Origin of the sequence: Carnobacterium mobile DSM 4848 (genome assembly GCF_000744825.1) — a bacterium.
Taxonomy (GTDB): domain Bacteria; phylum Bacillota; class Bacilli; order Lactobacillales; family Carnobacteriaceae; genus Carnobacterium_A; species Carnobacterium_A mobile.
In genome coordinates, this window is sequence record NZ_JQMR01000001.1 from 230,686 (window position 1) to 461,371 (window position 230,686).

Genomic DNA, 230,686 nt, shown 5'->3' on the forward strand with positions numbered 1-230,686 from the left:
TTGCATTATTAAGTGATAAACGTTATCATTAGGAGAATCAAATAAATCTTTTTGCAGATAGAAAAAATTTTCCCTTCATTTAAATGGAAAGAAAGCTTTAAGAAGAGGATGTTTTACTGAATGGAATAAATAAGGGGGAATATTCATGGCCAATAATCAATTATTGCTGCAATCGATGGAAAAACTAAAAACTTCTAATATTCGAATAACTCCTCAACGTTATGCTGTTTTAGAATATCTGATAGAAGCTCATAGCCATCCAACGGCTGATGAAATTTATCGTTCGCTTGTAGAACGGTTTCCAAATATTAGTGTTGCAACTGTTTATAATAATTTGCGTTTATTTAAAAAAATTGGTTTTGTAGAAGAAATGACTTATGGGGATGGATCTAGTCGTTTCGACTTTGCTTCAACTCAGCATTATCATGCTATTTGTGAAAGTTGCGGTAAAATTGAAGACATCTATTATCCAGGGTTAGAAGATGTTGAAGCAGTGGCGCACAATTTAACAGGATATCAAGTGACTCGTCATCGGATGGAAGTCTATGGGATATGCCCTGAATGCCAAGCAAAAATGAACATAGCAGAAAGTTAACTTGCAATTCCGATAATAGTTGTTTTCACTCAGCTGTTATTGGAATTTTTTTCATAAAACAGTTAAACAGATTGAAGGGACTTTAAAGACCAGTGGAGACTTGTTTTTTACTTTTAGAAAAGCGATAATAGCAGCAATAGACTAAAAATAACGGTAGTGTAAAATGAACTGTTGCAAAAAGGGGAATCTGCATGACCACATTAAACGATGTTGCCAAAAAAGCTAATGTATCAAAAATGACAGTTTCGCGCGTGATCAATCATCCAGAACAAGTGACCGATGAACTGAAATCACTTGTATTTGAAGCGATGGAAGAACTGAACTACCGGCCTAATGTAGCCGCTAAAGCTTTAGCAAACAATCGCACACAAATCATTAAACTATTTATATTGGAAGAGATGGACACAACTGAACCGTATTATATGAATTTATTAACTGGTATTGCACAGGAATTAGATGCTCGCCATTATTCGCTGCAATTAGTAACGAAAAATAATTTCGATATTGGGGCATGCGATGGTTACATTATGTGCGGTGTTCGTGAAAAAGATTATGAATGGATAGGACGTGCCAACAAACCGGTAGTTTTATTCGGTGAAAATCGGCATGGGTATGATTTCGTCGATTCCGATAACCAAGCTGGTGTGGCCATGGCAACACAATATGCTATTGATTTAGGGTACCAACAAGTTATGTTTATTGGAATCGATATTGACGAGCTGTTTGAAAAATCAAGAGAAACAGGTTACCTACAAACGATGCAAAAGAACCAATTACCGCCAAAAATCATACGTTTTGGGAATCACTCAAGTGGAGCAGCACAATACATCAAAGAACATTGGACTCATTTTTCACCAAACACTATTTTTGTGTGCAGCTCTGATCGTTTAGCGATCGGCATAGAGCGAGGTATCCTTGAAATGGGTGGAAAGATTCCTAGTGACTTTGGCATTATTGGACACGATGGAGTCTTCTTGGATCAAATAGCTTTTCCGCAGTTAACTACTGTTAAACAAGCTGTAATTGAAATGGGTGGGGCTTGTGCAAAAATGTTAATGACTAAAATTGAACAAAACGGCGCAGCTCAAGAAAAAGTGTTATTCACACCAGAATTGATTACAAGAGGAACGACGAGAAAAGAACGATAAAAATAAACTAGTAAAGTGAGGCGAGTGAAATGAAAAAAGCAATGATCGTGGTAAATCCTTCATCTGGCAGTGAACAGGCTGAAAAATACGTTGACCAATTGAAAGCACAACTACAAAGTCACTTTGAGCAAATTGTCGTGAATAAAACAACTAAAGCAGGAGATGCAATACACTTTGCAAATAAAGCAGCGTTCTATCAATTTGATGCTCTTTTCTTAATGGGCGGTGATGGCACGATAAATGAAGGAATAAATGGTATCGCTATTCATGAACACCAACCAACTGTAGGAATCATTCCATTAGGAACGGTAAATAATTTTGCGCGTGCGTTAGAAATCTCTGTCGTACCCGAAGAAGCCATTGGTAATTTGGAACTAACCAGTCAAAAGAAAGTTGACTTAGGGAAAATAAACGATACTTATTTTGTTAGTACTGTCTCGGTTGGGCCTATTCCGGAAAGCGTGCAAAACGTAGATACTGACTCTAAGACTAAATTTGGGCCGTTAGCTTATGTTTTTGAAGGACTAAAAGCTTTGACTGATGAACATACTGCCCTTTTTGACTTAACGTTAGATGGAGAAAAAATTGAAGAGCACTACAGTATGCTGCTTATTGCTTTAAGCAACTCTGTTACAGGAATTGGAACAGTTTTTTCTTCAGCTGAAACAGATGATGGTTATTTGCAATTGTTATGTTTAAAAGAAACAACGGCAGTTGAAAAACTTCAACTTATCCCGGAATTATTCCGTAAAGATGAAGATTATTCTGATAAATTAGTTCTGAAGAAATTTAAAAAAGCTGCTATCAGCACAAAAGGAACAGAGAACTTTGTTTGTACTGTTGACGGCGATGCAGGACCGGCCTTCCCTATTGAAGTAGAAATTTTTCATAAACAGCTGACTGTTTTTGTACCGTCTAACTGAATGGACAGGTAAGCTAAAAAAATCCAAAAGCAGTTGTTGCTTATTGGATTTTTTCTTTTTTAAAAGAAAGGCAGATAGATTTTAGAGGGATAAATTTAGCAATTTAGCGGTGATTTGATTAGAATAAAGATAATAGAAAAGCAGCCTTGTTTAGAGTATGGATCAGGAGGTGGGAAAAATGACTGAACACGACTTAAAATGGTGGGAAAAAGCGATTATCTATCAAGTGTATCCAAGAAGCTTTCAAGACACAGATGGGAACGGCATAGGGGATTTACCTGGAGTGATTCAGCGGTTGGATTATATTCAAAAGCTCGGAGTCAATGCTATTTGGTTGAATCCTATTTTCAAATCCCCACAAGTCGATAATGGATATGACGTATCCGATTATTATGCAATTGATCCGATTTTTGGCACAATGGAAGATGCAGAGCTTGTCATTAAAGAAGCACATAAACGTGATTTAAAAGTTATTTTCGATCTCGTTTTAAATCACACTTCTATTGAGCATCCATGGTTTCAAGAAGCGTTAAAAGGTCCTGAAAATCCTCATCGGAACTTTTATATTTGGCATGATGCTCAGCCGAATGGTGACTTGCCAAATAATTGGGCTTCAATTTTTGGCGGTTCTGTCTGGGAAAAAGAACCAGTGGGCGATCAATATTATTTTCATTTGTTTAAAAAGGAAATGCCGGATCTAAATTGGGATAATCCTCATGTCGGCAAAGCGATGGTGGATATTGGGAAATTTTGGCTGGACAAAGGAGTAGACGGTTTTCGGTTAGATGCGTTTATCCATTTAGATAAGTTGGATGACTTTCCGAGTGAACCTCCTTTGCATGATGGCGACTTGGTTTCGGCACAACTCATTAACGAAAATTTGCCAAATATTAAAAACTATATCCAAGATTTGACCAGTGCATTGCGTAAAGTAAAACCCGATGTTTTTATACTGGGAGAAGCTGCTTCGGCAGATGCCGATTTAGCAGTCACCTATTCTGATCCTACCAATGATATGTGCGATACCATCATTTCTTTTATGCTGTTTCCTGAGGACCATTCTGTAAAAGATCCCAGATTGCCGTTCAATATGCAGCATGCTATTCTGGATAAAAAACAGTTTAAACAAACCATGTCAGAATGGCAAAAAAAATTAGCTCCTTTTGGCGGTCCTGCTCTTTACTGGAACAACCATGATATGCCTAGAGCCGTTTCCCGTTTTGGGGACGATACGAACTACCGCGAAAACAGCAGTAAAATGTTGGCAACGCTGATGTATTTACAAAAAGGAATTCCTTTTATTTTATATGGTGAAGAAATAGGGATGCGCAACTTAATTCATACAAATCCGCAAGAATTCGAAACTCCCGGTGCAACAGCTTTTTATGCTAAATCGAAAGCTTTGGGTTATACTGAAGAACATATTTTAATGGAATTAAATAGTACAGCACGTGATGTGAGTCGAGGAGCGATGCAATGGGATGACTCTCAATATGCGGGGTTTTCAACTATGCCGCCTTGGAGCGGTGTCAATCGAGAAGAGGACTACAATGTTGCTGAAGAGGAAAAAGAAGCAAAGAGTATTTTAGCTTATTATCGTCAGATTTTAACCTATAAAAAAATGCCGATTTTTACAGAAGGAACGTTTCATATGATGGAAACGAAAGAGAGCCTATACAGTTATGAAAGAGTGTTGGGCACACAGCGGGCAATTGTGGTTTGTAATTTTTCAGATACGGAAGAACGGATGCAAGAAGATGGAATTATTGAAAAAGAATGGCAAGTTTTGATTCAAAATGAAGGAAACGACGTAGAAGGTAATTGTGTCACATTAGGACCATATGGAGCTGTAGTTTTATTAAAAGGTATTGCTGACAATAGTAAAGACAAAAAATAAATGAACAGGCTTAAGTGCTTGTTCTTTTTTGTTACCGTTAACATCTTATTTGGTATTGTAAGTGCTTTCCTGTTTCAGTATCCTTACATTAAGCACACTAAGATAGATAGGAGGCAGAACATGTCAGAAAAATGGTGGCAAGAAGCCATTGTATATCAAGTCTATCCGCGTAGTTTTCAAGATAGCAATGGTGATGGGGTAGGGGATCTTCGGGGTGTAATCCAGCGTTTAGATTACATTCAGTCATTAGGTGTTTCGGTGATATGGTTAAATCCTATTTTTGTCTCACCGCAGATTGATAACGGCTACGACGTTTCTAATTATTACGCAATCGATCCGCTTTTCGGAACAATAGAGGATGCAGAAGAACTGATAGAAAAAGCTCACCAATATGGATTAAAAGTGATATTTGATTTTGTATTAAACCACACATCAGATCAACATCCTTGGTTCCAAGAAGCGCTTAAAGGGCCAGACAATCCGTATCGTGATTATTACCTTTGGGCTGACGGTAAAACTGCTGGACAATTACCCAATAATTGGGCTTCTTTTTTTGGCGGAACGGTATGGGAAAAAGAGCCGGCTGGCAATCAGTATTATTTCCATTTGTTCGCTAAAGAAATGCCTGATTTGAACTGGAACAACCCGGAAGTGCAGCTATCTATGTTGGATATCGCAACTTTTTGGATGGATAAAGGTGTAGATGGCTTTCGTTTAGATGCTTTTATTCATATGGATAAAGAAGCAGGTTACCCAGATGTACCAAATATAGTAGATGGACAAATTGTTTTAGCAGAGGAATATTATGCGAACTTGCCTAAAGTAAATCATTATATGAAGAACTTTGCACAAGCATTGCGCAAACAATACCCGGATGTTTTTTTAGTCGGGGAAGCGGCATCAGCCAATATTGACTTGGCCGTTAATTATTCAGATCCGCTGAATGAAGCATGTGATGCAGTAATAACTTTTCGTTATTTCTCAGAAGATGACACAAAGAAAGACGTACGCTTGCCTTTGACGATGCAGTCAGGAAAGTTGGACCTCAAAGCTTTTAAAGCAACGATGAGCGAATGGCAAGATCGATTAGGAGACTTTGGCGGACCAACACTGTATTGGAACAATCATGATATGGCACGCGCGGTCTCGCGTTTTGGTGATGTGATTCATTATCGCGAAAACAGCAGTAAGATGTTGGCTACATTGATGTACCTGCAAAAAGGAATTCCATTCATTTTAAATGGCGAAGAAATCGGCATGAAAAATTTAGAGATTCCGACAATTGATAAATTTGAAGCACCAGAAGCAAAAGGCTTTTATGAAAAAGCATTAGCTCTAGGATATAGTAAGGAACATATTTTACGGGAATTAAATGCAACTAGTAAAGATGCTAGCCGCGGCGTAATGCAATGGGATGATTCTGTATTTGCTGGATTTTCAACTAGCCCTCCATGGAGCGATGTTAACCAAGAAGCCGATTATCATGTTGCAGCTCAAGAAGCAGATGAAAAGAGTATTTTAAATTATTACCGCAAGTTGCTAAATTACAAACAAACACCTTTATTTACTAAAGGCAGCTTTAAATTAATCGAAACGAATGATCAGCTCTATTGCTACGAACGCACACTAGGAAAACAAACAGCATTGGTCTGCTGTAATTTCACAGACCAGCCTGTGTTCTTTGAAGACGAACGTTTTACAGAAGAGAACTTTACCGTTTTGCTAACGAATGACTTCAATTCATTGGAAGGGAAATTAGGCAAATTAGGCCCCTATGGTGCAGCTGTTTTAGTGTTCGGAATCGATGAAGAAAATGAACCGCATGAAGAAAATCGAATCAGTGTATTTTAAATATAAAAAAATTAACCGATTAAGAATGGAGAATGTCAGTAATGGAAACAGCAGCAATTTTTCACCGTCCAGATAGCGAATATGCTTATTTATATAAGGCAAACGAAATGCATATTCGGTTGCGTACTAAAAAAGGCGATGCCGCCCAAGTCAATATTATTAGCGGAGACCCTTATTTGCATGGTACTAAAAAATGGTATTTAGACCACGTTCCAATGAAATTGATCGCCAGTACAGATATTCATGATTACTGGATGATCGCTATAGGAGCTGAATTTAAAAGATTGTCATATGGGTTTCATGTCATCGGCACAGATAGTCTTGAAGTGTTTTATGGCGACAGAGGAGTTTTTCCTTTTGAAGAAAAATATTTGGAAGAAGCCAATACTTTTTTCCGTATGCCCTATTTTCAAGAGATTGATCGGTTTAAATCACCGGACTGGGTGAAAGAAACCGTTTGGTATCAGATTTTCCCAGAGCGTTTTGCTAATGGAGATACAAGCAACGACCCCGAAGGCACACTGCCATGGGGAAGTAAAGAGCATCCAACACGAGATGATTTCTACGGAGGAGACTTGCAAGGCGTAATCGACCATTTAGATTATTTGGTGGATTTGGGGATCAATGGTATTTATTTCTGTCCGATTTTTAGAGCAACCTCTAATCATAAGTATGATACGACGGATTATTTTGAGATTGACCCTGATTTTGGTGATAAAGAAACATTTAAAAAGCTGGTTGATGAAGCACATAAACGCGGCATTCGAATTATGCTAGATGCTGTTTTCAATCATATGGGAATGTTGTCTTATCAATGGGAAGATGTGATTGAGAACGAAGCTGATTCTAAATATGCAGACTGGTTCCATATTCATCAGTTTCCTGTAAAACTAGATGATTCTTTAACTACAGATGAGTTGGAAAATGTCGGCGAAGTTCCTTATGATACTTTTGCTTTTACAGGACATATGCCAAAATTAAATACAGCTAACCGTGAAGTGCAAGATTACTTATTGGAGATTGCAGCTTATTGGATACGAGAATTCGACATTGACGCGTGGCGGTTAGATGTAGCTAATGAAGTAGATCATCATTTCTGGAAACGATTCTATCAAGTGACAACGGATTTAAAAGAAGATTTTTATATCTTAGGAGAGATTTGGCATTCTTCTCAAAGCTGGCTTCAAGGAGATGAGTTCCATGCAGTAATGAATTATGCTTTTACGGAAACCATCGAAGATTACTTTATGAAAAAGAAAATTTCAGCCAGCAAAATGGTGGCCGGATTAAACGAACAGCTTATGTTGTACCGCCAGCAAACCAATGAAGTGATGTTTAATGTACTGGATTCCCATGATACAGCACGAATTTTATCTATTAGTAAAGGAAATAAAGACATTGTTAAATCCAGCCTAGCCTTTACCTTTATGCAAAACGGCTCTCCTTGTATTTATTATGGGACAGAGATTGGTATGGATGGGTTTGATGATCCCGATTGCCGCAAATGTATGGTTTGGGATGAAGCGCAACAAGACCTTAATATGCTAGCTTTCACAAAAGAGTTGATTGCTTTTAGAAAAGAACATCAGCAAAATTTAAGTTATGGTGAATTAAATTGGTTTGATGTACGTGATAATGAAGAAGTAGTCGGTTTGAAACGCACTTTGGGAGAAGAAACGCTGATTGCTTATTTTAACCAAGGAGAACAAGATCTTGAACTGGTTTTAGACAATATACCTGAGATTGTTATAGGACACTTGACCTTTAGTGATAATCGCTTGTTGTCGATCAAGCAGAACGGATTTGTTGTTTTCAAAATTAACTAGTCAACTTTTTTTGCATTAAGCCGGCTGCTTTCTAAAGAGAGCAGCCGGCTTATTTTGAGACAAAGGTACAGTTCTATTACATAGAGTTGATGAATTAGTAAAAATCGCGAGTGCAAACGGTTGCTGAAAACGGTTCTTTATTCCATAATAAAGGTATAGATGGGTATTATACTTTTAAAAGGGAGGATTTTCATTATGTCGAATAAGCGTTGGAAAAAAATAGCGTTGGGTTTGGTATCTTTGAGCGCGGTATTATTGGCTGCTTGCGGAGGCGGAGGAAAGTCGGAGGATTCTTCAGCATCTGGAGGAGGATCTAAAGAATCAACCACTTTGAAAGTAGATGTGGATCCAAGGTACACAGAATATGTTAATGAAATGATTCCGGCATTTGAAAAAGAGCACAATGTAACCGTTAAAATAACAGAAAAAGATATGTTTGATTCGATTGAAGCTCTGCCGCTTGATGGACCTGCTGGAATTGGAACGGATGTACTCGTTGCTCCGTATGACCGCATCGGTATTTTAGGTCAGCAAGGACACTTGGCAGAAGTTAAGCTGCCAGATGATGGACGCTATGATGAGATGGATGAAAAACAAGTATTGTCCGAAGACAAAATATACGGGGCCCCTTTTGTAATAGAAACATTGGTCATGTTTTACAATAAAGACCTAGTCGATACAGCACCAGCGACTTTCAAAGACTTAGAAGAACTGTCAACAGATGAACGCTTTGCTTTTGAAAGTGAAAAAGACAAAAACGTAGCATTTTTAGCTAACTGGGTATCTCCTTACCATTACTTAGGTTTAATAACAGGGTATGGCGGTTATATTTTTGGAGATAACGGAACAGATACAACTGACATTGGCTTAAATACGCCAGAAGCAGTTGAAGCGATCAATTATGCGTCCAACTGGTACAAAAATACTTGGCCTAAAGGTGCATTAGATGTGACGAGTGCTGAGAACTTTATGAATGATCAATTCACCAGCGGAAAGACAGCTGCAGTCATCAATGGTCCTTGGGGAGCTGCAAGTTATAAAGAGGCGAATGTAAATTATGGAGTCAGTACCATCCCTACTTTGCCGAATGGTGAAAACTATCAACCGTTTGCCGGAGGATCAGGATGGGCGATCAGCAACTATTCAAAAAATAAAGACCTGGCTCAAGAATGGCTAGACTATGTTAACAATACTGAAAATTCTCAAAAACTATATGAATTATCTGCTGAGATACCTGCAAATCAAGAAACACGAACTTCTATCAGTAAAGGCGAGGACGAATTGACAAATGCCGTGATCGAACAATACAATTCAGCAATGCCGATGCCGAATATACCAGAAATGGAAGAAGTTTGGACGGGAACCGAATCGATGATTTTTGATGCAGCCTCAGGGAATAAAACACCTAAAGAAGCAGCGGATGATACAGTTAAATTAATTCAAGACAACATTGAGCAAAAATACAGCACTCAATAAAAGCGATTTTGGCAGAGACGCAATATGTCTCTGCCAATCCTTTTGGTCATTAAAAGTTATTGCAAGTCAACTCTATGAGAGTAAGAATGGATAAACCATCTTGTTACCGCTAACAAGCAAAAAACGATTGCAAGAAAGCGTTTTATCAATGATAATAAGAATGTAAGAAAGAGAGCAAACAAACCAAATAAGAGGGGGATATCAAAATGAAAAAAAGTAATTGGAAAAAGTATGCAGTCGGCTTAGTATCTGCAAGTGCTTTGTTGTTGGCTGCTTGCGGCGGAGGAAGCGGTACCGATTCAACGTCTTCATCTAACAAAGAAAAAAATAGTGGAGACGAGCTACATATATCCGTTGATACGGGGTACATTAAATATATTGATGAAATCAAAGAAGCATTTGAAAAAGAACACGATGTGAAAATCAAAGTAACTGAAAGAGATATGTTTGAACAGTTAGAAGCATTGCCTCTAGATGGACCAGCTGGAAACGCTCCTGATATTATGATGTCAGCTTATGACCGCGTAGGCCCATTAGGACAACAGGGACACTTAGCTGAGATCACACTAGGAAATGAAGAGCAGTATGATGATACAGATAAAGCACTAGTAACCATTGATGATAAAATTTATGCAGAACCTGCAGTTATCGAAACACTTGTTTTATACTACAACAAAGATTTAGTTGATAAAGCACCTGAGACTTTTAAAGATTTAGAAGCATTATCAAAAGATAAAAAATACGACTTCGCAGGCGAAGCAGGTAAAAATACTGGTTTCTTAGCAAAGTGGACTGACTTTTACTTCTCTTATGGATTAGTTGCCGGCTACGGCGGTTATGTATTTGGCGATAATGGAACAGACCCGACAGATATTGGATTGAATAATAAAGGAGCAGTCGAAGCTATCACGTATGCAACTGACTGGTTCCAAAACGTTTGGCCTCAAGGTATGCAAGATATCACGAGTTCAGATGCCTTTATTACAGACCAATTCTTAGCTGGAAAAGTTGGAGCGTTTATTGGCGGACCTTGGCAAGCAGCGGCTTTGCAAGAAGCTGGAGTGAACTATGGCGTATCGACTATCCCAACTTTGAACAACGGTGAAGAGTATCAAGCATTCGGCGGCGGAAAAGGATGGGTCGTCAGCAACTATTCTAAAAATAAAGATGTGGCACAAGAATGGGTTGATTATGTCACAAATACAGAAAACCAAAACAAATTCTATGATATGACAAATGAGATTCCTGCAAATCAAGAGTCGCGTAAATACGCAACAGGACAAGACGATGAATTGACGACTGCAGTAATTGACCAATTCAAAGAAGCTCAGCCAATGCCAAATATTCCTGAAATGGCAGAAGTTTGGGCAGGGGCAGAAAACTTGATGTTTGATGCTGCTTCGGGCAACAAAACACCTAAACAATCTGCAGACGACGCTGCAAAACTAATTTCTGAATCGATTGAACAAAAATACACTAACTAGTTTTGTGCAAATAGGAACGACAGCTATCGGCAGAGAATGTTTTTATTCTCTGCCGATAATTGTTAAATAAAGAGAAGGGGGAGAAAGAAATGGCTAAGACAACACAGCCTAAATCAAAAAAGAATGAAAAGAAAGCGATGATCTATTCCATTATCCCGGGAATGGGACAATTTTATAATAATCAAAAATTCAAAGGGTTTGTTTTTTTAGGAATCTTCTTATTATTTGTTTTTGAAATGCTCAGTTTTGGAATCAATGCATTTGAAGGTTTAATCACTTTAGGCAGTGTACCCGTAGAAGACCATTCCTTATTTATCATGATTAGCGGAACACTGCAATTGATCATTACGGTTATCTTCTTGGCTTTTTATGCACTGAATATTTATGATGCTAAAAAGGTTGCTGATAGATGGAACAACGATTTAAAAGTCAATACGACAGCTAAAACTGTTTTATATAATGTTTACGATAACGGTTTTCCTTATCTTTTGATCGTTCCTGCCTATTTAATGATGGCTTTTACTATTATATTTCCAGTTTTAGTTACTTTGTTTATGGCGTTTACAAACTATGATTTCTATCATATTCCTCCAGCAAACTTGATTGACTGGATTGGTTTTAAAAACTTTACAAATATCTTATTTTTAAGTTCTTATCGCGATGCATTTTCTTCAGTATTTAGCTGGACTGTAATATGGACATTGTGTGCCACCACGTTGCAAATATCTTTAGGAATCTTAACAGCAGTAGTGACAAACCAATCTTTTATCAAAGGAAAACGGTTCTTTGGAGTTATCTTCTTATTGCCGTGGGCTGTACCTGCTTTTATTACAATTCTGTCTTTCTCCAACATATTTAATGATAGTATTGGTGCAATCAACACCCAAGTTATTCCACTGATCAATCACTTACCATTTGTTGAAATCGGACAAATTGCTTGGAAAACAAAAGCTGTATGGTCAAAAGTAGCTATTATACTGATTCAAGGCTGGCTTGGATTCCCTTATGTATATGTTATGACAACGAGTATTCTGCAATCTATTCCTGAAGATTTATATGAAGCGGCAAAAATTGATGGTGCAAGTGCGATTCAGCGGTTCAAAGAAATTACGTTGCCGATGATTTTCATGGTAGCCGCGCCGACTTTTATTACTCAGTATACGGGTAATTTCAATAACTTTTCAATGATTTACTTATTCAATAATGGCGGTCCAGGAAGTGTTGGCGGCGGAGCAGGAGCAACGGATATCTTGATTTCCTGGATATATAAGTTGACGACCGGAACCTCTCCTCAATACTCAATGGCAGCTGCCATTACTTTAATTATTTCTCTTTTAGTTATTACCGTTTCCTTATTGGTATTCCGTAAAACAAATGCTTTCAATATGGAGGATGCTTAAGATGAAAAATAAACTGAAATCGCAAAAAACTTCCAGATTTTTAAATCATTTTTTTACTTATGCCTTTATGATTTTTCTTTCGATCATCATTATTTATCCATTGCTGATTACTGCAAGTTCGGCTTTTAAATCAGGCAATGTCACAGCTTTTTCATTAGACTTTAATGCAAATTGGACATTGAATAATTTTAAACGGCTTTTTGGAGAAACACTTTACGGAACGTGGTATAAAAACACGTTGCTGGTGGCTGTATCAACGATGATCGTTCAAGTTGCATTGATTACTTTAGCTGGGTATGCCTACAGCCGCTATAACTTTATGGGAAGAAAAAAAAGCTTGATGTTTTTCTTGGTCATTCAAATGGTACCGACAATGGCTGCTTTAACAGCTTTTTATGTTATGGCTTTGCTGTTAGGAGCATTAGATCAGTTTTGGTTCTTATCTATGTTGTATATCGGCGGCGGTATTCCAATGAATACGTGGCTGATGAAAGGCTATTTTGATACGGTTCCAAAAGAATTAGACGAATCTGCAAAATTAGACGGAGCGGGACATTTTAGAATATTTTGGCAAATCGTTTTGCCATTGGTTCGCCCAATGATTGCAGTACAAGCTTTGTGGGCCTTCATGGGACCATTCGGCGATTATATGCTGGCTCGTTTTTTACTAAGAAGTCCAGAAAAAATAACAGTAGCGGTCGGCTTGCAAACGTTTATCAGCAACCCGCAAAATCAAAAAGTCTCCTTATTCGCTGCTGGAGCGATTTTAATTGCTGTACCGATTTCTATCTTGTTCTTCATGCTGCAAAAGAACTTTGTATCAGGACTAACATCTGGAGGAACCAAAGGATAACAGAATCGGTAAAACCTCTAAGTAAATAACAAAAGAAGCTGTCGCATTAAGACAGCTTTTGAATTAGAAAGTGTTGAAATATTGAATGAAAAGAAGTGAATGCCATGAAAACCGATAAATTTCCATTGTCTTATTTTAACCAGATTTGGACACCGAAACGATCTTTTAAAGGGCGGCACCAATTGAATTGGCTGCAGCTCGTCATCATACTAGTTTTTTTGACGAGTGTGCTGATGATTCCAGTTGCGTTGAATTTTGTGAAAATGGATAGTTACCCAATTGATGAAAGTTACCCTGATACTTTTGAATTAATTGACGATACAGTTGCAGCCGCACTGCAAAAGACTACAATCATCAACGGCACATTGCAAATGCAGCCTGAATCAGAATACAAATCAAAAAACGGAATCGTTAGTATAGGAAGTTCTGAAGTGCAAGCCAAACAAAAACTGAAAGAAACAAATGCACTCGTTTTTACAAAGAATCGTTTTTACTTAAAAAATAAAGAGGTTCCTGTTTCTAACGTTCAATACACAAAAGATTTTGATTTGAGCAGCGCAAATTCCGTTAAAGAAATAAAAGATGAGCTTTCTCGACAATGGTTTATTCAAAACCGTGGGTATGTAATGGGTTCTTTGATGTTCTTGGTATTCAGTATTTTATTTGTCAGTACGATTTTTATTGTCTTCGGTTCAGCTTTTTTCTTGTACTTAACTAGAAAAAACTCTTTTTCATCGATTAAAACGTATAAGGAATCTATGAACTTGGTATTAAATGCCTTAGGGCTGCCAACGCTGGTCGTACTCATTTCAGCTTTTGTGCAATTTGACATAGTAGTGATGTTGACGATTCAATCTCTTGGACTAGTTCTGATGATTTTAATGGTTTTTTATCAAACAAAATTTAATGACAAAGCAAGTTTAGAAAATAATAAGAGTGTCTTTGGAGGTAAAGTCAATGGTTAAAAGGTTATTTGAAGTAGATCCTTGGAAAATCGTATCTTCTTCTCTTGAAAAGAAGGATAAGCGTTTGCAAGAAAGTTTAACTTCTATTGGAAATGGTTATATGGGAATGCGCGGCAATTTTGAAGAAGGGTATTCAGGCGACAGTCACTTAGGGACCTACTTAGCTGGTGTGTGGTTTCCGGATAAGACACGGGTCGGCTGGTGGAAAAACGGCTACCCCGAGTACTTTGGGAAAGTAATCAATGCAACGAATTTTATTCCAGTTGAGGTATATGTCAATGGTCAAAAAATTGATTTAGCCAATGATTTTATAAAAGATTATAAAATTGAATTAAATATGAAAACAGGAATTTTGCATCGTTCTTATAGTCTAATCAAAGACGGAAATGAAATTTGTTTACATTTTAAACGGTTTGTCAGTTTAACGATCAAAGAATTAGCTCTTATTGAAGTAAGTGCTGAAATGCTGCAAGGCGAAGCAGCCATTTCATTTGTTCCCTTAATGGATGGGAATGTGTCAAACGAAGACAGCAACTACGAGGAAAATTTTTGGATAGAGATGGATCGTGGAATTGGTGAAAAAAGCTACTTAACAACAAAAACGATTCCTAATAACTTTGGCATTGAGCAGTTCACCGTTACAACGATGATGCAAACACTCGCTGAAGAAGCAGAAAGCCGGCAAACTGCTGAAAAAGCGATGCAAGTACGAGAAGAAATAAACTATCAATTATCAACAGGAGAAAAAGCCTGTGTTACAAAATTAGTGAGTGTCGTTACAAGTCGTGATATTGTGCCAGAAAAGCAGAAAACCGCTGCTGCACTTATTTTAGACCAAGCAGCAGCAAAAGGGCCGGCTGAACTAGAAGCCGAGCATATTGCAGCATGGGCTGAGCGATGGCATAAAGCCGACGTAGTGATCGAAGGCGATGACGAAAGTCAACAAGGTATTCGATTTAATATTTTCCAACTGTTCTCCACTTATTATGGAGAAGACTCGCGTTTGAATGTGGGACCGAAAGGATTTACAGGCGAAAAATACGGCGGAGCAACTTATTGGGACACAGAAGCCTATATTGTACCCATGTATCTTTCTGTAGCTGATGAAGCTGTAACTGAGCAATTATTGAAATACCGTTTTGATCAATTGCCAGGCGCTTTCCACAATGCTGAACAGCAAGGGTTAAAAGGTGCTTTATATCCGATGGTTACCTTTAATGGGATAGAGTGCCATAACGAATGGGAAATTACTTTTGAAGAAATTCATCGTAACAGCACGATTGCTTATGCTATTTATAATTATACAAACTACACTGGCAAAGAAGAGTATTTGCTGACAAAAGGCATTGATGTGTTAACCGCAATCGCTCGTTTTTGGGCAGACCGCGTTCATTATTCTGCTCGATCAGATCACTATATGATTCATGGAGTTACAGGACCTAATGAGTATGAAAACAATGTAAACAACAACTGGTATACCAATCGAATGGCAGTATGGGAGTTGGAATATACTTTAGAGAGTTTAGAAAAAATTTCAATAACGAAACAAGCAGAGCTAAACGTGACAGACGAAGAAACAGCTTATTGGAAAGATATTATTGCTAAGATGTACTATCCATATAATGAAGAATTAGGCGTTTTTGTTCAACATGATACATTTCTTGATAAAGACTTGCGACCTGTTGCTTCATTAGATACAGCAGAACAACCTATCAATCAACATTGGTCTTGGGATAAAATTTTACGTTCTTGTTTTATTAAGCAAGCTGATGTACTTCAAGGAATCTATTACTTGAATCATGAATTCACTATGGAAGAAAAACAACGGAACTTTGATTTTTATGAGCCGATGACTGTTCATGAAAGCTCCCTCTCTCCTTCTATCCATGCTGTTCTGGCAGCTGAACTAGGAAATACAGAAAAAGCTGTTGAATTTTATGCGCGAACAGCCCGTTTAGACTTGGATAACTATAATAACGACACTGAAGACGGGTTACACATTACTTCAATGAGCGGCGGATGGCTGGCTATAGTGCAAGGTTTTGCTGGGATGCGCACAGCTGATGCGCAGTTGTCTTTTAAACCTTTTTGTCCTGCTGGATGGGATAGCTACAATTTTATGATTAAATACCGCGGCAGATTGTTGCATATCACAGTTACAAAAGAAACAGTAAAAGTTGTTCTAGTAGAAGGAAATGCTTTAACTTTCAAACTATATGATGACGTATATGAATTGACAAGCGAAGTTTCTGCTGCTGTTCAGCAAACAGTTAAAAAGGATGAATTTTAAACCAAACAAGGAAGTGACAGATATGATCAAAGGGTTTGTATTTGACTTAGATGGCGTATTGACAGACACCGCAGAGTACCATTATTTAGCATGGCAAGAATTGGGTGAAAAAATTGGGATTTCTTTTGACCGGGAGTTTAATGAACAATTGAAAGGCATCAGTCGCATGGATTCACTGGAACGAATCTTAGCTTATGGCCATAAAAGCAATCTCTATTCTGAAGAAAAGAAAATGATTTTAGCAGATGAAAAAAATGAAGACTATAAAAAGCTGATTACTCAAATCACTCCAGCTGATCTGCTTCCTGGTATACCAGAGTTGTTGAATGAAATAAAAACATCTGAAATCAAATTAGCTTTGGCTTCTGCTAGTAAAAATGGACCCGTTATCTTGGAGCGTTTAGGGATTGCCGATTTATTTGATACAGTAGTTGATCCCGCAACATTAAAGAAAGGTAAGCCGGATCCGGAAATTTTTATTAAAGGAGCAGAGCAATTGGGACTGCGGCCAGAAGAATGTGTTGGTGTTGAAGACGCAGAAGCTGGAATCGAAGCGATCAATGTGGCTGGCATGTTTTCAGTTGGGGTAGGCAATGAGCCATCCATGAAAGCAGCGGATTTATTTGTTGCTTCTACAGCTGATTTAAGACTTTCAACTATATTAGCAGCAGTTCAAAATAAATAAAAAGAGAAGGAGTCTTTGTAAAATGAAAAAAAAGTGGTGGCATAGTTCAGTTGTTTATCAAGTGTATCCTAGAAGTTTCCAAGATAGTAATGGAGATGGAATTGGAGACTTACGAGGAATTATCCAGCGTTTGGATTACTTAGCTGAATTAGGCATTGATGTTATTTGGTTGAGTCCAGTCTATCAATCGCCAAATGACGATAACGGTTACGATATCAGCGATTATCAAGCTATCTCTCCAGAATTCGGAACGATGGAGGACATGGAAAGATTGATTGAAGAAGCCAGAAAGAGAAACATTCGAATGGTAATGGATTTAGTTGTTAACCATACATCCGATGAACATCCTTGGTTTATTGAAGCTCAAAAAGGACGCGATAATGCATTTCGTGATTTCTATATTTGGCGGGACCCAGCTGAAGATGGAGGACTGCCCAATGAACTGTTATCAGTTTTCAGCGGTCCAGCTTGGGAATTTGATGAAAATTCCGGACAATATTACTTGCATCTCTATAGTAAGAAACAGCCAGATTTGAATTGGGAAAACCCCGAAGTCCGTGAACAAATTTGGAACATGATGAATTTTTGGCTAGAAAAAGGTATTGGCGGATTCCGAATGGATGTTATTGACACTATCGGAAAAGTACCAGATGAACTAATTACTACGAATGGACCGAAATTACATGATTATTTGCAAGAAATGAATCAACGAACCTTTGGCAATTACGATGTACTGACAGTTGGTGAGACATGGGGAGCAACTCCTGAGATTGCAAAACTGTATTCCGATCCTGACCGTGAAGAGCTATCAATGGTATTTCAATTTGAACACATTGGTTTAGACCAGCAGCCGGATAAACCAAAATGGGATACAAAGCCGCTTGATTTTATTGAATTAAAAGCTGTTTTCACTAAATGGCAAACTGAATTGGATGGAAAAGGCTGGAATAGTTTATTTTGGAATAATCATGATATACCGCGCATTGTTTCCAATTGGGGAGATGATTCTGAAGAATACCGAGTTGTTTCAGCAAAAATGTTTGCGACATTTTTACATCTATTGAAAGGAACACCGTATATTTACCAAGGAGAAGAAATTGGTATGATCAACACTCCTGTTTCTTCTATAGAAGAGATTGATGATATCGAAAGTAAAAATATGTACCATGAACGCATAGCACAAGGTTGTGATCCTCAAGCTATTTTAGCGTCTATTAATAAAAAGGGACGCGATAATTCAAGACGTCCAATGCAATGGGATGCTACAGTACATGCCGGCTTTACGTCCGGAACACCTTGGTTAGCTTTAAACCCTCTTTATAGAGAAATAAATGTAGCTGCTGATTACTTAAAGGAAGATAGTATTTTTAAGCATTATCAAAAATTAATACAACTACGGAAAGAGCACGAATTGGTAGTTTGGGGAGAGTATCGGGAACTATTGCCAGAAGACCCTCAGTTATATGTATACGAACGCAGTTACAATGGCGAAACCTGGTTAGTTGTGATTAATTTTTATGGAACAACGGCAGTTTATAAAGATCCTTCTCGTCAGGCAGATTCAATTATTTTAAGCAATTACATGAACAGTGGAATGGAGTTATCAAACTTAATGCTTCGACCTTATGAGGCTGTTGTTTACCAATTGAGTTAGGTGAAGAGTTTTAAAGGACTAGGAAGTTCTTTAAAACTTTTTTTATAGAGTAGGGTATTATAAGTTTTTTTATATTCAATGTCTAGTGGATCAAGGCGGGCTTGTCTCTCTTTTCTTATTTATTAGAGTAAAACGAACGATTTAGAATGCTTGGCAAGAAAAGTTCCTTTATTCAAATCCATCTGCATATATATACGAGAAATAAAAAGAATGTTTCTGTGAACGTTCGTCTTTAAAACGTAGATGAATTTTTTTGAAATTGTTATTGACCTCTTAATAAAAACTTGTTATAGTAATGGATGTTGCAACCCTCGATATGCAAAGGGTTACAAAAGTTTATTTTCAAAAGAAACAAAAGCTTTGACAATTGATAATAAACTGTGGTAGAATCTTAAATGTTGAATACAGGTTTAGTTGTGAAAAATGAAATTGGATATTTATCCAGTATAATTTAATTTTATTCAAAAAAACCTTTGACAAACAAAAAAAAGTTTGCTAAGATATAGAAGTTGTTAAAAACACAAAACAGCAAATACATTAGACCTTTGAAAACTGAACAAAGCAAGAACGAAATAACGGTGTAAGGTGGTTTAACAGTGTTAAACCAAAAGTAACAAAGTGAAAGAAATTTCGCTAGCAAGTCAAAAGAGCTTCAAACAGCATAATCGGTTGGAACCTTTCGAGGCAACAACTACTTTTATGAGAGTTTGATCCTGGCTCAGGACGAACGCTGGCGGCATGCCTAATACATGCAAGTCGAACGCTTTGATTCTACCGGGTGCTTGCACCCACCAGAATCAAAGAGTGGCGGACGGGTGAGTAACACGTGGGTAACCTGCCCATAAGTGGGGGATAACATTCGGAAACGGATGCTAATACCGCATAACTCCAACCACCTCCTGGTGGATGGATAAAAGACGGTTTCGGCTGTCGCTTATGGATGGACCCGCGGCGTATTAGCTAGTTGGTGAGGTAATGGCTCACCAAGGCAATGATACGTAGCCGACCTGAGAGGGTGATCGGCCACACTGGGACTGAGACACGGCCCAGACTCCTACGGGAGGCAGCAGTAGGGAATCTTCCGCAATGGACGAAAGTCTGACGGAGCAATGCCGCGTGAGTGAAGAAGGTTTTCGGATCGTAAAACTCTGTTGTTAGAGAAGAACAAGGATGAGCGTAACTACTCATCCCCTGACGGTATCTAACCAGAAAGCCATGGCTAACTACGTGCCAGCAGCCGCGGTAATACGTAGATGGCAAGCGTTGTCCGGATTTATTGGGCGTAAAGCGAGCGCAGGCGGTTCTTTAAGTCTGATGTGAAAGCCCCCAGCTCAACTGGGGAAGGTCATTGGAAACTGGGGAACTTGAGTGCAGAAGAGGAGAGTGGAATTCCACGTGTAGCGGTGAAATGCGTAGATATGTGGAGGAACACCAGTGGCGAAGGCGACTCTCTGGTCTGTAACTGACGCTGAGGCTCGAAAGCGTGGGGAGCAAACAGGATTAGATACCCTGGTAGTCCACGCCGTAAACGATGAGTGCTAAGTGTTGGAGGGTTTCCGCCCTTCAGTGCTGCAGTTAACGCATTAAGCACTCCGCCTGGGGAGTACGGCCGCAAGGCTGAAACTCAAAGGAATTGACGGGGACCCGCACAAGCGGTGGAGCATGTGGTTTAATTCGAAGCAACGCGAAGAACCTTACCAGGTCTTGACATCCTTTGACCACTCTAGAGATAGAGCTTTCCCTTCGGGGACAAAGTGACAGGTGGTGCATGGTTGTCGTCAGCTCGTGTCGTGAGATGTTGGGTTAAGTCCCGCAACGAGCGCAACCCTTATTACTAGTTGCCAGCATTCAGTTGGGCACTCTAGTGAGACTGCCGGTGATAAACCGGAGGAAGGTGGGGATGACGTCAAATCATCATGCCCCTTATGACCTGGGCTACACACGTGCTACAATGGATGGTACAACGAGTCGCAAGACCGCGAGGTCAAGCTAATCTCTTAAAGCCATTCTCAGTTCGGATTGCAGGCTGCAACTCGCCTGCATGAAGCCGGAATCGCTAGTAATCGCGGATCAGAACGCCGCGGTGAATACGTTCCCGGGTCTTGTACACACCGCCCGTCACACCACGAGAGTTTGTAACACCCGAAGTCGGTGAGGTAACCCTTTTGGGAGCCAGCCGCCTAAGGTGGGATAGATAATTGGGGTGAAGTCGTAACAAGGTAGCCGTATCGGAAGGTGCGGCTGGATCACCTCCTTTCTAAGGAATTTAACGGAACCTACACAGTCGTTCTTCTTTTGTTCAGTTTTGAGAGGTTTAATCTTCTCAAAATCGTTGTTCTTTGAAAACTGGATATTGTTTAATTGTAAAAATTGTAAGAAACCGAGAAACACACCGCGTTTGTAAGAGTTTGAAACGAATCCTTATCTTTTATAAGATGAGAAGATTCCTATTAACAACAACCATAGGTTAAGTTAATAAGGGCGCACGGTGGATGCCTTGGCACTAGGAGCCGAAGAAGGACGGGACTAACGCCGATATGCTTTGGGGAGCTGTAAGTAAGCTGTGATCCAGAGATTTCCGAATGGGGAAACCCAACACCCTTTATCGGGTGTTACTGTTGACTGAATACATAGGTCAACAGAGGTAGACGCAGAGAACTGAAACATCTAAGTACCTGCAGGAAGAGAAAGAAAATTCGATTCCCTGAGTAGCGGCGAGCGAAACGGGAAAAGCCCAAACCAGAAAGCTTGCTTTCTGGGGTTGTAGGACTGAACACATAGAGTCATAAATGAATGAAGTAAGAGAAGCGACCTGGAAAGGTCTGCCAAAGAGGGTAAAAGCCCCGTATCTGAAACTTCGTTCACTCTGATCAGTATCCTGAGTACGGCGGAACACGAGAAATTCCGTCGGAATCCGGGAGGACCATCTCCCAAGGCTAAATACTCCCTAGTGACCGATAGTGAACCAGTACCGTGAGGGAAAGGTGAAAAGAACCCCGGAAGGGGAGTGAAACAGCACCTGAAACCGTGTGCTTACAAGTAGTTAGAGCCCGTTAATGGGTGATAGCGTGCCTTTTGTAGAATGAACCGGCGAGTTACGATCCCATGCGAGGTTAAGTTGATGAGACGGAGCCGCAGCGAAAGCGAGTCTGAATAGGGCGAATGAGTATGTGGTCGTAGACCCGAAACCAAGTGATCTACCCATGTCCAGGTTGAAGGTGCGGTAATACGCACTGGAGGACCGAACCCACGTATGTTGAAAAATGCGGGGATGAGGTGTGGGTAGCGGAGAAATTCCAATCGAACTTGGAGATAGCTGGTTCTCTCCGAAATAGCTTTAGGGCTAGCCTCGGAATTAGAATCATGGAGGTAGAGCAACTGTTTGGACTAGGGGCCCTTCTCGGGTTACCGAATTCAGATAAACTCCGAATGCCATTGATTTATATCCGGGAGTCAGACTACGAGTGATAAGATCCGTAGTCGAGAGGGAAACAGCCCAGACCACCAGCTAAGGTCCCAAAGTTTCTGTTAAGTGGAAAAGGATGTGGGGTTGCTTAGACAACTAGGATGTTGGCTCAGAAGCAGCCATCATTTAAAGAGTGCGTAATAGCTCACTAGTCGAGTGACCCTGCGCCGAAAATTTACCGGGGCTAAACAGAACACCGAAGCTGTGGATAGAACCTTTTGGTTCTATGGTAGGAGAGCGTTCTAAGGGCGTCGAAGCTGGACCGTGAGGACTGGTGGAGCGCTTAGAAGTGAGAATGCCGGTATGAGTAGCGAAAGACGGGTGAGAATCCCGTCCACCGAATGACTAAGGTTTCCTGGGGAAGGCTCGTCCTCCCAGGGTTAGTCGGGACCTAAGTCGAGGCCGATAGGCGTAGACGATGGACAACAGGTTGAGATTCCTGTACCAGTTCGTTTTGTTTGAACGATGGAGGGACACAGTAGGCTAAGGAATACGTGCTGTTGGATATGCACGTCCAAGCAATAAGTCTGGGAATGAGTCAAATGCTTATTCCCTTAAGGACAAGTTGTGATGGGGAGGGAAATCAAGTACCGAAGTTTCTGATGTCACACTGTCAAGAAAAGCTTCTAGTGAGAAACGATCTGCCCGTACCGCAAACCGACACAGGTAGTCGAGGAGAGAATCCTAAGGTGTGCGAGAGAACTCTCGTTAAGGAACTCGGCAAAATGACCCCGTAACTTCGGGAGAAGGGGTGCTGACCATTTGGTCAGCCGCAGTGAATAGGCCCAAGCAACTGTTTATCAAAAACACAGGTCTCTGCTAAATCGAAAGATGACGTATAGGGGCTGACGCCTGCCCGGTGCTGGAAGGTTAAGAGGATGGGTTAGCCGTAAGGCGAAGCTCAGAATTGAAGCCCCAGTAAACGGCGGCCGTAACTATAACGGTCCTAAGGTAGCGAAATTCCTTGTCGGGTAAGTTCCGACCCGCACGAAAGGCGTAATGATTTGGGCACTGTCTCAACGAGAGACTCGGTGAAATTATAGTACCTGTGAAGATGCAGGTTACCCGCGACAGGACGGAAAGACCCCATGGAGCTTTACTGCAGTTTGATATTGAGTGTTTGTACAGCTTGTACAGGATAGGTAGGAGCCAATGAAGCCAGGACGCTAGTCTTGGTGGAGGCAATGGTGGGATACTACCCTTGCTGTATGACCACTCTAACCCTCAGCCATGATCTGGCTGGGAGACAGTGTCTGACGGGCAGTTTGACTGGGGCGGTCGCCTCCTAAAGTGTAACGGAGGCGCCCAAAGGTTCCCTCAGAATGGTTGGAAATCATTCGTAGAGTGTAAAGGCAGAAGGGAGCTTGACTGCGAGACCTACAAGTCGAGCAGGGACGAAAGTCGGGCTTAGTGATCCGGTGGTTCCGCATGGAAGGGCCATCGCTCAACGGATAAAAGCTACCCTGGGGATAACAGGCTTATCTCCCCCAAGAGTCCACATCGACGGGGAGGTTTGGCACCTCGATGTCGGCTCATCGCATCCTGGGGCTGTAGTCGGTCCCAAGGGTTGGGCTGTTCGCCCATTAAAGCGGTACGCGAGCTGGGTTCAGAACGTCGTGAGACAGTTCGGTCCCTATCCGTCGCGGGCGCAGGAAATTTGAGAGGAGCTGTCCTTAGTACGAGAGGACCGGGATGGACACACCGCTGGTGTACCAGTTGTTCTGCCAAGGGCATTGCTGGGTAGCTATGTGTGGACGGGATAAACGCTGAAAGCATCTAAGCGTGAAGCCCCCCTCAAGATGAGATTTCCCATCACGTAAGTGAGTAAGACCCCTGAGAGATGATCAGGTAGATAGGTTGGAAGTGGAAGTACAGCGATGTATGGAGCGGACCAATACTAATCGGTCGAGGACTTAACCAATTTTTTAAACGGTGAACGAACGGTTTAAAACCAACTTTACAGTAAACAATACCCAGTTTTGAGAGAACAACGTTCTCTTATATGCAAGATGTGCGGTGGCAATGGCAAGAAGGTCACACCTGTTCCCATGCCGAACACAGCAGTTAAGCTTCTTAGCGCCGATGGTAGTGAAGGGTTTCCCTTTGTGAGAGTAGGACGTTGCCGTGCATCTTTTTTATTCCGCAATAGCTCAGCTGGTAGAGCGCATGACTGTTAATCATGATGTCGCAGGTTCGAGCCCTGCTTGCGGAGTTACATAGTTGTCTATGGAAAAAAGTAACCAAATGAGAGTGTTAACAGAACCAACTTGGAGAGTTGTCCGAGCGGCCGAAGGAGCATGATTGGAAATCATGTAGGCGGTGCACACTGTCTCAAGGGTTCGAATCCCTTACTCTCCGTTACACTAATTTCGGCCCGTTGGTCAAGTGGTTAAGACACCGCCCTTTCACGGCGGTATCACGGGTTCGAATCCCGTACGGGTCATGTACTTCAGGAGGTTTAGCTCAGCTGGGAGAGCATCTGCCTTACAAGCAGAGGGTCAGCGGTTCGATCCCGTTAACCTCCATTTTACGCAATACTATTGGTCTCGTGGTGTAGGGGTTAACATGTCTGCCTGTCACGCAGAAGATCGCGGGTTCGATTCCCGTCGAGACCGCCATTTTTATTGACGTATGTAATGAACCGAAAGGTTCCAATATGGCCTGGTAGCTCAGTTGGTAGAGCACTTGATTGAAGCTCAAGGTGTCGGCAGTTCGATTCTGTCCCAGGCCACCTTTTTTAAAGCGGAGGGGTAGCGAAGTGGCTAAACGCGGCGGACTGTAAATCCGCTCCTTCGGGTTCGGCAGTTCGAATCTGCCCCCCTCCACCATTTATTTAAAAAGAATAACCTTATTTTAAATAGGGGTATAGTTTAAAGGTAGAACTATGGTCTCCAAAACCATCAGTGTGGGTTCAATTCCTACTACCCCTGCCATTTTTAAAATAATGACGAGATAATTCATACCATGGCGATTGTGGTGAAGTGGTTAACACACCGGATTGTGGTTCCGGCATGCGTGGGTTCGAACCCCATCAGTCGCCTTTTTATTTTTGGGCTATAGCCAAGCGGTAAGGCAAGGGACTTTGACTCCCTTATGCGTTGGTTCGAATCCAGCTAGCCCAGTTTTTTACAATAAATACAACACTCCATTTTAAAAATGGCGGTATAGCCAAGTGGTAAGGCAGAGGTCTGCAAAACCTTCATCACCGGTTCAAATCCGGTTACCGCCTTATCTGATAAATGGGACGTTCATCTTATCTTGCCGGCGTGGCGGAATTGGTAGACGCGCTGGACTCAAAATCCTGTGCCCGCAAGGGCGTGCCGGTTCGATTCCGGCCGCCGGTATTCTAAAAAAAGTAGTATCAATTGTTTAACGACTGTTGATACTACTTTTTTATGGTCTAATTTTGGTTCTTTATCGAATTGTGTTGGTCATGCTTAATAATGAAATTTCCTCCGGAATTTACGCGTCTGCTTGCAAGAGCCATGGGGACGACTGGAGCCTTACATGTCTCCAGCCTTTCAAGCCTCAAACGAAGCCTAACCGCTTCGTAATTCGCATTGAATCCTTTACATGGCTGCAAGGAGCCGCTATTCCTCCGAAATTTTAAGTTGTGAAATAGACTCATTCTTCTTACTAACACTAAAAATAATAGAACTCTAATTTTGGTTTTCCTATAGCCTACCAAAACTTGGCAATAGTAGATTGGTTTTTCGGTTCTTAAAATGGTTATACAACATTGGACAAGGCCGGAGAAAGAAGTACATTTAAAATTAACTTGAATGGGCAATTGTAGTAGGTAGAAATAAGTATTCTTTTCCATACTAAGTTGACATGCTTTGTATGTTACCTTTTTTCATCTGTGTAAATAAATGATATAATAAGAAATCATAAATCATATCTATAAGGAGTTAGTAATTAAATGACATTTGCACTTGAAATAAATAACTTAAGAAAAGTATATGCTTCAGACGTCGAAGCGTTGCGTGGAATTAATTTAACGGTAGAAGAAGGTGACTTTTATGCACTGTTAGGTCCTAATGGTGCGGGTAAATCGACGACAATTGGAATTATTACCTCGCTTGTGAACAAAACATCAGGAAAAGTAACCGTTTTTGGTTATGATATTGATACAGACTTAGTGCGTGCAAAGCAGCAGATTGGTTTAGTTCCTCAAGAATTTAATTTCAATCCTTTTGAAACTGTCCAACAAATTTTGGTTAATCAAGCCGGGTATTACGGTGTTTCTCATAAAGAAGCTTTAAAACGCAGTGAAAAATATTTAAAACAATCTGACTTATGGGAAAAACGCAATGTACGCGCACGCATGCTTTCAGGTGGAATGAAACGGAGATTAATGATTGCACGTGCATTAATGCATGAACCCCGATTGCTTATTTTAGATGAGCCAACAGCAGGAGTAGATATTGAGTTAAGACGTGAAATGTGGGCTTTTCTAAGAGAGTTGAATGCAAGTGGCACAACTATTATTCTGACAACTCATTACTTAGAAGAAGCGGAGATGCTTTGCCGGAATATTGGAATTATTCAATCAGGTGAGTTGATTGTGAACACTAGTATGAAAGATCTTCTTTCAAAATTACAATTTGAAACTTTTATCTTTGATTTAGCTCCTTATGATAAAAAACTTGAAATTACAGGGTATAAGAGTTCTTTTGAAGACAAATTAACTCTTGCTGTTGAAGTTGAACGCAATCAAGGAGTCAATGCCATATTTGAGCAGCTTACCAACCAAGGAATAAAAGTTCTTTCCATGCGGAATAAATCTAATAGATTAGAAGAACTATTTTTAAAAATCACAGAAGAAAATCATTAAGTGGAGGTAAAAAATGTTTAATCTGTATTTTACTGCTCTAAAAAGTTTATCGATAAAAGAAACCAATCGCTATTTGCGTATTTGGGTGCAAACCTTAGTGCCGCCAGTAATCACTACATCACTATACTTTATTATCTTTGGGAAAATGATTGGGGGAAGAATCGGAGAGATGGGCGGGTTCTCCTATATGGAATTTATTGTGCCTGGACTTATTATGATGTCAGCAATCACAAGCTCTTATTCCAATGTATCTTCTTCATTTTTTTCTCAGAAGTTTCAGAAGAATATTGAAGAATTATTAGTTGCACCAGTTCCGGCACATATAATCATTTGGGGGTTTGTTATTGGCGGACTTGGAAGAAGTGTTCTAGTGGGCACACTTGTGACGATCATTTCTCTTTTCTTTGTGCCTCTTCATGTTTATTCATGGTTTATTATTGTCATTACCCTTTTGATGACGGCTATTTTATTTTCACTAGCAGGTTTAATAAATGGCATTTTTGCCCAATCTTATGATGATGTCTCTATAGTACCGACTTTTGTTTTACAGCCTTTGACTTATCTCGGCGGTGTATTTTATTCCATTTCAATGTTGCCGCCCGTCTGGCAAGCTATTTCAAAAGTTAACCCAATCGTTTATATGATTTCCGGTTTTCGCTATGGTTTTCTAGGAACAACAGATGTATCGATTATTGCATCTGAGACAATTCTTATTCTTTTTATCGTAGTGCTTTACGCTATTTGTTGGTACTTAATTGATAAAGGATATGGTTTGAGAAGTTAATAGTACAAAACGGACTGGATAAAAACTTAGATTTAAAGGGAGTTTTTTGGTATTTAGTTTAATATAGTAAAAAAAGACAGAAACTTATTATTTGAGCAAATAATAAGTTTCTGTCTTTTTTAGCTTTTGGAACCTTGGACATTTTCATTGGTCTAAAAAACTACTACATTCTTTATTTCTTCAATCATTCATACATATCTGCTAATAATAACCGCATTTCCATTATTAAAAAAACTATTAATTTTTCCAAATTATGTATTTCTGTAAAAAAGCTAAAGAAACGAAGAAGAGTTAAAAATTCACGAAAAGAATCAATTGTTTTACAATAAGAGAGAGGCATTAAAAGCAGAGATAGATAAAGGAGGAATAGTAGCATGAAGTTATTTAATAGTGAAGAATTAAGGTCTACAATAAGCGGAGAAGTGTATACCAAAGAGGATAAGGAATATACAAAGTTAAAAAGAGTTAAGAACCTTATTTTCGATCCTCAACCAGTTGCTATTGTAAACTGTCAGAGTGAAGCAGATGTAGTTCAAACGATTCGGTATTGTCGAGCAAATGAATGGCCGTTTACGATTAAAAGCACTGGTCACAGTGCCTCTGGCTTTAGTTCAGGAGATGAAAAAGTAGTCATTGATATTGCCGCTTTAAATCAAGTTGTAGTAGAAGAAACGTCCAAAAGAGTTCGTGTAGGTGGCGGAGCTAATTGGTTTAACGTTGCTCAAGCTTTGACACCCTATGATTTAGCTATTACTTCTGGAGATATGGGAGGAGTAGGAGTTGGCGGCAATGCTCAAGGAAGCGGCATGGGCTTTTTTGTTCGTAAGTTTGGTATAACTGCAGATCGTATTTGCGGAGCGCGTTTAATTAATGCAGATGGAGAAGTAGTCATTGTGTCAAAAGACAAACACCCTGATTTATTATGGGCTATACGTGGTGGGGCAGGAAATTTTGGAGTGGTCACAGAGTTTATTTTTGAAGCTCATGAAGGAGGAACCGTATTAGCAGGCAATCTATATTATGCATTTGATCAAAAAACTATTCAAGAATTAGCTGATTATCTGTATCATGCTCCAGAGGAATTGAATGGAACGCTTTCTTTTACCACATTTCCTTTTACTGATAAAATGCCTGAAAAAAATAAAAATCAATTAGTGATTGAGTTAATGATTTGTTTCAAAGGAAGGCAAATAAACTGTACCGAAATATTAAAGGATTTACAGAACTTTAAAGGTTATCTTTTTGATGAAGTTAAGCCTACTTCTTATGCTGATTTATTTCCGCCTATTGATCCGAGTGGAAGTACACTAATATTCAATTTGTATACGTCAAATATATCCAATTCATTGCTCAATGAATTGACAAAAGAATTAAGAGAAAGTGGAGATCCGCGATTAATCGCTCAAGTAAAAGTTTTAGGAGGCAACTTTGGGAAAGTTGAAAATGGCGCAATGGCTTATTCTCATCGAGACAGTCGTTATCTGGTCATTTTACGAAAAGGATTTGCTGCAGCAGAAGAAGCGCTAGCAGCTAATGAAAAGTGGAAGAAAAAGTGGGGCTTGTTGAAAGGATTTTCTGAAGGAATAGATATTAATTTCTTAGGTATCACTCAAGTGGATGAATTAAATCAAATGTATAAACCAGCCAACTTAAAGAAACTAAAACAACTTAAACAAAAATATGATCCTACTAATTGTTTTAGTGGAACACTGAATATTCAATAGTGAAACAAAATTTTTGAGATAAGAATAAGATAAAGAAATTCAAGTGCTGGTCAATGGATCAAAAGAATATAGATCAGCTAACCAATACTAGAAGATATAAAAGACTTGTTTTGCATTCCTTTACCAAAGGTTAAAAACATACTTCAATGGCGACAGTAGTGGAATAAAAATAGAGTTGATCTTCTATGCATCAGCTCTATTTTTAATAGTGAAGTGAAGCAACATAAAAAATAAAAATAAATAGAAAAAACTAATTGACAAGAAGCAGGTAGCAGTGTAAAGTATTATAAGTCGTCAGCTAACAAAGGAAGCAGTAAAATAATGAATAAAAATTCAAAATGATTTTTTTGTAGAATATTTATTGACTTATATAAGCAACCTATGCTATGCTGTTAAAGCAATGAAGCGATTATAGTTTTCTTTTAAGGGATTGAATAAAAATCCAAAAAAAAGAAAAATATTCAAATTAATTGTTGACAAGCAAAAAAAAGTTTGCTAAGATATAGAAGTTGTTAAAAACACAAAACAGCAAACACATTAGACCTTTGAAAACTGAACAAAGCAAGAACGAAATAACTGTGTAAGGTGGTTTAACAACGGTTAAACCAAAAGTAACAAAGTGAAAGAAATTTCGCTAGCAAGTCAAAAGAGCTTCAAACAGCATAATCGGTTGGAACCTTTCGAGGCAACAACTACTTTTATGAGAGTTTGATCCTGGCTCAGGACGAACGCTGGCGGCATGCCTAATACATGCAAGTCGAACGCTTTGATTCTACCGGGTGCTTGCACCCACCAGAATCAAAGAGTGGCGGACGGGTGAGTAACACGTGGGTAACCTGCCTATAAGTGGGGGATAACATTCGGAAACGGATGCTAATACCGCATAACTCCAACCACCTCCTGGTGGATGGATAAAAGACGGTTTCGGCTGTCACTTATGGATGGACCCGCGGCGTATTAGCTAGTTGGTGAGGTAATGGCTCACCAAGGCAATGATACGTAGCCGACCTGAGAGGGTGATCGGCCACACTGGGACTGAGACACGGCCCAGACTCCTACGGGAGGCAGCAGTAGGGAATCTTCCGCAATGGACGAAAGTCTGACGGAGCAATGCCGCGTGAGTGAAGAAGGTTTTCGGATCGTAAAACTCTGTTGTTAGAGAAGAACAAGGATGAGCGTAACTACTCATCCCCTGACGGTATCTAACCAGAAAGCCATGGCTAACTACGTGCCAGCAGCCGCGGTAATACGTAGATGGCAAGCGTTGTCCGGATTTATTGGGCGTAAAGCGAGCGCAGGCGGTTCTTTAAGTCTGATGTGAAAGCCCCCAGCTCAACTGGGGAAGGTCATTGGAAACTGGGGAACTTGAGTGCAGAAGAGGAGAGTGGAATTCCACGTGTAGCGGTGAAATGCGTAGATATGTGGAGGAACACCAGTGGCGAAGGCGACTCTCTGGTCTGTAACTGACGCTGAGGCTCGAAAGCGTGGGGAGCAAACAGGATTAGATACCCTGGTAGTCCACGCCGTAAACGATGAGTGCTAAGTGTTGGAGGGTTTCCGCCCTTCAGTGCTGCAGTTAACGCATTAAGCACTCCGCCTGGGGAGTACGGCCGCAAGGCTGAAACTCAAAGGAATTGACGGGGACCCGCACAAGCGGTGGAGCATGTGGTTTAATTCGAAGCAACGCGAAGAACCTTACCAGGTCTTGACATCCTTTGACCACTCTAGAGATAGAGCTTTCCCTTCGGGGACAAAGTGACAGGTGGTGCATGGTTGTCGTCAGCTCGTGTCGTGAGATGTTGGGTTAAGTCCCGCAACGAGCGCAACCCTTATTACTAGTTGCCAGCATTCAGTTGGGCACTCTAGTGAGACTGCCGGTGATAAACCGGAGGAAGGTGGGGATGACGTCAAATCATCATGCCCCTTATGACCTGGGCTACACACGTGCTACAATGGATGGTACAACGAGTCGCAAGACCGCGAGGTCAAGCTAATCTCTTAAAGCCATTCTCAGTTCGGATTGCAGGCTGCAACTCGCCTGCATGAAGCCGGAATCGCTAGTAATCGCGGATCAGAACGCCGCGGTGAATACGTTCCCGGGTCTTGTACACACCGCCCGTCACACCACGAGAGTTTGTAACACCCGAAGTCGGTGAGGTAACCCTTTTGGGAGCCAGCCGCCTAAGGTGGGATAGATAATTGGGGTGAAGTCGTAACAAGGTAGCCGTATCGGAAGGTGCGGCTGGATCACCTCCTTTCTAAGGAATTTAACGGAACCTACACAGTCGTTCTTCTTTTGTTCAGTTTTGAGAGGTTTAATCTTCTCAAAATCGTTGTTCTTTGAAAACTGGATATTGTTTAATTGTAAAAATTGTAAGAAACCGAGAAACACACCGCGTTTGTAAGAGTTTGAAACGAATCCTTATCTTTTATAAGATGAGAAGATTCCTATTAACAACAACCATAGGTTAAGTTAATAAGGGCGCACGGTGGATGCCTTGGCACTAGGAGCCGAAGAAGGACGGGACTAACGCCGATATGCTTTGGGGAGCTGTAAGTAAGCTGTGATCCAGAGATTTCCGAATGGGGAAACCCAACACCCTTTATCGGGTGTTACTGTTGACTGAATACATAGGTCAACAGAGGTAGACGCAGAGAACTGAAACATCTAAGTACCTGCAGGAAGAGAAAGAAAATTCGATTCCCTGAGTAGCGGCGAGCGAAACGGGAAAAGCCCAAACCAGAAAGCTTGCTTTCTGGGGTTGTAGGACTGAACACATAGAGTCATAAATGAATGAAGTAAGAGAAGCGACCTGGAAAGGTCTGCCAAAGAGGGTAAAAGCCCCGTATCTGAAACTTCGTTCACTCTGATCAGTATCCTGAGTACGGCGGAACACGAGAAATTCCGTCGGAATCCGGGAGGACCATCTCCCAAGGCTAAATACTCCCTAGTGACCGATAGTGAACCAGTACCGTGAGGGAAAGGTGAAAAGAACCCCGGAAGGGGAGTGAAACAGCACCTGAAACCGTGTGCTTACAAGTAGTTAGAGCCCGTTAATGGGTGATAGCGTGCCTTTTGTAGAATGAACCGGCGAGTTACGATCCCATGCGAGGTTAAGTTGATGAGACGGAGCCGCAGCGAAAGCGAGTCTGAATAGGGCGAATGAGTATGTGGTCGTAGACCCGAAACCAAGTGATCTACCCATGTCCAGGTTGAAGGTGCGGTAATACGCACTGGAGGACCGAACCCACGTATGTTGAAAAATGCGGGGATGAGGTGTGGGTAGCGGAGAAATTCCAATCGAACTTGGAGATAGCTGGTTCTCTCCGAAATAGCTTTAGGGCTAGCCTCGGAATTAGAATCATGGAGGTAGAGCAACTGTTTGGACTAGGGGCCCTTCTCGGGTTACCGAATTCAGATAAACTCCGAATGCCATTGATTTATATCCGGGAGTCAGACTACGAGTGATAAGATCCGTAGTCGAGAGGGAAACAGCCCAGACCACCAGCTAAGGTCCCAAAGTTTCTGTTAAGTGGAAAAGGATGTGGGGTTGCTTAGACAACTAGGATGTTGGCTCAGAAGCAGCCATCATTTAAAGAGTGCGTAATAGCTCACTAGTCGAGTGACCCTGCGCCGAAAATTTACCGGGGCTAAACAGAACACCGAAGCTGTGGATAGAACCTTTTGGTTCTATGGTAGGAGAGCGTTCTAAGGGCGTCGAAGCTGGACCGTGAGGACTGGTGGAGCGCTTAGAAGTGAGAATGCCGGTATGAGTAGCGAAAGACGGGTGAGAATCCCGTCCACCGAATGACTAAGGTTTCCTGGGGAAGGCTCGTCCTCCCAGGGTTAGTCGGGACCTAAGTCGAGGCCGATAGGCGTAGACGATGGACAACAGGTTGAGATTCCTGTACCAGTTCGTTTTGTTTGAACGATGGAGGGACACAGTAGGCTAAGGAATACGTGCTGTTGGATATGCACGTCCAAGCAATAAGTCTGGGAATGAGTCAAATGCTTATTCCCTTAAGGACAAGTTGTGATGGGGAGGGAAATCAAGTACCGAAGTTTCTGATGTCACACTGTCAAGAAAAGCTTCTAGTGAGAAACGATCTGCCCGTACCGCAAACCGACACAGGTAGTCGAGGAGAGAATCCTAAGGTGTGCGAGAGAACTCTCGTTAAGGAACTCGGCAAAATGACCCCGTAACTTCGGGAGAAGGGGTGCTGACCATTTGGTCAGCCGCAGTGAATAGGCCCAAGCAACTGTTTATCAAAAACACAGGTCTCTGCTAAATCGAAAGATGACGTATAGGGGCTGACGCCTGCCCGGTGCTGGAAGGTTAAGAGGATGGGTTAGCCGTAAGGCGAAGCTCAGAATTGAAGCCCCAGTAAACGGCGGCCGTAACTATAACGGTCCTAAGGTAGCGAAATTCCTTGTCGGGTAAGTTCCGACCCGCACGAAAGGCGTAATGATTTGGGCACTGTCTCAACGAGAGACTCGGTGAAATTATAGTACCTGTGAAGATGCAGGTTACCCGCGACAGGACGGAAAGACCCCATGGAGCTTTACTGCAGTTTGATATTGAGTGTTTGTACAGCTTGTACAGGATAGGTAGGAGCCAATGAAGCCAGGACGCTAGTCTTGGTGGAGGCAATGGTGGGATACTACCCTTGCTGTATGACCACTCTAACCCTCAGCCATGATCTGGCTGGGAGACAGTGTCTGACGGGCAGTTTGACTGGGGCGGTCGCCTCCTAAAGTGTAACGGAGGCGCCCAAAGGTTCCCTCAGAATGGTTGGAAATCATTCGTAGAGTGTAAAGGCAGAAGGGAGCTTGACTGCGAGACCTACAAGTCGAGCAGGGACGAAAGTCGGGCTTAGTGATCCGGTGGTTCCGCATGGAAGGGCCATCGCTCAACGGATAAAAGCTACCCTGGGGATAACAGGCTTATCTCCCCCAAGAGTCCACATCGACGGGGAGGTTTGGCACCTCGATGTCGGCTCATCGCATCCTGGGGCTGTAGTCGGTCCCAAGGGTTGGGCTGTTCGCCCATTAAAGCGGTACGCGAGCTGGGTTCAGAACGTCGTGAGACAGTTCGGTCCCTATCCGTCGCGGGCGCAGGAAATTTGAGAGGAGCTGTCCTTAGTACGAGAGGACCGGGATGGACACACCGCTGGTGTACCAGTTGTTCTGCCAAGGGCATTGCTGGGTAGCTATGTGTGGACGGGATAAACGCTGAAAGCATCTAAGCGTGAAGCCCCCCTCAAGATGAGATTTCCCATCACGTAAGTGAGTAAGACCCCTGAGAGATGATCAGGTAGATAGGTTGGAAGTGGAAGTACAGCGATGTATGGAGCGGACCAATACTAATCGGTCGAGGACTTAACCAATTTTTTAAACGGTGAACGAACGGTTTAAAACCAACTTTACAGTAAACAATACCCAGTTTTGAGAGAACAACGTTCTCTTATATGCAAGATGTGCGGTGGCAATGGCAAGAAGGTCACACCTGTTCCCATGCCGAACACAGCAGTTAAGCTTCTTAGCGCCGATGGTAGTGAAGGGTTTCCCTTTGTGAGAGTAGGACGTTGCCGTGCATCTTTTTTATTCCGCAATAGCTCAGCTGGTAGAGCGCATGACTGTTAATCATGATGTCGCAGGTTCGAGCCCTGCTTGCGGAGTTACATAGTTGTCTATGGAAAAAAGTAACCAAATGAGAGTGTTAACAGAACCAACTTGGAGAGTTGTCCGAGCGGCCGAAGGAGCATGATTGGAAATCATGTAGGCGGTGCACACTGTCTCAAGGGTTCGAATCCCTTACTCTCCGTTACACTAATTTCGGCCCGTTGGTCAAGTGGTTAAGACACCGCCCTTTCACGGCGGTATCACGGGTTCGAATCCCGTACGGGTCATGTACTTCAGGAGGTTTAGCTCAGCTGGGAGAGCATCTGCCTTACAAGCAGAGGGTCAGCGGTTCGATCCCGTTAACCTCCATTTTACGCAATACTATTGGTCTCGTGGTGTAGGGGTTAACATGTCTGCCTGTCACGCAGAAGATCGCGGGTTCGATTCCCGTCGAGACCGCCATTTTTATTGACGTATGTAATGAACCGAAAGGTTCCAATATGGCCTGGTAGCTCAGTTGGTAGAGCACTTGATTGAAGCTCAAGGTGTCGGCAGTTCGATTCTGTCCCAGGCCACCTTTTTTAAAGCGGAGGGGTAGCGAAGTGGCTAAACGCGGCGGACTGTAAATCCGCTCCTTCGGGTTCGGCAGTTCGAATCTGCCCCCCTCCACCATTTATTTAAAAAGAATAACCTTATTTTAAATAGGGGTATAGTTTAAAGGTAGAACTATGGTCTCCAAAACCATCAGTGTGGGTTCAATTCCTACTACCCCTGCCATTTTTAAAATAATGACGAGATAATTCATACCATGGCGATTGTGGTGAAGTGGTTAACACACCGGATTGTGGTTCCGGCATGCGTGGGTTCGAACCCCATCAGTCGCCTTTTTATTTTTGGGCTATAGCCAAGCGGTAAGGCAAGGGACTTTGACTCCCTTATGCGTTGGTTCGAATCCAGCTAGCCCAGTTTTTTACAATAAATACAACACTCCATTTTAAAAATGGCGGTATAGCCAAGTGGTAAGGCAGAGGTCTGCAAAACCTTCATCACCGGTTCAAATCCGGTTACCGCCTTATCTGATAAATGGGACGTTCATCTTATCTTGCCGGCGTGGCGGAATTGGTAGACGCGCTGGACTCAAAATCCTGTGCCCGCAAGGGCGTGCCGGTTCGATTCCGGCCGCCGGTATTCTAAAAAGCACCAGCAGTCTTTGTACTGTTGGTGCTTTTTTCTTTGGTTCTATCATTTTTGATGTTGCTAAGCAAAATGGATCTATTCTACAATCTTGATGTTTTTGGAGGAATAGTGGTTGCTTGCAGCCATGTAAAGGATTCAAGCCTCAAACGAAGCGGTTATGCTTCGTTTGAGGCTTGAAAGGCTGGAGACAGATAAGGCTCCAGACGATCCCATGGCTTCTTGCAAGCAGACACATAAATTTCGGAGGAAATTTCACTATTTAAGAATTACCAACACGAAAAAGAGCCTTTCTTTTCGATAACAGGTAGTGGTGATTTCAAAATGTGCTGAAAGGCACTTTTTTTAATAGTAGTTAATTGAAGAGGTTATGTAGTTAAATGAACTGGAAAAATAATGGAACCTAAAAGCTATATGCTTAATACCTTTTATTAAGTGCCTTAAGATTTCTATTGTAAAAATGAAAACGGATACTATAATAGAAAGTAAGCAGTTAGGAGCTGGTAGTGAATGCAAAATGAAAGTAATGTAACCATTATTAGTAATAAGTACAAGGATAGTATTGAAAAAATCTATCAAGACCTTTACTCGTGCATAATTGATATTGCGGATATTTACGGGACAAATGCAATATGTTCTGCAGAAGCAATGCAGACTATCTTTCAAAGAATAGATGCTCAATCAACATCCAAGCTTTTCTTTCTGGGTAATGGAAATTTTCATTACTTGTCTTATGGGCTATTGAAAAAGATAAAAACTTCTTTTACTTTGATTGTCTATGATCACCATAATGACGCTGGAAAGCTTGCTTACAAAGACTTGATTTCTTGCGGGTCTTGGATAAATGATGCAGTTCTTTATTTACCTAATTTAAAAAAAGTTTACATTATTGGGGTAGGAGAAGAACAAGAAAAAGAGATGTTGCCTGAAGTTGGTCAGAAAATTGAGATTATTAGAGAAGAAGCAATGACTGATGAGAAAATGGCGGAAATTTCTGAAACTATTCCAACTACCGATATCTACATTAGTGTAGACCGAGATATATTATCAGAAAAAGAAGTTCAGACTAATTGGAACCAAGGTAATATTAAAATAGAAAAGTTGATTCAGTCAATAGATTTAGTTCTCCACGCTCATCAGTTGATAGGCGCAGATGTGTGCGGAGATTTAGAATGGGATTATACTTCAGAATTTCGTTACCCTATAACTGAATACCGGAAAAAATCCGCTGCAATAAATAAGTGGTTATTTGATTTTCTAGCTAAAAAAATGAAACAAGTAAGTGTGGCTTTTACCTTAAAGAAGCCTTGATTCATAAAACAAAATAATAAAAAGAAAACAGCTAGATGTATTTATTTGAGAGGCTTTTTTCTCTTAATGAGGACTGGAAAAATTTAGCCGGAGAGCAAGTATTAATCAAGCTTGTTACAGGTCTTTTTTCAAAAGGACACAAGGTACTTCATTCTCATAAAATTCTTCAGATGCTGTTGTGTAGCCTATTTCTCTATAAAAAGAAGCAGCAGACTGTTCGGAATGGATAACAGCTTGTGTGCATCCTTTCTTACGACCAATTTTTTCTAATGTTTGAATGACAGTTCTTCCCAAGTTCTGACCGCGATATTCTTTCAATGTGGCAATTCGTCCAATTCGAATCGTTGCATCATCAAGTAATTCATATCTTCCAGTAGATACAGGCTGTTTATTCTCATAAATTACCACATAAACTAAAGAGGATCGATCCTGTTCATCAAACTCTTCTTCCAATTTCATATTTCGTTCTAGGACAAAGACAGACATGCGCACATAAAAAGCGGCTGCTTTATTCCAAATTTCGTTACCTATATGAATCTTCATCAGTAATCCAGTCCTCCTAAAATTACAAATTGATAAGTTCTATTTTGACAAAGCATTGAATGAAAGTCAACAAGAGAAGTATGCTTAGACATGTTCATAAATTTTTATACTTAAGTAAGTAACAAGCTGTTTTTTATTGCATTTTGACAACATTATTTGTATGATAAAGAGAGATATGAAAGCGCTTTATATACTAGGGGTTTTTAAGTTTAAATGAGAGGAGGAAAGCTTTAAGTAGTGGAAGGTGGAAGGTGTGGTGCACATTACTGCTGTACTTTTGAACAGGTAGCTACTAATGAGATAAGGAGAGAATCATATGTCGACAAAAGAAACTTTTCAAAAATCAGAAATAAGAAAAGACAACCCGATTTTTTCGCCATTGCGAGCAGTGATTGAGACTTCTATGTACGGAAATAATGTGAATAAAGTAACGAGCGTAGCTGAGGCTTATGAATTAGCTCTAAAAGCTCCAGTTACTATCGTGACAGATTTACCTGTGAAATACCCAGAAAAATTAGACTTACCCAAGGATACAAAGGTTTTAGTCGAAAATGGTGGCTCAGTAGTTGGAAGAACGGCGGCGGCTCGAAGAATCGTAGGAAACAACCAAGAGGAAGATGCTAAGTTAGCGGCAATCGTTCGAGATGCTATTTACCAAGGGTCTTTAAAAAAACGTTATAAAACAGCTGCTTATGTAGGTTTGGATTCAGAATTCATGGTCAAGGCCCATCTTTCAGTACCGGAAGGACAAGAAAATAATCTGTATTCCTGGCTGTTGAATTTCCAAGTAACCAATGATTTCTACGATAAGATGTATGCAGCATCTCGTAAAATCAATGCTGGAGATATTTTTATTTATTCAGATCCGACTTGGCATCATCCTGATTATCCTATGGGATTAGCTTATTTTGATACAGACCATAATGCAGCTATTATTTTAGGAATGAATTATTTTGGCGAATTGAAAAAAGCTACTTTGACGCTAGCTTGGGCTACAGCTCATCGAATGGGGTATGCTTCTTGTCATGGAGGCCAAAAGAAATTCACATTAGCGGATGGATCAAATTACGTTTCGGCTTTCTTTGGATTGTCTGGTTCAGGCAAATCAACACTGACACATGCGAAACACAATCAAAAATACCAAATTGAAGTGTTGCATGACGATGCCTTTATTATTTCTTTATCTGATGGATCTTCAATTGCTTTAGAACCGGCTTACTTTGACAAAACACAAGATTACCCTTCGAACCATGAAGAAGTCGATTACTTTGTTACTGTTCAAAATGTAGCTGTCACTTTAGATGAAGCTGGAAATAAAGTTCTGTTAACTGAAGACTTGCGTAATGGTAATGGACGTACAGTTAAATCGCGCTATTCTACTCCTAATCGTGTCGACCGGTTTGATGAACCGATTGATGCTATTTACTGGATTATGAAAGATGAAAGTCTTCCGCCTGTCATTAAAGTAGAAGATCCCGTATTAGCAGCGAGCTTTGGAGCAACATTGGCTACTAAACGTTCCTCAGCAGAGCGGCTAAAAGAAGGAGTAGACATGAATAAGCTAGTAATTGTTCCTTATGCAAATCCTTTCCGGGTTTATCCGCTGGCAGAAGACTATCAACAATTTAAACAGCTGTTTAAAGAGCAAAAAATAGAGTGCTATATTCTGAACACCGGATTTTTCTTAGATAAAAAAATTACTCCCGAAGTGACACTGAACAGCATTGAATCAATTGTTGATGGGACTGCAGAATTTGAATCATTTTGCGGAATTGAGCAGATGAGCTATCTAAAAGTGGCCGGGTATGAGCCGGACTTTACGGACGAAGCCTATAAACAACTTGTTTTTGACCGGATTCAAATGCGTATAGAACATATACAAGAAAAAAATGAAGCAGGCGGAATGGATGTTTTACCGAATGAAGCGTTAGAAGCAATGAAAAAAGTTGTGGATCGTTAGTCCAAGTACTTTTTACTCTGAATAGGAGTGATGTAAAAATGTCAGAAAAATATCTGGAAATTACAGAAACCGTTTTACGGGACGCTCATCAAAGTTTAATGGCCACTCGTATGACAACGGAAGAAATGCTGCCCATTATCGAAAAAATGGATCGAACCGGTTATTATTCCTTAGAGTGTTGGGGCGGGGCTACCTTTGATGCAGCTATTCGTTTCTTAAATGAAGACCCTTGGGAACGTTTGCGCGAGATAAAAAAAAGAGCACCTCAGACAAAACTTCAAATGTTACTAAGAGGACAAAACTTATTAGGCTATCGTCATTATGCAGATGACATTGTCGATAAATTTATTGAAAAAGCTCACGAAAATGGTATTAATGTTTTCCGTATTTTTGATGCTTTGAATGATACGCGTAACTTAGAAGCTTCTTTGAAAGCTGTGAAGAAATATGGGGGACATGCGGAGCTGACGATTTGCTACACGATCAGTGATGTTCATACGATTGATTACTATGCTAAGTTAGCGGAGCAATTGCAGCAAATGGGAGCTGACTCCATTTGTATTAAAGATATGGCAGGGATCTTAACACCGTATACAGCTGACAAATTAGTTAAAAGGTTAAAGGAAGGGCTGACTATTCCACTAAGCCTCCATACTCATGCGACCAGCGGAATTTCTCAAATGACTTATTTAAAAGCAGTGGAAGCTGGAGTAGATAGAATTGATACAGCTATTTCGCCGTTTTCAGAAGGGACGAGTCAACCTCCGACTGAATCGATGGTGCTTTCTTTAAATGAAGGAGAAGCAAAAACAAGAGTAGACGTTGCATTATTGGAAGAGATTGCTGATTATTTTAAGCCGATACGAGATCATTATTTAGCTTCAGGTGTATTAAACCCTAAAATGATGGGGGTTGATCCCAAGGCGCTTTTGTATCAAGTACCAGGAGGAATGTTATCTAATTTATACGGTCAATTAGAGCAAGCGAAAGCCACAGATAAATACGACCAAGTTTTAAAAGAAGTACCAAAGGTCCGAGCAGATCTAGGCTATCCGCCTTTAGTTACACCAATGAGTCAAATGGTAGGCACACAAGCCGTTTTTAACGTGTTGTCAGGTGAAAGATACCAAATGGTGCCAAATGAAATTAAAGAATATCTGCGAGGCTCCTATGGGCAAAGTCCGGTACCTGTCAAAGAAGCTTTTCGAAAGCAGATCATTAAAGACGAAGAAGTGATCGTGGATCGGCCGGCTAATCATATTTTACCGGAGTTTGATCGCTTAAAAGCTGAATTGGGTGAGTTGGCAAAAAAAGATGAAGATGTTTTAACGTATGCTATGTTTCCTCAAGTCGGCAAAGCTTTTCTTGAAAAGAAATACTCCCAAATAAATGCCAACTCAACTGTAAATAAAAGCGAGCAGCAAGAAAACAAGTTGATCAAAATAAGAGCAGTGATGTAAAGGAGACGACATAAGATGGACTTTACTTTGATAGATGGAGTTATAGTTATGGTAACCAGTCTAGTCATTGTTTTTTTAGCGTTGGTTATTTTACAATTTGTCATTGAAGTAATGCACCGCTTCATTCAGCGTAAAGAAAAAGCAGCCCCTTCAGCAACTGATCATACAGAAGAACCAATTGTCGTAAAAGACGAAGAAACAGAATTAGCGGCTGCCTTAATGGCACTTATTTTAGCAAACGAAGATCAACAAAATAAAAGCTATCAAATAACGGAGATTAAAAGAATTCATTAGGGGTGTTGGGAATGAAACAATACGAAATTCAAGTAAATGGAAAAGTCTATCACGTTTCTGTTAAAGAACTTCCAGAACAAACGGATCTAACTCCAACCACATCTCAAGAAATTTCTGAAAAACCTGCACCTTCTTTTTCACGTTCCGATACGGAAGCTGAATCATCTGCCAGTATGAAAGTAACTGCTCCCATGCCGGGAACAATTTTATCGTTAGCTATAAAAAAAGGACAAGCTGTAGAAGCAGGTGAAGTTTTGTGTATCTTGGAAGCTATGAAAATGGAAAATGAAATAGTAGCACCTCAAAGTGGAATCGTGTCAAGTATCTCTGTCCATGAAAATCAAATTGTGGAAGCAGGAGACACTTTGGTTGTGTTCTAAAACATTGGAGGAATTCGTATGTTGGATGCTCTGAACGAAATGATTCGAACTTCAGGATTTGCAAACTTGACGTACAAAGAGTTGATTATGTTGGTCTTAGCTTGTTTTTTCCTTTATTTAGCGATAAAAAAAGGGTATGAACCTTATTTGCTGATCCCGATTGCTTTTGGTATGTTCTTAGTCAACCTGCCTTTAGCAGGATTGATGTCCCCTCCGTTAAACGGAGAAAATGGCGGTTTATTGTATTACATTTACCAAGGAATCGATTTGGGGATCTTTCCACCTTTGATTTTTCTTTGTCTAGGTGCTGCTACTGATTTTGGACCGTTGATTGCTAATCCTAAAACGTTATTATTAGGCGGAGCAGCACAAATTGGCATCTTTATTGCTTTTTTCGGTGCATTGATTTTTGGTATGACACCTCAAGAAGCAGCATCGATTGGAATAATTGGAGGAGCAGATGGACCTACCGCTATTTTTTTAACGACTCAACTGGCTCCGCATTTATTATCTACGGTTGCCATTGTCGCGTATTCTTATATGGCCTTGATTCCGATTATTCAACCGCCAATTATTCGGTTGTTAACGACTAAGAAAGAACGCGAAATAAAAATGGAACAGTTACGGGAAGTTTCTAAAACAGAAAAAATTATTTTTCCCATCATAACGACATTAATTGTCGGCTTAGTAGTCCCTTCAGCTACGCCTTTAATAGGCATGCTGATGCTTGGAAATTTAGTGAAAGAAAGCGGACAAGTCCCCAAAATCACTGAAACACTGCAAAATGCCTTTATGTATATTGTAACGATTTTATTAGGCTTATCTGTGGGGGCAAAAGCAAGTGGAGGGGCTTTCTTAACGATTGAGACATTGCAAATTATTGTTTTAGGTTTGATTGCCTTCTCAGCTGGGACCGCAGGCGGGATTTTAATGGGGAAAGTTATGAACAAATGGTCAGGCGGAAAAATCAATCCAATGATTGGTGCTGCAGGAGTATCTGCTGTCCCAATGGCTGCACGTGTCGTTCAAAAAGAAGGAGTTAAAGCTAACCCAGCTAATTTCTTATTGATGCATGCTATGGGACCCAATGTCGCAGGAGTGATTGGTTCTGCAATAGCGGCTGGAGTATTATTATCTTTTTTGAATTAGCAATGTATCATTTAATGAGATGGTGAGTGAAAATTATTTTTGATATCTACTTGAAACTCCGCTATACTTTTCTAAAGAGTTTAAATAAAAGTAAAGGTGTGGAAGAGATGGAGCTAACAAGAGAGACAGCAACTGAACGCATTGCTTTATTAGAAAAAGAATACCAGCAGTACCTTGAAAAACCTATGAATTTAACGATTACAAGAGGAGTACCTAGTAAAGAGCAATTGGCTTTATCTGAATCAATGCTCGGTTTATTAAACCAACCAGAAGATTTTATCAGTAATGGAACCATTGATATTCGTAATTATGGAGAATTAACTGGGATTTATGAAGCAAAAAAATTGTTTTCTGAACTATTGGGAGCAGAAATAGAAGAAACGCTGATCGGCGGAAATTCTAGTTTAAGCTTGATGTATTTGGTGCTGGCAACTAAATTTTTTATGGGGGAGCACCCTTGGAAAGCAGAAAAAAAAGTAAAATTTCTTTGTCCTAGTCCTGGATATGATCGTCATTTTTCAATGACTGAACATTTAGGTATTGAAATGATTCCGATAGAAATGGATGAAAACGGACCTGATATGGATGAAGTAGAACGTTTATCAGCAAATGATTCAGCTGTGAAAGGAATCTGGTGTGTTCCAACCTATAGCAATCCGACAGGTATAACGTATTCTGATGAAGTGGTTGATCGACTAGCGAAAATGACCACCAAAGCACCGGATTTTGCCATCCTATGGGACAATGCTTATCTGGTGCATCATTTAACAGACGTGCATAAAACAGCAAAGAATATACTGACTGTTTGTAAAAGAGCTGGAAATGCAAACCGAGTTTGGATGTTTTGTTCGACTTCTAAAATAACGTTCCCAGGAGCGGGTGTTTCAGCATTAGCTGCTTCAAAAGAAAATATTGCTTTGATTGCTAATGAGCTATCCTATCAAACAATTGGATACGATAAATTAAATCAAATGCGGCATGTAAAATTTTTACAAGATCCTGACCAAGTAGCCGTTCATATGGCCAAACATGCTGCAATATTAAAACCAAAATTTGATTTGATCAAGGAAAAACTGCATGAACGATTTGATGGCAAAGCATTAGTTGAATGGACAGAACCTGCTGGCGGTTATTTTGTGCACCTGACGACACTAGAAGGATGTGCCACAAAGATAGTGGAAGCTTTGGATAAAATCGGGGTAAAAGTAACGACAGCCGGAGCAACTTATCCCTATGGAAAAAACCCGAAAGACAACAGTATCCGCTTAGCTCCGACATCTGTCGCATTACCTGACTTGAGTCAGGCGATGGATGCAATTGGTCTGTGTATTGAATTAATCAGCTTAAAAAAAAACATTTATAAACTTAATTGAATAGAAAAATTAGGAAGAGATGCCACTTTTTTATTAGTAAAGGTTGCATCTCTTTTTAATTGTACGTATAATCGAAAATAGATTAAAAAATGATAAGAGTAGAAGGAGACGTTTATGGAAATTATTAAACTAATTGGAATTTTGATCATTATAGTAGGTTTTCTTTTAAAATTTGATACCATTGCGGTTGTTTTAATTGCCGCTTTGGTTACTGCTTTGGTCTCAGGAATTTCATTTACAGATTTTTTAGCTTTATTAGGAGATGCTTTTGTCTCTAACCGACTGGTAACCTTATTTTTACTGACTTTACCGATGATTGGATTAATAGAAAGATTTGGATTGCGGCAACAATCCGTTAAACTGATTGAGAAAATGAAAGGATTGACTCCTGGTCGCTTTCTGTCTATCTATATGGTCATTCGTGAATTAGCTGGAGTCTTTTCTATTCGAATCCAAGGACATACACAATTTATTCGGCCACTGGTTGAACCGATGACTCAAGCAGCAGCTGAGGCAAAATATGGTGAACTCGACGAGGAAGACATTGAACGGCTGAAAGCACGTTCTGCTGCAACAGAAAATTACGGTAACTTTTTTGCTCAAAACACTTTTATTGCAGCAGCTGGTGTTTTATTGATTGCAGGTACACTAAAATCTTTGGGATATGATGTGTCAGAAGTTGCGATTGTTCAAGCTTCTATTCCAATTGCTTTAATTGCGCTGATTATGGTTGCAGGATCAAATATTTTATTCGATCGTAAATTGCAACGGAAGTATGGAAAGAAAACCAATCTGCCGGCACAAAAGGAGGAAAAGTAATCAATGGAAACTCTTATAACAAATTTATTAGAATTTTTCTTTATTGTGGTTGGTTTATTGTTGATGTACACCGCTAGTAAAGTTTTTAGCGATAGCAACCACCCAACACGTTTAGGTACAGCATTATTTTGGCTATTATTAGGTATCGTATTTGCGTTTGGCAACTTTATACCGGCAATGATTAATGGAGCATTGATTCTAGTGATGGGCGTATTAACCTTATTCAAACAAGTTCGTTTAGGAGAAGTCAAAACAGTGAACGAAGATGAAGCTTTAAAAGCTAGTGAACGCTTGGAAAATACAATTTTTATTCCGGTTATTGCTTTAGCAGTTGTGGCAGTTTTGGTTGCACAATTCACACCGCTTGGAGGACAAGTCGGAATTGGGATTGGGTCTGTTGCTTCTTTAGTCATTGCGGTTTTTCTAACCAGATCAAACCCAAAAATGGTTTTAGATGAAGGCGATCGGATGATCCAACAAGTCGGTACGACAGGCATCTTGCCACAATTATTAGCAGCGCTGGGCGTTATTTTTACGGCAGCTGGTGTGGGAGATGTTATAGCAAGTGGAATCTCTACTTTTATACCGGAAGGCAATCGTTTATTAGGCGTTATCGCCTATGTGTTAGGCATGGTTATTTTTACAATGATCATGGGAAATGGCTTTGCGGCGTTTACAGTGATCACAGCGGGTATTGGGCTGCCTTTTGTTATGGCTCAAGGAGGAGACCCCGTTATCGCAGGAGCTTTGGCTTTAACTGCTGGTTTTTGTGGAACGTTGATTACACCGATGGCTGCTAACTTTAATGCGTTACCAGCTGCTTTATTAGAAATGAAGAATCCGAATGGTGTGATCAAAGAACAAGCACCCTTTGCTATCGTAATGATTGTGGTTCATATTGTATTAATGTACTTCTGGGCATTTTAAAAGAAGCCCACTTAAATAAAAACAAACATTAAATAAGAATGGTTAGTTTTGCTATATTAAAAAAAATATGGTAAATTTCATAAAGAATGGAACAATTGAAAGGAGTTTGACAATAAATGAAAGTATTAGTAACAGGTTTTGACCCATTTGGCGGAGAAAAAATCAATCCAGCTCTCGAAGCGGTTAAAGGTTTAGAGGATACCATCAAAGGTGCAGAAATTAAAAAATTAGAAATTCCAACAGTATTTGGTAAAGCAGCTGAAGTTGTGAAATCAGCCATTGAAGAGTTTCACCCAGATGTAGTTTTAAATGTGGGACAAGCAGGAGGACGTTTTGCACTTACTCCTGAACGTGTAGCAATCAACGTGGATGATGCTCGTATCCCCGATAATGAAGGCAATCAGCCAATTGATGCAGCAATTCAAGAGCAAGGAGATGCAGCTTATTTTACTCAATTGCCTGTTAAAGCAATGGTAACAGCAATTAAATCAGCTGGGTTACCTGGAGCTGTTTCCAATACAGCTGGAACATTTGTCTGCAATCACATTATGTACCAAGTACAGTATTTAATTGCTACGAAATATCCGGAAATCAAAGGCGGATTTATTCATGTGCCGTTCATTCCTGAACAAGTAGTCGACAAAGCGGGTCAACCGTTTATGAATTTGTCTGATATGACAAAAGGATTAACCGCAGCGATAGAAGCAATCGTCGCTTTTGATGGCAAAGAAGATTTAAAAGAAGTAGGAGGAGCGATTCATTAAGATGCAAGAAGAAGTTTTCCGACCAGTTTTTGTTTATGGCAGTTTAAAAACTGGTGAATTCAATTATAAACGTTATCTAGATGGCAAAGTACTCACCGTTGAACCAAAGCGTGCCCGTATCAAAGGCAAACTGTATGATATGCCATATAAAGGATATCCTGCTCTTCAGGTTGAAGCTCTTAGTTCAGATTGGGTATATGGCGAAGTAGTTGAACTGCTGGATTACGAAACAACTTTATCTCAATTAGACGGATTAGAAGGTTATTATGGAGCAGATCATCCGGCTAATGAATATGAACGCAGTATTAAGACCGTCGAGGTATGGCAGGAGCGGACTCAAGAATTTATTGCTCAGAAAGCTTTTGTTTATCTTTATCGTGTAGAAAATGATGCCCGTTTCACCGAACAAGCTCAAGCAGTAAAAGATGGGATTTGGCGGCCAAGCGTAACGAGCAATACTGTTGAATAAATTAATATACTTTCGATAAAAAAATGTTCTTTAGCGTTAGAAGTAGAAATTTTTTTAAAGTTTATAATAGTTTGTTTCACAATAACGAAAAAGCAAGAAATTTTACTACAATCAGTTGATATAGTTAAAATAAAAAAGTACTTTCTTATTGCGTATTAACAACGCTAAATAAGGAAGTACTTTTTTTTTGCAGTAAACTTATTTCTCTTTAGTTCCATCTTTTTTATAAATAATCACTTTTGTGCCTTTATTGTCAGCAATTTCTTTGGCACGTGAAACAGCTTCTGTTTTTTTATCATAAGTATCACTGGGACGTTTAGCGTCTTTGGTTTTAACTACCCAATGATCGTCTTCGTAAAAGACTTCCACAGGCTTATCCAATAACTTTGGATTGGCACTAGAAGTATCATGAGAATCGTTCTTTTTAGGATTTGATTCTTTTTTTAACTCCTTTTTTTCTTTATCGCTAGCATTTTCCATCCATTCTTTTGCTTGAGAGATGGCAATAGGGATGGCGCGATCATCTTTGTAACCATTTGCCAGTAAGGCATTGGCAATATCGATGGTTTTCTTACGGAGTAAAGGATCAAAATTTTTCAATGAAGCAGGATAATCATTCATATCCCATGGCATATTCATCATCCTTTCAAATGCTTTCATATTTTGTACTTAATTTAGTTATAACACTCTAAACAGAGAGTGGCAAACAATAAAGCTTTTAAGCATCTAATGGTTTGTCAAGGAAGCGGGCCCTGTTTTTCAATGAATTAAGACGTGATTCCACTTCTCAATAATGGTATAGTATGTTTAATTATAAATAGAGCATATTTGCAGCTGAAGTAAAGAAAAAGGGCTAATAAAACTTAGTATTAATAGTCTTATATTTATGAGTAGTGTTACGAAATTGATAACAAACTATTCTGAATTTAAACCTAAAAAATTACCGTTAATGATTAATATGTAAACTGGGAAATTCGACTAAACTCGTTTGAGAAAAGTCGAGTAATTAATTTTTTCTCTTGCTATTATGTAGATGTGAGTTAGGAGGAGACGTATGATACAAAATCTTAATCAGCTTATGGATTATATTGAAGAACACTTAACCGAAGAGATGTCCATAGGAAAAGTTGCTAAAACAGTAGGAATATCTGAGTATCACCTCAAAAGAACTTTTTCATTTATTGCAGGAATTTCGTTATCACAATACATTAAAAAGCGTAAACTGGCTTCTGCAAATGTTGAATTAATCGATGGAGAAAAAGTGACTGAGATTGCATTTAAATATGGCTATCAATCAATCGATGGATTTTCAAGAGCTTTTCGTGATTGGAGTGGTTATTTACCTTCTGAAGTATCAGAAAATAAAGTTCAAAAGTCGTTTCCTAAACTCACATTTTATATTGATGTAAAAGGAGGAAGTTCAATGGAATTTAGAATTGAAAAAAAAGACAAGTTTAATCTAGTAGGTATAACCAAAGTTGTGCCAATTCAATTTGAAGGTGAGAACAACGCAATACAAGAACTCGCACAATCGATTACAGAAAGTCAAAGAAACGAAATGCGTGAATTGGGAGATGTATATCCTTACCAATTTTTGAATGCTTCATATAATTTTGATGAAGAAAGATTAGAAGAAAAAGGAAATTTGACACATATGATTGGGTATGCAACAACAAAAAGAAACCATTACTCAGACTTGGAGCAAACTTCTGTTGAAAGTAACACATGGGCAATTTTTCCAAACCAAGGATCATTTCCAACGACACTGCAAGAAACCTGGGGGAAAATTTACTCTGAATGGTTACCAGATTCAAACTATGAATTAGTTAAAGCTCCTGAAATTTCATTTACCAAATTTGATAATAATCAAAATAATCTGTATAGTGAAATTTGGATCGCAGTAAAAGAAAAATAATTATATATTGATTAAGTCAATGCAATCACAATTAAAAGAAATAGAGAGAGTAGAGCAATGTTATATTGATCTGCTCTCTTATTATGTAATTAAATTAAGCATAACTAGCATTGTATAACTACTCAATTAAAAAGTACTGAATTTGAGATGAAAGATATGATATAAAAGAATACTACAAATTGGTCTTATCCATCAGTTGCAGATTATTTGAGTTTGCTAAGGGGCTCACTTATTTCGTATAATAAAATAGAAGACAAAGGAAGGAGGAGTGAAACCATGAAAAAGATACTCGTTTTTGGCGGAACACGATTTTTTGGCAAAAAAGCTGTTGAATTGCTGCTTGAAAAAAATTATGAAGTAACCATTGCTACGCGTGGGATCCATTCAGATAGCTTTGGAGATCAGGTTAATCGAATCATTATTAATCGGTCAGATGGAAAACATGAAGGGTGGTCGACGCTTCAACAAGAGAAGTGGGATATGGTAGTAGATAATATCTGTTTTACAAAAGAAGATGCCAATTTGATTCTTGAAAAATTGAGTGGGAAAATCCAACGTTATTTTTTAACTTCTACTTTAGCTGTTTATGAAGGAGAAAAATCAGGCTATAGCGAAATTGATTTTGATCCCTGGAATTACCAGATAGATCCAGAGAAAGAAGTGACCTATGGAGAAGGCAAACGACAAGCTGAAGCAGTTTTGTTTCAACAAGCCAGCTTTCCAGTAGTTGCATTAAGAATTCCAATCGTGTTAGATACAGATGATTATACAGAGCGATTGCACTTTTATATCCGCAAAGTGCTGCAAGAAAAACCGATTTACTTTTATCAAAAAGATGCTAAAACAAGCTTTATTAAAGGAAGCGAAGCAGCTAAAGCAATCGTATGGTTGATCGAAAATCAAAAAAGCGGAATCTACAATGCGAGCGCTGACCAGGTTATCTCTATTGCTGTTTTTGTTGATTGGTTAGAAGAAAGCCTAGCAAAAAAAGCAGATGTATTCTATACAAATGACCAAGAGAAACAATCACCATTTAGTGTAGCTCATGATCATTACCTAAAAGTCGCTAAAATTGAGGCAGAAGGTTTCCAAACAGGCAACTTAATAGATTGGTTAAAACCACTGATGATCCAATTGAAAAAAACGATTGAATCTGAAGAATAGAAAGAGGCTATATTGTGAAAAAAATTGATTCAGCAGCACAATTCTTAACTGAACAAATGGATTTGTTTCAGTGTCCAGTTTGCCGCCAAGCTTTCCAACAAGTAGAAAACAAAAGCTTACGGTGTGAATCGGGTCATTTATTTGATCTGTCAAAAAAAGGTACTCTTTATTTTTTATTGAAAGGATCAAAAAACGAATACGATAAAGAAATGCTGACTGCACGGTTCCAGATAGCTCAAGCAGGCTTGTTCAACCCTTTACTGGACTCTGTGTACCAGCACATACAAAATAAAGAAACCGGACATCTTTTGGATGTAGGCTGCGGAGAAGGCTCGCAACTAGATTACTTAACGGGACTAGGGTTAAAAGGGCAAAGAATCGGTTTTGATATTTCTAAAGATGCGATCCAGTTAGCTGCCAGCCATTTTACCAGTGCTTTTTGGTGTGTAGCTGATTTAGCCCAGTCGCCTTTTGCAACGAACCAATACGATACCATTTTGAATATTTTTTCGCCTTCCAATTACCAAGAATTTGAGCGTCTATTGAAACCGGGCGGCCAAGTGATAAAAGTGGTACCGGAAAAAGATTATCTAATGGAGTTACGTGCTCTTTTTTATCGTGATCAAAAAGAGCGGCAAGATTATTCTAATGAGTTAGTGATCAAAAAGTTTAAAGAACATTTTTCATCAATAGCAACGCAACGTGTTCGGTATCAATTTCCTTTAGGAGATGAGGCTTTTAAAGATTTAATGAAAATGACACCACTAAGCTGGGGAGCCAGCGAGACTGCTAAGCAATATGCGCTGGAACACCCGCTGACAAGTGTGACAGTAGACGTTTGTTTATTGATTGGAACTACTTAGTAAAGGAATTGTGTCTGATTTGTGAAGTTTTGTTTTTTGGGCGAACGCTTCCAATTGTATCAATTGGGCTTTCTTGGTTGCAAGATATGTCTATCAGTGTTATATTACGTATAAGCTATTTTTGTTCATTCGTTTTTATCAGGAATCCATCAGATTTTGATAAAAGTTAGTGAAACTTAAAAAAGCTTCATTAACGTATCGTTTCGCAGTGCTGGACACCGAAGCGATGCGTTTTTTTTGTTGTTTTTTTGATAGTTAGTATAGGCTATGCTATTGTCTACCAAATTGAGGAAAATGGATGAACTTTTTAAAAAAATTATGCTAAAATAAGTAGAGAAGTTCTGATGTGAAGGGGTGGATCTAGTTGACGATGATGCAAGCAGAGCTCAAAGAAAAAATTATTGAGGAGAGCAAACGAATCGGCATCAATAAAATTGGCTTCACAACAGCTGAACCATTTATTGAATTGGAGAACAAGTTAACAGCGCAACAAGCCAAAGGCCATCATTCTGGTTTTGAGCACAAAAATATCCAAGAACGTGTTTATCCTGAATTGATTTTTAAAAATCCACGATCAATCATCTCCATAGCTTTAGCTTATCCAACTAAAATAGAAAATCCGCCGCCTCGTGTAAAAGGAGAAAGAAGGGGAGAGTTTGCCCGTGCATCATGGGGGACAGATTACCATGACATTTTACGTGAAAAAATGAATCAATTGATTGACTACATTCGTCAAGAAGCAGGAGATACTGTTACGTATAAACCCATGGTCGATACTGGAGAATTGGTTGATGTAGCAGTTGCTCAGCGAGCAGGATTAGGCTTTATAGGCCGCAATGGTTTGCTGATTACAGAAGAATACGGTTCGTATGTTTACTTAGGTGAAATCATTACAAATTTAGATTTTCCTAGTGATAAAGCTGTCCCTTTTGGTTGCGGTGATTGTACTCGCTGCGTAGATGCTTGTCCAACAAGTGCCTTGCTTGGAGATGGACGTATGAATGCTAAACAATGTCTTTCTTATCAGACCCAAACAAAAGGAATGATGCCTGAAGAATTTAGGCGGAAAATGGGGCATGTTATTTATGGCTGTGATATTTGTCAAATCGTCTGTCCTTATAACAAAGGGAAGAATGCCAATTTTCATCCAGAAATGGAGCCAGAACCAGAAAAAGTGATGCCGAAATTAAAACCGATGCTCACGATCAGCAATCGAGATTTTAAAGAACAATTTGGCCACATGGCAGGTTCTTGGCGTGGAAAAAAGCCGCTGCAGCGCAATGCAATCATAGCTTTAGGGAATTACCGTGATAAGTCGGCTTTGCCAGAGTTGTTGCGGTGTATTGAAGAAGACCCTCGTCCAGTTATTCGTGGAACAGCCGCTTGGTCAATTGCTAAAATTGTTTCTTATAAAGATGAATTAGTTTTGGAATTTTTAGAAGAAGCAGTTGAAAAAGAGACGAACCCAGAAGCTCGATTTGAAATAGAACAAGCAATTTCCGCTATTAAAGATAAAAAAGACAAAAGAAAGTAACCATTCAGGAGGAAAGAAAAGATGCCAAACCATATCGTTTTATTTGAACCTCAAATCCCTGCCAATACTGGAAACATTGCCAGAACATGTGCGGGAACCAATACACAATTGCATTTGATTGAACCATTAGGTTTTTCAACGGATGATAAACAGTTAAAAAGAGCTGGGTTAGATTATTGGAGTGAAGTAAACATTACCTATCACGCCAGTTTGCCGGATTTTCTAGAAAGCGCAAAAGAAGGGCAGCTTCATTTGATTACCAAGTTCGGACACCAAACCTATAGTGATGTTGACTATACCGATGTTGAAAAAGATCATTATTTTATTTTCGGCAAAGAAACTACTGGTTTACCGGAAGAGTTTATGCGGGAGCATGAAGAAGACTGCTTACGAATTCCAATGGATGATACCCATATTCGTTCATTAAACCTTTCAAATACTGCGGCAATTTTAATTTATGAAGCTTTGCGCCAACAAGATTTTGTGAATATGGAATTGACCCATCACTATGAAAATGATAAATTAGCTTAATTAAATTCTCCTCTCTAAAAGAGTACATCTGTCTTTTAGAGAGTTTTTATTCTTAAAAAAGGATGTGCTTTACAAATTATACGGTGCTGGGTATAATATGATGAAAGAAGGTGGGGAAGAAATATGAAAAAAATCTTTATTAAAGCAATCAGAGCTTATCAGAAAGGCATATCGCCTTTATTTCCGCCAACCTGTCGTTATTACCCTACCTGTTCAAGTTATGCAATCGAAGCGATTGACCGTCATGGTGCTTTAAAAGGAACGTTAATGGGAATAGCAAGGATCTTAAGGTGCCACCCATTAGTAAAAGGCGGTTTTGACCCAGTGCCAAAAAAATTTACTTTAAAACGGAATCAACAAAAATAATAGAAACAGACAGTAAATCATATTGGAGGTAGTTTGATTGGAACAAGATAGTAAAATAAAAGAACCTAATTTAAAAGTGATCAATCGAATCAAACGTTCAGAAGGACAAATGCGCGGTGTAATTAAGATGATCGAAGAAGGGCAGGATTGTAAAAGTGTCGTTACTCAATTGTCTGCTATCCGCACAAGCATTGATCGGGCTATGGGAATCATTGTAGCTGAAAATTTAGTGGAGTGCGTTGCTGAAAGTATGGACGAAGGTCTGAGCAACCAAGAAAGCATTCAAGAAGCAATTGATTTATTAGTTAAAAGCAGATAAAAACACTTTAATAACAGACTGATGTGCTGTTACTAAAGTGTTTTTTCGTTAGCTTATAATTAGGTTAAGAAGAAAAGTTGGATAATAAATAACACGGCAAAAAGATAAACAAAAGGGTGAACCGTTTTTGCTTGTCCTTTGACGGCTTTTGTAATTGGGTAAGTAATGAAGCCTAAAGCCAGACCAGTTGCGATACTGCCGGTAAGCGGCATCGTTAAGATGACAATAAAGGCTGGAAATGCTTCAGATAGGTCAGACCAATCGATTTCAGCTGTGCTGGCCATCATAAGAGTTCCTACAATAACTAAAGCTGGAGAAGTAATGGCGGATACACTAGAAATCACGCTGAACAGGGGATAGAAGAAGCTGGATAAAGCAAAAAGAACAGCGATCGTTAAAGCAGTCAAACCTGTACGCCCGCCAGCAGCTACCCCCGTACCAGATTCAGCAAAAGCAGTAGTGGGACTCGTGCCGAAAATCGATCCTACCGTAGTTCCAAGAGCATCGGATAACAAAGCTTGCTTGGCATTTTTTAAAGTACCGTTTTTCATCAAGCCGGCTTTTTTCGTGACACCGATCATAGTTCCGGTAGTATCAAAAACAGTGATCAACAAGAATGAAATCACGGCACCATATAGGCCATGAGAGACAATATCGGTAAAAGGTGTGATGGGATTAGTGATCATTAATTCTGAGCCGAAATTCGGCAAGGCTATAAACCCATCAAATTGAATCAATTTCATAACATAGCTGATTAATGTGAGAACGACCATCCCGATAAAAAGAGCTCCTTTAACATTTAACACCATAAGTACGACACTTAATACAATCCCAAATAATGTTAACAGAACAGCTGGGTCATGAAGGTTACCCAATGCAACTAAACTTTCTTCATTTCCGACAATAACACCGGCTAAACGTAAGCCGACAAAGGCAATAAATAAACCGATACCAGCAGTAATAGCTGATTTTAGAGTTTCAGGAATAGCACCAATCAGCCGTTCCCGGAAAGTTGTAAAAGAAAGTAGTAAAAAGATGACTCCTGCTACAAAAACAGAAGAAAAAGCTGTTTTGTAGTCGACCCCGCCAGCCACTACGGTAACAAAATAAGCATTTAAACCCAAACCAGGTGCAACACCAATTGGGTAATTAGCTGCTAAAGCCATCCAAGTAGTACCAACGACGGCTGAAACAATGGTTGCCATAAAAATTTGATTGAATGGAATCCCAGCAGCGGATAAAATGACCGGATTAACGACAATAATATAAGCCATTGTTAAAAATGTTGTTAACCCAGCTAAAACTTCTGTTTGTACAGTTGTTTTATTTTGTTCTAATTGAAAGAATTTATTCAACGTACTTTCCTCCTAAATGAATATAGAATTATGCCATTTATCATCATAGTTCTTTTGAAAACAGATTGCAATCAATAATTGTATCATTTCCGGTATATTTCCATAATAAATAAAAAAATAGTCGTTTTATTGTCGTTAAACACGAACCTTAAGAAATAAAGCGATTTAAATTATCGTTTCTTGAATACAAGTTATTTTTATCATCCAGCTTAAAAAATAGAAGAGAGGAGAGGAAAAAAAGCGGCAGAAACGTTTACTAAAATCGAGCTGGATTCTATTTTTTCTTTTTTGAAAGTCGACTAAAAATAGAGAACCTCCCAAAGAATAAAGAAATCACTAGTCTTTGGGAGGTTTATGCCATTCAATCAAAGAATAGCAGCTTTTTTTAGTTATTTTGTTCTTTTTCTAATGCTACATTTGGTCGGGAGCTTTGACTCCTAATAATCGCAAGTCCTCTTTTAGAACTGCGGCAACAGATTGGACTAAGGCTAAACGTGCAGGTTTTTCTGCATCCTCAACTAAGACTTTGCTGTTTGCATAGTAGCGGTTAAAAGCTTGCGCTAAGTGAAGGGCATGTTTAGCAATAACGGAAGGTTCCAGTTTATTATAAGCTCTTTGAACGATATCAGGGTATTCTTGTAATAATTTAATGATTTCCCAGCTGTAAGGATCGTCTAATGCATATTCTCCAGCAACATCTATGTCTACAACTCCAGCTTTGCGTAAGATACTCATTGCACGTGCTCTTGTGTATTGGACATAAGGACCTGTTTCGCCTTCAAAACGCACAACTTCCTCAATAACAAAGTCAAAGTTGTTCAAGCGATCATTTTTTAAGTCATGGAAAATTACCGCACCAATTCCAACTTGATCAGCGACTGCATCTTTATTTGGCAAATCAGGATTTTTTTCCTCAATTTGTTGATGAGCTAAGCCGATTGCTTCATTTAAAACTTCTTCAAGCAGTACGATTTTTCCTTGGCGGGTAGAAAGTTTTTTGCCGCCTTGTGTGATCAAGCCAAATGGGACATGGTGCATATCATTCGACCATTCATAACCCATTTCAGTTAAAACAGCTTTTAATTGTTTAAAGTGGTTGCTTTGTTCATTTCCAACTACATATAAGCTTTGGGCAAAATCATAAGTGCGTTTGCGGTAGATAGCTGCAGCTAAATCACGAGTAATGTATAAAGTAGCACCGTCTGATTTTTTAATCAAAGCTGGGTTTAAATTGTACTTTTCTAAGTCGACGATACTGGCATTTTGATTGATTTTCAATAAATCTTTTTCTTCCAGAAGGTTCACGACTTCATCCATTTTATCGTTATAGAAAGCTTCTCCGTTAAACGAATCAAAGTGGATGTCCAACATATCATAAATATGATTGAACTCTTTCAAAGATTCTTCTCGGAACCATTGCCAAAGAGAAACAGCTTCAGGTTCATCATCTTCTAATTTTTTAAACCATTCACGTGCATTGTCATTAAGTTCTGGTTTTTCTTCAGCCACAGAATGGAATTTTACATAAAGGCGTAAGAGTTCAGCAATCGGTTCAGCAGCAATGGCATCTGCATCTCCCCATAGTTTATAAGCGACAATCAACTTACCGAATTGTGTGCCCCAGTCCCCAAGATGATTGATTTTAATAGGTTGATAGCCAACTTTGTGATAAATATTAGCCAAGGCATTTCCGATAACTGTTGAGCGCAGATGTCCCATTGAAATGGGTTTAGCAATATTAGGAGAAGACATATCGATTGGAACATTTTTCCCTTCTCCAATAGTTAGGTCTCCGTAATGAGCCCCTTCTTGCAATACATCTGATAGAACAGCTTTACTAACTGCTTTTTTAGCTAAGAAGAAGTTTAAATAAGGCCCAACTACTTCAATTTTTTCAATAATAGGAGAAGAAACCACTTCACCTAATTCAGCAGCAATAAGCTGAGGAGCTTTACGAAACGTTTTTGCTAATGTAAAAGTAGGAAAAGCCACATCTCCGTGTTCAGCTGTTTTAGGCTTTTCAAGCAAGTTGAAAATTGTTTCCATTGGTAAGGTGTCACCGATTTGCTGGTGCAAAGCTTCAGCAATCACTAATTTGTAATTCATTTTTTTTCCTCCTATATAAATTGATTGATCTATTTCTTAATCGTAGACACAAAAAAAGCCTCTGATTTGATTCAATAATTAAATCAAAAAAGAGACGAGATTAAGCCCGCGGTACCACTCTTGTTGCTTTGCCTAAAAGACAAAACCACTTGTTTTTAGATAACGGCAAACAAAACCGAATAATTTTACTAATTTCAAATTATTTTCTCAAAAGTGCGCTTCCTGTTTTTTTTGCTATTGGCTCACACCATCCCAACTCGCTTAAAACAATTCCAAACAGTACTCTCTTCATCAACGAAAGAATATTTATATTTATTTATTGATTATAACAAATCATACTGAATAATTCCAATCTTTTCAAAAAGAATTTTTATTCATCTTTTTGGAAAGAAATCATGAAATATAAGCGGATTCATCTTTTTTTTGGTATAATAATAAAGAATCGTTTAATTATAAGGAGGTCTGACAGTGAAAAAATCAAATCGTCAATTAGCTATCAAGCAAATAATTAATAATTATGACATTGGTACGCAAGAAGAGTTGTTGCATTACCTCAAAGAAGAAGGGGTAGAGGCAACTCAAGCAACAATCTCTCGTGATATTAAAGAAATGCATTTGGTGAAAACAACTACTTCAAATGGAAATGTTAAGTATGCCCTTTTTCAAAACAATAAAATGTCGAATGAAGAAAAATTGCAATCAACATTAAGCGAAGTCGTTATTAAACTAACACGCGTTCAATTTATGACTATATTGATGACTATCCCTGGGAATGCTCATGTTATTGGTGCTTTAATGGATGCCATTGATTTTCCAGAGAAAGTGGGAACGATTGCTGGAAACGATACCTGTTTAATTATTTCGAAAGATGAAGAAGACGCTACTAAAATGTATGACTATTTACACAGATGGGTAAATCTCTAATACTAAAGAAGGCAGGGGAGGTAGAAGAATGTCAGCGGTATCAGATTCAGGTTTAGCCAGTTTACAAAATGGCTCGGATATTCGTGGAATTGCCCTACAAACAAGTGATAACCAAGTAACCTTAACAGATGAACGGATTGAACGTATCGCATATGGACTGGCAGTTTGGTTAAAAGAAGTTAAACAGCTGCCGGTTGATCAAGCACACGCTATAAAAGTAGCAATCGGTTATGATAGTCGGTTATCTGCGCAACGTATTCAGACTATTCTGATCGAGAACTTAACAAAAATCGGTATCGATATTATCGATGCTGGATTAGCAACAACACCGGCTATGTTTATGTCGACGCAATATGAGGAGTATCAGTGTGATGCAGCGATCATGATAACAGCTAGTCACTTGCCGTATGAATACAATGGGTTAAAATTTTTTACTAAAGACGGCGGTGCAGAACATGAGGACATTGCATACATTTTAAAAAATGCAGCACCGCACGACATTACTTTGGAAAAAAGCACAGGAATAGTGATAAAAAAATCTTTGCTCTCAGATTATGCTGTTGATTTAGTTGCTAAAATTCAAAAATGGATCAATGATCCAACTAATTATAAGCAACCACTGACTGGACGTCATATTGTTGTAGATGCTGGCAATGGAGCGGGTGGTTTCTTTGCAACTGAAGTTTTAGAAAAACTAGGTGCGAATATAAAAGGTAGCCAATTTTTGGAGCCGGATGGTAATTTTCCTAATCATATTCCTAATCCGGACAACAAAGAAGCAATGCAAAGTATTCAAACAGCTGTTTTGAAAAATAAAGCAGACTTAGGTATTATTTTTGACACAGATGTTGACCGCTCAGCATTAGTTGACCATGAAGGAGTAACGCTAAATCGAAACAATTTGATTGCTGTTATCGCAGCTATTTTGATCAAAGAAAACCCTGGAACGACTATTGTAACTAATTCCACCACTTCGGAACATTTGAAAACGTTTATTGAAGACTTAGGCGGAAAGCAAAACCGCTACTTAACCGGTTATCGAAACGTAATCAATCAAGCGATAGAGCTCAACAAAGAGGGGATCCCAACTAGTTTAGCAATTGAAACAAGTGGACATGCGGCACTAAAAGAAAACTTTTTCTTGGATGACGGCGCTTATTTAGCTGCAAGAATATTAATAGCTGATGCTGTACTGCAAAAAGAGAATAAAACCATTATCAGTTTAATAGAAGCATTAAAACAACCGGTAGAAACAGATGAGGTTCGTTTCCGCATTTTATCAGAAGCTGTTCAAGAAACAGGAATGACAGTACTTAAGAGATTCAAAGAATTTATTCAAAAAACTCCTGACTTAACAGTTGAACCCAATAATTTAGAAGGAGTCAGGGTCAACACAAGTGGAAAGTATGGTACAGGCTGGCTGCTTTTGCGGTTGAGTTTACATGAACCTTTGCTAGTATTAAATTTAGAAAGCGACCAGCAGGGAGCTATCAAAAGCCTAAGACAAGATCTGCGAGAGTTCTTTACAAATCAAACCGATCTAGATGCGTCTCGCTTGTAATTTGAAGCAAAGTTGTCCTATGATAATAGAGTAAATAATAAAGAGGAGTTGTTCATTTATGGGTGAGGCATTACTTGAAAGTTATGAATTATACAATGGAGTAAAAATTCCTAAATTAGGTTTAGGCGTTTTTTTAATGAAAGATGAAAAAGAATTAGTCGAAGCAGTTAAAACGGCCGTTGAGGTAGGATACCGACATTTTGATACGGCTAAAATATACGGAAACGAACAATATGTAGCACGCGGGCTGAAAGAAGCAGGGATACCACGTAAGGATGTTTTTATAACTTCTAAAGTATGGAACTACGATCAAGGGTATGAACAAACAAAAATTGCTTTTCAAGAATCATTAGATAAATTAGAAACAGATTACTTAGATTTGTATTTGATCCATTGGGCTGCTCCAAAATTTGTTGAAACTTGGAAAGCTATGATTGAGTTATACGAAGCTGGAAAAATTCGGGCAATTGGTGTATCGAACTTCCAAATTCACCATTTAGAAGAATTAAAAAATCAAGGATTAATGCAACCGATGATCAATCAAATCGAAACGCATCCTGAGTTTCCTCAAAATGAGCTCCATGAGTATATGAAAGCCAACGGGATTCTCCATGAAGCATGGGGACCATTGGGTCAAGGGAAATCTGATCTCTTAAATAACCCGATATTAAAAGATATTGGGCAAAAATATTTTAAAACTCCCGCACAAGTGATTTTACGCTGGCACTTAGAACGAGGAGAAGTGATCATTCCTAAATCTGTCCATGCTGACCGGATTAAAGAAAATAGTGAATTATTTGATTTTTCATTAACAGAAGAAGATATGAAAGAAATTGCTAAATTAAATACCGAAACCCGTTATGGCGGCGATCCTGATGATCAGGAAAGAATGAAGGAAACGTCTATTAGACCAAAAAATGCATAAAAATAAAGGAGAGTTGGTAAAAAATCCAACTCTCCTTTATTTTTTATAAAATTAGCTTTAAATACTTCTTGTTGCACTTCGTTGTTTCTACTGTTTGTCAGGACACCAGTGCCATTTAAAGCCATCTTTTGTTAGAACCTGATCACTTTCGACCGGACCCATAGAACCGCTTGGGTAGTTAGGAAATTCTACTATCTCATTATCCCAAGCTTTACGAATAATATCAACGAATTTCCATGAGCTCGCAACTTCATCCCAGTGAGTGAAGTTGGTAGAATCTCCATTCAGACAATCCAAAATCAGTTTTTCATATGCTTCTGAACTATTAGCTGTAGTTTCTGCAGAATGTTTATGCTCTAATTGCAAGGTTTCTGTTTCTAGACCAAGACCTACTTTTTTAGTATTCAATTCTAAAGAAAATCCTTCAATAGGTTGAATATAAATAGTTAAGACATTGGGGGGTAAAGGCTCATCATTGTTATCAAATAAGTTTAAAGGAACATTTTTAAATTCGATATCAATTTGCGTACCTTTGTTCGTTAACCTTTTACCAGTCCGGAAATAAAAAGGAACACCAGACCATCTGAAATTATCGATCATGATTTTTCCAGCTACAAAGGTTTCTGTCTGAGAATCAGGAGCAACATTGAATTCTTCCCGGTAACCCTTCAATTCTTCACCGCTGATGGAACTTGGACCATATTGGCCGCGGACTAAGTAGTCAGACACTTCTTCTGGTTTGAAAAGACGGACTGCTTGCAAGGCTTTAATTTTTTCTGTACGAATTTCCTTATCTTGCAAACGAGTTGGAGGCTCCATTGCCAATAGCGAAATGACTTGAAGAATGTGGTTTTGCAGCATATCTCTCAACGCGCCGCTGGTATCATAATATCCGCCTCGTTCTTCTACCCCAATCGATTCACTTAAAGTGATTTGAATATTATCGATATAACGGTTATTCCACATAGCTTCAAACATATTATTAGCAAAACGAACTGCAGAAATATTCTGAACCATTTCTTTTCCTAAATAATGGTCGATACGGTAAATTTGATTTTCCTCAAATGATGCACGAATTTGGTTATTCAATTCAAGCGCACTTTCGTAATCGTGGCCAAATGGTTTTTCAATAATCAAGCGATTGAAACCTTCAGCTGTAAGCAAGTTGCAGTCTTTTAAATTCTGTGAAATGACACCAAAGAACTTAGGAGACATTGCTAGATAAAACAATCGATTTCCCTCTAATTGATAACGAGTATCTAAAGTTTCTGATAAAAGCTTAAGGATATCGTAATGTTCGATATCAGTCACATTATGAGATTGATAATAAAAATGACTTGCAAATTCTTGGGCATGTTCAGGAGATTCTACTAGATCTTGAATAGAATTCACGACGATTTCACGATAGTAATCATCTGTCCATTCTCTTCTTGCTGTTCCGATTACTGCAAATTTTTCCGCAAGGTAACCTTTTTTGTACAATCGATAAAGAGAAGGATATAGTTTTCTCTTTGCCAAATCTCCTGTTCCACCAAAAATAGTAAACAGAGCAATCTTTTCTTTACTCATTTATCTTTACCTCTCTTTCGATATAACCTTGTGTAGCGCTTTATTCGCAAACGGTCATCTTCCATATTATACAAGTATCTGTTGTTAGAATCAATCAAACCTGATCAATAAAATACTACAACTTCATTAAATAGAAATTGTCTATTCAAGTCAACCGGTGATTAAAAAATAAAGAGATGGCAAGGCAAATAAAAAATACAATTGTCAATCATAAACTAATTTTATGAACATTGGTTTCCAAATGGAAGACTATTGTCAAGTAAAACAATGGCAAAATCCTCATAGAACGAACAATTTCTTAACGAATGAAGGCTGATTATGGTATAATACACAAGATGCAAAAGAGTATCGATAGAAAAGAGGCGGACAATAGTGGAACATACATTTGAAAAATTTAATTTACATCCATTTTTAATAGAAGCAATCAACGAAATAGGATTTACTCAGCCGACTGAAGTGCAAGACAAACTTATTCCTGCTATAAAAAAAGGAAAGAGCGTAATTGGTCAATCTCAAACAGGATCTGGTAAAACGCATACGTTCTTATTGCCTTTGATCAATGCAGTTGACCCGGCAAAAAAAGAAGTACAAGTCGTCATTACAACTCCAAGCCGAGAATTGGCGGAACAGATTTATCAAGCAGCACTTCAACTCGTTGAAAAAGCACCAGAAAGAATCATTGTACAAAACTTTGTCGGCGGGACAGATAAAAAACGACAAATAGCAAAATTGGCAGGTACCCAACCGCATGTTGTCATAGGCACACCTGGACGCATCTTAGATTTGGTAACCGAAAACGCCTTATTGATCCATACTGCACCTGTACTGGTAATTGACGAAGCAGATATGACACTCGATATGGGATTTTTGGAAGATATTGATCAAATTGCTAGTAAGTTACCGACGCCATTACAAATGTTAGTTTTCTCAGCAACGATTCCTAACAAGTTAAAGCCGTTCTTAAAAAAATATATGGAAAATCCTTTATATGAACACATTCAACCAAAAGAAGTTATTTCTTCTTCTATTGAGAATTGGTTGATTTCAACTAAAGGCAGAGATCGAATTGATGTTATTTATGAATTGCTGATGATTGGACAACCTTATTTAGTGATGATATTTGCTAATACGAAAGCAAAAGTAGATGAGATCGCTGAGGGACTAAAAGCTAGAGGAGTAAAAGTTGCTAAAATTCATGGGGACATTCCTCCTCGTGAGCGGAAACGGGTTATGAAGCAAGTTCAAAATTTAGAATACCAATTTGTAGTAGCGACAGATTTAGCAGCTCGTGGAATTGATATTGAAGGAGTTTCTCATGTCATCAATGCTGAGATTCCGCGCGATTTGGATTTCTTTATTCACCGTGTCGGCCGGACAGGACGAAACAACCTTAAAGGAACAGCCATTACTTTATATGCGCCTAGCGATGAAAACCTGATTATTGACATTGAAAAATTAGGTATTACTTTTGAACCTAAAACCGTTAAAAATGGGGAAATTGTTGATACTTTTGATCGTAAACGTCGTGCTCAACGCGAAAAGGTAAAATCAGAACCCCTTGATGGAGCAACTCGGGGAATGATAAAAAAAGCGAAAAAAAATATCAAACCTGGATATAAGAAAAAAATGGGACGTGCAATTAAAGCAAGCAACGTTAAAAAACGCCGTGTTGAACGCCGTACACAAGCGAATGCAATTAAGAAAGCAAATAAAAAAAAATAACATAAGAAAACCAGTAAACGAAATTTCTCGTTTACTGGTCTTTTTTATTCAGTAGGCAAAGACTACTTAGGCAACTTTCTAATTGCCAAATAATAAAAATACAGTGTTACAACCATTTTGACTTCCAATTGAAGATAAGGAGTTAAGTTGAAACTGTTGAGTATTGCAAAGAAGAAAGTCGGTAAAGTTGAAGCTGCGAGTACAATTTTCCAATTATCGCCAAAACGTAAAGGCCGCCGACTTACAGCTGCAATAAGATTAGCAAAAACCGTGTACAGTAAATTGTAGATCACAACAAGGACTAAACTGATCAACCAAATCAGAACGAATGAAAAGATAAACACAAAACGATTTGTTGTTTGTGTTCCGGTCACTAAATCAGTAAAAAACTGATCTGTAATGCCATTCATGTTGGAATAGGGTATTTCAATAGGATACCCAGGAGCGTTTAAGTAAAAGCGATCTTTAAGTAAAGCTACACCAATCGTTGTACCAATAGTATTATTGTTTACATCTGCAACGGTTTGTTTGCCGGTAGGATCAAAAGTAAAAATAATAGAATCAGTTTGGTAAATAAAACTTTCTACAGATTCATCGGTAACGAGTTGATTTTGTTCAATTTTAAAGGCTGGCAGATGTTCATCGATCGTTTGTCCATCGTGCTTGATGTCTTTTAGAATCTGATTTCCTTGGATCCAGGTAGGAATGGCTGTTATGAAAGCTAAAAGTAAGAGATAAAGAAAAACATTTCTCTTTTTTAGACTACGTGCGGTGGCTAACTGTTCTGGATGAATAAAAGCTGTTTTTATCAAATTTAAAAAATAAATATTTATCCTCTCCTAACCTTATTATAAAAGACGTTCTTTATTATTGTAGTCTTTTATAGTATTAAACTCAATATCAATAAGGAATTTTTCACAAAAATCTTAGAAAAGAAAAGTGTTGTATCAAAAATAAAGGCAAAGGCTTTGAATTTTTATATGAAAGGTGTTACATTTAAAAGGTAGCAAAGGAATCACAAAAAATATATATACGGAGGAATTTAATTATGGCTTATGAATTACCGGAATTACCTTATGCATATGATGCGTTAGCACCTTCTATTGATGAAGAAACGATGCATTTGCACCATGACAAACATCACAACACTTATGTGACGAATTTAAATAAGGCAATCGAAAAACACCCAGAATTAGGAGAAAAATCAATTGAAGAATTGGTTTCTAATTTGACAGCAGTTCCTGAAGAAATACGCACAGCAGTACGTAATAATGGTGGCGGACATGCAAACCACAGCTTTTTCTGGAAAATTCTTTCTCCAACAGGCGGCGGCGAACCAACTGGTGAATTGAAAGAAGCAATCGAATCTACTTTTGGCAGCTTAGACAGATTTAAAGAAGAATTTGCAGCAGCAGCAGCTGGCCGTTTTGGATCTGGTTGGGCGTGGTTAGTAGTAGACGGCGGAAAATTAGCCATCACTTCAACACCAAACCAAGATTCTCCATTATCTGAAGGCAAAACTCCAGTTTTAGGATTAGACGTATGGGAACATGCTTATTACCTGAACTACAAAAACGTTCGTGCTGATTACATCAAAGCATTCTGGAACTTAGTAAACTGGGAAGAAGCAGCAAAAAATTACGCAGCAGCAAAATAAAAGCAGCTGAATGAAATAAAGCAAAACAAAATAAAGCAGACGGAATAGCCACTTATCCGTCTGCTTTATTTTTGTGCTGTCTTAAGGCTTCATAATCATTCATTTTTCTTCAGTCAATTATTGAGAAAATATCAGATAGAGGCGGTCTAGCAAACAAAAGCAGCGGAAAATCATGTTGAACTGTTCGGTAGAGGCAGTCTAGCAGACAAAAGCAGCGGAAAATCATGTTGAATTGTCCGGTAGAGGCGGTCTAGCAGACAAAAGCAGTGGAAAATCATGTTGAATTGTCCGGTAGAGGCGGTCTAGCAGACAAAAGCAGCGGAAAATCATGTTGAATTGTCTGGTAGAAGCAGTCTAGCAAACAAAAGTAGCGGAAAATCATGTTGAATTGTTCGGTAGAGGCGGTCTAGCAGACAAAAGCAGCGGAAAATCATGTTGAATTGTCCGGTAGAGGCAGTCTAGCAGACAAACCAATCAAAAAAGCTCTTATCAAAGAGACAAAGAGCTTTTCTAGTATTATTCGATTTGAATGCCTAAAGCGCCAGCTATTACCAAGGCTTGTCCAGCATTTAAAATGCTGCCTTTGAGTAAGTCAGTGGATATAGCAATACGGTCAAAAGTAGAGGAACTTAAATTCAATCCCTTCATATTTGTCTGCATGAAATTTGCTCCGTCTAATTCACATTTTTCAAAAAATAAATGTTGCCACTTGATTTCGAAAAAGTCACTTTCAATCAATGAAGTTTTAGTAAAACACACTCTTTTTAAAGAAGCATAACTAAACGATCCATAGTTGCCAAAGCATTCAGTAAAAGTGGTGTCCATGATTGATGATTCAGCAAAATTAGTTCCTAAAAACTTCGTATTGGCAAATTGAGCACGTTGAATGATGGCTTCAATCATCTCCGTGTTGCTGATATTGCATTTTTCAAACGTTACATCCAGTAACTCTATTTGGTGAAACTGACAATTTTCAAAAGTAACATTGACAAAAGCAACGTTTTTAAAACATACTTTTTCAAAAGAAACATCGGATAATGAACAATCCTGAAAAAGAGTATTCGTATAATAAGCTTCATGTTCTAATTCGTCAAAGTTTCCAGGCAGCAAATCATGAGTTAGCTTAGGCGGCGTAATTTTTATTTTTTTAGTCATTCTGTTCTCCTTTAAATAAATGATAATTTTTTGTTTTTAATACAGCTAGATGAGTAATCAGTAAGAGAAGTGCTGAAATTAGAGACAAAATCATGCCTTCTTTGAACCAAGGTGTCCGATACTGAAAAGTAACCGTATGTGTTCCCGATTTTATTGGGACTGCTAATAAACTATCTACTGCTTTTTCTGTTTTTGCGGGAATGCCATCGATCTTCACTGTCCAGCCTTGACTGTATGGAATGGAGGTAAACAGCAGCTTCTGATCTTCTTGGATAGTTACTTTTCCTTTAATCCGAACATTGCTGTGTTCGGTTATGTCCATACCACTTTGTTGTAATTGATCGATAGCTGATGTGAAAGCAGTTTGATCTAATTGATACAACTGCGTATCTTCTAAAAGCAGGGTTGATTTTTTCAAGGAAAACTTAATGGTAATTGTGTCGCCTTTGTTTACATTGGCCAAATTCAAGACTAACACATCACGGTAAGTAGGATATTGCGTAAATGGAAGCCCATTTAAGTAAATAGCTGTATCCTCTTCTTTGACATTTGGTCCTAATGTTACATAATAAGCACCATTTGTTTCCGGTTTAAATTGGAACGTAACAGAAGCTTCTTCATTAGAAATCTGTTTGGTATACATTTGTCTTTGACTGGTTTGAGAGACGGACACATTTTGATAGACTGTACTCGTAAAATCTAGTGGAACAAACATTTTTGTTTGACTAGGCATTCCTGTTAGTCCGCGTAACAATTCTTCTTGTAATTGGATTGGCTGATTGCTTTCAGCAGCGACATCTAACACAGCTTTGTTGCTGCCGAACGCAAGTGGCAGAGCATAAGGGTTTTGGTACAAGACCGTCCGGGTGGTTTCAGCAAAAGGCTGATAAGCACGTAAATCTGGTTTAGTCTGCATCAAGGACAATTGAAAAGCTGGATTAACCATTTCAGCAGCCGGAAGAGCCTCTATTTGCTTTAATAAAGAGGCATCTTTTAATAATTCGTCTTTTCTTTCAGGCAAACGATACAGTTCATTTTGTTCGCTGATATAATATTTGATTCCAAAAAGCGCATCTGTAACTAAAGTGCCATTCGCATAGGCAATAAAACCATCACCTACAGGAAAGCCCAACCGTCCAAACAATTGCGGGATCTCTTTTTCAAAAGTAGAGCTAAAATGAGAAACGCTTGGAAAATCAGCTTGGAAACTATCATTTTTGGAACGCAAAAAGGTTTTTTCGATTCGGTAGAAACCAGCGTCTTTTTTTTGAATTGCAGCGATGGTTGTGTCTAATTCTTTTTGATAAGTTGAAAAGGAGTCTTGTTTAACGTAGCTTAAACGTGACAAATCAATTTGAGCATTTGTACCCATCTCAACAGCAGTAATTAAAAAAAGAATCAAAGCAAGCCAGCGGTATTGTTGCGGTTTGACAATCAGCAGAAAGATAATAAGCAGACTAAAAACGATAGTCAGAATTATTTGTTCCGGATAGACAAAGTCATAGTTGCCTTGATAGACACTGATTCCGATAACCGTAACTAAAATAACACTGAAGAATGTTTCAAGTGGTCGTAACCCTTCCATTTTCATAAAGCTGCGATAGCCGTTTAAAATCATAAAGAAACAGACAACAAAAGAAAAACGATAAGGATACCAAATTGGATACTGCATAGCATGCCAAACCATATTAAAAGCTTTTAAATTCATTGAGACTACGTAAAGAATCATTAACAACAAGGCTGTGATTCGTTCTCGAAACGGAAAAGCCCGATTGGAAAAGTAACACCCGAAAGAAACCAAGGCTAAACTCCCGATAAAAAGATTGGGATAGCCAGTAGGCATTTGATCAAAATTAAAAGCGCCGATCATTAATTTTGAAAGCATTTCATGGAAAGGAAAAGCCAGTTCCCAATCAAAAACCAGTTTAGTATAGCTGGCTTTACTTCCCAGCAAAGAATGAAAAGTAGGCAGTAACAAAATAGCACTCAAGCCGGCACCTAATAAAGAGTGCCATAAGAACAAACCAATCAGCTGAAAGTTTTCTTTTACTTTTTCTTTAAAAGATAGCGAATGCGAGTAGGACATTCCAGTAAGACGAAAAAGAAAGTAGCCGATCAAAAATAAGCAGATCATGTAGCTAATATAGTAATTCGAAAATAAAGCAAGAGCTAAAAAAAGTGAATAAGTTAATCCTTTCTTTTGAAAAAGCAGCTGTTCAACACCCAGCGCAATCAAAGGTAAAAAAATCAATCCATCCAGCCACATAACATTTAGTTGATTGACGATCGTATAACCCATTAAAGCATAGCTGATAGAAAATGCTGCTAAAATAAAGCCGTTTCCATTAAAAGCTTTTCTTAGTAACCAACCAAAACTTAATCCTGTTAAACTGATTTTTAAAAGAGTCAAACAAGTAATAGCTAGGGAAACTTGACTATGCGGAAAAAGTAAAAACAGAAGGTTAAAAGGACTGGTCAAATAATAAGCCCATAACCCCACCATATCGCCGCCAATAGCTTTAGAAAAAGAATAATAAAAACTAGAAGGGTCTTCAAAAAAAGTTTGTCGGTAATAAGAAAAAAAGTCAACGTACTGCTGTCCTAAATCAACAGTCATTAACGAACCATTACCAAAAGGGTAAACTCCTTGAATAATATAAATGCCTGACATTATCAACAAAGGGATAAAAAAGGCCAATAATAGAGGCCATTGTTTATAGAAAAAAGATTTAATTGAAAATTGCACGATACTCACTCCAATAAATAAGTCTTTCAAAAATAAAGATAGATTTCTAATGTCTAGAATAGCATAGATTGCTAAGGAATAATTAAAAAATTCTTCATTCAATGGTTAATTTTGTTTGGATTTGTTACAATAGACGAAGTTAAGTGGAATAGGAAGGTGTAGGAGTGAAATCGAATAAAAAAAAGAATAATAAAAAAAAGTCGCACATACCTTTTCGTTTAAATCTTTTATTTTTCACGGTCTTTTTATTGTTTGCGACGCTTATTTTGCGTTTAGGCTATTTACAAATCGTGCAAGGCGAAGAATTTGAAACTCAAGTACAACGGACAGAAACAACTCTGGCAACTGGAACGGTACCGCGTGGCGAGATTTATGACAGCCAGTACCGCAAGTTAGTGGGGAATACTCCTCTTCAAGCAATCACCTATACAAGGGGTAAAGGGATATCCGGAAAAGATATGGCAACCATTGCAATGAATTTGGCTCAATATATCGAGATGCCCCATGTGACGGAATTGGATACAAAAGAAGATTTCGACGTATCTAAAAGAGATTTGCAAGATTTTTGGATAGCGTTAAATGAAAGCAAAATAAATAAACGTTTATCAGAAAAGGAATTGAATTTGCCTGCAACGGAACTTTATCAAGCACAAGTTAACCATGTAACAGATGAAGATATTCAATTTACTGCAGAAGAACAAGAAGCAGCGGCAATTTTTAAACGAATGAACAGCGCCTACGCTTTGTCAACGATCAATATCAAAAGTGAAAATGTGACGGATGAAGAAGTGGCCAAGGTTAGTGAAAACTTGTTGGCTTTACCTGGCGTTGATACAGGTACTGACTGGGTTCGGACTTACCCTGAAGGAGAAATGTTAAAAAGCATTTTAGGGGATGTGACCACAGAAGCGAAAGGGCTGCCGGACAATAAGGCTGCTACTTATCTTGCTAAAGGCTATGCTCGTAATGACCGGGTAGGAAATAGCAATTTGGAATTGCAGTATGAGCAAGTCCTAAGCGGTTCAAAATCAAAATCAGCTACAGAGACCAATCAAAATGGCGATATCGTTAATACGATCCAAAGCTATGCCGGGAAAAAAGGGGATAATTTGGTATTGACGACCGATATGAACTTTCAGAAAATAGTAGAAGATATTGCGCGAGATTCTTTGGTGCAGCACCGTCAAGGATTAAATGACCGTGTTTATGTGGTCGCTTCTGATCCCAATACCGGTAAAATACTGGCAATGACTGGACAAAAAATCAATTTATCGACAGGGAAAATTGAAGATGATGCTTTAGGGGCAATTAATGGGGCATTTTCAATGGGATCATCAGTGAAACCAGCGACCGTCTTGGCCGGTTATATGGATGGTGCACTGACATTAGATGATAATACACTTGTGGATGAACCGTTGAAATTTCCGGGAAGTAATACGATCAGTTCAGTATTTAACCGCGGAGGCAGTGTGGCGCTGAATGATATTAGTGCTCTTGAGCAGTCATCAAACGTCTACATGTCAAAAGTTGCTATGCGAATGGGCGGACAATATACCTATACGCCTAATACAACTTTAAAGATTGATAGTAGAGAAGTCATCGATAAGTTAAGAGCTTATTATGCACAGTTCGGTTTAGGAATCAAAACTGGGATCGACTTGCCAGGTGAAGGCTCTGGTTTTGTCGGTACAGATATTACTGGTGCACAACCGTTGTTTTTCTCATTTGGACAATATGATACGTATACACCCATTCAAATGATCCAATATGTCTCAACTATAGCCAATGGCGGAAAGCGCATTGCGCCTAGAATCGTAAGCGAAGTTCGTGGAACAGATGAAGATGGTAATCTAGGAGCAGTAGAAACTCAACTAGAACCTCAAATCTTAAATACGGTTAATGTAGGAAAAACGGAATTTTCCCGCGCGCAGCAAGGAATGTACCAAGTAGTCCATGGAGCAAACGGTTCAGCGAGAAGTGCTTTTATCGGTGCTGAATACGATGCTGCAGGAAAAACAGGAACAGCTGAAGCGAGTTACTTTGGGCCTGTAGAAAGTGCCCAAGGATCTTCGGTAGAAAATCGGACATTTATTGGGTATGCTCCTTTTGATGATCCGCAAATTGCGGTTACAGTAGTGGTACCGTATTTACCGTTACCAAATACGAATAAAGAAAACACAAGTATTGCTCGTCAAGTATTTGATGCGTATTTCCGTGTAGGAAAGTATAAAAACTTAGATGCTGAAGTAGCCAAAGATGCTGATTCAGATGACGCTGAAGAATAGAAAAATCAACAAAAAGCACAAAAAACCGCTAATTAATTAGCGGTTTTTTGTGTACTTAAGGTTAACGGCCCATTAAGCTATCTGCGATTTGCTGAAAATCCATTTCGCTAGTTACTTCATAAGAACCGGGACGTAAAAGCGAAATATAATCATTTTCTTCAAGGAATGTTTCAAATTCAGATGAATCCTTAATAATTCCTTGATCTTCTAATTGTTGCACAGCAACACTACTTGGATCACCGTCATTAATGACGATCGTTGTCTTAACGACTTCTGGCTTGCTTGATTCGCTTGATGTTGTGGCTGAATCTTCTTCTTTTGGTTTTTCAGAAGAAGCTGTTTCAGTGTCCTTTGAATTTTCTTTATCTTCAGTCAAGTTCGCAACTTCTGTTTCAGCTAGCAAACTTTCATATTTTTCTTTGTAGGATGCTTCTTCTTTGCTTAGTGTAACAGAATCATTTTTAGTCGAATGATCAGCACTTACCTGTGGCTCGTAAAGGAAAAGACGGTATCCAGCCAGAACGATGGCAGAAATCAAAAAACCGAGTGCCATGTAACGTAATGTGGGTTTACTCATTCAAAAAGCTCCTTCTTTTAAGTTTTTATTTTGTATTGATATAGTCATCTATCACAACTTTAATGGTTGCCTCTGATAATCTCGTTTGATTGGCAATATCCTCGATCGCTACTCCTTGAGTATATAAAGTGATCACATGTTTTTTTAATACGTCATGTATTTTTGCTGATGTAGCTGTTTCTTCTGAATGAATATTTAATTCTTCTTCAAGAACAGCAACGCGTTTTTTTAATTGGTAGATGTCTTGTAATAATTGAAGAGATAATTCTTCAAATTCTTCTTTAATTTTTTCACCATTATCTTTTTTATAAAAAGACCATCCAATCAATGCAATGGCAATAACTAATAAGATAATCACTATTATCCATAAATCCACTATTTTCACCTCTTTTATTTAAACTTCAAGTTTAATTTTACCATATTATCTTTTAGAAACATAGAATGTAAAAAAAACTTAATAAAGATATAGCAGCTTTATTATATTAGCTAAATGGCAGAAATTTTAGAATGAGACGAACTATTTTTTAGCTTGAACTCTTTATTGACAGCCTAAAACATTAACGGTAAAATAAAAAAAATAATAATACCATGCGAAAAGAGGCTGCGTCATGTCAAGAGTACCTAGGGAAAGGGGCTGACGCCGAAGTATAATGATACTGGGCCCATGTTGAATAAATATGGGACTATTTTTCTAACGTTGCCCAATGATAGAAAAATGTGCTTTAGCTTGGTAGGGCGACTGCAGGTAGTAACAGCCGTGAGCATTCGCTTACGGCTGTTTTTTTAGAAAGCAGACTAATTTTTTTGTTTTAGAGAAAATTAGAAATAAAAGTTTTCTACTAATGGATAAGGGAATAATGCTATTTCTATTCATTAGAGCTAAGGGAAGTCAGAGGAAACTAGAGCTTTCAGAAGGAGGAAATTATGAAGTTTATTAAGTACCATGGAACGGGAAATGATTTTATTTTTGTGGATGATAAAAATATAGATGAAAGCCAACTGCCAGAAATTGCAAAGAAAGTATGCCACCGTTTTTTTGGAATAGGCGCTGATGGCCTTATGATGGCAGGAGAATCAACAAAAGCTGATATTAAAATGAATTATTACAATCAAGATGGATCGGTTGCTCCTATGTGTGGGAATGGACTACGTTGTTTCGGAAGATATGTTCATGAAACGGGTATTCTTGCTGAAGAGAGATTTATGGTGGAAACATTGGCTGGAATTTTATCGGTTGATGTAAGCCGCGGTTATAAAGACATTGTTATCGATTTAAACAAACCCACCTATAGGCTTGACTATCCTGATACAGTACATCCATTGACCAACGGAAATAGTATATCGCTAATCGTCAATGGAAGAGAGTATGAGATGGATGTCCTGTTCTTAGGCACTTTACATGGCATCATCTTGACTGCTGACAAAGTACCTGATGAAGATGCTTATGCTCTTTGTCACCATGAATTTTTTCCTAAATGGATAAACGTTAATTTTGTCCAAATTTTGGACCGGAAAAATATCAAGCTTCGTACTTATGAACGCGGAGTCGGATATACTCTTGCTTGCGGAACCGGAGCTGCTTCTTCACAGGTCATCGCTCATAAAAAAGGGTTAACGGATGAAAAAGTGAAAGTTCATGTTGATGGCGGAGAACTGAATGTTTTATTTGCTGATTCAGTTATCCTTAGTGGTCCAGCAGTAAAAGTTGCTGTAGGCGAAATAATGTTAGAAAATATTGGATAAGTGAGACTAGCTAATAAGAAAAAAAGGAAAGCAAACAAACTGCTTTTTATATGAGAAAATAGAATTATGAAGAAACCAGGAGGAATAACAATGAATGAGAGCTTTTTAACAGATGCCTATGAAATAGCAGCTTATATCAAAGCCGCTAAAAAGAAAACACCCGTTAAATTATACGTTATTGGAGAGTTAGATGGAGTTTCGTATGAGGGACTCAAGATTTTTGGAAGCGGAAGAAGCTTTACTATCTTTGGTGAAGCGGAAGATATCCGGGCATTTATAGAAATAAACAAAGAAAAAATAGTAGATACTGTATTGGAATATGACAGACGCAACTCTGCTATACCACTTTTGGATATTACTCATATTGATGCTCGCATTGAACCCGGAGCTCATATCAGAGATCATGTTACTATCCAAAAAGGAGCAGTTATTATGATGGGGGCTATCCTCAATATTGGGGCGATTATTGGAGAAAATACAATGATCGATATGAACGCTGTAATAGGAGCTCGCGGAATCATTGGTAAAAATTGTCATATTGGAGCTGGTGCAGTTATAGCAGGAGTACTTGAACCCCCATCAAATTCACCGGTTATTATTCATGATGATGTGCTTGTCGGCGCTAATGCAGTTGTAATTGAAGGAGTGACTATCGGAAAAGGCGCAGTGGTTGCTGCTGGTGCGATAGTTCTAGAAGATGTTCCTGAAAATACCGTTGTTGCTGGTTCTCCTGCGAGAATTATAAAAATAAAGGATGAAAAAACAAGTAAAAAAACAGCACTTATGGAAGGTTTGAGGTGAAGAGACAATGGCTTTAATCGATGACGATAAGAAATATGTTTTAAATCTTTATAATCGTTTACCACTGGAAATCATTGATGCAGAAGGAATGTATCTAACAGATGTTGATGGAAGAAAATTTTTAGATTTTTATTCAGGTATTGCGGTAAATATTTTAGGACATAAACATCCAAAGATCATGGAAGCTGTAAAAAAGCAGGTAGACAGCTATTTACACCTTTCTAATTACTTTGTCGCACCCTCTACCGTAGAACTTGCTAAAAGCCTCGTTGAAAATAGTTTTGCTAGTAAAGTGTTCTTTGCCAATTCAGGAACAGAAGCTAACGAAGCCATGATTAAATTAGCAAAAAAATATGGCAGAGAAAAAGATCCGGATAAAGTGAATTTTGTTAGTTTGGAGAGCGGGTTCCATGGACGGACAATAGGAGGGCTTAGTTTAACAGGCAATGAAAAATATAAAGCACAATTTGCACCAGTTATGCCAGGAGTAAAACATGTTCCGTTAAATGATCTTTCTGCTTTAGAGAACGCAGTGGATGAACAGACGTGTGGGATTATGTTCGAAGTCGTTCAAGGCGAAGCAGGCATTCGATTAGTTACAGAAGAGTTTATCAATAAAGTGAAAATATTAGCTCAAAAATATGATGTACTTATTCTTATTGATGAAGTTCAAACAGGTCTTTTTCGAACGGGCAAGCTTTTTGCTTATGAATATTTCGATATCGTACCTGATATTGTAACTCTTGCGAAAGGGCTTGGAGGCGGCTTGCCGATTGGCGCTATGTTGGTTAGTGAAAGGTTAGAAGAAGTACTGAGTCCAGGGGATCACGGAACGACCTTCGGCGGAAATCCTGTTGCTGCAGCTGCAGGAAAAGCTTTGCTTGACGTAATTCTGGAAAATGACTTTCAAGAACATATCCATCGTATGTCACAACTTCTTTTTACAGAGCTGGTAAAATTACAACAAAAGTATCCAACTATTATTTTAGAAGTACGTGGATTAGGCCTCATGATTGGAGTTGATGTGGGAATTCATGCCGCTAAAATCAAAGACGCCGCCTTTAAAAAAGGCGTGTTGTTGAATGTTACAGGAAAATCAGTTATCCGGTTATTACCTGCTTTTGTGGTTGAAGAAAAGGATATTCAATTATTTTTGGATACATTTGAAGAAGTAATGGAAGAATTGGGGAATTGAATGTGAAAATAGAAGAGTTAACTGAAACTGTTACCACCATAAGAAGAGAGTTGCATCAAATACCTGAAATTGGCTTTAACCTGCCAAAGACTTCGGCTTATGTGAAAAAAAAGCTGCTGGAATATGGATACGAACCTTGTAGTGTAGCACAGACAGGTTGGATAGCTGTTCTTGAAGGTAAGACAACTGAAGCGATAGCTTTTCGCTCAGATATGGACGCTTTAGAAGTGGCAGAAGAAACCGGCATGAGTTTTGCTTCTCAGCATGCTGGCAGAATGCATGCTTGTGGTCATGATGGGCACATGGCCCTTCTTCTAGGCTTTGCAAAGTATTTGAAATCACTCCCTGAATTAAAAAAGACTGTAGTATTGATTTTTCAGCCGGCTGAAGAAGGCCCTGGCGGAGCAAAAGTAATTATGGAATCAGGTATCCTTCAAAAACTTAATGTCAATAAAATTTATGGTTATCATGTCTATCCAGATCTTCCTGAAGGGAAAATTGGATTAGCTACGGGACCGCTTATGGCTAGAAATGGGGAATTCAATATAACCTTGGAAGGGAAAAGTGCTCATGCTGGTCAGCCGCATCTTGGCAATGACGCTATTGTCGCTGCTGCCCATGTCGTATTGGCTGTCCAAAATATTGTAAGCCGAAACTTAGACCCTTTGGAACCAGCAGTAGTGAATATTGGCACTTTACAAGCAGGGGAAGTACGTAATATTGTGGCAGGAAAAGCAAAACTTTCTGGAACAATTCGAAGTTACGATACAGCAACTTACCTAAAAATAAAAGAAAGACTAGCAGCTATTTGTGATGGCATAAAAAGCATAACAGCTGTCAACTGTGTTTTGGATATTACAGATTTTTACCCGGCTGTTATCAATGATGAAAAAATGATTCAGCTGATCATGGATTCTCTTGATAAAGAGGCTTTCCAAGTTATAAAGCCAGTGATGCTTGCTGAAGATTTTTCCTTTTATCAAGAAGGTATAAGAGGAGTGTTCATGTTTTTGGGGACTAGCAGACCTGACAAAGGATGGACTTCTCCACTCCATAGCGGAAGATTTAATTTTGACGAAAAAGTTTTACTCAAAGGTATTGAACTTTATGCCCGTATCCTTAAAATCGAAAATATTCTTTAATAATAAATGAAAATAAATGAAAATTTTTGTACCTAATTTTTTATCAATAATAAAAATAAATAAATGCAAAGAACTTCGTAAAGTAAAAAAACTTTACAACCTGAAAAAAATACTAGCATGTTTTTCAAAAAAATGATATGATATTTAAGTCAGAAGTTTACGAAATGTAACTTCAATTATTGTTTAGTGCTTGGAGGGAAAATCATGCGTGTAAATATCACATTGGAATGTACTGAATGTAAAGAACGTAATTACATCTCAAAGAAAAACAAACGTAACAATCCGGATCGTGTAGAATTTAAGAAATATTGCCCGCGCGAACGCGTCGTTACTTTACATCGTGAAACAAAATAACAACAGAATTTCTGTTGTTTTTTTATACGGTGAATTTGGTAGCTGATCATAAAGGGTAAAAAGTGCTGAGAGTAATTATTCTCAGCACTTTTTTTCTTAAGGAGGTAAAATAAGATGTCAAAAAAGGAAATTCGGCAGCAAATGATAAAACGGCTGAATAATTTACCGTTTGAACAAAAAAAAGAACAAGAAAAAAATATTTACGAACTGCTTTTTGGAATGGAACAATGGAACAAAGCTGAAATAATAGCACTTACCTTATCTCAAGAATTGGAGCTGTCTACTTATCCGATTATCGAAAAAGCTTGGAGAGAAGGAAAAACCGTTGTTGTTCCTAGGACGAAGAAAAACCGAGAGATGGATTTTGTGGTTTATTCTTCAACTACTCCTATGGAAACTTCATCGTTCGGGTTAACAGAACCCCTTAAAACATTGCCGGCTATCCCTAAATCAAAAATCGATTTAGTAATCGTTCCTGGATTAGCTTATTCGGAGAAAGGATACCGCGTAGGATTCGGCGGCGGTTATTATGATCGGTTCTTAGCGGACTATAAAGGAACGACTATTTCTTTAGTTTTTAAAGAACAGAAATTAGGGTCATTTCCAGTAGAAGCTTTTGATATACCGCTTGATTTTTTAATCACTGCAGAAAAAGTAAAGTTCCTACAGAAATAAAAAATAGGAATTCATTCTATTTGGTGTCCTGTCTGACCTTTGGTATACTCATAGTAACTAAAGAAAGGACGGTTTTGCAGATGGATACATGTGAAGTTTTTTTTAGTAATGGTGAATCTTTAAAGGTCAATTTATCTCAAGCAGCATTTAATGAAATAATTAACACAGAAGACGGTATGCTGGATAGCCGATTAGTTTTATTAGAAAATCAAAATGGCGATTCTATTTATATAAATCCCTTACAAATTACTTTTGTAACAGCAGATTTCAAAAATTTTAAGGATGAAGTTTTTACTTTGAGTGAACGCGTACCTGAGGAAGAGCATGAAAGTCATAACTTAGAGGCTATCCAGGATTTAAGTAAAGATATTGATAATATGGAATAGTTTATTAGAAAGAGCCTGTTAAAAGGCTTTTTTTTATTTGTTAAATCTAGTTCTTGCCTGTTGTTTTAAAATCAGTCGCTGTTGTACATTTTTGTTAGCGTGAACAATCACTTTTTATGCTATAATGAGAAAATAATGTAAATCATACGATTTTCATTATATTAGCCCATGTGATAAAGAATGGAGTTGATGACTTGGATTATCAATCGGAAATGAAAATAAAGCGTTTTTTTAAACAACCTCTTCTAACTTATACCTTTTTAGGTATCCAAATTGTGTTGTTTATTTTAATGACTTTTAACGGAGGCAGCACAAATACACAGACATTAATTGAATTTGGAGCAAAATTTAACCCCTTTATTGCTTGGGGGGAATGGTGGCGGTTAATAACACCGATGTTTTTGCATATCGGTTGGATGCACCTTTTAATTAACTCGCTTATTTTATACTACCTTGGAATTCAATTAGAAAGTCTTTTTGGTCACTGGCGTTTCGGTCTTATTTATCTCCTAAGTGGATTTGCTGGAAATGCAGTAAGTTTTGCTGCTAATAATGCCATATCAGCTGGAGCAAGTACTGCTATTTTTGGTATGTTTGGGGCAGCTTTAATGTTAGGAAAAACTTATCCTCATAATCCAGCAATCCAACAATTATCTAAAAATTTTTTATTGTTAGTTATAATCAATTTAGTTTTTGGTGTTTTTGATTCTTCTATTGATTTAGCTGGTCATATTGGAGGACTTGCTGGAGGCTACTTAATTTCAACTGCCATTAGTGTCGCAGACCCATTGCCACGTTGGAAAAAAAAGCGTTTGTTACATGCCGTTATTTTTCTGGTAATGGTGATTTTATTTATAACTATTGGGTATTGGAAAGTTCAGCTTCTGGTTAATTAGCGGGTGGTGAGAAAAATGAAAACTCTATATGAGGTGCAACAAGTATTAAAACGCTATGGTATTTTCATTTATGTGGGAAAGCGTTTGTGGGACATAGAATTAATGATGATTGAATTAAAGAAGATACATGAACAGGGCTTAATAGAAGATGATGAATACTTTAAAGCTTATTTAGTACTTAAACAAGAACACCGCATAGAAGAACAGAAAGAAATGGAAAATAAAGAGTGATGGAGGATACAAATATGTCAAAAAAATTAATTGGAATTGATTTAGGCGGGACGACCGTAAAATTAGCTGTATTAACTGAAACTGGAGAAGTACAACAAAAGTGGAGTTTGTTAACAGATATTTCTGAAGAAGGAACTAAAATAGTTCCTTCTATTGTGGCATCTATTAATGAACACATTGAACGATATGGTATGTCAAAAGAGGATTTTATTGGAATAGGGATGGGTTCACCAGGAACTGTTGATATGAAAAACGGTACTGTAATCGGTGCTTACAATTTAAATTGGAAAACCTTGCAGCCAGTCAAGTTATTGATTGAAGAAGGAACTGGGATTCCTTTTGCTATTGATAATGATGCCAATGTAGCTGCACTCGGGGAACGTTGGAAAGGTGCCGGAGAGAATGAAGACAATATGGCATTTTTAACGTTGGGTACTGGCGTGGGCGGCGGAATTGTTGCTGAAGGGAATTTACTGCATGGCTCTGTAGGGGCAGCCGGTGAAGTAGGTCATATAACTGTTGAACCAAATGGTTATGACTGTACATGCGGTAAAAAAGGCTGTCTGGAGACAGTCGCAAGCGCAACAGGCGTAGTACGTTTAGCAAGAGATTATGCAGATGAATATGCTGGAGAATCTGCGTTAAAAGTTGCTATTGATGATGGCCAATTAGTTACGGCAAAAGATGTATTTGACTTTGCTAAGCAAAATGATGCTCTAGCAGTAAAAGTGATCGATAAGGTTGCTTTTTATTTAGGATTAGCTTGCGGCAATATTGCCAATATATTAAATCCTTCTACTATTGTAATCGGAGGCGGAGTCTCCAATGCAGGAGAATTTTTAATTGAACAAGTACAGGAGTACTTTGATACTTTTACGTTTCCAGCTATTCGCAGCAGCTGCAAAATACGCTTAGCCCAATTAGGAAATGATGCAGGTGTTATTGGAGCTAGTTCACTTATTAAAGATATTATGAGTAAAAATGAAAAACTTTCAACTATCTAATCCAAAATAAAAAGATTTCCATAAAAATGGAAGTCTTTTTATTTTGGACTAGATTTAAACAAAAGTATTTATAAAGGTACGTTGAAGAAATAGAATATAGTTAAAATTATGGAGATTTCAACGAAAGCCTCAGATAGTTAAAACATGCTAAAGAAAAAGACCTGTGTTATAATTATGGACATCAAGACCAATAAGAAAAGGGATAACAGCATGAACTTAACTGCTAATAACCAGAAACATAAGGTGATAAAATGAAAAAGAACGTGCTTACTGTGCTTAGCATCTTTGTGTTAGTCTTCTTGTCAGTTTTCTTTTTAGTAAGCTGCAACAAAGATATGTCTGTCCCTGTAAAAAAAGAAAAAGAGCACGTCCCTCATGAACTTCCATTAAATTATGAAGATTTTAGGAAAGTTGTTGGCTGGCTTTCTGATGATGAACTCCTTGTGCATACTGGGAAAGAAAATATGGACACATTATATCGCTTTAATTTAACGACGGGGAAATTAACTTTACTATATGAAGCAGAAGCCATTATTTTAACAACAGCTATCTCTGAAGATAAGCAGTCTATCTTTGTTCAAATTGCGGACAAAGAAGGTGGCGAACTGCGTATCATTAATTTAGCTGGTGAAGTAGAACAAAAACTGGCAATTGAAACCAATGGTTATTTGAACGTCAATTGGAATCCTGTTGATCAAAATCAATTATTTATTTCTTATTATAAATGGGAAGAAGAAATGATTATTCAGAAATGGGATATTGAAACAAATCAGTTAGTAGATATTCAGTCAAAATCTTTGACTCCCATTTGGTATTCTGGCAATCTTTATTTATATGTAGATAATTTAGATGATTTCTCCTTACAAACGGGAGAATTATATATGGGCGATATTCGAACAAATGAAGTAACACGTATTCAGAGTCAAGTTACAGGTTTTTATTTGAACAATGATACATTTATTTCATTTTCTCCTTCCGATTTCAATAAAGAAGAATTATTGTTAAACCGGCAATATCCTTTTATGGTCGATAAAGGATTTATTACGATTCCCAAAGTCACCATGAATGAACGATTGGTTTTTCCTAATTTAACACAATCTGGAAGAAATGGAGACCTTTATGGAGTATTTGCTAAAAAATCAACGCAATTAGAATTGGAATCAGGTGATTTTGAATTTGGAAAGTTGAATTTTGAGACACGAAAAATTGAATCTATTATTGATTTGCCTGATAATGCCCCGATCAGCATGGCTAAAAATAAGCGTTACTGCTTATATGGTTGGCGTTTTGAATACATTATTGATTTAGAGCAGCAGAAGCTTTACCCTTTGATTGAAATGGAAAAATCTTCTTCTTAACTAAGCACTTAATTAGAGATGTAAAAAAAGCTAGTAAAAACCCTTTCTCTTGTGTACAATTATTCATGTGAGTATGAGAGGAAAGGGGTATTTTGAATTGAATGGTAATGTATTACTAAACACCGTTTTATTGATTATTATTATAGTGTGGGGCGGTTATGAGCTATATCAATATTTCAATCGGAAACGTGCGGCAGTTGAATTGACTGAAGAAGAATTTAAAAAAAATATGCGTAAAGTTCAACTGATTGATGTTCGCGAAAAAGCAGATTTTGATGCTGGACATATTTTGGGCGCTCGAAACATTCCTTATTCGCTATTTAAAACAAGGATGGCTGAAATCAGAAAAGATCAACCGGTTTATCTTTATGATCATAGTAAATCTTTAAGCGGCCGAGCAGCTGTTAAATTGCGTAAATCAGGATATAAAGACTTGTATCGTCTTAAAGGCGGTTACCGCGATTGGACAGGTAAAACAAAGAAAAAATAACCAAATAAAAAAATCGCTTCTCAATTGAGAGGCGATTTTTTATTTACAGTAACCATATTCCTATTAATCTTCATCTTTAATGTCGCTATCTTCTGGCAGTGGTTCATTCAAGTAATCAAGTAATTCTGCTTTATATTTTTCTAATGATTTTAAATAAAGGTTAAATTGGTCTTTATTGACTAAAAGATCTTCACCATCGGATACGGTGCGGATTTGTTTTTCACGAACAAGGCGGTAAACTTCTGAAATCGTAAGATCCAGATATTCTGCTGTTTCTTCAAGCGTGAGATACATCTGACACACCTCCGTTCTTTTGATATAATTTATTTTACGCTATTTTCTAAGAAAATACGAGGAAAGTCCCATTATTTTCAAAGATGAAAATAATGAATCATTAGAGGACTATGTTATAATAAAAACGTTAACGTTAATAAGTGGAGGGTATTATGATTAAAACAGAAGTCTTTGCTCATAGAGGCAGTAAAGGAACTCATCCAGAAAATACTTTGCTCGCTTTTGAAGAAGCAGTTCGTGTGGGAAGTGATGGAATTGAACTGGATGTACATTTAAGCCGGGATCATGAATTAGTAGTCATCCATGATGAAACGGTAGATTGCACAAGTAATGGAAAAGGTTTGGTTCGAGAATTAACGCTGCAACAATTAAAACGGTTAGACGCAGGCAGTTGGTTTAGTGAAGATTATACAGATTGCCGTATTCCGACATTACAAGAAGTGATTGATTTTTTGATTGATAGTCAATTTAAAGGAACATTGAATATTGAACTTAAAACAGATCATTATATTTATCCGGGTATTGAAGAGAAAGTGATGGAATTAACAGATAAAAAGGAAATCCAATTTAAACTTGTCTTTTCAAGTTTCAACTATCAGACGCTTATTCGTTTAAAAAAATTGAATCCTGCGGTCGAGATTGCATTATTATTTGAAAAAAATGGAAGGGATCTGTTAGTACTGGATACCGATATCATGGTAACCATGTGGCATCCTAGCTTATTATGGTTCCGAGAAAAGACGTTAACCGATGAAGTGAAAACGGCTGTCCGCCTTTGGACAATCAATCAAAGTCAGGAATTGGAATATTGCTTTAATCAGAGAGTAGCCGGTGTTATCACGGATTATCCCGAGAAAGCTCTTGCTTTACGAAAAAAATTGGAAACAATGCCCTAAAGGAGAAAAATGTGACTAAACTACCTATTATCGTCATCGTTGGTCCTACTGCTGTTGGAAAAACCAGCTTAAGTATTGCTTTAGCGAAACAGTTTAATGGTGAAATTATCAGCGGGGATTCCATGCAAATTTATAAAAAACTGAATATTGGAACTGCTAAAGCCTCTTTAACAGAACAAGCAGGGATACCTCATTATTTGATTGATGAAGTAGAGGTTTCAGAAAGTTATACTGTATCTGACTTTCAAAAAAGAGGAAGGCAACTAATACAGGATATTAGTGCTAAAGGTAAAACACCGATTATTGTTGGAGGGACAGGTTTATACATTGAATCTTTACTATATGATATAAGTTTAGGCGGTTCAGGAGAAAATGATTTAATTTTTCGAGCTCAAAAAGAAATGGAAGCCGCTGAACACGGTTCGCACTACTTATGGGAAGAACTCAGACAACTTGATCCGACTGCTGCTGAAAAAATCCATGTGAATAATGTCAGACGCATTATTCGTGCACTGGAAGTTTACCATGTGACAGGGCAGTTATTTTCTTCTTATCAAAATGAACGGGAAATGAAAGAACCTTTGTATAATATGAAAGTAATAGGATTAACGACAGAACGGAACATTTTGTATGATCGCATCAATGAACGAGTGCATCTTATGATAGAGCAAGGACTGGAATCAGAAGCTCGTTGGTTAGCTGAACAGCAACTGCAAAATGCACAGGCAGCACGCGGAATTGGATATAAAGAATGGCAGCCTTACTTTGAAGGGAGAGCTTCTCTAGACGAAGTGATTGCTGCTATTCAGCAAAATTCAAGGCGTTATGCCAAACGGCAATTAACCTGGTTCAGAAACCGGCTGCCGGATATCAGTTGGTGGGATTTAGTAAAACAACCGGAATCTAAAAAAGAATTAGTTGAAGAGGTCCAACAATTTTTACAAGGACAATGAAAAAATCCAAAGGAAAAGGAGGTCATTGTGATGGAAACAAAAAAAGAACAAGAAAAAGCTGTACTTGTTGGTGTTCAAACAACTGAAACAGATTCTGATTTTGCTTATTCTTTGAATGAATTATCACTGTTGACAGAAACTGCTTTGGGAAAAGTTGTGGGAGAGTTAACGCAAAAAAGAGAGCGTTTTGATCCTCGCACTTTTTTAGGCAAAGGAAAATTGGAAGAACTGTCACATTTGATAGAAGAAACTGAAGCGGATGTAGTGATTTTTAATCATGCATTGACACCTGGACAAACTCGGAATATTCAAGAAGTGAGTGATGTGAAAATCATTGACCGAATTCAGTTGATTTTGGATATTTTTGCAATGCGTGCTCGAAGCAAAGAAGGGAAATTGCAAGTGGAGCTAGCACAATTGCAATATATGCTGCCGCGTTTAGCTGGACAAGGCATCAATTTATCTCGCTTAGGCGGCGGCATCGGCACAAGAGGACCTGGAGAAACGAAACTAGAAACAGATCGCCGTCATATTCGAAATCAAATCAGCGATATTAAGCGAGCCTTAAAAGATACTGAAAAGCATCGGGAACGCAATCGGATACACCGTCGAGAAAGCGGAGTTTTTCAAATTGGGCTAATGGGATATACCAATGCGGGAAAATCTACCTTATTGAATGCTTTAACTCAAGCAAAGACCTTTGAAGAGAATCAGTTATTTGCCACATTGGATCCTTTAACACGTAAATTAGTATTGCCAATAGGAACTACTGTAACATTAACCGATACGGTTGGATTTATCCAAGATCTTCCAACAGAATTAATCGAAGCTTTTCAATCAACATTGGAAGAAACGCGTGGTGTTGATCTACTGCTGCATGTAGTTGATGCTTCTGCAGAGAATATGGCAGGACATGAAAGAACGGTAATAGAGCTGCTAAAAAAATTAGAAATGGATCATATTCCCATGTTGACTGTTTACAATAAAAAAGATTTAGTAGATGGATTGTTTTTCCCGAGTTTATATCCGAATTTATTGATTTCTGCTAAAGATCCAGCAGATATTGAAATTTTATTAGAGGAAATTACGAATCAAATGCAAGAAATCATGGTTCCTTATCAAATTGAAGTAGGAGTAGAAGAAGGTCAAAAGCTTGTCCAACTAAAACAAGAAACTTTAGTAACAGCTGAAACCTATGAAGAGGAAACAAACCGTTATCTTGTTAAAGGCTATGCAAAAAAAGAGTCAAAATGGAATGGAGAGAATCAATTAAAATGAGTTGGAACAATCACTTTACACCAGAGCTAGTTGAAAGAATAAAAAAAATTGAAGAAAAAATCAAACCGGTTCATGAACAAATCCATGAGGTTGCCTTATTTAACCAATATAAAGTATTAAAAAGCTTTAGAGACAAAAAAGTTACGGAGCAAAATTTTAATCCGTCAACCGGCTACGGCTACGATGATTATGGCCGTGATACATTAGAAGAAGTCTATGCTGATGTGTTTAAAGCAGAAGCTGGGTTGGTACGTCCGCAAATCATTTCCGGTACACATGCAATTGCTACGGCTTTATTTGGTGTAATGCGTCCAGGAGATGATCTGTTGTATATTACTGGATCCCCTTACGATACATTATTAGAAATAGTAGGAGTTACGGGAGAAGGTATTGGTTCATTTAAAGAATATCAAATGGGTTATGATCATGTTGATTTACTACCAGATGGAGGTGTGGACTTTGAAGCTGTACAAGACAAAATGACAGCCAAAACCAAAGTAGTAGCCATTCAACGTTCTCGTGGTTACGCCAGTCGTCCGTCTTTTACTATTGAAAAAATTGAAGAGATGATTCAATTCGTGAGATCAATTGATCCTTCTGTGATTATTTTTGTTGATAATTGCTATGGCGAATTTGTTGAGCTGAAAGAACCTACTGAAGTTGGGGCAGATCTGATGGCAGGATCGCTGATTAAAAACCCAGGTGGCGGTCTAGTTAAAACAGGCGGTTATATTGTAGGTAAATTAGAATTGATTGAAGCATGTGCATACCGCTTAACTTCTCCGGGAATTGGTCGGGAAGCAGGAGCTTCTTTATATAGTTTGCAAGAAATGTACCAAGGCTTTTTTATGGCACCTCATACAGTCGGAGAAGCTTTAAAAGGCGCAGTCTATACTGCAGCTTTACTGGAATCTTGCGGAGTAGAGAGTTCGCCTAAATGGAACGATGAGCGGACGGATTTAATCCAAATCATTTCTTTAAATGATAAAGGGAGAATGGTTCAATTTGCTCAAACGATTCAAAAATATTCTCCTATTAATGCTCATGTGATGCCAGTAGGAGCTTATATGCCGGGTTATGAAGATGATGTGATTATGGCAGCGGGAACCTTTATTCAAGGATCCAGTATCGAATTAACGGCTGATGGTCCTATCCGACCGCCTTATACCTTGTATGTACAAGGCGGTCTAACTTATGAACATGTTAAACTAGCTGTCAGTTCAGCTGTTGCAGAATTATTTTTTTAGTATGAGTAAAAAAAGCTACTTATATCGGTCTGATTTTAGACAGATGATAAGTAGTTTTTTTTGTTTCAAAAAAGATTGCAACCCACGGATATGTAACATTCCCATGTAATAAAAATTTTGACAATTTAAATTGGCCTTGTTAAAGTGATGAATGAAGAATAAATAAAAATTTAGCTAGTTCACAAAGGGGAGAATTTTAAGACGATGAAAAAATTCACAAAAGAAGAAATCAAAGCCAGTGCAAAAGAACATAATGTACGTTTTTTACGGTTGATGTTTACAGATATTGACGGCACCGTCAAAAATGTTGAAGTCCCTATCAGTCAAATAGACAAAGCGTTGAACAATGAAATGATGTTTGATGGTTCTTCAATTGATGGTTTTGTCCGTATTGAAGAAAGTGATATGTATTTATATCCAGATTTAGACACTTGGTTGATTTTCCCATGGGAAGTAGGAAATGAAAAAAGCAAAGTAGCCCGTTTGATTTGTGATATTTATAATGCTGATGATACACCTTTTGCCGGAGATCCCCGCACTAATTTAAAACATGTCTTGAAAGAAATGGAAGAACTAGGTTTTTCTCAATTTAATTTAGGACCAGAGCCTGAATTTTTCTTATTCAAACTGGATGAAAATGGAAAACCAACGCTTGAATTAAATGATGATGGAAGCTATTTCGATTTTGCACCAACAGATCTAGGTGAAAATTGTCGGCGTGAAATAGTTTTGCATTTAGAAGATTTAGGATTTGAAATTGAAGCCAGTCACCATGAGGTAGCTCCTGGACAACATGAAATCGATTGGAAATATGCAGATGCTATTGAAGCTTGTGATAATATTCAAACCTTTAAATTAATTGTCAAAACGGTTGCTCGAGAACATGGTTTGCATGCTACTTTTATGCCAAAACCGTTAGAAGGAGTCAGCGGATCAGGAATGCATTTCAATATGTCTTTGTTCAACGAAGAAGGAAATGTTTTTTATGATGAAACCAATGAACTGGGATTAAGCGAAGTCGCTTATCACTTTTTAGCTGGTATTATGTCGCATGCTTTAGGATTTACTGCTATTTGTAATCCCACTGTTAATTCTTACAAACGATTGATTCCTGGATACGAAGCACCTGTTTATGTTGCATGGAGCGCACATAACCGTTCACCTTTAATTCGTGTACCAAGTTCGCGTGGCTTATCGACCCGCTTTGAATTACGTAGTGTGGATCCTAGTGCCAATCCTTACTTAGCATTAGCAGTTTTGCTAAAATCAGGTTTAGATGGAATTAAAAATAAAATGGTACCTGCTGAGCCCATTGACCGCAATATCTACCGAATGACGAGTGAAGAACGCTATGAAAAAGGAATTATTGATTTACCATCTACATTGCATAATGCACTAAAATATTTACGCAAAGATGAAGTAGTCAAAGAAGCACTTGGTTCGCATATCTATAATAGTTTTATGACAGCTAAAAAAGTGGAATGGGCAGCTTATCGAGAACAAGTTTCTGAATGGGAACAAGAAAAATATATGACTCTCTATTAAAAAATTAAATGAGTTTACATTCCGATTGTGAAGAATAAGAAGAGTGTAACTAAAAAAGAATTACGTGCTTACATGCGTAATTCTTTTTTTATATAGTAGGAGATGATAAGTTTTTCTGCATTCAATGTCTAGTGCTCAGTCCCTCAAACAGTGCTACTTTCCAAAATTTCTTTCGAGTCAGAGTGAGCTTGTCCCGCTTTTCTTAAGTTTGATGAAGCAAATAAAATGATTTATTCCAAAATGATTGGTCTAGATTCAAGACAATAAGATTTTAGTAAAAAAAGCCAGTATATATTAATTCAAAACGGCAATGTGAGATGATATGACATTTAGTATAAGTATTTGTTGACACTTTAAAAGAACCTTGCTATTCTATAAAAGTAATGAAGAGGAGGACTGAAATGAAAGAAAAAGAGCTTCGTCGTTCAATGGCTGTTTTCACAATTGGTACAGTCATGAAATTGACCGATTTAACAGCACGGCAAATCCGCTACTATGAGGAACAAGAGTTGATTCAACCTGAACGAAATGAAGGAAATAGAAGAATGTTTTCTTTAAATGACGTTGATGTGCTTCTTGAAATTAAAGATTTCTTATCTGAAGGAATCAATATGGCCGGGATTAAACATATTTATGAAATGAAAAAATTAAATCCTGTTGATTTAGAACAAAAAAATACCACTGCTATGACAGATGAAGATGTCAGACGTATTTTGCATTCAGAATTTTTATCTATTAGTGGATTAAACACCAAAAATACTAATCAGTTTATTGACCCTAATCAGCTATATTAAAATTGTACGAAGTTTGTGCTGATCGAATAGAGCAAATGGGTTCAGCTGCTCTATTTTGTTTTTAAGTGCTACAAATTGAAACCCTTTTCAAGAATTGGTATAATTATGTTACTAAATAAAAGAGGAGAGATGACATTGGATCAAGAAGAATTGAGAAATGAAATCCTATCTATTTATAAGAGTAACGATGGAATAAAAGAAAAAATTGATGGCCTTAAAGGTACTTTTGAAGATGGCGATATAATAGACGTAGTGGAACAGTTGTATGATGAAGGCGTATTGGCTGTTAAAGCAGACAAAGGTTCAGGAAAAGAAGCTTTTCTGTCTAGAGGAGACTCTGATAGCGAAGTAGTTACATTTTGGCCTGAGTCATTAGAATACCAAGAAAAAGCATAAAATTTTTATTTTAAAAAAGAAACCTGTCCACTTGTTGGGTTAGGCTTCTTTTAATCTTTTAATGTATTTTTATTAATAAAAATGAGTATTCATTACTTTGGTTGAAAATAAAGATGAGAAAAAGATAACGGTATTTTATTCCGAAACTATGGCAAGTTTATTATCAAAACCAATAAAAGGAACAAAAAAACAAAAAAAGAAAACACCTTTCAAAAATAGCGGCATATAGCCATTTTTGAGAGGTGTTTCTATTTTTAAACAAAAAACATAAAACCTAAATTACGTCTCAGGAGAGGTTCGAACTCCCGACCGTCCGCTTAGAAGGCGGATGCTCTATCCAGCTGAGCTACTGAGACATCTCTTAGCAACAGAATTTATTATATGGGAGAATGAATAAAAAGTCAATGCTATTTTTACATTTGTCTTTTGAAAGTATGTACTTTTTTCACAAAACCAATTTATTTGTGTTTTTTAACTTAACTGAACCTCTTTGGTCTAAAGGACAAAAAAAGCGTGTTTTTAAGTTTTACCTATCAGAATTGTGAAATAGAGGAAATATTTTTCTAAAGAAGCATTGTGAAAAAACGAAAGAAAAGTAGAGAAGAATAGAGACAAATAAGGTTTTTAAGTGCTTTTTTCTCTTTCACAAGTCATACTATATATAGTATGACTTAGCTTGTGAATATAAAAATTAGTCTATATATGGTGTATGTTATGATTGTAAAAAGACAAGATGTTGTGTAGTATATTAAGAGTAGAAGGAAGCTGCTCTTAGGTAAAGTGTCAGCAGCTTTAATACCAATAGTTTAAATCAAAGGAGTAATGAGAATGGACAATAAAACAATAGTGGTTTATTCAAAACCCAACTGTATGCAATGCAATTTTACTAAAAAATATCTAGACGATAAGGGTGTTGAGTACGTTACTAAAGATATTTTTGAATCAGAAGCTGCATTAGAAGAAGTAAAAGAGTTAGGGTTCAGTTCAGTGCCAGTCATTACAATTGAAGGACAAGAAGCGTTCAACGGGTTCCGCCCAGACTTGTTGGATCAATTAGTATGAAAGTAGTTTATTTGTCTTTAACCGGACAAACTAGAAAATTTGTACAAAAATTAGATATGGATTTGTTGGAAATCACCCCAACGAATCCATATCTTTCAATTCATGAACCCTTTATTGTAGTTGTTCCCACTTATGAGGTAGAAGCAACTGAAATCATAAATGATTTTATTGAGACTGGAGAAAATCAAAATTACTTTAAAGGAGTCGCTGGCGGCGGCAATCTGAACTTCGGAAATTTATTTGTTTTTACAGCTAAAGATTTAGCAAAAGAATATAACGTTCCCTTATTGCATACATTTGAATTTCAAGGAAATGATGAAGATGTGCAAAAATTAAAGAAAGCGGTGAAAGACCTTGGATAAACCCGTATTAGCAACTAAACCAAAAGAGGTTACTTATTTTAAATTGAATAATGAATTGAACCGTCCTGTCAATGGCTCTATCCCTCTTAACAAAGACCGTGAAGCAGTTCGTGCTTACTTTTTAGAATATGTTAATCCCAATACAGTCTTCTTTTACACATTAGACGAAAAATTGAATTATTTAATAGCAGAAGATTATATTGAAGAAGAGTTTTTAAACCAATACGATCGTTCATTTATTAAAGAATTATTTGAAGATATCTATAGCCGGAAGTTTCGTTTCCGTTCATTTATGTCAGCTTTTAAATTTTATACACAATATGCTCTACGTACGAATGATGGGGAACGTTTTTTGGAACGTTACGAAGATCGAATCGTATTCAATGCTTTGTATTTAGCTGATGGCGATAAAGAATTAGCACGTACCATTGCTGATGAAATTGTTAATCAGCGGTATCAACCGGCTACGCCAACGTTTCTAAATGCAGGACGTAAACGGCGTGGTGAGCTGGTTTCGTGTTTCTTGATACAAGCAACCGATGATATGAACAGCATTGGACGCGTAGTCAATAGTGCGCTTCAATTGTCGCGTATTGGCGGAGGAGTTGGCGTCAACTTATCAAACCTGCGAGCTGCTGGCGATCCAATCAAGCAAATAGAAAATGCCTCAAGCGGCGTTATTCCAGTTATGAAATTATTGGAAGATAGTTTCAGCTATTCAAATCAATTGGGACAACGTAATGGTGCCGGAGCAGTTTATTTAAATGTTTTCCATCCAGATATTGTTTCTTTTTTATCTACAAAAAAAGAAAATGCTGATGAAAAAATTCGGGTTAAAACACTATCTCTTGGTTTAGTTGTACCAGACAAGTTTTATGAGCTAGCAGCTCATGATGAGCAAATGTACTTATTCAGTCCTTATGATGTTGAACGCATTTACGGCAGACCGTTTGCGTATGTAGACATCACTGAAGAGTACGACAATATGGTTAACAATGAAGAAATTCGTAAATCTAAGATCAGTGCGCGTGAGTTAGAAAACGAAATTTCTAAATTACAACAAGAATCTGGTTACCCGTATATCATTAATATTGACACCGCTAACCGTGAAAATCCCGTTTATGGAACGATTACGATGAGTAACTTGTGTAGTGAAATCTTGCAGATCCAAGAACCTTCGCTGATCAATGATGACCAAACTTATGAGGTGCTAGGCACCGATATCAGCTGTAATCTAGGTTCTACGAACATTGTCAACTTAATGAAATCTCCTGATTTTGGTAAGTCTGTCGATACTATGGTACGTGCTTTGACAATGGTAACAGACCAATCCAGTATTGAAGCAGTTCCATCAGTCAAACATGGAAACGACAAATACCATACTATTGGGCTTGGAGCAATGGGTTTGCATACCTTTTTAGCTTTGAATCAAATCGAGTATGGTTCACCAGAATCGATTGAATTTACGGATGCGTATTTTATGATGTTGAACTACTACACGCTGGTTGCTAGTAACCGCATAGCTCGCGAACGCGGAATAACTTTTCATAATTTTAAAAAATCAAAGTATGCTACTGGCGAGTATTTCGATAACTATACTGAGAAAGACCACGACTTTTCAAGCAATAAAGTAGCAAGTTTATTTGAAAATCTTGCTGTGCCTACAAAAGAAAATTGGAAAGAGTTGAAAGAAGCGGTTATGCAAGACGGTTTGTATCACCAAAATCGCTTAGCCATAGCTCCAACTGGATCTATCAGCTATGTTAATGAAACTTCGGCTAGTTTGCATCCGATTACCCGTTTGATTGAAGAACGACAAGAAAAGAAAACCGGTAAAACCTATTACCCAGCACCATTCTTATCTAATGAAACATTGCCCTATTATACTTCCGCTTACGATATCGATATGCGCCGTGTAATTGATGTATACGCAGCAGCACAAAAACATATTGACCAAGGGATGAGCTTGACACTCTTTATGCGCTCAGATCTCCCAGAAGGTATGTACGAATGGAAAGAGGGCCGGACAACTAAACAAACGACTCGTGACCTAAATATTTTACGTCATTATGCGTGGCGTAAAGGAATCAAATCTCTTTACTACATTCGTACATTTACGGAAAATTCAGAAGAAATAGGTTCAAATGCTTGCGAAAGTTGCAGTATTTAAGAAGGGTGAATGTAAATATGACAAAACAATACGATGCAATAAATTGGAATAAAATAGAAGATATGATCGATAAATTAACATGGGAAAAATTAGTGGAGCAATTTTGGACAGATACGAGAATTCCGTTATCGAATGACTTGAATGACTGGGCTCGTCTGCCTAAAAATGAAAAAGAGATGCTGGCTAAAGTTTTAGGCGGATTAACGCTTTTAGACACATTACAATCACAAGATGGTGTCGAATCCTTGAAAGACTCTATACGGACGCAACATGAAGAAGCAGTCTTTAATAATATTCAATTCATGGAATCCATGCATGCCAAAAGTTACAGTGCTATTTTCAGTACCTTGAATTCTAAATCAGAAATTGAAGATCTTTTTCAATGGATCAATACAGATGACTTGTTACAAGGAAAAACAGATATCATTAATGGTATTTATCAAAACGGCACTGATTTGCAACGTAAAGTGGCTAGTGTGATGTTAGAGTCGTTCTTATTTTATTCAGGTTTTTTTGCTCCTTTACACTATTTAGGAAATAATAAATTACCAAACGTAGCTGAAATCATTAAGTTGATTTTACGCGATGAATCTGTTCATGGTACTTACATTGGCTATAAATTCCAAATTGGGTACAACAAACTTCCGGAAAGTGAACAAGAAGAATTAAAAAACTGGACGTATGAATTGCTGTTTAACTTGTATCAAAATGAAGTTAAGTATGCAGAGTATTTATACGATGAAATCGGCTGGACTGAACGCGTAAAAGTATTCTTGCGCTATAATGCGAATAAAGCTTTGCAAAATTTAGGTTTTGATCCTTTATTCCCTGATACAGCTAATGACGTTGATCCGGTTATTATGAATGGAATTTCAACTGGGACTTCAAATCATGACTTCTTTTCACAAGTCGGCAATGGTTACCTAGTAGGGATGGTAGAGTCGATGGAAAGTGAAGACTATGAAAAGTGGACTGTTTAAAGTACAACATTAAGAATATCTATCAGTTAAAGCGTGTCTTTAGCTGATGGGTATTTTTTTTATAGAAGAGGGATTATAAGTTTTTTCTACCTCAATGTTTAGCGGACTAGCCTGTCTTTCGGAAATTAGACAAATAAGAACCTGAAGTCTCGCTATGGGAGCTTTATACTATTCGACATAACCAGCTAAAGCTGCAACAGCTTCGGCATAAGCTGCTAAAGCAGCAAGTTTTTCAGCAAAGCCTACCTCAAAGTATATTTTGAAAACTTGTAAAGTAGTATAACAGTAGACAAGAGGGAAAACGGAGCATTAACGACTAGCGCGAATAACTAAACAAAGGCAGCTGCAATTGAAATTATTTGAGAAACCTTCTTTAAACGTTTATGATTAAAGTAATGAAGAAGAGAGTATAAAAGTAGATTTCATTGGAGGAGAAGGTATGAATATAAGAGCGATCAAGAAAAGAGCTAAACAACAGTTAAAAGGAAATTGGAAAGTAGCTATTTTAAATCTCATTATTATTTCTGTTTTAACTGGCATCATGAGCCAAGCGATTTTTTCAGTGATAGGGGCAGGCAGTTTCTTGTCTTTGCCGGATATGATTAGTACCAGCACCTATGAAACAAATGTAGCAGTCACTTTATCGCCAGGAATTGGCCTATTGACAGGGCTAGTTAGTTTTCTCATCGGGTTGCTTTCAGGACTGTTGAATGTAGGGTACAACTGGAGCATCCTTGATATGGTCGACGGGGCTAAGCTCACAGTAGAATCCATGTTTCAAACGTTTAGAAAAAAAAGAATTTGGAAAATACTAGGGTTAATATTGGTGATGAATATTTTAATCGTTTTATGGTCCTTGTTATTGATTATTCCTGGAATTATTAAAACATACAGTTATAGTCAAGCTTTGAATATTTTAAAAGACGATCCAGATATTTCAATTATGGACGCTTTAGACCAAAGTCGTCAATTAATGAAAGGTAAAAAATGGAAATTGTTCATTCTGCAACTTTCTATCTATCTTTGGTTAGTGGTTCCTTTAATCGTATTTGTTGTGTTTCTCTTAGGAAGTTTACGTTCATTAAATGAAAGTTCTCTCAATGATGGAGGACTAGTATGGGTTTTTGTTCTCTTATTTCTTGGTTTACTGCTGTATACTATTGCAATTTCCTTCTATATTCGACCGTACCAAACAACAGCTGCTCAAGTTTTTTACCGTGACTTAACGGATGGACCGTCTCAATTGAATGAGGAGTCTTTAAACGCTGCTAATGAAGAGTATGCTGCTAATAAAGTGTACGATGAAGAATATGAAGGCGATCAATTAGACGAAAGCGAATTTTAGTAATAATAAGAAAGTGAACTGTTGTATTTTTTCCAACAGTTCGCTTTTTTCAAAAGGAACTAAAGAATCGTAAAAAGCATATGTTTTGGTTCTCTTTTCTATTTTTGCTACACTGTTTTTAGAAAGACAACCGTCATTGGAAGAATGGATAAAAGTGAGAATGGAGGAATTTTCATGAAAGATAAACAAGAGAAGAATCAGCAACCTGATGATTTCGATACGATTAATTTTTCTGAAGAAATAACAGCTCCTGGGTTTGGAGTCAACCCAACTGGTCCTGATGAGCCCGAAATTAAACAACCTGGGAAAGACCCAATTGATCAGCCTGAAGCTCCAAAAGTAGATAATAAACCTTTTGAAGAGCCGACTATTCCAGATATCAGTAAAGATCCTATTGACCACCCAACAGCTCCTGAAATAAAAGAGCCGGGTGATATACCTGAACAAACAGTGGAAGAAGAAAAAAGAAAATAAAAAGAAATGAAAACCGTCAGGATGGAGAAAAGTTCCATTCTGATTTTTTGAGGTTAGTTTTCTAATCACAAAACAATGCATTTAGTTAAAGGCAATTGTTTTTCATTATAGTTCGTATTATAATAAAAAAGGTTGAATTGGAGAGTTACCCAAGTCCGGCTGAAGGGGACGGTCTCGAAAACCGTTAGGCGATCAATTCGTGCAAGGGTTCAAATCCCTTACTCTCCGTATAAAATAATGTTCTAATCAAAAAACAAGACTCTCATTTTAGAGTCTTGTTTTTTTATCGTATTTTTAACAACGACAGATAAAAAAGTAGAATAATATCGGATAGGTTCATCATTATTCTTAAGTCAGATAAATTGAAAAAGAGTGACCCATTGATTTTTATGAAGTTTTAATGAATAAAACTCTCACAAAAAACTGGCGTTTGCCTAGATAAAAATAGCTGCAGGAAGAATTATGTTATTTATTAACGGATTAAAAGCTGATAATATAAGCTTTTAAAGTAAAATTAAAAGAATGTTGTAATTTTAGGTAGAGTATAACGTTTTGTATAAACAAAAAATTAAGGTACAATAAAGTTGTAATTAAAAACATCTGTGAAAAATGCCTTTTGTAATCATTTTTAACTTAGCCGAAATTCAAAAGAGAGGTGGCCATTATTATAAATTTATTTGTTCTCCTAGGCTTAAGGAAAAAACATGGGAAATAACGAATTAGTTGACCATTTAATAAGTGAACACAACCCTACCCACATTAAGCTTTAGCGAAAAGGAGGTAGAGAAAAATGAAAAAGGTGGTTTTGGTTTTAGGAATAGCGATAGTGCTATTGGCAGGTTGTGATTATATAGGCAATAATAGTGATAAAAAAAGCGAAGAGAAAAGTACTTCTGTTGTGTTAACGGAAAGTGAATCTAATTCAAAACAGTCTACTGCTACTGCTTCTAGTGTAACGACTAAAGCTGAAAATAAACAAGAAAAAGAGCCAATTACATTTGTTCCACAAAATGATGAAACAGATAAAGGGTTAACTATTGAAAATGATGAAACCTTGGCAAAGCTACAAAAAATTGTAGATGAAAATCAAGATATGGGATTTGAAGACGATATAACAATTGTATATTCTGGTCAGACGTTTGGAGAGACTTCAAATTTAGCTGGTATTTTTTTCATTGTTAATCGAACGGATAAATCTTTGAAAAATATGAAATTTACTTATACATTCGGAGGAATCGACAGGCAACTCATTTTTGACCAGAAAGCTTTTGCCTTGTCAGAAGAAAAATTTGGCACATTAGAGCCCAATACCGTTATGCCGATGTACTTTCCAATTGAACCTGAAAACGAAATGGCGTTCAAGGAAATTGATGCTGCACAAGTAATTGAAAAGATAGATACTTTCAATTACGATACAGCTGATAATAATACAGATTCTTCAGGAAAAGAACCTGCCACTTCTGAAGATGAATTAACTTTTAAGATACCTAAACAAAATAGTGATAAAGGCCAAACTATTGAAAACAATCAATTAATGGCTAATCTCAAACAATTAGTGGATGAAAATCCATCCATAGGGTTTGAAAATGATGTGACGGTTCTTTACTCTCAATTACATGAAAAATCAGAGGATCAATTATTAGCTTATTTTTTTATTATTAATAGAACAAACACCACGATGGAAAATTTAAGTTTTATATTTAATTATGGAAATAAAAATGGAGAAAAGGTCTGGGACCGTGAACAGTACCGTATATCCTCAGAAGTCTTTGGCACCTTTGAACCTTTTACGGTTATCCCAATGACTATGGAAGTCCCAGCAGGTAAGGAAGAATTATTTTTATCCATTACGGAAAAAAATATCCAAACAAGTATAGAAAATTTTCATTATGAAAAAGTGAATTAAAAAGAAGGAATGACATGAGGGTAAGAGGGTAAGGTAATTAAAAAGGAGGAGCAGAATATGAAAAAGTGGATGGTAATTATAGGAGCAGCATTTTTAATGGCTGGATGTGATATGGTAGGGAATAAGGGGAATGATTCAACTAACAGCTCAGCTGCCTCTGAAAAGACGGCAGTATCAAGTGAAAGTATGGCTGTAAAAGAATCTAGCTCTTCTGAAACGCAATCAGAAGTTTCTTCTGAGGAGTCGATCATGGAATCAAGCACAGTTAATGAAGATTCTTCTGAAGGAGCAGGTGCAGGCGGAAACTTAAGGGAATCTCAAGGTGGTTCTTCAAGTGAAACAGAAAAAACAGCAAATGAGATACCATTAGTTCCTCAAAAATCGGATATAGAAAATGGATTTACACTCGAAACAGATCCTGTCTTGCAAGAAATTGAAACTAGAATAAAAAGCGCAGATTCTATTGGTATCCCTAATGATGTAGCCATTCACTTTACGGGGATGTATTTAAATGAAACTGGAAAAACACAAGCAATTTTTATCTTAGTTAATTTGACAGAAATTTCAATGACTAATATACAAATGTCCATTAGTTTCAGCAATACTTCAGATGAAGTTATTTTAGATAAAAAGGCCCTTTCTCTTACTGAAGATAAGTTCGGTATACTTGAGCCGAATACTGCCATGCCTTTATATGTAGACATTCCAAAAGAAAAAGAAGATATTTTTTATGATTTAAAAGATTTTAGTGAAATGGTTTATTCTATTGATTCATTTGACTATGAAGAAGCCAAAAATTAGCTAAAATAGGAAGACCAAGCTAATTGAAACTAAATTTTTTATAAGAGTGTCAGTGATTAAAGATCATTGACCTCTTTTTTTGAAATAGAAGGAAATATATTTTTCAGCTATAAGAATTCTTTAAAAAGGAGTTGATTAATAATGTCGACATACAATAGAAACAAATGGGTAACCATTCCGAACATTTTATCTTGCATCCGTTTATTATTAGTTCCGCTTTTTGTTTTAACCTACTTAAAATCAACTGAACCAATTCATTATTATTATGCGGCTCTACTTCTTTTAATTTCAGGTTTAACTGATTTGCTAGATGGTTGGATAGCTCGTAAATATCAGCAAATTTCTGAAGTAGGCAAGCTTTTAGATCCATTGGCAGATAAAATTACCCAAGCAGCAATTATTTTTTGTTTGTTGACTCGTTATGAATGGATGTGGTCAATTATATTGTTATTTGTAGCGAAAGAATTATTCATGGGAATTTGTAACCTTGTTCTTTTACGCAGAGGAACGAAACTAGATGGGGCTAAGTGGTATGGAAAACTTTCAACGGCTGTATTCTACATCTGCATGTTTTTTTTAATTGCTTTCCCAACAATTGCTACTTCTCAAGCGAGTCTATTAATCAGCATCACTGCTTTCTTTTTAAGTTTGTCGTTTATACTCTACGGCAAAATATTTATTCAAATGTATCAGGCAACAAAAAGATGATATTAGAATGGAAGAATAAACGTGTTGTTTTGAAGGTTAGTAACATGCATTAGTTTTATTTTTTCAACATTAGAATACAACCAACTTTCCTTCTGGGTTTTAAGACAATTCAGTTGATTAGTAAGGGGTTCCATGGTACTATAGTAGTGAAAAGAAGGACAAGGTACAATGTCTTCTTTTCTAGAGTCAGCAGAAAGACTCTAACGTTAATAACCGCGAAATGGGTTATTAACGAACAGATGGTTCTATTTTGACAAACATCAGCTCAAATGGAACAAGTCAAAAATAGAATCGTCCGAAAGACTTCATGATGTGGCTAAGTTCCCTTGGTTGAACAGTCAAGAAGAAGCAACTTAATTAAAAAAGATAAAACACAAACTATTTAGAGATGTAAAATAAAATAGTCCGGCAGAAAAAGCGCTAGACAAAACAGAATAAAATGGGACTAGCTACAAAATGAGGAGAAGGGCTCGAAAGCAGAGCCCTTCTTTTTTAGGTTCTATTATTTTTAGTGTTGATAAGAAGAATGAGTCTATTCCACAACTTGAAATTTTCAGAGGAATAGCGGCTCCTTGCAGCCATGTAAAGGATTCAATGCGAATTACGAAGCGGTTAGGCTTCGTTTGAGGCTTGAAAGGCTGGAGACATGTAAGGCTCCAGTCGTTCCCATGGCTCTTGCAAGCAGACGCGTAAATTCCGGAGGAAATTTCATTATTAAGCATGACCAACACAATTCGATAAAGAAATGTAGCTGTTTAATGAAAAGAAGGAGGAGAAGGAATGATCCATTTATTTAAAAAAGGCGAGAGCCGGACCAGACCAACTTTATTATTGCTCCATGGAACAGGAGGAAATGAAGAGGATTTAGTGCCATTAGCAGAAATCATTGATAAAAAGGCTTCGATTTTAAGCGTTCGTGGAAATGTTATAGAAAACGGAATGCCACGTTTTTTTAAACGATTGTCTGAAGGGGTTTTTGATGAAGAAAGTTTGCTATCAGAAACGAAAAACCTATATGAATTTATATATGAAGCAGCTGAAAAATACGAATTTGATGTGAATAACGTAGTGGCTTTAGGTTACTCAAACGGAGCCAATATCGCTGCTAGTTTGTTGTATCATTATCAAGCAGTTTTTAAGGGAGCTTTGCTGCATCATCCCATGGTTCCTTTAAGAAATAAAGAACTTCCTGACTTATCTGGTATACCCATTTTTATCGGGGCAGGAGAAAATGATCCGCTGTGTCCACCAGAAGAAAGTAAAGAATTGCAGCAAACCTTTGAAAAAGCGGGAGCACATGTAACGGTAGAATGGAACGATCATGGACACTCATTGACGCAAAAAGAGATCATGGCAGCTGCCGAATGGTACTCCAAGCGCTTCAATTGAAAGAAGGGGCTTCTGGCTGAAGATGATGGCAGATTTTTACCGCTTGTTTCGTAGTGTCAAGCGAAAGTAAAAATGTCCCAAAACCAAGGGTCACATTAATGCAAGCTTTTACTTCGCAAAAGCTTGCATTAATGTGACTGAATTTGTTAAAATTAGCCTTAAGCTGTTTGTTCAGCTTCGTACTCTTCGAGTGTTTTTCCGACACTGCGAAGATATCTTTTGAAAGATTCTAGTTTCCACGGGTGAGATTGTGGGGGAATATACTGGCGTCTTTCTTTTTTTTGCTCTGGAATCGGATCAAACTCTTTTGAGTAATAGTCATGCTCTTTCAGTCTCCTTGTTGTGTATATTTTTTCAGCTATATTTACATAGATATCTCCATTAAACGCTTCGATAATTAGCACCTTTGATTTTCGTGTGAAGTATTTATCTTCACTACCTTCCGTAGGCAGGTAGTAGTTATTTTGATAACGAATATGATGCCCACTATCCACTTTTCTATTCGCTACTCGTGCTAATAACAAATTGATTTCAGATTTAGTTGGTGCCTTTTCATAAATGGATTCCTTCGTTTTATGACCAAACTTCTTATTGAAAGTTCTAACCCATTTCGTTAAAAAATGATTGGCTTTCTCAATAGATTGTATTCCAGCTAATTCTAAATCTACAGGAAGTCGCGATTGAACAGTCCCGTTTAAGCGCTCTACACGTCCTTTAGCTTGTGGAATAGATGAAGTTCTAATCTCAATACCGAGTTGATGACAGGCAAACCCGAACTGGGTAAATGTATCTTCTTCAACCGCTCTCATGGCTTTTGATGTGTATTCAAAAACCGTTCGTTTATCTGTCAAAAAAGCTAAGGGAATGCCTTGTTTCGTTAGAATCTGATTGAGCACATGATAATAACCCTTGAGTGTTTCTTGCGTATCGAAATAAGCCCCAACGATATTACCAGAAGCGTCATCAATAGCTAAATGAAGATGTGTCACCTCTTTACCAAACCAGTTATAGGAACTGGCATCCATTTGAATAAGCTCCCCCTGATATTTCTTTCTAGGACGGCTGGGATGGCTTTTTTCGGGTAACTCCATTTGATCTTCGGCTCTTGGAACCAATGGGTTCTCAGCCTTTTTTTCTCCTTTCATCGATTTAGCTTTGATTCGAGCTTTTATTTTCTTACGCGTTTTTCTTTGGGTTTTAGGTGATAAAATATTCGCTTGATATAAAATACGACGAATAGTCGTATCGGTGTAACAGATGTCATAATCCTCCTTCAGAATTTCAGTAAAATGCTTCACATTAGGCTGTATCTTAAAACTTTGATAGAGCTCGACCACTTGTTTTTTTGTTTCCTTTGGCACAGCGTGCTTAGCCGTTTTTCCTCTGTTACCGTGTGAAAAAATAGCTTTTCCTCCTTTTTGATAGTCTTGAATCAATCTGTTGACTTGCCTCGTCGAGAGCCCAAGTTCAACACAAGCTCTCTTTTTTTCCTTTCTTTTTTCTGCCACAGCTTTTATTACTTTATATTTTTTATCTTCATTCATCGTTAGCATGATCCTTTTCATGAGTTTATTTTATCATTTTGGGACATTTTATGCTTCGACCTACTTAGGACATTATCACGTTCGAATGATAGGCAGATTTTTACCGCTTGTTGTATGTGTAAAATAGTTCTCGAGATATTATTATTTTTTACTGGCAAAAAGAAAGAAGGCGTTCTATCATAAATGTATGCTTGACCGGCAAATACATAATTGAAAGAGGCCTTCTTATGAATAAGATTATATCAAAGGTTTACCAAATAATAAAGGATTCAAACAATTTAATAGAGACAGAAGAAGCTATTCAGGTTTATATGTATGAAGTATTTTCTGAATTAGTGGGAGATGTCTTCACTCATATCAATCAGGTGATCAAAGAGGAGAAACAACTTGAAGGTTGGAAAGTGAAACGAGAAGATTGGAAAACGGTCCAATTTATTTTCGGTCCCGTTCGGTACTATCGTACCTTAATGGTAGATCACACGGATCAGAATCATTATCCACTAGATGAGTGGTTAGGCATTCGAAAATATCAGCGTCATAGTCCATTAGTAGAAGTAAAAGTGGCTGAGTTGGCGAGTAAAGCTACTTATCGAGATACTGCAACTATGCTAAATGAATGGACGGCTGTCACAATCAGCCACCAAACAGTTGGCAGTCTTCTTAAACGCGTTGGATCAGCACAAGCACGTGAAGATGAAGAAAGCGTATTGGAGCTAGAAGAAGCAGCTGAATTACCAGAAGGGAAAAAAGTGGACTATTTCTATGCCGAAGCGGATGGCGTTTTTGTTCGTGGAACAGAAAAGAAAAAAAGCTTAGAAGTTCGTCATGCCATTCTTTACGAAGGCTGGAATAAAAACGGAAAACGCGTTTCCTTAAAGGAACCTAAAGCCATTATGACGACTAAAAAAACCGCTGGTTTTTGGGCAGAGGTTCAAGCCTTTACAGCGAATCATTATGCCTTACAACAAGCCCAAGTCATTACCAATAGTGACGGTGGACAAGGCTATACTGCAGATAGATTCCAAGAAGCTTTTTCTCAATCGAATTATCCCGTTCTCAATCAGCTAGACTCTTATCATGTCTTCCAAGGCTTGAATCGTGCATTTGGCGTGAAAACTAACGTTTTTAAACAGCAGGTCAAGCAAGCATTAAAGACGCATGATTTAGATCATTTAACTATTTGGCTGGATACGTATGAAAGTACGTTAGACGAAACAGCAGCAGTGGAAAAACTGAATACATTTAGAACCTATGTTTTACGGAATTGGGATCGGATTTTCGATTGGCGCGAAAAAGTAGAACAGGCTCCGAAAGGCGCCAGAGGATTAGGCGCAATGGAGTCGAATCAACGACACATCTCTTTTCGCATGAAAAAGCGAGGAATGCATTGGAGTGCAGAAGGTTGCGAAGCTATGGTAAAGGTAAAACAAGGGATGTTCAATCACACCTTGCGTGAAGACTATCTTCACCAACAAAATAGAAGTGCGAGACAACAACGCAAGCTGAACCAAACGGTTCGTTTATCGTCGTTATTGCATGAGAAAACACGGCAGTCAGTCGGGGCAAAGAATGGGATCATTCCATTGTATGCCTCTCGTTCATCGGCAATAGGACAATTAATTAAAAGTTTTCGTTAATTCCTGTCTTTTGGGAGAAGGTTCCTGGTTTTAGGAACGTTCTTCCAAAAGATGGGCCAGCAAGCGGCGGAGCCGTGCGGTAGCTGATGGGTGTACAAAAATAGAGTGCCTAAACTAGTGAAGGAATAGGACGCTCGAGAAAAACTTGACACAAACCCGCTTGTTTCGTAGATTTCATTTTGATGAAAAATATGTTATAATAGAGAAGTGAACGATAAAATATTCAGGTAACGTGCTTTAAGAATCAAAGAAATGAGGGAATTTATATGGGAAACAAAATAACCAAAGAAATTCAATCGTTAGTTGAGGTTGAGCTTCGAAAAGGAGCCAGCAAATCAAGAATTGCGACTCTTTTGGGCGTGCCGTATGATGAAGCAAATGAAATTATCGATGAAATAAAAGCTTCTTTCAGACCAGACTTGGGAGATCAAATTATTTTTTTATTTAGAGATGAAAAAATGGCTGGAACTATTGTAAAGTTGTTAAATAACAGTGCAGTTGTTGAAATCTATTGGGAAAAATCTTCTGAAAAAATGAAAGATATTATGGAATCTAAAACAATCGTTAATTTTAAAGATATCGTTGAATTTGTCCATAGTGAAGTTTAATCAAATAGAATAACCCCAAAAACATCCATTCTTAAAAAGAGAAGGGATGTTTTTTTTATTTTAAAAAAAACAGGTGTACAAACTGAATAAACAGCTATTTAAGTAGGACTGTATTATTTTATTTTATTTTCTGCTTGACAGTTTTTGATTTTAATAATATAGTTTGATAGTCAAATAGTTTGATGCTCAAAGTAATTTATTGGAAGCAAATATAAGAACGGAGGAGCTGATGTGGATAAAACATTAGTACATGAAATCAATACTTATTTAATTACGATTTTTAATGAAATTATGATCATTGAAGAAGATGCGCTTCAAGGCAGTACATTTAAAGATATTTCTATTAAAGAAATGCATACCATCGAAGCTATCGGAATGAATCGAGACCATACGACATCCGAAGTTGCTAAAAAGCTGGCTATTACTGCTGGTACACTGACCGTTTCTGTCAATAACTTAGTTAAAAAAGGGTATGTTGAAAGAATTCGCAGTGAAATGGATCGAAGGGTTGTTAAGTTAGGTCTTACCAAGAAAGGCCGACTTCTTTATCGATTACATGATAAATTTCATCGAGATATGGTGAAAGAGACTATATCTGGAATGGAACAAGAAGAAGCTGAGATATTAATCAAAGGTCTAAGAAACCTTCATATTTTTTTAGACCAAATAAAAAATAATTTATAAGAACAGAGTTGAACTCGATGCAAGCAAAAATTATTGGTACCGGGAGCTATGTTCCTCAAAAAGTAGTTTCCAATGAAATGTTGGAAAGTTTAATGGACACCAGTGACGAATGGATCAAAACAAGAACTGGCATCGAAAGACGCCATCTAGCTGAAACGGAGAATACATCTGTTCTTTGCGGGAAGGCGGCTCAAGCGATTCTTGAAAAAACGGGTATCGTTGCAGAAGAAATCGATTTAATCATTGTGGCTACTATGTCGCCGGATTATCTGAGTCCCTCAACTGCTTGTTTAGTTCAAGATTATCTTGGAGCCAAGCAAGGGATGGCTTTTGATGTAAGTGCAGCTTGCTCAGGATTTATTTACGCTTTGTCTGTAGCTGAAAAGATGCTGCAAAGTGGTGCTTTCCGTTATGCTCTTGTTTTAGGCGGAGAAGTTATGTCTAAGATTATTAATTGGGAAGACAGAAGTACAGCTGTTTTGTTCGGTGATGGTGCTGGCGGGGTTTTATTAGAACGAACAGAAACAGAAGGAAGTTTTCTAGGCGAAGACATCCATGCAGATGGAAGCCGAGGCTTAGCCTTAACAACTGGCTCATTACCCGTTCAAAATCCTTACAGCTCTCAAAAAGAGCCGAATGATGTGTTTTTAAAGATGGAAGGCCGAGCCATTTTCGATTTTGCTATTCGAAGCGTGCCGAAAAGTATTCGTTCGGTTGTTGAAACTGCCGATCTTTCCTTAACAGATATCACGCGAATCATACCGCACCAAGCGAACTCGCGAATCATTCAAGCCATTGCGAAGAAATTAAAAATACCTTTTGAACAGTTTGCCTTAAATATTTCCAATTATGGAAATACTTCGGCAGCTAGTATTCCGATTTTATTAGATGAACTTGTTTCTTCTGGTGAATTGACTCTTGGTAAAGACGAAAAAATTATTTTAACTGGATTTGGTGGAGGACTCACTTGGGGTTCCATGTTAATCCAACTTTAATTAAGTAACAACAAGCTTGCTTAAGCTATAAAAAAATTAAGCACATACTAAAAAACAACTATAATGGAGGAAACAAAAATGACATTCGAAAAAATTCAAGAAATTATCGTGGACCAATTAGACAAAGAGGAAGAAGAAGTACAATTAGAAACAAACTTCCGTGAAGACTTAGAAGCGGACAGCTTAGACTTATTCCAAATCATTAACGATATTGAAGACGAATTTGATATTAAAATCGAATCAGAAGAAGGACTAACTACTGTTCAAGATATCGTAACGTTTGTAGATGCAGAGTTAGCTAAAAAATAAGAACAACCAATTAGAAAGAGGGAACCTGTATGCAGTCTCAATTAATCGAAAAACTTGGCATTAGATACCCCATTATTCAAGGTGCTATGTCATGGGTCGCTGATCCAAGTCTAGTAAGTGCGGTTTCAAATGCAGGAGGTTTAGGCATTCTTGCTTGTGGGCATGCGACAGGAGAAACTGTTCGTGAATTGATCATAGAAACAAAGAAACTAACCGATAAACCGTTTGGGATCAATGTGCTGCTCCTTTCTCCACATGTAGACGAAGTGGTGCAAGTTGTCTGCGAAGAAAAGATAAAAGTTGTCACAACAGGCGCGGGTAGTCCAGGAAGATATATGGAACAATTCAAAGCTGTTGGAACAGTGGTTATCCCAGTCGTAGCTTCAGTTGCTCTAGCAAGAAGAATGCAAGCTGATGGAGCAGATGCAATCATCTGTGAAGGAATGGAAGCCGGCGGACATATTGGCAAAACGACTACTATGAATTTGGTTCCACAAGTGGTAGATGCGGTTACAATTCCCGTTATTGCTGCTGGTGGAATTGCAGATGGGCGCGGTGTAGCTGCTGTTATGTCACTTGGCGCTGCTGCTGCTCAACTTGGGACTCGTTTTGTTGTTGCATACGAAAGTAACGCGCACCGAAACTTTAAAGATTCTATTTTGAAAGCAAAAGATATCGACACCGTAGTAACAGGTATGATTACTGGACATCCCGTTCGCGTATTGCGTAACAAACTAACTCGTGAGTATTTAAAAGTTGAGAAAGAAATTACTAGTGATGAAAATCCTGATTTTTCTCGTTTAGAAGCTCTCGGAAAAGGCGCTTTGAAGCGAGCAGTAGTGGATGGAGACAAAAAAACCGGATCTTTTATGTCAGGACAAAGTGCCGGTTTAGTAAAAAAAGAACAAAGTTGCGAAGAAATCATTCATCAACTAATGGATGAATACAAAGAAGTAATCGAAAAACAAGCACGCGCTTTGTCTTTATAAAAAGTAAACGGTTTGTTCTATTTAAATACCAGAAAGCTGAAAGAAGTTCCTATTGGCTTCCAAGGATTTCTGGTTATTTTTTTGGAGTCGAAATTTCTGGTATTCCAGTAGTCATTTTGAAGGGTTTTATTAAAAAGCGAACTGAAGGAGTCATTATCAATGAAGATTGCTTTTGTATACAGTGGCCAAGGTGCTCAATATTCTGGGATGGGACAAGAACTTTACGATAATCACGAAATTGTCCGTACTCTATTTAATGAAGCAAGTGCAGCTTTAAATATGGATGTTGCAGCACTTTGTTTTGAAGAAAATGAATTGCTTAATCAAACAACGTATACTCAGCCAGCTATTTTAACACTCAGTACAGCAATCGATGCTTTACTGAAAGAAAAGGGGATTGAACCTGAAGTTGTAGCTGGTTTAAGTTTAGGTGAATACAGCGCTTTTGTGAAAGCTGGAGTACTGGATTTCACTGAAGCGGTAAAATTAGTGAAGAAACGCGGTCAATACATGACGGAAGCTGTCCCACTAGGCGAAGGGGCAATGAGCGCTGTTTTGGGATTAGATCGTGAAACCATTATGGAAGCTTGCCAAGAAGCAAGTGATCTAGGAGTGGTTTCTCCTGCTAATTACAATATGCCTGGACAAATAGCGATTGCCGGTCTTAAAGAAGCGGTTGACAAGGCGGGAGAAATTCTGCTGGAAAAAGGAGCTAAACGTGTGGTTCCGCTTCAAGTAAGTGGTCCTTTTCATACAGCGTTACTCCAACCTGCAGCTGAACAACTAGCAGAAGCTTTAAAAGAAGTGACGGTTAATGATCCTGATTTGCCTGTCGTTAGTAATACAACTACTAAAGTGTTTACGACGAAAGAAGAAATTCTTGATACGATGGTTAAGCAAGTCATGTCACCTGTTTATTGGGAAGATGATGTCAGAGCCATGATCGATTTAGGGGTAGATACCTTTATCGAAGTTGGCCCGGGGAAAACGTTGAGCAGTTTTATTAAAAAAATTGATAAATCTGTCCTTACTTTAAATGTGGAAAATAATAAAACATTAGAAAAAACGTTAACTAAATTAGCAGCGTTGAAGTCAGATGGTCACATATAAAAAATCGTTTTTCATTAAAAAAAAAGGAATGAGTTCATGACGTTAGAAAACAAAACGGTTATCGTTACAGGTAGTTCAAGAGGAATAGGGAAAGCCATTGCCGTAGCATTTGCAAAAACTGGAGCAAACATTGTCCTGAACGGTCGAAAACCCATTCCGACGGATGTAGTTGAGGAAATCCAAGGCTATGGTGCTAAAGTACATACCATACTTGGTGATATGAGTGATTTTGAAAGTGCCAAACGATTAATTGAAGAAACCAAAGAGGTATTTGGCAGTGTGGATGTGTTAGTGAACAATGCCGGTATCACAAATGATATGCTTTTGATGCGGATGTCTGAAGAAGATTTTGATCAAACGATTGCAGTCAATTTAAAAGGAACATTCAATACCATCCGTCATGCTACAAAAGTCATGTTGAAACAAAGAAGCGGTACGATCATTAACCTGTCAAGCGTCGTGGGATTGGTTGGAAATGTGGGCCAAGCTAACTATGCAGCCAGTAAAGCCGGTGTAATTGGTTTAACGAAATCAGCTGCTCGTGAATTAGCAGCTAGAGGAATTACAGTAAATGCGATTGCTCCAGGTTTTATTGAAACAGAAATGACAGATGTCTTATCAGAAAAAATGAAAGAACAAGCTGTGGGACAAATTCCGTTAAAACGTTTTGGTCAAGTAGAAGACGTAGCACGAGCTGCAGTTTTTTTAAGTGAAAATAACTATATTACCGGTCAAGTGATCAACATTGACGGCGGTATGGTAATGAATGGTTAAAGAAGGAGGACGAACAGATATGAACCGTGTAGTCATAACAGGTATGGGTGCCGTTACCCCTTTAGGAAATACAGTCGATGAATTCTGGGATGGTTTGAAAGCTGGAAAAAATGGGATTGCACCGATTACAAAATTCGATGCAACTGAAACAGGTATTAGTGTAGCGGGAGAATTGAAAGACTTTGATGCAACAAACTACATGCCACGAAAAATTGCAAAACGGATGGATGAGTTTTCAAGATACGGGGTGGCCGCTGCTGTTCAAGCCGTTGAAATGAGTGGAATTGACACAGAACAAACCGATATGGATCGTTTTGGTGTGATTGTGGGTTCTGGTATTGGTGGATTGAACGCTATGCAAGAACAAATCATCAAAATGCATGACAAAGGACCACAACGTGTTGCGCCTTTCTTTGTGCCGATGGCGATCGGAAATATGGTAGCTGGTAATATTTCAATTGCAATTGGTACAAAAGGGATCAATACATCCATTGTAACAGCTTGTGCTTCAGGGAATAATGCTATTGGAGAAGCTTATCGCAACATCAAACATGGCTACTCAGACGTTATTTTGGCAGGCGGAGCAGAAGGAACGATCAATGAAATCGGAATCTCTGGGTTTGCAGCTCTAACAGCACTTTCAACTAGCACAGATCCAGATCGTGCATCTATTCCATTTGATAAAGACCGTCATGGTTTTGTCATGGGTGAAGGAGCCGGAGTCTTAATGCTGGAAAGCCTTGATCATGCAGTAGAACGAGGAGCAACTATTTATGGAGAAGTTGTCGGTTATGGCTCAACAGGTGATGGCTATCATATGACGGCGCCTACTCCTGATGGAAGCGGAGCAGGCAAAGCGATGCTAAATGCGATGGCAGAAGCAGGAATTACACCTGAAGAAGTCGGCTATATCAACGCTCACGGAACGAGTACCCCAGCAAATGATTCTGCAGAAACAATGGCAATCAAGTACGCTTTAGGGGAAACGGCTAAAAAAGTTGCCATTTCCAGTACTAAGAGTATGACTGGACACTTGTTAGGAGCTGCGGGAGCAATTGAAGCGATTGCTTGTGTCAAAGCTTTACAAGACGACTTTTTACCGCCGACAATTGGACTGGAAACAACCGATGAAGCATGTGATTTAGATTATATTCCACGAGTAGGAAGACAAGCTGAAGTTCGTTATGCTTTAAATAACTCATTAGGATTCGGTGGCCATAACGCAGTCACTTGTTTCAAAAAATGGGAGGGGCAATAATGGATTTTGAACAAATTAAAGAAATACTTAAACTCGTTGATCAATCTGAATTGACGGAATTTGATTTGCAAATGGATAATGCTTCTGTTCGAATGAGTAAAAATACTGTTCCTATGCAATCGAATGTGCAGCCTGCTGCTTTGAACCAAACAGCTGAAAATACACAGCCGGTTCAACAGCAAAGAACAATGGCAAAATCAAAAGCATCCCTTCAAGTAGACGATGTGGTTCTGCCGGCAGAGCCTCAAGCAGAAGAAGCGAAAGAAGGACATATTGTCCAATCGCCATTGGTTGGTGTAACCTATATGGCTCCATCTCCCGATCAATCTGCTTTTAAAAAAGTCGGCGATCCAGTCACAGTTGGCGAAACATTATGTATTGTTGAAGCAATGAAATTAATGAATGAAATAAAAAGTGATGTCGAAGGTACAATTGCTGAAGTCTTTGTTGAAGATGAGCAAGTTGTCGAATACAATCAACCGCTTTTCAGAATTGTCTAGGAGGAAATAAAAATGACTAAAATGAATATTGCAGAAATTCAAGACTTAATTCCTAACCGCTACCCGATTTATTTTATTGACCGCGTAGATGAAATGATTCCAGGCGAACGCGTAGTAGCATTAAAAAATGTTACGATCAATGAAGAAGTTTTCCAAGGTCACTTCCCAGGCGAACCTGTCCTGCCGGGTGTGTACATTTTAGAAAGTTTAGCACAAGCCGGTTCGATCCCGTTGTTGCAGTTAGATCGCTTTAAAGGTCAAACAGCTTATTTAGGCGGCATGAACAAAGTAAAATTCCGTAAAAAAGTAGTTCCTGGCGATCAATTGATGTTAGTGGTCGACATTGTTAAATTAAAAGACTATGCTGGTATCGGCAAAGGTGTAGCTTACGTTGATGGCAAAAAGGTTTGCGAAGCCGAATTAACGTTTATCATTGGAAGATAGTCAGATGTTCAAAAAAATATTAATCGCAAATCGCGGAGAAATTGCTGTCCGGATCATTCGTGCTTGTCGTGAATTGGGTATCCAAACAGTAGCAATTTACTCAGAAGCAGACCGAGACGCTCTGCATATGCAGTTAGCTGATGAAGCTATCTGTATTGGTCCAGCAAAAGCTACAGATTCTTATTTGAACATGCAAAGTATCTTAAGTGCTGCGGTAGTTACAAATTCTCAAGCTATCCATCCAGGATTTGGTTTTTTATCGGAAAACAGTACTTTTGCCACAATGTGTCAAGAAATGAACGTAGCATTTATCGGACCGGATCCGGAAACCATTGAACAAATGGGAAACAAATCAAATGCTAGAGATTTGATGATCCAAGCAGACGTTCCGGTTATTCCTGGAAGTGACGGCTTTATTACCGATACTGATAAAGCCAAAGAACTTGCAGAACAATTAGGTTACCCTGTAATGCTGAAAGCTGCTGCTGGAGGCGGCGGAAAAGGGATACGAAAAGTATACAGCCAGGAGGAATTAGTTTCTGCTTTTAATAGTGCTAAAAATGAAGCTCAAGCTGCCTTTGGTGATGGCCGTATGTATATGGAAAAAATTATTGAACATGCACGTCATATTGAAGTTCAAATTTTAGGCGATCACCATGGGAATGTTATTCATTTAGGAGAACGGGATTGCTCCTTACAACGGAACAACCAAAAAGTGATTGAAGAATCTCCTTCTGTGGCTATCAGTGAAGCGCAACGCCAAGCATTAGGCGAGACAGCTGTACGAGCGGCAAAATTTGTAAATTATAAGAATGCCGGGACAATTGAATTTTTATTAGATCAATCCGGGAAATTTTATTTTATGGAAATGAATACACGTATCCAAGTTGAACACCCTGTAACAGAAATGGCAACTGAAATCGATATTGTCAAAGAACAGTTAATTATTGCTAGTGGAAATAAAATGACTATTCAACAATCTGATGTCCGCTTGACTGGACATACAATTGAATGCCGTATCAATGCAGAAAATCCAGCTTTTAATTTTGCTCCTTCCCCTGGTAAAATCACTTATTTAATGATGCCGAGCGGTGGAAATGGATTGCGAGTGGAAAGTGCAATGTTTGCAGGTTATGTTATACCACCTTATTATGATGCGATGATCGCTAAAATTATTACAAAAGGTGCTGATCGTGTAGAAGCTATTGCCAAAATGAAACGAGCTCTAGGAGAACTGGTTATTGAAGGAATTATCAGCAATCAATTCTTTCAAGAAGATCTATTAGCTGATGAGCGTTTTGTTAATGGATCCTACGATACTAGTTTTTTACAAGATGTTTTTCTTGAAGAGTGGCAACCGCGCGTTGAATAGTCCATTAAGGGTATAAAGAGGTGAGAATGTGAGACTATTTAAAAAACGAGATTATATCCCTATCACTAAAAGTTCGCAACAAGCAGATGAAACAGATGCTCCTAAAGTTCCTGAAGGAATGTTTACTCAGTGTCCTAATTGTAAACGTGCCATTTATGGAAAAGATTTAGGATCAGAAAAAATTTGTCCTGAATGCGGCTACTCTTTTAGAATAGGTGCTCAAGAACGAATCCAATTAACAGTAGACAGCGAGAGTTTTGAAGAATGGAATGTAGACATTCCTTTTGAAAATCCTCTTGATTTTCCTGGATACGATGAAAAAATAAAAAAAATGCAACAAAAAACAGGTCTTGATGAAGCTGTTGTAACTGGAAAAGCCACTATCGAAGGCGTTGAAACGGCAATATGTGTAATGGATTCAAGCTTTATCATGGGAAGCATGGGACGTATAGTGGGTGAGAAAATAACCCGAACACTTGAACGGGCATTGGCAGAAAAATTACCAATCGTTATTTTTACAGCTTCTGGTGGTGCTCGTATGCAAGAAGGTATTTTATCTTTAATGCAGATGGCAAAAATCAGTGCAGCAGTAGCTCGTCATAGTGCTGCCGGTTTATTGTATATCACAGTGTTAACGGATCCGACAACTGGCGGAGTTACTGCTAGTTTTGCAATGCAAGGGGATATCATTCTATCAGAGCCGCGAGCGTTAGTAGGTTTTGCAGGAAGACGTGTTATTGAGCAAACCATTAAAGAAACACTGCCGGATAATTTTCAACTTGCAGAATCCGTTTTAAAGAATGGGTTTATCGATAAAATAGTTCCAAGAAAAGACCTTAAAGCAACATTAGGGCTGTTACTTCAACTTCATCAATAACAAGAGCGGATCAGAAAGAAACTTTGTATAAGAGAAGGTGAAACATTTGAGCGAAGCGAGCGAAGTAGTCGCCTTGGCTAGAAAAACATCGCGTCTAACAGCATTAGAAATATTTGAGGCTGTTTTCGAAAATTTTATTGAGTTTCACGGAGATCGCTATTTCCGTGACGATAAAGCCATTGTAGGAGGCATTGCTACCTTAAATGGACAGCCAATTACTGTAATCGGAAATCAAAAAGGACATGAACTAACAGAAAATATTGAGCGGAACTTTGGTTCTCCTCATCCAGAAGGCTATCGGAAAGCCTTGCGCTTAATGAAACAAGCTGAAAAGTTTAATCGTCCTGTTATCACATTTATCAATACTTCAGGGGCATATTGTGGAGTTGAAGCTGAAGAGCGAGGACAAGGTGAAGCCATTGCCCGTAACCTGATTGAAATGAGTCAGTTAAAAGTTCCTATTCTTTCAATTATAATCGGTGAAGGGGGAAGCGGAGGAGCGCTTGCTCTAGCAATGGGAAACCAAGTTTGGATGATGGAACACACAATGTATTCGGTCCTTTCTCCGGAAGGATTCTCTTCTATATTATGGAAAGATGCATCTAGAGCAGGTGAAGCAGCAGAAGTTATGAAATTGACGGCTCAGAATTTACTTGAATTAGATATTGTCGATGAGATTGTTTTAGAAACTGATCAAGGCGAATTATTAACTCAGCAGAGTATTTTAAGTAACTTGAAAAAGAAAATAGTAAAAACATTGAATGAATTGAATGCTAAATCTCCAAATGAATTAGTAGAAGAAAGATATCAGCGTTTCAGAAAATATTAAACAGTTAAAAACAAACACCATTTCTTTATCTATGGTGTTTGTTTTATTTTTGGGTTCTACGTCAACTGACGTTGGTGAAGAATTTTAGTCACTTATTTAATTAGAAATCCTATACACTTTTCATGGTAAGCATTAAGCTGCCCTGAAAAGTGTTTTTTCTTTCTGTTTATAGTTGCTGGTTTCATATTAAAGTGCAGAAGAATACGGTTTTTATAGTTCGCAAAGTTTCTGTAGCCATAGGCTACACGGTTAAGGACCTTAATCTTATTATTTATTCCTTCAATTTTTCCGTTTGAGTACTTATAGGCAAATGTATTTTTAATGTGCTTTATATGCTTTTTCAATGTTTTAAGGCTCGTCTTCATTGGTTTTGAAATAAGTGGATAATCTTTTTCTAAAATCTTTACTAGCTCATCGTAGTCGTTTTTCTCAACCGCTTTGAGAATAGCTTGATACACCTCGTAAGTCTCTCTCAGAATAGTGTTATATCCTAACATTTCATCGACAATTGCTGATTCTAAGCGTAGACCAAATAGAGCATAATAAGTATATTTTGTATAAGATAGTTCAGATTCTTTCTTTAGGATTTTTTTCCAAAATCGTTTTAATCGACGGTATTTTTTCATGTCTTCTCCGTTTGAGGTGTGAAATTGATTCATGACCGTTACCCTTGTACGGTTCAGTGAACGATTAATCAGCTGGACAATATGAAAACGATCAATGATAATTTTGGCGTTTGGAAAAAGCACGGGAATAAAATTGACGTAGCTGGCATTCATATCGACTGTAATGGTTTCTACTTTTTTTCTGGCCTTTAGGCTATAACGTGAAAGGAAATGGTCTTTTATCGTTCGGCTGTCTCGAGAAGGCAAAATATCAATGATCGTTCCTTTTTCGGCATCTATGTATTCAAAAGCCATTGTGCTGTTGGCATACTTAAACTCGTCAAACGAAAGATGTTTAGAAAGCCAGAAGTAATGCGGTTTATAATTCTTAGCTTGCTCATTAATAACGCGTTGCGTCGTTGCTGAAGAGACTCTAGTTTGACTAGAGATATCTTTTATAGATTGAGCCATAGATGATTTATCTAAAATTTGTGCTTTTACAGGATTCGAAATAAAACAATTTTCTTTCAATAGAGGCGTTTTCGCAGTAAATGTAGCCCCACATCCTTTACACTTGAACCGTTGCTTCTTGAGTAATAAATAAGTTGGATGAACCCCGCTCATAGGCAAAGTAATACGTGAAACCTGTGTCCCGTTACGATAGATGGTATAGTGTTCGTTTGCTGCATGGCACTTCATACATTCCTGAGGAATGTAGGTCAAGCGGCCTTTAATAAATTTACATTTCTTCCCTTTGAATTGACCGTATTCTACGCAATCATCTTCAAAAATAATGTTTTTGTCTTGAATATCTAGTACTTTTCGCATATCATTTGATGTAGGCAAGTGAGTTCTCTCCTTTGGATGGGTTGTGGTGACTTTAATTCTACAGGAGAACTCACTTGTTTTCTATTTTTACGAAAAAAGACGTTAGCGAGTTTTCACTCACCAACGTCAAATATTGTACAACCTATTTTTGCATGCGGTTTCAACAAAAGAGGAAATACCTTAATCTTACCAAGCCTTTAATCCATATGGTACACTAGTAAAGAATAAAACATGTATCTATAAAAATGAATTGGGTGAAAGTCTTGGGAAAAAAAATTGAATTTCCAAAAAATTATGAATACTATTTGAATCAAGGAAAGTCCCTAATGGAACGCGGAGAGACAAGAGAAGCTGTTGACTTTATTGAAAAAGCTTATACAATTAAATCGGATAGAGAAACTAACTTGGTTCTTGTTACCGTTTTATACCAAGTAGGAGAATATGAAAAAGCTAAAAACATGGCAGGTAAGCACCTTTCTCTTTATCAAAACGATGAACAGTTATATGCATTATATACCTCTATTTTAATAAAAAACCATGATTTTTTACAAGCGGAAAAGATTATAGCTATTGAAAAAAATAAGCAAAATAATCAAGTATCGGTAACGCTTTGGCAGAGTTTAGCTCAATCAATGGAAGATGAAAAGGAATCACTTGAAAGAACTAAGAAAAATAAGCAGCAACAAGTTTTGAAAAATGTTTTTTCTATGAGCAATCAAAGTTTGGAAGAACAATCAAAGACATTTAAAGAAACAGAAATACTTCCACCGCATTTATTTTTGCAAGCCGCAGAAAGCATATTAGCTAACCCTTTTGTGAACGGAATAACAAAGACAACCATGCTGCAAACTTTACTATCTCGAGAAATTGACACTCCTTTTACCTTGGAATGGTTTAATGAAAAGCATATAATCATTCCTAAAAACTTAGTGCCAATCCAAGAGAGCAAGGCCGTTCAAGCGATAGAAGACATTTTAAAAGAACAGCTTGAAAATAATAACCCAGTTTTATACCAAATTGTTAGTCAAGAAATTCATATCCACTTTATGCTATTGTATCCATTTATCGATGAAATTATTACTGCTCCAGAAGAATGGGTCCAACTTTATATTGATCGATATGAAGAAGGCCAGCAAAATAGTTATCAAGAAAATGGTTCAGAACAAATATCAAAATTAGCAGAATGGATGCTGCGATTAGATAATACGATAGAAGAATTGGCTCAAAGGCCAAATAGTTAATTATCTGTAGTGGATTATGCAATAGTAATGAGAAGAAAAAGAGTGTTTTTTGACAGGTTTTAGCTCTTTGTATTTACAAAAATTCAGTGATAGTGTAAGATTAGGGAGTATGCAATTTTAATAAATTGCCAAAAATAGAGTGTTTCGGAGGGAAATATACATGACTGCACAATGGGAAAAAAAAGGTACTAATGACGGTATCCTAACATTTGAAATCTCAGAAGAAAAAATCAGTGAAGGAATGAATACAGCTTTCAACAAAGTGAAAGGTACTTTGAATGTACCAGGTTTCCGTAAAGGAAAAGTTACACGTCAAGTATTCAACAAAATGTATGGAGAAGCAGCACTTTATGAAGATGCTTTAAATGCAGTCTTACCAGAAGAATATGAAGCAGCAGTAAAAGAAGCTGCAATTGAGCCTGTAGATCAACCTAAAATTGATGTTAAATCAATGGAAAAAGGTCAACCTTGGGTTATTGAAGCAACCGTTACGGTTAAACCAGAAGTTAAATTAGGAGAATACAAAGGCCTTACAGTCGAAAAACAAGATCGCGAAGTAACAGATGCTGATGTTGAAGCTAATCTAGAAACAAAACGCGAACAACAAGCTGAATTGGTCTTGAAAGAAGACGCAGCCGTTGAAGGAGATACTGTTGTTATCGACTTTGAAGGATTTAATAATGGTGAAGCTTTTGAAGGCGGTAAAGGAGAAAATCATTCATTAGAACTTGGATCTAATTCATTTATTCCAGGCTTCGAAGAACAATTGATTGGCGCTAAAGCAGGCGATGAATTAGACGTAACAGTTACATTCCCTGAAGATTACCATGCAGAAGATTTAAAAGGCGCTGAAGCAGTCTTTAAAGTGAAAGTTCATGAAGTGAAAGCAAAAGAATTACCTGAATTAGATGATGAATTTGCTAAAGATGTTGATGAAGAAGTTTCAACTTTGGCTGAATTAAAAGAAAAGATCAAAACTCAATTAATTGAAGCTAAGAGTGCTACTGCAGATGAAGCAAATGAAGAAGCAGCTATCCGTCAAGCAGTAGAAAATGCAACGATTGAAGAATTGCCATGGGCAATGGTACACGACGAAGTACATCGTCAAATGGATATGTTCTTAAATGATATGCAACGTCAAGGCGTAAGTCCTGAAATGTATTACCAAATTACAGGTACTACTGAAGAAGACTTGCACAAACAAATGGAAAGCGATGCAGATATGAGAACTCGTACGAACTTAGTACTTGAAGCAATTGTTGAAGCAGAAGCTTTTGATCCTTCTGAAGAAGAAGTAGAAGCTGAAATTAAAACATTAGCTGAACAATATGGAATGGAAGAAGACGCTGTTCGTTCTGCGTTAACTCCTGATATGTTAAAACATGACATTTCAATGAAAAAAGCTATTGATTTGATTACTTCTACAGCAGTAGAAAAATAAGCAACAAAAGCAGTCTGAAGAACGGAAACTGAAAAAAGAACTTCAAAGGTTAATAAACTTTTGGAGTTCTTTTCTCTATCGTAATATCGTTAAAGCTGCAAATAGAATGATGGTAATGCAGTGAAGTTTATGCTATGATGGTTAATGTTTGAAGGAAGCTGCCATTCCTTTAAGTAGCAAATGATAACGGATAAAACGAGATTATGAGTTAGAATGAGAATAGAGGTGGACAAGCATATGTTTATTGATGAAGAAACCAAAGGACCTGTAAGTTGTTCATTTTGTGGTAAATCCCAAGAGCAAGTAAAAAAAATTGTTGCAGGGCCTGGAGTGTACATTTGTAACGAATGTATTGACTTATGTAAAGAAATTATTGATGAAGAATTTAGTGATGCAGGCTACGGAGAGTTTTTAGAAGTACCTAAACCACAAGAAATCAGAAGTATCCTAAATGATTACGTAATAGGCCAAGAACAAGCCAAAAAATCCCTTTCAGTTGCCGTCTACAATCATTACAAGCGCATAAATCAAATTGGGACGGAAGAAGATGGAGTAGAGCTGCAAAAAAGCAATATTTGTTTAATTGGACCAACTGGTTCAGGAAAAACATTCTTAGCTCAAAGCCTAGCTCGTATTCTAAATGTTCCATTTGCTATCGCAGATGCTACCAGTTTAACTGAAGCAGGTTATGTCGGAGAAGACGTTGAAAATATTCTTCTTAAATTAATGCAAGCAGCAGATTATGATGTGGAACGTGCGCAAAAAGGCATTATCTATATTGATGAAATTGATAAAATTGCTCGTAAAAGCGAAAATGTTTCGATCACGCGTGACGTTAGTGGTGAAGGGGTACAACAAGCCTTGTTAAAAATATTAGAAGGTACAGTAGCTAATATTCCTCCACAAGGCGGCAGAAAACATCCGAATCAAGAATTTATTCAATTAGACACAAGCAACATCCTATTTATCGTAGGTGGAGCTTTTGACGGAATTGAAACGATCGTAAAAAATCGGATGGGTGAAAAAGTTATTGGTTTTGGTTCAACTAAAAAAGTTATGGATGATAGCGAAAGTGTGATGCAGCGGATTATTCCTGAAGACTTGTTGAAATTTGGTCTAATTCCTGAATTTATCGGCCGCTTACCAGTAATAGCAGCATTAGAAAAATTAACTGAAGAGGATCTAGTGCATATCTTAACTCAACCAAAAAACGCATTAGAAAAACAATATAAAAAATTAATGATGTTAGATAACGTTGAACTTGAATTTGAAGAGCAAGCACTACGTGAAATTGCTAAAAAAGCGATTGAACGCAATACTGGTGCTCGTGGGTTACGTTCAATCATTGAAAATATTATGTTGGAAATCATGTTCGAGTTGCCAAGCCGTCCTGAAATTTCAAAATGTGTCATTACAAAAGAAACTGTTGTTGGAGATGGATTACCTGACTTTTATGATGAACAAGGTCAAAAAATCCTTTAATCAAAATGAAGAAAGCTTTGAATTACCTGAACTTTTGGGTAATTCGAAGCTTTTTATTTTGATAGAGTGGGGTATTATAAAAAAGTGTAAGAATATAGAGCGAGATTAAACTTTTACTGGTACTTTTAGTGATTCATTTCATAAAGTATCAGTACAAGGCGACGAAAGGAGTGTGGCTCCCCAAGTCGTATTTCCTAGATTTCTTTCAAGTCAGGGCGGGCTGGTCCCGCTTTTTTTATCTTGAAACAGGAAAAAAGTAGTGGTTTAATTAATCCTTAAAATAGGAATCAAAGAAAGCTGTGTTTTTAAACTTGATATATGTTAAAATGAGTGAAGAATTTAGATTAGAGATGGAGATTAAAACATGAAAGTTAACAAAGCGGATATTGTGATCAGTGCTGTATCACCAGCACAATACCCTAATACAGGGCTGCCTGAAATTGCCTTAGCAGGACGTTCAAATGTGGGCAAATCTTCTTTTATCAATACATTGATCAATCGAAAGGGATTAGCACGTACTTCAAGTAAGCCGGGTAAAACACAAACACTTAATTATTATATTATAGAAGATAAATTTTATTTCGTTGATGTGCCGGGTTATGGATATGCAAAAGTATCTAAGACAGAACGCGCAAAATGGGGAGAAATGTTAGAAACTTATTTTACTCAGAGAGAACCTTTAAAGGCTGCTTTATGCGTGATTGACTTTAGACATCCTGCTACTGCTGACGACAAACAAATGTATGAGTTTCTTAAATATTATGGCATTCCAGTCATTGTAGTTGCTACAAAAGCAGATAAAATTTCTAAAAGTAAATGGAATAAACATATGAAGATCTCCAAAGAATCTTTGGGATTTGATTCTGCAGATGATTTTGTGTTGTTTTCTTCTGAAACAGGTGAAGGTAAAGAAGAGGCATGGAAGTTAATCGAAGGATACTTGAATAAAAAAAGTTGATGCAATCAGAAAGTTATATGTTACATGTTAAGAGTACCGTTGAAAAAGGAGTTTTTAAAGATGGAGTTTAATGAATACCAAAAATTAGCTAATCGAACATTATATGGAAATGAACAAGTATTAACTAACTGTGCTTTAGGTGTAGCTAGTGAATCGGGCGAACTGGTAGATTTGATCAAGAAATATACCTTTCATGGTCATGATTTGAATAAAAAAGAATTAGTAAAAGAAATGGGAGATGTTTTATGGTATTTATCACAAATTGCAGAATGGGCAGATATTCCTTTTGAAGATGTAGCGATTCAAAATATCGAAAAATTGAAAAAACGGTATCCTAATGGCTTTTCAGAAGAAAGAAGCCGACAACGAACAGATGAATAGAATAAAATTCAGTGAATGCAAAAGAGGTTGGGCTTTAGCCCCAACCTCTTTTTACTTAGTCATTTTTATTAGTAGAATCAAGTTTTTTTTCAGACTTTTTTTCTTCTTTATCCTCTTTTTTAGCTACAGTTTCTTCTGGATCAAGTACAAACTTATGAAATAAATCATCTAGACTGGTTTCAACTTTAGATAATTGTCCCACGACATAACCTCCTATTTAAAGCTATTATTAGTTTAACGCTATTGAAAGTAAAATGCCACTATTTTATTTTGAGAAAAATGAATGTATGATCCTAAAGTTGTTTTCCAAAAGCAAATTAATTTATACATTAAAAAATGTATAAAAAGTGATGATTGGGAATAATAAACGAATATAAAGGAGTAGTGCTTGCATAAATATTCCTTTCCTGTTAAACTACACAAGAATTTAAAAATAGCAGGGAAGAGGAATAGATGATGAAAAAAAAGCCTTTTATAATAATAGTATTGGTTATTTTGGCTTATTGCTTTTTGCCTACACTACAAGCATCAGCAGCCGATAACTCATTAGAAAAAATTAAATCGAAAGGAACGTTGGTGATCGGCACGAGTGCAGATTTTCCTCCCTATGAATTTCATGCTACGATTGATGGTCAAGATGAAATTGTAGGTATGGATATTTCGATTGCAAAAAAAATTGCAGAAGATTTAAATGTTAAATTAGAAATTCAAGACATGGGTTTCGATAGTTTGTTGCCAGCTTTAGAAGTTAATAAAGTAGATATGATTCTTGCAGGTATGAGTCCTTCTGAAGAGCGGAAACAAAGTGTTGATTTTTCTGATGTTTATTATACGGGTGGGCAAAATATTGTCATTCGTCCCTCTGATAAAGAAGTCTACGATTCGAAAGATAGTTTAGTTAAAAAGAAGGTAGGAGTTCAAACCGGCTCATTACAGGAAACATTGGCTAAAGAACAGATGCCTGAGTCAAGTATATTAAGTTTATCTAAAATAACCGATTTAATTCTAGCATTGAAAACAAATAAAATAGAAGCTATTATCATAGAAAAACCAAGTGCAATGGCTTATGTTTCAAACGATACAGGACTGGCTACTTTTGATGGAGGCTTTGAACTAGCCGAAGGAGAGCAAGGAATTGCTATAGCAGTCAAAAAAGGATCAGAGTCTCTCATTGCTAGTATAAATGAATCTCTTTCTAATATAAAAGAACAGAACTTGACGAAAACGTATTTAGAAGAAGCTGGAGAACACTTAAAAAACAGTCCAGGAGAAACGGAAGAAAAAGAAACAAAATCAAATGGAATGATTAACTATTGGAGTTATTTTGCACGAGGAACGGGTTATACAATCCTGATTTCTGTTTTGAGTGTTTTATTTGGAAGCATCTTAGGTGTGCTATTGTCATTGATGCGGTTGATGGATAATAAAATTATACGTGGGTTAGCAACAGCATATGTTGAATTTGTCAGAGGAACCCCTATGATGATTCAAGTTATGTTTATCTATTTTGCGGTTGGTTATGTGATCAACCTCCCAGCCTTAGCTTCAGGTATTATTGCTGTATCTTTAAACAGTGCTGCTTATATCTGTGAAATCATCCGTTCAGGCTTGAATTCGGTCAGTAAGGGACAGACAGAAGCGGCAAGAAGTTTGGGAATGAGTAAAAAGCTAACAATGCGTTATATTGTTTTCCCGCAAGCGTTAAAAAATATTTGGCCTGCTTTAGGCAATGAATTTATAACAGTCATTAAAGAAAGTTCCATTGTTTCGATTATCGGTGTAAGTGATTTAATTTTCCAAACGAAAATCGTTACGTCGGTTTCCTATAGAGGAATTGCTCCTTTAGCTGTTACGATGGTCATCTACTTTATTTTAACGTATAGTTTAACCAAGTTACTGAATTACTATGAAGGGAAGATGAACCATGATTAAGTTTAACCATTTAAAAAAAACATTTGATAAAAATGAAGTCTTGATCGATATTAGCGGAGAAGTAAAAAAAGGTGAAGTGGTCGTTATCATTGGTCCATCTGGTTCAGGGAAAAGTACATTATTGCGTTGCTTAAATTTGTTGGAAACCCCAACGAGTGGAGAAATTATTTTTGAAGATACAACCTTAACCAAATTGAATGAAAATAAAATTAACCAATTACGTGAAAAAATGGGAATGGTTTTCCAAAGCTTTAATCTTTTCCCGCATCTTTCAGTAATCGAAAATTTAAAAATTGCCCCTATTAAAGTCAAAGGAATGCAAGAGGAAGAAGCAGAAAAACAAGCAGCTAAACTTTTAAAACAAGTGGGATTAGCGGATAAAGACAAAGCGTATCCCGTTAACTTATCCGGAGGCCAGCAACAACGGGTAGCCATTGCGAGAGCTTTGGCGATGAACCCTAAAGTTATGCTTTTTGATGAACCCACTTCGGCATTAGATCCTGAAATGGTAGGAGAAGTTTTAAAAGTTATTCAAGACTTGGCAGAAACGGGAATGACGATGGTTGTGGTTACGCATGAAATGGGATTTGCTAAAGAAGTTGCAGATCGAATTATCTTTATGGATGCAGGATATATTGTAGAAGAAGGAAACCCTGAACAACTATTCGACCACCCACAACATGAACGAACAAAAAACTTCTTAGCAAAAGTATTATAGAACCAAAAAAAAACCTCAAAACTTAAAAAGTTTTGAGGTTTTTTTCTATCATTTTTTATTTTTTATTGTCATCTTTAACCGCAACAGGTTTTTTCCATAGTCCAAGAATAGTAGCAGAAACAATCATTCCAATTACTAATGTAATCAAGAAAAGAATTGCATGGTTTGAAAGACCAATTGCAAATATTCCACCATGTGGTGCTGGAATAGTAATATCCCAGAATTGAGTTAATCCACCTGCGATTGCAGCACCTACAACAGACGAACCAATAATTCTCATTGGGTCAGCGGCTGCGAAAGGAATAGCCCCTTCAGTAATAAAAGAAAGTCCTAAAATATAATTTGTCAGACCGGATTTTCTTTCCTCTTCTGTAAATTTATTTTTAAAGATTGTACTTGCTAGAGCAATAGCTAAAGGTGGAATCATCCCACCAGCCATAACAGCAGCCATTAAACTCCCATCACCTGTATCAGTGAAGATGCCGATTGAAAAAGCGTAGGCAGCTTTATTGAAAGGACCGCCCATATCAATAGCCATCATTCCGCCTAGTAACGCACCTAAAATTACTGCGTTCCCAGTCCCAAGATTTTCAAGGAAATTGATCATGCCAGTATTAATAGTAGAAAAAACAGGATCAATGATAAAGTACATGAATAAACCGATAATAAACAAACCAAGTACAGGGTAGAGCAGGATTGATTTCAACCCTTCCAATGACTTAGGCATACCTTTTAGAAGCTTTCTTAAGAAAAGAATAACATAACCTGCTAAGAAACCAGCAGCTAATCCACCTAAGAAACCAGCATTACTTTGAACAGCCATAAATCCACCGACCATCCCTGGCATTAATCCGGGACGATCACCGATACTCATGGCGATATAACCAGCTAAAATAGGGATCAAAAAGTTAAAAGCATTACTGCCTAAAGAATTTAAGAAAGTAAAAATTTCGCTTTTATCTCCAAAGTAAGGTTCAACTAGGAAAGAAAGAGCCATAATAATACCGCCGCCGACTACGAAAGGCAGCATATGTGAAATCCCATTCATCAAATCTTTATAAACTTTGCTTATAATAGAACCTTTTTCTTCTTCTGAATCTTCCATATCTCTTTCACCACTTGCATGGAAAGTAGGAGCTTGCTGTTTAACAGCTTTATCAATCAGTTCTTCAGATTTACGTATTCCGTCACTTACTGGACGTTGCAGAACATGTTTGCCATCAAAACGATTCATTTCGACATTTTTATCAGCAGCGACGATAACGCCTGCAGCACGTTCAATATCAGCTGCAGTCAATCGGTTTTTAACACCTTCAGTTCCGTTGGTTTCAACTTTGATATCTACACCCATTTCAGCAGCTTTTTTCTTCAGAGCATCTTCAGCCATATAGGTATGAGCAATTCCAGTAGGACAAGCAGTTACTGCAATAACAAAAGGACGATCAACATCGGGAGTTTTAGTTGCTTCAGCTTGTTGTTCGGCTTTTTCATCAGCTAACCGTTTTTGCTCTGCTTCTGTAAATAAGTTTTGGACTTCATCAGGTGTTGTTGTTTCTTTTAGAGAAGCAACAAATTCAGGGTTTATTAATAACCGAGATAAGCTGGCTAAAGCTTGCAAATGAGTGTCATTAGCACCCTCTGGAGCAGCAATCATAAAGAATAAATAGGTTGGTTGACCATCTAAAGCTTCATATTCCACACCTTTTGTACTTTTAGCAAATAATACAGTAGCTTCATTGACTGCAGCTGTTTTTGCATGCGGCATAGCAATGCCATCTCCAAGTCCCGTTGAAGTTTGTGCTTCTCTGGCCATGATACCTTCTTTAAAAAGAGCCGAATCATTGAGACGGTCTTGAGCAGCTAAACTAGCAATCATTTCATCAATTGCAGCTTCTTTAGTGGTTGCTTTTAAATCCATTATCATGACGCTTTTAAGCAGTAAATCGTTGATATTCATATTTTTTCCTCCTAATAGTTAACTTAACAAAGTTACATGAACTTGAGAAAGAAGACGGTCAATCTCTTTTTTCTTGGCTAAATCATCTGAAAAAGCTGTAGCACTACCTGTAGCAACACTAGTTTGAAAAGCTGTTAAAGGATCCTTCGTCTGTATAAGCGTTCCGATAAAACCTGCGACCATTGAGTCGCCAGCTCCTACTGAATTTTTCACTTTCCCTTTAGGAACAGTTGATTGGTATACTTTATCTTCTGTGAAAAATAATGCTCCATCTCCTGCCATAGAAATCAAAGCATAAGAAGCGCCCATTTTAATTAATTCTTTTCCATAAGGAATCATGTCGTCAACAGAATTAAAAGTGACTTGGAATAAATCTGCTAATTCATGGTGATTGGGTTTGACCAATAAAGGATGAAAAGAAAGAGCATCCAATAAGGCTTGTCCTGTTGTATCCATCACAAAACGAGCTCCCGTAGCAACAATTCGAGAAATGATCTGCTGATAAAAATCCTTAGGCAAAGAGGCAGGCTGGTTACCGGAAATAACGACTAAATCATTTGAGGTTAACTGATCGAATTGAGATAAGAGTGCCTGCGCTTCTTTTTCGGTAATAACCGGACCATTTGCATTAATCTCTGTTTCTTGATCGGATTTCAATTTAACATTAATTCTTGTATCGTCTTGAACCGGTGTAAATTGAGTTATCACTTCTTCTTGATTCAACCAGTTGGTAATGAAATCGCCGGTAAAACCTCCTAGAAAACCTAAAGCAGTTGTAGGCTGTTCGAGTTGGTGAAGCACGCGGGAAACATTGATTCCTTTTCCTCCGGGCAGTTTAATATCCCTTGCCATTCGATTTAACTCTCCCATTTTGAAATTAGGAACTTCAACAATGTAGTCAATCGATGGATTAAGGGTAACAGTATAAATCATTTTTTTGCCTCCTTAATAGTTGTTTGATCAAAGTAACTTTGATAAACAGTATGGTCGATAGTATCTGTCACAATAATAGCATCCTCAAGCTCACAAACTTTTGCAAAGCTAACTTTATCGAATTTTGTTTGATCGGCTAAGAAGTAAGTTTTTGAACTGTGTAAATGAGCCTGTCTTTTAACAGCAGCCTCTTCAATATCTGGAGTAGTAAAGCCAAATTCCGAATCAATGCCATTTATTCCCAAAAAGCTTTTATTAAATCGGTAATCATTTAATTGATTGTTGCTGACCGTTCCAATGATTGCTTTTGTGGTTGTCTTGATTTCTCCGCCAAGCAGAATCGTTTTTATTTGTAGCTCTGATAATAAAGTTGCCTGCTGAATGCCGTTTGTCACAACTCGAATGTTTTTATTTTTTAAAAAAGGAATTAAATAAAGGGTAGTGGTTCCTGCATCTAAAAAAATGGTATCATTTTCTTCAATAAAAGAAGCTGCTAATTCAGCAATGGCTTTTTTTTCTTGGATGTTTTTGGAGGTTTTTTCATGAGCTGTCAATTCTTCATCTAAGTGATAAGTTCTTTTAGCTCCGCCATGTATACGGGTTAATTCTCCAGCGGCTTCTAATAAAGCTAAATCTCTGCGGATAGTGGATTCAGAGCAATTTAAATTATTTATCAAGTCTTGGGATTTTACTAGTCCGCGCTGTTTTAATTGAGTAAGAATATAATTATGACGTTCTTCAGTTAACATATCGACCCTCCTCGAACTCTTATAATACCATCAAAAACGCTCAAAAACAATCAATATTATTAAGCGGTTTCCGTTCTTGTGTTTTAAAATTTACTTGTTATAATTGTTATAGAACAACCATTAGATTTTTGTAAAGGAGTTTTTAACGTGATGATTCATATTAAGCCAGAAAGTGATACACCGATATATGTACAATTAGTTTATCAAATAAAAATTGGGATCTTAAAAAAGGAACTGATTCCAGGTGAAATGTTGCCAAGTGTCCGTAGTTTAGCTGGCGATATTGGCGTAAATATGCATACAGTCAATAAAGCCTATTTGCAATTAGTGGATGAAAAAGTTTTAACAAACCATAAAAAAGGCTTTCAAGTAAGAGAGCGTGAACAGATGAATATGAGTGACACGTATCAAGAGGGATTTAAACTCAAATTAACAGAATTGATGATCGATGCTGCTATTTATCAATTATCCGAAAAAGAAGTAAACGTCATACGTGAATCAATCAATGCGGAGATACAAAGGAGAGAAGAAAAATGATCTTATTTGTAGGATTTATGGTTATTCTATTTTTGGTAGTCGGAATTATAATGGGATTGACTCCGTTTATGGGGCGAAAAAGTAGTCAATTTGGTGTCAGCATACCTGAAACCTATGAAGAAGACGAGCAATTAAAAAAATGGATGAAACAGTATTTCTTAATTACTATTACAAGCAGTATCCTTTTTACAATTCCTTTCTTTGTTTTTTCTCATATTAAAAATACAGCACAAGCAGAGATGCAACTAGGTATTTATAGTACTATAGGGATACTATTGATCTTAGTGATTGCTAGTTCATCTTATTTAGTGATCCATAAAAAAGTGCAGGCCTGGAAAAGGCAATTGCCAAAAGAAAGCGGGAGTTCGCAAGAAATTGTAGTAGATTTAAATTCTCGAAAAAACGGACTATTGATCCCAAATGCGATTATTGTCTTTAGTAACTTGATAATTATTGGCGGAACAGCACTCATTACTTGGTTAAATTACCAACGGATTCCTGCTGTTTTCCCCATTCATTGGGGAATGAATTTCGAGCCAGACCGGTTTGCAACTAAATCCGTTAAAACTGTTTTTGGTTTATTGGGGATTCAGTTGATAATGACTCTTATTTTTGTAATAAGCAATTATTCAGTTAAAAAAGCAAAACAAGCTTTAGATCCTAAAAATCCCTCTATTTCTAATTTAAAAAATCGTCTCTTTCGCCAAGCTTGGTCTCGTTTTTCTTTACTCGTTTCTATTTTAACCCAGTTATTGCTAAGTGCACTTCAATTTGCTACTGTGCTGTTCAGCAAAGTGCCTATTAAGTGGTTTATCTACCTAACTATTTGCTATACGCTCTTTGTTTTAGGCTATACTGTTGTTCTATCTTTGAAATATGGGCAAGGCGGAGAACGGTTAAAAATACATGATATCCCAGAAGAAAAAACTAAGTCAGCACGTCGTTATAATGAAGACCGGTATTGGAAGTTAGGGATTTTTTATTATAATTCTGATGATCCTTCAATTTGGATAGAAAAAAAGTTTGGAATTGGAATAACAATCAATTTTGCTCGATGGCAAAGTTGGGCAACTATCGGAGGAATTTTCTTATTGATAGCCATTCTAACATGGTTTTCTAAATAAACTCTTGTTCACTTAAGAAGCTTAAGAAAAAACCCTTCATCCTTATTCAGGTTTAAATGGACAAAGTAAGAAAATATCCGTACAATAGGTAATGGATTAGAATGGGGTATACTGAACATTACCTCATTTTTTAGGTAATACGTGACGGAAAATATACTTGTTTACATCTTGGAACAAATGTAACAATAAGAATTCTCGCTGCATCATCTAAAGAGTAACCCAAAAAAAATCAAAATAAAACTCTCATAACTGTAAAAAATGAGGAGGAAATCAATAATGTCAATGTTTTTAGATCAAGTAACAATTAGCGTAAAAGCTGGCAATGGCGGTAACGGCATGGTAGCTTTCAGGCGCGAAAAATATGTTCCAGATGGCGGACCGGCTGGTGGAGATGGCGGAAAAGGCGGAAGTTTAATTTTTATTGTTGATGAAGGATTACGAACTTTAATGGATTTTCGTTTTAATCGTCATTATAAAGGCGAAGATGGAGAACATGGAATGAGTAAAAGTATGCACGGCAGAGGAGCTGGAGATACATTCATCAAAGTCCCGCCTGGAACTGTTGTAAGAGATGTGGATACAGGAATTGTTTTAGGGGACTTAATTCATGAAGGACAACGCTTGACAGTGGCAAAAGGCGGACGAGGCGGACGAGGCAATATTCGTTTTGCTACTCCAAGAAATCCAGCTCCTGAAGTGGCAGAAAACGGTGAACCCGGTGAAGAACGGAATCTAGAATTAGAATTGAAAGTTCTAGCAGATGTCGGGTTAGTTGGTTTTCCGTCAGTTGGAAAATCTACTTTGCTTTCAATTGTTTCTGCAGCACGTCCTAAAATCGGAGCCTATCATTTTACTACTCTGGTTCCTAATTTAGGAATGGTTCAAACAACTCAAGGAAAAAGTTTTGTGATGGCTGACTTGCCTGGACTGATTGAAGGTGCATCACAAGGAGTGGGTCTTGGTATTCAATTTTTGAGACATATTGAGCGCACACGTGTGATTTTGCATGTGATTGATATGAGCGGCAGTGAAGGCAGAGACCCATACGAAGATTATGTAACAATCAATAAAGAACTTGAAAGCTATGACTTGCGTTTATTAGAACGGCCTCAGCTGATTGTTGCTAATAAGATGGACATGCCTGAAGCGGAAGAAAATCTGAAAGCTTTTAAAAAGAAACTTCAGTCTTTGAAAGAAGATGAATATGAGGATGATATTCAAATTTTTCCTATTTCAGCGATTTCACATAAAGGTATCAATAATTTATTAAATGCAACGGCTGATGTGCTAGAGACTACTTCTGAATTCCACTTGGAAGAGTTGGAACAAGAACAAGAAGAAGTTGTGTTATACAAACACACTGCTGAAGATAAAGGCTATAAAATTACAAGAGATCCTGATGCAACTTGGGTGATCTCAGGCGACAAACTAGAAAAATTATTTAAAATGACTAATTTTGATCACGATGAGTCCATTCGTCGTTTTGCTCGTCAATTAAGAGCAATGGGAATTGATGAAGAACTACGTGAACGCGGAGCAGTAGACGGAGATACAGTTCGTATTTTGAAATATGAATTTGAATTTGTTGAATAAGAGCTGTTGGAATTGAAAGGAAGCCACTTGACATTTGCTCATGTGGTTTCTTTTTTTCGGGAAGTGCTTATCGCTATATTAACGCAATTTTGTTAAACTAAAGAGGAGTTTCTACTTGCTGTTAACGAGTGATAAAAATCTATAGAGTTAGGATCGGATAAAATGGAATTATTATTTTTAGGAACAGGTGCAGGAGTTCCGGCAAAACACCGCAATGTCACAAGCATTGCATTAAAATTATTGGATGAAAGAAACAGCGTTTGGCTATTTGATTGTGGTGAAGCAACACAACAGCAAATCCTCCATACCACTTTAAAACCGCGGAAAATCGATAAAATTTTTATTACCCATCTTCATGGCGATCATATTTTTGGCTTGCCAGGATTAATCAGCAGCCGTTCATTTCAAGGAGGAGAAGGACCTTTAACGATATATGGACCAAAAGGAATCAAACAGTTTGTTTTGACCAGTTTAAAGGTTTCTGGTACGTATTTAAAATACTCTTTGAAGTTTCATGAAATTAATGAACCTGGTATTCTTTTTGAAGACACACAATTTAAAGTTTCTTGTCTTCCTCTTGAACATGGTATTCAATCTTTTGGCTATCGGATCCAAGAAGCGGATCATCAAGGAAGTTTGCAAGTTGAAAAGCTAAAAGAAGTAGGTGTACCATTTGGTCCGCTATATGGGAAATTAAAACAAGGAGAAACAATTACTCTGCCGGACGGCCGCACTTTTAATGGAAAAGATTTTATTGGCGCGACCCAAAAAGGCCGGATTGTCACAATTCTTGGCGATACCAAAAAGACTGCAAACAGTGTAATCTTGGCTAAAGATGCTGATGTGCTTGTTCATGAAAGTACTTTTGAAGGATCGGAACAAAAAATGGCTCGTGACTATAACCATTCTACGAATCGTGATGCAGCAGAAGTTGCTTTAGAATCAGGAGCTAAGCGGTTATTATTAACGCATATCAGTGCCCGTTATTTAGGAAAAGACGCTTATGCATTAGAACAAGAAGCACAAAAAACCTTTAAACATACACATATCGTAAAAGATTTTGAAGAGGTTAATATTCCGCTACAAAAAGAAACCCATTAAAGAAGGGAAAAAGACAGATGAAAAATAAACAAGAACGATTAACAGATCAGATTATTTTTATTACAGGTGGTTCAACTGGATTAGGCGAACAAATTGCATATGCAGCTGCTAAACAAGGTGCAGTTGTAGTAGTTAGTGCACGCAGAATGGATCTACTTTTAGAAGTTAAAAAAAAGTGTGCTGCTTTGTCTGGGAAAGAAGCTTATGCATATGCAATGGATGTATCTGATCCTGAAGCCATTCAAAAAGTAATTGAAGATGTATACCAGCAAGTAGGAAAAATCGATGTTTTAATCAATAATGCAGGATTTGGTCATTTTGAAGAAGCGTTAACTTTTGATATGGCGCTTGCTGAAAAAATGTTTAGAGTCAATGTGCTGGGTATGATGTACGTTACACAATTGGTTGCTATCCAAATGGCAGAGAGAAAACAAGGACACATTATTAATATTGCTTCACAAGCTGGAAAAATAGCCACACCAAAATCAACTATCTATTCTGCTACAAAATTTGCAGTAATGGGTTACTCAAATGCGCTGCGCTTAGAATTGAAGCCTTTAAACATTTATGTGACAACTGTTAATCCTGGTCCAATCGAAACGAACTTTTTTGATATCGCGGATGAGAGCGGCAATTATTTAGAAAAAGTAGGCCGCATGGTCTTAAATCCAGTTATGGTTGCTAACCGTATCGTAGAATTGATTGGCACATCCAAAAGAGAGCTGAATTTGCCTTATCTAATGGAAGTTGCGGGTAAATTGTATTCTTTATTCCCAAGAACTGGTGATTTTTTAGCTTTAACCTTTTTCAATAACAAATAAAGCTTTTTCTTAGGGAGAATAACCTGTACTATGCTAAAATATAAATTGAGAAGTTAGTTTTTTATAGAGTTGGGTATTAGACGAAAGGAGCGTTGCTCCCCAAGTCGTACTCTCTATTTTTAAGAAGGGCAAGCAGGTTTGTCCGCTTTACTTAGTTAGAAGGGGGAAGGAACGATGAAAAAACAGTGGGGAACAGTTTTAGCCATCATATTGGTGTTATTAATTGCATTATTTGCCGTCTTAAATGTAGCAGACGTGCCAGTTAATTTCGGTTTTGCTTTAGTTACATGGCCATTAATTATGGTGATTTTAGGTTCTTTGTTTATTGGAGCGTTGATTACGGTTTTGATTGCAACGAGTACAGCGTATAGAACAAAGAAAAAAATTAAAAATTATGAATCCGATTTGTCAAATGCAGAAGAAACAAAACAACAAGAGTTGAAACAAGTAAGAGAAGAATACGAACATAAGATAACTGAAAAAGATGAAAAAATAATTGAACAAGCAAATAAAATTGATAGTTTAGAAAAAGAGTTGGTTGAACGAATGACGTCTAAAACACCTACACCGCCGACTTTATAATATAAAATCAGTTGCTGATTGCTTCTAATGAGTAAGAATGTAAGAAAAATCCGTTAGCGGAAGTTTCTTACATTTTTTGGTTCTATTATTTTTTGGCATTGGTAAGAAAAATGAATCTATCCCACAATCTTGAAGTTTTTGGAGGAATAGCGGCTGCTTGCAGCCATGTAAAGGATTCAAAGTAGCACTGTAAGCATGAGCCCAAGTGTATCATGTCTATAAAACTGCTAAAGCAGTAACAGCCATGACAAGGCTTGAAAGGCTGGAGACACGAAATGATCCAGTCGTTCCCATGGCTCTTGCAAGCGACTAATTTATCGTGTTACTATGTATACGGTTACTTTTAAGGGAGAGAGATACTTGTAAATGTTAACTAGTTTCCAAAACTAGTTTGTCTAGTTTTGGAATTAATGGTAAAATACAATTAATCATAGAAAATGAAACAGGTGAGATAGTGAATAAAATAGAAGAAGAGCTTATTGAGTGGACACAAGAGATTACTCAGTTTCATTTCCCGCGCTGGGAAGAATTGCCTGACTTTGATCTTTATATGGATCAAGTTTTGACTTTAATTGATAAATACCTCTTTGTTTTTAATCCAAGTAAACAGAAAAAGATTATTACAGCTTCAATGATAAACAACTATGTGAAACTGGATTTAATTCCTCCACCTGTAAAAAAAAGGTATAAAAAAAAGCATTTAGCTTATTTGATTGCTATATCCGTTTTAAAACAAGTGTTAACCATCCCAGAAGTTAAAGAAGGCCTCGTTTATCAAGCTTCTATCAGTGGAATTCGTGGGGCATATGATTTATTTTGTACAGAACAAGAAGCCGCATTAGTAGCCATTGGGTCTCATCTTGAAAAGAAAGAACCTTCTCCGTTGCCATTGTTGCCAAATGACACTGACATGAACAATTTAGTTGTGCGAACTGCAACGATTGCAGTAGCAACAAAAATTGTTACAGAAAAAACGTTAGCACTGATTGGAGAAGAAAAGGTAAGAAATAAAAAAGATGGTAAATCGAAAAAATAAAATTGCGAGGTAAAGAATATGACTGAAGAAAAAGTTGCGTTTCTTGTGGATTCTGGTTCTAATGTACCTGAAGAGTATATTGCATTAGGAAACATGAAAGTTATTCCATTAAAAGTTATTTATCAAGATGAAGAATATACGGACAATGTAGATATTACTGCACAAGATGTTTATGATCGTCTTAATGAAGAAATTCCTAAGACTTCTCTTCCGAGTGGAGAAGTGATTAGCGAAATTTTAGCACAAATTCAAGCAGAAGGATTTAAAAAAGTTATTTGTGTGACTATTTCAAGTGGATTAAGCGGTACAAATAATATGGTTCGTCTTGTAGCTGAAAATTTTAAAGATATGGATATTTTTACAGTTGATTCGAAAAATATTGGAATAGGCAGTGGCTTAATTGCTGTTCAAGCTTATAACTATGTCGAAAATGGTCTAAAGTGGGAAACCATCAAAGATAAATTACTTGAAGATGTGAAAAAATCTAAAGTGTTTTTTCATGTACCCACATTAGAATACTTGCAAAAAGGTGGACGTATTGGTTTAGTGGCTTCTATTTTAGGGAATATGTTGAATTTAAAACCGATTATTACCTGTAATGAGGATGGGGTTTATGATACAGTTGCAAAAATTCGCGGGAGTAAAAAAAGTGTGCAAAAAGCCATTGATTTAGCCAAGGAATTTGCAGGGAATGCTAAAAAGTATAATTTAGCGATTGCTTATGGAGGTAAGACGGCCAAAGCTCAAGTGCAAGAGATCCGTGCAGAACTTCAGAAACAACTACCGCATTTTGAACACACATTTGAAGGGGAAGTGAGCCCGGCATTGGGTGTCCATACTGGTCCTGGTTTGATCGGAATTGGTATAAGCATCTTAGAGCCTTAATAAGGAGAAAGTCCTTTTAGGTCTGCTCAAACAATAAATACTTAAACAATAGCTAACTAAGGCTGGAATAAAGTGAGATGACCACTTTATTCCAGCCTTTAATTTATGAATCAACCTTTTTTAGTGTTTATTTGTTATAATGTAAAAGTTAGGAGTGAAGTCGTTTGTTAAAAACACATACAAAATGGAAAGTAAAAGAAGAATTGCCGTTAAGTGAAGTAAAGAGACAAGAACTAGATCCAGAATCTGCTTATACATCGTTGTTTCTTTCTCTGTGTCTGCAAAAAGGACTGGAAACCGCAGAAGAAATCCAACAATTTTTGCAACCTGATGAAACATGGATTCACGATCCTTTTATGTTGAAGGATATGGATAAAGCTGTTTCACGGATTATGGAAGCTATTGAAAATGGCGAACGAATCACTGTATATGGAGATTACGATTCGGATGGTGTTACCAGTACCGCTGTACTAAAAGAAACCATAGAAATGATTGGAGGAGAAGTAGATTTTTACATTCCCAATCGGTTTGATGATGGCTATGGTCCAAATGTTCAAGCATTTGAAAACTTAATTTCATCAGGCACAGCACTAATTCTCACTTGTGACAATGGTATTTCAGGTCATGAAGCCATTGCCCGAGCAAATGAATTAGGAGTAGACGTTATTGTAACCGATCATCATGAAGTACCAGCAGAGTTGCCAGCCGCTTATGCTTTAATTCATCCACGTCACCCAGAAGGGAATTATCCCTTTGGCGAATTAGCAGGAGTCGGAGTAGCTTTTAAGTTAGCTACTGCGTTACTAGGCGAAATGCCTTTTGAGTTACTAGATTTGGTAGCTATAGGAACCATAGCAGATTTAGTATCGCTAACAGGAGAAAACCGAGCATTGGTTCTACAAGGTTTAGCTGTTTTGAAAGATTCTCAAAGAATCGGAATAGCGGCCCTTTGTAAGGTTGCTGGCGTGAAACAATCAGAAATAGACGAAGAAACAATTGGGTTTATATTGGCTCCCCGTTTAAATGCGATAGGACGTTTAGGTGATGCTGCTCCTGCGGTAGAACTACTAACGACATTTGATGAAGAGGAAGCTGTTACATTAGCTAAACAGATTAATGAAAAAAATAGTGAACGGCAAACCATTGTAGCTTCCATTACAGCAGAAGCTTTTAATATGATTGAAAAAAACGATAGCAATCCTCATGTATATGTTTTAGCGAAAGAAGGTTGGCATGAAGGTGTTTTAGGTATCGTTGCAAGTAAAGTCGTAGGGAAAACGGGCAAACCTGCTATTGTTCTTAATATAGACAAAGAGAAAGGGTCAGCAAAGGGTTCAGGCCGTAGCGTCGCTGCTTACCATCTTTACCATGCTTTGGAAGATGTCGCGCATTTAACTACGACTTTCGGCGGTCACCATATGGCAGCTGGATTAACTGTGCCTATCGAAAATATTCCGACGATTCAAACCGAACTTAATGCCTTTTTAGTGCAAAGCGGCTTGGAAGATCAATTAGCTGAGGAAATAGTTATTGATGAGCAGTTAAAGTTAACCGAGATTACTCTTGAAGCTATTGAAGAGATTCAACAACTTGCGCCATTTGGAACAGATAATTTAAAGCCGACTTTTATTTTAGAAAAAGCTAAAGCTCAGGATGTTAGAAGAATTGGCAGCGACCAAGCTCATTTAAAATTAAAGTTAGTCAATGATGAAACTTCCTTAGATGTAATTGGTTTTCAGTTTGGATCAGTTGCTGAGGAAATAGGAATAGATGCAGAACTGACTTTGGTAGGAAAGTTAAGCATCAACGAATGGAATGGGTTACGCAAACCTCAGTTAATGATAGAAGACTTAGCTATTGAAGGGATGCAAGTCTTCGATTTAAGAAGTACCCAAATCTCTCCAACTATTTGGAAACTAGCTTCGGCTGATTATGTTTTTTTTGACAAAAAAAATTACGAAGCAAATGTAGAAAAACTGGCTGAAGCTAGCTCTGCCCAGTTAATTACCGATTTTTCTGCAACTGAAGGATTTAAGATGCAGACAGCGCATCTTATTTTAGTAGATTGTCCTCCAGATTTAGCTTGGTTAAGCCGTTTACTACAAAATTGTCGTCCAGAAAAAATTACTGTTTGTTTTTTTAGTCAAGAGAATGCTTATTTAGAAGGAATGCCAACTCGTGATCAATTCACTAAAGTATATAAATTTATAACGACACATGTGAATATCAATGTACGACAACAATTAAATTTATTAGCCGACTTTTTAAAAATAAAAGAAAACTTGTTAATTTTCATGATTTCAGTGTTTTTTGAAGTAGGATTTGTTACAATAAAAGACGGTGTTATGAACATAGTTCAAAATACCGAAAAAAGAGAATTAACAAAAACAGATAAATATCAAAAACGACTGAGAAAAATAGAAGCTGAAGAAGCCCTTATTTACAGTCACTTTACAGAACTGGAAAGCTGGCTAAAGGCTCAGCTGAAAAAAGAACTGTAAAATTGAATGGAGGAAAAGATTCAATGGATTTAAAAGAATATATTGCAGACGTACCGGATTTCCCAGAAGAAGGTATTATTTTTCGTGACATTTCACCCTTGATGGCAGATGGGGAAGCTTATCGTTATGCAACAAATGAAATTGTTCAGTATGCAAAAAATAAAGAGGTAGACATGATTGTTGGACCGGAAGCTCGCGGTTTTATCGTTGGTTGTCCTGTAGCTTATGAATTAGGTATCGGTTTTGCTCCTGCAAGAAAAAAAGGGAAACTTCCGCGTGAAACGGTTGAAGTTAACTATGGTCTAGAATACGGCAATGATATTCTACAAATTCATAAAGATGCCATTAAACCTGGCCAAAAAGTTTTAGTTTGTGATGATCTTTTAGCCACAGGCGGCACCATTGCAGCAACCATCAAATTAATCGAACAATTAGGTGGAGAAGTTGTAGGGACAGCTTTCCTTGTTGAATTAAGTGAATTAAAAGGCCGCGATAAAATTAAAGACTACGATATTTTAGCTTTAATGGAATATTGATTTTTTTCTTTAACAAATAAATAAACAGGTTCTATTATTTTTAGTGTTGGTAAGAAGAATGAGTCTATTCCACAACTTGAAATTTACGGAGGAATAGCGGCTCCTTGCAGCCATGTAAAGGATTCAATGCGAATTACGAAGCGGTTAGGCTTCGTTTGAGGCTTGAAAGGCTGGTGACATGTAAGGCTCCAGTCGTTCCCATGGCTCATGCAAGCAGACGCGTAAATTCCGGAGGAAATTTCATTATTAAGCATGACCAACACAATTCGATAAAGAACCAATAAACAAAAAGAGGTTGACCCAAAGGGCCGACCTCTTTTCCATTTCTTAATAATTTTTATTAAATATGTTCCAAACGGCAGACTCGATATCCACTTTATCATGCCTGTAGCAACTTTAGCTACGTTAGTTGCTCTAAATTGTTTGTGTTTAAAAAATATGGCTTCGATAAAGGCCGACAACTTTTCCAAGGACGGTTACTTCATCTAAAATAATAGCATCCATTGTATCGTTTTCTGGTTGTAACCGATAGTAATTACTTTCTCGATAAAATCTTTTGCAAGTGGCTTCATCTTCATTAGTTAAAGCAATAATAATGTCACCGTTATTTGCACTTGATTGTTTACGGACAATCACTTCATCGCCGTCGAATATCCCAGCATTGATCATACTTTCACCGCGAATAGTCAGCATAAAGAGAGCTTCGCTTTCTTGTTTTAAGTTAGGAGGAAGCGGGAAATAATCTGTTGCTTCTTCTACTGCTAAGATAGGTTCGCCAGCTGTGACAGTACCCAGTAAAGGAATGTGTTCCAATTGAATACCTAGTTTTGACAAACCAGTAGCTGTTAACTCAATCGCACGCGGTTTGCTTGGGTCACGTTGAATGTACCCATTTTTTTCTAATCTTGCTAAATGACCATGGACAGTTGATGTAGAAGACAAAGAAACGGCTGTTCCAATTTCACGCACAGTCGGCGGGTAACCCTTTAACTGCACTTGTTCATGAATATAATGTAATACTTCCATCTGTCTAGATTCAGGAGTCTTACGCATAAATAATCGCACCTCATTTCTTAGATTGTATACTCATTGACAGAATACCATAAAATTATATGACAATCAAACAAATGTTCGCTATTTTGCAAACTAATTTAATGTATTTCCTTATTTTTTTTGGTATAGTAGTGAAAGAATAAAAAAATGGAGTGAGTAAAATGTTGCCTAAAGATCAACTAGAAAGAATTAATGAATTAGCAAGAAAATCTAAAAATGAAGGTTTGAGTCTTTCTGAACAAACAGAACAAAAAAAATTACGTGAAGCCTATTTAGCAGCTTTTCGTGGAGGCATGCGCAACCATATCGAAGGTTTAAAAGTCGTTGATGAGACTGGTAATGATGTAACCCCTGATAAGTTGAAAAAGATTCAAAAAGAAAAAGGCTTTCATAATCGCTAAAAGCAATTTAGACTGCTGGATACAATCAAAAATATTTTCAAATTATTGTATTCAGTCGTTGCTTCGATAGCGATAAAACAGTAAACTAGAGGTAACACAATTGAAAGGATGATTTAATTGTTTGACAATACGGACCAACTAGCGGTAAATACGATTAGAACACTAAGTATAGATGGAGTACAAAAAGCCAATTCGGGCCACCCTGGATTGCCAATGGGAGCAGCGCCAATGGCTTATACCCTTTGGACTCAACACTTAAAAGTGAACCCTAAAAATTCAAAATGGGTCGATCGTGATCGATTTGTTCTTTCAGCCGGGCATGGATCAATGATGTTATACAGCTTACTGCATCTAGCAGGCTACCAAGTTTCTATTGAAGATCTAAAAAGCTTCCGTCAATGGGACAGTAAAACTCCTGGACATCCCGAGGTTCACTATACAGATGGAGTCGAAGCAACAACCGGTCCTTTAGGACAAGGAATTGCAAATGCGGTAGGAATGGCTATGGCTGAAGCCCATTTGGCTGCGTCTTATAATAAAGAAAGCCATACTATTGTAGATCATTATACGTATGCTTTGTGTGGCGATGGCGATTTAATGGAAGGGGTTTCGGCTGAAGCTGCTAGTTTAGCTGGTCATTTAGGTTTAGGCAAATTGATTATGTTGTATGATTCAAATGACATTTCTTTAGACGGACCAACGTCAAAAGCCTTTACTGAGAATGTAGGGCAACGGTTCGAAGCTTATGACTGGCAGTATATTTTGGTGAAAGACGGAAACGATCTTGATGAAATCAATGCAGCAATTGAAACCGCCAAGGCAGAAACAACTAAACCAACCTTAATCGAAGTTAAAACAGTCATTGGTTTTGGTTCACCAAATGCTGGATCGCATAAAGTTCATGGGGCTCCTTTAGGACCAGAAGGAATTGAAGCTGCGAAAAAAGCTTATGGCTGGGAAGGCGAAGATTTCTTTGTTCCTTCAGAAGTGGCTGACCGCTTTAAAGAAACAATGGTCGATAAAGGAACGGATGCTGAAGAAAAATGGCACGCTGCTTTTGAAGAATATCGTAAAGATTATCCTGAACTAGCTGCTCAATTTGAGCAAGCTATGAAGAATGAACTGCCAGAAGACTGGGATAGCGAATTACCAACTTTTTCAGTAGAAGATGATGCGTTAGCTTCCCGTGTAACAAGTAGTCAAACGTTGTCAGCAATTTCTAAAAAAGTTCCTTCTTTCTGGGGCGGTTCAGCCGACTTATCTTCTTCAAACAACACCATGGTGTCTGGTGAAAAAGACTTCCAGCCTGGACAATATGAAGGACGCAATATTTGGTATGGCGTACGTGAATTTGCGATGACAGCTGCAGCAAATGGCATTACGTTACATGGAGGAACAAAAACATATGTAGGTACGTTCTTTGTCTTTACTGACTATTTAAGAGCTGCTATCCGCTTGGCCGCTATTTCAAAATTGCCTGTAACTTATGTCTTTACACACGATTCTGTAGCCGTTGGGGAAGATGGGCCAACGCATGAACCCGTTGAACATTTATCTAGTTTACGCAGTATGCCGAATTTAACCGTCTTGCGTCCGGCAGATGGAAATGAAGTAGTAGCCGCTTGGAAGATCGCTGTTACTTCAACTGATCATCCGACTATGTTGGTGTTGTCTCGTCAAAACTTACCTGTTTTGCCTAAAACACAAGAACTAGCGCAAGAGAATGTGGCTAAAGGAGCTTATGTCCTTTCTCCTCAATCCGGTGAAACACCAGAAGGGATTTTGATTGCGACTGGATCGGAAGTAGCCTTAGCGTTGGAAGCTCAAAAAGCATTAAAAGCAGACGGAAAAGATGTATCTGTTGTTTCTATGCCAAGTTTTGATTTGTTTGAAAAACAAGACGCTGCTTATCAAGAATCTGTCTTGCCACGTGCTGTCCGCAAACGGGTTTCCATTGAGATGGGAGCTAGCTTTGGTTGGGAACGCTATGTCGGCCTTGATGGCGCAACAGTAGCCATTGACAAATATGGTGCAAGTGCTCCAGGGAATACTGTTATTGAAAATTACGGGTTTACAGTTGAGAATGTTGTAGCAGTTTACAACACATTATAGAATTTTCTAGCATTTAGCCATGTGGATTGGTGTTTTTCGCAATTCACATGGCTATTTTATAAAGTAGAGCACCCTTACAAGGCAAGGCGACTTAGAGAGCATGTCTGAATTGTTTTCGAATCGGGTCGAGCTTGTCCCATTTTTCTTATTATAAACCAATAATTTCAGTAAAACCTTTACTTTTTTCTTTGTAGTGTTGTTTAGCTATTTATTTTTAAGTAAAAGTCTAGTACAATTAACGAGGGAAAGAGTTTGAAAGGAGTGAATTGAAATGAATACAGGTTTAGCAATATTTTTAATTATTCTTGCATTAGTAGCAGGTTTAGTTGCCGGATTTTTCTTGGCAAGAAAATACATGATGGATTACTTCCAAAAAAACCCACCAATTAATGAAGATACTTTACGTATGTTGATGATGCAAATGGGCCAAAAACCATCTGAAAAGAAAATCAAACAAATGATGGCTTCAATGAAAGTCCAATCTGAAAAAAAGAATAAAAAGAAGTAAGCAGCTATTAATGCTACGCTTATGTAAATCATGCGAGCAGATTTTTTCTGTTTGCATTTTTTATTTAAAAAAATAACCAAATTAAGCGAAAAGTAGGTGAAGAAACAAAGTGGGAGTCTATAAAAAATTAGGTTGGTTCTTTAAACAAGAAAAAAAGGCATATATTACTGGAGTCAGTTTTTTGATTTTTGTTTCGCTACTACAATTGCTGCCGCCGAGAATTTTGGGAATTGTCATTGACCACATCAAGCAAGGGACGTTAACAAAAGCCATCTTGATTCAATGGCTGATTATTTTAACTGTAACAGCTGTTACACAATATCTTTTTCGTTATGTCTGGCGAATGAATATATGGGGAACTTCTGCTAAGTTAGAACGAATATTAAGGAAAAGATTATTTGATCATTTTACGGCCATGGACGCTAGCTTTTTTCAAAAATACCGTACTGGTGATTTGATGGCTCATGCGACTAATGATTTAAATGCGATACGAAACGTTGCAGGAGGAGGAATCTTAACTTTTGTAGATTCAATTATTACAGGGGGAATAACGGTTGTGGCGATGATGATCGTAGTAGATTGGCGTTTAACGTTAATTGCGTTGATTCCACTGCCTTTTTTAGGACTGGCCTCTCGTATACTAGGTTCAAAGCTTCATGAACGTTTTCGCAGAGCTCAAGCCGCTTTTTCGCATATGAATGATAAAACACAAGAAAGCATCTCGGGAATGAAAGTGATCAAAACTTTTGGGCAAGAAAACGAAGACATTGAAGAATTTAAGAGTAAAACAGCTCAAGTAGTTGTTGAAAATAGAAAAGTTTATAAAATTGATTCGCTATTTGATCCTGTAATGACCTTTATTATTGGAATTTCTTATATTTTGACCATCACATTAGGCGGGCATATGGTCATGACAAATGTAATTACAATTGGAGACTTTGTGACGTTCATTAACTACATTGCGATGCTGGTTTGGCCAATGTTCGCTATTGGACGACTATTTAATATTTTAGAGCGCGGAAGTGCGAGTTACGACCGAGTGGATCGTATTTTACAGGAAAAGTCTAAGATCATTGAAAATCCTCACGCCATTGAAACGGCTATCACAGGAGATATCCACTACAATATTGAAAAGTTTTGTTATCCTAAAAAGACAACGACCGTTTTAGAAAATATTCATTTTGATTTAAAACGTGGTCAAACACTTGGAGTAGTTGGAAAAACAGGTTCAGGAAAAACCACGATATTTAAATTATTATTACGAGAATATGACCGCTACAAAGGTCAGATAACTTATGGAGACCATGATATTAGAGATTATTCATTAAATGCCTTGCTGCAGCATATTGGATATGTGCCGCAAGACCAATTTTTATTTTCAACTAGTATCAAAGAAAATATCCGTTTTGCTGACCAAGACCTTGATCAAGCAATGGTAGAACACGTTGCCAGACTGACCGCTGTTCACGAAGATATTTTAGAGATGGAACAAGGCTACGATACTTTAGTAGGTGAACGAGGGGTTTCTTTATCTGGCGGACAAAAACAACGTTTAGCCATAGCTCGTGCTTTGATCATCAATCCTGAGCTATTAATTTTAGATGATGCACTTTCAGCAGTCGATGCCAAAACAGAGGAAGCGATTTTAGCAGCTTTGAAAAAGGAACGTTCTGAACAAACAACAATCATCGCTGCTCACCGTATTAGCAGTGTATTGCATGCAGATGAAATTATTGTAGTTGAAGATGGTAAGATCACTGAGCGAGGGACTCACCTGGAATTGCTTGCTCTTAATGGCTGGTACAAAGAAATGTATGATAAACAACAATTAGAACGAAATGTCAAAGGAGGGACAGACTAATGGAACAAAATACAAATTGGTCACAGTCCATTCCATTTAAAGAACAAATTAAAGTAGTGAAAAGAATATTTTCTTTTGGCGCTCCTTTTAAAAGCCGGTTTTTTATGGGAATATTCTTTGGGGTGTTGCTGGCTATAACAAATGTTATCCTGCCCCGTATCTTACAAACCTTTATGGACGATTATTTAGCGACTCAGACAGCCACGACCCGCATCATCGCTTTTTTTGCACTAGCTTATTTTGGAGTAACCCTCATCAAAATCATTGTTTGGTATCTAAATTTATATTTATTTAATTTAGCATCAGAAAAAACAATTGAGAATATTCGGAATAAAATTTTCTCGAAATTGCATACGTTGGGAATGAGATTTTATGATCAAACACCAGCGGGTTCAATCGTAACGCGTGTAACAAACGATACGGAAACCATCAAAGAATTTTGGGAAGTTTTCCTAACTGTTTTACAAGGTGTTTTTGGAGTGGTAGCTTCTTTTGTTGCGATGGCATTTTTAAATTTAAAAATTACGCTGTGGATCATGTTGTTTATTCCAGCACTCTTAGTGGTTGTCTGGTACTATCAAAAATACAGTTCAACTATTTACCGCAGTATGCGTGAAAAACTTAGCGTATTGAATACAAAATTAGCTGAGTCTATTTCAGGAATGAGTATCATTCAACAGTTCCGTCAAGAAAAAAGGCTGCAAAAAGATTTTGAAAAAACCAACAGCTCCTACTTTGATTCTCGTTATGCTATGGTTAAGGCTAATGCTTTGTTGCTTGGCCCGATTATTAACTTATTGGATACACTCGCGCTGGTTGTAGTATTGAGTTTCTTTGGTTATGATGCCCTTAATGGAGCAGTAGGAGTCGGAGTTATTTATGCATTTACATCTTATGTACGAAACTTCTTCAATCCAATGGTACGGATGATGGACAGCTTAAGTATTTTTCAAGATGGGATTGTCTCTAGCAGCAGAGTTTTGAAGGTTTTAGATAATCAAGAACTAACACCGCAACAAGCAGCAGACAGTCATGCGAAAGTTAAAGAAGGAAAAATTGAATTCAAAAATGTCAGCTTTTCTTATGATGGAAAGAAAAAAGTGTTGAACAATATTACTTTTACTGCTCATCCTGGAGAAACAGTAGCACTCGTTGGACATACAGGGAGCGGGAAAAGCTCAATCATTAATGTGATGATGCGGTTTTATGAATTCTTTGAAGGAGAAATCTTAATTGATGGCATCTCGATAAAAAAATATCCTATTGAAGAGTTGAGAAGTAAAATGGGGTTGGTTTTACAAGACTCTTTCTTATTTTATGGAACCATCAAAGACAATATTCGTTTGAAGAATCCAGCTATCTCTGATCGTCAAATTGAAGCTGCGGCACAATTTGTTCAAGCGGATACTTTTATTGAACAATTACCTGATCAGTATGATTCAAAAGTAATTGAAAGAGGGGCCAGTTATTCTAGCGGGCAAAAACAATTAATTTCATTTGCCAGTACGATCGTAACCGACCCTAAAATCCTGATTCTGGATGAAGCAACTGCTAATATTGATACAGAAACGGAAGCTTTAATTCAGGAAGGACTTATCAGAATGCGCCAAGGCCGCACGACATTAGCAATTGCACATCGATTATCCACGATTCGCGATGCCGATATGATTTTAGTTTTAGATCACGGTGAAATTATCGAACGCGGAACTCATGATGAATTAGTTGAAAAAAACGGTGTTTATCATGAAATGTACCGGCTGCAGAATAGTGGTCTAGTGGATTAGAAAAAAACTGAACAGTACTTGTTCGATTGGTTGATGGAATCCATGGATTTTATAGCTTGTTAAACAGAAAAACTGCCCTCAATTTGAGAGCAGTTTTTTCTTGAACAGTTTAAGGTTCGATTTTATAAGTATAAGATGGATCGATTTCATGATCTAATTGATCAAAAGCTTGTTGCATTTGTCCTTCAATTTCTTTCAATTTATCTTTTGACAATTTAGTGTTCCGGTCAATAACGATAGGATCGCCAAAACGTACAGTTACACGTTTCCGTGTCACTAGTTTAGCAAGAGTTAAGGGGCCTTGGTAAACAGCCGGGACGATCGGTACTCCGCTTAGTTTTGCAATGGTAATAGCTCCTCCTTTAAGTTCGGAAGAATGTCTTGTACCTGTTGGGAAAATACCTAAATTTAAATGACCTTGTTTTAATATTTTTACCGGTGTTTTGATAGCACTCGGTCCTGGATTTTCCCGATCAACAGGGAAAGCATGTGCATGCCGGATGATCCAGCCTAAAATCGGGTTTTTGAATAGTTCTTTTTTTGCCATAAAAGCAAATTCATGAGGACTTGCTGCCAAGACCAAGTAAAGCGGATCGATCCATGTCCTATGAGGAGCTACGAGAATGAACGTACCTTCTTTAGGTAATTTTTCTCTATTCTGATAATGTGCGTTCCCGTTTAAAAGTAATAAAAGGAACCTGACTATACTGCGTAATGTTCTAAAAAACAATGGCTTTCAACCTTTCGCATTCAGCTGACTGAATGATAGTATTAATGATATAATTATGATTGAGTTCCAGTTTTTTAGCAAGCATTTTTCAAAATATCTAGGTAAAAAGATTTTTAGCAGGTCTTTTATTAAATTAAGAGTTTAATTATTGATAGAAAAGCGAGTTTATGAAAAGAAATGAAAAAATTTTCTTTTTGTTCAAGAATGGCGTACAATAAAGAGATAGATAAAATCAAGATGAAAAAGGCAAAATGTATGAAAGTAGGGGAACGTTGAATGAAATGGAGCATTCCAGAACGTGTTATTGATGAGGGCAGAAAGTATGTGGCAGACAAACGAGTTCTTTCACTTAATTCAATTTTTGAGAAAAAAATTTGGACTGCTGAAGTTATGGGAAATGAAATTTATCGTATTGAATTAGACGGTACAACTAAAGAAGAAGATTTTTGTGAATGCAATTATTGGAAAGAACATGGGTATTGTAAACATACAGTAGCTGTTGAACTAGAATTGAGAGACCGGGGAATCAGCCGGGTAATGACCGAGGAAAATGCAAAAGAAGTTGCTGCAGATTCACCAAGTCCAGGACAAGAATTAACGGAGTCATTTACACGCATCTTTCTAAATGAACACAGAGAATCGCTCTCGGCTTCTCAAAAAGACCAAACATTAGAACTTGAATACAAAATTGAAATGAAACCATTGAGCACAGCACTTGTTCGTTCTAAAAGTGAAGTTTTTGCATTGAGCATTCGCGCAGGGATCGATAAACTCTATATTGTTAAAGACTTACCTGGTTTTTTTGACAGTTATTTATCTAAAAGCATATTCGAATTAAAAGCTGATCAAAGCATTGATTTTAAGCAAATTCACTTATCAGAAGCAGATAGAAATATTATGGATTTTCTTCAAAAGCAAGCCTACTCTAACCAATTAATCAGCGGCAACCAGAAGGAAACGACTTTATTGACAAACAACAAACGGTATTTGGTTTTAGCGCCTATTTTGGCAGAGTTAACGGTCCAAATGTTGCAAGAGAGCGGAAATTTACAATTTATAAATGGAAAAAACAAATATAAAACTATTGTTTTTGTTGAAAACCAACTTCCTGTTTCTTTTGAGTTATTTCAAAATAAAGGGACGGTTACCTTAAATACTTTGAATTTAGTTGATGTTTACTTGGAAGAATACCAATGGTTTGTTGCAGATAACATTGTTTTTCAACCTTCAAAAGAACAATTGCGTGCTAGTCAACCTTTATTCTACTTTTTACAGCGGTATGATGGGAAAGACATAGAAATACTTCCTCAAAACATGCCGGATTTCACTGCATATGTCATGCCAATGCTGACTAAAATAGGAGAAGTAGCCATTGATGAGGAATTGAAAAATTCCTTTATTCAAGAACCACTAAAAACGACTATTTATTTTAAATATGAAAAAGATACAGTGCATGCAACAGTAGAATTTAATTATAAACAACTTGTTTTATCTACAAATCCTGAAGAGAATCAATTACCTGATGTAGGCGTTCAAATTATACGCGATAGCCAAAAAGAAATGCAGATACTAAATCGCTTAAAAGAATTTAATTACCATCGAACTCAAACGTCTTACGCAAAACGAATGGTGCGTGACGATGACTTTTATACTTTATTTACCAAAGAAATACCGATACTGGAGCTTGATGCAACGGTTTATGTAGATGATTTATTAGATAGCATGTTTTTAGACCAGATTGATCCTGAAACAAATATTGACATTCAAAATGATGGCTCTTTATTGGATATACGCTTTGATATCGGCGGAATTACTTCGGAAGAAGTAGATAAGGTCTTAAAAAGTTTAAGTGAAAAGAAATCTTTCCATAAATTAGATAACGGGACCTTGATCGATTTGGATACAGATGATTTTAAACAAATTAGCGATGTGTTGAATGAGCTGCGTATTTCAAAGAACTTTCAAAATGGAAAAATCAGCTTGCCAAGTTATCGGGGATTAGAGTTACATGAAAAATTTGGCTTAGAAGAAAAGAACAAACAAACTTTATCTAGAAAATTTCAAGACTTGATTCAAGATTTGAATTTTCCAGATCAATTTGACGCGGTCCTTCCTAAAGGGTTACAAGCTGATCTAAGACCTTACCAAGTTACTGGGTATAAATGGTTAAAAATGCTTTCCAAGTATGGTTTCGGCGGTATTTTAGCTGATGATATGGGACTGGGTAAAACTCTTCAAGTTATCGCATATATGCTTTCTGAGATTGAAGAAAATGGAAAAAACGATCCTTTCCTAATCGTTGCACCTGCTTCCTTGACGTATAACTGGCATTACGAAATCATGAAATTCGCACCTGCTATGGAAAGTTTCGTTGTGACCGGAACAGCAGAAGAAAGAACTGCTATGATTCAAGCTGCTCAATCAAACCAAGTTTTAATCACGTCTTACCCTAGTTTTAGACAAGATGCAGACATTTATAAAAAACAAAGGTTTAGTCTCTTGACGTTAGATGAATCTCAAATGGTTAAAAATTACCATACTAAGACAGCACAAGCATTAAGAGGATTAAATATAAAAAAACGATTCGCTTTAAGTGGTACACCGATTGAAAATAAGATTGAAGAATTATGGGCAATTTTCCAGTTGATCATGCCAGGATTTTTCCCGGGTATCAAACAATTTAAAACATTGCCTTATGAACAAATTTCAAAAATGATTCGTCCATTTGTATTGCGGCGAATCAAAAAAGATGTTTTAAAAGAATTGCCTGAAAAAATAGAAACAAATCTGTATAGCTCGATGACAAAAGAACAAAAGACAGTGTATTTGGCTTACTTGCAACGAATTCAAGAGAGCGTTCAGAACATGTCAGGAGAAGATTTCAGAAAAAATCGGATAGAGATTTTATCCGGCTTAACAAGGTTGCGTCAAATTTGTTGTGATCCAAGATTATTCCTTGAAGACTATGAAGGAGAATCAGGTAAATTAGAACAATTAAAAGAATTATTGGAAACAGCCAGAGAAAGCGGCAAACGTGTCTTGATTTTTTCTCAATTCACTTCCATGCTATCCATTATTGAAAAAGAGCTTGCTGAAAGTGGAATAGATACATTTTATATCAGCGGGCAAACTAAGCCAAAAGACCGATTGGAAATGGTCAATCGTTTCAACGATGGCGAGAAAGAGATTTTCTTGATTTCGCTGAAAGCCGGAGGAACAGGATTGAACTTAACGGGTGCCGATACCGTGATTCTATATGACTTATGGTGGAACCCAGCTGTGGAAGAACAAGCCGCCGGTAGAGCTCACCGTTTAGGACAGAAGAAAGTCGTTGAAGTTTGGCGTTTAATAGCAGAAGGAACGATCGAGGAGAAGATCAATTCACTGCAACAAGAGAAGAAAGCCTTATTTGATCAAGTGATAACAGCTGAAGGCGGAGATCAAAAATCCTTGACCCAATTAACAGAAGCAGATATTCGTGAAATCTTAAGCATTGGAAGCTAGCTTCACTAAGCAGCAAGCAGCAAAAAAGCAGATGCCATATTTGGAGTAGAAATTACTACTAATGCTTGAATGACCGACTAGCGGTGCTTATCCAAAGCCTTTGTAATGATCAGGTTATATTTTATCCCTTTCAAAAAAAAGATATATCCCTTTCAAAAAAGAAATTATGCTGTCAAGCGAAAGTAAAAATGTCCCAAAACCAAGGGTCACATTAATGCAAGCTTTTACTTCGCAAAAGCTTGCATTAATGTGACTGAATTTGTTAAAATTAGTCTTAAGCTGTTTGTTCAGCTTCGTACTCTTCGAGTGTTTTTCCGACACTGCGAAGATATCTTTTGAAAGATTCTAGTTTCCACGGGTGAGATTGTGGGGGAATATACTGGCGTCTTTCTTTTTTTTGCTCTGGAATCGGATCAAACTCTTTTGAGTAATAGTCATGCTCTTTCAGGCTCCTTGTTGTGTATATTTTTTCAGCTATATTTACATAGATATCTCCATTAAACGCTTCGATAATTAGCACCTTTGATTTTCGTGTGAAGTATTTATCTTCACTACCTTCCGTAGGCAGGTAGTAGTTATTTTGATAACGAATATGATGCCCACTATCCACTTTTCTATTCGCTACTCGTGCTAATAACAAATTGATTTCAGATTTAGTTGGTGCCTTTTCATAAATGGATTCCTTCGTTTTATGACCAAACTTCTTATTGAAAGTTCTAACCCATTTCATTAAAAAATGATTGGCTTCCTCAATAGATTGTATTCCAGCTAATTCTAAATCTACAGGAAGTCGCGATTGAACAGTCCCGTTTAAGCGCTCTACACGTCCTTTAGCTTGTGGAATAGATGAAGTTCTAATCTCAATACCGAGTTGATGACAGGCAAACCCGAACTGGGTAAATGTATCTTCTTCAACCGCTCTCATGGCTTTTGATGTGTATTCAAAAACCGTTCGTTTATCTGTCAAAAAAGCTAAGGGAATGCCTTGTTTCGTTAGAATCTGATTGAGCACATGATAATAACCCTTGAGTGTTTCTTGCGTATCGAAATAAGCCCCAACGATATTACCAGAAGCGGCATCAATAGCTAAATGAAGATGTGTCACCTCTTTACCAAACCAGTTATAGGAACTGGCATCCATTTGAATAAGCTCCCCCTGATATTTCTTTCTAGGACGGCTGGGATGGCTTTTTTCGGGTAACTCCATTTGATCTTCGGCTCTTGGAACCAATGGGTTCTCAGCCTTTTTTTCTCCTTTCATCGATTTAGCTTTGATTCGAGCTTTTATTTTCTTACGCGTTTTTCTTTGGGTTTTAGGTGATAAAATATTCGCTTGATATAAAATACGACGAATAGTCGTATCGGTGTAACAGATGTCATAATCCTCCTTCAGAATTTCAGTAAAATGCTTCACATTAGGCTGTATCTTAAAACTTTGATAGAGCTCGACCACTTGTTTTTTTGTTTCCTTTGGCAAAGCGTGCTTAGCCGTTTTTCCTCTGTTACCGTGTGAAAAAATAGCTTTTCCTCCTTTTTGATAGTCTTGAATCAATCTGTTGACTTGCCTCGTCGAGAGCCCAAGTTCAACACAAGCTCTCTTTTTTTCCTTTCTTTTTTCTGCAACAGCTTTTATTACTTTATATTTTTTATCTTCATTCATCGTTAGCATGATCCTTTTCATGAGTTTATTTTATCATTTTGGGACATTTTATGCTTCGACCTACTTAGGACATTATCACGTTCGAATGATATATCCCTTTCAAAAAAGAAATTATGCTTGATTTATTAGAAGATAACTTATATAATAATAAACGGTGTTAAAACACCAACTAATTTCACACCTCAAAGGATGTAAAGGACGGTGCTTGAGCGATCAAGTCTCCTTGCAGTTGATTTTGAGGGAGGGAAAAAATAAAAACCAAATGGAGGAAACAAATCATGGCAGTAATCTCAATGAAACAATTGCTTGAAGCAGGCGTACATTTTGGTCACCAAACTCGTCGTTGGAACCCTAAAATGAAACGTTTTATCTTTACAGAAAGAAACGGTATCTACATTATCGACTTACAAAAAACTGTTAAGTTAGCTGATGCAGCATACAATTACATGAAAGAAGTATCTGAAAACGGCGGAATCGCTTTATTCGTAGGTACTAAAAAACAAGCACAAGAAGCTATTAAAGAAGAAGCTATCCGTTCAGGACAATTCTATGTAAATCACCGTTGGTTAGGTGGAACATTGACAAACTGGGATACGATCCAAAAACGTATTAAACGTTTGAAAGAGATCAACAAAATGGAAGAAGACGGAACTTTTGAAGTCCTTCCTAAAAAAGAAGTAGGTATCTTACTAAAACAACGTGACCGTTTAGAAAAATTCTTAGGTGGAATTCAAGATATGCCTAGAATCCCAGACGTTATGTTTGTTGTAGATCCTCGTAAAGAACGTATTGCAATCCAAGAAGCGCATAAATTAAACATTCCAATCGTAGCTATGGTTGATACAAACTGTGATCCAGATGAAATTGATGTAATCATTCCATCTAATGATGACGCAATCCGCGCTGTTAAATTAATTACTTCTAAAATGGCTGACGCTATGATCGAAGGAAACCAAGGCGAAGATGAAGTTGTTGAAGAAACTTTCACAGCTGAAGCTCCTGCAACTAATGAAACAGCAACAATTGAAGAAATCGTTGAAGCAGTTGAAGGCGACAACGCAGAATAATTAAATAATTAACGGCTGTCTCGAGCAAAAGGAGAAGTGAGAAGCGACTTTATACGAAGCGGCATCATTTCAATTTTATTTGAGACAGCTTTTTTTATGAAATAGAAGAAAACACATTAGGAGGAAATTTATAATGGCACAAGTAACAGCTAAATTAGTTAAAGAATTACGCGATATGACAGGTGTTGGCATGATGGATGCTAAAAAAGCTCTAGTGGCTGTTGATGGAGACATCGATGCAGCAGTAGATCACTTAAGAGAAACTGGATTAGCAAAAGCTGCTAAAAAAGCAGACCGTATTGCTGCAGAAGGACTAGCAGGAGTTTTCGTTGACGGAAACGTTGCTGCTATCACTGAAATCAATTCAGAAACAGATTTTGTTTCTAAAAATGAACAATTCCAAAAATTAGTAAAAGATGTAACAGAAGCTATTGCTGAAGGCAACCCGGAAACTCTTGAAGATGCTCAAGCATTAAAAGCCGGCGACGGTACTGTTGAATCTGAAGTTCTTTCAGCAACAACGAAAATCGGAGAAAAGATTGGCCTACGTCGTTTTGCAAGAATTGAAAAAACAGATGCTGATGCTTTTGGAGCTTATTCTCATATGGGTGGGCGTATCGCTGTCTTGACTATTCTTGAAGGAACAACTGACGAAGACGTTGCACGTGATGTTGCTATGCATATCGCTGCAATCAATCCTAAATATGTGTCACGTGATCAAGTTTCTCAAGAAGAAATTGACCATGAAACAAAAGTATTAACAGAACAAGCTTTAAATGAAGGTAAACCAGCTAATATCGTTGAAAAAATGATTGTTGGTCGTTTGAATAAATACTTGGCTGAAATCAGCTTACTTGACCAACCATTTGTTAAAGACCCAGACATGTCTGTTGGTAAATACGTTGCTTCTAAAGGAGCTTCAGTGAAAGCATTTGTCCGTTTTGAAGTAGGAGAAGGTATTGAAAAACGTGAAGAAAACTTTGCTGAAGAAGTAATGAGTCAAGTTAAAAAATAATAGTTCACGCTAATGGAGTATTTTGGAGGACGCATTTTTTTGCGGCCTCCTTTTTTTGAAGTGCTGACTCAAAAAGAGTCAGGAACCGTTTTGACCGAAAAAGTAAAAAAATTACATATTGTTATGGATTATAAATGAAGTTTTTACTAAAATATGGTAGACTAAAAAGAGTGTAAGAGCCAATGGAGGGAAAAAAATGATTGAACCGAAATATAAACGCATTGTCTTAAAAGTCAGCGGTGAAGCTTTAGCTGGAGATTCAGGATTTGGAATACAACCACCGACAATTCAAAAAATTTGTAAAGAAATTAAAGAAGTTCGGGATTTAGGTGTTGAAGTCGCTATTGTAGTGGGCGGCGGAAATATTTGGCGCGGCCAGATTGGTTCTGAAATGGGAATGGAAAGAGCTCAAGCAGATTACATGGGAATGCTCGCAACCGTAATGAATGCATTAGCTTTACAAGACTGCCTTGAGAATGAAGGCGTTCCGACGCGAGTGCAAACATCAATTGAAATGCGTCAAATAGCCGAACCATATATCCGACGGAAAGCAGAAAGACATTTAGAAAAAGGCCGTGTAGTTATTTTTGCTGGCGGGACTGGTAATCCTTATTTTTCTACTGATACAACTGCTGCATTACGCGCTGCCGAAATTGGAGCCGATGTTATTTTAATGGCTAAAAACAATGTAGACGGTGTTTATTCTGCTGATCCAAAGACAGACAGTTCTGCAATCAAATTCGAAGAACTGACACACTTAGATGTCATCAATAAAGGCCTTCAAGTGATGGATACAACAGCTAGTTCATTAAGTATGGATAATGATATTCCATTGGTTGTCTTTAATTTAAATGAACCAGGCAATATTAAACGTGTTGCTTTAGGTGAAACGATTGGAACTACAGTAAGGGGGAAAAAAGCATGAGCAAACAATTATTAAGTGAAACTAAAGATAAAATGACAAAAGCTGAGCAAGCTTTTCAACGTGAATTAGGAACGATCCGTGCAGGACGAGCAAATGCTGCTTTATTAGATCGTGTACAAGTTAGTTATTACGGTGCACCTACACCTTTAAATCAAATCGCACAGATTTCTGTACCAGAAGCCCGTGTCTTGATGATCACGCCTTTTGATAAAACGGCTTTGAAAGAAATTGAAAAAGCCCTTCTACAAAGCGATATAGGAATTACTCCAAATAATGATGGCAATGTTATTCGTCTAGTTATTCCGCAATTGACAGAAGACAGAAGAAAAGAATTAGCTAAGCAAGTAGGAAAAGAAGCTGAAAATTCAAAAATTTCTGTTCGTAATATCCGACGCGATGCCATTGATGAATTAAAGAAAGCAGAAAAAAATAAAGAATTAACCTCAGATGATGTACATGGCTATGAAGAAGATGTTCAAAAATTAACAGATGCCAGCATTAAAAATATTGACGCTATTGCTGCTGAAAAAGAAAAAGAGTTGTTAGAAGTTTAATTCCTTGTCTTTAAGTAAAAACACCTCACAAACCTTACTGAATAAAGGTCATGAGGTGTTTTCTTTTTTTGTTTACTGTTCTTTCTTGGTTTGAGGCTTATCCTCTTTTAATAAATAAGATGTGATTTTTGCGGCAAAGTAAGACACAATAAAACTAACAAGCATATTTTTAACTCTTTTTTTCATAAAATTCCTTCCTTTCTTTTGGTAGATAACCAACTAGCGATGTAAAGAAAGTATACCATTTTTACTGTTAAAGTAAAAAATATAGCTTGTTGATCAGCATAAGAGAATGGAACTTTTCGTTATAATCCTCCTTTTAAGTTTTTTAAAATTTATAGGAAACCTTTAAGTTCTTTATTTATTGTAGGCATTTATATCAGATTTTGCTACAATAGTATAAGTTGCTGAGTAATGGACCGGAGGGATTTAGATGAAACATTTTTTTAGAAATAAAAAAAATAAACCGACTGATACAACTGAAATACTTTTTAATGAAGCAGAAAAAATTCCTCATCACATTGCAATCATTATGGATGGGAATGGACGATGGGCTCAAAAGAAATTTCTTCCGCGAATCGCTGGACATAAAGAAGGCATGAATACTGTAAAAAAAATAACAAAGCGCGCCAGCCAAATAGGCGTAAAAGTCCTGACTTTATATGCATTTTCCACTGAAAATTGGAAACGACCAGATACGGAGGTCAGTTTTTTAATGCAATTGCCAGTCGATTTTTTTGATACATTTGTACCAGACCTTATTAAAGAAAATGTGAAAGTTCAAGTAATTGGCTTCACAGATCAATTGCCTCTACATACAAAAAAAGCAGTTGAACAAGCAATTGAAGATACAAAAAATAATACGGGAATGATTCTGAACTTTGCTTTAAATTATGGAAGCCGCAGTGAAATGCTGGAGGCTACTAAACAAATTGCTGAACAAGTGAAAGCAGGAGAATTAGCCGTTGAAGATATCAACGAAGTCGTCTTTGAGCAACAGTTGATGACTACAACATTAGGGGAGTATCAAGATGTCGATTATATGATCCGCACGAGTGGAGAAGAAAGAATCAGCAATTTTTTACTTTGGCAAAATGCTTATAGCGAATTCTACTTTACAAAAATATTATGGCCCGATTTTGATGAGGCTGCTTTAGAACAAGCGATTGGAGTTTACCAAACACGGCATAGACGTTTTGGCGGAATATAGATTGAGGAGGAAAAAAAGTGAAACAAAGAGTCATTACTGCAGTACTCTCTTTTTTAGTCTTTGTACCGATTGTTTATACAGGGTCATGGCTATTAGAAATTACTGTCGCGTTACTTGGAATTATTAGCTTATTTGAATTGTTCAGAATGAAAGGCAACTCTCTATTCTCTATTGAAGGTATCATTGCTATTATAGGATTATTGCTTATTTTATTACCTTCAGACCGCCTTCCATGGCTCACAGCTATTTATTCAACAGACATATTATTTTATATTTGCGGTTTATTGTTATTGGTAGCAACCGTTTTTTCAAAAAACAAGTTTACTTTTGATGATGCTGCAGTTTCTATTTTAGGTGCAATGTACATTGGGTATGGATTTAAATATTTTGTGCTCGTACGTTCAGAAAGTTTAGCTTTATTGTTATTAGCTTTGTTTATTGTTTGGTCTACGGATATCGGTGCTTATTTATTTGGACGTAAGTTTGGGAAAACTAAGTTAGCTCCTAGTATTAGTCCTAACAAAACGATTGAAGGTTCGTTGGGTGGAATTATCAGCGCCATAATTGTTTCTACTCTCTTTTTACTGATTCATCCATTGCATTTTTCATGGCCATGGGGAATTTTACTAACGGTCTTAATATCGATTTCTGGACAATTAGGCGATCTTGTAGAATCAGCTTTTAAACGTCATTATCAGATAAAAGATTCCGGGAAAATTTTACCGGGACATGGTGGGATTTTGGATAGATTTGATAGTATTTTATTTGCTCTACCTGTGTTCCATTTATTGACACTAATATAATTCATGAAAGGAAGTGAAAAAGTAGTTGTCATTTAACGATAACTACTTTTATTGTCATGAAAAAAATTTGTTTATTAGGAGCTACTGGTTCGATCGGCAACAGTACAGTCCAAGTAGTTCAAGCTTATCCCGCATTATTTAAAGTGGTATCCTTTTCTTTTTATCAAAATATAAAAAAAGGACGGGAATTAATTGAGGCCTTAGCTCCTAAAATGGTTGCTGTTGCTACAAAAGAACTAGCTAAACAATTAAGTCTGGAGTACCCTAGAATTAAATTTACATATGGAGCAGAAGGCTTATCGGAGATTGCTGTATTAGAAGAGATTGATACGGTCGTAACGGCTGTGATGGGAAGCATCGGTTTATTACCGACACTTTCAGCGATTGAAGCAGGTAAAGAGATCGCCTTAGCCAATAAAGAGACTCTCGTTATGGCTGGCGAACTGGTGATGAAAACAGCTAAACAAAATAATATATCGATTTTTCCTTTAGATAGCGAACATTCTGCTATTTTTCAATGTCTGCAAGGTGAAAATAAAAAAGATATCAGTCAATTGCTTATTACAGCTTCAGGTGGAAGTTTTCGGGATCATACACGTGAGCAACTAAAAAGTGTCACAGTAGCTGATGCGTTAAAACACCCGAATTGGTCAATGGGGCCTAAAATCACGATTGATTCAGCTACGATGATGAATAAAGGTTTAGAAGTCATCGAAGCCCGGTGGTTATTTGATATAGATTATGATAGAATTAAGGTTGTTTTACACCGTGAAAGCAACGTACATTCAATGGTTCAATTTAAGGACGGAGCGATAAAAGCTCAAATAGGTGCGAGCGATATGCGCGAACCTATCCAATATGCATTAACTTATCCTGATCGGCTGCCAATTAAAAAACCTATTCCTTTCGATTTGACTACTATTGGGCAGTTGAATTTTGAAAGCATGGATTTTAATCGGTTTCCATTATTGCATCTTGCTTATGAAACTGGCAAAATAGGTGGAACAGCCCCAACGATCATGAATGCAGCGAATGAGATTGCAGTCGCTGCGTTCTTACAAGAAAAAATCTCGTTTTTGGAAATTGAAAGATTAGTTGACCGAGCAGTTCATCTGGAAAAAACAGATAGAGGTGCAGATTTAAAAACTCTTTTAGAAGCGGATAAAGAAACTAGAAAAAGAGTTCTAACTTGGATTTAAAGGAGAGATAGAATGGTAACAACAATAATTACTTTTATACTCGTCTTTAGCATTTTAGTTATTTTCCATGAATTTGGGCATTACTATTTTGCTAAAAAAGCGGGTATTTTGGTAAGAGAATTTGCAATTGGCTTTGGCCCCAAAATTTTTTCTTACCGTAAAAATGAAACTACGTTTACTATTCGAATTCTGCCGATTGGTGGATATGTTCGAATGGCGGGATACGAAGAAGAAGCAGAAATTAAACCGGGTATGCCTGTCGGAGTTCTTTTAAACGAACAAAATGAAGTAACCACTATCAATACGTATAAGAAAAAACAGCTTTTAAAAGCAATTCCTTTAGAAGTTAGTGCAATCGATTTAGAAAAAGACTTGTATATTGAAGGGTATATGGCTGGTAATGAATCAGAATTTGTGCGTTATTCCGTAAAACGTGATGCCATGTTGATTGAAGAAGACGGAACAGAAGTCCAAATTGCACCGTTAGATGTTCAATTTCAAGCGGCTAGTTTACCTCAACGAATGATGACGAATTTCGCAGGGCCTATGAACAATATTATTTTAGCAATTGTTGCGTTTATCGTAATGGCTTTTCTGCAAGGCGGAGTTGTCAGTGACGCCAATAAACTAGGACCGGTTATGGCAGATAGCGTAGCTCAACAAGCTGGCTTGTCTGAAGGCGACCAAGTAGTCCAGATCAATAATAAAAAAATTTCCACTTGGACTGAAATGGTGAAGATCATTCAAGAAAGCCCCGGTCAATCTTTAATGTTTACTGTGAAGTCCTCAGATGGATCCAACAAGCAACTCGTTGTTATTCCTGAAACCACTAAAGGAAGTGATGGTTCAGAAATAGGGATTATCGGCGTACAAGCTTCTTTGGATAAATCTTTAGGAGCAAAATTATTATTTGGCTTCACTTATACTTGGACCGTGATTGTACAAATTGTTAGTGCTCTAGGCTCTATCTTTACTAAAGGCTTTTCTATTGATATGTTTGGCGGACCAGTAGCTATTTATGCAACGACAGAAGCGGTTGTTAAAACTGGGTATATTGGTATCGTTAATTGGTTAGCTGTTTTAAGTATTAACTTAGGAATTATCAATTTGCTGCCGGTGCCGGCATTAGATGGTGGAAAGCTGCTCTTGAATATCATTGAAGGGGTAAGAGGTAAGCCGCTAAGTCCAGAAAAAGAAGGCCTTATTACGATAATCGGTGTAGGAGCCTTACTGTTGTTAATGGTTCTGGTAACATGGAATGATATCCAAACTTATTTTTTGAAATAAGTAAAAAAGAGCGAGAATTGCTTTATAATTGAACGTACTAAAGGAGATAATGAATAATCATGAAACAATCGAAACTATTTGTGCCAACTTTAAGAGAAACTCCTAATGACGCAGAAGTGTTGAGTCATCAGTTATTATTAAGAGCGGGGTATATCAGACAAATTTCTAGTGGGGTTTATAGCTATTTGCCATTAGCTAACCGAGTGTTAGAAAAAATAAAAACGATTATCCGCGAAGAATTTGAAAAAATTGACGCGGTTGAAATGCTGATGCCGTCTCTTTTACCACGCGAATTATGGGAAGAATCGGGACGTTATGAAACCTATGGAGACGATCTAATGAAATTATCTGATCGTCACGGACGAGATTATTTACTAGGACCAACGCATGAAGAAGCTTTCACTGCATTGATTCGCGATGAAATAGCTTCTTATAAACGTTTGCCTTTATCGTTATATCAAATTCAAACAAAATTCCGTGATGAAAAACGACCACGTTCTGGGTTGTTAAGAGGACGAGAATTTCTTATGAAAGATGCCTATTCTTTTCATGACAGCTATGAAAGTTTGGATAAAACGTATTTGGACTTTGAAACTGCGTATACACGTATTTTTGAACGCTGTGGATTAGATTTTAGAGGGATCATTGGAGATGCTGGCGCAATGGGCGGCAGCGATTCGAAAGAATTTATGGCGATCTCTGATTCTGGCGAAGACACTATTGCTTATTCAGATTCAAGTGATTATGCCGCTAACTTAGAAATGGCCACTAGTTTTTATATGCGGAAGAAATCGCATGAAATTGAAAAAGAGCTGGAAAAAATTGCTACACCTGATAGTAAAACAGTGGAAGAAGTAGCAGCATTTTTGAAAGTAGAGACACGTGATGTGATGAAGAGTTTGTTGTTTATTGCAGACGGTTCTCCAATTTTAGTTGTTATCCGCGGCGATCATGAAGTCAACGAGGTAAAATTAAAGAACTTCTTACAGGCAGACTTTTTAGAGTTGGCTACAGATGAAGAAGCGGAAACCTATTTGGGTGTTAATTTTGGTTCGATTGGACCAGTTGGTGTTCATAAAGACATACGTGTATTAGGTGATGTGTATGTGCAAGATATGGCTAATGCGGTAACTGGAGCCAATGAAGCTGGCTACCATTACGTGAACGTTAACCCTGAACGCGATTTATCAGTAGAAGCTTATGTTGACTTGCGTTTTGTGCAAGAAGGCGAACTGTCCCCTGACGGACAAGGCGTATTGAAATTTGCTAAAGGAATTGAAATCGGACATATTTTCAAATTAGGTACTCGTTATTCTGAAGCAATGGGAGCGACTGTTTTAGACAAAAATGGACGTTCTATCCCTGTGATCATGGGTTGTTATGGAATCGGAGTCAGCCGCTTGCTTTCAGCTATTGCTGAACAACAAAGTGACGAAAGTGGATTGAATTGGCCGCGTCAATTAGCACCTTACGAGTTGCATTTGGTGCCGGTTAATATGAAATCTGCAGAACAAGTCAACCTATCAGAGGAACTATACCAGATTTTACAAGAAGCCGGATTTTCCGTTTTAATGGATGATCGTACAGAACGAGTAGGTGTCAAATTTGCAGATTCTGATTTGATTGGTTTGCCTATTCGGATCACAGTAGGTAAAAAAGCTGTAGATGATATCGTAGAAGTAAAAATCCGTAAAACAGGTGAGACTATTGAAGTGCGTAAAGACGAAATGGTCGCAACAATGGGGATTTTATTGAACCCTGAAAATAACTAATGAAAAAAAGAAAAGGGAGTTCATACAAGTACAGTATTTGTCTTGTCTGTACTTCCTTTGCTTTCTTTTTTTATGATAGATGAAGAATCACCGGCAATTGAAAGGAGTCGCTCATGAGTTTAAATCAAGAAGAATTATTTCACAAATTACTAGAACAAATAGGATTGGATCAAGCAGTCGAGTACCGGTCTTATTTTGAAAAAGCGCAAATTCAAAAAGTTACGGTGCATAAATTATCTAAAACATGGCATTTTCAATTTCAATTTGAAGATATTTTACCATTTGAGGTATATCAGTTATTATCTGAAAAACTGCAGCTTGCGTTTAATTCAATCGCTGCTATTGAAGTTTCCATTGTAACCTATAACCCTACTGTAACTGTCGAAAAGCTGGAACATTATTGGGCAACAGCAGTTAAAAAAAGCGGCGTTTCTTCTCCGCTCTGTGATCGGCCTTTTCAAGAACAGTTTCCCATGATGGAAGGGAAAAAAATTCTCTTTTTAGTAGAAAATGAAGTTGTAAAGAGTCATTTAGTCAATCAGTATTTGCCGCCTGTAGAACTTGCCTATCAAAAATTAGGTTTTCCAGCATTTAAAATAGAACCTATTATTGATGAAGTTATTCATGAACAAAAAATTACTGAATTCAAAGCTAAAAAAGAAGAAGCTGATGCTCTTTTAAGTATTCGTGCCAGCGAAAACTTGAAAAAAGCAGAGGAAGAAAAAAAACGCCATAAAGATATGGGTATCGAATCGGTCATGAAAGGACCAATTGTTTTAGGCCGTAAAATCACGGATAAAGAAGAAATAAAACAAATGGATCAAATTTTAGAAGAAGAAAGACGGGTTACAATCGAAGGATTTGTATTTGATGTGGAAATACGTGTGTTGCGTTCTGAACGCCAGCTGATGATTATTAAGATAACGGATTATACTTCTTCGTTTACGGTGAAAAAGTTTTCAAATTCACCAGAAGACGAAGCCGCTTTTGCCGCTTTGAAAAAAGGATTGTGGGTTAAAGCTCGCGGCAGCGTTCAAGAAGATAACTTTATGCGCGACTTAGTTTTAAATGCCCAAGATATTACTGAATGTTTTCATGAGGAACGAAAAGATACGGCAGCTGAAGGCCATAAGCGTGTTGAAATGCATCTACATAGCAATATGAGCACAATGGATGCCACAAATAATGTGACTGATTTAGTAGCTCAAGCCGCAAAATGGGGCCATCCGGCAATTGCTATCACAGATCATGCGGGCGCCCAATCTTTTCCAGATGCTTTCCATGCAGGACAAAAACATGGAGTGAAAATTTTATACGGTATTGAAGCGAACATTGTGGATGATGGGGTTCCGATTGCTTACAACTCCCAAAATATTGAATTGAGTGAAGCAACTTATATTGTCTTTGACGTAGAAACGACCGGTTTATCAGCTGTTTATAACAAAATTATTGAGCTATCGGCTGTTAAAATGTATAAAGGGAATGTAATCGAAAAATTTGAACAGTTCATAGATCCAGGACATCCTTTATCCCAAACAACGATTAATTTAACGGGTATTACAGATGATATGGTAAGAGGATCAAAAACTGAAAAAGAAGTGTTGCAATTATTTAAAGAGTTCTCTGATGAATATGTTTTAGTCGCCCATAATGCCAGTTTTGATATGGGATTTTTAAATACAAGCAATGTCCGGAACGGGTTACCAGAAGCTGATAATCCTGTTATCGATACGTTGGAGCTTTCCAGGTTTTTGCACCCTCAATTAAAAAGCCATCGCTTAAATACGTTGGCTAAAAAATATGGCGTCGCATTAGAGCAGCATCACCGAGCAATTTATGATGCGGAAACAACAGGCTATTTGTGTTGGCTGTTTTTAAAAGAAGCAGAAGAAGACCATGAAATAGTCAATCATAATCAATTAAATGACCGTATTGGAGAAGGAGATGCTTATAAACGAGCACGGCCTTTCCATGCAACCATTATCGCCACAACTCAAGACGGTTTGAAAAACTTATTTAAATTGATTTCGTTATCCATGACTCAATACTTTTTCAGAAGTCCGCGTATTCCGCGTTCAGAATTGATAAAATTGCGCGAAGGGTTGATTGTAGGTTCTGCTTGCAGTCAAGGAGAAGTTTTTGAAGCTATGATGCAAAAAGGGGTTGAAGAAGCAAAAAATAAAGCGAAGTTTTATGATTTTTTAGAAGTGATGCCAAAAGAAGTCTATGCACCTTTGATTGAACAAGAATTAGTCAATTCAGAGGCTGATTTAGAAGAGATCATTCGAAATATGATCCAAATAGGCGATGAATTAGCTATTCCAGTAGTTGCTACAGGGAATGTTCATTATTTGAATCCAGAAGATTACATTTACCGTAAAATTCTGATTAACTCGCAAGGCGGAGCTAATCCATTAAACCGAAGCGAATTACCAAAAGTTCATTTCAGAACAACTGATGAAATGCTTGCAGCTTTTGGCTTTTTAGGAAAAGAAACAGCTCATAAAATCGTTGTAGAAAATACGCAACTGATAGCAGAACGGGTAGAAGAGCTCACACCTGTAAAAACAGATTTATATACTCCGAAAATTGAAGGTTCTGAGGAAGAGATACGACAATTAAGTTACAATGAAGCCCATCGACTGTATGGTAATCCTTTGCCAGAGATTATTGAAAAACGGTTAGAAAAAGAGTTAACAAGTATTATTGGAAATGGGTTTTCTGTTATTTATTTGATCTCGCAAAAATTAGTGCATAAAAGTGTATCAGATGGTTATTTGGTTGGTTCCCGAGGCTCAGTCGGCTCAAGCTTTGTAGCTACGATGACAGGAATTACAGAAGTTAACCCAATGCCGCCGCATTACCGCTGTCCAGAATGTAAATATTCAGAATTCTTTACAGACGGCTCAGTCGGCTCAGGTTATGACTTGCCAGAAAAGAATTGTCCGCATTGTCACGTTAGGTTGCATAAAGATGGACACGATATTCCTTTTGAAACGTTTTTAGGTTTTAACGGAGACAAGGTTCCTGATATTGATTTAAACTTCTCAGGAGATTATCAAGCAAAAGCGCATGATTATACAAAAGTACTGTTTGGTGACGATTATGTTTATCGTGCAGGAACGATTGGCACAGTAGCTGACAGGACTGCTTTCGGTTATGTAAAAGCTTATGAACGAGACCAGAATTTAAGTTTGCGTGCAGCAGAAATCGATCGTTTGGCAAAAGGTTCGACCGGTGTTAAACGAACGACTGGACAACATCCGGGAGGTATTATTGTTATTCCGGACTACATGGATGTTTATGATTTTACTCCTATTCAATTCCCGGCTGATGCGCAAGATTCTGAATGGAAAACGACTCATTTTGATTTTCATTCAATCCATGATAATGTATTGAAATTGGATATACTGGGACACGATGATCCCACTGTGATCAGGATGCTGCAAGACTTATCCGGTATCGATCCAATAACGATTCCAACAGATGATCCAGAAGTGATGAAAATATTTGGCGGAACAGAGGTATTAGGTGTATCACCTGAACAAATCCAATCCAAAACGGGTACATTAGGTATCCCGGAATTTGGGACACGATTTGTTCGAGGAATGTTGGAACAAACAAAACCAACGACCTTTGCGGAATTGCTGCAAATTTCTGGGTTATCACATGGTACGGACGTTTGGCTGGGTAACGCAGAAGAACTGATTCGCGAAAACAATATCCCTTTGTCTGAAGTAATCGGTTGTCGTGATGATATCATGGTTTATCTAATGCACAATGGCGTAGAAGACGGATTAGCTTTTAAAATCATGGAATCTGTCCGTAAAGGAAAAGGTATTCCTGATGATTGGCAGAAATCGATGCGTAATGAAAAAGTCCCAGAATGGTATATTGATTCTTGTTTGAAAATCAAATACATGTTCCCTAAAGCTCATGCTGCGGCGTATGTTTTGATGGCTTTGCGGGTTGCATATTATAAAGTGCATTTTCCTATTTTGTATTATGCTGCTTATTTTTCTGTACGGGCAACAGATTTTGATTTGGTTTCTATGTGCCAGGGAAAAGAATCCATTAAAGTAAAGATGAAAGAAATTACGGATAAAGGCTTAGATGCTTCAACGAAAGAGAAAAACGTTTTAACTGTTTTAGAGCTAGCGAATGAGATGGTAGAACGAGGCATGACCTTTAAAATGATCGATTTGGATAAATCAGATGCTACAGACTTCGTTATTGATGGCAACTCCTTAATTGCTCCTTTCAGAGCTGTTCCAAGCCTAGGCGCAAACGTAGCTAAGCAAATCGTTGTAGCTAGACAAGAAAAACCGTTTTTATCTAAAGAAGATTTAAGTAAGCGTGGAAAAGTATCAAAAACTGTTATTGAGTACATGAATGAAAATGGTGTTTTGAAAGGTCTGCCTGATGAAAATCAATTGTCGTTATTCGATTTGTTTTAATAAAATAACAAGCGGATTAATTGGAGAAGGCTGATGGTTAAAAGCTTTCATCCATTAAATAAAAGCTGTGTTTCTAAACGGTTTTGTTGCTTATCTGTCATTTTTATGTTATTCTACTAATGTATTTAGATAACTTGGTAAAGAGTGAGCGGCGACGCTCACTCTTTTTCGGCAGTCAGGTATATGTATCTAAAAGGAGGCGGTATAAGTGACAAGTGTGGTTGAAACGGTTAGTGAAATTGTCCAACCCATCGTTGACGACTTTCAATTCGAATTAGTTGACATAGAATTTGTTAGAGAAGGCAAAAATTGGTTTTTACGTGTATATATTGATAAACCGACGGGAATTGATCTAGAGGATTGCGCATTAGTCAGTGAGAAAATCAGTGAAAAAATGGACGCGATGAATCCTGATCCAATTCCTCAAGCTTATTTTTTGGAAGTTTCTTCACCAGGAGCTGAAAGGCCCTTAAAAAAAGAAGAAGACTACACGAATGCTATTGGCGAGTTTATTCATATCTCGTTATATGAATCAGTGGATGGCGAAAAAGCTTATGAAGGAACGTTAAAAGAAGTGACAGAAGATACGTTAATTTTAGCTGTCCGAATCAAAACACGCGTAAAAGAAATTGAATTTGATCGTAAAAAAATTGCTAAAGCTAGATTAGCAATCCAATTTTAAATTAAATGGCAAGTGGACAGGAGAGAAAATGAAATGAGCAAAGAAATGTTGCATGCTCTTGATATTTTAGAACAAGAAAAAGGTGTAGCTAAAGAAATCGTAATTGAAGCTTTAGAAGCTGCATTAGTTTCTGCATATAAAAGAAATTATGGACAAGCGCAAAACGTTGAAGTCGAATTTGATATGAAAAAAGGCGACATGCATGTGTATGCTATAAAAGAAGTCGTTGATGTTGTATTCGACTCGCGTTTAGAAGTCAGCATGGAAGAAGCTTTAGATATCAATAAAGCTTATGAATTAGGCGACACGATTCGTTTTGAAGTGACTCCAAAAGACTTCGGTCGCATTGCAGCACAAACAGCAAAGCAAGTTATTATGCAACGTGTTCGTGAAGCAGAAAGAAATATTATTTATAACGAATTTATTGCCTATGAGAATGATATTATGCAAGGAATCGTTGAACGACAAGATCACCGTTATATCTATGTCAATCTTGGAAAGATTGAAGCGGTCTTATCAAAACAAGAACAAATTCCTAATGAAGTATATAAACCACATGACCGTATCAAAGTTTATGTCACTAAAGTTGAAAATACATCAAAAGGACCCCAAATTTTTGTTAGCCGCAGTCATCCAGACTTACTAAAACGTTTATTTGAACAAGAAGTTCCAGAAATTTATGATGGAATTGTTGAAATCAAATCAGTTGCACGTGAAGCTGGTGATCGTGCCAAAGTAGCCGTAATGTCTAGAGATGAAAATATTGATCCTGTTGGAACGTGTGTCGGGCCTAAAGGACAACGTGTTCAAGCGATAGTAAATGAATTAAAAGGTGAAAACATGGATATCGTTGAGTGGGACGCTGATCCAGCTACTTTTATCGCCAATGCTTTAAATCCTGCTCAAGTTGTTAATGTGACATTCAATGAAAAAGAAGGCAGCTGTGTTGTCGTCGTTCCTGATTATCAATTGTCTTTGGCAATTGGCAAACGCGGTCAAAATGCGCGGTTAGCTGCAAAATTAACAGGTTATAAAATTGACATCAAATCAGAATCAGATATGCAAGACGCTCTTGCTGCTGAAGAAGAAGCAGGTCTGGTAGAAACTGCAGATTATGCAGAAAGCCTGGAAGAAACACTCAGTGCAGAACAAGAAAACAGCATCACAGAAGTCATTGACTCAATTGAAGATCAAGAAGATTTTGCATCTGATCTTAGAATTGATGACGATGTGGAAGAAGGCGTCTTAGATCCAGAAGAAGCTGAAGAAATGATAGAACTAGCAGAAGACGAAGATCATGTCGAAGAATAACAAGAGGTGAACTAGATGCAAAAACGTAAAATACCAATGCGCAAATGTGTTGTTTCCAATGAAATGAAACCTAAAAAAGAGATGATTCGGATCGTGAAAAACAAAGAAGGCGAAATTAGTATTGACCCAAGTGGCAAAAAACCAGGACGTGGAGCTTATGTATCTATTGAACCTGTTGTTGTTCAACTTGCTTGGGACAAACATCTTCTGGACCGTACTTTTGAAACAACTTTAGATGATGCGTTTTATCAGGAATTACTTGATTATGTAACTCACCAAAAAGCGCGGATGAGCTTATGAACCAAGACCAAAAAGTGTTAAATCTTTTGGGCATGGCTATGAAAGCTGGGAAACTAGTTACCGGAGAAGATTTGACTTTAAAAGAAATTAGAAAAGAACAAGCTAAAGTTGTTCTTGTTGCTGTAGATGCCAGTGAAAAAACGAAAAAGAAAATCTCGGATAAATGTCGTCATTATCAAACTCCATTCGTTGTTCATTTTACAAAAGCAGAATTAAGTCAGGCAATCGGAAAAGACCGTACAATATGTACAACAACGGATAATGGCTTTGGGAAGAAGTTCCGGGAATTATTAATAAATTAACGGAGGGTGATAACATGGCTAATTTGCGTGTGTACGAATATGCAAAAAAACACGATATTCCTACTAAAAAGGTAATTGAAAAAGCCAAAGAGTTAGGAATCGACTATAATAGTCACATGTCTTCCATGGAAGACAAACAAGTTGCGATGCTAAATGATACATTTGCTGCAAACAAGAAAAGGAATTCACCTAATATGACAAAACAAGAAGAAACACAAAAAAATACAACACAAAAAGGCGGTAAGAGTATAGTAAATAAAAAGAATCAATCCAATAAACCAACAACACCAACCACTAAACCAACACAAGGCAATAAACCTGCTGCAAGTAAAAAAACAGCACAACCAGCAGCTAAACCAGCTGATAAAAAAGTGAATACAGTTGCAAAACGGACCACTAACCCTGTTGAACAACGGACAACTACTGCTGGGCCAGGCGGAAATAAACGAGGAGGTTACCGCGGTTCTCAAGGAACTCACGGCGGTTTCAATAAACGTAAGAAAAAAGGGAAAAAAGGCGAAACAAAACCAGTTGCACCACCAGTGCCGCGTAAATTTAAAGAATTACCAGAAGTATTGGTTTATTCTGATGGCATGACAGTGGCGGATATTTCTAAAAAGATCTATCGGGAACCGGCTGAAATCATCAAAAAACTTTTCTTACTAGGAGTCGTAGCTACTTTAAACCAAAGCCTAAGCAAAGATGCAATTGAATTACTTGCTGCGGAATATGGGATAGAAGCAGAAGAAAAAGTTGAAGTAGATGTTTCTGATTTAGATGTTTATTTCGAACAAGAGAAAAGCGAGGCACATCTTGCTACTCGTCCGCCTGTTGTAACGATTATGGGACATGTCGATCATGGGAAAACGACTTTGCTGGACTCATTAAGAAATACAAAAGTTAGTTTAGGCGAAGCAGGCGGTATCACACAACATATCGGTGCTTACCAAGTACAATCTAATGGAAAAACAATTACTTTCTTAGATACACCAGGACATGCGGCGTTTACAACCATGCGTGCTCGTGGAGCAGATGTCACAGATATCACGATTATTGTTGTGGCTGCTGATGATGGCGTTATGCCGCAAACAGTTGAAGCGATCAATCACGCTAAAGCGGCGGAAGTACCCATTATTGTAGCGGTAAATAAAGTTGATAAGCCTACTGCTAATCCGGAACGTGTGATGCAAGAATTAACTGAATATGGCTTGATTCCAGAATCATGGGGCGGAGATACCATATTCGTTGAAATTTCTGCTAAATTCGGACAAAATTTAGATGAGTTGTTAGAAATGATTTTATTAGTGGCTGAAGTCGAAGATCTAAAAGCTGACCCTAAACGTTTGGCAATAGGATCAGTGATAGAAGCTCGTTTAGATAAGAGCAAAGGACCGATTGCTACTTTACTTGTACAAGAAGGAACATTGCGTGTAGGTGATCCAATTGTAGTTGGGAACACTTATGGCCGAGTGCGGGTCATGGTTAATGAATTAGGCCGCCGTGTTAAAACAGCCGGTCCTTCTACCCCTGTAGAAATTACTGGTTTAAATGCAGCTCCTCAAGCGGGCGATCAGTTTGTTGTCTTTGAAGATGAGAAAACGGCACGGACTGTTGGAGAAACTCGTGCTCAAAAAGCTATGGCCAGCCAACGTTTAGCTACTAATCGTGTAACATTGGACAACCTCTTCTCAAGTTTAGAAGAAGGCGAATTAAAAGAAGTCAATGTTATTATAAAGGCAGATGTGCAAGGTTCTGCTGAGGCGTTATCTTCAAGTTTACAAAAAATTGAAGTAGAAGGCGTCCGTGTTAAAATCATTCATACGGCTGTTGGTGCTATCAATGAAAGTGACATCACGTTAGCTGCTGCAAGTAACGCGATTATTATCGGATTTAACGTACGACCAACTCCTCAAGCCAAAGAACAAGCGGAACAAGAAAAAATCGATATCCGTCTTCACCGGATCATTTATAATGCGATCGATGAGATTGAAACAGCTATGAAAGGGATGCTGGATCCGGAATACGAAGAACAAGTTACTGGACAAGTCGTTGTTCGTGAAACATTTAAAGTATCGAAAGTTGGAACAATTGCAGGTGGATTTGTAACAGAAGGACACATTTCACGCAACAGCAGCGTTCGCTTGATTCGAGACAATATTGTTATTTTTGAAGGCGAATTAGCAAGTTTGAAACGCTTCAAAGACGATGCGAAAGAAGTCAAAAAAGGTTTTGAATGTGGCTTTATGATTAAAGACTACAATGATCTTCAAGTAGACGATGTAGTTGAAGCATATGAAATGGTTGAAATTAAACGCAAATAATTGTTCTTTTTAAATTTAATTCTTGATAAGTAAAGGAAGCGAGGGATACATCATGGCAAACTTCAGAACAGGACGAGTAGCACAAGAAATCCAAAAAGAAGTCAATGATATTTTAATTAAACGCGTAAGAGATCCGCGTGTCGCCGATGTTACGATTACAGAAGTTAAAGTAACAGGAGATTTACAGCAGGCAACTATTTATTACAGTATTTTATCTGAAAAAGAAAAAGATCTTGAAAATGTTCAAATGGGATTAGAAAAAGCATCTGGACTAATCAGAAGAGAATTAGGACAGCGTTTAACGCTTTATAAAACACCTGAATTAAAATTTGAACGAGATGAATCTGTCTTATATGGCAGCCGAATCGACGAATTATTGCGGGATTTAAATAAAGAATAAGGTAAAAAAAGACAAAGCGAGAAGATCGCTTTGTCTTTTTTTTGGTGCGCCCGGCATGGGTGATAACTTGGTGGTGAAAGTCCACTACAGGCTTTGCAGTAGGAACTGTTAGCGAATAGCAAGGGTGTCCCCCGTGAGGAGGAATCTGAAGGAAGCTGGACGCAAACACTCGCACTGACGAACAGAAATCTCATACAAGGCTGACTGGAGATGGACGAGCTTGCCAAATAAAGTGAAGTCCTATACTGCACGAATCTCCTACAGTAAATGAGGCAGTGACATGAGTGGAAGGTTATCATTCTTACCCGGGGAGGTCTCACTAGCGGCAAACACCGTAGTAACAACGAATAGTGAGAAGTCAGCAGATGCCATAGTAGGAGAACGCCGTTCTCTGAAGGGCAGAACAATAATAATCTTGAAGAAACAAGGAGGTGAAGTCACTACAAAATCGCAGAAAACATCGTGGTAAAGACCGAAAAGATGGCTTCTTACAAAGGGACAAGCTGGAAGCGAAAGAGTATGTAAGAGCGCGTAGTAGTGACAGCATGGAGATGAAAGAACAAGATGGTATCACGTTAATAGATAAAGTCATAGAGAGTGGTAATCTATGGCAAGCGTATGAAAAAGTACGAAAAAATAAAGGAGCTCCAGGAATAGATGGTATCACGGTCGAAGAGCTAGAGGACCATATGAAGAAATATTACCCAACGTTAGTACAGAAACTAAAGGACGGTACGTATAAACCTCAACCTGTTCGAAGAGTGCCCATACCAAAACCAGATGGTTCTAAACGTTATTTAGGTATTCCAAGTGTACTTGATAGAGTTGTTCAACAAGCTATTTTGCAAGTTATCGACCCAATGATTGACCCCTATTTTTCAAATAATAGTTTTGGTTTCCGTAAAGGTAAAAGTGCCCATCAAGCCATACAAAAAGCGGAAGAATATTATGAAGAAGGGTATAGAATAGTGGTCGATTGCGATTTGAAAAGTTATTTCGATACCATCCACCATCAAAAGCTTAGAGCCTATTTAGAAGAATTTATCCAAGATAAAGTTGTATTAAAGTTAATCTGGAAATTTCTTCGCTCTGGGATATTAGATAAAGATATCTATATCGAAACAGATAAGGGGGCACCGCAAGGTGGCCCACTGTCACCTTTACTCGCAAATGTATATCTAAACCAACTAGATCGAGAACTAGAAAGAAGAGGGCATAAATTTATTCGTTACGCGGATGATTTCGTTATCTATGTTAAAAGTCAGCGTGCTGGTGAAAGAGTCATGGAGAGTGTTACTGAGTATATAGAAAAAGATTTACGACTAACAGTAAATCAAAAGAAAAGCAAGGTGACCACTCCAACAAAAGCGAAGTTTTTAGGATTCCATATTATGAACCACATGGGAAAGTTGGATGCCGACCTGCTAAGTCGGCACAACGAAGATTCAAAGACAAACTTCAAAAACTAACTAGTCGTAAACGACCAGGAACTTTCCTGAACATTGTAAAAGAGATTAATCAAGTTACCGTTGGTTGGATTAATTATTATGGTATCAGTTATATGAAAACCTTTATAGCAGAAACACAATCCTGGTTAAACCACAGGCTTCGGCAACTTATCTGGAAACGATGGAAGAAAGTTAAAACACGTTATACTATGTTAAAAAGATATGGTATCCAACATGATGACGCATTAAAATTAGCTGCTTCTCGAAAAGGGTACTGGAGAACATCCAAAAACCACATTATTCATACAGCTATAACAAAAGACAGACTCATAAAGTGGGGATTAAAAGATTTATCCCAACTGTATGCGTCTGCCCAAACAAGATACTCAAGTTATTGAACCGCCGTATACCGAACGGTACGTACGGTGGTGTGAGAGGTCGGAACCGTAAGGTTCCTCCTACTCGTTTACAGTAGGGTATTATAAGTTGTTTTGCATTCACTGTCTAGCGTTCAAGCCCTGACCTCTCGTAAAAAAGAGGACTAAAAGGCCTAAAGTCACGCTATGCGTGCTTTATACTAGTCGACTTCTACGCTGCATTTCGCATACCGTAACCGTGTAAACAGCTAAAGCTGGAAGTCTTCCAGCAATTGCGCAGTATGCTCATTTGCTGGTGCTTTAAGAGATTCATCTCTTAGAATGCCAGTATAAGGCGATGAAAGAAGCGTTGCTCCACAAGTCGTATTTCCTATTTTTACGGAGGGCAAGATGGGTTTGTCCCGCTTTTCTTGTTCGGGTTGCTAGGTAGAAAACAGAAAATCTGTTATACTTTAATGGTTCATAATGATAGGAGGCAGTCGAGATGACTTTATATTCATATATTGGAGTTGAAAAAGTGTTACCTACACATGCTCCAGAAAATTCAAATACCGTAGCATTAATTGCGCGTGATACCTTAGATCCAGGAGTAACAGATGAAATGGTATTAAGCTACATTCAAAACCAAACGCAAGATGCTTCCATTACGATGGAACAAATCGAATTCTATGATACAGAAGCAGAAATTGTAGGAACTTTTGAGATTCTTGAAGAAGTAAAAAAAGGAGCAATCTTAAAGCATTTTAATTCTCCGTTTGTATACCAAACCTCTGATTTTCCTGTATGGGAACCGATTGAGAATGATACAGAAGTGCCGGAAGGTTTTACGACAGCAAACGTGATGGAGTACCTTAAAATGATGGATGACGCACGTGCAGTAAACGCTACGCAACAACAAGGTTTGCTGTATGTCTTAAATAACTGTTTTGAAGACACGAATAAAGTAGAACTTTATAGTTGTTGGGATGGTGAAGAAACAAAACGCGAACAATTCCGACGAACTGTGAAATGGGAAACAGTTAAGGAAAATCCTTTATTATTAGAAATGCGCGAAAAAGAGTTTATTGTGATTGAAAAGTAAATGACTCGTAACGAAAAACGGCTGCCTTTCAAAAAGAAAGGCAGCTTTTTTTCGTTACGAGAATCAGTCTACAAGGTTGTGGATTTTATTTCTTCTAAAACAGCTACTAATCTTAGACATAGCAGCCCAAAGTTCAGTGAACTGTCCGACTGCAGGTTGAACTGATTTTGGTAATAGTGAGCTAGCGGTTTTTTGCAGTTAGGTAATCATAATACAGTTCTTCTTCAATCATTGAGAGAAAAGAAATAATAGTAATCTCGTATTTCTCTTGTTCCTCTTTTGATAATTGAACAGTTGAATCTGACACAATTTTAATTAATTTCATTTGGACTTCTCTTCAATAACATTTATAAACTATTTTACTGCTTTTTCCTTCAGGTTTTCTAGAAAATTTACTCCATCTTGTGCATTAGAAGCTTTAGTTTTGCACAAGATTCTCTTAGGTATTTTCGCGAAACTTTGAAATATGGTATACTGATAAAGTTAAAAATGGAAAGTAGGGATCTAATATGGAAGGTATTCTCCCATTATGGAAAGAACGTGGCATGACAAGTCATGACTGTGTATTTAAATTGCGTAAAATATTAAAAACAAAAAAAATTGGCCATACGGGCACATTAGATCCAGATGTAGACGGAGTCTTGCCTATTTGCATTGGAAATGCTACAAAAGTTGTTGAATACATGATGGAGACGGGTAAAGGCTACATCGGTGAGATTACATTAGGTTTTTCTACCACAACAGAAGACAGCAGTGGGGACATTGTAGAACAGGTTCAAATGAATGAAGTACCGTTAGTAACAGCAATCGATCAAGCGATGGCCGCGATGGAAGGTACTATTCTTCAAACGCCTCCTATGTTTTCGGCAGTTAAAGTGAATGGAAAACGGTTATATGAATATGCACGAGCTGGTGAAACTGTGGAACGTCCGAGCAGAAAAGCGACTATAAAACGGTTTATCCGTACTTCTGAGCCTGTGTTAGATGAAGCAGCGCATACGGTTTCTTGGCGATTCGAAGTGGATTGCGGCAAAGGGACATACGTTCGTACATTGGCGGTTGATTTAGGCCTAGCCCTTGGTTATCCAGCGCATATGTCTGATTTAACACGCATCTTAAGCGGCACCTTTAAAGCCAGCGACTGTTTGACGCTAGACCAAGTTGCTGAAAAAGCAGCTAACGGTACCATTCAAGAAGCGCTATTTCCATTAGAGTATGGTCTGAAAGAACTCGCTTCCACTCATATCGATCAAGCGTTATGGGATAAAGTCAAAAATGGAGCTGTCCTGCCTTTAGCTGCTTTTGGAGAACAAACCGATTTTCCGGTAGTAGTCATGTACCAAAATCAAGCATGGAGTATTTACGATAAACACCCAACTAAAGAAAACCTTTTAAAACCAGTCAAAGGTTTACGTAAATTTCAATAAAGGAGTTTTTTAATCATGGAAATTATAAAATTGCACCATCCTTATACACAAGATCAAATTCCAGCAGGAGATGTTGTACTGGCACTTGGTTTTTTTGATGGTGTTCATAAAGGACATCAAGAAGTCATAGGCAGAGCAAAACAAATAGCTGCAGAAAAAAAATACAAATTAGCAGTGATGACGTTTAATCAGCACCCATCAATTGTTTTCAAAAAAATTGCGGTGGAAGATATGCTTTATTTATCAACAGTTGAAAAAAAACAAGCGATGATGGCTGAATTAGGAGTAGACATTTTATATGAAGTTGATTTTACATCTGCTTTTGCAGCTTTAAAACCACAACTATTTGTAGATCAATACATTGTAGGATTACATGCCAAAGTAGTAGTAGCCGGTTTCGATTATACTTATGGCAAAAAAGAAATTGCTTCAATGGAACAGTTGCCCAGTTATGCTGATGATCGATTTGAAATTGTAGTAGTTGAAAAACAAATGAATGAAGAATCGAAAATTAGTTCAACTCGGATTAGAAAATGTTTAGATAGCGGGAACATTGAAGAAGCTAATGGTTTACTTGGATATATTTACGAAACTGCTGGTCGAGTTGTTCATGGAGATGCGCGTGGACGTTTACTCGGGTTTCCAACAGCCAATATTGAAGTAACAAAGAATGTGCGTTTACCTCGTGTAGGTGTCTATGCAGTAAAAATCCGTGTTGGAAAAAAATGGTTTTTAGGAATGGCTTCTATCGGTCACAACATCACATTTGAAGCCAATCGGCCTTTAACGGTCGAAGTCTATATTTTGGATTTTGAACAAGATATTTATGGAGAAAAAGTAACAGTTTTGTGGCACCATTATTTAAGAGATGAATTAAAATTTGATTCAATGGAAGCATTGATCGAACAGCTAAAACAAGATGAACTAGATACCCTGAACTATTTCAAATAAATTGAATAAAGTATCTTTAAAAAACAGCGACGTTAGTGTGTAGTGGCTGTTTTTTTACTAGAGTAAGGGTTTTATAAATTTTTTTGCCTTTAATTAAAAACGACGTTACTTGATAGGGTATGGAAATGAAAATAAAACGAACAGGAAACAAGAACGCCTTATTTCGAAAAAGAAGAATTATAAAAATTGAAGTTAAATCGTTGACAATTCACTGCATATTTGGTAAATTAATACTTGTGTTAGCACTCTTTAGTTCCAAGTGCTAAAAAAGAGGTGATGCAATATGTTAACAGAAAGGCAAATTCTCATACTAAAATCCATCATAATTCTCTACACAAATTATGGAACACCAATTGGTTCTAAAACATTAATGACAGAAGCGGGTTTGGAATTTAGTTCTGCTACGATTCGGAATGAAATGGTTCATTTGGAAGAATTAGGTTTTATTGAAAAAACGCATTCTTCATCAGGGAGAATTCCTTCAATTAAAGGGTACCGTTTTTACGTCGACCATTTGATTCATCCGATGGAAATCCAAAAGAAAGACTTGATGACAATTAAAAACTCATTTAGTAATGATTTCCATCAGTTAGATGAAATTGTTGTCCAATCTGCGGAAGTTCTTTCACAATTAACTAGTTACACAGCTATTTCTTTGGGACCTGAGTTAAAGGAAAGCAAATTAACCGGGTTTCGTCTCGTTCCTTTGAATGAACACCGTGTAATGGTTATTTTAGTTACTGATAAAGGACACGTAGAAAATCAAGTTTTTTCTTTACCAAGAACCATTCAACCAAGTGATTTAGAAAAAATGGTGAATATTTTTAATGAACAGTTAGTAGGCCATACCTTGATAGAGGTATTTCGAAAGCTGGAAACTGAAATCCCTATACTAATTAATAAATACGCTAAATCAACAGCAGGAATCGTCACGATTCTGGACAATATCATTCTTCAAGCCGGTCGTGATCAAATACACGTAGGAGGCCGAATGAATATGTTGGATTATTCCATGGGATTAGGCGTTGAAAAATTCAAATCTATCTATTCATTAATGGATGACCAACATGATTTAGCTCATTTATTGACTCCTCACCATGATGGAATCGAAGTTAGGATTGGCCAAGAACTAGATGAAGATTTGCTCAGCGAATTCAGTTTGATTACGGCAGGTTATCACGTTAGAGGTTATGGAACAGGATTGATTGCTTTATTGGGGCCTACCAGCATGCCTTATTCAAAAATGATTAGTTTAGTGGATGTATTTAGAAATGAGCTTTCAAAAAAAGTAATGGACTATTACCATTCAATGGAAGACTAATCAAAAAGGAGTTATAGACAATGACTGAGAAACAAAAAGAAACAGTAAATGAAGAAGTGGTTGACGAAGCTGTTGAACTGAATAAGCAGCCAGAAAACTCAAAAGAAGCCAGTGAAGAAAATCAAGTAGATGAAGTAACACAATTAAAAGCAGATTTAGCTGAAAAAGAAGACCAATATTTGCGTCTACAAGCTGAACTGGCTAATATACGTAAACGCAATCAAAAAGAAAAAGAAGATGCTGCAAAATACCGTTCGCAATCTTTAGCAACAGAATTATTGCCAGTAATCGATAATCTAGAAAGAGCGCTAGCAATTGAAGTGACGGATGAAGAAGGACAAAATTTGAAAAAAGGGCTAGAAATGGTCATGGATTCTTTCAAAACGGCATTAGAACATGAAGGAATAGAAGTCATTGATCCTTTAAACCAACCTTTTGATCCTAACTATCACCAAGCTATTCAAACCGCTCCTTTAGAAGAAGGGCAAGAAGCCAATACAGTTGTAAATGTATTTCAAAAAGGTTATTCTTTAAAAGAGCGTATTCTAAGACCTGCAATGGTCATTGTAGCTCAATAAATTAATTAATTAGTTGTTAAAAATTAAAAAACTAAAAAATGTAAGAGAGGTAATATATTATGAGTAAAATAATTGGTATTGACTTAGGTACAACAAATTCAGCAGTAGCTATTTTAGAAGGCGGAGAAGCAAAAATTGTTGCAAATCCAGAAGGAAATCGTACAACTCCATCTGTTGTGGCATTTAAAAATGGAGAAATGCAAGTAGGAGAAGTAGCTAAGCGTCAAGCAGTCACAAACCCGCATACAATCAGCTCAATCAAACGCCATATCGGAGAAGCAGGCTATACGGTTGATGTTGAAGGGAAAAAATATACACCTCAAGAAATTTCAGCAACCATTTTACAATATTTAAAAGGTTATGCTGAAAGTTATTTAGGAGAAAAAGTAGACAAAGCTGTTATTACTGTTCCTGCTTATTTCAACGATGCACAACGTCAAGCAACTAAAGACGCTGGTAAAATCGCTGGTTTAGAAGTAGAACGTATCATCAATGAACCTACTGCAGCAGCGCTAGCTTACGGTTTGGATAAAACAGACAAAGAAGAAAAAGTTCTTGTATTTGACCTTGGCGGTGGTACATTTGACGTTTCTATCCTTGAATTAGGCGATGGCGTTTTTGATGTTCTTTCAACTGCTGGAGACAACCACTTAGGTGGAGATGATTTTGACGAAAAAATTATTGCTTATTTAGTTGAAGAATTTAGAAAAGAAAACGGTATTGATTTATCAAAAGACAAAATGGCTGTTCAACGTTTGAAAGATGCTGCTGAAAAAGCTAAGAAAGACTTATCAGGTGTATCTTCTACGCAAATCAGCTTACCATTTATTACAGCTGGTGAAGCTGGTCCATTGCACTTGGAAATCAACTTAACACGTGCGAAATTTGACGAGTTAACTTATGACTTAGTAGATCGTACGAAACAACCCGTTCGCCAAGCTTTAAAAGATGCTGGAATTTCTGCTTCAGAAGTAGATGAAATTATCTTAGTTGGAGGTTCTACACGTATTCCAGCTGTTATAGAAGCTGTACGTAAAGAAACTGGAAAAGAACCAAACAAATCAGTTAACCCAGACGAAGTTGTAGCAATGGGAGCTGCTATTCAAGCAGGAGTGCTTACTGGAGATGTAAAAGACATCGTTTTACTAGACGTTACTCCTTTATCATTAGGAATTGAAACAATGGGCGGCGTATTCACAAAATTAATCGACCGTAACACAACGATTCCTACAAGTAAATCACAAGTCTTCTCAACAGCAGCAGACAATCAACCAGCTGTAGACGTACACGTTTTACAAGGTGAACGTCCAATGGCAGCAGACAACAAAACTTTAGGTCGTTTCCAATTGACAGATATTCCTGCAGCACCGCGTGGAATCCCTCAAATTGAAGTTTCGTTTGATATCGATAAAAATGGTATTGTTAACGTGCGTGCTAAAGACTTAGGTACTCAAAAAGAACAAACAATCACAATTAAATCTTCATCTGGTTTAACTGATGAAGAAATCGAACGCATGGTTAAAGATGCTGAAGCTAATGCTGAAGCCGACAAAAATCGTAAAGAAGAAGTAGACTTACGCAATGAAGTAGACCAATTATTGTTCCAAGTAGACAAAACTTTAGGAGAACTAGAAGGAAAAGTAGACGAAGCTGAAGTTAAAAAAGCCGAAGATGCTCGTGATGAACTAAAAGCTGCAGTAGAAGCAAATGATTTAGAAGCAATGAAAACTAAACGTGATGCTTTAAATGAAATTGTACAAGCTTTGACCGTCAAACTTTATGAACAAGCAGCTCAAGCACAAGCTGAAGCTAATCCTGAAGGTGCACAAGCCGGAGAAGATGATGTCGTTGATGCTGATTTTGAAGAAGTAGACGACAACCAATAATCAACAAATTGGATGATGAAGTAAAAAGCCAAGGCAAAATGCTTTTGGCTTTTTCTTCTAGATATGCTATGCTCATAAAGGCTAATTGGAGTGTAGACTGAAGATAAACAGTATCTTTTGTGACAATGGAGGGAAATCATGGCAAAAAGAGATTATTATGAGGTATTAGGAGTTTCGAAAAGTGCGACAGATCAAGAGATCAAAAAGGCATATCGTAAGCTTTCTAAACAATACCATCCAGATATTAATAAAGAAGCAGATGCAGATGAAAAATTCAAAGAAATCTCAGAAGCATATGAAGTTTTGAGCGATGCAAACAAGCGAGCTGCTTATGACCAATACGGACACGCAAGTACTGATCCAAACTTTGGAGCTGGTGGCGGCGGTTTCGGTGGTGGCTTCGGAGGCGGCGGCTTTGGCGGCGGTGGTTTCGAAGATATTTTTGAATCCTTTTTCGGAGGCGGTGGGCGTTCAGCTAACCCTAATGCTCCACGTCAAGGAGAAGACCTTCAATATCGGATGGACTTAGAATTCGAAGAAGCTGTTTTTGGAAAAGAAACAACTATTCAATACAACCGAGAAGATGAATGTGGAACTTGTCATGGAGAAGGTTCGAAGCCTGGCACCCATCCTGTTACTTGTACAAAATGTCATGGTTCTGGTACGCTTAATGTGGAACGCAACACACCGCTTGGCCGTGTGATGACTCGCCAAACCTGTGATGTGTGTAACGGAACAGGAAAAGAAATCAAAGAAAAATGTCCAACTTGTCATGGTTCTGGACGTGTGAAGAAAAGACATTCTGTTAAAGTAACGGTACCAGCCGGTGTTGAAGATGGAAACCAAATGCGCTTAAATGGACAAGGCGAAGTGGGTAAAAATGGTGGACCTTATGGTGATTTATATGTGGTTTTCCATGTGAAACCGAGTGACTTATATGATCGTGAAGGTTCAGAAATTTACTATGAGTTACCTATTAGTTTTATTCAAGCCGCTTTAGGGGATGAGATAGAAGTACCGACAGTTCATGGAAAAGTTAAACTGAAGGTTCCAGCTGGAACCCAAACAGGAACTAATTTCCGTTTAAGAGGCAAAGGAGCACCGCGACTAAGAGGAACTGGTAACGGGGATCAACATGTCACAGTTAAATTGATCACTCCAAAAGACTTGTCTAATAAGCAAGTAGACATCTTACGCGAGTTTGCAAAAGCTAGCGGGATTGAAGTAACGGAACAAGAAGAAAGTCTTTTTGGAAAAGTAAAAGATGCTTTTAAAAAAGATCGAAAATAAACAAATTAAAGAAAGAAAAACCTAAGCATTTTTGCTTAGGTTTTTCTTTAGGAACAAGTCGACCTCTGCTTAGTGTAAAATTTTTGGTGGTAGAGAATTTAAAACATTCAAAGCCGAACAATTCTTGTTTTTTTATGAAATTGACAAAAAAAGAGGAAAGTCATTACAATACAATTATAGGTTCGTACGCCTAAATATAATCGTAGAGGATGACTTTCCATGGAAATTAGTTTAACAGAAATTATCGAAATAATAAAGGGTTCCAATGATGGAATCGATGCAGAAAGAAAATTACAAGTTTATTTTTCAAATAAAATCAGCGACATTATGCAGCTTATTTTAGAGTATATCGATGATGGATTAGCAGAAGAATATAAGAAACAAGGCTATAGAATCGAGAAAAGAGATCTTCGTACGATTCAGTTTCTTTTTGGAAAAGTTACATTCAAGCGAAGAAGAATGAAAAAAGAAATGGAAAAAGCACTTTATCCATTAGATAAAGAAATGGGCTTTATTTCAAGAGAAACCTTCTCTCCTCTTCTTTTACGGAACATTGCGGAGATCGCCTCCGGCACAGTATTAAGAAAAACAGCACAAGCAACGGCCTTATTAACGCCTTTTACGATCAGCCATACAAAAGTCAAAGCCGTCTTGGATACAGTGGGAGAGTTTCAACAGAATTACACAGAAAATCATCTTTTAGACGTCACTAAACTGACTGAGCCGAAAGAGAAAAAGAACGTTCCTTTCCTGTACATAGAAGGCGATGGGCTGATGTATAAAGAAATCAAAAAGAAACGTGGAGAGATCCATCGGATCCAAATTGCCGAAGGAGTCGAAAAAAACGGCAAACGAACTCGTTTAACAGGAACGCATTACTTCTCTTCCACAGACAGTACTGAAGTGGCTTGGAGTCTCGTGCAAAACTACCTTTATCTCAACTATGACTTAACGAATACGCTTGTCATTTCAAACAGTGATGGAGGTTCTGGATATGAATTCGATAAATTTAATGCGGTCGTTCAAGGCTGCTTGCGTCATGAACATGTACGAGATACGTATCATGTGAATCAAAAGATCAAACAACGACTGAACTTCGTTCCTGAGTTACAATCTCCTCTAAAAAAAGCCATCCAAGATCACGAGCGGGAAGCAGTCGAAGCTGTTTTAGATACAGCTGAGAGTATCATCGGAGACGAACAAGCAGCCCAACTAGAAGAGCAAATCAGACGATTAAGAGGCTACCTTTCAAGAAACTGGGAGTATTTGACGCCCATTTATAAACGAGGGCTGGGAGAAGCAGCTCACGGTATTGGAACTTGTGAGAGCAACCACCGTCCTTATAGCTATCGTGTAAAAGGCCAAGGAAAGTATTGGTCTAAAAAAGGACTGACCCATGTCGTTTATGTGATCGAGGGTTTAAAAAACGGAACTTTAGATCGAGCCATCATTGAACAGCAGCCGGAGTATAAGAAACAAGCCAGTGCGTCTTATAAAGCTGCCCTTAAGGCAGCCCATAAAAAAGTACCCCACCAAACTCATGAGGGTGTCCGTCATGGATCGATTCCTCATGTAAGTCGTTCCAGCAGCACGGGAAACTTGAGTGCTATTTTTAACTATTAACCAGCAAAAGAGTGGAGATCGTGCTGTGCACGATACGACTCGGTTCTTGATAAGGGGTTTTCCCTTGGTAGACTGATGGCAGAGACGTGTTTAAATTTTTTAAAAGGAATAGGTAATAGGGTTCAAGGGAAATGGGCCCCCTTGTCAAGGATTTGCGAGAAAACAACAAATAAAAACCGAACAAAACAGCGACAAACGCTATAATTGTTAGAGATAAAAAGTGATTTCATCTTTTTTGTAATTTTACCGAGAATATCTTGACACTAACCGACCTCTGTAAAACGTTGTAATTCTGTAGTTTCACTGTTATAATTTAAAATGACACTTTTTGGAATAAAACATGAAAGTAGGCTTTAATTGAATGAATAAAAATGATTTAATTGAACGACAAAAAAGAATTCGGAATTTTTCCATTATTGCTCATATCGACCACGGAAAATCAACCTTAGCAGATCGTATTCTTCAAATGACTCATACGGTTGCTGATCGCGATATGCAAGCTCAATTATTGGATTCTATGGATTTAGAGCGTGAACGTGGTATCACTATTAAATTAAACGCTATTGAATTAAACTACACAGCAAAAGACGGCGAAATGTATACTTTGCATTTGATAGACACGCCGGGTCACGTCGATTTTACGTATGAGGTTTCAAGAAGTTTGGCAGCGTGTGAAGGGGCTATTCTAGTCGTAGATGCGGCACAAGGAATTGAAGCACAAACCTTAGCAAACGTGTATCTTGCTTTAGACAATGACCTTGAAATCATACCGGTAATCAATAAAATTGACTTGCCAGCTGCAGATCCAGAACGTGTCCGTGCTGAGATCGAAGATGTGATTGGGATCGATGCAAGCGAAGCTGTTTTAGCAAGTGCTAAAGCCGGTATCGGGATCGAAGATATCTTGGAACAAATCGTCGAAAAAGTTCCTGCTCCAATAGGCGACACAGATAGCCCTTTGAAAGCTTTGATATTTGACTCAGCTTACGATGCATATCGTGGAGTAGTATTGAATATTCGTGTTATGGAAGGGATGATCAAACCTGGAGATACAATGAAGTTAATGAGTAACGGAAAAACTTTTGAAGTATCTGAAGTGGGCATCTTTTCTCCTAAACCAATCAAGCGTGAATTCTTAATGGTCGGGGATGTTGGATATGTTACAGCAAATATCAAAACGATCCAAGATACACGAGTTGGGGATACGATCACTTTAGCTGATAATCCTGCTGCAGAGTCATTAGAAGGCTATCGGAAATTGAATCCGATGGTTTATTGCGGAATGTATCCGATCGATTCTTCACGTTATGGTGATTTAAGAGACGCTTTAGACAAACTGCAATTAAATGATGCAGCCTTACAATTTGAAGCTGAAACGTCTCAAGCACTTGGGTTTGGGTATCGTTGCGGATTCTTAGGACTTTTACACATGGACGTTATTCAAGAACGGCTGGAACGTGAATTCAATTTGGATTTGATCACAACTGCTCCATCCGTTATCTATCATGCAAACTTAACAGATGGTACACAAAAAACCGTGGCTAATCCAGCTGAAATGCCTGAACCAGGTGTTATCGAATCGATTGAAGAGCCTTATGTAAAAGCAACCATTATGGTCCCAAATGATTACGTTGGAGCTGTCATGGAAATTTCCCAACGCAAACGTGGAGATTTCTTAACAATGGACTATCTTGATGACAATAGAGTAAACGTTGTCTATGAAATTCCTTTATCAGAAATCGTTTATGATTTCTTTGATAAATTGAAATCAAGCACTAAGGGATATGCTTCTTTAGATTATGAAATGATCGGCTATAAGAAGAGTAATCTATCTAAAATGGATATTTTATTAAATGGTGAGAAAGTTGATGCTTTAGGTTTTATTGTGCATAAAGATTTTGCTTTTAACCGTGGAAAAGCTATCGTTGATCAATTGAAGACGATTATACCAAGACAACAATTTGAAATCCCAGTTCAAGCAGCCATCGGACAAAAAATTGTTGCTCGTTCAAACATCAAAGCATTACGTAAAGACGTTACAGCAAAATTGTATGGTGGCGATGTGACCCGTCGACAAAAACTATTGAAGAAACAAAAAGCTGGTAAAAAACGGATGAAACAAGTCGGATCCGTAGAAGTACCGCAAGAGGCCTTCATGTCTGTTCTCAAAATGGACGACGAGTAAAACGTTGAGATAATAGCGTTTTTCAAAAATTAAATAGTATGAAAAGCTGATTTGCCTATCATTTTCCTATAATTATAATTTTGTAGGGTTTTGATAGGTATTTTTTTAGGAAAATTCCTAGGTTTTCAATTAGAAATACAACTAAATTAGTAAAAAAATGAAAATAATGGGCCCTTTGCCAAAATAGTTTTAAAATGAGCAGATCAACTAGTGATTCAGCTCTTTTTTTTGATTTTAATAGAGTTAAAGCTTATCCTAAATAAGAGCACTATTGTAAAAAATACAGCGTTACTGAAAAAAATGGAGAGGAGGAGTTCAATGTATTTCGTGGTTAGTTTTATTTGTGCTGTAAGATTCGCGTTCATTCACTTTTCTTCTAAATATATGCAATTTGCTAATCGTGTACCACGCAGCAGGTTTTTATCACTTTCTGCTGGAGTAGCTGTTTCTTATGTTTTCGTGCATTTGTTGCCCCAATTAAATGACTATCAACAAATTGTCACTGAAAAACTACAACAAAGCAGTTGGCGGCATATTGAGAATCATATCTACATCATCGCTTTAATAGGATTAGTTCTATTTTATGCCTTGGAACGTTTAGTCAAAATATCGCGGAAAAGCAGTTACTTAAAGAACCCAGAAGAAGCAGATTCTGGCGTATTTTGGATTCATATGGGTTCTTTTTTTATCTATAACGCTGTTATTGGGTATCTTTTAATCAGAGAAGAATACAAAAGTTCTTTCGGTATACTCTTTTATTTTCTAGCATTAGGAGTACATTTTATAACGAATGATTGGAGTCTTAGAAGAGATCATAAAGAAGCTTATGACAAATATGTCAGACTTATTTTATCAGCAGCTCCTATTTTAGGCTGGCTGATAGGAGCGTTGACAGAATTGAATGAATTTGTACTATCGATTTTGCAGGCTTTTATAGCTGGAGGAGTTATTCTAAATGTGCTGAAAGAAGAATTACCAGAAGAACAAAAAAGTAGTTTAAGTAGCTTTTTAACAGGTGTAGTGGGTTATACCCTTCTTTTATTGCTGATTTAAAACAAAAACATAAGAAAAGAGGAAGGATATGCAAAACAAACTTATGCAATTAAAAAAATTAATTAAACAAGCTGATCGTGTGGTCTTTTTTGGAGGTGCGGGTGTTTCAACGGAAAGTGGTATACCTGATTTCCGTTCCGTCAATGGCTTGTTTAATCAAGATTCTGGTCAAACTTATCAACCGGAAGATATCGTTAGCGATTAGTTTTTAAAGGAACAACCGGAAGATTTTTTTAACTATTATTTTGAACACTTAGTGTACCCAGAAGCCGTTCCTAATGTAACCCATCTTTACTTAGCTGAACTTGAAGCAAAAGGGAAAGATGTCACGATTATCACACAAAATATCGATGGATTGCATCAAATGGCTGGAAGTAAAAATGTTTTAGAACTTCATGGAACTACGTTAAAAAATACTTGTTTAACTTGTGGACGACAGTATTCTTTACTTGATTTAAAACAAGATGATAAAGGGATTCCCAGATGTCCGGATGACAATGGCATAGTTCGTCCAGATGTTGTTCTCTATGGTGAAATGTTAGACCAAACAGCCTTACTAATGAGTAAGACTGCGATTGAAAAAGCTGATCTGTTACTTATTGCGGGAACCTCTTTATCTGTTTATCCGGCTAATAGTTTGATTCATTACTTTAGTGGAGATGCAGTGGTCTTATTAAATCGGACAACCATTCAGTATCCAGCTGTTTTTGATTTGATTATTGAAGATTCGCTTAGTTCTGTATTTAAAGAACTTGTTATTAATGGGAGAGATGAGCGGCCTTAACGTTAAACTAAACATAGAAAAGAGGGCTGAGAAAAAATTCTCGTCCTTTTTTTCAGTATTTAACGATTCAACTTAACCCTGCTTCAAAAACCAGACAAATTTGCGGGTTATTTTGTAAAAAACTATTGATTAATAAGGTTGGTTTCTAGATAATAGAAAAGGAAGTTTAAGCGTTGGTTATTTTATTTGACGAAAACGCTTGATTGAAAAAGCATCGCTTTGAAATGGAGGAAAAGATTTGGATGTCAAATTAATGTTGTTTCAGTTTTTAGGCGGACTCGGGATTTTCTTGTTCGGAATTCAGATTATGGGAGATGGGTTGCAAAAATCTGCTGGAGACAGTTTACGCGAACTATTGAACCGATTTACGTCTACACCTTTAAAAGCTGTCTTAACAGGAATATTGGTCACCACCTTAATACAGAGTAGCTCAGGAACAACTGTTTTAACAGTCGGTTTAGTAAGTGCTGGATTCATGACACTTCGTCAAGCTATTGGCGTTATTATGGGAGCCAATGTTGGAACAACAATTACCGCGTTTATTATAGGAATCAATATCGGAGAATACGCTTTGCCTATATTAGGAGTAGGAGCTATTTTACTCTTTTTCTTTAAAAAGCAGTTTATTAATAATATGGGACAAATTATGTTTGGTTTTGGAGCTTTATTTTATGGACTAGAATTAATGGGAAGCGGCATGGCTCCTCTTGAAGAAGTTGCAGCTTTTAATGATTTAATGGTCAATTTATCTCATCACCCTATATTTGCAGTTTTTACAGGAACAGGAATGACATTAGTTATGCAGAGTTCCAGCGCAACCGTCGGTATTTTGCAGAAACTTTATATGCAAGGCAGTATTTCGCTAGGAGCGGTTCTGCCAGTCTTATTTGGTGATAATATTGGAACAACGATTACTGCTATTTTAGCTACTATTGGAGCCAGTACTGCTGCTAAACGTACAGCAGGGGCACATGTTTTTTTTAATATTGTAGGCACGGTCGTTTTCCTTATTTTCCTCAAACCATTTACAAGCTTGGTCATTTTGGTCAGTCAAGGATTGAATTTAAATCCTGCTCTGCAGATTGCATTCGCACATGGTTTATTCAATATTATAAATGTTTTGATTCAAGTTTGGTTTATCAGCAATATCGCAGCTTTAATGGAAAAAATTATACCTGGAAAAGATGCCGTAGTGGAATACGACACAAAAAATTTGGACACGAAAGTCATTCAAACTTCTCCTAATGTGGCTCTTAACCAAGCAAAATTAGAAATCAACCAAATGAGTAAATTTGCTATAGAGGAGTTTCATCATGCGTTCAGTTATTATCGAGAACAAAATGAAAATGATTTGTCTACAGTTAATCATTTAGAAGAAGCCGTTAACAATATCGATCAGCGGCTTACTGAGTATTTGATGATTGTTTCGGCAGAAAAATTAACTATTGCAGAATCAAATGAACTAAGTGCTTTGATTGATATTACAAAATACCTGGAGCGTATTGGAGACCATAGCGAAAACATAGCCAATAATGTTAAGGAAGTTCTTAAAATAGATAAAAAAGCGAAAAGCAAAGAAAAAGGACGCTCCAATGGAGAAAAACGTTCACTTTACGATACAGACGTCATCAGTATGTTTAAAATGGTAGAGTTGATAGTAAAGATGGCTGTTCGTGCATATGAGGAAGACAATGAAAAGTTGGCTCATAAAGTTCTTGAACAAGATCCTTTGATCAATGAGATGGAAGTAAAATTACGTAAGAAGTATATAGAATCTATCAATAACGGTTCAGAAAAACCAGGAGACGGAATTTTATTTATTGATATAGTGTCCAGTTTAGAACGAATCGGCGATCATTCTGTTAAGATTGCCCGGCATGTAACAACAAAACATGCTGTGTCTAGTCTTTCTGAAACGTTCGAAAAAACAAAAGATAAGTTATTTTCTTTTGAAAACGAATAAGAATGTCTAAAAAAATAAAGATGACGCAGGTTTAACTAACCTGCGTCTTTTTTAGTTGTTTAACGGGCTTTTCTATACAGAACTGGTCTAATTTGTTGTATACTTATAACTGAAGACATTTTTATAAAAGATCAGATTATTTAAGATAGGTGAGGAAATTTAATGACTTTTTGGCTTGATCCAACTAAAACAACTGAAGAGATTGCGCAAGAACTGTTGGGTTGTTTGATAATTAAAAAGACTGAAGAAGGAATTTGTTCAGGCTGGATCGTAGAAACAGAAGCTTATTTAGGCGAAATAGATGCTGCAGCTCATAGTTACGGTTTAAAAAAAACACCACGGTTAGCTTCGATGTATAAAGAAGCAGGAACGATTTACATTTATTCTATGCATACCCACCAAATGCTCAATTTAGTCGTGCAAGAAGCCGGTATACCGCAAGCCATCTTGATCCGGGCGATTGAACCTTATACAGGTATTGAACTGATGGAAGAACGCCGCGGTAAATATGGAATAACGTTGACAGATGGGCCCGGAAAACTGACAAAAGCCCTGGCGATCGATAAAAGCGACGATGGAGCTTCAATCAACGAGCCGCCTTTATATTTGTCAAAAACACACCGCAGAATTCCAAAAGAAATTGGAGTCTCAGCTAGAATTGGGATTCCCAATAAAGGTGAATGGACAGATGCTTTACTCCGGTATACAGTTATCGGAAATCCGTACGTTTCCAGAATCAAAGGCAAGACAGATAACGACTTAGGTTGGGAAGGAAAAATTGAAACGGATCATTAAAATAGAGGAGTGGACAAAATGGCAAAACAAGACGTCATAGATTATTTAGAAACAATTATGGAAGAAAGTCATTTAGAATTTGATTGGGCTGTGCATTGGAATAAAAGACAGCACACGATTGAAGTAGCGTTTACTATCTATGCTGAAACAGTACCTGATTTGGTTGTTCAAGATGTAGAAGGCACGGTCAACAAAGAAAATATCATCCAGTTTGAAGATATTATTTGTTTTTATGATCCAGAAAAATCAAAGATTCGATTAGACGATTATTTAGCCGCCTTCCCATTCGATTTAAAAAAAGGGATTGAAAAGGGCTTTTTAGATACTGTGGTAAAAATGTTGCGCATTGTTGTTACAGAAGGACAATCTGATTTATTAGACTTTGCCACTGATCCAGCAATTGAAACGTTTGAAATGGAGTGGAACGAAACGAATTTTGAAAGCACTCTCCAAACAGCAAAAGATACGAACCGTTATAATAAAGAACGAGTGGATTATCCAAAATTTTAAACTCATAACCTAGATGGAGGACTTTTGAAAATATGAAATGGATAGAAGTGAGTGTACAGACAGCAAATGAAGCGGTAGAAGCTGTTTCGAATATTTTAATTGAAGCAGGTTCCCAAGGAGTGTCGATTGAAGATAGACAGGATTTTTTACAAGTACCTGATGACGGGTTAGGCCAAGTCTGGGCATTAGATGAAGCAGATTTTTCAACAGAAGGTGTTATTATTAAAGCTTATTTTCCAGAGACACTTTTTTTACCGGAAATTTTAATAGACATCAAAGAACGCATCCTTAAATTAACAACAGTAGGGTTGGCTATTGAACCCAATATTTTAACAGTTGCTGAAGTGACTGAAACTAATTGGGCAACCGCTTGGAAAAAATATTATCATCCATTGAAAGTGACTCGTTTTTTGACCGTTGTACCGAGTTGGGAAGACTATGAACCAAAGTATGAAGACGAACGCATTATTCGATTAGATCCGGGATTGGCTTTTGGAACAGGAACACATCCCACCACCCGTTTATCTTTGCAATCTTTAGAAGCAAGTATGATAGGGGAAGAAACCATTTTAGATGTTGGTACAGGATCAGGTGTGTTAAGTATTGCAGCTAAAGCTTTAGGTGCAGGAAAAGTATATGCTTATGACTTAGACGATGTAGCTGTTCAATCGGCTTATGATAATATTCAATTAAACGAATATGCTCAAGACATTCAAGTTTCTGCTAATGATTTACTTAAAGGAGTAGAAATAAAAGCCGATATTGTAGTAGCTAATATTTTAGCAGAAATTATTGTTCCTCTTATACCGGACGCCTGGGAAGCCTTGAAACCAAATGGGTTATTTTTAACTTCAGGAATTATCGAATCAAAAAAGGACACGATTTTGTCTCATTTAAGAGAGCAAGGGTTTGAAATCAGTCAAATTCTTCAAATGAAAGATTGGGTTGCTGTGATCGCACAAAAACCTGCTGAGGAGGAGTAAGATGCAACGTTACTTTCTTGCCGAAACAGTAGAAGATTATCACACTACAGAGATCGCTCTTACCGGCGAACAATACCATCATATTGTTCGCGTGATGCGAATGAAACCTGGGAACCAAGTTTATTTGGTTCTTCCTGAACAGCGAGCATTTAAAGCAGAAATCAAGGCAATAGAACAAGATGCTGTTATCTTAAAATGGATAGAAGATGAACATACAACAACAGAATTGCCGATTCACGTAACGATTGCTAGCGGGCTGCCTAAAGGAGACAAGCTGGATTATATCGTTCAAAAAGGAACAGAATTAGGAGCAGCGTGTTTTCTTCCTTTTCAAGCTACCTATTCTATTACCAAATGGGATGAAAAAAAAGCCGCTAAAAAGCTGCTGCGTTTAAAAAAAATAGCACAAGAAGCAGCGGAACAATCTCATCGTTCTGTTTTCCCAGAAATAACAAGGGTTCATTCTTTCAAAGAATTGTTAACAATCAGCAGTTCTTTTGATGCCTGTCTGGTAGCGTATGAAGAAAGTGCAAAAACAGGTGAAACACAAAATTTTGTCAAAACCCTAAATTCATTAAAACCAGGCAGCAAGTTGCTGATTGTCTTTGGTCCTGAAGGTGGATTAAGTAATGCAGAAGTCGCATCTTTATTTGACAGTGGGATGCTTCCTTGTGCTTTAGGACCAAGAATTCTTCGGACGGAAACAGCACCATTATATGCATTGGCTGCTATCTCTTATCAGTTCGAATTAAACAAAAACAACTGATATTTTGTATATTACTGAAAAGCAAGCTATAATAGATAAGAAAATACTATTCTGATTAAAGAAAGAAGGAACTAGCAATGGCAGAGAATTTGAATAAATATATTGATCACACACTACTTAAAGCAGATGCAACAGAAGAACAGATTAGACAATTATGCGAAGAAGCGGTTACGTATGATTTTATGTCTGTTTGCGTTAATCCGACATGGGTAAAAAAAGCAGCTGCATTTTTAGGAAACAGCGACGTAAAAGTATGTACAGTGATTGGTTTTCCTTTAGGAGCCAACACACCTGAATTAAAAGCTTTTGAAGCTAGAAATGCTATCCAAAATGGTGCAACTGAAGTTGATATGGTGATCAATATTGGTGCTTTAAAAGACGAAGATAGTGAATTAGTGGAACGCGATATTAAAGGAGTAGTAGAAGCAGCAAAAACTAAAGCTCTTTCTAAAGTTATTATTGAAACAAGTTTACTAACAGACGAAGAAAAAGTGAGAGCTTGTGAACTAGCTAAAAAAGCAGGTGCTGATTTTGTAAAAACATCAACTGGCTTTTCAACTGGAGGCGCAACTCTGGAAGATGTCACGTTAATGCGAGCAACTGTCGGACCAGAAATGGGTGTTAAAGCCAGCGGTGGTGTAAGAACTGCTGAGGACGCGAAAGCTTTTATTGCAGCAGGGGCAACACGATTAGGTTCATCAAACGGCATTGCTATTGTAGCTAAGTAGTTCGGACAAAAGAAGACGGAAAAGCAAAGAATCGATTTATTTGTTCTTTGCTTTTTTATTATGTTTATTTTTGGTTCCTAAGTTTGTGACCATCTACGTTTTCAGATTGAATTTACCCTCATTTAACGGTATAATGGCAGGAAGGCATTTAACACAACTGGCACTCTCAAGCAAGTGTTTATTTATACTGTTAGAGTAAATTGGTTAAAATAGAAATAAAATGAACTGTAAAGAAAATCAACTGGAAGAGAAGGTGACAAGATGCCCAAAAATAGAAATTATACTGCACAAGAAGTGATTGCTTTAACGATCACTTATATGAATAGCAGTCATGTGGCTTTTGTCAAGAAGGCATGTGACTTTGCAACGATGGCTCATGAAGGGCAGCTCCGTAAATCCGGTGAACCTTATATCATCCATCCCATTCAAGTTGCAGGCATATTAGCCGAATTAAAAATGGATCCTGTGACTGTGGCAACAGGTTTCTTGCATGATGTTGTTGAAGATACTGATATTACTTTTGAAGATATTGCGCGAGAGTTTACACCAGAAGTAGCTATGTTGGTCGATGGTGTGACGAAACTAGGAAAAATTGAATTTAAATCTCATGAAGAACAACAGGCTGAGAACCATCGTAAAATGTTATTAGCAATGGCAAAGGACATACGCGTGATCATGGTCAAATTAGCTGACAGGTTGCACAATTTGCGAACTTTAAAGTTTCACCGTCCAGATAAACAAAGACGTATAGCAAATGAAACATTAGAAATTTATGCTCCATTAGCTGACCGTTTAGGGATCAGTAAAGTAAAATGGGAATTGGAAGATACTTCTTTGCGTTATTTGAATCCTCAACAGTACTACCGTATTGTTCACTTAATGAATTCTAAACGTGAAGAACGAGAAACCTATATCGCTAATACGATCAAAAAAATCCAAGATTCTGTTGACGAATTGAATATCAATGCAGAAATCTATGGTCGCCCAAAACACATTTATTCGGTTTACCGTAAAATGCGGGATCAAAAAAAACAATTTAATGAGATTTACGATCTACTGGCTATCCGAATCATCGTTGATTCTATTAAAGATTGTTACGCTGTTTTAGGAGCCGTTCATACGCGCTGGAAACCAATGCCGGGACGTTTTAAAGATTATATTGCTATGCCAAAATCTAATATGTACCAATCCATTCACACAACCGTTATTGGCCCTAATGGCAAGCCTGTCGAAGTTCAAATTCGAACAGAAGAAATGCATCAAGTGGCAGAATATGGTGTGGCTGCTCACTGGGCTTATAAAGAAGGCATTACCAAAAAATTAGACAATACAGAAGTCGGCGGAAACTTACCTTGGTTTAGAGATATCATCGAGCTGCAAAATGAAGCGAACGATGCCAGCGACTTTATGGAAAGCGTAAAAGGAGACATTCTTAAAGACAAAGTATATGTTTTCACTCCAAAAGGCGATGTCAGCGAACTTCCTTCTGGTGCCGGTCCATTAGATTTTGCTTATAATATTCATACAGAGATTGGTAATAAAACAATTGGAGCTAAAGTTAATGGTAAGATCGTTCCTTTAAATTACAAATTAAAAACTGGAGATATCATTGAGGTACTGACTTCACCTAATTCCTATGGACCAAGCCGTGACTGGATCAGTGTGGTTTCAACGAGCAAAGCAAAAAACAAAATAAAACGATTCTTTAAATTGCAAGATCGCGAAGCTAACATCATCAAAGGACGCGATTTGCTTGATAAACAGCTTCAAGATATGCAATTTTTGCCAAAAGAGTTTTTAACCAAACAAAATATGAAAAACCTTTTAGAACGCTTTAATTTCACTACAGAAGACGATTTATTTGCAGCGATCGGTTATGGAGAAGTAACAGCTTTGGCTGTGGCTAATCGGCTAACTGAAAAGGAAAGACGTGCTCGAGAAAGTGAAAAACGTGCTCAAGAAATTGATACTTTAGAAGTGAAGTCAAAAAAAGAAATAGAAAAAATCCAAGTTCGGCATGAAGGCGGCGTAGTGATTCAAGGAGTCGATAACTTGCTAGTCCGTATCAGCCGTTGCTGCAACCCAGTTCCTGGTGACGAAATTGTAGGGTATATTACAAAGGGCCGTGGCGTCTCAATTCACCGAGCTGACTGCCCAAATGTTCAATCAGCTAAGGATGCTGAGAATCGACTTATTGATGTAGAATGGCAAGACACTTCTTCTCAGGGACAAGATTACGATGCAGAGTTACAAATTGAAGGCTATAACCGTTCTGGTTTATTGAATGAAGTTTTACAAGTTGTCAACACAATGACACGAAATTTAAATAACGTGAATGGACGAGTAGATAATAATCGAATGGCGACTATCACATTAACTGTCGCTATCCCGAATTTAAATCATTTAGAAAAAATTATTGAAAAAGTTAAAATGATTCCTGATGTATATAGTGTCCGCAGATTAACGTCTTAATAAACTAAACAGAATCTTTAAACAGAAGATGGATTGATGATCTTCTGTTTTTACTTCATTTTTTATAAAAAAGAAAAGAGGCATTTTATGAAACTGGTTATTCAAAGAAGCAAACAGGCTGAAGTAAAAATTGAGAATGAAATTGTGGGAAGTATTGTTCATGGTTTGGTTCTGCTCGTAGGAATAGAAACAGCAGATACACAAGAAGATGTGGATTATTTAATCCGAAAAGTGTGCAATATGCGAATTTTTTCTGATGAAGCCGACAAAATGAATTGGTCTATTCAAGAGACGGGAGGGGAAATTCTTTCTATTTCTCAATTTACTTTACATGCTGATACTAAAAAGGGCAATCGGCCAAGCTTTATTCAGGCAGCCAAACCAGATACAGCTATTCCTTTATATGAAGCCTTTAATGAAGGTCTAAGAGAAAAAGGAATTCATGTTGAAACGGGCATATTTGGTGAAGACATGCAAGTGTCATTAGTAAATGATGGGCCTGTAACTATTCTGATCGACAGTAAAAACAAATAAAAAAGTAAGGGTAAGGCAATTCTACCAATGCAATGGAGTGTAGCTCTTTATTCTTTCTTGCTATAAATAAGAAGGGTTCTTTGTTAATCGTAATGGTAATGCTTAGACAATGAAATTTTATCCGAGATTTACGCGTCTGCTTGCAAGAGCCATGGGAACGACTGGAGCCTTTCAAGCCTTGTCATGGCTTGTTGCTGCTTTAGCAGTTTTACAGACATGATACACTTGGTCTCATGGCCACAGTGCTACTTTGAATCATCCTTTACATAGCTGCAAGCAGCCGCTATTCCTCCGAAAATTTCAAGATTGTGGAATAGATTCATTTTTCTTACCCACACCAAAAATAATAGAACCATAAAAAGAAGCTTACCTGTTTACATCTATCTCATTAAAGGATAGACACAGGTAAGCTTCTTTTGCTGTTGGAATTAAGGAGCAAAGTATTGGTTTAAAGCCTGGTAAATACTTTCCACAATAGAATAACGATAAGAATCCGTATTGATAGTAGCTTGGTCAACTGTGTTATTTAAGTAGCCCAATTCTAATAAAACGGCCGGCTGTCTATTTTCTCGTGTAACATAAAAATCACCGAAATGGACTCCATTATTAGGCAGTAGTCCATTTTGCTGAAGTTGAGCATTGATTGCTTCAGCTAATGGTCTTTCTTTCTCGTAATAATAATAAGTCGTCGTTCCACTAGCTTCATTAGGATTTTCAGTTGAATCATAATGAATACTGATAAAAGCATCTGCAGCAGCTTGGTTGCTGATGACGGTTCTTTGATTTAAACTGACTGTTTCATCTGAATCTCGAGTCAAGATAACATTCGCTCCGGCTTTTTGTAACCGAGCAGCTAATACTTTAGCCGTTTTTAGTGTAACTTCTTTTTCATTATAAGTAACAGCTGGAGCACCAGGATCTTCACCACCATGTCCTGCGTCAATCACAATTGTGGCTTCTGATAAAGAAGTTACATTAGCTGTTGGAGCGGCAGTTTTATTGGCAGATAGATCGACGACCCAATTTGCGATATAACCTTTTTGTCCATCAGCCGTTTCAATTTGGTACCAGTCTCCTGCAGTGCTGAGATAGGTAAAGCTGTCTCCTTTGGAAGCTTTTACTAGGACTTTTTCATCAATGGATGGTCCACTGCGAATGTTAGTCCCATCTGCTCTGACAGTGATGGTTTGAATTGGAACTTTTGTATCTTCTTTGGTAAGACTTGTAGGAGTCGCCGTCTTCGTTTCTGCAGTGACTTCAATCAAATCAGAACTTACCCAAGCTACTTGTTCATTGTATTGCACTTGAGTCCAGCCATTTTGTTGAAAGAGCACAGTCAATTCAGTTCCTTTAGTGGCTTTTCCTAAAATAGTAGCTTCTGTGTTGCCCTCGCTCCGGATATTTACAGACTCGCCGATGATCATTCCGGTTTTATTAGAGGCTGCACTTATTTCAGTATTTGCAATCAACCAACTAGCTACCCAGCCAATTTGATCATTACTCAGCCGAATTTTATACCATTCATTTTCTTCAGAGATTACATTTATTTTTTCGCCGCCTACAACTTGAGTCATAATATCATAAGATAACCCTGGTCCGGTTCGTATATTTACGACATTCGCATCGACTTTGATTGTGCTTTGATTAGCCAACGCAACGGTTGCGAAAGTTGTAATGCTGATAAAAATCAAAACAGCTAAAAAAGTAATCAATGTTTTGGGTTGTTTTAGTATACGGATTTTTTGCATTGATTTATTCACTACTTTCCTATTGCAAAACGAGTGCAACCTATTAATTATATGTATAAAATGATTATAGCAAGTAAAGGGGGAGATATGCAATCAATTAGTGAACGATTACAACAACTCGCTTAATTATCTTTCTGTTAGATTGGCTTGACAAGCGCAAATCTTTCTTGTAATCTGGAACTATTCTAATAAAAGAAACCCGTTGAAAGAGAGAATAAGCTTTGATAACGTGAAAAAAGAGAGACTCACCTTGGCTGAAAGTGATTCCCGTTAAAAGACTGAAAGACACTCTGGAGGGATAGCAGTGAAAAGCTGCTACGTTACGAGCGTTATTCGTTAAGGAAAGCTTGGCTTTCAAACAAAGGTGGTACCACGGGAAACTAATAACTCGTCCTTATTCGTTAAGAATAAGGACGCTTTTTTTTTGCTTTTAAATAAAAATAATTAATAACAAGAGTATGAAGGAGTGTTGAAAAAATGGCCATACAAAGACCAAAAGGAACTGCAGATTTATTACCAGATGATTCATTAAAGTGGCAATATGTTGAAGAAACCGCCAAAATTATTTTGGGAGATTACCAATTTCATGAAATCAGAACTCCAATTTTTGAAAGTTATGATTTATTTTCACGCGGAGTAGGGGAAACCAGTGATATTGTTTCGAAAGAAATGTATGATTTTTACGATAAAGGCAAACGCCATATGTCCCTACGTCCAGAAGGAACAGCTCCTGTTGTTCGGGCATATGTGGAAAACAAACTATTTGGTCCTGAATATGCAAAGCCCTACAAAGTCTACTATATGGGGCCGATGTTTCGGTATGAACGTCCTCAAGGAGGACGTATGCGTCAATTCCATCAATTAGGAGTTGAAGTTTTTGGAAGCACTAATCCAGCAGTTGATGTTGAATCTATGTCTTTAGCAATGGATTTATTTAAAGAACTTGGCTTAGAGCATTTAACGTTAGTCATCAACTCGCTAGGTGATTCAGCAAGTCGTATCGCCTATCGCGAAGCTTTGATTGCTTATCTTGAACCACATTTTAATGAATTAAGTGAAGATTCTCAAATCCGTTTGCATAAAAATCCTTTACGTGTTTTAGATAGTAAAAATAAAAAAGATCAAGAAATCGTTCAACAAGCTCCTTCTATTTTAGATTATTTAAGTGAAGATTCACAAAAACATCTCGAACAAGTCAAAGAAATGTTGGATGCGTTGAATATCCCTTATACAGTCGACAGCAACATGGTAAGAGGTTTGGATTATTACAACCATACTATATTTGAAATCATGAGCGATGCGCCTGGATTCGGAGCTATCACCACGATCTGTGCAGGAGGACGTTACGATGGTTTGGTCGAAGAACTGGGAGGACCAGAAACACCTGGTTTTGGTTTTGCACTAGGACTAGAACGGTTGATGCTGACTTTAGAAGCGGAAAAGATAGACATCCCTAATTTACATGAACTAGATGTTTATGTGGTTGGCATAGGAGAAGAAACGAATGTAGAGGCTTTAAAACTCGTTCAAGCTATTCGTTCAGCCGGTTTTTCTGCTGAACGTGATTATTTTGATCGTAAAGCTAAAGCACAATTTAAAACCGCTGCAAAATTAAAAGCTAAAGTCGTGTTGACCTTAGGCGAAGAAGAATTGAAAAATGGTCAGGTAAACTTTAAAGTAATGAAAAATGGTAAAGAATCTACTGTGTCATTGAAAGAAGCCTACCAAGACTTTGAAAAATTATTTAATTTGAAAACCGCTGATATGACAGCCTTTAATGAGTTTTTCAATAAAGAAGATTAATCACTAACCAAAAGGAGTTGGATCAGAGATGGCAAAACGCACTGAATACTGTGGAAAGATTTCAAAAGATTTATTAGGCCAAGAAGTTGTTTTGAAAGGCTGGGTACAAAAAAGACGGGACTTAGGAGATTTGATTTTTATTGATTTACGCGATCGAGAAGGAATCGTACAAATCGTCTTTAATGCTTCTTTTTCAAAAGAAGCATTAGAAATTGCAGAATCTGTCAGAAATGAATATGTATTAGAAATTAAGGGAACTGTAGTCGAACGTGCTGAAAATGTAGTCAATAAAAACATTTCAACCGGAGAAATAGAAATTGAAGCAAAAGAAATCAAGATTTTAAATAAATCTAAAACTACTCCATTCTATATCGAAGACCAAGTAGCTGTCTCAGATGATAAGAGATTGGAATACAGGTATTTAGATTTACGACGTCCTGAAATGACAAAAAACATTATTTTGCGTCATAAAATAACACAGTCGGTTAGAAATTATTTAGATAATGGTGGTTTTATTGATATTGAAACGCCTTATTTAACTAAATCGACCCCTGAAGGAGCTCGTGATTATTTAGTTCCTTCTCGTGTACATCCTGCTCATTTTTACGCTTTACCACAATCTCCTCAGTTATTTAAACAATTATTGATGGGAGCTGGGTTTGACCGTTATTATCAAATAGTTCGTTGTTTCCGGGATGAAGATTTGCGTGGAGACCGCCAACCAGAATTTACACAAATTGATATTGAAACAAGTTTTTTAGAACCCGATGAAATCCAAAGCTTTACGGAGAATTTATTAGCTAAAGTTTTAAAGGAAACGAAAGGTGTAGAGATACCCGTACCTTTCCCACAAATGGGATATGATGAAGCGATGAGTCGTTTTGGCAGTGACAAACCGGACATTCGTTTTGGATTGGAACTTGTTCAGTTAAATGAAGTTGTCAAAGATTCTGATTTTAAAGTCTTTAGCGATGCAATTGCTAAAGGAGGAGAAGTTAAAGCCATTAATGTGAAAGGAGCAGCAGAACACTATTCGCGTAAAGAGATTGATGCATTAGGCGAATTTGTTGCTATCTATGGCGCTAAAGGGTTGGCTTGGTTAAAGGTGGATGAAACCGGACTGAAAGGGCCGATAGCTAAATTCTTTAAAGAAGATGCTGAAAAACTGATCGAACAGTTAACTGCCGAACCTGGCGACTTATTATTGTTTGTAGCGGATAAAAAATCTGTTGTAGCAGATGCACTCGGAGCACTTCGTTCTAAGTTAGGAAAAGAATTGAACCTTATTGATGAGTCGGTTTATGCGTTCTTATGGATTGTGGACTGGCCATTGCTAGAATATGACGAAGAAGCTGATCGCTTTACTGCAGCGCATCATCCATTTACGATGCCTAGAGAATCGGATATTGATTTATTAGAAACAGCTCCTGAAAAGGTACGTGCACAAGCATATGACATTGTGTTGAATGGCTATGAGCTGGGTGGAGGTTCACTTCGGATCCATACTCGTGAAGTACAAGAAAAAATGTTCGCAGCATTAGGATTTTCAAAAGAAGATGCGCAAGTGCAATTTGGTTTCTTACTAGAAGCATTAGAGTACGGTTTCCCGCCACATGGAGGTATTGCATTAGGCTTAGACCGTTTTGCCATGTTACTAGCTGGCGAAGAAAATATTCGTGAAGTTATTGCTTTCCCTAAAAATGGCCGTGCAGCTGATCCATTAACTAAAGCTCCTAGCTTAGTAAGCGATGCACAATTAGCTGAGTTATCGATTACTACAACGACTAAAGAAGAATAATAACCAAAAGAAACGAAATGTGAGTAGGAACAGTTATTCACATTTCGTTTCTTTTTTAGCATCAATATTAGTTCCATACTAAAAATAATATTTCGCTTGTAATCTTTCAGTAGTTTTGTCAGAATAAAAGAGAACAATGCAAAAAAAGGAGGAGTAACATAATGACAACCAAAAGATGGACGGCTATTGGATTAGCCATTGGACTTTTTATATTATCTTTTGTTATCAGCGGTATGGCTGCCAAAGTGGCTCAAACCGACAAAGCAGAAAACATATTTAGTGATGCCACAAACAGATTACTTGGGCAATCAGAATTAATAGAAACTGTGGTCACTACTGGCGATGAAGCTAATCGAGTAGCCCTTCTAACAGTTGACGGTACTATTTTGGCGGGTCAATCATCTGGTTTATGGAGCACAACCGGATATGATCATAACTTTTTTCTAGAACAATTGGAAGCGGTAAAAGCAGATAAATCGGTTAAAGCCATTTTATTATCGATCAATTCACCAGGAGGAGGCACTTATGAAAGCGCCCAAATAAAAGACAGTTTATTAGAATTGAAAGAAACTACCGATAAACCAATTTATGTTTCAATGGGCAATCTTGCTGCAAGCGGCGGCTATTATATTGCAGCTCCTGCAGACAAAATATTTGCTGCTGAAGAAACATTGACAGGTTCTATCGGAGTTATTATGTCTAGCACCAACTTAAGTGAACTATATGAAAAGTTAGGAATTGAAGATACAACGATCAAAAGCGGTCGATTTAAAGATATTGGTTCTAACAGTAGGCCGATGACGGAAGCGGACCAAGAAATTTTACAAAAAATGGTAGATAGTTCATATGATCGATTTGTCAAAGTGGTAGCAGAAGGAAGAAAAATGAACGAGAAACAGGTACGCGAATTAGCTGACGGACGTATCTATGACGGAGCTCAGGCTCTAGAAGCAGGTTTAGTTGATGAAATAGGTTACCAAGAAGATGCTTTGGAGGCTTTACAAGAAGATTATCAATTAAAAAACGCAGAAGTATTTCAGTATTCTACAGGAACTATTCCTTTTAGTTCGTTGATGTTTTCGAAAGCAAGTCAGCTCTTTTCTTCAAAAAATGCATCAGCTGAACTGGTAGAACAAATCACGTCTCAGTTTGGAACTTCTGCAGCACCAAAGATGCTGTATCTATATGGGGGTGAATAAAATGAACACACCTGAATCAAATGAAAAAGGCAACACAAAAGAATTGAATATTGATGAGTTAAAAAAAGCATTGGCTAAAGAGGAAGCAGAAAATATGCGTAAACGACGCCTGCAGAAGTTGGATGAGCGGCAAGAGAACAAAGTAAATGAAGAGAAGGAGCAAGAACGAAAACCAGCTTCTAAAAAAATACAAAGTACTCCAAGGACACCTGAAGAGTTGCGTAGAGCACGCAGGCTTTATTGGCAAGAAAAGCAAGAACAAGAACAAGCAGAAAAAACACCTTATCACCGGTATCCCCAATTTTTTTATGCTGGTTTTTGGATTCGGTTCTTTGCCTATTTAACTGATTTAATTGTCATTAACAGTCTCACTCGTTTAATTCTAACTCCATTTTTCTTATTGATGCACCTACCAATCACAACAGAGCTATTTTCTGCTTTTTCATTAAGTAAGTTAGCCTTGTATTTAATGTATTTTATTTTATTGACTAAATTCACAAATGGACAAACGATTGGCAAAATGATTTTTGGATTACGTGTAGTTTGTTTTAAAGAAGAAAAATTAAGTTGGCTGACTGTTCTTATTCGTGAAGGTTTTGGCCGTTATATCTTAAAGACAATCAGTATTTTGTATTTAGTCATTCTTTTTACAGAGCGCAATCAACAAATAGCAGATATCCTAAGTGACACAACGGTTATATCTGAAAAAGTTTTAGCTGCAAGTAAATGGAACCAGTTGTCTACGGCGTTTACTGAATAAAATAAAAAGTAGAAAGTATGGAGATCCTCATTCTGTTTTTTCCATTGTTCTTTTCTGTAAACTGTCTTACAATGTAAGAAGCTTTAACGGAAAAGATTGGAGAAGAACGATTATGGTATTATTAGGATCACACGTATCAATGAGCGGAAAGAAAATGCTGTTAGGATCAGCAGAGGAAGCTGCAGGCTATAATTCTAGCACTTTTATGATTTATACAGGAGCACCGCAAAATACAAGGCGAAAAGCCATTGAAGAAATGAATATTGAAGCTGGAACAGCCCATATGAAAGAAAAAAACTTGTCTAATATTGTGGTTCACGCTCCTTATATCATTAATTTGGGAAATACATTAAAACCAGAAAATTTTGCCTTCGGAATTGAATTTCTAAAAGCTGAAATTATACGGGCAGAAGCTTTGGGAGCTAGACAAATAACCATGCACCCTGGCGCACATGTTGGCGAAGGAGCTCAATTAGCGATTGCTCAAATCATTAAAGGGCTAAATGAAGTGCTGCATAAAGATCAAGTGGCCCAAATTGCTTTAGAGACTATGGCAGGAAAAGGAACAGAAGTTGGCAGAACTTTCGAGGAATTAGCTGAAATCATAAATGGTGTTACATTAAATGAAAAACTGTCTGTGACAATGGATACGTGCCATATTCATGATGCTGGGTACAATGTGAAAGAAGATTTTGACGGTGTATTAGAAGAATTTGACCATGTTGTCGGCCTTGAACGTTTAAAAGTCATCCATGTCAATGATTCAAAAAATCCTCAAGGCAGCCATAAAGACCGTCATGCTAACATTGGATTTGGAACAATCGGTTTTGATGCTTTAAATGCAGTCGTTCATCATCCAAGTTTGAAAGACTTGCCAAAAATTTTAGAAACGCCTTATGTAGGAGAAGACAAAAAGAACAAAAAAGCTCCTTACGGTTATGAAATCGATATGCTGAAAAAACAACAGTTTAATCCTGATTTATTAGAAAATATTGCCAACCAAACAGGCTATTAAAATAAAAGATCCAAGAGAAAGCACCTCATTTCTCTTGGTTTTTTTATTTTTTTTTTGGATTAAAAAATTTTCTGATTTATTTTCTAACCCGTGAAATGTATGCATACTTAGAAAAAGAGCGTACCGAAATGGAAGAGAAGGGATGAAGAAAAAATTAGGAAGTATCCTTTTGATTATTAAGGAAAAGAAGGAAAGAAAACGTTTTTTTCAGACCCTCTTTATGAATTTCCAGCTGACCTTACATCAGCTATCATGTTTTCTTCAACTACTTTTCAAACTAGTTTCGAAAGTAGTTTTACTAGCGATGTAAGGCAAGCAAACAGCGACATGAGCAGCAACAGCGGATTTCGATCCGGGTTCATCTAGCGGTGGATCTTGCTAGATCCACTAGCAAAGAATAAATATATTGGTATCTCTCCGACTCAAGTCCCATGTATTTTTATTTGTTTTAATGTAAAATTACGTTATGATAATGAAGAAAAGATTTTTTCTCAGATAAATTAATAGGAAGAAGGAATAGAAGATGAAAAAAGGTATGAAGATCACCATAGGGATTATTGCTGCGCTAATTATTTTAGCTGTTCCCTTTATCAGTTCATATAACAATTTAGTGAAAGAAGAAAGTAATGTAGATGTAGCATGGTCACAAGTTGAATCTCAATTGCAACGTCGAAACGATTTGATCCCAAATTTAGTTAATTCGGTTAAAGGAGCCATGAACCAAGAACAAGATGTTTTTGGAGAAATAGCTGATGCACGGGCTAAATTAGGCGGAGCGGATACTGTCGAAGAACAAATTGATGCCAATAATGATATGAGCTCCGCTTTGTCAAGATTATTAGTTGTCGTAGAAAATTATCCAGAACTGAAATCCAATGAAAATGTTACAGCGTTAATGGATGAATTGGCAGGAACTGAAAACAGAGTGGCCGTAGAAAGACAACGCTACAATGAAGCTGTTCAAGGCTACAACAATCGTGTGAGACGTTTTCCAGGCTCTATCATTGCTAATATGACTGGTTTTGAAAAGAAACCTTATTTTAAAGCTGTAGAAGGTGCAGAAACAGCACCGGAAGTGAATTTTGAATAAGGTGTTCTCTAAAAGCCGGTTAGGCATTTTATTCGTACGAGGAGGTAAATATGTGAAAAAAAATTGGGAAAGCAAAACGATTTTTTATTTCTTCAGTATGATCAGTTTAGCTCTTCTTTATTTTATCCCGTTAAACGTAAACGCAGCTCCAAACTATCCTGATCCATCTAAGGCATTTTATGTCTATGATGAAGCAAATTTACTCTCACAAGATACAGAAAAATTTATGATTGATGTAAATAAACACTATGAAGATACGACAGAACAGCCGCAAATTGTAGTGGCGACAGTAAACAGCCTTGAAGGTGATACCATTGAAAATTATAGTGAGAAACTGTTTAAAAAATGGGGTATCGGCGGAGAAAAATTAGATAATGGAGTATTGATATTACTCTCAGCTCAAGAACGTGAAATCCGTTTTGAGGTCGGTTATGGATTGGAAGGCGCATTAACAGATAGTGGTACAGGTGATATCTTAGATCGTAATATCGAAGATATGAAAAATAATAATTTTGATACAGCTTTAAAGAATGTTTTTACAGAAACAGCAGTAAAAGTGAATAAAGAATATCAATTTGACAATGACGTCATCTTTTCAGGTTACCAAGTAGATGATACAGATTATGACGATGAAGAGGGAACAGGCTTTCCAGCTATCTTGATTATTTTGTTCATTTTCTTTTTTGCTAGTAGCTTTTTCGGAGGAGGCGGCGGAAGCGGAGGTCCAGGAGGACGCCGTTCTCGTAGTGTATTGCCTTTTCTCATCGGAATGTCCGGAGGAAGCCGTGGAGGACGCGGCGGATTCGGCGGTGGTGGATTCGGAGGAGGCGGCTTTGGCGGCGGCGGAGGTTTCGGCGGTGGCGGAAGCTCAGGTGGCGGCGGTTCAAGTCGCGGATTTTAGTCATTTTTAAAACATTAATTTGAGAAAAGGAGGCCGACCCAAAAGGGACAGCCTCCTTTCAATTTCTTAACGATTTTCCTAAACGTGTTTCAAAAAGCAGACTCGACGTCTGTTCTCCTCTTTTGATTAAAAACTTTGTTTCTTACGATCAAGCTGTAACGTATTAACGATAATAGCTGCTGTTTCTTCAATCGATTTAGTCGCTACGTTGATCACTAAGCAATCCAGCTTTTGATACAATTCTTGTGCAAAAGCGAGTTCTTCGTCAATTCGATCAATTTTTGAATAACCAGTTTCTGGATTTAACCCATATGTGATCATTCGTTCACGTCGAATAGAATTTAAAACACTTCGATCATTTGTTAATCCTACAATTTTTTTTGGATCTACTTTCCATAATAAATCAGGGATATGAGCTTCAGGAACAAGCGGAAGATTAGCAACTTTATAATTTTGGTTAGCTAAAAACATACTTAATGGAGTTTTTGAAGTCCTTGAAATACCAAGTAAAACAATATCTGCTTCTAAAAAACCCTTAGGATCACGACCATCATCATACTTTACAGCAAATTCAATTGCACTAATACGATCAAAATAATTATCATTCAACTGATGGAGTATCCCTGGTTTTTTTAAAGGGTGTGTATGAGTCCGACGTTCAATTTCCTTAACTACAGGGTTTAACACATCAAAACAAAATAAATGGTGCTCTTGACAATAATCAGCTATGATTTCACTTAAATCAGATGAAATCAGAGTATGTACAATTAAGGCATTATCTTTTTTGGCTTTCTCCAGTATTGAACGAAGAGTATCTTCCCCTCGAATAAATGGATAAGCAGAGACATTTGCCTCAACCTCTGGGAATTGTGCCATAGCCGCCTGCCCTAAAGTATTTGCGGTTCCTCCGACAGAATCGGAAATAATATATAAATTGATTTTCTCTTTTTTTTCCATTATGATCTCCTCTTTTCTGCTACTTCTCATGTACCCACAAACAACTTATTCTTTACTCATTATTTAATTATACCTGAATCGATAAAAGAACAACAGTCAGACCAATACAAAAGCAATGAAAACGCGCTTCTTGCGTAATCTCTTGAAAATGAGTTATAATAAGTAATAGCGAATGAATTAAAGGAGACGGCAAAAAAATATGACTGCAGTTGAAAAGGCCATTAGTGTATTAAAGGATCATGGATTCAAATATACCGACAAACGAGAACAAATATTGTCTATTTTTGTAAATGAAGATCGTTATTTAACAGCAAAAGATATTCATTTATTATTAAAAGAAAAGTTTCCGACAATCAGTTACGATACCATTTACCGAAACTTATATACATTTGTTGAGTTGGATGTCCTAGAAGAGACGGAACTAAATGGTGAAAAAATGTTTAGGTTTGGCTGTTTGCATCAAGGACATCATCATCATTTTATTTGTACCAGTTGCGGTATGACGAAAAATATCGAAATGTGTCCAATGGATTTTTTTGAAGAACAGCTAACAGGATGCGAAATTGATTCTCACCGTTTTGAAATTTTTGGTAAATGTGAGAATTGTGTAAAAAATTAAAATTCAGTTATTTGTTCTTCTTATAAAGCTAAAAATCGAGGTTAAAAGCAACATTTTTCCTTAAAGAATAGATTTTTTTTTATAAAAGGCAAATCCCTTATTGACGTAAAAAAATACATTCGATATAATATAGAAGGACAGTTCTTATTTATATAGTTTTTAAAGACTATATAAGAAATAACGGTTACTTTTAAAAGCACGGAGGGAGGGAATTTACTATGTCAAAAACAGTTATTAAGAAAAATGAATCTCTTGATGATGCTCTTCGTCGCTTCAAACGCTCCGTTTCTAAAACTGGTACTTTGCAAGAAGCCCGTAAACGCGAATTCTACGAAAAACCAAGTGTGAAACGTAAGAAGAAATCTGAGGCAGCTAGAAAACGTAAGTTCTAATCAGATAACGCTGAAGAATTGAGGGTGAGAAAGTTTTGTCACTTCTAACAACCATAAACGAAGATATTAAAACAGCTATGAAAGCTAAAGATAAAGAAACTTTAGCCGTTTTGCGTATGCTAAAAGCTGCATTCCAAAATGAACAAATTAAAACTGGTAAAGAATTGAGTGAGGATGAAGAATTAACACTTCTTTCTCGCGAAATGAAACAACGTCGCGAATCTCTTGCAGAATTTCAACAGGCTGGTCGTGAAGATCTCGTTGAACAAACACAAGAGGCTATCAAAATCGTTGAAAAATATTTACCTCAACAACTTACTGAAGACGAATTGCATACAATTGTTTCTGAAGCTATTGCTAAAGTCAATGCGACATCAATGAAAGATTTTGGTAAAGTCATGGGTGTAGTTATGCCGATGACAAAAGGTAAGGCTGATGGAAACGAAATCAATCGTCTAGTTAAAGAACAGTTAAACTGATTATAAAAACACAAGCAAGAGCTTCAGAGCCTTTGCTTGTGTTTTTTGTTCTGTTGTTATTTATCCAAAGGAAAAAGAAGGAAATGCGCAAAAAACAACTTTATTGTGTTAAAATAGGGATACACTTTAACGTAAGGTGTAGGAATAATAGGACTGCACTTATGTTATAAATTGAATTTTTCAAAAAGAGGAGTGTCGGTTGTTTGACCAATGAAACGAATGAAACGTATGATTTTGAATTAAAAAAAATAAACAATGCCAATAATTTATTTGGCAGTCAAGATAAACATTTGAAACTACTTGAAGATTCTTTGAATGTCGTCATTAATAGCCGTGGAACCCGTATGGAAGTTATCGGTTCTGAAAAGCAGGCTCAAACAGTAGAAAAAATATTTAATCAATTACAAGAATTAATAGACCGGGGTATTCCAATTAATCAAACAGATGTCATATCTGCTATTAAAATGGCTCGAAATGGAACATTGGATTATTTTGTCAGTATGTATGAAGAAGAGATTGGAAAAACGTATGATGGAAAACCTATTCGCGCCAAGAATTTTGGCCAGCGTCAGTATGTCCAATCCGTTAAAAAGCACGATATTGTCTTTGGAATTGGACCTGCCGGAACGGGTAAAACTTATTTAGCCGTAGTTATGGCCATTGCAGCTTTAAAAAAAGGAGAAGTTAAAAAAATTATTTTAACTCGTCCAGCTGTTGAAGCAGGAGAAAACTTGGGCTTTTTACCAGGTGATTTAAAAGAAAAAGTTGATCCTTATTTGAGACCTATCTACGATGCCCTATATAATCTTTTTGGGTTAGAGCATACCAATCGATTAATGGACCGTGGAGTAATAGAAATAGCTCCACTTGCTTACATGCGTGGACGAACATTGGATGATTCTTTTGTTATTTTAGATGAAGCTCAAAATACAACCGTGTCTCAAATGAAAATGTTTCTGACTCGATTAGGATTTGGTTCAAAAATGATTGTCAATGGTGATGTAACTCAAATTGATTTGCCTCGAGGAGCTGCAAGCGGATTAATTCATGCTAAAACGGTGTTGAGCTCAGTTAAAGACATTGATTTTGTTTATTTTGATTCCCAAGATGTTGTTAGACACCCTGTTGTGGCAAGTATTATCGAAGCTTATGATGCGGAGAAGCAAGAAGCGTTAACAGATCAAAAAAAAATGCACAACAACAAATAAAGACAAGTTATAGTTAGGGCGTGAAGGAATGAGAGAACGTTTAGCTGGTTTTCAAAAAAGGATGGGTAAGCTTTATATTCCTTTTGTACTCATTCTCTTGTCTGTCTTTCTTTTTCTCATCATGTTCAATAGTGTTAAGCCTAAAGAATTAAAGATTCAATTGTATCAAGTAGCTAACGAAACGATTCGTGCTCAAAGAACTGTTGAAGACACAGCGAAGACAGAAGAAAACAGGCTATTAGCAGCAGAAGCTGTTTCTCCAGTATATTCTTACAATACAGATTTAAATGATATACAAACTGGTAAAATCCATTTATTGTTTGCAACAGTCGGAGAAGTAAATAAACTTGCTGAAGAACAGTACCAAGAAAAGCTGGCGAAAGAAAAAGAAGCTGTTGATTCTAAGAAAAAAGAAAACGAAACAGCTACTAATCCTGCTCCTAGTGTCACACATTTAACACCTGAAGAAAAAAACAATCTTTTTAACGAAAAAATGACTACGATTGATGATACCGCTAAAACGTTTATTCAAGCCTTGCCTCAATGGGCAATTTTAGATTTACTGGATGCACCGGAATCAACTGCCAAACAACTTGAGAGTGCTACTGTTGAATTGGTTTCGGATGTCATGTCAGAACCGGTTAAACTTGATGAATTAAGTAAGAAAAAACAAGAAGCTGTTGCACGGCTAGATTATTGGGATCTAGCTGCTAAATACCAGCGTATCGCTACTCTAATTATTGATAATACAGTGGTTGAAAATAATGTTTATAATAAACAGGCTACTGAAAATCAACGGGAAGAAGCAAGCGCAAACGTTCAGCCTGCATTGATCTTACAAGGACAAGTTATTGTCCAAGAAGGGCATGTGATTGATAGCAATGCCATACATCAATTGAAACTATTAGGCTTATTAGACAATAAATCTTCCTACCAAATGATATACGGTCTGCTGTTGTTGATTTTAGCTCAAACTTCTATCTTATTTTATTTAGGAAAATCTAAAAAAGATTCTTTAAAGAAACAAGGCCATGAAATAACTTTGTATGCACTAACGATGATCAGCGCTTTATTGGTTTTAAAAGGCCTATCCTTAGTACAAAATGCTGGTATCAGCAATGTTAGTTTATTGTACCCTGCAGCATTAGCCCCAATGTTGTTGACCGCTTTTATTTCTAGGCGCTATGGCATCGTCTCAAATGGATTTCTAGCTGCATTTTCAATTTTTATGTTTAAAGAAAATGCCGGGACAAACTTCAGTATCGTGTTGGCTTTATTTTATTTGTTAAGTGGTATGATGGGAACGATGATTACGCGCAAAAGAATTGCCAATCAATTTTGGAATACATTTATCTGGACAACTTTATTCAATGCCTTATTTATCAGCTCACTTATTTTATATTTAAATATGTCTTACTTTACTAAAGAAACACTTTTTATGGTCATTTTTGCTTTAGGCGGCGGAATTTTATCCTATTTTTTAGCGGTCGTTCTTTCTCCTTATGTTGAAGTGATTTTTGAAGATAATGCTGTTTTAAGGCTGATGGAATTAGAAAACCCTAATAGTCCTTTATTAAAAGAATTAATCACCAAAGCACCAGGCACTTATCACCATAGTCTGATGGTTGCTAATTTAAGTGCTAATGCAGTAGGAGCTATCGGAGGGGATTCTTTATTCGCAAGAGTAGCCTGTTACTATCATGATGTAGGTAAGCTTCGACATTCTCTTTTCTTTGTTGAAAATTTATCTTCTGGTATGGAAAATCCACATGATTTGCTAACGCCTTTTGAAAGCAGAGATATCATTTTTGGTCATGTCAGTGAAGGCATCAAAATGTTGGAAGAAGCCAATATGCCGCAAACCATTATCGATATTTGCGCACAACACCATGGAACCACTTTAATGAAGTTTTTTTACGTCAAAGCAAAAGAACTAGATGCTGACGTAAAGGAAAGTGAGTTCAGGTACCCAGGACCAAAACCACAAACGAAAGAAGCAGCAGTCATTAGCATTGCGGATAGTGCAGAAGCGGCCATACGTTCTATGTCAAAACCGACAAAAGAAACGATTGAAAAGTTTGTCCGTCAGTTAATCAATGGACGAATTATTGACGGACAATTTGATGAATGCTCTATCTCCATCAAAGAGCTGAAAATAGTCGAACAATCCATTTGCGAAGGATTAAACGGTACATTCCACTCAAGAATCGAGTATCCGAAACCTCAGGAAAAAGACCAACCTGTAGGGGAGTAACAGTTGATGATGCTTTTTTGTCAAATTTAGGAGGAAAACCCACTTATGGAAATAGATATAATTGATGAAACAAATAAAATTACAGATGAACAACAAGAGATGGTTCGTTCTCTGCTAGAATATGCGGCTGCGTACATTCACCTAGCTGAAAATACAGAGATGTCGGTTTCGTTTGTTGATAATCAAAAGATTCAAGAAATTAATCGAGAATACCGGTTTAAAGATCAACCCACAGATGTCATCAGCTTTGCACTGAATGATGATGTGGAAGATGATTTTATCGTGAATTTAGCAGAATTTGAAGACAGTATACCTAGAAATATAGGAGATATTCTTATTTCAATCGAAAAAACAGCAGACCAAGCAATTGAATATGGTCATACTTTTGATCGTGAACTTGGTTTTCTTGCTCTCCATGGCTTTTTGCACTTGAACGGATACGATCATATGCAGCCAGAAGAAGAAAGCATTATGTTTGGTTTGCAGAAAGAGATATTACATGCCTATGGACTTGAAAGATAATAAAAAAAAATGGAAAAATTTACGTTTTATTGATTCGTTTAGATATGCTTTTAAAGGCATCAAAACTGTCTTTCAAGAAGAGCGTAATATGCGGACGCATGTTACTTTAGGGCTAGTTGTCTTCCTTATTAGCAGCTTCCTTAAATTACAGCAAGAAGAATGGCTGTGGATCATTTTAAGTACTTTTTTGGTTGTGATCATGGAAGTATTAAATACAATTATTGAAAATATAGTGGATTTAATTACAGAACATCACTATCATCCGCTTGCAAAAAAAGCAAAAGATATGGCAGCCGCGGCCGTCTTGATTACAGCCAGCTTTTCGGTTATCACAGCTATCATTATTCTTTTGCCCAAAATATGGACTATATTTTTTTAAAAGGGAGTTAATCTTATGAAGACACATCATGAAAAGACACAACAATTAATTAACGAAGCTACAAATATGTTGGACAAAGCGTATGTTCCTTATTCTCATTTCCCAGTAGGAGCAGCATTATTAACAACTGACGGTGAAGTTTATAGCGGATGCAATATTGAAAATGCTTCTTTTGGATTAAGCAATTGCGCTGAACGTACGGCTTTTTTTAAAGCTATCTCTGAAGGAAAAAAAACATTTGAACGTTTAGTTGTTACTGGAGGAACGGATGCTCCGATTTCTCCTTGTGGCGCTTGTCGCCAAGTTATGGTAGAATTTTGTGACCCCGAAATGCCTGTATTATTAACAAATACGCATGGGGATAAATTTGAAACTACTGTAAAAGAACTTTTACCAGGAGCGTTTCAATCGGAGGATATGGTTTAATGGAAAATACAACTGCATATAAATCGGGATTCGTCTCAATTGTAGGACGTCCAAACGTCGGAAAATCTACCTTGCTTAATCGTGTCGTTGGCCAAAAGATCGCCATCATGAGTGATAAAGCTCAAACAACTCGAAATAAAATCCAAGGTATTCATACAACTGATAAAGAACAAATAATTTTTATCGATACACCAGGTATTCATAAACCCAAACACCGTTTAGGAGACTTTATGGTTGAATCAGCTTTAAGCAGTTTCAGAGGGGTAGATGTGATTCTTTTTATGGTGAATGCTGCTGAAAAGCGTGGTCCTGGAGATAACTTTATTATTGAAAAATTAAAAGAACAAAACATTCCAGTGTTTTTATTGATTAATAAGATTGATGAAGTACACCCTGATAAATTACTGGAAATTATTGACGACTATCGGACGACAATGGAATTTGAACAAATCATTCCAATCTCTGCTACTGAAGGAAATAATGTCGATACCTTACTTTCTGAAATCAACAACTATTTATCAGAAGGACCGCAATTCTATCCGGAAGACCAAGTGACAGACCACCCTGAATACTTTATTGTCTCAGAGTTGATTCGCGAAAAAGTTTTGCAATTAACGCGTGAAGAAGTACCGCATTCAGTTGCTGTAGTGGTTGAAAGCATGCAACGAAATGAACTTGGAAAAGTACAAGTCCATGCTGCCATTATTGTAGAACGTTCAAGTCAAAAGGGCATTATTATCGGAAAAGGCGGAAAAATGTTAAAAGATATCGGGATACGAGCTCGTCGCGATATTGAAGTTTTATTGGGAGATAAGATTTATTTAGATCTATGGGTAAAAGTGCAAAAAGACTGGCGTGACCGTCAGACAAATTTACAAGATTTTGGTTACCGTATGGATGATTATTAATTCAGTTGTCTCATTGAAGTTTTCAATGTGAGGGGGCAGTATGTTGGCAGAATTACAAGAAACAGAAGGTATTGTCATCTCCGTGCGTAATTATCGAGAAAACGATCGTTTAGTTAAAATCTTTACATCCCAGTATGGTAAACGAATGTTTTTTATTAAAGGATCCCGCAAGCCGAATAATAAGCTAAAAACCGCGATCCTGCCTTTTACTAATGCAACTTATATAGCCGATATTAGAGAAACAGGCCTTTGTTTTATTCGCGATGCTAAAGATCTCATTCATCTAAACCATTTGCATACAGACATTTTTTTAAATGCTTATGCAACCTATGTCTTAAATTTAGCGGATGTTGCACTTGAAGATGGCGTACCGGATCCAACATTATTTCATACGATCCAGCAAATATTGAATGAAATCGATGAAGGGACAGATCCTGAAATCTTAGTGAATATTTTTGAAGTTCAATTGTTGCCTTATTTTGGGGTAGCTCCTGAATGGAGAGGATGCCGAGTATGCGGAAAGACAACTGGACCGTTTGATTACTCAGGCAGTTATGGCGGTTTGCTTTGTCAAAACCATTGGGACCTTGATCAGCATCGTTATCATGCAAGTCCGCGAGCTATTCATTTTTTAAGGCTCTTTTCAGTCATTTCGATGGATCAGTTAGGCACGATCAGCCTAAAACCTGAAACAAAGCGGGAAATTAGAACCGTTTTAGATTTGATTTACGATGAATCCGTTGGAATTAAATTAAAAAGCAAACGATTTATTGATCAAATGTACAATTGGGGAAACCTGCTTTTAGATAAAAAAAATGATGAACCAGATAAGAATAAATAATTGTTAAGAAAAGATTGACAAATGAATCCTTCACAGGATATGATGAGTTTAATAGAATAAACAGTGTGGATAGAAATAAAAGTAGATTTTCTGTATTCTTGTTTAGCGAATTTGGGATAGTGGAAGCCAGATCAAGATGGAACTTCGAAAGGCATTCTTGAGCTGTTCAAAGAAGATGCTAGTTTTTTTAACTAGAATTAGGGTGGAACCGCGATTAAAATCGTCCCTATGCTAATAACCATTAGCATAGGGACGATTTTTTATTTTATTCTACATTAAACCAAGTAAATAAATCAAAGGAGTGTAAAAAATGAATGAAGAAAAATTAACTTTTCAAGAAATCATTTTAACTTTACAAAATTATTGGTCGTCAAAAGGCTGCATGTTGATGCAAGCTTACGATACTGAAAAAGGTGCTGGAACAATGAGTCCGTATACTTTTTTACGTGCTATTGGTCCCGAACCCTGGAATGCTGCATATGTTGAACCTTCAAGACGTCCAGCTGACGGCCGCTATGGCGAAAATCCTAACCGACTATTTCAACATCACCAATTCCAAGTAGTGATGAAACCTTCTCCAGAAAATATTCAAGAACTTTACTTAGAAAGCTTAGTTTTACTAGGAATCGATCCTTTGAAACATGACATTCGCTTCGTTGAAGACAACTGGGAAAATCCTTCTTTAGGCTGTGCCGGTTTAGGTTGGGAAGTATGGCTGGACGGAATGGAAATAACTCAATTTACCTATTTCCAACAAGTCGGAGGATTAGAATGTTATCCTGTAACCAGTGAACTTACGTATGGTTTAGAACGCTTAGCTTCTTATATTCAAGAAGTTGATAGTGTCTATGATATTGAATGGACAAAAGGGGTTAAATATGGAGAAATTTTTATTCAGCCTGAATACGAACACTCAAAATATGCGTTTGAAAACAGCAATCAAGAATTACTCTTGATGTTATTTGATGAGTATGAAAAGGAAGCTACCAGACAAATTGAAGCTGGTTTAGTCCATCCCGCTTATGACTATGTTTTAAAATGCAGTCATGCATTTAACTTGCTTGATGCAAGAGGAGCAGTATCTGTTACTGAGCGTGCTGGTTATTTAGCTAGAATTCGTAAAATGGCCCGTGCTATTGCCCGTGCATTTGTAACCGAAAGAGAGAAGCTTGGTTTTCCTTTGCTTAAAGATCATTCGACTACAATTGAGGAGGTAAAATAAAATGACTAAAAATCTATTGTTAGAAATCGGTTTAGAAGAAATACCAGCACATATTGTAGGACCAAGCAGTCTGCAATTAGTCGAAAGAACAAAGAACTTCTTAAATGAAAATAGATTGACTTATGATGAAATCGTGCCTTTTTCAACTCCGAGAAGACTAGCTGTTATCGTTAAAAATCTAGCAGATAAACAAGCAGATATTGAAGAGTCAAGCAAAGGCCCAGCAAAAAAAATAGCATTAGATTCTGAAGGACAATGGAGTAAAGCAGCGATAGGTTTTGCGCGAGGCCAAGGGGTGTCTGTAGAAGAGATTTACTTTAAAGAGATCAAAGGAATTGACTATGTACATGTAGATAAATTTATTGCTGGAAAACCGGCTAAAGAGATCTTAGTTCATTTAGACAAAGTCATCACATCAATGAGTTTCCCAGTCAGCATGAAATGGAGCAGCTATCATTTAAACTACATTCGTCCGATTCATTGGATAACAGCTATGTTGGATGAAGAAATCATTCCATTTAGCTTATTAGATATTCAAACGTCTAATACAACCAGAGGGCATCGTTTTTTAGGTAAAGATCTGTCTCTTTCAACTGCGCTAGACTATGAAGCTGCGTTAGAAAAAGAATTTGTTATTGCCGATAGTGCAAAACGGAAAAACAGGATTGTATCGCAAATTCAAACGATAGCTGAAACACATCAATGGCAAATCACTATTGTCCCTGATTTATTAGAAGAAATCAATAATCTGATTGAGTACCCAACCGCCTTTTACGGTACCTTTAATAAAGAGTACTTGAACATTCCTAAAGAAATTTTAATTACTTCAATGCGAGACCACCAACGGTATATTGACGTAGCAGATCAAAAAGGTAATTTGCTGCCTTATTTCATCTCTGTACGTAACGGGAACGCTGAATACATTGAAACAGTTGTAAAAGGGAATGAAAAAGTTTTAACTGCTCGTCTAGATGATGGAAAATTCTTCTATGAGGAAGATAAAAAAATAACTATCGAAGAGTGCGTAGAGCAATTGAAACAAGTTACTTTCCATGAACAAATTGGATCAGTTTCTGATAAAATGCAGCGGGTTCGTTCTTTTGCCCAAGTAATCGGAACCACTGTAGGATTATCCGTTGAAGAATTAACAAGTTTGGATCGTGCCGCAGCAATTTACAAATTTGATTTGGTTACAAATGTGGTAGGAGAATTTCCAGAACTGCAAGGTATTATGGGAGAAAAATATGCTTTGCTACAAGGAGAGTCAGCAGCAGTGGCAACGGCTATTCGGGAACATTACTTGCCAATTTCAAGTGATGGCGAATTGCCGCAAACTACAATAGGGGCTGTTTTAGCTATCGCAGACAAGTTGGAGAGTGTCATGTCTTTCTTTGCGATCGGAAAAATTCCAACGGGATCTAATGACCCTTACGCTTTGAGACGGCAAACTTTTGGAATCGTTCGAATTATAGAGAAACAAAATTGGTTTTTCCCTTTCGGTACATTAAGAAAAGAATTGCTTCAAAGTTTGTTAACGAGTCCTAAAAATTTGGTGCGAGGCTATGAACAAAGCAGTAAAGAAGTAATTGATTTTGTAAAAGCTCGGCTTCATCAGTTATTACGGAATGAAGACATTCGATACGATGTAATTGATGCAGCACTACATTCAAACCAAGAAGATTTGATTGAAATCGTCAAAGCAAGCCGCATTTTAGAAAAACACCTTCAAGACAATACATTTAAACCAACGATCGAAGCATTGACCAGAGTCTTGAATTTAGCTAAAAAAAATAAAGAGTTGTTAACAGATTTTTCACCTGTAGTAGATGAATCATTGTTTGAGACGCTTTCTGAAAAGCAATTAGCTGCTCATATTGAAAAAATAGAAGACCGTTTTTATCAATTAGACAGTGAAGAAAAATACCAAGCTTTAAAGAGTCTGCAGCCTGTCATTGATGCCTTTTTTGATGAAAATATGGTAATGGCAGATAATGAAGCGATCCGAAACAATCGCTTAGCTTTATTAAAGAAAATTGCTCAATTGACTCTTTCTTTTGCAAGTGTTGACGAGTTAATCGTTAAATAAAACGAATTTTTTTACTTTTTGTTCCACTAAGGATATTCTTTCTTTGGTGGAACTTTTATTTATACCGAATAAATAGATTAGGAGGAAAAGGTTATGTTGAAAATGAAACGCATTTATGAAGAAGCAGAAAAAGCAGATCATTACCGTATTTTAGTTGATCGCATCTGGCCAAGAGGAATATCCAAAGAAAGAGCTGCATTAGATGAGTGGGAAAAAGAAATTGCGCCTTCTACAGAAATACGCAAAAAATTTAATCATGATCCAGAAAAATTTGAACAGTTTAGAAAAGATTATTTAACAGAATTGCACGAGAGTGAAAAAAGTGATGCATTCGTTGATTTGATCAAAACTCACCTAAAAAGAGGGAACGTTACTTTATTGTACTCAGCAAAAGATAAGGAAAACAATCAAGTAACAGTCTTACTCGAGTTTCTTGCTTCAAAAGGGGTTTCAGAAGCAAAAGCGATTGACTAAATGAAAATTTTCCTACTAAGGAACTTAGACAGACAAATAAAAGATTTGACCTTTCATTTGCCTGACAGGTTGCTTATAATAAATAACAGGATACAAAGGGGGATTTTATGTTAAAAAGTTTTTTTAGTTATTATCGTCCATATAAAAAATTATTTTTACTTGATTTTTTATGTGCTATTTTGGCAGCAGTACTGGAGCTGGCCTTTCCAATCGTTGTCAATCAAGTAATAGACGATTTATTGCCGTCCGAAAACTGGACTCTGATTGTTACTGCTTCTCTTTCGCTCTTATTTTTATATATCGTTAACACTGTTCTGCAATACATCGTTGTCTATTTTGGACACAAACTTGGAGTAAATATCGAAACGGATATGCGCCGAGAACTATATGCTCATCTTCAAACACAACCATTTAGTTATTTTGATAATAAAAAGACAGGGAAACTAATGGCTCGGTTGACGACTGATTTATTTGAAATTTCAGAAGTTGCTCATCATGGCCCAGAAGATGTTTTTATTACCTTGATCACCTTGTTTGGAGCTTTTATTTTAATGTTAACGATTCACGTTAAATTAGCTATTGCAACTTTTATCTTGATTCCATTTATTACGATTGCTTTAGTGTTCTTCAATAAAAAAATGACGGTTGTCAATACAGAAATTTACCGCAATTTAGGAGAATTTAATGCCGGTATTGAAGCTTCAGTCAGTGGCATTCGGGAAGTACAAGCTTTTGCTAATGAAGAGTATGAAGCAACTCGCTTTGAAGGACTCAATCAAGCTTACCGTAAATCAAAAATTCTATTTTATAAAATGATGGGAATCAGTTCTTCGTATAACTATTTTCTTATTCGTTTAATTAATTTGTTTGCTTTGTTTTTTGGAGCATTTTACACGATTCGCAATGAGATTAGTTATGGCGAATTCGTCAGCTTTATTCTATTAGCGAATATTTTTGTACGTCCAATCGAAAAAGTGAATACGATGATTGAAAGTTATCCTAAAGGTATTGCTGGTTTTAATCGTTTTCGAGAAGAACTACACAAAAAACCGGCTATACAAAACAAGCCAGGTGCTAAAGAGTTGTCTTCTGTAAAAGGAAATATTGAATACAAACAGGTTTCTTTTTGGTATGATCAGTCTAAAAAAATATTAAATAATATTAATCTTTCGGTATCTGCTGGAGAAACAATTGCTTTTGTTGGACCTAGTGGAGCAGGTAAAACCACTATTTGCAATTTATTGCCTCGCTTTTATGAAATAAATGCAGGTGAAATCAAGATTGATGGCACGAATATTCAAGATGTCACTTTAGATTCATTAAGGACCCAGATTGGTATTGTTCAACAAGATGTCTTTTTATTTCCTGGGAGTCTTCGCGAAAACATTCTATATGGCAACCTTAATGCAAGTGAAGAAGAAATTGCACGTGCTGTACAGTTAGCACACTTGGAAAAAGTTGTTGCAGACATGCCGGAAGGGTTGGACACCATTATAGGAGAACGCGGAGTCAAACTATCTGGCGGTCAAAAACAACGCTTATCTATTGCCCGTATGTTTTTAAAAAATCCACCTATTTTGATTTTGGACGAAGCAACATCAGCTTTAGATACGGCTACGGAGCAAGTTATCCAAGAATCGTTAAATTCATTGGCTACAGGAAGAACGACTCTGATCATCGCTCATCGTTTAGCTACCATTAAACACGCCACACGAATTATCGTGGTAGATGAAACAGGTATTGCTGAAGAAGGGAATCACGACGAATTGATGGCTTTGAACGGAGCTTACCGTCGTTTGTATGATGCTCAGTTTTCAAATTAAAAGCCGTTTAGTAAGATGTGAAGGCGATTTATAAAAAAAGCTAGTGTTAAACAAATAAATTAGGTATAATCACCCTATATTAGTAATAGAGGAAGTTTCTTTTCTTTTTAATGGCGAACTGGAGGTTTTTTGATGAATAACTATATTGTAGTAATTGGTACATTTATTTATGGATTGATGTTACTAAGTTTTTATAGTTTTTTTATTCGTATTTTTTTAAATAAACATAAAACAATCAAGCCTAAGAAAAAGAAAGAAGCACCTAAATAAAAAACAGTATCTTTATCCAATAGAATAAACAGCAGAGCAGAACATTAGACAAAAAATCAACATCTCCTATTGGAGTACGTTGATTTTTTGCTATGTCCAAACTAGCTTTTACTAATCTGCTATCGCACAAAGAAAGGAATGAAAACATGGAACCGTCAGTAAGAAGAGAACAGATTATGTCCATTTTAAAAAAAGCAACAGCCCCTGTCAGTGCTACTGCGTTAGCAAAGTCTTTCCAGGTTAGTCGACAAATCATTGTAGGGGATATAGCCTTGATTCGGGCTACCGGGATAAATATAACAGCAACTCCTAAGGGATATGTATTACATGGTGGTGTCTTCGCTGAGGACCGTTATACAGGTAAGCTGGCGAGTGGACATACCGCTGAGGAAACGCGAAAAGAGTTATATGCCATCGTTGACAATGGGGGAGAAGTGATTGACGTGATTGTAGAGCACCCCATCTATGGAGAATTATCGGGACAACTGAATATCGCGTCTCGTCATGATGCCGATCAATTTCTTGAAAAAATAAAGCATACACAAGCTAATTTATTATCAGAACTAACACAAGGCGTTCACTTGCATACCGTTGCCTGCAAAGATAAGCAAACATTTGACCGCATCTTCCAATCTTTATCCAAGTTGGGGTTATTGTATCATGATAAATAACTGTCTTGACACCTCTTTTCAAACAAGTATAATATAGGTTGACAGGTGTCAATACACCTTGGAACTATAAAATTATTGGAGATGTAACTATGCAAACAAAACGCGTTCACAAACTGACTATTTCTGCCTTACTTGTGGCAATCGGTATCCTCATTCCGATTATTTCACCCGTTAAAATTATTTTAGAGCCGGCTTCATTTACTTTAGGCAGCCATGTAGCTATTTTTATCGCTTTATTTATTTCACCTGTAATAGCAATCTCTGTTTCTTTAGGAACAGCTGTTGGTTTTTTGATCAGTGGTTTTCCATTGATCATCACTTTGAGAGCATTGACTCATGTTTTATTTGCAGGCTTAGGTGCTTATTGGTTAAAGAGAACTCCCGGCCTAATGGATTCTTCTTTTAAAACACAACTTTTTTCATTCGCATTAGGTTTAATTCATGCGGTAGCTGAAGTGGCAGTTGTTTCACTTTTTTATTTTGGCGGAAACATGTCTGCATCTTACTATAACCAAGGATTTTTACAATCGGTTTTCTTAATGGTGGGAATAGGAACTGTTGTGCATAGTATGATCGACTTTGGTATCGCTCATATCATTTGGAAAGCATTGAACGCTCGAACAAGTTTTGCTGCAACTTTATTAAAAATAAAAGGGTAAGACTAAATCCAATTAGTTGTTTACCCTTATTTTCTATGCTATAATACAATTTGAATAGTTCTGTCTATAGACAACGTAAAATTGAGTCGCACTTCTTTATTGAGTGCGACTCTTCATGACTTGTGCCTATAGTAGAGAGAATTTTTATTTGACTAAAGAGGTGAACGACTTGGCAATAAGAATTCCGGAAGAAACCGTCAATAAAATCAGACAAGAAACAAACATTACGGATGTTGTCAGTCAATATGTCCAGCTGAAAAAGAAAGGAAAAAACTTTTTCGGTTTTTGTCCTTTTCATGATGAGAAAACCCCATCTTTTTCTGTAACTGAAGAAAAACAAATTTTTCATTGTTTTAGTTGTGGTCGAGGCGGGAACGTTTTTACCTTTTTAATGGAAGTCGATGGATTAACCTTTCCAGAAGCAGTTATTAAAACCGCTGAAATAGAACAGATCGAGTTAGATGAAGCAGTAGTAAATGATCAAAAAAGACATTCTCAAGCACCTGATTCAAAAAAAGAAGTTTTATTTAAACTGCATGAAGAAAGCCTTGAGCTTTTCCATCACATTTTACTGAATACGACAGTTGGAGAAGAAGCTTTGTCTTATTTAACTACTCGAGGATTGACCCGCGAAGTAATTGAAACATTTGGGATTGGATTTGCTCCGCAAGAACGGACTTTACTATACCAATATTTAGTTGAAAAAGAGTATCAGGAAGATCTTTTAAAAGAATCGGGCTTATTCGTTGAAAGAGAAAATGGTACGTTGTTAGATCGTTTTTATAATCGAATCATTTTTCCAATTCGCAACCAACAAGGAAAGGTCGTCGCTTTTTCTGGTCGTATGTTAAAAAAAGACGATCATGAAAACAGCCCTAAGTACTTGAACAGTCCAGAAACGCTTCTCTTCAATAAACGAAACGTGTTGTTTAATTACGATAAAGCACGAGCAGCGATTCGAAGAGAAAAAGAAGTTGTTTTATTTGAAGGATTTATGGATGTGATTGCAAGCTGGCAAGCAGGAATCCAAAATGGAGTAGCTTCAATGGGAACCAGCTTAACAAATGAGCAGATTCATATGCTCGACCGTGTAACCGACCATGTTTTGGTTGCTTATGATGGAGACGATGCAGGGATTGAGGCAACAAAGCGTGCAACCGATCTTCTTGTTGAACAAACTGACTTTGATCTTGAAGTCCTGACTTTCTCAGAAGGCTTGGACCCTGATGAGTTCATCAAAAAAAATGGGCCAGCAAGTTTTAAAGAATTCTTGACACATGGTCGGGATACTTTATTTGGGTTTAAAATGAGGTATTATCGTCGAAACTTGAATTTAAACAATGAAAGTCAGCGTTTAAGTTATATTGAAAAGGTCGTAACGGAGATGCTCACGATTACGTCTGCCGTAGAACGGGAAATGTATTTTAAACAACTAGCCGATGAATTTGATTTTTCAATAGATACATTAAAAGAACAATTTCAACAACAATTTTATGAAGAACGAAAAAAACGTTCTAAAAAAAATAAACCTCAACCACCAAACCCAGAAGTACGTTCCACAGCTTTTTCACATGTAGAGCAACAAAGAAAGAAATTAGATTCGATTGAACGAGCAGAACAATTATTATTAAATCGCTTGTTTCATTTTGAAGAAGTCTGGATACAAATCAAAAGCTTAGCCGATGAATTTAGCTTTGTTCATGATGATTATCAAATGTTGTACCTTTTATATGAAAGCTTTTTGGAACATTCAGAAAGTCAAGCAACTACTGGAGCTTTCATTGATTTTGTGAAAGAAACGCATTTAAAGAACAAATTAGTTGAAATCGAACTTCAATCTCTTAGCGATGAAATAACCGCACAAGAAATAGAAGATTATATTGATGTGATTTCAAGAAAATCACGATTACAATCCCGATTAAAAGAAACACAAGAGGCACTATCAGAAGCATCCAAAAGAGGCGATCAGGCTCACTTGCGGACACTTATGATTGAAATAGTCAATTTATCGCGTTTGTTAAAAAATGGATGATTGAAGGAACACTGTAAGAGCGAAAAGGGAGGCATTTTTTTATGGCTGAAGAAAAAAAAGTAGTAACATTATCTTATAAAGATGCAATAAAGGCATTGATTAAAGAGTACAAAGAAAAGGGTACGATTCATTATGATGAATTAACCAATAAAATAGCTACACCCTACACATTAGATGCAGACAAAATGGATGCTTTAATCCAAGAAGTAGAAGATGCAGGAATTGGAGTCGTAGGAGATGACGGCGGTCCAACTGTTCGCCAAATGTTAGCTAAAGAGCGTGAAGAAGAAGCTGAAAAGCCAGAAGACTTGACTGCTCCTCCCGGAGTTAAAATCAATGACCCGGTTCGCATGTACCTAAAAGAAATCGGCCGTGTAAACTTATTAACTGCTGCTGAAGAAGTCATGTTAGCTAAAAAAATAGAAGCAGGCGATCAGGAAGCAAAACAACGTTTAGCAGAAGCCAACTTACGGTTAGTAGTCAGCATCGCAAAACGTTATGTCGGACGCGGAATGCAATTTTTAGATTTGATCCAAGAAGGAAACATGGGGTTAATGAAAGCAGTTGAAAAATTCGACTACACTAAAGGGTTTAAATTCTCAACTTATGCTACTTGGTGGATTCGTCAAGCGATTACGCGGGCAATTGCAGACCAAGCACGTACTATTCGTATCCCAGTGCATATGGTTGAAACCATCAATAAACTAATTCGGATCCAACGTCAATTGTTGCAAGATTTAGGCAGAGAACCAACTCCTGAAGAAATTGGAGCAGAAATGGATTTGCCAACAGAAAAAGTACGCGAAATTCTAAAAATCGCTCAAGAACCTGTCTCTTTAGAAACACCTATTGGAGAAGAAGATGATTCTCATTTAGGAGACTTTATTGAAGACCACGATGCAACCAGTCCTGCAGATAATGCAGCTTATGAATTATTAAAAGAACAATTAGAAGATGTCTTGGATACCCTAACGGACAGAGAAGAAAATGTTTTGCGGTTACGTTTTGGTCTAGATGATGGACGTACGAGAACATTAGAAGAAGTTGGAAAAGTATTCGGTGTAACACGTGAACGGATTCGACAAATTGAAGCAAAAGCTTTACGGAAATTGCGTCATCCAAGTCGTTCAAAACAATTAAAAGACTTTTTAGAGTAAGTCACTCTTTAGAGCCAAGCAAATGGATTCACATTTGCTTGGCTCTTTTTTTGTTGGAACTTAATAAAGCACACCACTAAAAAAACTGCTATAATGAAAGAGTATGAAAGTTTGAAGGGATGAGATAATATGTTATCGTTTGAAGAAAAAAAAGCACTATTTGACGAATATACTGAATTGACTGCAGTGCCTGTTTCATTAGATAGAATCAACTACCATTTTGAAGACAGTGCAGTAGCTAAAACAATCGTTATTCGTTTTCTGCATCCAAATGGCAATGCTTTTGTTTATGCTGGCTATTTGCCTAAAGAAGAAACCAATAAAGGTTACCTATCCATTCGTGACGCAGATAAAAAAACGATTCACGAGCTAGTAGATAAAGCACTTGCTTTTTTGAAAAAAACAGCAGATGGCTATGAAGAAGGCTATTCAGAATTGTGGTTTGATCAAAGAGGCGATGTATTGCGTTTGGTATACGATAATCCTATGTGGTCCATTAATTTACCGAATGGCCAAATCGAAGGTGTTTTTAAAACAAAAGAAGCTGCAGAAGGCTACTTGTTAGATGAGAGTTTCTTTAAAGATTAAATCCGTTCCTTTAAATTTATAATGAAAGAAGTGACAAGAGTTCAATGAATACAAAGCAGTTGTCTTTGCGATTAGAAAGAGCAGCCAGTTATGTTTTACCTGGTTCGCGCTTGGCAGATATTGGATCAGATCATGCCTACTTACCTTGTGCTTTAGCAGCTGAAGGCAGAATTGAATCTGCGGTTGCAGGAGAAGTGATTAAAGGACCTTTTGAAATTGCTGTTAAACAAGTAAGGCGATTAGGCCTTCAAGATAAAATCAGCGTTCGTTTGGGAGACGGATTGGAAGTGATTGATCCTGTTTCAGATCAATTATCTGCGATCACCATTTGCGGAATGGGAGGAACTTTGATTGCTGCTATTTTAGACGAGGGCTATCAAGCGGGAAAACTAACCGGAAAAGAGCGGCTGGTTTTACAACCCAATAAAGATGAATACCAACTAAGAACTTGGCTGGTCAAACACCAGTACCAAATTGTGGCAGAAGAACTAATAGAGGAAAACAAAAAATTATATGAAATTATTGTTGCAGAAAAATCAATTGACCAGCAAGTAACAGCTAGTGAAACTGACTTGGTTTTTGGTTTTCATCTTAAACAAGAACGGTCTCCTCTTTTTGTAAAGAAATGGCAAAATGAATTAAAAAAAGACAAACAAATTGCAGCAGATTTAACAAAATCAGCTACCGATCAAACAGAAAAAATAAAGGATTTTAAATCTAAAATCGAAAAAATTGAGGAGTTGCTAAAATGATTCGTATTCTTGGAAATGACTTAATTCGTAAATTTGAAGCTTTTGCACCAAAGACTTTAGCAGAACCAGGCGATCCTGTCGGTTTAGCAGTCGGTACTTTAAATAAACCGATTAAAAAAGTATTAGTTACGTTAGACGTTCGGCCTGAAGTAGTGCAAGAAGCCATTGAGCAACAAGCAGATTTGATATTTGCTCATCACCCGCCTATTTTTAGACCAGCCAAGAACCTCGTAACAGACGATCCGCAAAATAAAATGTATGCTGATTTATTAAAAAATGACATTGCGGTTTATGCGGCTCATACTAATTTAGACGTAGCAACAAACGGAATGAACGCCTGGTTAGCAAAGGCTATCGGGTTAAATAATACTGAAATCATGGCGGTTACTAAAAAAGAAAGCTATAAGAAACTAGTTGTTTTTGTTCCTTTATCGGACCAAGAAGCTATGATTGCCGCTTTAACAAAAGCTGGAGCTGGAAAAATAGGACCCAATTACCAAGATTGTTCTTACACAGTTGAAGGAACAGGACGTTTTACTCCAGTAAACCAAGCTGATCCTGCTATCGGCCAATTAAATCAGTCAGAGAACGTAGCAGAAGCCCGGATAGAAGTAATTTTCCCTAAACGATTAACTGCTGAGATAGAGCATGCTTTATTTACGGCTCATCCTTATGAAGAACCGGTTTATGATATTTATACGATTGAAAATTATATTGATGAATATGGTCTAGGACGAGTCGGCGACTTAACTGAACCTCTTTCTGTTTTAGATTTTGCTGAAAAAGTCAAAACAATTTTTGGTGTTTCTGGCTTACGCTATCTTTCTAAAGACAACAATCAGCTGATTCAACGTGTGGCAATTTGCGGAGGCGATGCTGGAAAGTATTACCCGGCTGCACTAGAAAAAGGAGCAGAAGTCTATATTACCGGAGATGTTTACTACCATGTGGCCCATGACATGTTGGCTGAAAACTTAACGGTTATTGATCCAGGCCATCATATTGAGAGCATCTGCAAAAAAGAATTGGCTGGACTTTTTACCAAATGGAGTCAAGAAATGAATTGGGATGTAACGATCATTCAGTCAGCGATCAATACAGATCCTTATCAATTTATTTAATGAGCTATTTTTTTATTTAGCTTTTATAAAAAAACATTCTGGTGTTTAAATTAACAAAATAGAAAAGGAGTTTTACTATGTATAAAAATTTAGTCCCACGATTTGTTCGTTATGTCCAAACAGAAACACGTTCTGATGAAAGCAGTACGACTATTCCGTCAACTCAATCACAAGTTGCTTTCGCTAAGACTTTAATGGCGGAATTGACGGAATTAGGATTAAGTGATGTTGCGTACAATACCGATAACGGCTATGTAACGGCTACTTTACCAAGCAACACAACTCAAGAAGTACCTACAATCGGGTTTATTGCACATATGGATACGGCTGATTTTAATGCTGAACATGTCAATCCTCAGTTCCATGAAAATTATAATGGACAAGCGATTTTATTAAACAAAGAGCAAAATGTTGT

196 protein-coding genes, 26 tRNA genes, 6 rRNA genes, 1 pseudogene, 1 riboswitch and 2 other annotated features (1 of these 232 cut by a window edge) are annotated in these 230,686 nt (G+C 37.4%); of the genes and pseudogenes, 205 read left to right on the forward strand and 24 right to left on the reverse strand.

Translation table 11 applies throughout. The features are described 5' to 3' along the window. Nucleotides 1-145: 145 nt before the first annotated feature. From BR87_RS00965 to BR87_RS01200, 48 genes are all read left to right on the forward strand, one after another. Nucleotides 146-595 carry a Fur family transcriptional regulator gene (locus tag BR87_RS00965; RefSeq protein WP_035027626.1) on the forward strand — a complete coding sequence of 150 codons (450 nt, stop codon included), beginning with the start codon at nucleotides 146-148 and terminating at the stop codon, nucleotides 593-595. A 191-nt stretch (nucleotides 596-786) separates the two neighbouring features. Then, nucleotides 787-1,743: a LacI family DNA-binding transcriptional regulator gene (locus BR87_RS00970; protein ID WP_035027628.1), complete on the forward strand. Its 957-nt coding sequence runs from the start codon at nucleotides 787-789 to the stop codon at nucleotides 1,741-1,743. A gap of 29 nt (nucleotides 1,744-1,772) precedes the next feature. Then, nucleotides 1,773-2,666 carry a diacylglycerol/lipid kinase family protein gene (locus BR87_RS00975; RefSeq protein WP_035027631.1) on the forward strand — a complete coding sequence of 298 codons (894 nt, stop codon included), beginning with the start codon at nucleotides 1,773-1,775 and terminating at the stop codon, nucleotides 2,664-2,666. Nucleotides 2,667-2,844: 178 nt separating this feature from the next. Then, nucleotides 2,845-4,563, forward strand: a complete 1,719-nt coding sequence (locus BR87_RS00980; protein WP_035027634.1) for a glycoside hydrolase family 13 protein — start codon at nucleotides 2,845-2,847, stop codon at nucleotides 4,561-4,563. Between the two features lie 120 nt (nucleotides 4,564-4,683). Next, complete coding sequence (locus BR87_RS00985; protein ID WP_035027636.1) at nucleotides 4,684-6,414, forward strand: glycoside hydrolase family 13 protein; 1,731 nt, start codon at nucleotides 4,684-4,686, stop codon at nucleotides 6,412-6,414. Nucleotides 6,415-6,455: 41 nt separating this feature from the next. Beyond that, entirely contained in the window at nucleotides 6,456-8,240 is a 1,785-nt protein-coding gene (locus BR87_RS00990; RefSeq protein ID WP_035027640.1) for a glycoside hydrolase family 13 protein, read from the forward strand. Between the two features lie 195 nt (nucleotides 8,241-8,435). Continuing rightward, nucleotides 8,436-9,716 carry an extracellular solute-binding protein gene (locus tag BR87_RS00995; RefSeq protein WP_035027642.1) on the forward strand — a complete coding sequence of 427 codons (1,281 nt, stop codon included), beginning with the start codon at nucleotides 8,436-8,438 and terminating at the stop codon, nucleotides 9,714-9,716. Nucleotides 9,717-9,922: 206 nt separating this feature from the next. Further along, a complete protein-coding gene (locus BR87_RS01000) occupies nucleotides 9,923-11,200 on the forward strand; it encodes an extracellular solute-binding protein (RefSeq protein ID WP_035027644.1) in 1,278 nt (425 codons plus the stop codon). Between the two features lie 89 nt (nucleotides 11,201-11,289). After that, nucleotides 11,290-12,600, forward strand: coding sequence for a sugar ABC transporter permease (locus tag BR87_RS01005; protein WP_035027646.1), 1,311 nt, complete (start codon nucleotides 11,290-11,292; stop codon nucleotides 12,598-12,600). Between the two features lies 1 nt (nucleotide 12,601). Then, complete coding sequence (locus tag BR87_RS01010; protein ID WP_035027648.1) at nucleotides 12,602-13,453, forward strand: sugar ABC transporter permease; 852 nt, start codon at nucleotides 12,602-12,604, stop codon at nucleotides 13,451-13,453. A gap of 104 nt (nucleotides 13,454-13,557) precedes the next feature. Further along, on the forward strand, nucleotides 13,558-14,418 hold the full coding sequence (locus BR87_RS01015) for a DUF1189 family protein (RefSeq protein ID WP_035027650.1): 861 nt from the start codon (nucleotides 13,558-13,560) through the stop codon (nucleotides 14,416-14,418). Then, complete coding sequence (locus tag BR87_RS01020; RefSeq protein ID WP_035027652.1) at nucleotides 14,411-16,708, forward strand: glycoside hydrolase family 65 protein; 2,298 nt, start codon at nucleotides 14,411-14,413, stop codon at nucleotides 16,706-16,708. Before BR87_RS01015 ends, BR87_RS01020 begins: the two co-directional genes overlap by 8 nt. Before the next feature lie 22 nt (nucleotides 16,709-16,730). Beyond that, nucleotides 16,731-17,393, forward strand: a complete 663-nt coding sequence (gene pgmB / locus BR87_RS01025; RefSeq protein WP_035027655.1) for a beta-phosphoglucomutase — start codon at nucleotides 16,731-16,733, stop codon at nucleotides 17,391-17,393. Nucleotides 17,394-17,415: 22 nt separating this feature from the next. Next, nucleotides 17,416-19,047, forward strand: coding sequence for a glycoside hydrolase family 13 protein (locus tag BR87_RS01030; protein ID WP_035027658.1), 1,632 nt, complete (start codon nucleotides 17,416-17,418; stop codon nucleotides 19,045-19,047). Between the two features lie 695 nt (nucleotides 19,048-19,742). After that, nucleotides 19,743-21,304: ribosomal RNA gene (locus BR87_RS01035) — 16S ribosomal RNA — on the forward strand. A 208-nt stretch (nucleotides 21,305-21,512) separates the two neighbouring features. After that, a 23S ribosomal RNA gene (locus tag BR87_RS01040) occupies nucleotides 21,513-24,434 on the forward strand. 91 nt (nucleotides 24,435-24,525) lie between these two features. Continuing rightward, nucleotides 24,526-24,641: ribosomal RNA gene (gene rrf, locus BR87_RS01045) — 5S ribosomal RNA — on the forward strand. The 16S, 23S and 5S rRNA genes sit together here with 12 tRNA genes alongside, the layout of an rRNA operon. An 11-nt stretch (nucleotides 24,642-24,652) precedes the next feature. Beyond that, nucleotides 24,653-24,725: transfer RNA gene (locus tag BR87_RS01050), tRNA-Asn, on the forward strand. Between the two features lie 57 nt (nucleotides 24,726-24,782). Further along, nucleotides 24,783-24,871, forward strand: a tRNA-Ser gene (locus tag BR87_RS01055). A gap of 13 nt (nucleotides 24,872-24,884) precedes the next feature. After that, nucleotides 24,885-24,956: transfer RNA gene (locus BR87_RS01060), tRNA-Glu, on the forward strand. A 9-nt stretch (nucleotides 24,957-24,965) separates the two neighbouring features. Continuing rightward, a tRNA-Val gene (locus BR87_RS01065) sits at nucleotides 24,966-25,038 on the forward strand. A 17-nt stretch (nucleotides 25,039-25,055) separates the two neighbouring features. After that, nucleotides 25,056-25,131, forward strand: a tRNA-Asp gene (locus tag BR87_RS01070). A gap of 40 nt (nucleotides 25,132-25,171) precedes the next feature. Continuing rightward, nucleotides 25,172-25,244 (forward strand) — tRNA-Phe (locus BR87_RS01075). A 13-nt stretch (nucleotides 25,245-25,257) separates the two neighbouring features. Further along, nucleotides 25,258-25,341, forward strand: a tRNA-Tyr gene (locus BR87_RS01080). Nucleotides 25,342-25,372: 31 nt separating this feature from the next. Then, nucleotides 25,373-25,446: transfer RNA gene (locus BR87_RS01085), tRNA-Trp, on the forward strand. A 34-nt stretch (nucleotides 25,447-25,480) separates the two neighbouring features. Next, nucleotides 25,481-25,553 (forward strand) — tRNA-His (locus BR87_RS01090). A 10-nt stretch (nucleotides 25,554-25,563) separates the two neighbouring features. Beyond that, nucleotides 25,564-25,635: transfer RNA gene (locus BR87_RS01095), tRNA-Gln, on the forward strand. A 36-nt stretch (nucleotides 25,636-25,671) separates the two neighbouring features. After that, nucleotides 25,672-25,742 (forward strand) — tRNA-Cys (locus BR87_RS01100). 31 nt (nucleotides 25,743-25,773) lie between these two features. Further along, nucleotides 25,774-25,857: transfer RNA gene (locus tag BR87_RS01105), tRNA-Leu, on the forward strand. 578 nt (nucleotides 25,858-26,435) lie between these two features. Further along, on the forward strand, nucleotides 26,436-27,350 hold the full coding sequence (locus BR87_RS01110; protein ID WP_035027661.1) for an ABC transporter ATP-binding protein: 915 nt from the start codon (nucleotides 26,436-26,438) through the stop codon (nucleotides 27,348-27,350). Between the two features lie 13 nt (nucleotides 27,351-27,363). Next, nucleotides 27,364-28,134, forward strand: coding sequence for an ABC transporter permease (locus BR87_RS01115; RefSeq protein WP_035027664.1), 771 nt, complete (start codon nucleotides 27,364-27,366; stop codon nucleotides 28,132-28,134). 374 nt (nucleotides 28,135-28,508) lie between these two features. Continuing rightward, complete coding sequence (locus BR87_RS01120; RefSeq protein WP_035027667.1) at nucleotides 28,509-29,858, forward strand: FAD-binding oxidoreductase; 1,350 nt, start codon at nucleotides 28,509-28,511, stop codon at nucleotides 29,856-29,858. Between the two features lie 696 nt (nucleotides 29,859-30,554). Next, a 16S ribosomal RNA gene (locus BR87_RS01125) occupies nucleotides 30,555-32,116 on the forward strand. A 208-nt stretch (nucleotides 32,117-32,324) separates the two neighbouring features. Next, nucleotides 32,325-35,246 (forward strand): 23S ribosomal RNA (locus BR87_RS01130). Between the two features lie 91 nt (nucleotides 35,247-35,337). After that, a 5S ribosomal RNA gene (gene rrf / locus BR87_RS01135) occupies nucleotides 35,338-35,453 on the forward strand. 11 nt (nucleotides 35,454-35,464) lie between these two features. After that, nucleotides 35,465-35,537 (forward strand) — tRNA-Asn (locus BR87_RS01140). Nucleotides 35,538-35,594: 57 nt separating this feature from the next. Further along, nucleotides 35,595-35,683, forward strand: a tRNA-Ser gene (locus BR87_RS01145). Between the two features lie 13 nt (nucleotides 35,684-35,696). After that, nucleotides 35,697-35,768 (forward strand) — tRNA-Glu (locus tag BR87_RS01150). Between the two features lie 9 nt (nucleotides 35,769-35,777). Then, nucleotides 35,778-35,850 (forward strand) — tRNA-Val (locus BR87_RS01155). Nucleotides 35,851-35,867: 17 nt separating this feature from the next. Continuing rightward, a tRNA-Asp gene (locus BR87_RS01160) sits at nucleotides 35,868-35,943 on the forward strand. Nucleotides 35,944-35,983: 40 nt separating this feature from the next. After that, a tRNA-Phe gene (locus BR87_RS01165) sits at nucleotides 35,984-36,056 on the forward strand. 13 nt (nucleotides 36,057-36,069) lie between these two features. Beyond that, a tRNA-Tyr gene (locus tag BR87_RS01170) sits at nucleotides 36,070-36,153 on the forward strand. Between the two features lie 31 nt (nucleotides 36,154-36,184). Continuing rightward, nucleotides 36,185-36,258: transfer RNA gene (locus BR87_RS01175), tRNA-Trp, on the forward strand. 34 nt (nucleotides 36,259-36,292) lie between these two features. Continuing rightward, a tRNA-His gene (locus tag BR87_RS01180) sits at nucleotides 36,293-36,365 on the forward strand. Nucleotides 36,366-36,375: 10 nt separating this feature from the next. Next, nucleotides 36,376-36,447: transfer RNA gene (locus tag BR87_RS01185), tRNA-Gln, on the forward strand. Between the two features lie 36 nt (nucleotides 36,448-36,483). After that, nucleotides 36,484-36,554, forward strand: a tRNA-Cys gene (locus tag BR87_RS01190). Between the two features lie 31 nt (nucleotides 36,555-36,585). Continuing rightward, nucleotides 36,586-36,669, forward strand: a tRNA-Leu gene (locus BR87_RS01195). Between the two features lie 516 nt (nucleotides 36,670-37,185). After that, entirely contained in the window at nucleotides 37,186-37,986 is an 801-nt protein-coding gene (locus BR87_RS01200; protein ID WP_035027670.1) for an arginase family protein, read from the forward strand. A 114-nt stretch (nucleotides 37,987-38,100) separates the two neighbouring features. On the opposite strand, the gene BR87_RS01205 is transcribed toward BR87_RS01200, so the two are convergent. Then, nucleotides 38,101-38,529 (reverse strand): GNAT family N-acetyltransferase, encoded by a 429-nt coding sequence (locus BR87_RS01205; protein WP_035027673.1) that lies wholly within the window; start codon nucleotides 38,527-38,529, stop codon nucleotides 38,101-38,103. Nucleotides 38,530-38,845: 316 nt separating this feature from the next. Between BR87_RS01205 and BR87_RS01210 the strand changes: the two genes are divergently transcribed. The 10 genes from BR87_RS01210 to BR87_RS01255 all read left to right on the forward strand — a co-directional run bounded on the left by BR87_RS01210 (nucleotide 38,846) and on the right by BR87_RS01255 (nucleotide 48,124). Further along, the gene (locus tag BR87_RS01210; RefSeq protein ID WP_035027676.1) at nucleotides 38,846-40,489 is read left to right on the forward strand and encodes a phosphoenolpyruvate carboxykinase (ATP); all 1,644 of its coding nucleotides are present in this window, start codon (nucleotides 38,846-38,848) and stop codon (nucleotides 40,487-40,489) included. A 38-nt stretch (nucleotides 40,490-40,527) separates the two neighbouring features. Next, the gene (locus tag BR87_RS01215) at nucleotides 40,528-41,949 is read left to right on the forward strand and encodes an oxaloacetate decarboxylase subunit alpha (RefSeq protein WP_035027679.1); all 1,422 of its coding nucleotides are present in this window, start codon (nucleotides 40,528-40,530) and stop codon (nucleotides 41,947-41,949) included. A gap of 15 nt (nucleotides 41,950-41,964) precedes the next feature. Then, entirely contained in the window at nucleotides 41,965-42,243 is a 279-nt protein-coding gene (locus BR87_RS01220; protein WP_035027683.1) for an OadG family protein, read from the forward strand. Between the two features lie 11 nt (nucleotides 42,244-42,254). Beyond that, nucleotides 42,255-42,623 (forward strand): biotin/lipoyl-containing protein, encoded by a 369-nt coding sequence (locus BR87_RS01225; RefSeq protein ID WP_035027686.1) that lies wholly within the window; start codon nucleotides 42,255-42,257, stop codon nucleotides 42,621-42,623. 18 nt (nucleotides 42,624-42,641) lie between these two features. After that, complete coding sequence (locus tag BR87_RS01230; protein ID WP_035027689.1) at nucleotides 42,642-43,772, forward strand: sodium ion-translocating decarboxylase subunit beta; 1,131 nt, start codon at nucleotides 42,642-42,644, stop codon at nucleotides 43,770-43,772. A gap of 107 nt (nucleotides 43,773-43,879) precedes the next feature. Beyond that, entirely contained in the window at nucleotides 43,880-45,145 is a 1,266-nt protein-coding gene (locus BR87_RS01235; protein WP_035032655.1) for an aspartate aminotransferase type Ic, read from the forward strand. Between the two features lie 114 nt (nucleotides 45,146-45,259). Then, complete coding sequence (locus BR87_RS01240) at nucleotides 45,260-45,964, forward strand: DUF969 domain-containing protein (protein ID WP_035027692.1); 705 nt, start codon at nucleotides 45,260-45,262, stop codon at nucleotides 45,962-45,964. A 3-nt stretch (nucleotides 45,965-45,967) separates the two neighbouring features. After that, nucleotides 45,968-46,891, forward strand: a complete 924-nt coding sequence (locus tag BR87_RS01245; protein WP_035027695.1) for a DUF979 domain-containing protein — start codon at nucleotides 45,968-45,970, stop codon at nucleotides 46,889-46,891. 116 nt (nucleotides 46,892-47,007) lie between these two features. Further along, nucleotides 47,008-47,655, forward strand: a complete 648-nt coding sequence (pcp, locus tag BR87_RS01250) for a pyroglutamyl-peptidase I (RefSeq protein ID WP_035027698.1) — start codon at nucleotides 47,008-47,010, stop codon at nucleotides 47,653-47,655. Between the two features lies 1 nt (nucleotide 47,656). Continuing rightward, a complete protein-coding gene (locus BR87_RS01255) occupies nucleotides 47,657-48,124 on the forward strand; it encodes a gamma-glutamylcyclotransferase family protein (RefSeq protein ID WP_035027702.1) in 468 nt (155 codons plus the stop codon). Between the two features lie 198 nt (nucleotides 48,125-48,322). Here BR87_RS01255 and BR87_RS01260 read toward each other — a convergent pair whose 3' ends face one another. Continuing rightward, a complete protein-coding gene (locus BR87_RS01260) occupies nucleotides 48,323-48,757 on the reverse strand; it encodes a DUF2188 domain-containing protein (protein WP_035027705.1) in 435 nt (144 codons plus the stop codon). Nucleotides 48,758-49,178: 421 nt separating this feature from the next. Here BR87_RS01260 and BR87_RS01265 point away from each other — a divergent pair, with 421 nt between their 5' ends. The 7 genes from BR87_RS01265 (at nucleotide 49,179) to BR87_RS01295 (ending at nucleotide 54,816) form a co-directional block, all read left to right on the forward strand. Continuing rightward, nucleotides 49,179-50,039: an AraC family transcriptional regulator gene (locus BR87_RS01265; protein ID WP_035027709.1), complete on the forward strand. Its 861-nt coding sequence runs from the start codon at nucleotides 49,179-49,181 to the stop codon at nucleotides 50,037-50,039. 276 nt (nucleotides 50,040-50,315) lie between these two features. Then, the gene (locus BR87_RS01270) at nucleotides 50,316-51,203 is read left to right on the forward strand and encodes a Rossmann-fold NAD(P)-binding domain-containing protein (protein ID WP_035027712.1); all 888 of its coding nucleotides are present in this window, start codon (nucleotides 50,316-50,318) and stop codon (nucleotides 51,201-51,203) included. Between the two features lie 14 nt (nucleotides 51,204-51,217). Continuing rightward, entirely contained in the window at nucleotides 51,218-52,066 is an 849-nt protein-coding gene (locus BR87_RS01275) for a methyltransferase domain-containing protein (protein ID WP_035027716.1), read from the forward strand. A gap of 370 nt (nucleotides 52,067-52,436) precedes the next feature. Beyond that, nucleotides 52,437-53,600: a tRNA epoxyqueuosine(34) reductase QueG gene (gene queG, locus BR87_RS01280; RefSeq protein WP_035032658.1), complete on the forward strand. Its 1,164-nt coding sequence runs from the start codon at nucleotides 52,437-52,439 to the stop codon at nucleotides 53,598-53,600. A gap of 21 nt (nucleotides 53,601-53,621) precedes the next feature. Then, on the forward strand, nucleotides 53,622-54,131 hold the full coding sequence (gene trmL / locus BR87_RS01285) for a tRNA (uridine(34)/cytosine(34)/5-carboxymethylaminomethyluridine(34)-2'-O)-methyltransferase TrmL (protein ID WP_035027719.1): 510 nt from the start codon (nucleotides 53,622-53,624) through the stop codon (nucleotides 54,129-54,131). Nucleotides 54,132-54,254: 123 nt separating this feature from the next. After that, complete coding sequence (gene yidD / locus BR87_RS01290) at nucleotides 54,255-54,497, forward strand: membrane protein insertion efficiency factor YidD (protein WP_035027722.1); 243 nt, start codon at nucleotides 54,255-54,257, stop codon at nucleotides 54,495-54,497. Between the two features lie 109 nt (nucleotides 54,498-54,606). Then, nucleotides 54,607-54,816, forward strand: a complete 210-nt coding sequence (locus BR87_RS01295) for a metal-sensing transcriptional repressor (RefSeq protein ID WP_051929887.1) — start codon at nucleotides 54,607-54,609, stop codon at nucleotides 54,814-54,816. A gap of 59 nt (nucleotides 54,817-54,875) precedes the next feature. Here BR87_RS01295 and BR87_RS01300 read toward each other — a convergent pair whose 3' ends face one another. Next, nucleotides 54,876-56,171, reverse strand: a complete 1,296-nt coding sequence (locus BR87_RS01300; protein WP_035027725.1) for an NCS2 family permease — start codon at nucleotides 56,169-56,171, stop codon at nucleotides 54,876-54,878. Between the two features lie 411 nt (nucleotides 56,172-56,582). Beyond that, complete coding sequence (gene argS, locus BR87_RS01305) at nucleotides 56,583-58,277, reverse strand: arginine--tRNA ligase (RefSeq protein ID WP_035027728.1); 1,695 nt, start codon at nucleotides 58,275-58,277, stop codon at nucleotides 56,583-56,585. Between the two features lie 87 nt (nucleotides 58,278-58,364). Beyond that, nucleotides 58,365-58,581, reverse strand: a binding site (T-box leader). Between the two features lie 164 nt (nucleotides 58,582-58,745). On the opposite strand from argS, the gene argR reads away from it, so the two are divergent. From argR to BR87_RS01320, 3 genes are read left to right on the forward strand one after another with little or no spacing between them, the layout of a single operon-like run. Beyond that, entirely contained in the window at nucleotides 58,746-59,201 is a 456-nt protein-coding gene (gene argR / locus BR87_RS01310; protein ID WP_035027731.1) for an arginine repressor, read from the forward strand. A gap of 28 nt (nucleotides 59,202-59,229) precedes the next feature. Then, nucleotides 59,230-60,762: a phosphohexomutase domain-containing protein gene (locus BR87_RS01315; RefSeq protein ID WP_035027734.1), complete on the forward strand. Its 1,533-nt coding sequence runs from the start codon at nucleotides 59,230-59,232 to the stop codon at nucleotides 60,760-60,762. A 58-nt stretch (nucleotides 60,763-60,820) separates the two neighbouring features. Continuing rightward, on the forward strand, nucleotides 60,821-61,687 hold the full coding sequence (locus tag BR87_RS01320; protein ID WP_035027736.1) for an aldo/keto reductase: 867 nt from the start codon (nucleotides 60,821-60,823) through the stop codon (nucleotides 61,685-61,687). An 87-nt stretch (nucleotides 61,688-61,774) separates the two neighbouring features. Here BR87_RS01320 and zwf read toward each other — a convergent pair whose 3' ends face one another. Beyond that, nucleotides 61,775-63,256, reverse strand: coding sequence for a glucose-6-phosphate dehydrogenase (zwf, locus tag BR87_RS01325; RefSeq protein ID WP_035027740.1), 1,482 nt, complete (start codon nucleotides 63,254-63,256; stop codon nucleotides 61,775-61,777). Nucleotides 63,257-63,628: 372 nt separating this feature from the next. Here zwf and BR87_RS01330 point away from each other — a divergent pair, with 372 nt between their 5' ends. Continuing rightward, nucleotides 63,629-64,978 (forward strand): DEAD/DEAH box helicase, encoded by a 1,350-nt coding sequence (locus BR87_RS01330; RefSeq protein ID WP_035027743.1) that lies wholly within the window; start codon nucleotides 63,629-63,631, stop codon nucleotides 64,976-64,978. 62 nt (nucleotides 64,979-65,040) lie between these two features. Here BR87_RS01330 and BR87_RS01335 read toward each other — a convergent pair whose 3' ends face one another. Next, a complete protein-coding gene (locus tag BR87_RS01335; RefSeq protein WP_035027746.1) occupies nucleotides 65,041-65,790 on the reverse strand; it encodes a DUF1189 domain-containing protein in 750 nt (249 codons plus the stop codon). 236 nt (nucleotides 65,791-66,026) lie between these two features. Between BR87_RS01335 and BR87_RS01340 the strand changes: the two genes are divergently transcribed. Then, nucleotides 66,027-66,635, forward strand: a complete 609-nt coding sequence (locus tag BR87_RS01340; protein ID WP_035027748.1) for a superoxide dismutase — start codon at nucleotides 66,027-66,029, stop codon at nucleotides 66,633-66,635. A 516-nt stretch (nucleotides 66,636-67,151) separates the two neighbouring features. On the opposite strand, the gene BR87_RS01345 is transcribed toward BR87_RS01340, so the two are convergent. After that, nucleotides 67,152-67,790 carry a pentapeptide repeat-containing protein gene (locus tag BR87_RS01345; protein ID WP_035027752.1) on the reverse strand — a complete coding sequence of 213 codons (639 nt, stop codon included), beginning with the start codon at nucleotides 67,788-67,790 and terminating at the stop codon, nucleotides 67,152-67,154. After that, nucleotides 67,783-70,536 (reverse strand): YfhO family protein, encoded by a 2,754-nt coding sequence (locus BR87_RS01350; protein ID WP_244877015.1) that lies wholly within the window; start codon nucleotides 70,534-70,536, stop codon nucleotides 67,783-67,785. Before BR87_RS01350 ends, BR87_RS01345 begins: the two co-directional genes overlap by 8 nt. A gap of 164 nt (nucleotides 70,537-70,700) precedes the next feature. Here BR87_RS01350 and BR87_RS01355 point away from each other — a divergent pair, with 164 nt between their 5' ends. Continuing rightward, entirely contained in the window at nucleotides 70,701-72,821 is a 2,121-nt protein-coding gene (locus BR87_RS01355; RefSeq protein WP_035027758.1) for a peptidoglycan D,D-transpeptidase FtsI family protein, read from the forward strand. Nucleotides 72,822-72,882: 61 nt separating this feature from the next. On the opposite strand, the gene BR87_RS01360 is transcribed toward BR87_RS01355, so the two are convergent. Together BR87_RS01360 and BR87_RS01365 are read right to left on the reverse strand one after the other, a co-directional pair. Beyond that, nucleotides 72,883-73,398: a hypothetical protein gene (locus tag BR87_RS01360; RefSeq protein WP_035027761.1), complete on the reverse strand. Its 516-nt coding sequence runs from the start codon at nucleotides 73,396-73,398 to the stop codon at nucleotides 72,883-72,885. A gap of 25 nt (nucleotides 73,399-73,423) precedes the next feature. Beyond that, on the reverse strand, nucleotides 73,424-73,774 hold the full coding sequence (locus BR87_RS01365; protein WP_035027764.1) for a hypothetical protein: 351 nt from the start codon (nucleotides 73,772-73,774) through the stop codon (nucleotides 73,424-73,426). Nucleotides 73,775-73,985: 211 nt separating this feature from the next. Next, nucleotides 73,986-74,129: riboswitch (Lysine riboswitch) on the forward strand. A gap of 193 nt (nucleotides 74,130-74,322) precedes the next feature. Between BR87_RS01365 and dapF the strand changes: the two genes are divergently transcribed. The 12 genes from dapF (at nucleotide 74,323) to BR87_RS01425 (ending at nucleotide 83,673) form a co-directional block, all read left to right on the forward strand. Then, nucleotides 74,323-75,141, forward strand: a complete 819-nt coding sequence (gene dapF, locus BR87_RS01370) for a diaminopimelate epimerase (protein WP_035027769.1) — start codon at nucleotides 74,323-74,325, stop codon at nucleotides 75,139-75,141. Nucleotides 75,142-75,231: 90 nt separating this feature from the next. Then, on the forward strand, nucleotides 75,232-75,942 hold the full coding sequence (gene dapD, locus BR87_RS01375) for a 2,3,4,5-tetrahydropyridine-2,6-dicarboxylate N-acetyltransferase (protein WP_035027772.1): 711 nt from the start codon (nucleotides 75,232-75,234) through the stop codon (nucleotides 75,940-75,942). 7 nt (nucleotides 75,943-75,949) lie between these two features. Continuing rightward, nucleotides 75,950-77,137: an aspartate aminotransferase family protein gene (locus BR87_RS01380; RefSeq protein WP_035027775.1), complete on the forward strand. Its 1,188-nt coding sequence runs from the start codon at nucleotides 75,950-75,952 to the stop codon at nucleotides 77,135-77,137. Nucleotides 77,138-77,139: 2 nt separating this feature from the next. Then, a complete protein-coding gene (locus BR87_RS01385; protein ID WP_211249958.1) occupies nucleotides 77,140-78,279 on the forward strand; it encodes a M20 metallopeptidase family protein in 1,140 nt (379 codons plus the stop codon). Nucleotides 78,280-78,483: 204 nt separating this feature from the next. Next, a complete protein-coding gene (gene rpmG / locus BR87_RS01390; protein WP_034536796.1) occupies nucleotides 78,484-78,633 on the forward strand; it encodes a 50S ribosomal protein L33 in 150 nt (49 codons plus the stop codon). Nucleotides 78,634-78,747: 114 nt separating this feature from the next. After that, complete coding sequence (locus BR87_RS01395; protein WP_035027781.1) at nucleotides 78,748-79,308, forward strand: 5-formyltetrahydrofolate cyclo-ligase; 561 nt, start codon at nucleotides 78,748-78,750, stop codon at nucleotides 79,306-79,308. Nucleotides 79,309-79,388: 80 nt separating this feature from the next. Beyond that, nucleotides 79,389-79,694 carry a hypothetical protein gene (locus BR87_RS01400; protein WP_035027784.1) on the forward strand — a complete coding sequence of 102 codons (306 nt, stop codon included), beginning with the start codon at nucleotides 79,389-79,391 and terminating at the stop codon, nucleotides 79,692-79,694. A 194-nt stretch (nucleotides 79,695-79,888) separates the two neighbouring features. Further along, a complete protein-coding gene (locus BR87_RS01405) occupies nucleotides 79,889-80,590 on the forward strand; it encodes a rhomboid family intramembrane serine protease (protein ID WP_051929610.1) in 702 nt (233 codons plus the stop codon). Nucleotides 80,591-80,605: 15 nt separating this feature from the next. Next, nucleotides 80,606-80,821 carry a YqgQ family protein gene (locus BR87_RS01410; RefSeq protein ID WP_035027787.1) on the forward strand — a complete coding sequence of 72 codons (216 nt, stop codon included), beginning with the start codon at nucleotides 80,606-80,608 and terminating at the stop codon, nucleotides 80,819-80,821. 14 nt (nucleotides 80,822-80,835) lie between these two features. Continuing rightward, nucleotides 80,836-81,825 (forward strand): ROK family glucokinase, encoded by a 990-nt coding sequence (locus tag BR87_RS01415; RefSeq protein WP_035027790.1) that lies wholly within the window; start codon nucleotides 80,836-80,838, stop codon nucleotides 81,823-81,825. A gap of 251 nt (nucleotides 81,826-82,076) precedes the next feature. Further along, complete coding sequence (locus BR87_RS01420) at nucleotides 82,077-83,183, forward strand: YqgU-like beta propeller domain-containing protein (RefSeq protein WP_051929612.1); 1,107 nt, start codon at nucleotides 82,077-82,079, stop codon at nucleotides 83,181-83,183. 97 nt (nucleotides 83,184-83,280) lie between these two features. After that, nucleotides 83,281-83,673 (forward strand): rhodanese-like domain-containing protein, encoded by a 393-nt coding sequence (locus tag BR87_RS01425; RefSeq protein ID WP_035027793.1) that lies wholly within the window; start codon nucleotides 83,281-83,283, stop codon nucleotides 83,671-83,673. A gap of 63 nt (nucleotides 83,674-83,736) precedes the next feature. Here BR87_RS01425 and BR87_RS01430 read toward each other — a convergent pair whose 3' ends face one another. Continuing rightward, complete coding sequence (locus BR87_RS01430) at nucleotides 83,737-83,967, reverse strand: helix-turn-helix domain-containing protein (RefSeq protein ID WP_035027796.1); 231 nt, start codon at nucleotides 83,965-83,967, stop codon at nucleotides 83,737-83,739. Nucleotides 83,968-84,119: 152 nt separating this feature from the next. On the opposite strand from BR87_RS01430, the gene BR87_RS01435 reads away from it, so the two are divergent. The 7 genes from BR87_RS01435 to BR87_RS01465 all read left to right on the forward strand — a co-directional run bounded on the left by BR87_RS01435 (nucleotide 84,120) and on the right by BR87_RS01465 (nucleotide 91,076). Next, a complete protein-coding gene (locus tag BR87_RS01435) occupies nucleotides 84,120-84,863 on the forward strand; it encodes a glycerophosphodiester phosphodiesterase (RefSeq protein ID WP_211249960.1) in 744 nt (247 codons plus the stop codon). A gap of 11 nt (nucleotides 84,864-84,874) precedes the next feature. After that, entirely contained in the window at nucleotides 84,875-85,816 is a 942-nt protein-coding gene (miaA, locus tag BR87_RS01440) for a tRNA (adenosine(37)-N6)-dimethylallyltransferase MiaA (RefSeq protein ID WP_035027799.1), read from the forward strand. 30 nt (nucleotides 85,817-85,846) lie between these two features. Next, a complete protein-coding gene (gene hflX, locus BR87_RS01445) occupies nucleotides 85,847-87,094 on the forward strand; it encodes a GTPase HflX (RefSeq protein WP_035027802.1) in 1,248 nt (415 codons plus the stop codon). Continuing rightward, nucleotides 87,091-88,341 carry a methionine gamma-lyase family protein gene (locus tag BR87_RS01450; protein WP_035027804.1) on the forward strand — a complete coding sequence of 417 codons (1,251 nt, stop codon included), beginning with the start codon at nucleotides 87,091-87,093 and terminating at the stop codon, nucleotides 88,339-88,341. Before hflX ends, BR87_RS01450 begins: the two co-directional genes overlap by 4 nt. Nucleotides 88,342-88,545: 204 nt before the next feature. After that, nucleotides 88,546-89,886, forward strand: a complete 1,341-nt coding sequence (glnA, locus tag BR87_RS01455) for a type I glutamate--ammonia ligase (protein WP_035027806.1) — start codon at nucleotides 88,546-88,548, stop codon at nucleotides 89,884-89,886. A 401-nt stretch (nucleotides 89,887-90,287) separates the two neighbouring features. Then, nucleotides 90,288-90,680, forward strand: a complete 393-nt coding sequence (locus tag BR87_RS01460) for a MerR family transcriptional regulator (RefSeq protein WP_035027808.1) — start codon at nucleotides 90,288-90,290, stop codon at nucleotides 90,678-90,680. 135 nt (nucleotides 90,681-90,815) lie between these two features. Next, on the forward strand, nucleotides 90,816-91,076 hold the full coding sequence (locus tag BR87_RS01465; protein ID WP_035027811.1) for a hypothetical protein: 261 nt from the start codon (nucleotides 90,816-90,818) through the stop codon (nucleotides 91,074-91,076). 282 nt (nucleotides 91,077-91,358) lie between these two features. Here the strand turns inward: BR87_RS01465 and BR87_RS01470 are convergent. Further along, nucleotides 91,359-91,432 (reverse strand) — tRNA-Arg (locus BR87_RS01470). A gap of 472 nt (nucleotides 91,433-91,904) precedes the next feature. On the opposite strand from BR87_RS01470, the gene nrdH reads away from it, so the two are divergent. From nrdH to BR87_RS01525, 11 genes are all read left to right on the forward strand, one after another. Further along, entirely contained in the window at nucleotides 91,905-92,138 is a 234-nt protein-coding gene (nrdH, locus tag BR87_RS01475) for a glutaredoxin-like protein NrdH (protein ID WP_035027814.1), read from the forward strand. Further along, nucleotides 92,135-92,500, forward strand: a complete 366-nt coding sequence (gene nrdI / locus BR87_RS01480; RefSeq protein WP_035027816.1) for a class Ib ribonucleoside-diphosphate reductase assembly flavoprotein NrdI — start codon at nucleotides 92,135-92,137, stop codon at nucleotides 92,498-92,500. The genes nrdH and nrdI overlap by 4 nt, the downstream gene beginning before the upstream one ends. Further along, nucleotides 92,493-94,670, forward strand: coding sequence for a class 1b ribonucleoside-diphosphate reductase subunit alpha (nrdE, locus tag BR87_RS01485; protein ID WP_035027818.1), 2,178 nt, complete (start codon nucleotides 92,493-92,495; stop codon nucleotides 94,668-94,670). Before nrdI ends, nrdE begins: the two co-directional genes overlap by 8 nt. 17 nt (nucleotides 94,671-94,687) lie before the next feature. Next, a complete protein-coding gene (gene nrdF / locus BR87_RS01490) occupies nucleotides 94,688-95,650 on the forward strand; it encodes a class 1b ribonucleoside-diphosphate reductase subunit beta (protein ID WP_035027821.1) in 963 nt (320 codons plus the stop codon). 439 nt (nucleotides 95,651-96,089) lie between these two features. Continuing rightward, nucleotides 96,090-96,995, forward strand: a complete 906-nt coding sequence (locus tag BR87_RS01495) for a DUF975 family protein (protein ID WP_035027824.1) — start codon at nucleotides 96,090-96,092, stop codon at nucleotides 96,993-96,995. A gap of 174 nt (nucleotides 96,996-97,169) precedes the next feature. Beyond that, nucleotides 97,170-97,469 carry a hypothetical protein gene (locus tag BR87_RS01500; RefSeq protein WP_035027827.1) on the forward strand — a complete coding sequence of 100 codons (300 nt, stop codon included), beginning with the start codon at nucleotides 97,170-97,172 and terminating at the stop codon, nucleotides 97,467-97,469. 139 nt (nucleotides 97,470-97,608) lie between these two features. Next, nucleotides 97,609-97,697, forward strand: a tRNA-Ser gene (locus BR87_RS01505). A gap of 562 nt (nucleotides 97,698-98,259) precedes the next feature. Then, complete coding sequence (locus BR87_RS01510) at nucleotides 98,260-99,375, forward strand: hypothetical protein (protein ID WP_035027829.1); 1,116 nt, start codon at nucleotides 98,260-98,262, stop codon at nucleotides 99,373-99,375. Between the two features lie 57 nt (nucleotides 99,376-99,432). Continuing rightward, nucleotides 99,433-100,176, forward strand: a complete 744-nt coding sequence (locus BR87_RS12530) for a hypothetical protein (protein WP_051929616.1) — start codon at nucleotides 99,433-99,435, stop codon at nucleotides 100,174-100,176. Between the two features lie 141 nt (nucleotides 100,177-100,317). Then, nucleotides 100,318-100,884 (forward strand): CDP-alcohol phosphatidyltransferase family protein, encoded by a 567-nt coding sequence (locus tag BR87_RS01520; protein WP_035027835.1) that lies wholly within the window; start codon nucleotides 100,318-100,320, stop codon nucleotides 100,882-100,884. Nucleotides 100,885-101,664: 780 nt separating this feature from the next. Then, nucleotides 101,665-102,273: an alpha/beta hydrolase gene (locus BR87_RS01525; RefSeq protein ID WP_035027837.1), complete on the forward strand. Its 609-nt coding sequence runs from the start codon at nucleotides 101,665-101,667 to the stop codon at nucleotides 102,271-102,273. A gap of 158 nt (nucleotides 102,274-102,431) precedes the next feature. Here the strand turns inward: BR87_RS01525 and BR87_RS01530 are convergent, their stop codons facing one another. Continuing rightward, entirely contained in the window at nucleotides 102,432-103,817 is a 1,386-nt protein-coding gene (locus tag BR87_RS01530) for an ISNCY family transposase (protein ID WP_035027841.1), read from the reverse strand. Nucleotides 103,818-104,044: 227 nt separating this feature from the next. Here BR87_RS01530 and BR87_RS01535 point away from each other — a divergent pair, with 227 nt between their 5' ends. The 14 genes from BR87_RS01535 to BR87_RS01600 all read left to right on the forward strand — a co-directional run bounded on the left by BR87_RS01535 (nucleotide 104,045) and on the right by BR87_RS01600 (nucleotide 116,203). Then, complete coding sequence (locus BR87_RS01535) at nucleotides 104,045-105,454, forward strand: ISLre2 family transposase (protein ID WP_035027845.1); 1,410 nt, start codon at nucleotides 104,045-104,047, stop codon at nucleotides 105,452-105,454. A gap of 266 nt (nucleotides 105,455-105,720) precedes the next feature. Further along, nucleotides 105,721-106,062: a hypothetical protein gene (locus BR87_RS01540; RefSeq protein ID WP_035027847.1), complete on the forward strand. Its 342-nt coding sequence runs from the start codon at nucleotides 105,721-105,723 to the stop codon at nucleotides 106,060-106,062. 231 nt (nucleotides 106,063-106,293) lie between these two features. Continuing rightward, a complete protein-coding gene (gene fabT, locus BR87_RS01545; RefSeq protein WP_035027851.1) occupies nucleotides 106,294-106,746 on the forward strand; it encodes a fatty acid biosynthesis transcriptional regulator FabT in 453 nt (150 codons plus the stop codon). A gap of 17 nt (nucleotides 106,747-106,763) precedes the next feature. Next, entirely contained in the window at nucleotides 106,764-107,741 is a 978-nt protein-coding gene (locus tag BR87_RS01550) for a beta-ketoacyl-ACP synthase III (protein ID WP_035027854.1), read from the forward strand. A gap of 78 nt (nucleotides 107,742-107,819) precedes the next feature. Further along, nucleotides 107,820-108,050, forward strand: a complete 231-nt coding sequence (locus BR87_RS01555; protein WP_035027857.1) for an acyl carrier protein — start codon at nucleotides 107,820-107,822, stop codon at nucleotides 108,048-108,050. A 29-nt stretch (nucleotides 108,051-108,079) separates the two neighbouring features. After that, nucleotides 108,080-109,039: an enoyl-[acyl-carrier-protein] reductase FabK gene (fabK, locus tag BR87_RS01560; protein WP_035027860.1), complete on the forward strand. Its 960-nt coding sequence runs from the start codon at nucleotides 108,080-108,082 to the stop codon at nucleotides 109,037-109,039. 159 nt (nucleotides 109,040-109,198) lie between these two features. Further along, on the forward strand, nucleotides 109,199-110,149 hold the full coding sequence (gene fabD, locus BR87_RS01565) for an ACP S-malonyltransferase (protein WP_035027861.1): 951 nt from the start codon (nucleotides 109,199-109,201) through the stop codon (nucleotides 110,147-110,149). 36 nt (nucleotides 110,150-110,185) lie between these two features. Beyond that, entirely contained in the window at nucleotides 110,186-110,923 is a 738-nt protein-coding gene (gene fabG, locus BR87_RS01570; RefSeq protein ID WP_035027863.1) for a 3-oxoacyl-[acyl-carrier-protein] reductase, read from the forward strand. A 19-nt stretch (nucleotides 110,924-110,942) separates the two neighbouring features. Next, on the forward strand, nucleotides 110,943-112,181 hold the full coding sequence (fabF, locus tag BR87_RS01575) for a beta-ketoacyl-ACP synthase II (RefSeq protein ID WP_035032676.1): 1,239 nt from the start codon (nucleotides 110,943-110,945) through the stop codon (nucleotides 112,179-112,181). Continuing rightward, on the forward strand, nucleotides 112,181-112,681 hold the full coding sequence (gene accB / locus BR87_RS01580) for an acetyl-CoA carboxylase biotin carboxyl carrier protein (protein WP_035027864.1): 501 nt from the start codon (nucleotides 112,181-112,183) through the stop codon (nucleotides 112,679-112,681). Before fabF ends, accB begins: the two co-directional genes overlap by 1 nt. Before the next feature lie 12 nt (nucleotides 112,682-112,693). Then, entirely contained in the window at nucleotides 112,694-113,125 is a 432-nt protein-coding gene (gene fabZ / locus BR87_RS01585; protein ID WP_035027867.1) for a 3-hydroxyacyl-ACP dehydratase FabZ, read from the forward strand. Between the two features lie 4 nt (nucleotides 113,126-113,129). Continuing rightward, nucleotides 113,130-114,497, forward strand: a complete 1,368-nt coding sequence (locus tag BR87_RS01590) for an acetyl-CoA carboxylase biotin carboxylase subunit (protein WP_035027868.1) — start codon at nucleotides 113,130-113,132, stop codon at nucleotides 114,495-114,497. Nucleotides 114,498-114,525: 28 nt separating this feature from the next. Beyond that, nucleotides 114,526-115,374, forward strand: a complete 849-nt coding sequence (gene accD, locus BR87_RS01595) for an acetyl-CoA carboxylase, carboxyltransferase subunit beta (protein ID WP_035027871.1) — start codon at nucleotides 114,526-114,528, stop codon at nucleotides 115,372-115,374. Between the two features lie 46 nt (nucleotides 115,375-115,420). Beyond that, a complete protein-coding gene (locus BR87_RS01600; protein WP_035027874.1) occupies nucleotides 115,421-116,203 on the forward strand; it encodes an acetyl-CoA carboxylase carboxyl transferase subunit alpha in 783 nt (260 codons plus the stop codon). A 92-nt stretch (nucleotides 116,204-116,295) separates the two neighbouring features. Here BR87_RS01600 and BR87_RS01605 read toward each other — a convergent pair whose 3' ends face one another. Beyond that, nucleotides 116,296-117,654 carry an ISL3 family transposase gene (locus BR87_RS01605; RefSeq protein ID WP_211249961.1) on the reverse strand — a complete coding sequence of 453 codons (1,359 nt, stop codon included), beginning with the start codon at nucleotides 117,652-117,654 and terminating at the stop codon, nucleotides 116,296-116,298. A 308-nt stretch (nucleotides 117,655-117,962) separates the two neighbouring features. On the opposite strand from BR87_RS01605, the gene BR87_RS01610 reads away from it, so the two are divergent. The 5 genes from BR87_RS01610 (at nucleotide 117,963) to BR87_RS01630 (ending at nucleotide 123,139) form a co-directional block, all read left to right on the forward strand. Then, nucleotides 117,963-118,877 carry a tetratricopeptide repeat protein gene (locus BR87_RS01610; protein ID WP_156959062.1) on the forward strand — a complete coding sequence of 305 codons (915 nt, stop codon included), beginning with the start codon at nucleotides 117,963-117,965 and terminating at the stop codon, nucleotides 118,875-118,877. A gap of 160 nt (nucleotides 118,878-119,037) precedes the next feature. Continuing rightward, nucleotides 119,038-120,318: a trigger factor gene (gene tig / locus BR87_RS01615; RefSeq protein ID WP_035027880.1), complete on the forward strand. Its 1,281-nt coding sequence runs from the start codon at nucleotides 119,038-119,040 to the stop codon at nucleotides 120,316-120,318. A 237-nt stretch (nucleotides 120,319-120,555) separates the two neighbouring features. Next, entirely contained in the window at nucleotides 120,556-121,800 is a 1,245-nt protein-coding gene (gene clpX, locus BR87_RS01620) for an ATP-dependent protease ATP-binding subunit ClpX (RefSeq protein ID WP_035027884.1), read from the forward strand. Nucleotides 121,801-122,164: 364 nt separating this feature from the next. After that, complete coding sequence (gene yihA / locus BR87_RS01625) at nucleotides 122,165-122,758, forward strand: ribosome biogenesis GTP-binding protein YihA/YsxC (RefSeq protein WP_035027886.1); 594 nt, start codon at nucleotides 122,165-122,167, stop codon at nucleotides 122,756-122,758. Nucleotides 122,759-122,818: 60 nt separating this feature from the next. Continuing rightward, entirely contained in the window at nucleotides 122,819-123,139 is a 321-nt protein-coding gene (locus BR87_RS01630; protein ID WP_035027889.1) for a nucleoside triphosphate pyrophosphohydrolase family protein, read from the forward strand. Nucleotides 123,140-123,194: 55 nt separating this feature from the next. Here BR87_RS01630 and BR87_RS13150 read toward each other — a convergent pair whose 3' ends face one another. Beyond that, nucleotides 123,195-123,341 carry a hypothetical protein gene (locus BR87_RS13150; RefSeq protein ID WP_169741126.1) on the reverse strand — a complete coding sequence of 49 codons (147 nt, stop codon included), beginning with the start codon at nucleotides 123,339-123,341 and terminating at the stop codon, nucleotides 123,195-123,197. A 251-nt stretch (nucleotides 123,342-123,592) separates the two neighbouring features. Here BR87_RS13150 and BR87_RS01635 point away from each other — a divergent pair, with 251 nt between their 5' ends. Next, on the forward strand, nucleotides 123,593-125,071 hold the full coding sequence (locus BR87_RS01635; RefSeq protein ID WP_035027892.1) for an ABC transporter substrate-binding protein/permease: 1,479 nt from the start codon (nucleotides 123,593-123,595) through the stop codon (nucleotides 125,069-125,071). After that, complete coding sequence (locus BR87_RS01640) at nucleotides 125,064-125,789, forward strand: amino acid ABC transporter ATP-binding protein (protein WP_035027894.1); 726 nt, start codon at nucleotides 125,064-125,066, stop codon at nucleotides 125,787-125,789. The genes BR87_RS01635 and BR87_RS01640 overlap by 8 nt, the downstream gene beginning before the upstream one ends. 55 nt (nucleotides 125,790-125,844) lie before the next feature. Here BR87_RS01640 and BR87_RS01645 read toward each other — a convergent pair whose 3' ends face one another. Genes BR87_RS01645 through BR87_RS01655 form a run of 3 tightly spaced genes read right to left on the reverse strand, consistent with a single transcriptional unit; the run spans nucleotide 125,845 to nucleotide 129,428 of the window. After that, a complete protein-coding gene (locus BR87_RS01645; RefSeq protein ID WP_035027898.1) occupies nucleotides 125,845-127,746 on the reverse strand; it encodes a PTS fructose transporter subunit IIABC in 1,902 nt (633 codons plus the stop codon). Between the two features lie 18 nt (nucleotides 127,747-127,764). Next, nucleotides 127,765-128,679, reverse strand: a complete 915-nt coding sequence (gene pfkB / locus BR87_RS01650; protein WP_035027901.1) for a 1-phosphofructokinase — start codon at nucleotides 128,677-128,679, stop codon at nucleotides 127,765-127,767. Continuing rightward, a complete protein-coding gene (locus tag BR87_RS01655) occupies nucleotides 128,676-129,428 on the reverse strand; it encodes a DeoR/GlpR family DNA-binding transcription regulator (protein ID WP_035027904.1) in 753 nt (250 codons plus the stop codon). Before BR87_RS01655 ends, pfkB begins: the two co-directional genes overlap by 4 nt. Nucleotides 129,429-129,578: 150 nt before the next feature. Here BR87_RS01655 and BR87_RS01660 point away from each other — a divergent pair, with 150 nt between their 5' ends. The 10 genes from BR87_RS01660 (at nucleotide 129,579) to BR87_RS01705 (ending at nucleotide 140,144) form a co-directional block, all read left to right on the forward strand. Continuing rightward, a complete protein-coding gene (locus BR87_RS01660; RefSeq protein WP_211249962.1) occupies nucleotides 129,579-129,965 on the forward strand; it encodes a GntR family transcriptional regulator in 387 nt (128 codons plus the stop codon). Further along, nucleotides 129,962-131,089, forward strand: coding sequence for a DUF1648 domain-containing protein (locus BR87_RS01665; protein WP_035027909.1), 1,128 nt, complete (start codon nucleotides 129,962-129,964; stop codon nucleotides 131,087-131,089). Before BR87_RS01660 ends, BR87_RS01665 begins: the two co-directional genes overlap by 4 nt. Before the next feature lie 276 nt (nucleotides 131,090-131,365). After that, entirely contained in the window at nucleotides 131,366-132,682 is a 1,317-nt protein-coding gene (obgE, locus tag BR87_RS01670; protein WP_035027911.1) for a GTPase ObgE, read from the forward strand. A gap of 162 nt (nucleotides 132,683-132,844) precedes the next feature. After that, nucleotides 132,845-133,783 (forward strand): ribonuclease Z, encoded by a 939-nt coding sequence (gene rnz, locus BR87_RS01675; protein ID WP_035027913.1) that lies wholly within the window; start codon nucleotides 132,845-132,847, stop codon nucleotides 133,781-133,783. A gap of 17 nt (nucleotides 133,784-133,800) precedes the next feature. After that, entirely contained in the window at nucleotides 133,801-134,604 is an 804-nt protein-coding gene (locus BR87_RS01680) for an SDR family NAD(P)-dependent oxidoreductase (protein ID WP_035027915.1), read from the forward strand. Between the two features lie 174 nt (nucleotides 134,605-134,778). Continuing rightward, nucleotides 134,779-135,186, forward strand: coding sequence for a LapA family protein (locus BR87_RS01685; RefSeq protein WP_035027917.1), 408 nt, complete (start codon nucleotides 134,779-134,781; stop codon nucleotides 135,184-135,186). A 454-nt stretch (nucleotides 135,187-135,640) separates the two neighbouring features. Beyond that, a complete protein-coding gene (locus BR87_RS01690) occupies nucleotides 135,641-136,222 on the forward strand; it encodes a DUF1836 domain-containing protein (protein WP_035032680.1) in 582 nt (193 codons plus the stop codon). Nucleotides 136,223-136,240: 18 nt separating this feature from the next. Next, nucleotides 136,241-137,107, forward strand: coding sequence for a DegV family protein (locus BR87_RS01695; RefSeq protein ID WP_035027920.1), 867 nt, complete (start codon nucleotides 136,241-136,243; stop codon nucleotides 137,105-137,107). A gap of 164 nt (nucleotides 137,108-137,271) precedes the next feature. Beyond that, nucleotides 137,272-139,608 (forward strand): single-stranded-DNA-specific exonuclease RecJ, encoded by a 2,337-nt coding sequence (gene recJ, locus BR87_RS01700; RefSeq protein WP_035027923.1) that lies wholly within the window; start codon nucleotides 137,272-137,274, stop codon nucleotides 139,606-139,608. A gap of 23 nt (nucleotides 139,609-139,631) precedes the next feature. After that, complete coding sequence (locus BR87_RS01705; RefSeq protein ID WP_035027926.1) at nucleotides 139,632-140,144, forward strand: adenine phosphoribosyltransferase; 513 nt, start codon at nucleotides 139,632-139,634, stop codon at nucleotides 140,142-140,144. A 429-nt stretch (nucleotides 140,145-140,573) separates the two neighbouring features. On the opposite strand, the gene lexA is transcribed toward BR87_RS01705, so the two are convergent. Continuing rightward, complete coding sequence (lexA, locus tag BR87_RS01715; RefSeq protein ID WP_035027932.1) at nucleotides 140,574-141,197, reverse strand: transcriptional repressor LexA; 624 nt, start codon at nucleotides 141,195-141,197, stop codon at nucleotides 140,574-140,576. Nucleotides 141,198-141,358: 161 nt separating this feature from the next. On the opposite strand from lexA, the gene BR87_RS01720 reads away from it, so the two are divergent. The 5 genes from BR87_RS01720 to BR87_RS01740 all read left to right on the forward strand — a co-directional run bounded on the left by BR87_RS01720 (nucleotide 141,359) and on the right by BR87_RS01740 (nucleotide 147,863). After that, nucleotides 141,359-141,598, forward strand: coding sequence for a DUF896 family protein (locus tag BR87_RS01720; protein ID WP_035027935.1), 240 nt, complete (start codon nucleotides 141,359-141,361; stop codon nucleotides 141,596-141,598). 117 nt (nucleotides 141,599-141,715) lie between these two features. Further along, complete coding sequence (tkt, locus tag BR87_RS01725; RefSeq protein WP_035027939.1) at nucleotides 141,716-143,710, forward strand: transketolase; 1,995 nt, start codon at nucleotides 141,716-141,718, stop codon at nucleotides 143,708-143,710. 271 nt (nucleotides 143,711-143,981) lie between these two features. Next, a complete protein-coding gene (locus tag BR87_RS01730) occupies nucleotides 143,982-144,218 on the forward strand; it encodes a YneF family protein (protein ID WP_035027943.1) in 237 nt (78 codons plus the stop codon). A gap of 109 nt (nucleotides 144,219-144,327) precedes the next feature. Further along, nucleotides 144,328-146,079, forward strand: a complete 1,752-nt coding sequence (locus BR87_RS01735) for an ABC transporter ATP-binding protein (protein ID WP_035027946.1) — start codon at nucleotides 144,328-144,330, stop codon at nucleotides 146,077-146,079. Next, entirely contained in the window at nucleotides 146,079-147,863 is a 1,785-nt protein-coding gene (locus BR87_RS01740) for an ABC transporter ATP-binding protein (protein WP_035027949.1), read from the forward strand. Before BR87_RS01735 ends, BR87_RS01740 begins: the two co-directional genes overlap by 1 nt. Before the next feature lie 109 nt (nucleotides 147,864-147,972). Here BR87_RS01740 and BR87_RS01745 read toward each other — a convergent pair whose 3' ends face one another. Next, nucleotides 147,973-148,593: a lysophospholipid acyltransferase family protein gene (locus BR87_RS01745; protein ID WP_035027952.1), complete on the reverse strand. Its 621-nt coding sequence runs from the start codon at nucleotides 148,591-148,593 to the stop codon at nucleotides 147,973-147,975. Nucleotides 148,594-148,869: 276 nt separating this feature from the next. Here BR87_RS01745 and BR87_RS01750 point away from each other — a divergent pair, with 276 nt between their 5' ends. Then, nucleotides 148,870-152,097, forward strand: coding sequence for a DEAD/DEAH box helicase (locus tag BR87_RS01750; protein ID WP_035027955.1), 3,228 nt, complete (start codon nucleotides 148,870-148,872; stop codon nucleotides 152,095-152,097). A 274-nt stretch (nucleotides 152,098-152,371) separates the two neighbouring features. Here BR87_RS01750 and BR87_RS01755 read toward each other — a convergent pair whose 3' ends face one another. Then, a complete protein-coding gene (locus BR87_RS01755; protein ID WP_035027958.1) occupies nucleotides 152,372-153,757 on the reverse strand; it encodes an ISNCY family transposase in 1,386 nt (461 codons plus the stop codon). 278 nt (nucleotides 153,758-154,035) lie between these two features. Between BR87_RS01755 and rpsB the strand changes: the two genes are divergently transcribed. The 19 genes from rpsB to BR87_RS01845 all read left to right on the forward strand — a co-directional run bounded on the left by rpsB (nucleotide 154,036) and on the right by BR87_RS01845 (nucleotide 176,268). Continuing rightward, a complete protein-coding gene (gene rpsB / locus BR87_RS01760) occupies nucleotides 154,036-154,824 on the forward strand; it encodes a 30S ribosomal protein S2 (protein WP_035027961.1) in 789 nt (262 codons plus the stop codon). Nucleotides 154,825-154,957: 133 nt separating this feature from the next. After that, nucleotides 154,958-155,839, forward strand: coding sequence for a translation elongation factor Ts (tsf, locus tag BR87_RS01765; RefSeq protein WP_035027965.1), 882 nt, complete (start codon nucleotides 154,958-154,960; stop codon nucleotides 155,837-155,839). A gap of 196 nt (nucleotides 155,840-156,035) precedes the next feature. After that, nucleotides 156,036-156,764: a UMP kinase gene (pyrH, locus tag BR87_RS01770; protein ID WP_035027968.1), complete on the forward strand. Its 729-nt coding sequence runs from the start codon at nucleotides 156,036-156,038 to the stop codon at nucleotides 156,762-156,764. Then, complete coding sequence (frr, locus tag BR87_RS01775; protein WP_035027970.1) at nucleotides 156,761-157,318, forward strand: ribosome recycling factor; 558 nt, start codon at nucleotides 156,761-156,763, stop codon at nucleotides 157,316-157,318. The genes pyrH and frr overlap by 4 nt, the downstream gene beginning before the upstream one ends. Nucleotides 157,319-157,751: 433 nt before the next feature. Continuing rightward, on the forward strand, nucleotides 157,752-158,528 hold the full coding sequence (locus BR87_RS01780; protein ID WP_035027973.1) for an undecaprenyl pyrophosphate synthase: 777 nt from the start codon (nucleotides 157,752-157,754) through the stop codon (nucleotides 158,526-158,528). Between the two features lie 17 nt (nucleotides 158,529-158,545). Then, entirely contained in the window at nucleotides 158,546-159,331 is a 786-nt protein-coding gene (locus BR87_RS01785) for a phosphatidate cytidylyltransferase (protein WP_035027975.1), read from the forward strand. A 56-nt stretch (nucleotides 159,332-159,387) separates the two neighbouring features. Continuing rightward, entirely contained in the window at nucleotides 159,388-160,530 is a 1,143-nt protein-coding gene (locus tag BR87_RS01790; protein ID WP_035027978.1) for a 1-deoxy-D-xylulose-5-phosphate reductoisomerase, read from the forward strand. A 12-nt stretch (nucleotides 160,531-160,542) separates the two neighbouring features. Then, a complete protein-coding gene (gene rseP, locus BR87_RS01795) occupies nucleotides 160,543-161,817 on the forward strand; it encodes an RIP metalloprotease RseP (protein WP_035027981.1) in 1,275 nt (424 codons plus the stop codon). A gap of 59 nt (nucleotides 161,818-161,876) precedes the next feature. Next, nucleotides 161,877-163,589, forward strand: coding sequence for a proline--tRNA ligase (locus BR87_RS01800; protein ID WP_035027984.1), 1,713 nt, complete (start codon nucleotides 161,877-161,879; stop codon nucleotides 163,587-163,589). A gap of 113 nt (nucleotides 163,590-163,702) precedes the next feature. Further along, nucleotides 163,703-168,046, forward strand: coding sequence for a PolC-type DNA polymerase III (locus BR87_RS01805; protein WP_035027987.1), 4,344 nt, complete (start codon nucleotides 163,703-163,705; stop codon nucleotides 168,044-168,046). A 208-nt stretch (nucleotides 168,047-168,254) separates the two neighbouring features. After that, nucleotides 168,255-168,728, forward strand: coding sequence for a ribosome maturation factor RimP (rimP, locus tag BR87_RS01810; protein WP_035027990.1), 474 nt, complete (start codon nucleotides 168,255-168,257; stop codon nucleotides 168,726-168,728). A 33-nt stretch (nucleotides 168,729-168,761) separates the two neighbouring features. Next, on the forward strand, nucleotides 168,762-170,039 hold the full coding sequence (gene nusA / locus BR87_RS01815) for a transcription termination factor NusA (RefSeq protein ID WP_035027993.1): 1,278 nt from the start codon (nucleotides 168,762-168,764) through the stop codon (nucleotides 170,037-170,039). 15 nt (nucleotides 170,040-170,054) lie between these two features. After that, nucleotides 170,055-170,339: an RNase P modulator RnpM gene (gene rnpM / locus BR87_RS01820; protein ID WP_035027996.1), complete on the forward strand. Its 285-nt coding sequence runs from the start codon at nucleotides 170,055-170,057 to the stop codon at nucleotides 170,337-170,339. Beyond that, nucleotides 170,336-170,641: a L7Ae/L30e/S12e/Gadd45 family ribosomal protein gene (locus BR87_RS01825; RefSeq protein ID WP_035027998.1), complete on the forward strand. Its 306-nt coding sequence runs from the start codon at nucleotides 170,336-170,338 to the stop codon at nucleotides 170,639-170,641. Before rnpM ends, BR87_RS01825 begins: the two co-directional genes overlap by 4 nt. 14 nt (nucleotides 170,642-170,655) lie before the next feature. Beyond that, on the forward strand, nucleotides 170,656-172,962 hold the full coding sequence (infB, locus tag BR87_RS01830) for a translation initiation factor IF-2 (protein WP_035028001.1): 2,307 nt from the start codon (nucleotides 170,656-170,658) through the stop codon (nucleotides 172,960-172,962). Between the two features lie 52 nt (nucleotides 172,963-173,014). Next, on the forward strand, nucleotides 173,015-173,362 hold the full coding sequence (gene rbfA, locus BR87_RS01835; RefSeq protein ID WP_035028004.1) for a 30S ribosome-binding factor RbfA: 348 nt from the start codon (nucleotides 173,015-173,017) through the stop codon (nucleotides 173,360-173,362). 431 nt (nucleotides 173,363-173,793) lie between these two features. Further along, nucleotides 173,794-174,831: a group II intron reverse transcriptase/maturase gene (ltrA, locus tag BR87_RS01840; protein ID WP_244877016.1), complete on the forward strand. Its 1,038-nt coding sequence runs from the start codon at nucleotides 173,794-173,796 to the stop codon at nucleotides 174,829-174,831. A gap of 26 nt (nucleotides 174,832-174,857) precedes the next feature. Beyond that, nucleotides 174,858-175,208, forward strand: coding sequence for a group II intron maturase-specific domain-containing protein (locus BR87_RS13290; protein WP_244877061.1), 351 nt, complete (start codon nucleotides 174,858-174,860; stop codon nucleotides 175,206-175,208). A 463-nt stretch (nucleotides 175,209-175,671) separates the two neighbouring features. Next, on the forward strand, nucleotides 175,672-176,268 hold the full coding sequence (locus BR87_RS01845) for a hypothetical protein (protein ID WP_035028005.1): 597 nt from the start codon (nucleotides 175,672-175,674) through the stop codon (nucleotides 176,266-176,268). 181 nt (nucleotides 176,269-176,449) lie between these two features. On the opposite strand, the gene BR87_RS12985 is transcribed toward BR87_RS01845, so the two are convergent. Then, a complete protein-coding gene (locus BR87_RS12985; RefSeq protein ID WP_156959064.1) occupies nucleotides 176,450-176,593 on the reverse strand; it encodes a DegV family protein in 144 nt (47 codons plus the stop codon). Nucleotides 176,594-176,777: 184 nt separating this feature from the next. Between BR87_RS12985 and truB the strand changes: the two genes are divergently transcribed. From truB to dtd, 18 genes and pseudogenes are all read left to right on the forward strand, one after another. Then, nucleotides 176,778-177,695 (forward strand): tRNA pseudouridine(55) synthase TruB, encoded by a 918-nt coding sequence (gene truB / locus BR87_RS01850; RefSeq protein WP_035028008.1) that lies wholly within the window; start codon nucleotides 176,778-176,780, stop codon nucleotides 177,693-177,695. A 15-nt stretch (nucleotides 177,696-177,710) separates the two neighbouring features. Continuing rightward, on the forward strand, nucleotides 177,711-178,646 hold the full coding sequence (gene ribF / locus BR87_RS01855) for a riboflavin biosynthesis protein RibF (RefSeq protein ID WP_035028011.1): 936 nt from the start codon (nucleotides 177,711-177,713) through the stop codon (nucleotides 178,644-178,646). Nucleotides 178,647-178,929: 283 nt separating this feature from the next. Beyond that, the gene (gene hrcA, locus BR87_RS01860; RefSeq protein WP_035028013.1) at nucleotides 178,930-179,967 is read left to right on the forward strand and encodes a heat-inducible transcriptional repressor HrcA; all 1,038 of its coding nucleotides are present in this window, start codon (nucleotides 178,930-178,932) and stop codon (nucleotides 179,965-179,967) included. Nucleotides 179,968-179,987: 20 nt separating this feature from the next. Further along, the gene (grpE, locus tag BR87_RS01865) at nucleotides 179,988-180,545 is read left to right on the forward strand and encodes a nucleotide exchange factor GrpE (protein ID WP_035028014.1); all 558 of its coding nucleotides are present in this window, start codon (nucleotides 179,988-179,990) and stop codon (nucleotides 180,543-180,545) included. Nucleotides 180,546-180,604: 59 nt separating this feature from the next. Continuing rightward, nucleotides 180,605-182,431 (forward strand): molecular chaperone DnaK, encoded by a 1,827-nt coding sequence (gene dnaK, locus BR87_RS01870; RefSeq protein WP_035028016.1) that lies wholly within the window; start codon nucleotides 180,605-180,607, stop codon nucleotides 182,429-182,431. Between the two features lie 138 nt (nucleotides 182,432-182,569). Then, nucleotides 182,570-183,721, forward strand: a complete 1,152-nt coding sequence (dnaJ, locus tag BR87_RS01875) for a molecular chaperone DnaJ (RefSeq protein WP_035028019.1) — start codon at nucleotides 182,570-182,572, stop codon at nucleotides 183,719-183,721. Between the two features lie 219 nt (nucleotides 183,722-183,940). Next, nucleotides 183,941-185,344, forward strand: a complete 1,404-nt coding sequence (locus BR87_RS01880; RefSeq protein WP_051929618.1) for an ISLre2 family transposase — start codon at nucleotides 183,941-183,943, stop codon at nucleotides 185,342-185,344. A 361-nt stretch (nucleotides 185,345-185,705) separates the two neighbouring features. After that, nucleotides 185,706-187,529 carry a translation elongation factor 4 gene (lepA, locus tag BR87_RS01885; protein ID WP_035028020.1) on the forward strand — a complete coding sequence of 608 codons (1,824 nt, stop codon included), beginning with the start codon at nucleotides 185,706-185,708 and terminating at the stop codon, nucleotides 187,527-187,529. Between the two features lie 318 nt (nucleotides 187,530-187,847). Further along, complete coding sequence (locus BR87_RS01890; protein WP_035028022.1) at nucleotides 187,848-188,582, forward strand: hypothetical protein; 735 nt, start codon at nucleotides 187,848-187,850, stop codon at nucleotides 188,580-188,582. A gap of 43 nt (nucleotides 188,583-188,625) precedes the next feature. Then, nucleotides 188,626-189,366 (forward strand): annotated as a pseudogene (locus BR87_RS01895) (NAD-dependent protein deacylase). A gap of 253 nt (nucleotides 189,367-189,619) precedes the next feature. After that, entirely contained in the window at nucleotides 189,620-191,329 is a 1,710-nt protein-coding gene (locus tag BR87_RS01900; protein WP_035032688.1) for a Na/Pi cotransporter family protein, read from the forward strand. 162 nt (nucleotides 191,330-191,491) lie between these two features. Continuing rightward, entirely contained in the window at nucleotides 191,492-192,124 is a 633-nt protein-coding gene (locus tag BR87_RS01905) for a DNA-3-methyladenine glycosylase (protein ID WP_035028023.1), read from the forward strand. Nucleotides 192,125-192,142: 18 nt separating this feature from the next. Further along, nucleotides 192,143-192,634 (forward strand): DUF3013 family protein, encoded by a 492-nt coding sequence (locus tag BR87_RS01910; protein ID WP_035028024.1) that lies wholly within the window; start codon nucleotides 192,143-192,145, stop codon nucleotides 192,632-192,634. Between the two features lie 32 nt (nucleotides 192,635-192,666). Further along, entirely contained in the window at nucleotides 192,667-193,617 is a 951-nt protein-coding gene (prmA, locus tag BR87_RS01915) for a 50S ribosomal protein L11 methyltransferase (RefSeq protein WP_035028025.1), read from the forward strand. A gap of 1 nt (nucleotide 193,618) precedes the next feature. Then, the gene (locus BR87_RS01920; RefSeq protein ID WP_035028026.1) at nucleotides 193,619-194,383 is read left to right on the forward strand and encodes a 16S rRNA (uracil(1498)-N(3))-methyltransferase; all 765 of its coding nucleotides are present in this window, start codon (nucleotides 193,619-193,621) and stop codon (nucleotides 194,381-194,383) included. 77 nt (nucleotides 194,384-194,460) lie between these two features. Further along, nucleotides 194,461-195,111 (forward strand): deoxyribose-phosphate aldolase, encoded by a 651-nt coding sequence (gene deoC, locus BR87_RS01925; protein ID WP_035028027.1) that lies wholly within the window; start codon nucleotides 194,461-194,463, stop codon nucleotides 195,109-195,111. 261 nt (nucleotides 195,112-195,372) lie between these two features. Further along, nucleotides 195,373-197,583 carry a RelA/SpoT family protein gene (locus BR87_RS01930; RefSeq protein ID WP_035028029.1) on the forward strand — a complete coding sequence of 737 codons (2,211 nt, stop codon included), beginning with the start codon at nucleotides 195,373-195,375 and terminating at the stop codon, nucleotides 197,581-197,583. Between the two features lie 87 nt (nucleotides 197,584-197,670). Next, a complete protein-coding gene (dtd, locus tag BR87_RS01935) occupies nucleotides 197,671-198,117 on the forward strand; it encodes a D-aminoacyl-tRNA deacylase (RefSeq protein WP_035028031.1) in 447 nt (148 codons plus the stop codon). A 428-nt stretch (nucleotides 198,118-198,545) separates the two neighbouring features. Here the strand turns inward: dtd and BR87_RS01940 are convergent, their stop codons facing one another. Continuing rightward, complete coding sequence (locus BR87_RS01940) at nucleotides 198,546-199,865, reverse strand: N-acetylmuramoyl-L-alanine amidase family protein (protein WP_051929619.1); 1,320 nt, start codon at nucleotides 199,863-199,865, stop codon at nucleotides 198,546-198,548. A gap of 193 nt (nucleotides 199,866-200,058) precedes the next feature. After that, nucleotides 200,059-200,264: a binding site (T-box leader), on the forward strand. Between the two features lie 78 nt (nucleotides 200,265-200,342). Here BR87_RS01940 and hisS point away from each other — a divergent pair. From hisS to BR87_RS13460, 7 genes are all read left to right on the forward strand, one after another. After that, nucleotides 200,343-201,668, forward strand: a complete 1,326-nt coding sequence (gene hisS / locus BR87_RS01945; protein WP_035028033.1) for a histidine--tRNA ligase — start codon at nucleotides 200,343-200,345, stop codon at nucleotides 201,666-201,668. 28 nt (nucleotides 201,669-201,696) lie between these two features. After that, complete coding sequence (gene aspS, locus BR87_RS01950; protein ID WP_035028035.1) at nucleotides 201,697-203,466, forward strand: aspartate--tRNA ligase; 1,770 nt, start codon at nucleotides 201,697-201,699, stop codon at nucleotides 203,464-203,466. 161 nt (nucleotides 203,467-203,627) lie between these two features. Then, nucleotides 203,628-204,665: a signal peptide peptidase SppA gene (sppA, locus tag BR87_RS01955; RefSeq protein WP_035028037.1), complete on the forward strand. Its 1,038-nt coding sequence runs from the start codon at nucleotides 203,628-203,630 to the stop codon at nucleotides 204,663-204,665. 1 nt (nucleotide 204,666) lies between these two features. After that, nucleotides 204,667-205,425 (forward strand): RDD family protein, encoded by a 759-nt coding sequence (locus BR87_RS01960; protein WP_211249963.1) that lies wholly within the window; start codon nucleotides 204,667-204,669, stop codon nucleotides 205,423-205,425. 112 nt (nucleotides 205,426-205,537) lie between these two features. After that, nucleotides 205,538-206,440 carry a deoxyribonuclease IV gene (locus tag BR87_RS01965; protein WP_035028042.1) on the forward strand — a complete coding sequence of 301 codons (903 nt, stop codon included), beginning with the start codon at nucleotides 205,538-205,540 and terminating at the stop codon, nucleotides 206,438-206,440. 523 nt (nucleotides 206,441-206,963) lie between these two features. Continuing rightward, complete coding sequence (locus BR87_RS01970; protein WP_035028045.1) at nucleotides 206,964-207,530, forward strand: LemA family protein; 567 nt, start codon at nucleotides 206,964-206,966, stop codon at nucleotides 207,528-207,530. A 52-nt stretch (nucleotides 207,531-207,582) separates the two neighbouring features. Then, on the forward strand, nucleotides 207,583-208,431 hold the full coding sequence (locus BR87_RS13460; protein WP_035028048.1) for a TPM domain-containing protein: 849 nt from the start codon (nucleotides 207,583-207,585) through the stop codon (nucleotides 208,429-208,431). A 126-nt stretch (nucleotides 208,432-208,557) separates the two neighbouring features. On the opposite strand, the gene BR87_RS01980 is transcribed toward BR87_RS13460, so the two are convergent. Further along, complete coding sequence (locus tag BR87_RS01980; protein ID WP_035028052.1) at nucleotides 208,558-209,388, reverse strand: pyruvate, water dikinase regulatory protein; 831 nt, start codon at nucleotides 209,386-209,388, stop codon at nucleotides 208,558-208,560. A 199-nt stretch (nucleotides 209,389-209,587) separates the two neighbouring features. Between BR87_RS01980 and BR87_RS01985 the strand changes: the two genes are divergently transcribed. The 23 genes from BR87_RS01985 to pepT all read left to right on the forward strand — a co-directional run. Further along, on the forward strand, nucleotides 209,588-210,007 hold the full coding sequence (locus BR87_RS01985) for a Fur family transcriptional regulator (protein WP_035028054.1): 420 nt from the start codon (nucleotides 209,588-209,590) through the stop codon (nucleotides 210,005-210,007). 218 nt (nucleotides 210,008-210,225) lie between these two features. Beyond that, nucleotides 210,226-210,399, forward strand: coding sequence for a 30S ribosomal protein S21 (rpsU, locus tag BR87_RS01990; RefSeq protein WP_007725241.1), 174 nt, complete (start codon nucleotides 210,226-210,228; stop codon nucleotides 210,397-210,399). A gap of 35 nt (nucleotides 210,400-210,434) precedes the next feature. After that, nucleotides 210,435-210,878 carry a GatB/YqeY domain-containing protein gene (locus BR87_RS01995; protein WP_035028057.1) on the forward strand — a complete coding sequence of 148 codons (444 nt, stop codon included), beginning with the start codon at nucleotides 210,435-210,437 and terminating at the stop codon, nucleotides 210,876-210,878. Nucleotides 210,879-211,081: 203 nt separating this feature from the next. Continuing rightward, on the forward strand, nucleotides 211,082-212,086 hold the full coding sequence (locus BR87_RS02000) for a PhoH family protein (RefSeq protein WP_035028060.1): 1,005 nt from the start codon (nucleotides 211,082-211,084) through the stop codon (nucleotides 212,084-212,086). A 28-nt stretch (nucleotides 212,087-212,114) separates the two neighbouring features. After that, complete coding sequence (locus BR87_RS02005) at nucleotides 212,115-214,340, forward strand: HD family phosphohydrolase (RefSeq protein WP_035028063.1); 2,226 nt, start codon at nucleotides 212,115-212,117, stop codon at nucleotides 214,338-214,340. A gap of 45 nt (nucleotides 214,341-214,385) precedes the next feature. Continuing rightward, on the forward strand, nucleotides 214,386-214,862 hold the full coding sequence (gene ybeY, locus BR87_RS02010; protein WP_035028066.1) for an rRNA maturation RNase YbeY: 477 nt from the start codon (nucleotides 214,386-214,388) through the stop codon (nucleotides 214,860-214,862). Beyond that, nucleotides 214,840-215,241, forward strand: coding sequence for a diacylglycerol kinase (locus tag BR87_RS02015; RefSeq protein WP_035028070.1), 402 nt, complete (start codon nucleotides 214,840-214,842; stop codon nucleotides 215,239-215,241). Before ybeY ends, BR87_RS02015 begins: the two co-directional genes overlap by 23 nt. A 15-nt stretch (nucleotides 215,242-215,256) precedes the next feature. Next, nucleotides 215,257-215,667, forward strand: a complete 411-nt coding sequence (locus BR87_RS02020) for a cytidine deaminase (protein WP_035028073.1) — start codon at nucleotides 215,257-215,259, stop codon at nucleotides 215,665-215,667. Beyond that, entirely contained in the window at nucleotides 215,667-216,575 is a 909-nt protein-coding gene (gene era / locus BR87_RS02025) for a GTPase Era (protein WP_035028076.1), read from the forward strand. Before BR87_RS02020 ends, era begins: the two co-directional genes overlap by 1 nt. A gap of 43 nt (nucleotides 216,576-216,618) precedes the next feature. Next, nucleotides 216,619-217,416: a DNA repair protein RecO gene (recO, locus tag BR87_RS02030; RefSeq protein WP_035028080.1), complete on the forward strand. Its 798-nt coding sequence runs from the start codon at nucleotides 216,619-216,621 to the stop codon at nucleotides 217,414-217,416. Between the two features lie 310 nt (nucleotides 217,417-217,726). Next, a complete protein-coding gene (gene glyQ, locus BR87_RS02035) occupies nucleotides 217,727-218,638 on the forward strand; it encodes a glycine--tRNA ligase subunit alpha (RefSeq protein WP_035028082.1) in 912 nt (303 codons plus the stop codon). Between the two features lies 1 nt (nucleotide 218,639). Further along, nucleotides 218,640-220,724, forward strand: a complete 2,085-nt coding sequence (glyS, locus tag BR87_RS02040) for a glycine--tRNA ligase subunit beta (RefSeq protein ID WP_035028085.1) — start codon at nucleotides 218,640-218,642, stop codon at nucleotides 220,722-220,724. A gap of 93 nt (nucleotides 220,725-220,817) precedes the next feature. After that, nucleotides 220,818-221,198, forward strand: a complete 381-nt coding sequence (locus BR87_RS02045; protein ID WP_035028087.1) for a DUF488 domain-containing protein — start codon at nucleotides 220,818-220,820, stop codon at nucleotides 221,196-221,198. Between the two features lie 107 nt (nucleotides 221,199-221,305). Next, nucleotides 221,306-223,021, forward strand: a complete 1,716-nt coding sequence (locus tag BR87_RS02050; RefSeq protein WP_035028090.1) for an ABC transporter ATP-binding protein — start codon at nucleotides 221,306-221,308, stop codon at nucleotides 223,019-223,021. 132 nt (nucleotides 223,022-223,153) lie between these two features. Next, nucleotides 223,154-223,291 (forward strand): hypothetical protein, encoded by a 138-nt coding sequence (locus BR87_RS12990; protein WP_156959066.1) that lies wholly within the window; start codon nucleotides 223,154-223,156, stop codon nucleotides 223,289-223,291. Between the two features lie 146 nt (nucleotides 223,292-223,437). Next, on the forward strand, nucleotides 223,438-223,962 hold the full coding sequence (locus BR87_RS02055) for a transcription repressor NadR (protein ID WP_035028092.1): 525 nt from the start codon (nucleotides 223,438-223,440) through the stop codon (nucleotides 223,960-223,962). Between the two features lie 89 nt (nucleotides 223,963-224,051). Further along, nucleotides 224,052-224,621 (forward strand): hypothetical protein, encoded by a 570-nt coding sequence (locus BR87_RS02060; RefSeq protein ID WP_035028095.1) that lies wholly within the window; start codon nucleotides 224,052-224,054, stop codon nucleotides 224,619-224,621. A 169-nt stretch (nucleotides 224,622-224,790) separates the two neighbouring features. Beyond that, entirely contained in the window at nucleotides 224,791-226,653 is a 1,863-nt protein-coding gene (dnaG, locus tag BR87_RS02065; protein WP_035028099.1) for a DNA primase, read from the forward strand. A 41-nt stretch (nucleotides 226,654-226,694) separates the two neighbouring features. After that, complete coding sequence (rpoD, locus tag BR87_RS02070) at nucleotides 226,695-227,810, forward strand: RNA polymerase sigma factor RpoD (RefSeq protein ID WP_035028103.1); 1,116 nt, start codon at nucleotides 226,695-226,697, stop codon at nucleotides 227,808-227,810. Nucleotides 227,811-227,939: 129 nt separating this feature from the next. After that, on the forward strand, nucleotides 227,940-228,398 hold the full coding sequence (locus tag BR87_RS02075) for a hypothetical protein (protein WP_035028106.1): 459 nt from the start codon (nucleotides 227,940-227,942) through the stop codon (nucleotides 228,396-228,398). A gap of 44 nt (nucleotides 228,399-228,442) precedes the next feature. After that, nucleotides 228,443-229,150: a tRNA (adenine(22)-N(1))-methyltransferase gene (locus BR87_RS02080; protein ID WP_035028108.1), complete on the forward strand. Its 708-nt coding sequence runs from the start codon at nucleotides 228,443-228,445 to the stop codon at nucleotides 229,148-229,150. Then, nucleotides 229,147-230,271 (forward strand): Nif3-like dinuclear metal center hexameric protein, encoded by a 1,125-nt coding sequence (locus BR87_RS02085; RefSeq protein WP_035028111.1) that lies wholly within the window; start codon nucleotides 229,147-229,149, stop codon nucleotides 230,269-230,271. The genes BR87_RS02080 and BR87_RS02085 overlap by 4 nt, the downstream gene beginning before the upstream one ends. A gap of 77 nt (nucleotides 230,272-230,348) precedes the next feature. After that, nucleotides 230,349-230,686 carry the beginning of a peptidase T gene (pepT, locus tag BR87_RS02090; protein WP_035028114.1) on the forward strand. The gene runs 898 nt beyond the window's last position, so 338 of the gene's 1,236 nt are visible here — the first part of the coding sequence; it begins with the start codon at nucleotides 230,349-230,351; the stop codon falls past the right edge of the window.

Bases quoted from the DNA above. Each gene is read 5' to 3' on its own strand.
- BR87_RS00990 (WP_035027640.1), top strand. From the start codon at position 6,456: ATGGAAACAGCAGCAATTTTTCACCGTCCAGATAGCGAATATGCTTAT.
- prmA (WP_035028025.1), top strand. From the start codon at position 192,667: ATGAAATGGATAGAAGTGAGTGTACAGACAGCAAATGAAGCGGTAGAA.
- BR87_RS12985 (WP_156959064.1), bottom strand. From the start codon at position 176,593: ATGAAATTAATTAAAATTGTGTCAGATTCAACTGTTCAATTATCAAAA.
- BR87_RS00975 (WP_035027631.1), top strand. From the start codon at position 1,773: ATGAAAAAAGCAATGATCGTGGTAAATCCTTCATCTGGCAGTGAACAG.
- BR87_RS01555 (WP_035027857.1), top strand. From the start codon at position 107,820: ATGACATTCGAAAAAATTCAAGAAATTATCGTGGACCAATTAGACAAA.
- BR87_RS01360 (WP_035027761.1), bottom strand. From the start codon at position 73,398: ATGAGTAAACCCACATTACGTTACATGGCACTCGGTTTTTTGATTTCT.
- ribF (WP_035028011.1), top strand. From the start codon at position 177,711: ATGGAAATTATAAAATTGCACCATCCTTATACACAAGATCAAATTCCA.
- BR87_RS01635 (WP_035027892.1), top strand. From the start codon at position 123,593: ATGATGAAAAAAAAGCCTTTTATAATAATAGTATTGGTTATTTTGGCT.
- clpX (WP_035027884.1), top strand. From the start codon at position 120,556: ATGTTTATTGATGAAGAAACCAAAGGACCTGTAAGTTGTTCATTTTGT.
- accB (WP_035027864.1), top strand. From the start codon at position 112,181: ATGGATTTTGAACAAATTAAAGAAATACTTAAACTCGTTGATCAATCT.
- BR87_RS01970 (WP_035028045.1), top strand. From the start codon at position 206,964: ATGAAAAAAGGTATGAAGATCACCATAGGGATTATTGCTGCGCTAATT.
- BR87_RS01215 (WP_035027679.1), top strand. From the start codon at position 40,528: ATGTCAGAAAAATATCTGGAAATTACAGAAACCGTTTTACGGGACGCT.
- dtd (WP_035028031.1), top strand. From the start codon at position 197,671: ATGAAACTGGTTATTCAAAGAAGCAAACAGGCTGAAGTAAAAATTGAG.
- tsf (WP_035027965.1), top strand. From the start codon at position 154,958: ATGGCACAAGTAACAGCTAAATTAGTTAAAGAATTACGCGATATGACA.
- BR87_RS01015 (WP_035027650.1), top strand. From the start codon at position 13,558: ATGAAAACCGATAAATTTCCATTGTCTTATTTTAACCAGATTTGGACA.
- BR87_RS01435 (WP_211249960.1), top strand. From the start codon at position 84,120: ATGATTAAAACAGAAGTCTTTGCTCATAGAGGCAGTAAAGGAACTCAT.
- BR87_RS02005 (WP_035028063.1), top strand. From the start codon at position 212,115: ATGAGAGAACGTTTAGCTGGTTTTCAAAAAAGGATGGGTAAGCTTTAT.
- queG (WP_035032658.1), top strand. From the start codon at position 52,437: ATGATGCAAGCAGAGCTCAAAGAAAAAATTATTGAGGAGAGCAAACGA.
- glnA (WP_035027806.1), top strand. From the start codon at position 88,546: ATGAAAAAATTCACAAAAGAAGAAATCAAAGCCAGTGCAAAAGAACAT.
- BR87_RS00965 (WP_035027626.1), top strand. From the start codon at position 146: ATGGCCAATAATCAATTATTGCTGCAATCGATGGAAAAACTAAAAACT.
- dapF (WP_035027769.1), top strand. From the start codon at position 74,323: ATGAAGTTTATTAAGTACCATGGAACGGGAAATGATTTTATTTTTGTG.
- BR87_RS02055 (WP_035028092.1), top strand. From the start codon at position 223,438: ATGGAACCGTCAGTAAGAAGAGAACAGATTATGTCCATTTTAAAAAAA.
- BR87_RS01965 (WP_035028042.1), top strand. From the start codon at position 205,538: ATGGTATTATTAGGATCACACGTATCAATGAGCGGAAAGAAAATGCTG.
- BR87_RS12530 (WP_051929616.1), top strand. From the start codon at position 99,433: ATGAAAAAGTGGATGGTAATTATAGGAGCAGCATTTTTAATGGCTGGA.
- ybeY (WP_035028066.1), top strand. From the start codon at position 214,386: ATGGAAATAGATATAATTGATGAAACAAATAAAATTACAGATGAACAA.
- dapD (WP_035027772.1), top strand. From the start codon at position 75,232: ATGAATGAGAGCTTTTTAACAGATGCCTATGAAATAGCAGCTTATATC.
- fabD (WP_035027861.1), top strand. From the start codon at position 109,199: ATGAAGATTGCTTTTGTATACAGTGGCCAAGGTGCTCAATATTCTGGG.
- BR87_RS01720 (WP_035027935.1), top strand. From the start codon at position 141,359: ATGTTGCCTAAAGATCAACTAGAAAGAATTAATGAATTAGCAAGAAAA.
- dnaJ (WP_035028019.1), top strand. From the start codon at position 182,570: ATGGCAAAAAGAGATTATTATGAGGTATTAGGAGTTTCGAAAAGTGCG.
- fabF (WP_035032676.1), top strand. From the start codon at position 110,943: ATGAACCGTGTAGTCATAACAGGTATGGGTGCCGTTACCCCTTTAGGA.
- rpoD (WP_035028103.1), top strand. From the start codon at position 226,695: ATGGCTGAAGAAAAAAAAGTAGTAACATTATCTTATAAAGATGCAATA.
- fabZ (WP_035027867.1), top strand. From the start codon at position 112,694: ATGACTAAAATGAATATTGCAGAAATTCAAGACTTAATTCCTAACCGC.
- glyQ (WP_035028082.1), top strand. From the start codon at position 217,727: ATGAATGAAGAAAAATTAACTTTTCAAGAAATCATTTTAACTTTACAA.
- BR87_RS01265 (WP_035027709.1), top strand. From the start codon at position 49,179: ATGATACAAAATCTTAATCAGCTTATGGATTATATTGAAGAACACTTA.
- BR87_RS01200 (WP_035027670.1), top strand. From the start codon at position 37,186: ATGCAAAATGAAAGTAATGTAACCATTATTAGTAATAAGTACAAGGAT.
- BR87_RS01910 (WP_035028024.1), top strand. From the start codon at position 192,143: ATGGCAAAACAAGACGTCATAGATTATTTAGAAACAATTATGGAAGAA.
- BR87_RS01845 (WP_035028005.1), top strand. From the start codon at position 175,672: ATGACTTTATATTCATATATTGGAGTTGAAAAAGTGTTACCTACACAT.
- BR87_RS01755 (WP_035027958.1), bottom strand. From the start codon at position 153,757: ATGAATGAAGATAAAAAATATAAAGTAATAAAAGCTGTTGCAGAAAAA.
- BR87_RS01010 (WP_035027648.1), top strand. From the start codon at position 12,602: ATGAAAAATAAACTGAAATCGCAAAAAACTTCCAGATTTTTAAATCAT.
- BR87_RS02050 (WP_035028090.1), top strand. From the start codon at position 221,306: ATGTTAAAAAGTTTTTTTAGTTATTATCGTCCATATAAAAAATTATTT.
- BR87_RS01430 (WP_035027796.1), bottom strand. From the start codon at position 83,967: ATGTATCTCACGCTTGAAGAAACAGCAGAATATCTGGATCTTACGATT.
- infB (WP_035028001.1), top strand. From the start codon at position 170,656: ATGGCTAATTTGCGTGTGTACGAATATGCAAAAAAACACGATATTCCT.
- pcp (WP_035027698.1), top strand. From the start codon at position 47,008: ATGAAAGTATTAGTAACAGGTTTTGACCCATTTGGCGGAGAAAAAATC.
- lexA (WP_035027932.1), bottom strand. From the start codon at position 141,197: ATGCGTAAGACTCCTGAATCTAGACAGATGGAAGTATTACATTATATT.
- BR87_RS01255 (WP_035027702.1), top strand. From the start codon at position 47,657: ATGCAAGAAGAAGTTTTCCGACCAGTTTTTGTTTATGGCAGTTTAAAA.
- BR87_RS01270 (WP_035027712.1), top strand. From the start codon at position 50,316: ATGAAAAAGATACTCGTTTTTGGCGGAACACGATTTTTTGGCAAAAAA.
- BR87_RS01930 (WP_035028029.1), top strand. From the start codon at position 195,373: ATGCCCAAAAATAGAAATTATACTGCACAAGAAGTGATTGCTTTAACG.
- nrdF (WP_035027821.1), top strand. From the start codon at position 94,688: ATGACAAAACAATACGATGCAATAAATTGGAATAAAATAGAAGATATG.
- truB (WP_035028008.1), top strand. From the start codon at position 176,778: ATGGAAGGTATTCTCCCATTATGGAAAGAACGTGGCATGACAAGTCAT.
- aspS (WP_035028035.1), top strand. From the start codon at position 201,697: ATGGCAAAACGCACTGAATACTGTGGAAAGATTTCAAAAGATTTATTA.
- BR87_RS01940 (WP_051929619.1), bottom strand. From the start codon at position 199,865: ATGCAAAAAATCCGTATACTAAAACAACCCAAAACATTGATTACTTTT.
- BR87_RS00995 (WP_035027642.1), top strand. From the start codon at position 8,436: ATGTCGAATAAGCGTTGGAAAAAAATAGCGTTGGGTTTGGTATCTTTG.
- BR87_RS01230 (WP_035027689.1), top strand. From the start codon at position 42,642: ATGTTGGATGCTCTGAACGAAATGATTCGAACTTCAGGATTTGCAAAC.
- rnz (WP_035027913.1), top strand. From the start codon at position 132,845: ATGGAATTATTATTTTTAGGAACAGGTGCAGGAGTTCCGGCAAAACAC.
- rseP (WP_035027981.1), top strand. From the start codon at position 160,543: ATGGTAACAACAATAATTACTTTTATACTCGTCTTTAGCATTTTAGTT.
- BR87_RS01880 (WP_051929618.1), top strand. From the start codon at position 183,941: ATGGAAATTAGTTTAACAGAAATTATCGAAATAATAAAGGGTTCCAAT.
- BR87_RS01610 (WP_156959062.1), top strand. From the start codon at position 117,963: ATGGAACGCGGAGAGACAAGAGAAGCTGTTGACTTTATTGAAAAAGCT.
- BR87_RS01260 (WP_035027705.1), bottom strand. From the start codon at position 48,757: ATGCCATGGGATATGAATGATTATCCTGCTTCATTGAAAAATTTTGAT.
- yihA (WP_035027886.1), top strand. From the start codon at position 122,165: ATGAAAGTTAACAAAGCGGATATTGTGATCAGTGCTGTATCACCAGCA.
- tig (WP_035027880.1), top strand. From the start codon at position 119,038: ATGACTGCACAATGGGAAAAAAAAGGTACTAATGACGGTATCCTAACA.
- BR87_RS01790 (WP_035027978.1), top strand. From the start codon at position 159,388: ATGAAAAAAATTTGTTTATTAGGAGCTACTGGTTCGATCGGCAACAGT.
- BR87_RS01985 (WP_035028054.1), top strand. From the start codon at position 209,588: ATGACTGCAGTTGAAAAGGCCATTAGTGTATTAAAGGATCATGGATTC.
- BR87_RS01520 (WP_035027835.1), top strand. From the start codon at position 100,318: ATGTCGACATACAATAGAAACAAATGGGTAACCATTCCGAACATTTTA.
- BR87_RS01825 (WP_035027998.1), top strand. From the start codon at position 170,336: ATGAACCAAGACCAAAAAGTGTTAAATCTTTTGGGCATGGCTATGAAA.
- BR87_RS01240 (WP_035027692.1), top strand. From the start codon at position 45,260: ATGGAAATTATTAAACTAATTGGAATTTTGATCATTATAGTAGGTTTT.
- pfkB (WP_035027901.1), bottom strand. From the start codon at position 128,679: ATGATTTATACTGTTACCCTTAATCCATCGATTGACTACATTGTTGAA.
- BR87_RS01495 (WP_035027824.1), top strand. From the start codon at position 96,090: ATGAATATAAGAGCGATCAAGAAAAGAGCTAAACAACAGTTAAAAGGA.
- BR87_RS02075 (WP_035028106.1), top strand. From the start codon at position 227,940: ATGTTATCGTTTGAAGAAAAAAAAGCACTATTTGACGAATATACTGAA.
- BR87_RS01550 (WP_035027854.1), top strand. From the start codon at position 106,764: ATGCAAGCAAAAATTATTGGTACCGGGAGCTATGTTCCTCAAAAAGTA.
- nusA (WP_035027993.1), top strand. From the start codon at position 168,762: ATGAGCAAAGAAATGTTGCATGCTCTTGATATTTTAGAACAAGAAAAA.
- BR87_RS00980 (WP_035027634.1), top strand. From the start codon at position 2,845: ATGACTGAACACGACTTAAAATGGTGGGAAAAAGCGATTATCTATCAA.
- rbfA (WP_035028004.1), top strand. From the start codon at position 173,015: ATGGCAAACTTCAGAACAGGACGAGTAGCACAAGAAATCCAAAAAGAA.
- deoC (WP_035028027.1), top strand. From the start codon at position 194,461: ATGGCAGAGAATTTGAATAAATATATTGATCACACACTACTTAAAGCA.
- BR87_RS01340 (WP_035027748.1), top strand. From the start codon at position 66,027: ATGGCTTATGAATTACCGGAATTACCTTATGCATATGATGCGTTAGCA.
- era (WP_035028076.1), top strand. From the start codon at position 215,667: ATGGAAAATACAACTGCATATAAATCGGGATTCGTCTCAATTGTAGGA.
- BR87_RS01665 (WP_035027909.1), top strand. From the start codon at position 129,962: ATGATCTTATTTGTAGGATTTATGGTTATTCTATTTTTGGTAGTCGGA.
- BR87_RS01500 (WP_035027827.1), top strand. From the start codon at position 97,170: ATGAAAGATAAACAAGAGAAGAATCAGCAACCTGATGATTTCGATACG.
- BR87_RS01535 (WP_035027845.1), top strand. From the start codon at position 104,045: ATGAATAAGATTATATCAAAGGTTTACCAAATAATAAAGGATTCAAAC.
- BR87_RS01540 (WP_035027847.1), top strand. From the start codon at position 105,721: ATGGGAAACAAAATAACCAAAGAAATTCAATCGTTAGTTGAGGTTGAG.
- BR87_RS01655 (WP_035027904.1), bottom strand. From the start codon at position 129,428: ATGTTAACTGAAGAACGTCATAATTATATTCTTACTCAATTAAAACAG.
- BR87_RS01320 (WP_035027736.1), top strand. From the start codon at position 60,821: ATGGGTGAGGCATTACTTGAAAGTTATGAATTATACAATGGAGTAAAA.
- BR87_RS01525 (WP_035027837.1), top strand. From the start codon at position 101,665: ATGATCCATTTATTTAAAAAAGGCGAGAGCCGGACCAGACCAACTTTA.
- fabG (WP_035027863.1), top strand. From the start codon at position 110,186: ATGACGTTAGAAAACAAAACGGTTATCGTTACAGGTAGTTCAAGAGGA.
- BR87_RS01205 (WP_035027673.1), bottom strand. From the start codon at position 38,529: ATGAAGATTCATATAGGTAACGAAATTTGGAATAAAGCAGCCGCTTTT.
- BR87_RS01415 (WP_035027790.1), top strand. From the start codon at position 80,836: ATGTCAAAAAAATTAATTGGAATTGATTTAGGCGGGACGACCGTAAAA.
- BR87_RS01395 (WP_035027781.1), top strand. From the start codon at position 78,748: ATGTCAAAAAAGGAAATTCGGCAGCAAATGATAAAACGGCTGAATAAT.
- BR87_RS01740 (WP_035027949.1), top strand. From the start codon at position 146,079: ATGGAACAAAATACAAATTGGTCACAGTCCATTCCATTTAAAGAACAA.
- BR87_RS01115 (WP_035027664.1), top strand. From the start codon at position 27,364: ATGTTTAATCTGTATTTTACTGCTCTAAAAAGTTTATCGATAAAAGAA.
- BR87_RS01460 (WP_035027808.1), top strand. From the start codon at position 90,288: ATGAAAGAAAAAGAGCTTCGTCGTTCAATGGCTGTTTTCACAATTGGT.
- BR87_RS01695 (WP_035027920.1), top strand. From the start codon at position 136,241: ATGACTGAAGAAAAAGTTGCGTTTCTTGTGGATTCTGGTTCTAATGTA.
- glyS (WP_035028085.1), top strand. From the start codon at position 218,640: ATGACTAAAAATCTATTGTTAGAAATCGGTTTAGAAGAAATACCAGCA.
- hflX (WP_035027802.1), top strand. From the start codon at position 85,847: ATGGAAACAAAAAAAGAACAAGAAAAAGCTGTACTTGTTGGTGTTCAA.
- BR87_RS01315 (WP_035027734.1), top strand. From the start codon at position 59,230: ATGTCAGCGGTATCAGATTCAGGTTTAGCCAGTTTACAAAATGGCTCG.
- hisS (WP_035028033.1), top strand. From the start codon at position 200,343: ATGGCCATACAAAGACCAAAAGGAACTGCAGATTTATTACCAGATGAT.
- BR87_RS02060 (WP_035028095.1), top strand. From the start codon at position 224,052: ATGCAAACAAAACGCGTTCACAAACTGACTATTTCTGCCTTACTTGTG.
- BR87_RS01110 (WP_035027661.1), top strand. From the start codon at position 26,436: ATGACATTTGCACTTGAAATAAATAACTTAAGAAAAGTATATGCTTCA.
- BR87_RS01400 (WP_035027784.1), top strand. From the start codon at position 79,389: ATGGATACATGTGAAGTTTTTTTTAGTAATGGTGAATCTTTAAAGGTC.
- BR87_RS01345 (WP_035027752.1), bottom strand. From the start codon at position 67,790: ATGACTAAAAAAATAAAAATTACGCCGCCTAAGCTAACTCATGATTTG.
- rpmG (WP_034536796.1), top strand. From the start codon at position 78,484: ATGCGTGTAAATATCACATTGGAATGTACTGAATGTAAAGAACGTAAT.
- BR87_RS01890 (WP_035028022.1), top strand. From the start codon at position 187,848: ATGTATTTCGTGGTTAGTTTTATTTGTGCTGTAAGATTCGCGTTCATT.
- BR87_RS00985 (WP_035027636.1), top strand. From the start codon at position 4,684: ATGTCAGAAAAATGGTGGCAAGAAGCCATTGTATATCAAGTCTATCCG.
- BR87_RS02020 (WP_035028073.1), top strand. From the start codon at position 215,257: ATGAAGACACATCATGAAAAGACACAACAATTAATTAACGAAGCTACA.
- BR87_RS01660 (WP_211249962.1), top strand. From the start codon at position 129,579: ATGATTCATATTAAGCCAGAAAGTGATACACCGATATATGTACAATTA.
- pgmB (WP_035027655.1), top strand. From the start codon at position 16,731: ATGATCAAAGGGTTTGTATTTGACTTAGATGGCGTATTGACAGACACC.
- yidD (WP_035027722.1), top strand. From the start codon at position 54,255: ATGAAAAAAATCTTTATTAAAGCAATCAGAGCTTATCAGAAAGGCATA.
- BR87_RS01410 (WP_035027787.1), top strand. From the start codon at position 80,606: ATGAAAACTCTATATGAGGTGCAACAAGTATTAAAACGCTATGGTATT.
- BR87_RS02080 (WP_035028108.1), top strand. From the start codon at position 228,443: ATGAATACAAAGCAGTTGTCTTTGCGATTAGAAAGAGCAGCCAGTTAT.
- BR87_RS01645 (WP_035027898.1), bottom strand. From the start codon at position 127,746: ATGAATATCAACGATTTACTGCTTAAAAGCGTCATGATAATGGATTTA.
- nrdH (WP_035027814.1), top strand. From the start codon at position 91,905: ATGGACAATAAAACAATAGTGGTTTATTCAAAACCCAACTGTATGCAA.
- BR87_RS01640 (WP_035027894.1), top strand. From the start codon at position 125,064: ATGATTAAGTTTAACCATTTAAAAAAAACATTTGATAAAAATGAAGTC.
- BR87_RS01220 (WP_035027683.1), top strand. From the start codon at position 41,965: ATGGACTTTACTTTGATAGATGGAGTTATAGTTATGGTAACCAGTCTA.
- BR87_RS01000 (WP_035027644.1), top strand. From the start codon at position 9,923: ATGAAAAAAAGTAATTGGAAAAAGTATGCAGTCGGCTTAGTATCTGCA.
- rpsU (WP_007725241.1), top strand. From the start codon at position 210,226: ATGTCAAAAACAGTTATTAAGAAAAATGAATCTCTTGATGATGCTCTT.
- BR87_RS01450 (WP_035027804.1), top strand. From the start codon at position 87,091: ATGAGTTGGAACAATCACTTTACACCAGAGCTAGTTGAAAGAATAAAA.
- BR87_RS02015 (WP_035028070.1), top strand. From the start codon at position 214,840: ATGCCTATGGACTTGAAAGATAATAAAAAAAAATGGAAAAATTTACGT.
- BR87_RS01750 (WP_035027955.1), top strand. From the start codon at position 148,870: ATGAAATGGAGCATTCCAGAACGTGTTATTGATGAGGGCAGAAAGTAT.
- BR87_RS01235 (WP_035032655.1), top strand. From the start codon at position 43,880: ATGGAGCTAACAAGAGAGACAGCAACTGAACGCATTGCTTTATTAGAA.
- BR87_RS02045 (WP_035028087.1), top strand. From the start codon at position 220,818: ATGTTGAAAATGAAACGCATTTATGAAGAAGCAGAAAAAGCAGATCAT.
- fabK (WP_035027860.1), top strand. From the start codon at position 108,080: ATGCAGTCTCAATTAATCGAAAAACTTGGCATTAGATACCCCATTATT.
- BR87_RS00970 (WP_035027628.1), top strand. From the start codon at position 787: ATGACCACATTAAACGATGTTGCCAAAAAAGCTAATGTATCAAAAATG.
- BR87_RS01685 (WP_035027917.1), top strand. From the start codon at position 134,779: ATGAAAAAACAGTGGGGAACAGTTTTAGCCATCATATTGGTGTTATTA.
- BR87_RS01680 (WP_035027915.1), top strand. From the start codon at position 133,801: ATGAAAAATAAACAAGAACGATTAACAGATCAGATTATTTTTATTACA.
- BR87_RS01380 (WP_035027775.1), top strand. From the start codon at position 75,950: ATGGCTTTAATCGATGACGATAAGAAATATGTTTTAAATCTTTATAAT.
- rnpM (WP_035027996.1), top strand. From the start codon at position 170,055: ATGCAAAAACGTAAAATACCAATGCGCAAATGTGTTGTTTCCAATGAA.
- rpsB (WP_035027961.1), top strand. From the start codon at position 154,036: ATGGCAGTAATCTCAATGAAACAATTGCTTGAAGCAGGCGTACATTTT.
- BR87_RS01630 (WP_035027889.1), top strand. From the start codon at position 122,819: ATGGAGTTTAATGAATACCAAAAATTAGCTAATCGAACATTATATGGA.
- zwf (WP_035027740.1), bottom strand. From the start codon at position 63,256: ATGAGTAAAGAAAAGATTGCTCTGTTTACTATTTTTGGTGGAACAGGA.
- BR87_RS01590 (WP_035027868.1), top strand. From the start codon at position 113,130: ATGTTCAAAAAAATATTAATCGCAAATCGCGGAGAAATTGCTGTCCGG.
- BR87_RS01510 (WP_035027829.1), top strand. From the start codon at position 98,260: ATGAAAAAGGTGGTTTTGGTTTTAGGAATAGCGATAGTGCTATTGGCA.
- lepA (WP_035028020.1), top strand. From the start codon at position 185,706: ATGAATAAAAATGATTTAATTGAACGACAAAAAAGAATTCGGAATTTT.
- trmL (WP_035027719.1), top strand. From the start codon at position 53,622: ATGCCAAACCATATCGTTTTATTTGAACCTCAAATCCCTGCCAATACT.
- BR87_RS01960 (WP_211249963.1), top strand. From the start codon at position 204,667: ATGAACACACCTGAATCAAATGAAAAAGGCAACACAAAAGAATTGAAT.
- BR87_RS01210 (WP_035027676.1), top strand. From the start codon at position 38,846: ATGTCGACAAAAGAAACTTTTCAAAAATCAGAAATAAGAAAAGACAAC.
- obgE (WP_035027911.1), top strand. From the start codon at position 131,366: ATGTCAATGTTTTTAGATCAAGTAACAATTAGCGTAAAAGCTGGCAAT.
- BR87_RS01225 (WP_035027686.1), top strand. From the start codon at position 42,255: ATGAAACAATACGAAATTCAAGTAAATGGAAAAGTCTATCACGTTTCT.
- BR87_RS01030 (WP_035027658.1), top strand. From the start codon at position 17,416: ATGAAAAAAAAGTGGTGGCATAGTTCAGTTGTTTATCAAGTGTATCCT.
- pyrH (WP_035027968.1), top strand. From the start codon at position 156,036: ATGATTGAACCGAAATATAAACGCATTGTCTTAAAAGTCAGCGGTGAA.
- BR87_RS01900 (WP_035032688.1), top strand. From the start codon at position 189,620: ATGTTGTTTCAGTTTTTAGGCGGACTCGGGATTTTCTTGTTCGGAATT.
- frr (WP_035027970.1), top strand. From the start codon at position 156,761: ATGAGCAAACAATTATTAAGTGAAACTAAAGATAAAATGACAAAAGCT.
- BR87_RS02085 (WP_035028111.1), top strand. From the start codon at position 229,147: ATGATTCGTATTCTTGGAAATGACTTAATTCGTAAATTTGAAGCTTTT.
- BR87_RS01800 (WP_035027984.1), top strand. From the start codon at position 161,877: ATGAAACAATCGAAACTATTTGTGCCAACTTTAAGAGAAACTCCTAAT.
- BR87_RS01295 (WP_051929887.1), top strand. From the start codon at position 54,607: ATGCGCGGTGTAATTAAGATGATCGAAGAAGGGCAGGATTGTAAAAGT.
- BR87_RS01980 (WP_035028052.1), bottom strand. From the start codon at position 209,388: ATGGAAAAAAAAGAGAAAATCAATTTATATATTATTTCCGATTCTGTC.
- hrcA (WP_035028013.1), top strand. From the start codon at position 178,930: ATGTTAACAGAAAGGCAAATTCTCATACTAAAATCCATCATAATTCTC.
- BR87_RS01530 (WP_035027841.1), bottom strand. From the start codon at position 103,817: ATGAATGAAGATAAAAAATATAAAGTAATAAAAGCTGTGGCAGAAAAA.
- BR87_RS01705 (WP_035027926.1), top strand. From the start codon at position 139,632: ATGGATTTAAAAGAATATATTGCAGACGTACCGGATTTCCCAGAAGAA.
- BR87_RS01920 (WP_035028026.1), top strand. From the start codon at position 193,619: ATGCAACGTTACTTTCTTGCCGAAACAGTAGAAGATTATCACACTACA.
- BR87_RS01805 (WP_035027987.1), top strand. From the start codon at position 163,703: ATGAGTTTAAATCAAGAAGAATTATTTCACAAATTACTAGAACAAATA.
- BR87_RS01420 (WP_051929612.1), top strand. From the start codon at position 82,077: ATGAAAAAGAACGTGCTTACTGTGCTTAGCATCTTTGTGTTAGTCTTC.
- BR87_RS01245 (WP_035027695.1), top strand. From the start codon at position 45,968: ATGGAAACTCTTATAACAAATTTATTAGAATTTTTCTTTATTGTGGTT.
- nrdI (WP_035027816.1), top strand. From the start codon at position 92,135: ATGAAAGTAGTTTATTTGTCTTTAACCGGACAAACTAGAAAATTTGTA.
- BR87_RS01730 (WP_035027943.1), top strand. From the start codon at position 143,982: ATGAATACAGGTTTAGCAATATTTTTAATTATTCTTGCATTAGTAGCA.
- dnaK (WP_035028016.1), top strand. From the start codon at position 180,605: ATGAGTAAAATAATTGGTATTGACTTAGGTACAACAAATTCAGCAGTA.
- BR87_RS01780 (WP_035027973.1), top strand. From the start codon at position 157,752: ATGAAACATTTTTTTAGAAATAAAAAAAATAAACCGACTGATACAACT.
- argS (WP_035027728.1), bottom strand. From the start codon at position 58,277: ATGAATTACAAATTAGTGATTGCTGAAGCTTTGCACCAGCAAATCGGT.
- BR87_RS01020 (WP_035027652.1), top strand. From the start codon at position 14,411: ATGGTTAAAAGGTTATTTGAAGTAGATCCTTGGAAAATCGTATCTTCT.
- BR87_RS01005 (WP_035027646.1), top strand. From the start codon at position 11,290: ATGGCTAAGACAACACAGCCTAAATCAAAAAAGAATGAAAAGAAAGCG.
- BR87_RS01120 (WP_035027667.1), top strand. From the start codon at position 28,509: ATGAAGTTATTTAATAGTGAAGAATTAAGGTCTACAATAAGCGGAGAA.
- sppA (WP_035028037.1), top strand. From the start codon at position 203,628: ATGACAACCAAAAGATGGACGGCTATTGGATTAGCCATTGGACTTTTT.
- BR87_RS12990 (WP_156959066.1), top strand. From the start codon at position 223,154: ATGAATAACTATATTGTAGTAATTGGTACATTTATTTATGGATTGATG.
- BR87_RS01905 (WP_035028023.1), top strand. From the start codon at position 191,492: ATGACTTTTTGGCTTGATCCAACTAAAACAACTGAAGAGATTGCGCAA.
- grpE (WP_035028014.1), top strand. From the start codon at position 179,988: ATGACTGAGAAACAAAAAGAAACAGTAAATGAAGAAGTGGTTGACGAA.